Genomic DNA, 163,825 nt, shown 5'->3' on the forward strand with positions numbered 1-163,825 from the left:
AAATCATATATAGTTAATATGAATGGCAATTCCTATAGACTAAAAGAAACAAAGCTTTGGCTTCAAAATCAATAATTTTTTTTACTCCCCTAGGGGAAAGTTTAATTAGAAATTAGGGGAATTTTCAATTGACAAATACAATTTTTCTCTTTAAACATGAATTCAAATAAAAACTTAGGGGCTTTATTACATACCCCTAAGTTTTTATTTATAAATCCATTTTATTTAGTACATCCCTTAACTTCTTTAAATCTTCCTTGGTCAGTGTTATGCCCTTACCCATCTTTTCATGCTCTGGAGCCCAGTCCCTAAGATCATACTTAGGTGTTCTTTCATTCCAGCTAATAAGATTTAGCTCTTTTGCCCACCCCTTTGGGGACTCAGTTAAAACTCCTATATTTTCAACTATTTCATATTTTATATTAGCCATATATTAACCTCCATATTCATTTAGTTTTCTCTAAATTCTTGTCAGTGTAAAAGTTCTTTTTATTAATTTTTTAGGCTACCATAATTATATACTATAAACTATTTATAAATAGTCTTACTATATCAGTTCCACTAACCATAGTACCAAGAACACTTCCTAGGTTAGCTAATACTACGACCAATAGGGTTCTAGTTACTTTATTCTTCCAAAATCCCTTGATATTTAAAATATCATCGGACAAGCTTTCAAACTCCTTTACGCTTGGTTTTCTAACTAAAACTTCGACTAGTCCTGCAAACCAACCAGCGGCAATGAGAGGGTTTAATGAGCTTATGGGAGCTGCTACAAAGGCTGTAAGTATAGAAAGGGGATGAGCAACTGCAATAGTTGCACCTAAAGCTGATAGGCTTCCATTCCAAAGTACCCAGCTTAAGACTTGTTTTACACCCATATCTTTATTGACAAAAAATGTATACCCTATCAAAAAAATAATAACTGCCGGTATAATCCACGAGATATATTTACCAATATTTCTTTGTTTAGGTAGTTTGCTAAGTTCTTTTAAATCATTTTCTTTGTATATCTCTTTCTTAACTCCAGGTATATGAGCCGCCCCTAGAACAGCCACTATTTTATTTCCCGGTGCATTTTTTATTTTTTGAGCCAAATATTTATCCCGCTCATCTACTAAACTAGTTTTTAATCTAGGCATATTTTTTGTCATTTCATTCAAAGCCGAATTTAGCATATCTTCCGATTTAAGTTTATCTAAATCCTCCTCGCTAATCTCTTCATTATCAAATACACTGTAAATTAGTTGAAATACTAATTTTGATTTATCCCATAGATTAAGATTTGCTAGTATCCTCTTGAAAGTCACATCTATATTTCTATCTGCTAGTACGATTTCAGCATCAACTTCCTTAGCTGATTCAATTCCCTGCATCATTTCTTGACCTGCTTTAACGCCCAGTTGTTTAGCTATCTTCTTCTGATAAGAAGCCATTATTAAATTTATTAAGAACAATAATGCTTTTTTTTCTTTAATAATCTTAATAATATCCATATTAGCCCATCTATCTTTATCAAATAGGGAATCATATCTTGATTGACAAAGCTCAATACAAACAGTATCGGGCTGTTCTTGTTCAATAATGTTCTTTACTTCCTTGGCACTATTTTGTGATACATGGGCTGTGCCAACTAAGATAACTTCTTTATCATCAAGGGTTAATTGATGTATGTTATCACTCATCATTAAATCATCATCTCCAATACTCAATTAATATTTACAAATACATTTGTTAAATCCCTTATAGATATGTACTTGAGGGAATTGCATAACTCTTACTTGGCACAATTGCATAATATATATGGTATAGCTTTGAGGATTTTAAAACTACATGTAGTAGATGGTTTTTATAGAAAGTAATTATGCAATTTGCTCTATTTGTAAATATTGCATATAATATAATCATATTTTATCAAATAGCTAAGTAGAAGTCTATTTAAAGTCTCTTAATTTAATTTCCAACTATAGATAAACAATATTAACATTTTAAATTTATTAGCCCTTAAAGTTATTTATCTATAATTGTTAAAACCGCTATTGCCTATATAATAGCGGTTTTAACAATTAGTTAGATTTATCCATGCAACTTCTTAATCTATATGTAGAAATCTAAAGATTTTCTATTTTTATCTTTGCTATCCTTCCCATTCTCATTCTTATTTGTATCTTCTATTTTGTTTTCCTTCTCTGCTGTATTATTTTCTTCTTCACTGGACCTTTTAATTTCTTCCTGAATTTCATTCCCGTATTTTCCCATATTTTTTTCTATTTTTTCTATTCTTCCTTCTATTTCTACAAGTTCTTCTATCTTATCAGAAACATTTGCCCCTCTAGATGAATCCGCTCCTATCTCAGCATTTTTGACACGGGCTTCTCCCTTTAAATATGTTCTTAATTTTGAAAACCCTTTAATCTCTGAATAAATATTATCTATCTTTGTTAAATGTTCAACCCTTGAAGAATCAACTCCACCCTTATTTTTATTATCCTTTTTCTTTCTTTCATCTATTTTATTTTCTTGCTTTTCAGTAGTTTCCTTTAACTCATCCTTTTTAGTAATACTTTCTAATTTAGCTTGCCGTATTTGAGAATCTATTTCTTGAATTTGTTTTTTTATCTCAGTAATTCTTTCCTGTTTAAGTTTATAGTCACAGTCACTCTCTTTTATCTTCCCTATTTGCTCCACTAATTTAGATTTTTGATTTTCAAGAGCTTGAATCCTTCTATCCTTAGAAGCCAACGGTTTTTTAGCTTCCATGGATTTTTTTTCCTTTTCTCCTACATTTCTATTTGATCTAATATTACTAGCCGAAATATGATATTGGCTAGATGAAATTCCTTTGATATCCATAATATCCCCCCAATTTAAATATTGTCCATATATATTATCGGACAATATAATGAAATTTTTGATATTTTTTTCTAAATTATAGCATAATATCCATTCGAGCAAATTACATAATTACCTTCTACAAAAACTATCTACCATATGTATTATGCAATTCTGCCAAGTAAGAGTTATGCAATTTCCTCATTCAATAGTATTAAAATTTAAAAATTTATATACCACTTAATGGGAAGAATCCAAGAAGCATAGTCAGCTAATCTATGTATCCCATTCAACAATCCACTACCTAAAATAATTGAAATTAATAGATACACTTGACTAGCTAAGCTGTAGCTCTTCTTAGAACTAAAACCAAATCCTATCAGTACAACTATTAGCCAAGTACAAAGGCTGTAAAACACAGTAACCAATACAGTAATAACAAAACCATATATCCCCTGTTGTTCAAAATATCCCATAGTGAAATATGAAACAATAAATCCAGGTATTATATTTAAAAGCACTAATATAAGACTGGAAACATAATACTCTATCTTCCTTAAACCACACAGCTCCAGTCGCATTATTATTCTTTTTTCTCTATCATCAACTATCATTTTTCCGAAACTAATAATCAGAAAAATGATGGTACTTGCCCAAAGACCTTTGAAAGCAATTTCACCCTTGGTCTCATTATCGGTAAGCAGACCTTTCCCATTATTTATATCCTCTATCCTTAAGGATAGTATTCTATTATTGTCTATTGATTCTTCAAATCTTTTTCTGAATTCTTCCTCGTTAAAATCAGAATCTAAATCACGAATCCTGCTAAAGGCATCTACATATAGCCATTTTCGCACTACAATAAGGCTTATCTGATCATTTATCCATTTAACGGCTGTAGAGTTACTTTCCTTATGGGAAATTAATGTATCATCAAATTTTCTATTCATAATATTATTATGAAATCCTTCTTTAATTTCATAAACTGCATCATATTTTCCTCTGGAAAGTCTCCTCAAGCTCTTCTCTAAGTCCTTCTCAATAGAAAGCTCTATCTCATCATATCCCTTTATATCATCTATAAGGGAAGCTGAAAGATCGGTTTTATCATGATCTATAATAGCTATACTATATACCTTTGATGGGCTTCTCGTTTCCCCATCAATATATGTACATATGAAAGAAATCAAAAGTGGGATTATAAAAATCATTAACAAATTTCTTTTTGTTAGAAACTCATTCCTGATTTTCATTTTTAATAAAGCATTCATTCCACATCCCGCCTTTTCCTATGTGAATATTTAATTAATATAATTAGCAATATGAAATATAAGGATATTACTAAAACTCTTTCAAATGTCAAAGTATATCCTAATAGCTGATGGTGTCCTATAGTTAATATATTAAACCTGCTTAATAATTTGAATACCCTATCCATAGAACTAAGTGGTAAAATAATTCCACTAGTAAATATAAGTAGTGAAAATACTATAAAAAAGCTTACATCCCTTATTGTGTCATTACTTATAGCTATATAGAATATTATAACTAACATATTGATAATGGCATTGAGCATAGTGGAGGATATTATAAACCTCAGGAAGACTCCTAAGGAAAAAGTATCAAAGTAAATTAAATATAATGTTTGGAATAAAATCAAAAGTAGGGTTGAAAAAGCTACCCCGGCAATTATTTTTGCAAAGTATACATGCCAAGGGCTAAAACCACTACTTAATACTCTTCTTATTCTCCCTTTATTGAAATCATCATCTATATCTATATGAAACATTATTGCACTTATTATAGCCACAATTATTAAAGCTGCAGAAAAGTAATAGTTAATCAATGCTGTCCCATAAAATTTATCCAAGTCCGTAGAATCCTCAAATACTCCACCCCTTGTAAGAAATGCACTCATATAACTTAGTGCTACCCTATTAAGTTCCTTTATTCTTCCATCAAAATCAAGACCTTCAGACTTCATAATATCCCAATATATCATTGCTCCACTTTGACCCTCATTCAATACTTTTACCAGGTTTTTCAAATAATCTGTAAGAAATCCTACGACTATATCTGAAGAATCTTCAATATATAAATTAAATGATGTAGCTTTGCCACTATTTAATAGTTCTGTGGTTCCTTCATCCACATGTATTACTGCTATAACTTCCCTTTGTTTTAGCATCTTAAGTCCACTCTCAAGGGTAGTCTCTTCAAAGTTAATTATTCCCTTTAGCTTATTTTCTGTTATATTTTTCATAAGAGTATTTACTTCAAATGAATTATCTTCCACAGCAATGGCTACCTTTGAGTGGATTTTAACTTCATTGTTTCTTGAAATAAAAATAAACATGTTAACAAATAGGATAAGTAATAGAATCAGTAAAACTACATTGGAGAGTTGGTTTAAAATTCGTTTCACTTCCATTTTTGTCAACATGCTTAATTTATTGTATTCAGATTTTAAATTTGATTTTATCATTGAAATCACCAAAATATTCTTTTTTTCCATTCTTTAATATTAGTAGCTTGTTACATGTATTCTCAATAAATTCAATTAAATGACTTGTAATAACTATAATCTTCCCCTGTTTTCCCATGGTAGATATGATGCTTTCAATATCTCTCCTAGCCATATAATCTACACCCACAACGGGTTCATCCATAAATACAAATTTGGGATCTCTGAGTAATCCTATCCCAATATTCACTCTTCTTTTTGTTCCCCCAGATAATTTAGATACTTTAGTATTAAATTGTTTCATCAAGTCTAAGGATTTGGATATATCTTCAATCTTATTAAGTACAACTTTTTTGTCACTACTTATAGCTGCACCAAACAACAAAAGATTATCCTTTATGGTAAGATCCTCATAAAGAGCTATATCTTGAGGCACATAACCAATAATTTTTTTGATATCATCATTATATAATTTATCATTAAGGTAATATGAAACACTTCCACTTGTGGATTTCATAATGGTAGCTAAAATTGAAATCAATGTGGATTTGCCGGCCCCATTAGGGCCGACAATACCTAAGACATCTCCATCCTCAAGCTTAAAGCTCACATCATTTAGGATGATCTTATTTTGTATAGTTTTACATAGATTGCTTACTTCAATCATTTAAATTCCCAATCCATTTAACATAAATGGTAGAGTCATTTGAATTTGATTTATCATCCCATCTATATTATTGATAATTTGCTCACTTTCCTCAGCAGGTAGTACCTTTGCTTCTTCTTTTATATCTGATACTAAGGCTTCTACAGCCTCTCCCCCAAATAATTCAGAGCCTAGGTTTTTTATTACCTCTTGGGCTATTTCTTGTGTTAACGCTTCATCATCTTTAAGCTTCATTAGATTAACTTTATCAGATTCTTCCTTTGGCGTACTAACTTTAACATCTTTGCCAAATGCATTATAAGAAACAACTTCTTTTATCTTTATGAATTCTGATTGCATACCCAATTCAATCTGTCTCATGATATGTTCTTTATCAATAGCTATTATACAATTACTGTCATATTTTTTAAGAGCAGCAAATTCTGGTTGTGAAGGGATTGATTTAAATTCACTAATCACTTCATCTATACCTTTCTCCCAGTTATTAGCTATCTCATCTTCCATTTCCTTTATTCCTTCATTAAATTCTTCTTCAGTTAATCCAAACTTTTCATAATCCTTGTTTTTAATCACTAGATCCTTAAATTCCTTAACTCTTGCTTCTACTAAAGCTTTTACAGCTGCATCCTTCTTAGCAATTTCAAGAATATCTGCATATACATCATATATATCTACTATATTGATGTTTAATTTATATTTAGTTACCTTCATTTCTTTTTGCTCACCATAAACATTTAATGCTATAGTATTATCTCCATCAAGCTTTTCAACCTTGCCTTGTAGGTAATCATAAATAACCTGCTTGTATGGTTGATAATTTTTGACTACAGCTTTATAAAGATCGTCTTCTTTTCTAATTAAATCTAAATACGCCTTGAAATCAATATCATTTAAATTGTAATCGTAGCCTTCTTCTTTTAGTACTTCGTTAATATCAACATATAATGATTTTTTATAAAGCTTAGGTAATTCTATCCCAAGCTCCCATGGTTTTAGGTAAAATTTACCATCTATCAATGTTTTTCCATTATAGTTCATTCCAAGACCTGCGTCCATTTTAAATAGTTCGTTACCTTCTTCAGTTATCATGTTAATGTCATAAAGAATTTCAAACTTTTTAATTAATGAGTTTGCAAATTTAGCCATAGCTTCTGGATCTTGAGACATATAATCAAATGCTCCTTGTTCCAGTGCTAATTTTTCATCAAGTTCAGCTGTAATGGAAACAGTTGCATTTGCGTTTGTTTCCTTTCCTGTTTTAATAGAACTGTGCATAATATGATTAATTGGGTCTTTGGTAATCATATTGTTCTTTACTACTGGGTAAATCCCTAGAGCAGCTACACATACTACAACTACTGCTAAAATTACTGCCATTGTTTTTTTATTCATTTTAAAATCCCCCTCTTTATTTGTTAGCACTTCGAAATGTAAATAATGCTTACATTTCATCTGTACCCAAATTCAACGTACTTACATATAATACAATTTTTGAATTGCTTTGGCAATGCTTTTAATAAATTATTAAGATTTGTACTTTCCTACAAAAACAGTTATAGGGATTTTATAAATTAATATAAAGATAGACCCCTTTCTCACCGAAATATATTATATAACTTAAACCTAGGTACCTATAGAAAGTCTAGGTTGCAAATGAGGGTGATGCTAATATGAAGGTTTCATCATTAAAAAAAGATAGAATTCGTACTAGTTTTGTAGATCGTAATACCTCTGTAAATAAAACCGATGCCGTTAAATCTGTCTCATCCATACCACCAATAAAAAACTCTGCCTATTATTCATCAGAAAATCATCTGATATTTTATGACCAGTTTTATGAAAATCTTAAGGAATTAAGGAAGGAGTATAAGAAATTTTATCATGATGAACAGCTCCTTGAAGATGCCATAGAAAACTTTGATAAGGATAAATTGCTTGATAGCATGAAAGCCTTAATATCAAATTATAATAATGCGATAAGGTCCTTGACCTCCTTTGATGAAACATTTGGCACTAATCAAGTAAGGAAAATACAGGGAATTCTCGTTGATTATGAAAACAAATTAGAAAACCTAGGTATATATATTATTGAAGGAAAAGAGCTTAAGCTTAATGAAAAAAACTTTATTAGAAATATAGAAAATAATGAACATGTGCTAGAATTTTTATTTGAACCTACTAAAGGAATCATATTAAAATTATTTTCTGCATTTAAAAATATCAGAATACCAAAAAGAAAAGCTTTAGAGAAATTATATGAAAATAGTAACTATACAGGTATGCTCTTAGATAATAAAACTTAGGAATGTAACTGTTTGTACAAATTTTTGCTATTCTAAATTTTATCCCTTATCAAGGACAATTCATTAAACCCAGATTATTTATAGTAAATTCAAAACTACTTGTATTTTTCAAACTTTCTATAAATAATCTGGGTTTAATCATTACATTTTTATCTTTTTGAATAATTCATTTTTCTTTTCAATAAGACCATTAACTTCATTTACTAGTAGATTATCTTTTTTATGACCTTTTTCCACAAAGTACATGGATATAGCCCCAAGCCCAACATGGTTGCCCACAGCCACACCCATCTGCATTATATAGATATCCCCCCTAAAGTCTGTCTCCTTTAAAATTTTATGCTTTAAATTTTGAGCTATTTTAATATCTGAAGTATAGCCAATTATAATAAAATCAGTGATTCTGCAATCATTTCTATCTATAAATTCATTAACATAATGGGAAAGAACTTTTTTGAGTCCCCTTTCTTTAGCAACGATTGATCCCTTTCCCTTTTGCATGCTCATTATAGGCTTAAGCTTCAATATCTTACCTATAAAGGCACTGGCATTTGTGAGCCTACCACTTTTGATTAAATGGGATAGGTCATCTACACAAAGAAAGTGCTTTACATTTGTCTTATAGTCCTCATTAAATGCTACTATTTCTTCAAAGGTAGCACCTGCTTCTCTTAATTTTGCACTTTTTAGAATTAACCACCCGCTTCCGTGACTCATGGACTTTGAGTCAACCACATGAATCTTAATATTTGAATTGGGATTCTCTTCAAAATAATATTCCTTAGCAATCACAGCAGATTGATAGGCCCCGCTAGTTCCACTGGACATACAAATACATAATATATCTGTATACCCTTCTTTAATTGATCTATATATTATATCTAAATATTCAGTAGGACTTGGCATTGCAGTAGTTGGATTTTTATTTAAATCCTCAATGATCTCATAAAAATCATTGGGTTGTATATCAATTTTATCCCTATACACCTTTCCCTCTATATTGATTGTTAAGGGAGCTAAACTAATATCATACTTTTCTAAAACTTCCTTTGACAGATCACAGGTTGAATCAGCCATAATTTTTATCATAAATAACCTCCAGTGATTAATTATTTAACAAAAAAGTAAATATTTGTCGAACATTGTCATTCGTTGGTTAGATAAATATTACCATAATTTTATATTAAATGTAAGTGGAACTTTCTATGCTCTATAACTTTAGTTTATATAAGAATGGCAATAAATATTTTACATTTACTTGAGCCTATATATATATGATGCATAATAAACTGATTTATATTATAATTGAGGAAATCATATTGTAAATTTTTTGATTTTGGGGGAGATGGGCATGACAATGAAAAGCTTTAGTTTAAAATCCAGGGATAAAATAGCCATTCATGTAAACAGATGGGCTTTACAAAATAATATTAAGCCTAAAGGAGTTGTTCAAATTGCCCATGGAATGGCCGAGCATATTGAAAGATATAGTGACTTCGCAATGGAATTAACCAAGAATGGCTACATTGTATATGGTAACGACCATAGGGGCCATGGAAGAACAGCAAATTCTCTTGAAAGCTTAGGATATTTTGCTGATAACGATGGATGGAATTTAGTAGTTGAAGACATGCACGGGCTCACAAACATGATAAAAAATGAGAATAGCCAGTTACCCATTTTTCTTTTTGGACATAGCATGGGATCATTTCTTTCAAGGTCTTATATTCAGAGATACGGTAATGAAATCAATGGAGTTATACTTAGTGGAACCGGTGGTAATACTGGAATTTTAGGTGATATAGGTATATTTGTAGTGAAAAATGAGATTAAAAAAGCGGGTAAAAAATTCAGAAGTAAAAAAATGGATAGGCTTTCCTTTGGAAGCTTTAACAAAGCTTTTAAACCAAATAGAACGGATTTTGACTGGCTAAGTAGGGACAATAAAGAAGTTGACAAATATATCAATGATGAATTATGTGGTAAAATTTTTACAACTGGATTTTTCTATGATATGCTGACTGGTATTAAAAATTTAAACAAAAAAGAAAATATCAAAAGCATACCAAAGGCATTACCAATATATTTTATCTCTGGTGACAAAGATCCTGTGGGTAAAAACACTAAAGGAGTTCTACAGGCCTTTAATTCCTATAGGAAAGCTGGAATTAAGAATATAAAATACAAATTTTATAAAGATGCTAGACATGAAATACTAAATGAAATAAATAGAGAGGAAGTTTATAAGGATATAATTGAATGGTTAAATGAACATTGTTAAAAACAAAACCATATGATGATGCTTTTTCAATCTAAAAACTAGTATCAATACAAAACCGTAGCAATCCACACAAATCTGTATTTTTTGCTGCGGTTTTATATACATTTCCCAAAGTTAAAGTCTATACTAAAATCCCTATATGTACAAATTTAAATGAAATTTCTATATAATTAAAGTAGTCCTACTACTTAATAATCTCTACCATATCTCCATTTCTAAGTCCAGCGGCATTTCCCTCTTCTAAATCAACATGAATTTCTAACGCATAGTTTGACTTTACCCTAGCTAGAACATTTTCAAAAACTAGACCTCTTTTTCCTTCAACACGTACCTTAACTATATCCTTATCATTAATTCCAAATTTTTCTCCATCACTAGTATGCATATGAATGTGTCTTGCAGCAGCAATAATACCTTCTTCTATTTCAACCTCACCCTTAGGCCCTACTATTTTAGCTCCTGGACTTCCTTCTAAATCACCGGAATCTCTAACTGGAGGCTTAACTCCTAATACAAATCCATCAGCAAAAGATATCTCAGCTTGAGTTTTATCCCTTGCAGGACCTAATACTCTCATCCCTTTAATTGTCCCCTTAGGACCTACTAGGTCAACTTTTTCTTCACATGCGTATTGTCCTGGTTGTCCAAGATCCTTAAATCTTGTTAATTCATGGCCTTCCCCAAATAACACCTCAATATGCTCTTGGCTTAGGTGTATATGACGGTTAGATAGACCAACTGGAACTAAAATCTTGCTCATGTTTCTTCCTCCTTCAAACAGTTATTGTATACATAATACATTAAATATTATGATATAATTTTTACGCTATGTCAAATAATTATTACAGAACTATAATAAATTTTATAGTTCTCACTATATCATCCTTCTTTTTATAGCCCTAACTCACATAATCCTCTTCCCATATTATAGGCTTTTTCTAAAACATCACTTCTGTTGGCTACAGAAATATTATCAGTATTATCTATGAGTAAGGACTCAACGAACTTTGTCCCAGCGGCTTTAAAAAACAAATCAGCTACTTTTACAGCTCCTATAAAGCCATCTTCTTTTTGCCTAGATCCAGCAGTACATATTAATAGCCCTATCCTATTTTTTTGTGTGTTAATCATCGGCTTCTTTAAAATAAATTTACTAGCCCAAAGGGCATGACAACGATCAATCATTAGTTTACTAATACTACTTACTGAATTAAAGTATAATGGCGAAGCTAATATTATTATATCGGCTTCATCAAATTCTCTATATAAGCTATTCATATCATCATTATATATACAATATCCTTTTTCCCCACAACTATAACATCCTATACATGGATTGATCCTAAGTTTCACTAACTCATATTTTTTTATCTTATTATTATGCCCCTTGAGGCCTTCTATAACCTTTCCTAATAGTATATCCGTATTTCTATTTGTTCTTGGACTACCGAGCAATGCTAATACCCTCAAATTTCTAACCTCCAACAAAAAAATCTTACATAATTCCATGTCATTCATAGAAGATTTAAAGCTACTTGCACTTTTTCAAACATTCCATGAATAATCTGGGATAAATTTCTTCAACTTTAAATATACTATAACTAATGCATATTTCCAAGCCTTAACAAAATCATTCCCAAAATAAAATTTATTATGTTGAAATAATAAAATCAGTATTTAGTTGTTTGATATTTAATTTTTGGGATATATATAGAATATACAAATTGAATTTAAAATAATGGAGGTTATATAATGAAAACATTAGGTCAATTTTTACAAACTGGAGATTGGAAAGGTGAGAAGCATGTTCCTGTAATACATGCACCAGAAAAAGTTACTGCTGGTGAAGGTTTTGATTTAAAGATAACTATAGGTGATGAAATCAAACATCCAAATACTTTAGAGCATCATATCTCATGGTTTAAAGTATTTTTCCATCCAGAAGGAGCGAAATTTCCTGTTGAAATAGGCAATTATAAATTTACTGCCCATGGAGAAGGTCAAATATACGATGAGCCAGTTGCATTAACAAATGTTAAGCTTAATAAATCCGGTACAATATATGCTTTAAGCTATTGCAACATCCACGGTCTTTGGGAAAATTCTAAAGAAATAGTAGTTGAATAAAACAAAAAACCCCTTGTGTTAGGGGTTTTTATTATCTAATGACCTCAAGAATCTTGGAACTTTTTAGAACTACAAAAGGCGCTTTTAGCGCCTTTTATTATGCCATAGCCTTTTCTAATTTATTGAGATGCTGCAGTGGAAAATGTTTTAATAGATCCTTAAACTGCTCAACTGTCAATCCTGAAGTTGTAGTGTAAATCCTTATTTTTTCATCTACTCCTGCATTTATAAATTTCTGTTTTATAGCTTCAAACTCAGATGTTGTAGCCATATAATCACTCCTCAAGATTTTTTTAAGCATTATTATTATTAGTGCTTTGGAGGATTTTATACTATAGAAATTTATTAAGCTAAAGTGGTTCATATTTAATACATAATGTATTGTAATTGATTATACAGCATTTTAAATAAAAAGTGCAGCTTTAGCACTATTATTTACTGTAAACCTCTTGCTTTAATGAAGCTATATATGGTAGATTTCTATATTTTTCTGCATAATCAATTCCATAACCAACGATAAATTCATCTGGAATTTTGAATCCTATATAATCAACATCGATATTTACTTTCCTTCTCTCTGGTTTATCAAGTAAAGTACAGATTGATATGCTTTTTGGTTTTCTAGACTTTAAATTTTCTAATAAGTATTTTAATGTCAAGCCCGTATCAATAATATCTTCTACAATTAAAATCTCTCTATTCTCTATACTAAAATCTAAGTCCTTATTTATCTTAACTACACCGGAACTCTCAGTAGAATTTCCATAACTTGAAACATCGATAAAGTCAACAGTAACGGACATATCAATTTTTCTTACTAAATCACTAAGGAAAATATTGGCGCCCTTTAAAACGCCTATAACAATTATGTCTTTTCCTAAATAATCTTTGCTAATTCTTTTTCCGAGTTCTTCTACTTTTTCTTTGATTTTTTCCTCTGAGAATAAAACCTCTTTAACATCATTCTTCATTTGCGACACCATCCTTTTAATTACTACAAATATAATAATATCATAAAGACTACATAAATTTTATAAAATCTTTATAGAAACAAATTTCTTAGTTCAATATTTATTTAAATCATTCATCCCTATGGTCTTTAATATCATAATCCACATTGTCAATAATATTTTCTTTATCCACTCTTATACTTTCCCCATCTTGTTCTACTATATATTTGTCTAATTCACTTGAAATTAAAGATATTATATATACAGCTAATAATGCATCATCTATAAATCCAAATCCAAGCACAATCTCAGGTACTAAATCCAGAGGAGAGAATACATATATTAGCATTGATACAACCATTATTTTCTTAAATATGCTCACGTCTTTATCAAGTAAATACTTATATAAAACTGATATTCTTTTAAAAAATTTTATAATAGCCTTAAAATAATTTAAACTACTATATCTAGCATAATATTTCCTTTTAATAAAAAATCCTCCTTTCCAATATATCAATTTATACCAAACAATGGTGCAATCCTATTTTAGATCTATTATTATTATTCACTATATTTAGAAATTATCCTTCAATTTTTTTAATAAGAAGATCACATAATTGTGACCTAGATGAGCTAAATAGGGCATACAAAAATGAGAAATAGGATGACTAGTTTATTTTTTGAACATAACTAATACATAGGTCACGAAAATATTGAGAATAATAAAGTATGAAATTGCAGGCTTTTTAGTAATATCGTATATAATTTACAAAACCCGAAGATTAGGAGGATTATCTTATATGGCTGAAAGATTAGTTGGAGGAAAAGCTCCAGATTTTGAAATGAAAACTGCATTAGGGGATGGAGAGAATTTTGGTAAAGTAAGTTTAAGTGACTATAAGGGTAAATGGTTAATTTTGTTCTTCTATCCATTAGACTTTACTTTTATTTGACCTACAGAAATCACTGGGTTCAGTGATAAATTTAAGGAATTTGATAAATTAAATGCTGAGGTTTTAGGTATAAGTACTGACAGTATTTTTTCCCATAAGGCATGGATGAATACACCAAGGGATAAGTATGGTCTAGAAAAATTAAAATTTCCATTAGCTTCTGATATAACCCATCAGGTTGCTAAAGATTATGGTGTTTATGTTGAAGAAGAAGGTATTGCTATAAGGGGTTTGTTTATTATAGATCCCGATGGCAATATTAAATATCAAGTAGTTCACGATTTAAGTGTAGGTAGAAGTACATCTGAAGTCTTAAGAGTTCTTAGGGCTCTTCAGACTGGAGGATTATGTCCTCTAGAATGGGACGAAGGAGACGAATTGCTAGAAGTGTAGGTACCATTAACAATATAAATTGAGCCCACATCATTTGTGGGCTTGGCTTTATTCTTCGTTGAAAAATTTTTCTAGATATTGTAATACCAATTCCTTGGCATTTTCATTGATTATATCAACTTTTATTCCTTTAGCCTTAGCTCTATCCACTATGAATCCTGCTGTTGAGGTGTAAAAAGAAGTTCCTATGACAATCACCGCATCAGCTGAATCTACTATATCCATAGCTTCCATATAGCCTGGGATCATATCTCCGTATAGCACCACGTTGGGCTGTAATATTTGATTACAATCTGGGCAATAAATTGAATCATATACTTTGTCAAAATCATATTCTTTATTACACTTTGGACAAAATACGTATGTAAGATTCCCATGGATTTCTAAGACCCTCTCACTTCCGGCCCTATTATGTAGAGAATCAATATTCATAGTTATAATTGGCACATCGTATTTAGCCAATGCTTTATGGGCTTCATTTGGTTTAGCTTCTCTTATCTTTCTTCTAAATTCCTTTAGTATGTCATAAAAGTCCTTGGGATAACTATCAAAATAACTTCTACTAAGTTTTTCCCTTAAGTCTCCAAGCTCTACAAAGGTAGGTATCCCACTGTCCCTTGATACACCTGCGCCAGTAAATGCAACTAATTTTTTCATTGTAGCACCTCCTAAGCCTATTTTGTAATCTATATTAATATTAACCAAGCAATAATCCTATAATATGGCCACAGTCCTATATAATTTCCACAAATTATATCAATATCCTTTATAATCTTATATAAAATATGCTGTTAATACCCCGGCATTGTTGAAAACTGTAACATTTCCATTATTTCCACGGTAATAATAGAAATGTTTACTTGTATTATATATTAACCTCAACAAAAATAGATATGCATTTAGAACGTATCCTACGACTTTTATGCATATCTTATCAAATACTTTATTTACTATGAAGAAATTGTATGAATCTTACTTGGTTAAGCCTAATATACAAATATCATACTTGATTTAATTGCTTAAGATATAAGCATATTTGATAATACAGCTTTGAGGATTCTTAAATTATATATAGTAAATAGTTTCTATAGAATACAACTATACAATTTGCTAATTTGTTATTTACTCTCAGATTCTTCTTTTAACAAATATTTTAATATTTCTTCCTTAGCAAATTTCAAATGATTTGAATTTGCTTTCCAAGCCCTTTCAAAATCTTTTTCTTTTATACCTTCAAGAATTTCCTTATGTTCTAAAAAGGATTCTTTAAATCTTTTCTTACTATGAAGTGAAATGATTCTAAAGGGCTGCATCAAAGAAAAGATGTTTTTGATTGCATTATAAACCACCATGTTTTCACTCATAAAGATTATCTCATTATGCATATTTACATCCACCTGACAATATGCATGAAGATCATTGGCATTGTATGTATCTTCTAGTTCTTTTAGGAGTTCATTTATTCTATTAATTTTTTCTTCCGTAAGACTTGAAATGGTTTTATTTATGGAATACTTCTCGATCATGCTCCTAAATTCAAATATATCAATGATATCTTTATTACTTAATTTCTTAACAGTTATGCTTTTATTTGGAATACTCTCTAAAAGTCCCTCGCCAATAAGCTCCTTTATGGCCTCCCTTACAGGTGAACGACTAACATTTAAATCCTCCGCAATTTTCTTTTCTTGTAACTTTTCACCCGGTTTAAAATGTCCATTTAAAATATTGTCTTTAATCACATTGTAGACTTGTTCTTTTATTGTAGTAATTTGATTAATCCTATTACGTTTTAAAACCATTTTACTTCTCCCCTGTTTAATTTTTTCTCTATACACTATTGTATCTATTATTCACAAAAAAGTAGATATAGGAAATTGCATAATTATAACATGGCACAATTGCATATGCGAATATCATCCTTAATTTGAATATTTAAGATATAGCATATTTGGTGGTACGGCTTTGGAGATTTTAAAACTATATGCAGTAGATGATTTTCACAGAAGGTAATTATGCAATTTGCTCAATATATAAATATAGTTGTCAACATCTATAAATATTGACAACTATATTTTATCATAAACCTATGTATATATCATAACAACTATAACTAAATGTATATAAATTATTTTTGCCGATATAATATTATCATCTATATATAATTATACTGAATATATTTTCTAGAAAAATATTGAATTTGCTAAGATTAGTAATATTGAACCACATACGGGTATAATAGCCGTTCCAATACTCCATGTCTTTAGGCTTGTCTCAACTTCCATTCCAGAAAAACGAGTTACAACCCAGAAGTAACTATCATTTGGATAGGATATAAACATTGAAGTTGTACAAAGTGCCAAGGCTGCTATCAAAGGATTTAGACCAAGTGTAGGTAACATTGGAGCTAATATAGATCCTCCAGTAATCATGGCAACAGTACCTGACCCCTGTGGTATTCTTATTAAAGCCCCAATCAAAAGTGGTACAAGAATCACTGGTATACTTAGGCCAACTATATATTCAGCTATTGTACTACCAATATTAGTTACCCTTATTACATTTCCCAATGCTCCTCCAGCCCCTGTTACTAAAATAATTAAGCCTGAGCTAGCCATTGCACTCTCCATAATCTTCATTGAATCCTTCTTAGTAAGATTTGAAGCTAAACCATAAACACTTATTAGCAGTCCTGTAAATACCGCTACAATAGGATGTCCAATAAGCCCTATAACATTCATAGCAGGACCCTCTAAGCCTACTGCCTTTGATATGGTATTTATAAGAATCAAAATAACCGGTACAACTATTGGTGCAAATGAAATCGCAACCCCTGGGAGTTTAGTATCATCATGGGAATTGAAGAAATCACTATTCTCTAAAACCTCACCTTTTTGATGTTTATCTAAAACAGCACATGCCACCTGCTTCTTACTTTCCTCTAAATTACCGAAATCAGCATTTGCTTCGGGTATATGATCAGGATACTTTTGTCCCACATATCTAAAATAGAAGATTGAAATTATAAATAAAGGAATAGATAGGGCTAGCCCGCCTAAAATCATCATACCCAAATCAACTCCGAAAAATCCTGCGACTGCAAGAGGCCCTGGTGTTGGTGGTATTAGAAAGTGAGTAATATATAAACCCATTCCTAAGATTCCTCCTAACCCAACCATGGACTTTTTAGTTTCTCTAGAAAATGCCTTAGCAAGCTCTGATAAAATAACAAATCCGGAATCACAAAAAACAGGGATTGATACAAGTAAACCAGTTAATCCTAAAACTACGTCGGCACGCTTTACTCCAACAATTTTTAGAACACTTGATGCCATTCTTTTGGCCGCTCCACTTATTTCAAGGAATTTACCCATTATACATCCAAAGCCAATTATAATACCTATATGTCCTAGAGTATTTCCAAATCCTCCAGAAACAGCTTTAAGAGTATCTCCCGTTGATAATCCTGAAAAAAGTCCTACTAAGATAGATACTATAACTAGCGCCGGAAATGCATGTATTTTAGTTCTGATTATTAAAAATAACAATATTAATATACCAACTATCAATCCAATTATTGAACCCATCAAAACTCCCCCTTAGTGTTTAGTATCTTATAAACCCCTCAATTCATTGAATCATAACCTTTATATAACAGGTCCTAAAGTATATATATCCATGGATTTAGTATATCTAATTGCTTCTCCCTTTGCTACTTCCCCCGATGCGACTCTTAATAACTTAGCCAATGCCTCTTCCCCTACTTCTTCTATTGATTTTTCTCCAACTATAATTTTCCCTGCATTTATATCCATATCATTACACATTCTATCATAGGTTATTGGATTACCACATATCTTTATTACAGGAACAACAGGAAATCCCTGTGGGGCTCCACGTCCTGTGGAAAACAATATAACCTGTGATCCTCCAATAGCCATGGCAGTCAACACCTCTATTTCTCTTCCCGGTGTATCTTTAATCCATAACCCGTTTCTACAAGGCTTCTCTGTATATTCTAAAACCCCTTCTATTTCTTTAGTTCCTGATTTTACGATAGCACCTAAAGACTTTTCCTCTATAGTACTAAGTCCTCCTTCTATATTTCCCGGAGTAGGTTGTCCTTTCCTCATATCAACTCCAATAGCCTTTGCTCTATTTTCCATATTATCTACTATTCTTTTGATATCCTTAGCAACTTCAGGGGTTTTTGCTCTCCTTTGAAGTATATGCTCAGCACCGATGAATTCAGTAGTTTCACCAAATATCACTGTTCCACCAGCCTCTACAATTCTGTCAGCAATATATCCAATTACAGGGTTAGATGCGATCCCAGATGTGGTATCTGAAGCTCCGCACTTAATCCCTATTGTCAATTTTGATATATCTACCTCTTCTTTTTGTTGTCCAGCAATCTCTATAGCCAGCCTCTGAGCTAAATCAATACCCCTTTGAATGGCCTTACTGGTTCCACCTATTTCTTGAACATTTACTCTTTCAACAGGTTTGCCAGTTGCCCTTATCTCTTTTTCCAATCTATCGGTATCTACACCTTCACAGCCAAGACTTACGATAAGTACTGCTCCAACATTGGGATTTTCACCGATTTTAATTAGGGACTCGGTCACTCGTTCTAGATCAGGAGGGGTCTGACAACATCCTTGATGATGCAATATTCCTTCCGTCAAATTAGTAGCGTGAACAATATTTTCTACTACTTCATTTACACAAACAACAGCTGGGATTACAGCAACATAATTTCTTGTACCAACAGATCCGTCATTTCTTACATAGCCTTTAAATTTCATTATTTCCTCGCCCCTTCTTTCTCCCAGTCTCCACGGCCTCTAATACTTTCAATATTATGTACGTGAACATGTTTACCTACTTCTATATCTATTGTTGCAATTCCAAGTCCCTCTCCATATTTTGTTATCTGCTCACCTTTTTTTATTTCCTTTAAAGCAATCTTGTGTCCATAGGGTATATTTTCTAAGACTTTTACTACTGTCTTTTCTCCTTTTGAATCAATGACATCTATTTCGCTGTTCCCTTCCACTTGTCCAAAAATTGTTGCGACATTATCTATTTCATTATTTTTTATTCCCTTAGTTCTTTCCTTATTCATTTTTTTCCCTCCTTTATCATAGCTTTAGGTTATGCTCTTATCTTACAATAACTGATACTCCATCTGGTATTACAGTTGCAGAAGCGTTGCAGCCTTTCATTTGATATGCCATTTCTAATGCTTCATTTATGGACGCAGCTGGAATGATATTCATTTTCCTTATTAGGTCATGATCTAGGTAATCTGTTACCAATATTAATTTGTATTTCATTAATATGTTAGCAAATTTTTGAACACACCACTGTTCAGAAATCGTTTCCTCATCGGGTATGCTTTCAATATATTGCAATAGCTGCTGAGGACTTCCTTTTAACATTAAGGTTCCAAAGTTTTCTCCACCTAATCCATCAATACAGGAAGCAACCATTATGATAACTCCCCCTTCATTAGCACATTCAACTGCTGCAGATATTGCTTTCGGACATTGATATAAATTTTGATCTAAAGGATATCCACCATTTGTTGTAATAACTATGTCTGACTTTATCTTATCTACTCCTGATAATTGATCCATAAACTTACATCCTTCTAAATGGGCATCATTTACATCTCCCGCCACTGCATTAATAATTTTTTTATCTGAATCTAAAATAACATTCAATATAAAATCTACTCCTGCTTTTCTTGCAGCATAAATCATATCTTCGTGTATAGGATTACCCTTTAAAACCCCTGTTTTAGCAAGTGGATGGGCTATGGCCCTTGCTGAATGATTAGCATTTACTGTCTCTTCCGATGAAATTCCTGGCAAAATACTCTTGCGTCCCCCGGAAAATCCTGCAAAAAAATGGGGTTCAATAAAGCCTTCGCAAACTAATAGGTCCGCTTCAACAGCAAGATGATTAATACTACATGGTCTTCCTGACGGTAAATTCCCTAGTTCTACCATATCTTCACACTTAAAAGCATCATGTATTACCATTTTTTCATTATTTACTATTTCTTCTCCATATTTTTTAATCATTTCATCCTTTGTTGTGGCTCTATGTAATCCAGTTGCAATCAATATTGTGATATCTGCATTTTTATTACCCTTTCTAATTTCCTTTAAAAGAATAGGTAAAGTAATATGACTTGGAACGGGTCTTGTATGATCACTGGTGATGATTAGCACTTTCTCTTTCCCGATTGCAATATCCCTAAGTTTTTGAGAATTTATTGGATTTTCCAGTGCTTCATTAACTATAACTTGCTCACTCTTGTTTACCTTATATTCTTCTGCATTCGACACTAATATGGCTTTCAGATTCTTTTCATCGATATTTAAGTCTATATGATCTCTGTGATATGGTAATTTTATTGTCTTCAAAATATCACCCCCTTTTCAAAGTAAATATATGGGATCGAACCCCAATTATAATGTATACATTATAATTTATAATATATACATTATAAATTTAGTATAATCCCATCTAAAATTAAAGTCAACAATTGCAGAAGAACTTTTGGAAAATTTTTAATAATATTCTAAGAACTTTTAAATTTTTTCTTAGAAACTCCATAATACAAATTTGGGATATAAAAAATGACAAACAGGATAAATCATCTTCAGCAAGATTTAATTTTATCTTTGCTGAGGATTTATCAATTTGTCACTTTCAATAATGTTTTTATTAAGTTAAATTGATGACATTATTATGAATCTCTATAACATGTTGAGATATTTGTTGTAGCCCTATTGCTTGATCATTAGTTGTTTGAGAGTTCTTATGTACACCCTTTAAAGTTTCTAATATGGCAATTTTAATTTCTTCTATAACCTTATTGATATCCTTTAGGGAATTAGATGTATTTATGGAAAGCTTTCTTACTTCTTCAGCCACTACAGCAAATCCACGGCCATGTTCTCCACTTCGTGCGGCCTCTATAGCAGCATTCAATCCTATTAAGTTAGTACGGTCTGCAACGCCTTTTATAAGACTTAGTACATTATTAATATTATTTACATTTAGGTCTAATTTTCCTACAGTTGATTCTAAGTATTGACTAGTACTAGCAATCTCTTCCGCTCCAGCTGATATCTCTTCAATAGCAGCTGATATTTCTTCTATCTCATCTGCAACTTGATCAATAATTTTTTGCTTTTTATTGGTAAGCTCATCTTTTCTGATCTCTTCGACTACTATTATTGCCGCCATTTTTTGCAGTGTTTGAACTTGGTCAGGATCTCCGGAAATTCCAATACACCCTATTCTCCTTCCATCCATATCTATGGGCCCTGCATATCCTGGAAGGGCTCCTTCCATTTTGTCTGCCATTTCCTTTGTTACATAGGAACATTCAATTTCTCCCAACATTACTTTCCTTACGACGGGATGTATAGTACCTAATCTATGGGGCTGGGTTGTAGCTATTATTTCTCCATTTTCACCAATGAACTGAATATCACTATTTGACACCTCATGTAATATGTTAACAATTTTTTCAGCTAAAGCCTTAGGAACTTGATGCTTCCATGCCATAATTATCATCTCCTATATAATCAGGATTATTATTTAGCGAAACATAAATTGTTATATTATATATTTTTTTCTGAAACACTCCCTTCCTATATAATTGCATAATTTATAATGTATAATTTATTCATTCTTTTTTAAGTTTATTGCTTTTTTTTATTAAAGTCAACATTTTTTTCAATACTTGGTAATATTTTCTCAAAATTAATGTAAAATAGAAACACCTAACTTAAAAGCAGGTGCTTATATAAAAGCTATAAGGGCAAATCTATACTATTCTTCCCACTACCTTATACCCCTATTCTTTTAAATCTAAATCCCATAATATTTCCATCAACTCAGATTCATACATCCTTAGGCAAAATAGTATTATATAATCATATGCCACTCATCAAAAATCAGATTATTAATAGTCCCTAATATCTTCCTCTGCTATTAATGACTGTACTCGATATATAGTAACGGTTTTAGGTAACAAATTCTCATCATATTCAATATCATAAAGCATGGCAATTAAAACATTATCCTTTATACCAGAAAGGATATTATACTCTAATATCTTGTCACCAAACTTATTATACTCGTAATTAAAGCTCGCAATTTTCTTACCCTCTTTCTCACGTATACCCTTGATCAATAATTCATTTTCATAATAGAAAGTGGTTGTCCCCGTAACTTCTCCATCTACATTGGCAATACTATTTTTCAATATATTACCATCATCATCTAGATATGCAGTTGAGATAAAGGATATACTACTGTCTGAATTGTAATGTGTTTGCATTTCAGTCTTATCTTCATAAGAATACTCTATACTGGTTTCTAAACCACTTTCATGAACAGTTTTCTTTTTTATCAACAGATTATCTTCGTAATAATAGTAAGTAGTAAACCTTAATTTGCGATTTGAATATCCTCTATCTTCAATCACTTTATTATTTTCATATAGAAGCTCAATACGCGTTTCCGAATTATCATTTGCAGTGATTTTTTCAATAATATTCTCATTATCATCATATGTATTTGTAATCTTCGTAACTGACTGGATATCATAAGAAATTCCATCGATTTCTACTTTACCATCTTTAATTACTTCTTTATATGTTTTTATCTCATGGGTGGGTGAACTTTCAACATTGTCATGATTGCCTTGTTCACAACTTGTTAGTAATATTAATAAAACTAATCCTAATAATAATTTCTTCACGTTGTACTCTCCTAAAATGTATTATATGATATTTCAAAGTTCTCTTTTCTCCTAATAATTTGAGAATTGAATACCAATCTTCCCATAGAATATGATCAAATGCACTCAGCATCACATCCCCCTATAGATGCTGAGTGTAGTTTTTTTAACCGCATACCCAAAATTCTACCCATCAGCTTTGCAGCAAAATTATATATATATTAGGTTAGATATCATTACCAGTATCTAATCATATTAACTTCAAATTTAGAGAAAATATAGATATTTTTTATTATATTAATGTTCTCATGTTTTGTCCTCGAACAATTTTTTAGTGTTTTTGCCCTCTTTTCATCTTTCTTTATGAAATAAATTCATTATGAAATCAATAAAGTCATGCCTACTAAATTTCTTAAATTGGTTAATAATTAATAATAATAATTCTGCAGTTTGGACAACAATAGGCTGATATACTTTGATAACGAAAGAATAATGAATCAGATACTACAATTGCATTGTTATTAAATAATGATTTAAATACTGATTTATTATTATCCTCATTAGGAATCCACTTAAGTTTATCTGAGAATTTCAATGTACCCAATTCTAATTGTTTACCACATGACGTACAATTCAATATAACTCCCCCGATCTATTAATATCTAATCAATATTAACTAAACGCTTTAGCTCTATCCAAGCAGTTTAGGTTTTATAATTACTTATTATACCGATTTTTCTTCTTTAACATTTAAACAAGGTTTCTCTTATTTGATTAACTATTTCATCATTACAATATTTGATTCTCTAAGTCAAACCAATTATCTGTTAACCACATTAATTCTTCAGCAAATCTTTTTACTTTTGGTGATTCATCTTTAATAAAGACACTACTTCTTATCCACCAGGTGACCTCTACAGTCCATAAAAACCTTAAAGCTTTAATTGCATCTAAGATAGTTAACGGCAAAATTAAATTATAACCATTCACAAATTCATTTATTAGTGATTCATTTATACGCCTATTATTATATGTAAAGGACATAATTGCTCTTCCTATATCTTGATATTGATAAGAATAGCAGTTTGTATCAAAATCTAAAATTGTGATATCACCATTAACATCAAATAATATATTATCAACTGCAAAATCAGAATGAGTAAACCCTTTTAGAATATTTATAAAAAATCCATCCTCAATACTATCAATAATTATTTTTTGTTTCTTAACAACCTTAATGTATTGCGATAAATTCAATTTTTCTGCCTCATTTAACCGCGATTCATAATTGTCACATAATACTTTAGGATAATTTTTAAAATGAAAGACTTCATTTTCTATTGAAATACCACTAAAGTATTTATGCATTAAACCGCACATTTCACCAAGTCTACACATTTGTTTATTGCTAATTGTATCTGCACTTTCTAAATGTCCATTACAAAATTCCATTAGCATATACCATATATTAGGCTTAGGAGATTGTATTATTTTATTGCTGTATGAATAAATGAAAGGGCACTTAATGCCTTTATAATACAGAATCTTTTGTCTTTGTAAAGCCTTTTCAACAATGCTGATTTTTTCACTAGTATAACGTTGATTGCTAAACTGTTTTATTAGGAAATCTCCTCTATCAGTAATAATATGCCATTTTAAATTTAACCAACCACCACAGATTTTTCTATAGCTTATTATTTTAAATTTAAATATTTTTTCTGCATCTCTCGTTATAATATTGAATATATCCATATCATTCAAGCATATCACTCCAAATTATATTATTGAGATTCTAATATCTTAGATAATTTTCCTCTCATTTAAAATAGTTTATTTGAAGAAATGGGTTAAGAGTACATGGTAAATATATGCTATCCATTTAAAACACCTCACTTCAAAGTCAAGATAAACAGCCAAATGTTAGGTGATTATCAAAACTGAATCACATACTTATACTAATTCTACTAATTCACTTGGATATAGTACTTTCCTACCATCTTTAAATTCATTTATGTCTATCCACTTTATTTCACAAGGAATTACATCACCTGTCATTATCATACCATCCATATCATGAACATTTTTACTTACTTCTATTTCAAATATCTGAGTTATCTCATGACAATCCATCCCGTTTACTTTGAATATATTGTCTATTGTACATAACGATTTACAGCTGATTATATCTAACTTGAGTTCTTCTTTTATCTCTCTTACTAGAGCATCATAACTTGATTCTAAGAATTCAATTCCTCCACCTGGCAAATGATAGTATATAAAATTATTGGTATTCTCTTTAAGAACAAGTATTTCATTTCCATTTCTTATAAGACCTTTTACAGTATTTCTAATAGAACTTGTTAAATAATCAAGTGTAATAATTTCAATATCGAAGAATCTTTCTTGAAATTCGGTTAATGCCTTTATTTGCTCCTTATCATAACTATCAAGTTCTTTTGCAACCACCAATTTGTCTTCGATATCATTTAATCTTTTAATAACACCAATTACTTTACCACTATAAACTTCCAAAGGTTCAAATTCTCCTAGTATGTAAACATCTATCTCTTCACCATCTCCACCAACAGTACCTTCAATATAGCCATAATTAATTGGATAATAAAAATTATGTTCTGGATGTTTGCTTCCCAAAGGACGATCAATCTTAACTTCAATCTCCTTACCTAAATATTCAATCATATTACTAGCCTCCAATCACTTAAAACATATAATAGTTTGAATTTTATCCTCATCTTAGAGGATTCAATCAACAATCTATTCATGAAAATAATGGATAAATTTGATTAGTTTAACTTCGGGTATACTTCTAAGTATTATATGATATTCCTAGTTCTTTCTGCTCTCTGTCTAATATGCTATATAAATATGAATCCCTCCACCTATCTGAAATCCAAATATGTTCTCTTAAATGACCTTCTCTCTTCATTCCTATCTTTTCTAATACTTTTGCTGAACCAATATTTTTTATATCACAGGTGGCATGTATTCTATGTAACTTTAGTTCTTTAAAACCAAAATGTAATAACCCTTCTGCTAGTTCAGTAGCATACCCCATTCTCCAATAATTTGGATTAAAGCAGTAGCCTATCAATCCATCCTTATTTTTTCGATTATATACATTAATGGTTCCACCGCCAATAAGTTTACCTGTTTCTTTCAAAATAACTGCTAAATCATAATTATCTCTGGGACTTTGCTTCTGAGAATATATGGCCATTGATATAAAGTTTTTAGTATCTTCCTCGGTATTTGGTCCCCATTCCATGAATTTAACAACATCCTTATTGGAAGCATAAATATGTATCGATTCCCAATCCTCTTTAATAAAATCTCTTAGCCTTAATCTCGATGTTTCTATTAAACTATTCATTAGTTGCACCTCTTCCCAAGCATTATAGATATTATAATTACTCAATACAGCTGAACTAATTTTTTATGAGAAAGACCCTAGTCAAAATTACCTACAAGAGATAGTTTTATTGCCCTTTTTTATCTTTCTTATTAAAATATATAGTTCCATTTCCTTTTATCACTACTCTTCAATATCCTTAATGAAACAAATAATACGTCCAGCTTCATTAAAACCTACTTTTTTATGAAAATCATAGCTTACAGTATTATCATATTCTATATCTGAACCCATCTGTTTACATCCCTTTTCTTTTGCCCATTTTTCTGCTGCTTTTATCAAGTGATTTGCAATACCTTTTTTCCTATAGTTTTCTTCAACATATATTCCTTCAATATAGCCAACAGGGGTAGAATTTGAGCCTTCAACATAGTCACTTCTTATTGATACATTTACGAAACCAATATATTTATTAACATTTTCACATATAAAAGTATTCTCTTTCTCAGATAATAGTATGTCTAAAAAGATTTGTCTCATCTCGTTTTCTGTCTCTTCAGTCCATAATTTCAAGCCAAGTTTTAACCATTCTTCTAAATCATTTTCCATTACTTGTCTAATTATATATTCCATTATTATAATCCTCCTTGTATAATATAGTATTTATATCAATATAGTACTTAAGAGAACACCCTTAACCAACGGAGAATCTTTTTTTATATTCAAAATAGTGCCAACCATATATAGTAATAATGAATACCCCAACTTCAGATATACAACTAATTATTAAGCGAAGTCCTGTCTTATCTTAGATTAAAATCGTACAAAAAATACTCGAATTCTTTATTATATCCACATTTATCTGCTAATGCTCTTGAACCAAAGTTTTCTTCCATGCAATCCCAATGAGGTACATATTGATTATCTTTACAATACTTTACAAATTCACCTACTGCCCTTGTGGCAAGACCTTTTTTTCTATACTTTTCTAAAGTTTTAATATGACATTCCATTGAGATATCTATCATGAAGCTTGTTATACATGAACATACCGCAGTATCCTTATGTAAAATACAGAATCCTATTCCGTATTTAATAAAATCCTCTATAGAATCCCACCATTCATAAATAGCAGATTTCACAAATTGTAAATTATACTGATTACTTTTCAATAAATCTTCATCCACTTGTTTCAAAACATACTCACCTTCTAATTTAAGGTTGTCAAAAGAAATGTTTTCAATGTTATTATGTTTATAAACAAACTGCTTAGAAATTCTTATATTCCGATTTCTAAATATTAATTTGAAGTTTTCATCCCATTCTTGACTAGTCCCGCTAAATTCAAAAGTTTCTAATCCAAGCTTTTGGGCTCGAGGTAATATTTCTTTATTAATATACATATTTATATTATTATTAAAATCTAAATTATTTGCTTCTCCAACAAAATAAAAACCTTTTATCCCCTTAGACCAAATCATTGCCGTTTTTGGGTTTTCAATATTGTCAACAAAAATCCAACCAGGATTGTATCCTTCCACAACTGCTTTGATTGCTAAATTTATCAATTCGCCGTTTAATAGATGAGATATATTAGGAAACTGTGCCCGATTTAGTTCATATATCATTTTACTTCTCCCCTCTAATTCTTCTACATATACTGCATTTTACCTAACTATATACAACTCTCACAATGATTTCATTTAATAATATAAAGATCCACTATGATTTATATCCTAGCTTTTATGTTAATTTAAGTAGCTATCATAATATTTCAAGCCTATTCTATAATTCCTTTGTAAAAATAATTTCTAATGCTTCATCTTCTAGCATTAAACTACCAGAATCCTTATAGTCTAATTTCCGATAAAAATGTTGAGCTAACTCATTGGATAATGACGAAGTCATAATAATCTTATATCCGTTAGCCTTCATTTCTTTTTGCCAAAATCCTACTAAATTTTTTCCAGCACCTTTTCCTCTATGCTGTTCATCTATCATTAACATATTCATAAATGGAATGCTATCCCAAAAATAACCATATCGTAACCAGCCAATTATTTTATCTTCTATCTTTACAATTATTACTTCATTACTTTTTATTTTTCTATATAGCATTTCCTCTGATATATGGTTATCATGTTTTTTAAGATATTCCAAACAATAACTATCTGCATATTCAACAACATACATTTAAAATCATCCTAACATAAAAACTAATTTTTCAACCCCTATCAAACAAAATCAAACATTACCAAACCTATTTGACCCTGATTAAGCATATTATCTGATGGTAAATACTGTGTCAAAGTCACATAGAACCATCCATCACTCGCCGTCTTATATATAGAAATATGTAAATTAAATGTCCCCAGCTTCAGATGCACAACTAATTGTTATACGATTAAATTAACAGAAACTAACCATACTTTAAGCTAAACCGTTCAATCTGATCATATCTAATTCTCTAGCGTCAAATACTTCTTCTTGAAATAGTTTTAGATACTCTCCAGAAACATGACTATCAAAAATTAGAACATCATCTGAATTTATAGTGACCTTAATACCATTATCAAACAGCCTTCTAATTGGATGATTCTTTATTGAATCTACCCTACCTAAATATATAAATCTATTATTTGACAAGGCTTCTAAACCTTTTACTATATATTTAAAGTTATTTTCCTTATATATAGTCATTGGTATTATAAGGTTTTTCCTATATTTTTCTTTTAATTCTCTTGCCACATTTATAACAATAATTTTCCATATTTCAATATCTTGAAAATCATCAGTATCTTCTTCTCCACACCTTATTCCTTCAGTAACTTTCCGTACCATAAACCCAACTTCCTCTGGATCAAAAACTATACTATTTTCTATTCTTTTCACTAATATATTCGCTGTTGTAGTTTTACCTGAGCCAAATGCACCATTTACTAAGATTATCATTGTAATTCCCCCCCTGATTTAACACAAAAGAAATCCTATGAAACGTGGCCTATTGTATTAATATAAAGTGTGTATTTATTTTATACAATATTTCCCATTTGCGACGTCTCTGAATCGAACGGGAATGTTTTGTTATCTAGAGTTATTTTTTATCTCCATATTATATATCAAAGAGGTTTTTTAGCTTCCCAAATATATCTCCATTCTTGTACGACGATTTCTCCTTTAAAAGTATACTGCTTAACCAACTCTTTTAATTCTTCTTTATTATCTAAATATGTATAATCCTTGTTTCCTGGAATTCTAGATAAATATTTTGCAAACTCATATTCATCATCAAAAATCTCTTCTGCTTCAAATTCTTCTATATTAATATCTATGAATCCATTATTATATAAAAGCTTTTTGACTCTATCAAGTTCAGCACTATGTATTCCCAGAATTTTTCCTCCCGATTTTAAACAACTATGATTATATATTATAGAAGTTGGACCTCTCCTATCATAAATGAAATCAAATTCATTTTCTTTTAACTTATTCTCCTGTTTAATATCACCATGATAAAACTTTACATTAGAAATATTATATTCTGATAAATACTTATTAGCGCACTTTATCATTTCTTCAGAGAAATCCATACCTATAATATTCCTTACATATGGTGCCATATTTATTGTGAATTCTCCGTGTCCGCAACCAATATCAAGTACATTTTCATATTTAGGTAGATACTCAATTAGTTTTCTTTCAAAAACTTCTTCACCAGATAAACCTCTTTTACTTGAATTCCAATTCTTCTTATACCCTCCTAATTTCTTTGCAATTTTATCATACCATTCTATTCCACCCATATATCCTCCTAAGACTTACCCATAAAATTTTGATAAGTAAAAAATAATTTAGATATCATCCCCACAGTTCCTGATGTAAACCTCCTCCGCTTCGACAGTTATTTTACATATTTCACCATACATTCGTAGCAAAATTGATTAAAAAAGTTTATATTTGAAACTGCTGTGTTATGTGCTGTGAATCCCTTTTTTGTAGTTAGTTCTCTATTTCGATTCTCTTTCCCATTAATACAGATGAATAGTAGACCCCATTCGTGAATTGCTTCATACTCTCTTCGCCTTCGATCTCAAATCCTAATCTTTTATATAGTTCAATCGCTCTATCATTATCTTCACGAACTGATAAATTAATCTTCTTTGTTATTCCGTTTTGAGCAGCCCATTTAAATAATTCCTCAAATAAATTTGTAGCAATGCTTTTTCCCCAATGTGTTTTTAATACCGATACACCCACCACACCAGTATGCTTATTTCTTTCACGACTTCCGCCGTCATATGTCAACATACCAACTAACTTACCATTTGCAGTTGAAGATAGCATCAGCCTATTTGGTGATTCTATGTACTTTTTTATCGCTTTTTTCTCTTGATCTTCTGTATATGAAAACTCTTCTGGATTCATTGATAAATAATCTGTTTCTTCAAGAATAGTTTTCATATATTTAATGACTTCTACTGCTTCAGTTTCTTTAGTTTCTGATATTATAAACCTTTCATTTGAAACATTATTCATAATTACACCCATCTTTCTATTAGCTTATTATTCGTCTAAAATACATAATTTGAGACATTCAATATTCATAGGGAATTATTTCAATGTCACCGTAGAGGCATCAGCTGCTCGATGTACAATATGAATAAATTAAAATGGATTCAAATTCAGATATACTGATAATTTTATGGGGCGTTTAGATAATCTGCTACAGATATGAACTTCTTTTCCTTACTTAGGAATTACCGACTATACCTATGTCTCTAATGTATGTTACCCGACTATTTATGTGGGTAATCCTCTCCTATATATGCATTATTCTTTACATATTATATCATATTTTGGTAGTATTTTACTCAATAATGTCATATATGTCCCACGGCATATAATAATGATAAAATAGCACAATTATAATATTAATTTTTTTAAATGTGCTAAAAACCATTAATTAGATATGTTACTGTCTCATAATCCTTTTTATTAGCAGAAATAACATATTGTTTTTCATAGCTTATATTCATCACATAAAAAGCCATTTATAATAAAGGAACTATGGTCTTCACTTTGTGGTGAAATTAATGAAAAATAATAAATGTAAAAATGTTCAAAATATATTATAATATTCTATATTAGGAGTTATTGGCCAAACCTTGTTGATTGTTTAGAATATCTAACTAAAGTTCATCCAGAACAATTACATCGTATCCCTGCCAACCTATTAGATAGTTTAGCTAATATGGATTATGTCTGGGAAGATAGTTTTTTAGGTTCTTCAGTTTCTGCGGATAAAACAATATCAACCACTCAACAAGTGTATAGACCATTTCTTGAAACTTACACAACTAAGGTAAGACATACATTTTCATATCCACCTGATGCAGAAATAATCGACAAGGTTCACCATAGAGATTCAAAAGCAACTTACAAACTAGAAAAATATTAAATTTATTGGTGATATTTAGTAGAGATAGCGTTAATTAATATCAAAATAATGAATTTAGAAAAAGACTATTTCTTTAAGATATAGTCTTTTTCTAGGACAACTTCAAGAAGTAAGGAGATATTCTTATGACTAAAAAAAGTTTTTCAATGTTGATGATAGCTTTAATGATAATTTTAATTGTAGGTTTACCAATTTTAAATAATGATAAATTGGATGAAAGCAAAGATTATTTAAAATATGAGTATGATGGTAATAACTTTTTAAATGATAATGATAGTATCGAGATAATAAGCGAAGTTCTTAGTGTAGAAAGATATCCTTTATATGTGCAAGTTGATTTTTTTCATAACTATAAAAATTTTCTAATATCTAGGCCTTTTTCCATTCCTATTATGAAAGATGAATTCGATTATGACCTATTTAGCTCTATTGTAAAAGGTAAATTGAAATCTGAAGATGATACGATGCAATATATTTTTACACTTCCAAAACACGAAGCAAATATAGATAATGAAATATTCCGATTTATCAAACAAGAAGTAGAAGAAGTAATAAATAAAGAAGATGAGGATGCAATAAAAGATACTGTTGTTGTCTTTCATATTGTAAAAACCTACGAACAGTTAGCAGATTTTCTAATAAATACTCCCGATATCAATATTCATAGAGATAGCTATCCTTCATATACTTACGGATTTAGTAATGAGCAGATGGAAAAATTCAATTCATTGAAAGGGTCTAATATATCATATTATGAGTTTTATGAAATTTTTAATCTTCTTGAATATGTAGAAAATGAGTTTAAGAAATTTCTAAAAGAAGCTCAATTCCCAAATGAAATAATAGATAACTTTTGGAATGATAGAATAAATAAATTGAAATCTACTCCGTTTGAATGGTGATTTCAAAACAATTTACTTAAATTAGTAATTTTTCACTTGACCCAGAAAAAAGGGGGGAGAAAAGTTATTATCTTCTAGATAACGTGGAGTGTCGCCGAAGGAAAAAAACCTTTAAGTCCCTACTTAGTACCATATGAAAATTGCTTATGACTAATTTAAGCACAAAAAATAAAAACACCCGCCTCAAAAGCAAGTGTTTATGTAAAAGTTATACGAGCAAATCTATAAGCCGAGTTCTGTATTTGATAGTCATCTATCTAGGCCTACTGTTGCCAGTAGGCTCATGCGACCTACCACCGGGACAGCAGCGGGCAGCCACCTTTTTTAGTCCCTACTTGGTCTTGCTCCAGATGGGGTTTACAGAGCAGACTAGTCGCCTAGCCTCTGGTGAGCTCTTACCTCACCTTTCCACCCTTACCAGCCTAAACTGGCGGTATATTTCTGTTGCACTTTCCTTGGAGTCACCTCCACTGGGTATTACCCAGCACCCTGCCCTATGGAGCTCGGACTTTCCTCATCGCTATTCCTAGCGACGCGACCATCTGACTTACTCGTAATATTCATTTTTAACGACAAGATATATATTAACACATATACGGCATTATGTCAAAGTGTAAATTTTACCATATAAAAATGTCTAGGCGTATCCCTGATAACATTCAACATATTTATCTAAATAATCTTAAAAGGATTTATATTAATTTTAGATGTAATGACTTCAACCTCATACTTATTTTTTTGAAACTCATTTAATAATCTTTCTTTTATAGGTGTGCAGATTATATTTTCCGTTTCGTAGTGACCAGCATCTATTATACTGAGGCCCAGTTCCTTTGCTAATTGGGCCTCATGATATTTTATGTCTCCAGTAATATAGCAGTCACATTTATTTTTATAAGCATCCTTAATAAATTCACTACCGCTACCGGTACAAATAGCAATTTTTTTTACATTATGGAATTCCTCACCAATCATTTTTACATTGTCAGCATTCAAGATATCTTTAAGCTTTAGTGCTAGTTCTTTTAATTCCATAGATTTATCTAGATAGCCGATTCTGCCAAGCCCAAGGGATTCTATGTTATTATCTAATGGTATTATATCATAGGCAACTTCTTCATATGGATGTGCCTTTAACATGGCATTAACGACATCATTCAATCTTTTCATAGGAACTATAGTTTCTAACCTATACTCAACTACCTTTTCTAGTTCTTCTATATTACCTATGTATGGATTAGCTCCCTTTAAAGGCATAAAGGTCCCAAGTCCCTTAGTTTGATGGGTACAATGACTATAATTACCTATATTCCCTGCGCCAACTTTACCAATGGCATCTCTTATGTCTTCTACATTGTTTTCAGGAGTAAAAATCACAAGTTTACAGTACTTTTCCACATGGGTTACACTAAGAGGACTCAAGTCCTTTAAATTTAGTAGCTGTGCTAAATAATCACTTGTTCCACCAATTGCAATATCCAAATTTGTATGGGCACAATATAAATTGATATCATTCCTTATTAATTTATTTATTATATCCACAATGGGGTCTGATGCAACTAACTTTTTAAGGGGCTTAAAAATCAGTGGATGGTGGGTAATTACCATATCTATATTTTCTTTTATACACTCATCTATGATGCCGCTATTTAGTTCGAGACATACCATTATCTTTCTTACTTCTTTATTTTTATCACCAACTTGAAGCCCTACATTATCCCATTCTTCTGCTAAATAAGGGGGCGCAATATTTTCCATAATACTTATAATATCCCTACATCCTATAGACATTTTTTCACCTCCTTAAGTTTTTTAATTTTCACTTCACATTCTAAGGATTTTTCCTTTGCCTTTAAGGTGTTTTGTCCTTTTACATTATCAAGTATCTCATTATATTTCTTTAGCTTCGCATCTATTAACTCTAAAACATAGGTATCTTTATTAGCTATAAGCTTAGGTCCAATTTCATAATATATGGTATCTTCAATATTCATTTCACCCTTACTTACAACTAGAATCTCGTATAATTTCTCCCCTTCCTTTGCCATCTTTTCATTATCGATTTTAAAGTTGTTTTTATGCAACCATTTTCTCACTTCATCCTGGGCGACCATAGGTTGAAGAATTAATGTATCTATTGTTGCCACAACGTCTTCACTTTGCTTCAAAATATCGATTATTAGTAATCCACCCATACCCGCTATAATTGCTGTATCTATCTCTTTGGGTTTTATGGGCTGTAGCCCGCTTCCAAGTCTAGTTTCAATATGACCTTGCAGTCCATGGTCTTGTATAGTTTTGTCAGCATTATTGAGGGGGCCTACATTAATATCAGCCGCTATCACTTTATTTGCAATACCATTTTTTATTAGATATGCCGGTAGATATGCGTGGTCTGTTCCTATATCAGCAACTATACTTCCCATCTCAACCAAATCTGCTATAGTTTTAAGTCTTGGTGTAAGCTTCATTATCATTCCTCATTTCTATATAAAACTATTGATTAGGATTTGTACAATAATATTTTATCCATACTTTCTAAAAATCTATAATAAAAATTATAATGTGAATAATATTAGGTTTATAAAACAAAATAACCCTATGAGGTGATTATATGAAAAAGAATAAAAAAGATATAGAAAAAAATAAAGTTCCAAGTTCCAAAATGGTTCACTTCAGTTGGGGTGGATATACTCAAGAATGGGAAGAAGAAGCTGACCAAATCATGAATTATCTGCAAGATAAGCTAGATAAAAAAGAATCAAAGGAAGAAAAAGAACGTAAAATTGAATACGGTAATCAGCAACAATATTGGCTAGATAGATAATATATTTTCTTACTCAAATTATAGTGGGTGCCTTAGAATGACGAATTTCTTTGTTCCTTGAGATTTCACTGACTTGGCACGTAAAAAGTACTAACCAACTCTATTGAATATCAAGCCTAGAACTTCATTCATTCTAAAACACCCTAAGCAAAGCTCAAGGGATGTCCTTTAAGACAACCCTATACTAAATAAATTGAACAAAATGAAAGGGCTTAATGCCCCGTATGATTTACTCTAAATAGTCCTTTAGTTTTTTACTTCTACTAGGATGCTTTAATTTTCTTAATGCCTTTGCTTCTATTTGCCTAATTCTTTCTCTTGTCACATCAAACTTTTTACCAACTTCTTCTAAGGTCCTAGCTCTTCCATCCTCTAAACCAAATCTTAATTTGAGAACTTTTTGTTCCCTAGGAGTCAATGTATCTAAAACCTCAATCAACTGCTCTTTTAACATTGAGAATGCAGCTGCTTCTGCCGGTGCTGGTGCATCATCATCAGGTATAAAATCACCTAAATGACTATCTTCTTCTTCTCCAATAGGAGTTTCAAGAGATACTGGCTCCTGGGCAATCTTTAAAATGTCCCTAACTTTTTCAACTGTCATATCCATTTCCTTAGCTATTTCCTCCGGAGATGGCTCCCTACCTAATTCCTGTAGCAACTGTCTAGACACCCTAATAAGCTTATTTATGGTTTCAACCATATGAACAGGTATCCTTATTGTTCTAGCTTGGTCAGCAATAGCCCTAGTTATGGCTTGCCTTATCCACCATGTAGCATAGGTACTAAACTTATAGCCCTTTCTCCAATCAAATTTTTCTACAGCTTTTATCAATCCTAAATTACCTTCTTGAATAAGATCGAGAAAAAGCATACCTCTGCCAACATATCTTTTAGCTATACTTACAACTAACCTTAGATTGGCTTCACATAATCTTCTTTTAGCTAACTCATCGCCATTTTCCATTCTCTTGGCTAACGAAATTTCTTCTTCTGCAGTAAGTAAGGGAACTTTACCAATCTCCTTTAAATACATTCTAACAGGGTCATCTATATTAATTCCCTTTGGTAAAGTTAAATCAAAGTTAGTCTCTTCTTTAATTTGGGTATCATCGTCGTTTTCATCTATATCTACAATTTCATCTTTTTGACTTATTACTTCGATTCCCATAGAAGTCAATGAGTCATATACCTCTTCGATTTGTTCCTTATCTAAATCAATATCTTCTAATGTATCCATTATTTCAGTATAAGTAAGGTTACCTTTCTTCTTACCCTTTTCAATCAGTTTAGTTACGGATTCAATCTTCTTATTTTTCTTTTTGTTACTCATATGACTTCCCTCCCTTCTAATCTATTTGACTTATTCTTAAGCTTGTTAATTTCTTTCCTAATAAATTTAATTGACCACATAATTCCTTTATTTTCTTTACATCCCTTCTGTCTTTATTTTTTGTTTTTTCCAATTCCCTTATTTCCTCTTTAATCAATTGTATTTGATTTTTTACTTTAAAATGCTTTAAAGTTATTATCAAATCATCTATAGTTTTATCAATATTTTCAGAAGGTATAAAGCGCTGCTCTATTTCCTTTAACAGCCTTGCTTCCTCAATATCTAATCTATCTACAAGGGAGATAAACTCTATACTTTCATTGCTTAAATACATTTCACTTATTGTATAATATAAATTTTTTGTATCTTCACTTAAAAAATCTTTAGCATCAATTTGAGCAGATATCTTTTCATAATTAGTTTTGCTAGATATACACAAAGATATAATATTTTTCTCAATTTCTATAGAACCATTTTTTTCAAGTTTTTTGACAGGCTGAAAATTCTTTTCATAGGGTTTAGATTTAAAGCCCGATTTTCTGTTGTTCCTATTATATTTGTATTGACTTTTTTTATCCCTATTATTACCATAAATATCAGACTTTATAACATCTACGGCTATTCCAGCCTCCTTAGAAAGCTTTTCTGCATATATGTCCTTTTCAATATCATTTTTCAAAGACTTTATTATTCTAATAGACTCGTTTAGAAAACCTATTCTTCCTTCATTTGTATTTAGATTACTAACTCCTTTTATTTGATCAATCTTGTAATCAATTAAAGGAAGGGCACTGCTTATTTTATTCTTAAAAGAATCGGTTCCAAACCTTCTGATATAATCATCTGGATCCATTTTATCCCCAAGCTTTACAACTCTAACCTTACATCCAACCTCATTTAAGATATCCATTCCTCTAATAGTTGCGGCTTCGCCTGCGGAATCAGAATCATATGCAATAATAACCTCTTCACAATATCTTTTGAACAACTCTGCATGATTCTTTGTTAATGATGTGCCTAATGTTGCCACTGCATTTTTTATACCATATTGGTATAGTGATATTACATCTGTATATCCTTCAACTACAATAAGCCTTCTTTCTTTACCTAGCTCACTTCTAGCTAAATTCAAGCTGTACAATATACTTCCTTTGTTAAATACAGCACTCTCAGGAGAGTTAAGATATTTGGGCATCGAGTCATCCAAAACGCGCCCACCGAAACCTATTATTTTCTTGGTGGTACTAATTATTGGAAACATAACTCTATTTCTAAACCTATCATAATATCCCTTACTCTCTTTTCGCTTAATAACTAAACCAGTCTCATAAATCAGCTCTTGATCATATCCTTTACTTAATAAGTATCTATTTAGTCTTTCCCAATCATTAATAGCATAACCGAGTCCAAATTTTTTAATAATGTCTATATTTAAACCTCTATTTAATAAATACTTCATACCTTCATTATTAGTCTTAGTTAGATTTCTATAAAAGTACAATGCAGCTTCTCGATTTATTTCGTATAGTTTATTTTTTTTATTGATTTTTTCACTATTATAATTATTATTTTTATACTGTGATAAATCCATATTACATTTGTCAGCCAATAGTTCTAAGGCATCAATAAAGTCAAGATTTTCAATTTTCATTATGAATTTTATTACATCCCCCGCTTCACCACATCCAAAGCAATGAAATAATTGCTTATCTTCAGAAACCATAAATGAGGGCGTTTTTTCATTATGAAAGGGACATAACCCTTTGAAATTCTTGCCTGTCTTTTTTAAATCAACATATTCAGATATTATTTCAATAATATCATTTCTTTGGACAACTTCTTCAATCAATTGTTCAGAATATCTCATTGACATTTGAATCACACCTAACAATAACACTATACATAATGTTTCTCTATTGCTTAATGATTTCCTTTTTTAATTTATGATTTTTTCTAATCCACTATATCAGTTTAATATTTTTTCCCTAATTCCATTATTCGACATTATTTTATAATATCCTTCTTATTTCTTAAATATTTTCAGCACTATACCCAAAATTTTGGAACATATATTTCTAAGTATTTATTTATGGCATAAGTATCTGACATTCCAGCTATATAATCCTTAACTTTTTCCTCGGTATTATTTGTGATTTTAATTTCATCATATATTTCCTCCGGTAGCTTGTGAGGCTTTCTACAGAAATATCTATACAATTCAACAATTACATTTTGGGCCTTTTCTTCTTCTTTTTTTGCTTCCTTATTTAGATACACCTTCTCAAACATAAAGTCCCTTAATTTATTTGTATAATAGTAAACTTCTTCACTCATAGATATGCCATCTTTTTCTATACTCTCTTTTATTACATCCCTTATCATTTTATTAATTCTTTCTCTATGTGAGACCCCTAGGGCTTTGGTACAATCTATAGGAAGTGAATCCCTTTTTAGTACCCTGGCTCTAATTGCATCATCTATATCATGGTTTATGTAAGCTATTCTGTCGCTTAATTTAACTATTTGCCCTTCTAAAGTCAAAGGTTTATTCTCTCCCGTATGATTTAATATTCCATCCTTCACTTCATAGGTGAGATTCAATCCTCCTTTTTTAACTCCTCTTTTTTCTAATTTTTCCACTACTCGAAGGCTCTGCTCATTATGTTTAAATCCACCACTATGGATTCTATTGAGTACACTTTCACCACAATGTCCAAATGGGGTATGTCCAAGATCATGTCCAAGGGCGATTGCTTCTGTTAAATCCTCGTTTAATCTTAAAGCTCTAGCAATTGTTCTTGAGATTTGAGCAACCTCCAGGGTATGAGTAAGTCTAGTCCTATAGTGATCCCCCTCCGGTGATAAAAACACCTGTGTTTTATGCTTTAATCTTCTGAAAGCCTTTGAATGTATTATCCTATCTCTATCTCTTTGAAACTCTGTTCTAATATCACATTTCTTTTCTGGAAATTTTCTACCATTAATATTATTTGACTTGCTTGCACGATTAGATAAAGTATTTTCTTCAATAGATTCAGTTATTTCTCTGATATTCATAAAATACCCCTCTTTTATATTTTCTAATATGCAAAATCAAACACCTTCTAAAATATATATGTATATATACAACAATATTGACGTAAAATCCTTCATAAATATTTCTTAAATTTTCACTTGAGAATACAACCATTGAATTCACTTGGGTTCAGCTATACATTTTTTTACAAAACATTTGATTTATTGACAACATAAAAGGACACAATAACCCTTTAGGTATATCGTGTCCTTCATCTTCTAAATTCTTAGAAAACCCATCATCATATATAGATTTACAAAAGTTAAACTTAATTCATACATCGAAAAATATCCTATGTTTCTAGGGATTTTTGATGTGTATAAATTAACTATTTAACTGGAATATCTATACATTTAGTTTCTATTTATTCCTTATAGCAGCTTGAGCAGCGGCTAATCTTGCTATTGGTACTCTAAATGGAGAACATGAAACGTATTCTAAACCTATTCTATGACAGAAATCTATGGATTCTGGATCTCCACCATGTTCTCCGCATATTCCCAGTTTTATATCTTTTCTAGTGTTCTTACCAAGCTTAACAGCTATTTCTATTAATTTACCTACACCAAATTGATCTAGTCTAGCAAATGGGTCCTTTTCAAATATCTCCTTATTTCTATACTCATTAATAAATTTCCCTGAATCATCCCTAGAAAATCCAAAGGTCATTTGCGTTAAATCGTTAGTACCAAAGGAGAAAAATTCAGCATGCTTAGCTATAGAGTCTGCCGTTAAAGCGGCCCTAGGTATTTCTATCATTGTTCCTACCTTGTAATCCAATTGTTTGTCATTTTCCTTTAATACTTCTTCAGCGGTTTGGTTAACTAGATTTTTAATTATTTCCAGTTCTTTTTCATGCCCAACAAGAGGTATCATTATTTCTGGCTTTAGATGTATTCCCTTTTCTTTATTTACAATTATTGCTGCGGAAATAATTGCCCTTACCTGCATTTCATAGATTTCGGGGTAAGTGATAGCAAGTCTACATCCCCTATGACCCAGCATTGGATTAAATTCCTTTAAATCTTCAATTGTTTCCTTAAGTATCACCAAATCCATATTTAACTCCTCAGCAAGAGCATTTATATCCTCATCCTTATGGGGTACAAACTCATGGAGTGGCGGATCAAGAAGTCTTATTGTAACTGGTCTAGAACCCATTGCCTCAAATATCCCAATGAAATCTTCTTTTTGGAATGGCAAAAGTTTATCAAGTGCTTTCCTTCTATCTTCCCTTGTCTTAGCGATTATCATTTCTCTTACAGCCAATATTCTATTGTCCTTAAAGAACATATGCTCCGTTCTACACAATCCAATGCCTTCAGCCCCAAATTTAACTGCTACTTCGGAATCGTGAGGTGTATCTGCATTAGTCCTTACTTTAAGTCTTCTCACTTCATCGGCCCAATCCATTATCTTAGCAAAGCTACCTATCAATTCCGTCTCTTGAGTTTCAATAATTCCTTCATAAACCATTCCAGTATTACCGTCTAAGGAAATATAGTCACCTTCCTTTATAACTATGTCTCCAATTTTAAAGAGTTTATTATGCTCATCTACTTTTATTTCTCCACAGCCAGCTACACAGCACTTACCCATACCCCTTGCAACAACTGCCGCATGGGAGGTCATTCCACCCCTAGACGTAACTATACCCTCAGCATTTACCATTCCTTCAATATCCTCCGGTGATGTTTCAACCCTTACAAGTATGGCCTTCTCACCCTTTTTAGTTATCTCCACTACTTTTTCTGAAGTAAAATACACCTTTCCAGTTGCAGCCCCAGGTGAAGCAGGTAGCCCTTTAGCTATTTTTTTAGCTTTTTCTAATCCCTCTACCTTAAATGTAGGATGTAATAATTGATCTATTTGTTCCGGGTTTACTCTCATAATGGCAGTTTCTTTATCTATAAAGCCTTCATTCATCATATCAACGGCAATAGTTACAGCCGCCTTTGCAGTTCTTTTTCCTGTCCTTGTTTGTAGCAAGTAAAGATTTCCATTCTCTATTGTGAACTCAATATCCTGCATATCCTTATAGTGACGCTCAAGAATCTTAGTTACTTCCATAAACTGATCATAAACCTCTGGCATAAAGTTTTTTAATTGGTCAATAGGTTTTGGCGTTCTAATACCTGCAACAACATCTTCACCCTGGGCATTTATTAAGAACTCTCCAAAAACCTTTTTCTCACCGGTTGATGGATTTCTAGTAAAGGCAACTCCAGTACCTGAAGTTTCTCCTAGATTCCCAAATACCATAGCTTGTATATTAACTGCAGTACCTAAATGATGGGGTATATCATTAATATTTCTATATACAATTGCTCTAGCATTATTCCATGATTCAAAAACAGCATTAATAGCCATCATTAGTTGTTGTTTCGGATCCTGGGGAAATTCTTTTTTAGCTTCCCTTTTCACAAGCTCTTTGTATTTCGTTACTATGTCTTTAAGATGTGTAACCTTAAGATCTGTATCATTTTGTATACCATTTTCTTCCTTTACAGAGTCCAATATATTATCAAATTTATATTTGCTTATGCCTAATACAACATCTCCAAACATTTGTATAAATCTACGGTAACTATCATAGGCAAATCTAGGATTTTGTGTTATTTCAGCTAATCCATCGGTAGTCTTGTCATTTAATCCTAAATTTAGTACTGTATCCATCATACCTGGCATAGAGATCACTGCCCCAGACCTAACAGATACCAACAAAGGATTTGTGTAGTCACCTAACTTCCTATTAGTGTTTTTCTCTAATTTATCAAGGTTATCAAAAATCATATTTTCAATATCTTTATCTATTCTTTTATCATTATCATAATATTTATTACATGCCTGGGTTGTAACCGTAAACCCCGGTGGAACTGGTAGTCCAATCTTACTCATCTCAGCTAAATTAGCTCCCTTTCCCCCAAGTGTTGATTTCATTTCTTTACTTCCTTGATCAAACGAATAAACATACTCCTTCATGTCAGTATACCTCCTTGCAAATATTTTTTATATCAGATCATTTTCTCTCATTATTTCCATAATAATACTTGCACTTTCTTCCACAGCCTTAGTTGAAACATCAATAACTGGACAGCTAAGTCTTTTCATAATCTTTTCAGAATAATCTAGTTCTTCAAGAATCCTATCTAGGTTAGCATAAGAAGCATTATTACTAAGCCCTAGTGCTTTTAGCCTCTCTTGCCTTATTTCATTTAGCTTTATTGGATTCGCAGTAAGTCCCATAATACGTTTAGGTGATATTTCAAAAAGTTCCTTTGGCAGTGGTGCTTCCGGTACCAAAGGTACATTTGCGACTTTTATATTTTTACCAGCTAAATACATGCTCAAAGGTGTTTTAGATGTCCTAGAAACCCCTATTAGTACTATATCAGCCTTCTTTATTCCCCTTGAATCCTTTCCATCATCATATTTAACGGCAAATTCAATAGCAGCGACTCTATTAAAATATCTCTCATCCAATCTTCTCATGGTCCCGGGAACATGAACGGGTTCATTTCCTAAGACATTATGAAAGGAACTAAGTAGTGGAGACATAATGTCTACATATTGTATATTTTTCTTTTCACATTCTATTATCAAAGTTTCTTTTAATTCTTTAATAACCGTTGTGAAAACTATGATTGAATTTACACTGGCAGCTTCTTGTATAATATTGATTATTTGTTCCTTCTCTGAAATATAGGGAAATCTTTTTAGTCTGTAATCTAGATCTTTAAATTGGGCTGCTGCGGCCTTGGCAACTTGTTCACCCGTTTCCCCTATTGAATCAGATAAGATATATATGTACAACTTTTCACTCATACCCTATATCCTCCCATTGATTGTTAGGTTATTTTCTATAAATTAGTAAGTTCAATAAATAATTTTGTAATGTTTGTCTTTGATATCCTACCAATAACCTTGTAGTTTTCTTTTTTGTTAATTATTTCCTTTTCAACTATTGGTAGACTATCTACCTCATGTTCAATGATTCTATTTGATGCCTCTAATACAGTGTCGTCTTCATAGGCTAAAACAATGTTAGGCATTCGCGACATAATAATACCAACGGGTACCTTATTTATATCTGTACCACCAATACATGTTTTAATAAAATCCTTCCTTGATACAACCCCTGTGAGATATCCATCGCTTATAACAAATATTGTACCTACATCATTTAAAAACATTGAAACTATAGCATCATAAACGGAAGTCTTTTCATCTACCACAACGGGCATGGATTTTATTTCTCCTACTTTGATTTCATTGACCCTGTTAAAAATCTCTTGATTTTCAGATTTTCCAGTATAAAAGTATCCTACCTTTGGTCTTGCTTCAAGAACTCCTGACATCGTTAAAATTGCAAGATCTGGTCTTAAAGTAGCCCTTGTCAGTTTTAGAAACTCTGCTATATTTTCGCTGGTGATAGGCTCATTATTTTTAACTATCTCAATTATTTTCTTTTGTCGGCTAGTAAATACTATACTAATCACCTCGTTTTCCGCATATACGTTATACTATTTCTTATTTATTATATACTATTTCTAAATATTTGTCTTTAATTTTATATAATTTTTATGCTTTTTTATTATTTGAGTAAATTAATTATATAATTCCCCAATTTTAAAAATGTCCTACAATAAAAAATGAGGATAACATAAATGCCATCCTCATTTTTTATATATTATTATTAAAATTCAATTTTTTTATTAATATAATCTTCTAATTCATCTATTTTTATTCTTACTTGCTCCATTGTATCCCTATCTCTTACTGTTACAGTATTGTCTTCTAAAGTATCAAAATCAACAGTTATACATAAAGGTGTTCCTATTTCATCATGTCTTCTATATCTTTTTCCTATACTTCCGGCTTCATCATAATCAACCATAAACTTCTTAGAAAGCTGACTAAACACTTCTAAAGCTGGCTCCTTGAGCTTTTTAGTAAGAGGGAAAATAGCCGCCTTAAATGGAGATAGTGCTGGATGGAATTTAAGTACTATTCTTTCACTTCCGTCCTCTAGCTCTTCTTCTTCATATGCATCAAGTAGAAAGGCTAATGTGACTCTATCTGCACCAAGGGATGGTTCAATACAATAGGGAACGTATTTCTCATTAGTTACTGGATCTTGATATGTTAAATCTACTCCAGAGTGTTCCATATGCTTTTTCAGGTCATAGTCAGTTCTATCAGCTAATCCCCATAATTCTCCCCAGCCAAAGGGGAATTTGTATTCAAAATCAGTAGTTGCATTACTATAATGGGATAATTCTTCAGCATCATGGTCTCTGAGTCTAATGTTTTCTTCCTTAAGATTAAGGCTTAAAAGCCAGTTCTTACAGAAGTTCTTCCAGTAATCAAACCATTCCAAATCCTCACCGGGTTTACAGAAAAATTCTAATTCCATTTGTTCAAATTCCCTTGTTCTGAATGTAAAATTACCTGGTGTTATTTCGTTCCTAAAGGATTTACCGATCTGACCTATACCAAAGGGAACCTTTTTCCTCGATGATCTTTGAACATTTCTGAAGTTTACAAATATGCCTTGTGCAGTTTCAGGTCTTAGGAAGATTTCAGCTTGAGAATCCTCAACTACCCCTTGAAATGTTTTGAACATTAGATTAAATTGTCTTATGTTAGTAAAGTCTGCCTCACCACATTCTGGGCATTTTATATCCTTTTCCCTTACATAGCTTTCCATTTCTTCCTTTGACCATCCATCAACTATTACATCCGGTTGATCGTTTTCAGATAAATAATCTTCTATTAATTTATCAGCCCTATATCTTGCTTTACATTTTTTACAATCCATAAGGGGATCATTAAATCCACCTACATGTCCAGATGCAACCCAAGTTTGGGGATTCATAAGTATTGCAGCGTCCAATCCAACATTATATTGAGATTCTTGTATAAATTTCTTCCACCAAGCTCTTTTAACGTTATTTTTAAGTTCTACACCAACAGGACCATAATCCCAAGTATTTGCCAATCCTCCATATATTTCAGAACCTGAGAATATAAACCCTCTAGATTTTGATAATGAAACAACCTTATCCATAGTGCTTCTTTCTTTTTTTGCCATTTTTATACCTCCTAAAAATAATATAAAAAAACCCTTCATCCCTGAAAAGGGACGAAAGGTTTACTTCCGCGGTTCCACCCTGATTAGCGTATAAAACGCCCTCTTAATTATGTATTGCTCAGAAGCTCCATTCACTAAAACATTATATCGACTTTCCAGCACCGCCGACTCTCTGAAGGAATTATCAGCTAATAAACAGTTTATTATCCGATATGGCCTTAATAATATAATTAGTTACTCTTCTCCGTCATTGCATCCCTTATTTTTTTATTGATTTTACCACATAGTTACTAATTTGTAAACAGTAAAATACATAAATTTCATACTATTCTTCTTCATCAATTTCATCTTTTTTATTTTTTTTAGAGAATTTATCCTTGGCACAGTCTACCTTTTCTTTAACATTTTGTAGAGCATCTTCGGTAATATCATTGATATTTATTATCTCACCATCGTCTTTAAATATTTCTAAAGTGCATCCTGTTGCAAGGGCAACTAATATACCAGCTACGGTTGCAGGAGGAAAAATAATAGCTCCTATAGCTCCTGCGGTAACAGGAATATTCATTATATTCTCTTCATCTTTTCTTAAAAGAATTTTTGTTACATTGCCCTTTTTAATTATCTCCTTTAATTTCTCAATAACCTCATTACCCTTGTTGCTTATAGTATTTTTCATCTTTCTTTCATTCTTTGATTCGATATAGATTATAGCTTCTAAAACATCTCCTTCAGTTTCAGTTAACGCTTCCTTAGCTTCACTATATGAAACACCAGTTCTTTCCCTTACCTCATCTACATGCTCTAAAGTAAAATCCATAAAACATCACCTCTTAACTTAGATTTTTTTTATAGTGTTCAAAAACTCTAGACTTTTAAAAGATTTTCTTTCAAGATGCAAGTGTATGTATTTATCAATGATAACATTTAATTTATTTATGATTGAAGAATTAAGTTTAATCTTTGATATTGTTATTATATCGGTTTTAAATATGTAGTTCATAACCTTTACCATTGTTGAATTGATAATAAATGGCTTTCTATTATATTTGGTAAAGCAATTATCACATACTAGCCCTCCTTGTTGTATATCAAATCCTATTTTTTTAAAGCTAGTACCACCACAATCTGAACATTTACTAAGTTCTGGTCTAAATCCAGAGTAATCTAATACTTTTAATTGGAATGCCAACTTAATAAGCTCATAATCTTCATCACTTTGAGTTGTTAAGCTTAAAGTCTTTAGGAAGGTATCAAGCAGCCTATTATTTGTGACTCCTTCAACAATAACTGTATCACATAATTCAGCAAAGTATGAAGCATAGGCAAGCTTTGATAAATCCTCTCTGATATTATAAAAGGACTCATGTATATGGCAGGATGAAACCCTATCTAAATCCTTTCCCTTTGACAGTATAAATTCTCCAAAGACAAAAATATGTGAAGCGGGAGATAAGCCTCCCTTAGGCTTTCTTCCTCCCTTTGCCACAGCCCTCACTTTACCGAGCTTTCTAGTAAACAATGTAAGTATAACATCGGACTCTGATATCTTATGTTTTCTTAAGACCACAGCATCGGTCTTATATATCATTGCATCACCTCAGAACATCACCTCAAGGAATCATTATCTGTACCATGAAATTCGTTATTATTTTGTATATCAAATACTAAATTTTGATTTTTACTATTTCTGAGTTCTAAATAGTATTTTAAATCCCCTGTCAAAAAAAATAGATCCCAAAGACTATTATTATGCATCATACTCCCCCTTTCCACAAGAAAATAATCATATAACCCTTTTTCATATAATTATTTTCTGCCATGGAGTAGTGCATATATTCATGAAATTTTTGTTATTTTTATTGTATGGACTTAAATCCTCAAACAGCCTTATATATAACCCTATTTTAATATACTATTTTTGTTAAAAGAATAGTTGTCAAAGTAAAATATATGGACAATCCAGTTATATCTATTGTAGTAGTTATGAAAGGAGCAGAAGCTACAGCGGGGTCAACTCCTATTCTCTTAAATATCAGTGGAACCAAAGTCCCTATAGTCGCAGCAGTAATCATATTGGCCCACATTGCAACACCTACAATAAAACTCAAAATTATTTCTCCCTTTACGAAAAATAAGGATACCACTGCAACAATAATACTGCAACAAAGTCCAACTAAAAATCCCACACATATTTCTTGAAACATGGTTCTTAATATTTCTTTTCCATGTATCTCCCCCATTGCTATACCTCTAACCGTTAAGGTGGATGATTGGGTTCCAACATTTCCTCCCATACCCGCAAGTAGTGGCATAAACAGAGCCAACACAGTATTTTTATTAAGTACTTCTTGAAAACTGCCTATCACCTGAGCCGATAGCAATCCCCCAAAAACAGTTATAACAAGCCAAGGCAAACGTGATTTTACCGACGCAAATATCCTATGTGAAATTTTATCCTTGTCTATATCTTCAATTTCTGAAGCACCGGCAAATTTATATATATCTTCTGTAGCTTCTTCTTGAATAACATCAATAATATCATCTACTGTTATTATACCCATTATTTTATTATCATCATCAACAACAGGAATGGCTAACAAATCATATTTTGATACAAGTCGAGCTACATCCTCTTGGTCCGTTTTTAAATTGACACTTATAACACCCTCGTGCATAGTATCTTCTATAATACTATTTGGCTTATTTACAATTAACTCCCTTAAGGATAAAACCCCCACAAGACTATTAGTTTTATCAACTACATAAACATAGTAGATAGTTTCGGCATCACTAGCCTTGCTTCTTAGATCTTCAATAGCTTGATAAACGGTTATATCCTTTCTAACGGTTATAAACTCCTTGGTCATTATACCGCCGGCGGTATCTTCATCATAGACTAAGAGTTCTCTGACACTTTTCGCATCTTCTAAATCCAAAAGTGAGATTATCTCTTTTCGTTTTTCCTCACTGAGTTCTGCCAGAACGTCAACCATGTCATCTTGAGCCACTTGATCCAGAATCTCAATCTTATGCTCTCTTTTCAAAATCCCTAAGAGTTCAATAAATGTTTCAGAATCAACTTCCTCCAATACATTACCTGCTTGCTCCCATGAAAGGATACTGAAAAATTTTACTTGATTATCATCATTTAATTCTAATAGAATCTCAGCTATATCTGCAGGGTGTAATTCTTCAATATATTCTTTTATCTTTAAATCTTCATTGTATTGCAGCAAATCCTCTACTGTCTTTATTATTTCCTTTATTCTTTCATCTCCATGCTCTGTCATATTTACACCCCCCTTTAAAAATATGTAATTATTACTGAGGAATGAAAAATCAATTTTCACTAAAAAGACACATGTTTCTTACATTAGAAACCGCAAGAAAACATATGTGGCTTCTTTATATGATTTTCTGTACAATATAATTGCCGTCAAACCTCTATTATTCATATCCTAAATTTCTTAAAATACTTTCTTTATCTCTCCAATCCTTTTTAACCTTGACCCATATTTCCATGTAAACCTTTGAACCAAGTAGATTTTCTATTTCTTTTCTTGCACTTTTCCCAACGCCCTTTATTTTCTTTCCATTTTTACCGATTATTATTGCCTTATGTGAATTTCTTTCACAATATATTGTAACATCGATATCTACAATATCTTGATCTTCACGTTTTCTCATAAAGTTTACAATAACCGCAACCCCATGGGGAACTTCCTCGTGAAGATAATGTAGAAGCTTTTCCCTTACTATCTCAGAGACTATAAATCTTTCCGGCTGATCAGTTATCATATCAGTGGGGAAATATTTAGGACCTTCTGGAAGTCTATCAACAAGCTTTTCTATTAAAGTATCTACATTGGTACCATTTATGGCAGACAATCCCATTATCTCATCAAAAGTACCATATTCATTATATCTTTCATATATCTCTTTAAAGATATCCGGCTCAGTAATATCAATTTTATTTATACCTAAAATTACAGGAGTTTTAACCCCTTCTAAAAGGTCTAAAATATATTTATCTCCTGGTCCTATATTCTTAGATTCATCCACTAAAAATACTATCACATCAACTTCATTTAATGTATCCTTTGCTGCCTTAACCATATGTTCTCCAAGTCTATTTTTCGGCTTATGGATACCCGGTGTATCTAAGAAAATAATTTGAGATTCTTCATCATTATATATTGTCTGAATTTTATTTCTTGTAGTTTGGGGCTTATCTGACATTATCAATATTTTTTGCCCAACAATATTATTAATTAGTGTAGATTTTCCAACATTAGGTCTTCCAATAATTGTTACAAATCCTGATTTAAAAGACAAACTATTCACCACCTGATTTTTTATTTTACTTTGTAATGATTTCTAAATTACTTGGAACAATTTGATACCATGTGATTCCTGGATTAAACTTTATTTCATTACCACTTAAGTCATAAAATCTTGTTAAAGCTTTTCTAGAAGGCTTCTTCCATTTTACATCCATTGACTTACCATTAGTTATATATAATGCTTTTCCTTCCCCAACTAGATCCATTTCTAGTCTCCCAACACTATCAATAGTCCTCTTATCACAATACTGCACTATAATATTTTTAGCTGTAAGATGAATATTTGAAGCTTCGTCTAAGTGAGGCTTATTGTTAACATATCTATAGTATAAACCATCCTCTTTGTTATATTGAAATCCTGATACGTACTTCTTACCCCTATAGGGTATTTTAATATCCGTTAAATCCTTTCCATCTATGTCCTTATCTTCTTCGTTAAATTGCAATGTTTCAAAGCTTCCATCTTTATTATATTTCCTTCTTTTCCCTTGCTTCATAATAGCTTCAAAACTGGAGTACATATTATTAGGCTTTGATTTGTGTTTTTTTCTCCAAAATATATCTCCTGCAGATGATAATCCATCAATATCTGCCATTTTAAAACTTCTTATATCCTTCTTAGCCTGCTCACTACCTCCAACATGAACATATAGGGGATCATACTCTAAGGCTTTGTCGATGAAATAGGGTCTTGAGCTTCTTATTGGCCCAATGGTCTTTGGCTTATTTGTATATATTACGGCCATATACCTAGTTATATTACCTTCTGCCAATACTTCATAAACCATATCTGCATCGCTTAGTCCTGCCTGTGGCCTAGCTTTATAATAGTTGTCTAACATGACAACTATAGGTCTATCGTTAAGCTTTTCCTTATCTATATACAAACCAGTTAAAGGTGACTTGATTTTATTTTCTAAATCAACACTTTTCTCCTGCTCTCCGGACTTATCATCGGTAGGCTCACTTATAACTATTTCTTCTGCTTTCTTAGTGTCTTTGTTATTTTCCAATGTCTTTTCTTGATTATTTACTTCATTTTCAGAAGGATTATTTGTAACAACCTCTTTATTCCCACACCCAACTAAAAGTATCATCATCAATACTGCAATCAATATTTTTTTCATTTTTTGTCCCCCTTGTTAAAATTAACTCTTCTTGCTAATTTCAATTTTTCTTATTCTTCTATTATGTACTTCTAATACCTTAAATACTGTATCATTATATTCTATAATGTCACCTACCCTAGGGATTCTTCCTAAAAGATTAAATACAAATCCTCCCAAAGACTCAAACTCATCCATTGGAAGCTCTACATCTAAAAGATTGCTCGTTTCTTCAATGGAAATTTTTGAATTGACTATAAGTATATTATTATCAATATGATCTATTAAATTATTTTCATCATCGTACTCATCTAAAATGTCTCCAACTATTTCTTCTAATATATCTTCAATGGTTACAAGCCCCAGTGTCCCTCCGTATTCATCTAATACGATGGATATGTGTACCTTTTCAAGCTGCATTTCCGTCAATAAATCTATGGCCTTTTTACTTTGAGGTACATAATAAGCAGGTCTTATCATACTTTTTATGTTGACTTCTTCCTCCCTATTCATTAGATAGCAGGAAAGAAGATCCTTTGCATAAATTATTCCAATGATATTATCCACGGATTCACCTATAACAGGTATTCTTGAATATCCATATTTTATAACTTTTTTAATTGCTTTTTCTAAAGATACATTTTCTTCTAAATAAACTATGTCAATCCTCGGCACCATTACTTCTGTAACCTTTATATCTCCAATTTCAAAGATACTTTCTATCATATCTCTTTCTTGTTTCTCTATGATCCCAGCTTCCTCACCAACATCTACTAAGGTTTTTATTTCTTCCTCTGATACTGTAGTTCTATTGTTGTTTATATTCCCTCCAACACTTCTAATTATTATTCTTGTTACTTTATTTAAAACAAGTAGTAATGGACTAAATATTACCGATAAAATCTCCAAAGGCCGTCCTAGCTTCATAGCAACCTTTTCTGCATTGTAGGATGAATATGTCTTAGGTGTAATCTCACCAAAAACCAGAATCAGAACAGTCATAATCAGAGTAACTAGGAAAGTGGCCTGCTTTCCCTCAAAAATATTAAGTGTAAGCTCAGTAGCAATAGCCGTAGCAGCAATGTTCACAATATTATTACCAATGAGTATAGTAGCTAAAATCCTAGATGATTTGTTCAAAAGCCTCTCTAAAATCTCAGCCTCCTTAATGCCTTTTTTCTTAAGCTGTTTAATCCTTATTAAATTTATTGATGATAATGAAGTCTCTGCACCAGAAAACAAGCCCGATAACGAAAGCAAAACAATCAACACAGCTAGTCTTAAAATAATTGAGTAATTCACTATGCTTCCTCCTATTTAAGTAAGGCTAAGCTCAATCTTGTCCATCATAAATATAGATTTCCAAAAGTTAAACTTAATTTATACATCTCAAAATATCCGATGTTTCCAGGGATTTTGACCGTGTATAAGTTAAAGTTTATACTAAAATCCCTATGGTAGATGGTTTTTGTAAGAAGTAATTATGCAATTTGCTCAATTAATTGAAATAACAATAAAGTTATAAAGCTACCTAATAATGCTCCCACTAATATTTGTTTTAATGTATGTATACCAGCCTCCAAACGGCTTTGAACCACTAAAACGGCTAAAATGAAAGTCAAGGTTATTATTAAGGTGTTTTGTGATAAAAATGCTACCGCCATAAAGATAGAAAAAGCAATAGCCCCATGGCCACTTGGCATTCCACCCTTCAAGGGTGTTCCTTCATTAAAATGGGCTTTTATGCCTATAACTATGAAAATAACAATTATGAGACTTATGAATGTTATGTGTATAGGCATAGTTTTAACCTTATGTATAAAAATAATAGACATTTTATCTAATTTATCAAAAAATATTATATACCCAACAATTATGGAATTGACAGCAGAAACTAGAACAGCTCCTGCCGCCACATTTTTAGCTATCTTGGCCAATTCGTGATATTTATCGGTTATCAGATCAATAGCAGCTTCTATAGCTGTATTTATCATTTCAGCAACTATAACCAATGCTATTGTTATAAAAAGTACTAAGGTCTCCATCTTAGATAGATTACAGAATATGCTGAAAAACAATACAAATATAGCAATTATAAAATGTATTCTCATATTTCTTTCATTTCTTAAAGTATAAATTATACCTTCAAAGGCATAATTAAAGCTATCTAATATTTTTTTTGCTTTCATAAAATTTCACCATTATTATCTTAATATACCCAATAAGTCTAATACCTTTTCTTCTTTCTGTCTCATCTCCTTAGTATTTTCATCAGTATCATGGTCATAACCAAATAAATGAAACATACTATGGGCAGTAAGAAAAGCCGTTTCCCTTATAAAGGAATGTCCATATTGTATAGATTGCTCTTTAGCCTTTTCTAAGGATATAACAATATCACCCAATACTACTACACCATCTTCACCTTTTAATAATTGAATATTATCATATTGGGGGAAAGAAAGAACATCTGTTTCTTTATCAATCCCTCGGAACTCATTATTTAAATACTTTATTTCCTCATTATCCACAAAAGAGATACTAACTTCTACATCTTTATCAATATTCTCTACTTCCAAAGATTTTTCAATAACTTTTTTTAACAACCCATTGAGTTCATCTTCATACTGAATTATATCTTGATTATCTATTATATCTATGTTTATCAATTAGAAACCTCCAATTCTTTATTTTCTTCATTGTCCAATTCAGGATATTCTATTCTTTCATGGAATATTCCCATTAATATGCTCACAAAAGTCCTTTTAATAGTTTCTAAATCCTTAAAGGTCAAATGACAATCCTGAAGCTGCTCTTCATTAAACTTTCCTTCTATTATCTTTTTAACTAATTCTTCAATATTCTTTTTAGTTGGTTCAGACAAGCTTCTAACAGCTGCCTCAACGGAATCAGCCATCATCACAATTGCAGCTTCCTTTGATTTAGGCTTAGGCCCCTTATATTTAAAATCATCGGAATTAATACTTGCCGATTCATTTTCATCATTCAATGCTTTATGATAAAAATACTTTACTAAGGTTTCACCATGATGCTGCTCAATTATATCAATAATATCCTTAGGGATTTTATGCTCATGTGCAAGCTGTACCCCATCATGAACATGATTTCTAATAATATTGGAACTTAAAAATGGAGAAATCTTATCATGGGGATTGTCGGAAGTAAGCTGATTCTCTTTAAAGAAATATGGTCTTTTAAGCTTTCCAATATCATGATAATAGGATCCAACCCTTGCAAGCAAGCTATTACAGCCTATGGCCTGAGCCGCCGATTCACTTAAGTTCCCAACTATAATACTATGGTGATAGGTTCCAGGTGCTTCAACAAGCAATCTCTTAAGAATTGGATGATTTGGATTCGATAGCTCCAATAGCTTAATTGGAGTCAATATATCAAACATGTACTCCCATAGGGGTAAAGAACCTATTGTTAATACTGAACAAAACACCCCATTAAGTATACCATAAAAGCCATATATTAGAATATCTTTTACAGCAAATCCATTAATCAAACCAAAACCTATTATAACAATAGAATTTGTCAAGCTTACCAGCAGCCCAGAAATAATTATTTTTGACCTTTGATGTGCATTGGATGCACTCATAGCCGCAACAGTTCCACTGATAAGCAACGTAATAAATACTATAAGACTATTGTTTGTTGATAATGTAATTACTACAGTTAGAAATATGTTTAATACAATAGCCACAGTGGGATTGATTAGTATCCCTATGAGCATGGAAGCAGAAGATATTGGTATGAGATAGCTTGATATGCTATTTAATGGCTTAGCCATAAGAAATACTGATAAAAATACTATCACAATCAAATATAAATTAGAAATTTTACTAACCAATTTCTCATTAAAGGTATAAATATAAGAAAAGATTATCAGCTCAAGGATTAAAATGATAAGTACTACTCCTATAAAAGGTTTTATATCCTTCTTCTTTTCTTGATTTATTAAACCCGCTTCCATCAATAGCTTATAATGCTTTTCAGTTATTTCTTCTTCTTCGTTAACAATTATTTGACCTCTTTTTATATAGACTTTATCCACTTTTTTTATGGCTTCATTTATTTTTTCTTGTGTCAATTTCTGATCCAAATAGGTATTTTCTTTAATGGAACTATTAACAATTTTTATCCCGATACCCTTTAGTTTTTCTGATATACCTTCTAAAGACATATAATATTCTTCAATCTTTTTTTTCTTATTATCTAATTCTTCTTTTTTTATACCAGTAGTCATTACTTGCATAATAAACTCATAGGTGTATTTTTCAAAATTTTTAATGGTCTCTTCTTTTGTATTTAGTAATACACTCAAATCATGTTTGCTAAGATCGAAATTATTATATTGCTGCAGCTCATTGATAACTTCATTAGAACTTTCTTTAGATAATTCACCTAAGCTTTTTACCTCATATAGATGCTTAAAAAAAACTTCAATATTGTTTTTAATATTTATTTGTATAGTTGGATCAACTTCTTGCCTAGGTTCTACTAAATTGATGGCCTTCTCTATTTCCTTAGCAGTCGCTTCCTTATCTTCTATATCTATTGGAGATCTTATGTCTGAGGGAGCCACTTGACCAACTTTAATATCATACTTTTTTGGTGATACTGTGGAGTAATAGGTGAAAAATATTATTATAAAAAATAGTAAAGATAGAATAATCCCATTAAAAATTTTGTTTTTAGCAATTTTACTTGTAAGACCTTTGCGTAAAAGCCTGTCCAATCTTTTAAGAAAAGCCACGAAGTTCACCCCTTTTTTTATGTGAAACATGGTCAAAATACCACTTTATTATTTAAGGCTTGTCAAGTCATTTCTATAAACTACTAGTCTACTTTTTCTTTTTAATGGCTTTATTTTCATATGAATCATATGCCTTTATTATCTTTTGAACTAACCCATGCCTTACTACATCCTTTGCAGTTAGGTATATGAACCTTATTCCTTTTACGTCCTTTAAAACCTCTACAGCTTGCTTAAGTCCTGATTGTTTTCCCTTTGGTAAATCCATTTGTGTAATGTCACCATTTATAACGGTTTTTGATCCAAATCCAATTCTTGTCAAAAACATTTTCATTTGAGCCCTAGTAGTATTCTGAGCTTCATCTAAAATTATAAAGGAATCATCTAAAGTTCTCCCCCTCATATATGCTAGGGGAGCTACTTCTATCATTCCCTTTTCCTTATATTTTAAATATGTCTCTCCTCCTAGGATATCATATAGGGCATCATAAAGTGGCCTAAGATAGGGATCAACCTTCATCTGAAGGTCCCCGGGAAGAAATCCAAGACTTTCACCGGCTTCAACTGCTGGACGTGTTAAAATAATCCTACTAACCTCTTTATTTTTAAAGGCTTTAACCGCCATAGCCACAGCTAAGTAACTTTTACCCGTTCCCGCGGGCCCTACCCCAAATACAATGTCATTATTTTTAATGGCATCAATATATTTTTGCTGACCTAATGTCTTAGGCTTAATATATTTCCCCCTTGAAGTCACACAAACAATATCGCCAATTAATTCATCGATTTTATCCCCTTCGCCCTCATTAAATAAGCTTATCAGATACATTATTTTTTGCTTATCTAGCTTTTCACCAGACTTTATCAAGTCTATCATTTTCTCTAAAACCTTAATGGCAAGGCTTATTCTTATTTCATCTCCAAGTATTACCAAATCACCTTCCCGTGATACTACATGCACCCCATATTTTTCTTCAATCATTTTAATATTTTCGTCTAAATTTCCGAACAATTCATCTAAAAAATTTATATTCCCAATTTTTATTCTTTTTTCGTTTTGTGTTCCCAATATTACTCCTCCTCATGTGCGTTAAATCTTTGTTCAATTCCAATGGACTCTAATACTTCAATTGTTAAATGACCACAAATTGTATTGGATTCTTTTCTGAAGTCAATAGTTTTCTTCAATATTTTTGCTTCCTCTGGTATTTCTTTTATAAGGTTAACAACTAGAAAATCCTTTAATGATTTTTTAAGTGCATCCTCAGATACCTTTTTCTTTTTCTCAATTATTTCATAATATTCCTCAATAACAATTTCTACAGGAATCTTAATTTTCCTCCATTTTGTTAGACTTTTATTTTTTGTTTCGATAATATATTTGTCATAGGGTGCATTACCCTTTGAGATCGTAAAAGATGTTTTTCCAATCTTAATAATTCTTTTAGTGAACTTTCTACCGGTTTTGACCTTTGATACTTTATAAATAGGTATTTTATGGGCTTTTTCATAGAATGTTCTAGCATGAATTTCGCCGATAGAATGAACTATCCTCATTATTCCCTCTTCTCTTTCTATTTTACCACTAATTAATATCTGATTTTTCTTTACTATATCTCCTTTTTCTACCATTGCATCCCCATTTCTTGCAATGATCTTTTCTATTATACCATCCTTACCGGCAACGATATGACATGGTAAGCTTTTATCTATTTTGGGAGGTTCTCTATCCTTCTCTACTAGTTCTATTCTGATTTTAGTTCCTTTTATCTCTACACCAACCCATGCCAATTTTTCATGTTTGATCAATAAATTATCTTTGATATCAGAAGAGTCAAGATCATATTTAAATGTTCCAACCTTAACACCCATACTTTCTAAAGAGGTTAATATATCCCTCTTAGATATATTACTATTCCCCTTAATCTCTATATCCCAAACAAATGAAGTGAAGCTAATAATTAATAATAAACATAGAATAGACCCTACCGCAATGATTTTTTTTCTTTTCAATCGTAAAATAAAAAATGGATAGCCTATCTTTAATTGTATTTTTGATCTGCATCCAGTTTTCCTTAATATTTTTAAGAGTTCCCTATAGCCTTTGACACCAACTTTTCCTTCAATTGTTGTATAATTTATCCTATGAATATCCCATAGGTATATACCCTTATTAACTGCTAAATTTAATATTCTCTCTAGATTAAGTCCCTCAAGCTTAAATACAACATATCCTCTAAAATAATTCCATATTCTAATAACTAGCACCTACAACACCCCTACCTATAGAAATCAATGGATGAAATATTTCCTGCTATAATAATTTCTTCACTAATTATAGTTTTTATAGCAAGATCGATTCCAGATACCTTAATTATCCCATCCTTCATCTTTACTCTTATATTTTCATTAGAATACTCTATAATCCCCTTATGATTCTCAATACTTACTTGTAAATTACCTACAAAGGTTATTCTAGGTAAGTCCAGCAGTATATCCTTTGGAATTTCCAGTATATCCGATATATTTGACTTTACTTTGGACATTCTTTCTTCCTTCATATTCCTATCCCCCTTAGGACAAAGACGTCTATTACGCTTTGTAGTTGCAAGTTCCATGTTCCTATAATTAATTGTATGCCCACATATAAACCTGTATTACTTGTAATATATAGTCCTTGAAGTCATGGATTTCAAAAAAATAAACCTCTATATTGAGGTTATCAATAATGTACTCTAATCAGCCAGTACTTTATACCCTTATCATTCCATCCTAGATCCCATGGAACTCTATACCTGTCAGTATTATGACTGTGAACATAGGCATATCCCTTTGAATCTGCCCCTGTAACAACTGAAATATGTGTTACCTTCCCTTTTTTTACATATGCGATAAAGTCACCGGGCATTAATTTATAGGAAGCTTTATATACCTGCTCATAGGTACCATAGGCTATTTTTGAGGCCCTATTACTGTACAGCATATAATTTTTAAAAGCTTGAGCATTCACCCATGCCTTGCTTCCCCCTTTATCATATTTCCATGAATATGACTTTCTGAACTTACCACCCTCATGTAGAATCTGGGATGCGAAATTTGCACAATCACCACCTAAAGGATTATAGTTTCTATATTTCTTATTATATGTAAGCCCATATTCTTCATCGGCTGCTGCTCCACAAAACCTGTCTGCATATTTTACCGATTCTATTCTCCTCTCATTTAAATTAGAGAGGGTACTTTTTTTCTGATTTAAAATGTATTTTGTGATTTCTTCACTTTTTATCTCATCTAGATGTAATGAGTCGGCAAAGGGATCTGTATACCACTCACGAACTATCTTCCACAAGCCATCTATTTTCTTAATATCTAAGGAATGATATGTTCCGATTCTAAACATGTTTTTATTTTCTGGATCATTTTTATAGTGATACTTATACTCTGTAGAAGCTGTAAAATTAACTCTATATCCATCTTCCCTATCTTTTACACTTCTAATTTTAATGAGACTTTTAACATCATAAAATTGGATTCCCTGCTTTTCAGACCATTTATGTAGGTACTTTGTTTTTTTCTTTTCATGTTCAAATGCCCATACCCCATATTTAACATCCCTATCATATAATGATGATATGGTATCTGTATCTCCTTCGATCATTGCTTTATTTCTTATTTCAGAAAAATTGTTTATCAAAGCATAGGCTTCCTCATTTTCATCATTAATAAAAGCAGATAAAATAGGGGAATGGTATATATTAAAGGCGATCAATATTGTTACTAATAATATTATTATTCCAATTAAAAAAAGAAGGAACTTCTTTTTTGATACAAATATTATCATATGATTCCTCCTAAAGCTTTTTCATAAAATTATATGTGAGTCCATAATAAAATAGACTTATTTATTAATTTTCTACATAAAAAAACTGCCTATATAAATATAGACAGTTTATCTATTATAGTAATTCTTTTACTACTTTGGATACTAATTTACCATCAGCTTTTCCTTTAAACTTAGGCATTAGCGCTCCCATAACTTTACCCATATCCTTAGGTCCATTAGCACCTAATTCTTCAATGGTTTCTTTAACAATTTTTCTTACTTCGTCTTCAGAAAGCTGCTTTGGAAGGTAGCCCAAAAGAATTTCCATTTCCTTTTCAGCTTCTTCAACTAAATCTAATCTATTACCCTTTTTAAAATCATCAAGGGAATCTCTTCTCTGTTTTAACTGCTTAGCAATTAACTCAACAATTCCTTCATCGCTAATTTCAGTTCTATTATCAACTTCATACTGTTTTATTGAAGCTCGAATTAAAGTAACAACAGATTTCTTGACCTTATTTTTTTCTTTCATTGCAGTTTTTAAATCCTGCATCAATTTATCTTTGAGGGACATTATCTCACCTCTTTAAAATCTTTTTTTCTTTCTTCTTGCAGCTTCTGCTTTCTTTTTACGTTTTACACTTGGCTTCTCGTAATGTCTTCTTTTCTTAACTTCAGACATAACTCCAGACTTAGAGCATTCTCTTTTAAATCTTCTAAGTGCATGATCTAATGATTCATTATCTTTTACTTTTACCTCTGACATCTATACTTCCCCCCCTCCTCTGATATAGTACAGTGTTGCTGTGTTTATAGCCTTATAGCTATAAATCACAGAGGAGTACTCGTGTACTTAGCTATTATACATTAATATGATAAATATTTCAACAACTTTTGAATAACTCTTAACCTGGAGGCCATTGCATCTGTCTACCAGCTAATAGATGAAAGTGAATATGGTTTACAGTTTGACCTCCAAGTTCTCCACAATTATTAACTATTCTATAGCCTTCATTTTCAATTTTTAACTCTCTGGCTACTTCTTTTATCTTAAGAAAAATATGTCCTATCAGGTCTTTATTCTTATCATCTAGATCATCTACTGAGTTTATATGTTCCTTAGAAATAAATAGAATATGAATAGGAGCAACTGGAGAAATATCTTTAAAAGCAATTATTTTATCGTCTTCATAAACAATTTCACCGGGTATCTCTTTCTGTGCTATTTTACAAAAAATGCAGTCCAAATCTAGCACCTCCTTTGCTAACATATATATTTCAACAGATAATACTAAATTCCTGCTATCAATGTATTATTTATTGAGGAAATTGCATAACTTTTATTTGGCTAGGCCTAATATACGAATATCATCCTTAATTTGATTACTTAAGATATAAGCATATTTGATGGTATAGCTTTTGAGGATTTTAAAACTACATGTAGTAGATGGTTTTTATAGAAAGTAATTATGCAATTTGCTCTATTGATATAAATCTAATTTTTCACTATTTCTCCAAACATAATATCATTTTCCATTTGGTTTATCTTAGTTGAAACTATTTCACCAATTAAATCATCTGCTCCCTTAGCAGCTACTCTTATATAGTTATCTGTTAATCCTTCTATCTTATTCTTATCTTTAGAATAAAAGTTTTCATATAAAACATTTAATTCTTTATCCACAAATTTATTCATATAGGAATTCATTAATTTATTACCTAGATCTATCATCTTTTCACTACGCATATTCTTTATAATGCCCTGGACTTGGTTTTCAAACTTAGCTGCGGGAGTACCTTTCCTCGGCGAATACTTGAAAACATGGATTTGGCTAAATTCCATTTCCTTCACAAATCTATAGGTAGCTTCAAATTCTTCTTCAGTTTCTCCGGGAAAACCCACGATTATATCTGTAGTTATGGCTATATTCGGGATCTCATGTCGTAGATTTTTAACAATTCCCCTAAACTGGTCTGTGGTATATTTTCTATTCATTCTTCTTAGGGTTTCATCACAACCACTTTGTAATGAGATATGGAAATGGGGACAAAACTTATGAAGATTTTTAATTTCTTTTATAAAATCATTAGTTAGCAAAGTAGGCTCAACAGAACTAAGTCGTATTCTTTCTATTCCTTCTACATCATGGACTTCCTTTAAAATATTTAATAAACTAGTATTCTTTAAATCCTTCCCATATGATGCTATATGAATTCCAGTAAGAACAATTTCTTTAAAGCCATTTTCTGAAAGTCTTTTCACCTCAGAAACTATATTCTCTGGTTTTCTACTTCTTATAGACCCTCTAGCATAGGGTATAATACAATATGTACAATATTGATTACAGCCCTCTTGTATTTTCAAAAAAGCTCTGGTTTTCCCTTTTATTTTGTCTATTGATAATTCTTCAAATTCTTTTACTTCCATTATATCTTCCACATAATTGATTTTTTCATATTTATCAATTGATTCTACCAGTTCAACTATTTTATTCCGTTCATTTGTTCCTAAGACAAGATTTACACCTTCTATAGCCATTACTTCTTCAGATGCTGTCTGGGCATAACACCCAACTACAACAATAATCGAATCTGGATTTTTTTTCTTCGATCTTCTTATGAATTGTCTAGATTTTCTATCTCCAAGATTAGTAACCGTACATGTATTTATGACATATACATCTGCTTGTTCATTATTTTCAACTATGTCATATTTGTTTTTTTCAAAAAGCTCCATCATAGCCTCAGTATCATATTGATTTACTTTGCATCCTAAAGTATAAAAAGCTACCTTCTTCACTTATTTACCTCCTAGGTCTCCTAATTCATAGACAAGTATACTAGTGGCCACTAATCCAGCAGTTTCCGTTCTAAGTATCCTTGGTCCAAGGCTCACTGACAAGCCTCCTAGCTTCTCAACCTCTAGCACTTCTTCCTTGGTAAACCCACCTTCTGGACCAATAATAATACCTATTTTTCGAATATCGTCTTTACCCATAATGGCTTTCCTTATACCTCTATTTTTTTCTTCCTCATAGGGAATTATAATCATATCAAAATCTTCTAAAATGCTATTTATATCCTTTATATATAGCATATTACCAATCTCAGGTATTATTCCTCTCTTGCATTGTTTAGCCGCTTCTCCAGCTATCTTCTGCCATCTTTCGATTTTTTTCTTTTCAGAAGACTTATCTCTAATCTTTACAACACATCTTTCAGAAATAATCGGTACAATTTTAGCTACTCCTATTTCAATATTTTTTTGTATAATCAAATCCATTTTACTTGATTTAGGTATCCCTTGAAATAATACCACTTCTAGGGGGGATTCAGTCATGGATAAATATTTATCACATATCTTACACTCTATAAATTTCTTATCAACATTACATATTGAAGCAATATAATCCATGCTTTCCATATTGCAAACTTCTATCTTATCCCCTATGTTCAGTCTTAATACTTTAGTAATATGCTTTATATCCTCTGAATTATTAATAACTATCCTATCTTGCTGCTCAAAAATATTGTCCTTATTAACAAAAAATCTATTCATCCCTATCTACAGCTCCTAATTCAGATACTATAGCTGCCCACTCTCCAAGTCTTTCAATAGATACCACATTTAAACCATTAGACTCAAGAGCCTCAGTAACTTCATCTATCTTTTCTAAAATAATACCCGATGCTATAAATTTTGAATTAGGCTTCATAAATGTAGTTATGTCCTTAGCTAATATTTTTATAATATCCGCAATTATATTTGCTACAACAATATCTGCTTTCCCTTTTATAACCTCCATCAAATTACCATGTCTTATATCAACGATATTTTGAACTGAATTTATTTCTGCATTTGACATTGAAACCTTATATGCTACTTCATCAATGTCTACCCCAATTGCCTTTTTTGCTCCGAGCTTAGCAGCTATTATGGAGAGAATTCCGCTACCGCAGCCAATGTCATAAACAATGCTATTGTCTTGTACATATTTTTCTAATAGACGTGTACACATTGTTGTAGTTTCATGGGTTCCAGTTCCAAAAGCCATTCCTGGATCTAGTTCAACTACAACTTCATCCCCACTAGGTACATACTCTTCCCAAGTAGGTTTTACAACAACTTTTTCACCAATCTTTTTAGGCTTATAATACTTTTTCCATGAATTTGCCCAATCCTCTTCATAGACCTCGGCAGTAGTAACTTGTTCTAATTCATTGTCCCTAGAAAAATTATATACGTGCTGCTTAATAAGTTCAATTTTATCTAGTAAATCTTCACTTTCTGGAAGATATCCCTTTACAACTGCACCTTCATAATCCATATCTAATGAATTTATATCAAAGTAGTCCCAGCTTGTTTGTTCTTTCATATTGATAATTAAATCCTTTGGGTCCTCAATAACTACTCCGCCAACACCCACATCATAAAGAACATCACATACTGCATCTACCGATTCACTTATAGTCTTGATTTTAATTTCATACCATTTCATTTCTAACCCTCCATAACAAGCTTTTTCAAAATTTATTATACCCTAAGGTAAAGAGTATTACAAAGAAAATAAAAATAAATCCTATAAAAAGAAAATCACCTAGTAAACTAGGTAATCTAGGTGACTTACATGCTAAAAGCATCTTTGACCTTATCAAAAAAGGACTTTTTTTGTTCGTGAACATCTTCTCCACTAATCTCAGCAAATTTTCGTAGTACATCCTTCTGTTCTTCGTTTAATTTCTTAGGTATGTCTACTATTACTTTTACATATTGATCTCCCCGTCCATTACTATTTAATACATGTACCCCTTTGCCCTTTAATCTAAATACTGTACTACTTTGTGTTCCTTCAGGTATGTTGTATTTTACTTTTCCATCTAATGTAGGAACAACTATTTCATCTCCTAGTGTTGCTTGAACAAAGGTAATTGGGATTTCACAAATAATATCATAACCATCTCTTTTAAAAATCTTATGGGGAAGCATCCTTATTACAAGATATAGGTCTCCATGGGGGCCCCCTTTAGTTCCAGGTTCTCCTTCACCTCTAAGGGTTATAACTGAGTTACTATCTACTCCAGCAGGAATTTTAACATTAATTTTCTTTTTCTTTCTGACCTTGCCATGTCCATTACACTCTTCACATGGGTTATCTATTATTGTTCCTTCTCCATTACAGCTGTCACAGGTTCTAACATTAACAAATGACCCTAAAGGTGTTCTTTGTGTATATCTTACTTCTCCAGTTCCACCACATTTTTGGCATGTTTTTTTGCTAGCACCTGGTTTCGCACCAGTCCCATGACATTTACTGCATTCCTCATGTCTAGATACTTCTATATCTCTGTCGACACCAAAAGCCGCTTCTTCAAAGGATAAGTCCACTTGAATCTTTATATCTGAACCTTTTTGTGGTCTATTTCTTCTTCTACCCGATGAAAATCCTCCACCAAACATATCGAAAATATCACCAAATATATCTTCAAAACCGCCAAATCCACCTTGACCTGCTCCAAATCCACCTTGTCCATTGCCATTTACTCCTGCATGGCCAAACTGGTCGTACATATTTCTTTTTTGTTTATCACTAAGCACCTCATAGGCTTCACTTAACTCTTTAAATTTTTGTTCAGCCTCTTTATTATCCGGATTCCTATCGGGATGATACTTCATGGCCAATTTTCTATATGCTTTTTTTAGAGCTGCATCATCAACATTTTTATCGACACCTAAAATTTCATAATAATCTCTTTTACTCACTTATTTACCGCCTTTCTTTTATGGTTGGTGAGTATTTATAGAATCACAAGTCACAGATTTTAAAGAGAATGAAACCCGCTGTCTTAACTCTTCACACTGTAATTTGATTATCTATAACATTAAATCTATTATACATTAAAGATTGATATTAGTACAACATATCAATCTTAAGGCACCCTCTTGGGTGCCTCAGGTTGATGAAAAAAGCTCAATTTCTACGTTGCTACTAAAATCTCCGGTACTCACTTGCTGTGAAGCAAGCTCCGTTCCTCAATTTTAGCGCGCCTTGAACTTGAACTTTTATCACAGCCTGTCATCTTGTTGACTTTGTCAACAATCTGAGGCACCCTCTTGGGTGCCTTAAGCATTATTTATCTTTATCAGTTTACTTAACCTTTACTTATCTTCATCATCCACAACTTCATAGTCTGCATCTACAACATTATCATCCTTGTCTTGATCTCCAGGGTTTCCAGGTTGTTCTCCTGCTTGTGCCCCATCCTGTGGTTGAGCTGCTTGATACATCTGTTGTGCTAAGCCATGGAAAGCATTTGTAAGCTCTTCAGCAGCTTTATCAATTTCTTCTGTATTATCTCCCTCTAGGGCTTTCTTTAGAGCTTGCTGCTTTTCTTCTATCTTAGCTTTCTCATCAGCAGAAATCTTGTCACCATGCTCCTTTACAGCCTTTTCTGTTTCATATACTAATGAATCAGCTTTATTTCTAGACTCAATTCCTTCTTTTTTCTTCTTATCTTCTTCTGCAAACTTTTCAGCTTCTTTAACCTTCTTATCAATTTCTTCATCGGATAGGTTAGTTGATGCTGTAATAGTAATGTTTTGTTCCTTACCAGTTCCTAAATCCTTTGCCGATACATGTACTATACCATTTGCATCTATATCAAAACCAACTTCTACTTGAGGAATTCCCCTTGGTGCTGGTGGAATTCCTGTAAGCTGAAATCTACCAAGAGTTGAATTATCATTAGCCATTTGCCTTTCACCCTGAAGTACATGTATATCAACGGCTGTTTGATTATCAGCTGCTGTTGAAAATACTTGGCTCTTTTTAGTAGGTATTGTTGTATTTCTCTCAATAAGCTTTGTAAATACTCCCCCCAAGGTTTCAATACCTAATGAAAGAGGTGTAACATCTAGCAATAGTAGGTCTTTTACTTCACCAGTTAAAACTCCAGCTTGGATTGCAGCACCTACAGCAACACATTCATCGGGATTTACACCTTTAAACGGATCTTTATTTAGTATAGTCTTGATTGCTTTTTGTACAGCAGGTATTCTTGTAGAACCTCCAACTAATATAATTCTATCAATTTCTCCAGGAGATAAATCTGCATCCTTTAATGCCTTTCTAGTTGGTTCCAATGTAGATTCAACTAAATGTGCAGATAATTGCTCAAACTTAGCCCTTGTTAAATCAATATTTAAATGAAGTGGTCCTGCTGCTGAAGCAGTAATAAACGGTAAGTTTACATTAGTAGTTTGAACAGTTGATAATTCTTTCTTAGCTTTTTCAGCAGCATCCTTTAATCTTTGTAATGACATATTATCACTACGAAGATCTATCCCATGCTCCTTTTTAAATTCTTCAGCTAAATAGTCTATTACAACCTTATCAAAATCATCTCCACCTAGATGATTGTTTCCATTAGTAGCTAAAACCTCAAATACTCCATCTCCAAGTTCTAGGATAGATACATCAAAGGTACCTCCACCTAAGTCAAATACTAATATCTTTTGATTTTCATCTTCTTTATCGGTACCATAGGATAAGGAAGCAGCTGTAGGCTCATTTATAATTCTTCTAACATTTAAACCCGATATTTTCCCAGCATCCTTAGTGGCCTGTCTTTGGCTATCAGTAAAATATGCAGGTACTGTTATAACTGCATCTGTAACAGTTTCTCCAAGATAGCTTTCTGCATCAGCCTTTAGCTTCATAAGTATCATTGCTGATATTTCCTGAGGGCTATATTCTTTATCATCTATTTTTGTCTTATGGTCTGTTCCCATATGTCTTTTAATTGATATAATCGTTCTCTCAGGATTTGTTATAGCCTGTCTCTTAGCAGTCTCACCTACCAATCTTTCACCATTTTTTGCAAATGCAACGATAGATGGTGTAGTCCTATTTCCTTCTGCATTAGGTATAACTACAGCTTCTCCTCCTTCTAAAACTGAAACACATGAGTTTGTAGTACCTAAGTCAATTCCAATAACCTTTCCCATGTTTTTTCCTCCTTAACAAAAGTATATTTATATTATTTAGATTTTAATTGCTATATATAGATAAACAACACTAAATCTGAATTGAAAGCCCTTAAGCTTTGTCTTTATAATTTATTTAAACCTAAAGTTGTTCATCTTTAAAGCAAGTAATAAACACATTGATTTATTGATAAATCCTTTTCAAAATACTATTTGGATACTTTTACCATACTTGGTCTTATAACCTTTGAATTTAATATGTATCCCTTTTGCAATACATCAATAACAATATCAGATTCCTTACCATCACATTCTTCCTGCATTACTGCATGATGAAGATTAGGGTCAAACTCCTTGTCAAGAGCATCTATTTCTTCTATACCATGTTTTTCTAACACATCTAGAATTTGTTTCAATATCATTTCAATCCCACTAAGAAGCCCATCTGATTCCTCACCATTATTTTGGGCTGATCCTATCGCCCTTTCAAAGTTATCGATGATAGGTAGAATATCTACTACTATTTTCTCACTTCCAAATTTATATATATCACCTTTTTCCTTTTCTATTCTTCTTTTATAGTTCTGAAAATCTGCAGATAGCCTCATAAATTTATTATTACATTCTGCTAATTGATTTTTCACAGCTTCAATCCCACCAGCTTCATTTGCTTGATCTGTAATTTCTTCTTTTACTGCATCTAGGTTACTATCCACATCTTGATTTATTGCCTCTTCATCACCACTATCCTTTGAATGGAGTTCCTTTTCATCTACTGTATTTTTCATAAAATCACCCACCTTACTCAATCTTAGTTTAGCTTAGTTTTTTTCCTTTTAATATTAGATTTATTCTAAGTATAGCTTCAGCTACCTCTCCAGCTTTTTCCAATACACTTGTCTTTACATAGGCTGGATCAAGTATTTCCTCATTTAACACTTCATCAATATCCCCATTGTCAAAATCTATGGATACAAATTTCTTTTTTTCTAATTTTATAGCAGCTATAACTTTCTCAAAGATCTCTAAAGAATTAAATCCACTATTATCAACCATTTGAAGAAAAGGCTTCCTTAATGCATGTATAACACAATCAAATCCATATTTCTCCATGCCAGTTAAGTCTTCTCTGTATTTTTTTAATATATTAGAAATATAAATCTCTAGAGCCCCACCTCCTGGAACAACCCCATGTTTGATTGCAAATTGAAGGGACGCAGCAGCATCCTTAGCTATTCTTTCCCTTTCTCTAGTTATCTCCCCAGTAGCAGCAGATATTATTATAGTAGAGTATGCCTTGCCATGTCCATCTTGGATTAATACTTGTTCTTTTTGTGCATCATAAACTACTTTATCTGCCATACCACAATAACTGTTTAAGTCATCAATACTCTTATAGAGTGCTGATTTCTTAATTATTTTACAACCGCAATGTTTGGCTGCCTTTTGCAATTGACTATATAAAACCCTATCAGCAACAAAAACATTCCCATCCGAAAGTATTTGCATTGCCATAGGATTAATTCCTCTATTACATATAAGTAGATTTACCTTCATCTGAGCGATTTTCTCTGCCCAGGCTTTCATAAACTCTACATTTTGCAGATAATTATTTAGTCCAGCTTCAGTTGATAAAAGCTCCTTTTTATCTTCATCTATATCTAAACAATCATCCAATACCATAATCTTAGCACCATTTATGGTCAAATCATCAAAATAATTTAGTAGCTTTTTGTCTAAAACAACACCACTAAGCACTTCACTTTCTGTACCTTCCATAGCTTCAATACAATCAGAAAGCTTAAAGCTACTATTTTTCAACTCCTCGTATCCAATACCCTCAGCAGATTTATAAATTAAGTTTGAAATTTCTTCATCTTCTCTAGCTGATATATAGGCTACTTTCTTTAATAGATTAGAATTTTCCTTAGTTATGGTTATTTTCTCCATTTCAATTATGTCGATGGCTTTTTTAATACCCTTTTTTATCCCTTCAACTATCTTATGTATCGGGACACCCATTTCAGCTTTTTCTAAGGCCGAACTAAGAAGTGCCCCAGCTAAAACAGTCAATGTTGTAGTCCCATCTCCAACTTCTTTTTCCTGACACATAACAGTATTGATCAACAATCTAGCTGCGGGATGAGACGTACTTATCTCACTTAGTATGGTTACTCCATCATTAGTAATTATAGCATTCCCATAGTCATCTACAACCATGCAATCCATTCCCCTTGGTCCAAGAGTTCCTGAAACCGTAGATACTACAGAATTTATGGCATTTATATTATTATTTAGAGCCGATAATCTGAGTTCAGTCTTTTCAAATTCATTTTCATTGTTTTTCATTATTTTATCCTTTCACAAAAGGCTAAACTATGGCCTTTGCAAGTATAGAAGGTTTAAGGTAAAATATCATCAATATTTTTAGATAGTATATTTGTTAAGTATTTCAAAACTGCAACAACTCTTGAATAATCCATCCTTGTAGGGCCAATTACTCCAACCTTGCCAATAGTTTTTCCATTTAACCTATAGGTCGCAGTTATGATACTACAATCCTTCATCTCATCTATTTCGTTTTCATTACCTATCCTAATACCTATATCATCACATGTATCATTTCTTAATAGCTCATACATTAAATCCTTTTTCTCGATAGCGGATAAAAACTTCTTAGCCTTATTTATATCAGTATACTCCGGCAAATTAAATATGTTAGTTATTCCATCCAGATAAATCTCACTTTCATCCATATCCATAAGACAGTCATGTAATTTAGGTATTATTTCATCAATAGCGGCACTATAATCTATTAATTCGCTTTTGATTTTTTCTGTTATTTCGTCATCTACGTCGGATATTGTCTTTCCACTTAATTTATCCTGTAGTATGTTTGATACTGTATTTAAAATATTTTGAGAAATCCCATTAATTCTTAATATAGAATTCTTTATTATTCCTGTACTAGAAACCAGTATTAATAAAACTTTATCACTATCTACCTGAACCAATTTTATATTTTTAAGCTTACTACTTTTAAACTGAGGAGATAAACTCATGGAGGTCAAATTGGTAATCTGCGATAATATTTTTGATGTATTTTTTATTACATCATCAATTTCTACTATTTGATTCAATAATAATTCTTTAATAATTTTCTTTTGTCTATTTTCCAGTTCATATTTTCTCATCAAGCTGTCCACATAAAGTCTATAGGCCAAATCCGATGGGATTCTACCAGCAGAAGTATGGGGTGAAAGTAAATATCCCAAATCTTCTAGGTCAGACATTTCATTTCTTATTGTGGCCGAACTAATACCTAGGTCGTATTTTTTAGCTATGGTCCTAGATCCAACTGGCTGAGCTGTGGAAATAAAATCATTAATTATTGCCTGTAATATTTTTAGTTTTCTTTCAACTAATGTCATATTACCACTCTCCATTGTTAGCACTCTCATGAAGCGAGTGCTAAACTTTCTTGATTTTAAATTAACACTTAATTTGGTTTTTGTCAATAAGCTTTTATAATTTTTTTTAAAGAAACTCAACAAAAACTTGATTTGAAATATCCATACCATAGCTTGTTAACTTTATATGATTGTTTTCAATAATTAAAAGTCCTTGACTTACAAGTTTATCAATTTTTTCTCCATACAGCTCAAATATCGACATTCCAAATCTAGTAAAAAAACTACTCATATCTAGTCCTTTATTTAAACGAAGTCCCAAAAAAATAGTCTCAGCAATCTCGTCTTTTTTGTTTTTAAGCTCCTCATTTACTATAGGTAGTTTGTGCTTACTAATATAGTCAATATATTCTTTTATATCGTTGGTATTAGAACACCTATTTCTATTTTTATATGAATGGGCGGATACTCCCATGCCCAAGTATTCCTCATTGTTCCAATAAATTAAATTATGTCTGCATTCATATCCGACCCTTGAAAAATTTGAAATCTCATATTGCTCAATACCTTTTTTACTTAAAAGGTTAATGGCTAAATGATACATCTCCCTATCCTCTTCGTCACTAGGTAAACTGAGCTTTCCTTCCTCATATAATTTGTTGAATGCCGTTCCTTCTTCTATTTTTAAGGAATATGCAGATATATGCTCAGGTTTTAGTTGCATTACACCCTTAAGAGTAGCCTCCCAATCCTTTAAGCTCTGACCTGGCAATCCATATATCAAATCTATATTCATATTTTTAAACCCAGCATTTCTTGCGGAATAATAGTTTTCCATAAATTCTTCTTTAGTATGAATCCTTCCAATAAACTTTAAAATATCATTATTGAGGCTTTGAAGCCCCATGCTCAACCTATTTATCCCTACACTATTATAGAACTCTAATTTTTCTTTAGTTAATGTTCCTGGATTAGATTCTGTTGTAAACTCTATATCCCTGGATATATTGAAATTCCTATGAAGACCTTTTATAATCTCATCAAATTTTCTTATATCAAGTATAGAGGGCGTGCCCCCTCCTATAAAAATTGATTTCACTTTGTATTCTTCTAACCTATTTCCGTACATATCCATTTCTTTAATTAAAGCATCAATATAGGCATCTATCATGACACGATTTTTATTATAGGAAACAAAATCACAATACCTGCACTTTTTAATACAAAATGGTATATGCAAATATAATCCTATCTCTTTCATACGTATCTCCTCCGTAATAGCTACAAGTTACAAGTTCCAAGTTCAAGTCTTTAGGTCATACTTTTAGGTAAAACAAGGTCTTTAATTGTTAAAATTAATTTTAGATGGAATAAATTTAGTCACCTAATATTAGGTGACTATAGTTTATTTATTTTCATCGTATTTTAATACAGATAAAAAGGCTTCCTGTGGAACTTCTACACTACCCAGCTGTCTCATTTTCTTTTTACCTTCTTTTTGCTTTTCTAATAGCTTTCTCTTACGTGATATATCTCCACCATAACATTTAGCCAATACATCTTTTCTCAATGCCTTTATTGTTTCACGAGCAATCACCTTATTACCTATGGATGCTTGAATCGGTATAGCAAACATATGCCTTGGAATTACTTCCCTCAATCTCTCACAGATAATCCTACCCCTTGAATATGCTTTACTTTCATGAACTATAAGGGAAAATGCATCTATAGTTTCTTTATTCAATAATATATCCATTTTCACTAGGTCAGATTTAACATACTTCTTAAATTCATAATCCAAGGAACCGTATCCCCTAGTTTTAGATTTAAGAGCATCGAAGAAATCATATATTACTTCATTAAGGGGAAGTTCATAGCTTAAAATAAGCCTTCTATCATCAATGTATTCCATATGAAGCATAGTACCTCTTCTATCCTGACAAAGCTCCATAACATTTCCTACAAATTCGTTAGGGGCCATTATTTTTGCATCCACAATAGGTTCTTCCATATGAATGATCTCACTTTGATCAGGTAAATTAGTTGGATTTTGAATCATCAAAACCTCACCATCAGTCTTTGTTACTTTATATATAACCCCTGGGGATGTAGTAATGATATCCAGATCAAATTCTCTATCTAATCTTTGCTGTATTATTTCCATATGAAGCAATCCTAAGAATCCACATCTAAAGCCAAATCCTAAAGCCACGGAAGTTTCTGGTTCAAATTCAAGGGCCGCATCATTCAATTGTAATTTTTCTAAAGCATCCCTAATATTGTCATATTTTTCTCCTTCAGCTGGATAAATACCACAGTAAACCATAGGTGTAGCCTTTTTATAACCAGCTAAGGGCTCCTTACAGGGATTACTTGCATCGGTTATAGTGTCTCCAACTCTGCAGTTTTTTACATCCTTAATACTTGCAGTAATATATCCAACATCACCGGCTTTTAAAATATCTACAGACCTTGGTCCTGGAGAAAATACCCCCACTTCATTGACCTCAAATTTTTTTCTGGAAGACATCATCATTATTTTATCTCCACGCTTAACAGACCCTTGTTTGATTCTTACATAAGCAACTGCACCTTTATAGCTATCATAATAGGAATCAAAAATAAGAGCCTGCAAAGAAGCCTGTTCATCTCCTTCTGGATGGGGAACGTACTTTACTATAGCATCTAAAACTTCCCCGATATTTAGGCCTTCCTTTGCTGATATCAGTGGAGCATAGTCAGCTTCTATTCCAATAACATCTTCAATTTCTTTTTTTACTTCATCAGGTCTTGAGCTAGGTAAATCAATTTTATTTATGACAGGAACAATTTCTAGGTCTTGATTAACAGCTAAATATACATTAGCTAAGGTTTGTGCCTCCACCCCTTGAGTAGCATCTACAACTAAGACCGCTCCTTCACAAGCAGCCAGACTACGGGATACTTCATAGGTGAAATCAACGTGACCTGGAGTATCAATTAGATTTAATATATATTCTTCTCCATCCTTATTGTATACTAGTCTTGTAGCCTGAAGCTTAATGGTTATTCCTCTTTCTCTTTCTAAATCCATTGTATCTAAAATCTGATCCTTCATCTCTCTCTCTGTAAGAAGACCAGTCTTTTCAATTAATCTATCGGCCAAGGTTGACTTACCATGATCTATATGAGCGATAATACAAAAATTTCGTATCTTGCTTTGGCGATTCTCCGACATGAATACTATTTCCTCCCTTTATAAACAGTAATAATCTTTATAAATTATAACATAATAAAATATTGTAGTACAGAACAAAGTATTTAAGCCGAGTATTACCTCGGCTTCAGATTGTAGACAAAGTCTACAAGATGGTAGGCTTTGACAAAAGTTCAATTTCAAGGCACGCTAAAATCGAGTAGCGGAGCTTGCTTTGGCTGCAAGTGAGCAACGGAGATTTTGGTTTAGGCGAAGAAATTGGGCTTTTGTCAAAGCCTAAAGCCGAGTATTACCTCGGCTTAGAGTTAAAAACACCCTCTACTAATTCCACGACCAACTTCCCCTTTTCATCAGCAAATCTCTTGATACTCGTTATTCCATACTGGGTTTTTTCTTTTATATTTGCAGCTAACTTGTCCACTTTCTCTACATTAACTAGGTATCTATCCCCACAGAAAACAACTTCTAGGTTTTTTTCATCAAGTCTACTATAGCTTAGGAATGATGAATCACCCATAGACATCATGGAACGATTAGTCTCATCTACGATTTCCAATCCTATGTATAACAAGGCAATCAAAAAGAAAAAAGATAACAGGCCTATGAAAACCCTACCTACTCTTTTTTTTCTGTTTTCTTTTATAATTTTTTTCTGTTGTACTCTATTCATATTCCTCACCATTAGTATTTTTGACATATGAATTTTTTTTATTCCATAAAAGTAAAAATCCGTTGAAAATAAAAAAAGCCGGTAACCCTAAACTGGCAACCGGCAAGTAGAATTTTTCTCTACTTTATATCAGTTAGTTTTTATAACAAACTTTCTTAGTGCTTGATTAACTACTTGACTCAAATACTTAGCTGAACGCTGTGCTTCCTCTATAGTATTTGCATTACTACCTATCTCAAACAAAGCATAGTAATCTGATTTGTATTGATTTAATTTATATTTAAAAGCCTTTGATTCTTTTATAATTATTTTTGTTGCAAACCCAGGATACATTTCATCACTAATAGCTTTTATATAATAAGCGAACTGCTTTAACTCCTCTACATTATCATTTCCGCCCCCAATAACAATAGAAAATCTTGCAGCCTTTTCTCCATTTATTTCAACACAGCTTTCTTTTCTAATAGCCTCATAATCCCTTTTATCTAATCCATCTATATTGTTTATTCCATCCCTATGTATATCGAAGATAACCTTTAAGCTTGGATTCGCCTTAAGATTTTTATTTAAGGTCTGTAAGGATCTACTATAGGATCCCTCATAGGAAGGATGATCATGTACAGTATCATCTTGAATGACCTTAAATCCACTATTTTCAAGATAACCCTTCATTAGCTCTCCTATGGCTCTAACAGTATATTTCCTATTCAAAGAATGGTAATTCCCCACTGTTTCAGGCTTATATGACTCTGTAGCATGGGTGTGATATATAAATATCAATGGTTTATCCATTTGATGCTCTATTTTTTTTGGTGCAGGTACAGGGGTACTGACTATCTCAATATTGCCATTTAAGTCTTCTTGTTTTTTATTATTATTTTCTTCATCATTATTTTTTTCATCAAGACTTATTACTTGAATATCTCCTTCATAAAGATTATTATCTTGACTTAATTGTTTTTCATTATTATTTATGGTTGTATTTGGATTATTAAGAATTTCCTCAGCATCATATATATCATGGGTATCGTAGTCTTCATTCTCATCGACACTAACATGGACATCTATATCCCCTTCAACATTTTTGATCATAGGAATCTGTGCTTTTATTAAGGATTCAGGTTTTTTGTAGTCAAAATCTATAGCCTTAGCTAAAAAATCTTTAATGAGTATATTCGTATCCTTTCCGCCATTTTCTTTATAGTTAATCTCAAGCATGGACATAGATTTATTAATAATATGAATAAACAAATTGTCATTACCTTGTTTTACTTTAGTACTAGCTTTATTGAATCTGGCTTCGGCTGTAGCAAGGATTACAGTATTATTAATAAAAAATATATTTATGGATAAGGATATCATCATAAAAGTAATTAGCACTAACAAAAAACTAACCATATTGTAATCCCTATTATTTTTTTTCATTTGATTCCCCCTCACTTACTTTTTCTTTACGTTAGGCATATTCAAAAAATAAACTAGTCATCTTACTTGAACTTTTGATTCTTTTCCCCATACTCGGTTACTTAGATACAGTGGGTATGGACGTGACTGGGTGACTAGAAAATAATCAGAAGCACTTCGCAACCAGACTTGTTTATTTTTTATATGCCCTATCTATCATCCAAAATAATAATTTGGACTAGTTATTCACAATTAATTATATGTTTATGTAAAGGCTTATATGATTGAATTTAAAGTTATTTTTGGATGAGGAAATTGCATAGCTCTTACTTTGCTAAGCCTAATACGGGAATATCATCCTTGATTTAAGTGCTTAATATCATAGAGTCCTTGGCTTTTAGCGGGATTTTTACTCAAATATCTACTGAAGATATCTATTTACATCCTTCAGATCAACTCCAGGATGTAGGGCTATATTTATGCCATTGGCAATAATCTGAGATATATCCGTAATAATTTTATCTATCTCCTTAGTTGTTACTATAACATTGGCACCATAGGGTTCTAATACTTCTTTGATCAATGCATACTTTTCATCTTCTTTCATATCGTCTAGCAGTTTAAAGAATTCCGATCCTTTCTGGGAATGGCTTTTCAAAGCCTTTACAACCATACCGATTGTGTCATTGGTCATAGTTGCTGCATCAACTACCGTTGGAACTCCAATAGCTATAACTGGCACTCCTAGGGTTTCTTGATTTAATTGTTTTCTTTGATTTCCTACCCCTGAGCCAGGACTTATTCCAGTAGTAGAAATCTGTATAGTTGTACTTACTCTTTCCATTTTTCTTGATGCTAGGGCATCTATAGCTATAACGAGGTCAGGATTTGATTTTTCTACAATTCCCTTAATAATGTCACTAGTTTCAATGCCAGTTGTTCCCATAACACCTGGGGTAATAGCACTAACCGATGCCATAGATGGATCTTCTGTTTTTTTGTACATTTTGAATAGATGCCTTGTTACAAGTATCTTTGATACAACCTGAGGGCCTAGGGCATCAGGAGTAACATCCCAATTACCTAACCCAACAACAAAGGTGCTGAAATTTTTCTTCTTAGGTAATAAATGAACTAATTCCTTCGCCATAACTTTACTTACGCTATCCTTGATATCTGCATCTGCACTTTTAAGCCCTCTAGCTTCAACTGTTATATAACTACCTACAGGTCTCCCCATCAACTGACTTCCTTGATCATCTGTGATCTTTACCCTTGTTATTTCAATACCATCCTCCACTTCATCCTTTTCCACTTCAACCCCCGAAATTTCTTGCTGTTTTTCTTCCTTATACAACTCTCTAGCTTCGACCGCTAAATCCGTCCTTACTTGAAACATACTACACCTCCAATATTCTATATGCAGTTTTTTAGTCAATATTATTTTCTCTTTAAAGCCTTAAGTCTATTCATAAAAGAATATTTTATAGGTGTTTTGGAAATAAAATATATTATGACCCAGATTATTCATAGAAAATTTAAAACTCTACTTCGTCCTTTTGTTTCTAAGTCATTCATCAAATTCTTGATGTACCGTCTAGGTATGCTTTCAAATCTGATAAATGCCTTAGAAATCAAAACTACTCGTATATTTTCAAACTCTGTATGAATAATCTAGGTATAATATGAGCTATAGAAATCCCAATAAATCCTTTGCATTTGGATTCCTATAATACAATGGAATCATTGGCTACTAAAGGACGTAAAGTGTAGACTTATAATATATGATTATTTTTCTTGCAATTTAATTGCAATCATGATAAAATTACACGTGTTAAACAGCAAACGAGGGGGTGAAAATATTGGCTAATATCAAGTCTGCTAAGAAAAGAATCAAAGTTATCGCTAAAAAGACGGAGCAAAACAAAATTAGAAGATCTATGATGAAAACTGCTATCAGAAGATTTAACGAAGCAGTTGAAGCTGGTGATGTTCAATTAGCTACTGAGAAGTTCCGTTACGCTGAAAAGAAAATCAATAAAGCAGCTACAAAAAATACTATTCATAAGAATAATGCTGCTAGAAAGATATCTAGATTAGCAAAGCAATTAAAGCAACTTCAACAAGTTGCTAATTAATTCGCTAATTTTTCACCAACACCCGTCGTTAAACCCCGCTGCAAAACAATAAAAGCGTACTAAGTACGCTTTTTGACTTTTTTGAAAAAATTTTATTGTAATTCATCTGCTAAACCATAGATATCCCAGTCAAAACTTTGATTAAAAGCTCCCTAGAAACATAGGAAAGCATTACTCCTTCATATCATTTACAAAACATTGTTATCAAAACCTCTATGGATAATTTCGGAGCCATCTTGCCAGTTTTTATTTTCCTATCGGCATCCAATGACCAATTTAATATATTTAACAATTCCTTAGCAGTAAAAAAATTGGCTTGTTTAACATACTTTTTGGCAATATATTGGGGCAATGATATTTTGGGTGCTATTGCTGTAGCTGTATATCCTCTATCTACCATAAGCTTAACTTTATTAAGTATCTTGAATTGTCTAACGATCATATGTAATATTCTACCTTCTGGCTCTCCAATGGCAAGCATCTGGTTGAATAGGTTCAACGCCAAATTCCCATTTTTATCCCCAACTGCATCTACCAATAGGAATATATTGCTTTCCAATGGTTTACTCATAATCTTTTCAATATCAGCGGCTTCAATAGTGGATTTATCAGCGGTATAATTACATAGTTTTATGAGTTCATTCTCTACATCATACAGTGTTTGACTAGAATTCTTATCTATATAGCCTAAGAAATCTATAAGTAGGTCTAAAGAAGTACTATCTATTTTTTTATGGTTATTATTCAATATTTTTTGAATCCATTTTGAAAGGGTATATTTATCTAGCTTTGAAAACTCTAGAATTTTACCATTAGACTTTATTTCTTTTATAATTTTTTTTCTTTTATCAATCTTCTCTCCGGCCTCAAAAATTAAACATGTGGACTCTGGAAGCTTGGATAAGTATTTTATTAGACTTTCTTCATTATCTTTACTTAAAATGCTTTTACTTCCACTAAAAGCATCCTTAGTTCTAACAATCACAATCCTCTTTTCACCCATAAAAGGCAAGGTTTCACAAGAATTTAATATGACATCAATATCATCTTGAAATCCATCAAAGAAACTAAAGTTAAAACTTTCATCATTAGCATTATTTATATATTTATGTTTTATGGCTTCAATAGCCCTATTGACCAAGTATTTTTCTCTACCAAAAAACAAATAGACCTTTGAAATATTATCTTCTTTTATATCCTTTAACAAGCTTTTATATGCCATCATTTCCTCCTAAATATTATTGAATCATTGTATGAACTTCTATGCTGTCTCCATCAGATTCTATTATAACAGCTCCATTATTATCATTTCTATATATTTTTATTTTTCTTTTATTTAAAGTATTGAGGGTATTTTCATGTGGATGTCCAAAAACATTTTTTCCTACTTGGATTACTGCTATTTCGGGGCTAAAATAATCAATAAAATTTCCACAGCTTGATGTATTACTTCCGTGATGACAAACCTTTAGTATATCAATATCTCTTTCAAAGGTTTCCTTAATTATTTCCTGTTCAGCTTCTTTTTCAATATCACCCGTTAATAATACCTCAAAATCTTTATATTTTAAGATAATTACTAGGGAATTATTATTTATATCATCCTCTGTATTCCCCATTGGAGTCGGTGAAGGATGTATGGCTGTTAATGTCAGGTTTTTTTCTAGGGTAATTGTCTTACCCCTGGTAAATTCCTTGATAGGAATATTTTTCACTGCACATTGTTTGACCAATTCTTCATATTCTTCACAAGAATAAATTTTGGTGCCTATGACCACTGACTCAAATTTCACATTGTTAATAACATCGATTATTCCACCAATATGATCATTATGTATATGACTAATACATATTAAATCAATATTTGATATATGGTTTTTAAGTAAAAACTTAGACAAAAAATCCTTTTTATATTTACCTCCATCTATCAATACATTCTTTCCCTTCGGAGTTTCTATAAGTATACAATCACCTTGTCCCACATCCACAAAGGTTACTTTTATCTTCTTAGGCGATACAAGGCTAAAACCGTAAACGCCTAAAACCACAATCAAAAAAAATAGTAATATCTCCCTTAACTTATATTTATTTATATAGGGAATCCTGTCTTTATAGAATATTAACATTATACCAAAATAGAAGGCTGCTAAGAACAGAAAACTAGGTGAAATAACATTAAAACTACTAAAGGGTATGTAAGAGGAAATTGAGTTTGTCCATATTAATATTTTTATTAGCAGCTTATCAAAATAGGCTATAAACCTTGCAATACTCATATGTACAAATAATGTAATAAAAAGTACTAGGCTCAAAGGCAAAATAAATGTGATTAATATAACAATTGGGATATTTATTATGGGTGCAATAAGGGAAAAATTATTAAAATGATATGCAATGATGGGAGAAGTACCAATTTGTGCCGACAAAGTTGTAGAGACCATTTTCCTTAAAAAATTAGGAAGCACCCTTAACCTTTCATAAATGGGTTTATAAAATAATCCTATGGATATAACCGCAAAAAATGAAAGCTGAAAACCTACATTAAATATTATAAAGGGATTTATTATGACATTAACTAAACAAATCAATGCTAGAGAAGAAAATAAGTCGTATTTTCTATTAAAGGTATTTGATAAAGAACATAATGTTATCATTGATGATGCCCTTATGACGGAAGGCGAAAATCCAACAACAAATGCAAAAACCCATATCAATAATACAAGTATCGAGGATTTATATTTCTCTTGGATCTTAAGACTTTTCAATATAAAATCTATAAAAACAAAAAGAATACCGAAATGTAAACCTGACACTGCTAATGCATGGGCCGTACCACTTGCCTTAAATTCTTCATACAAGTTTTTATTTATTATTTTTTTATCACCAAATGCCATACTTAAAGCTATCTTTCCTTCATCATCGGGAAGAATTTTCAACGTTTTATTATAGATATAACTTTTAATTTCATGTCTTAGTTTTAGTAAGAAGGGTAAATTACCATCCCCTATAATTTTCATATTATTACTACTTATATTCAGTATAGTTTGTATACCTTGTGTCTTTAAATAAAGATTATAATCAAACATCCTAGGATTTCTAGCCCCATCGGGGATTTTTAACTTACCCTTTACAATAACTTTTTTATCATTAAGACTTATTCCTTTATAATCAAATATCTTCAATAATGCTTTGTCCTTAATCTCATAGCTTTTACCTTTATATTTGACCCTATTGACATTAAATATATAGACACTTTTATCAGTAACATATTTCTGAGCGCAATCGCCAATAAGTTCTACCTTTTTATTAACAAAACAATTTAAAGGGTCCTTGATACAATAATTATACTCTAAATGTAGAGCCCCTAAAAAAAATATCCCACACAATATTATAATTATTCTTTCTTTACGTTTTAAACTAACTAACAATATAATCATCAATACATTAAACGATATTATTGTCAATATAATTTTCATAGATAATCTTAAATAAAATTGAACTATAATCCCTAGAACTAAGGCTATGGCTATACCAACAATAGGTCTCCTATACATAGGCACACTTCCACTCTCGACTTTTATTTACTTTTATTTACAATTCTCTATTTGTTTCTAATTTCCTTCTTTTTATATACAATCAAAATAGCCTATGGGAATTCTTGACTTCCCATAGGCATAATTTTTTTCAAAAAACTTTTCCAGTATATATATTATAGAAATTCAAATATAAATTTTAATCCTTTTTAATGAGTATTGCCGATAATGCCGCAGTGAGGGGTATGGCTAAAACCAAACCTATACTCCCTGCAAGGGAACGAATTATCTCCGTTGCAACAATATCTAAATTAATAATCCTCAGCAAAGATGTTTCATAGGACATAAACAACAGCATTAAGGGTACTGTACTACCTGTATATGCAAGAATCAATGTATTTGACATGGTTCCCATTATATCCTTACCAACATTCATTCCGGAAATAAATAGCTCTTTTGTAGTTAAATTGGCATTAGCACGATTAATTTCTTCAGTTGATGAAGCAATGGACATACTAACATCCATTACTGCTCCTAATGCACCTAGCAATATTCCACAAAAAAGCAAATCTCTAAAATTGAATTTAATACTTTGGGGAATATATAAAAGCATAACTGCTTCCTCACTAGATAATCCTGTTAATTTAACCTTTGTACCAATGATAAAGGCTAGAAATCCGGCTATTAGTACTCCAGAAAGTGTTCCCACTATTGCGGTAAAGCTCTTCTTTGTGAAACCAGAGATTATAAGAATTGTCACAATAGTTATAGTTGCCGATATTACTATTGTTAAGATAACAGGATTGAATCCCCGTAGCATCAAGGGTAAAAGAACCTTAAAAATCATGAGCATAGTAAATATTAATGTAGCTATGGTTTTTAGACCTTTATATTTTCCAATCAACAATAGGATAATGATATATGTAATAGTAAGTATATATATGTAATTATTCCTTACATAATCCGTAATATTTATTTCCAATGTACCATCTTCCAGTTCTTCAATAAATACCAATACTTTATCCCCGACTTTTACAGGAATATCATATACGGGATGCCCCGATTGAACATTCTCTATATTAAAAATCTGGTTTTTATATTTGCCAGTTAGAACTTTTAATTCAACAAATTGAACGGCCTCAACATGCTCATCAGCAATATCATCTTCAATGAAAACTTCTAATACCTTAGCCTTTTCGTAGGTAGATAAATCCTTTTCAGCATAAACATAAAAACTCAATGAAACAAATATTAGTACAACTAATGCCAGTATTCTTTTTGCCAACTGTATCACCTCATCATATTCTAGTCAAGATAATTATAACATGATATAGTTGCAAATTCTATGTTACAGGGTAAAAATTTATAAATTTGTAATATTTTTTCAAACTCGACCATGATAGAGATCCTTTATTCCCTTTAACTTTTTCATACTTAGTGAACCTTTTTTAGAACCTAAAAAAACCTTCATATTTAGATTGAAGGTCATTTTTGTAGTTATTAAGAACTATAGAATTTAATTAGTGATTTAAGTAATTTGGTAAGTCTTTAGGTGAGGTGTGATCATTGCCAATATAATTTAAATCCGCTTCAATATTTATACTGTGATTGTTTTTATCGTGCTTTATTTTGGTATTTTCTATTCTACCATCGTCTTGATGGTATTTTAGAAATTGAGTTAGTATATCTCTGGCATTTTCTACACTAATATCATCGTTATAGGCAACTAAATATTCCCTTTCAGGAACTTCTAGATAAAGTTTATATTTATCCTTTAATTTCACTCTTCTCTCTGATATGCTATTTATCAATATTCTCACCTTCCCTTCAGCTTTATTATGTGTAGAAATAGTTATCATAATACATAAAATGAAAAACTGAATAAAATGGGATTCTTGAATTTTGGATCAAAATTTTTAAAAGACCTCAATAAAAAAGTTTTGACTGGAATCTCTATAATCCTATGTCAGGCTAAACCTAGATTATCCATAGGAGTTTCAGACTATCCTAAGTATTTTTAAATCTCCTATGAATAACCTTGATTAAGCTCCTAATTTAATTTATATATCATAGGTTTTATACTCCGTCGCTATTTCTACATCACCTAAAAAGCTTCTCTTAACTTCATTAACAACCTCTTCTAAGTCATACTCAGGCCATATATGGGTTAGCAAAAGCTTTTTAACTCCCGTTGAGGTAGCTAACTCACCAACTTGTCTAGCAGATAAATGATATACATCCTTTGTCAAATCCTTATCCAGTAAATTGCATTCACATAAAAGCAAATCCGCTTCCCTTGATATTGATCGAAGCCCATTACAGTATCTAGTATCACTAGTATATACAAATTTTTTGCCATTTTTTTCAACAATTACAGCATATGTTCTTACTGGATGAGACATAAGCTCAAATGTAATCTTCATATCACCAAAGGTCAATATACTCCCTTTATTTAGCTCATTTAAGATGAAAGCATTCTTAAACTGCATCTTCTGATATACATCCAATGGGTCATTTGGGGCATATAGGGGTATACTCTTGTTTATCTTCCCCTTCCCTTGATTAATACCGATAGCGTACCTCATAACCATTATATCTGACATATGATCGCTATGTAGGTGACTCAATATTATTGCATCTATCTCATTTAAGCTTCCAATCTTCTCTAATAATCTACTCAATACACCATTTCCACAATCTATTAAAATTTTGAATCCTTCATCCTCCAAAAGATACCCTGAGCAAGCTCCACCAGCTCTAGGATATGGTCCGCAATTACCTAAAATCGTTATTTTCATTAGTTGTCCTCCTATTTGTTTGTTGATATAGAGTCTATAGTTTATGAACTCTGATTTAGTATTACTAAAATTTTACCATAAAGTATGCTTATTTTGCCAAAAAAAAGAAAATGAATATCTTAATATTAAGATATCCACTTTTTTTGCTATTATTTTATGATTTTAGCTTTCTTTATACCTAAACCCATTGGGAAAAATATAAGAGCCCCTGTAAGTCCTTGTATAACATTTGGCCCAAGTTCTACCAAGGGGGTCTTAAAGCTACCAAGCATTATGACCTGGGAAATATAATATCCCGTTGCCATCCATATGGAACCTATTATTACAGCGGCTATATTTCTATAATTTAATAAATTTTCCTTATTACCATCGGCTACTTTACCTACTATAAGTCCCATTAAGCCTTTAACTATAAGTGTTGGTATAAAATATGCTGGTGCAAGTAAAAGATCCGATAAGGCAGCTCCTAATCCACCTGCAACTAAACCATATCTCCATCCAAATATAATAGCGGCAAAGAAAATAAAACTATCACCTAGATTTAGATATCCACCCGTCGCGGGTATTGGTATTGTAATGGCCATCGATGAAACAGTTACCAAAGCCGTTAAAAGTGCCATAATAGTTAAATCCTTAGTACTAAGATTACCCATTGTACTCCCCACTCCCCCAAGAATTGTATCGTCATGTATTATTACAAGTATATTATACAATAAATTGTACCTATTGTAAATAGTGAGATAAGGGTGAAATATAGAACAACGGGATTATTGTACCGATACAATAATCCCGTTGTTCTATAACCACGATTCTAGTTTATCTATATCCTTTATAATTATTTTCTTCCCCTCAATTTTTATTGAACCCTCTTTTTTAAATCTACTAAGCACCCTACTTACAGTTTCTCTTGCCGTTCCAATCATATTAGCTAATTCCTGTCTAGATAACTCTAACTCAAATTCAACGTGGCCATTTGCTATAACCCCATGATTTTTTGATAATGCTATAAGAGTATTGGCTGTCCTTGAGTATGTGTCATTTAAAGCTAATTGCTTTAATTTCATTTGGGCATCAAATAGTCTTTTACTCAAAATTTTTATTAAATTAAAACCTAGCTCGGCATTCATCTTAATCAGTTTTTCTAAGTCACTATTCTTAATAACTCCTACTATAGCATCTTCTAATACTTCAGCGGTAGCTGGATAGCTTATATCATTGAATATAGTAACTTCAGCAAACACTTGATTTTTGCCATAAATATTTAATATCAGCTCTTTCCCATCCTTTGATGATTTAAAGATTTTTATTTTCCCAGATTTTATAAAGTATGAGGCTATGCCCTTATCACCTTCCATAAAAATTATACTTCCCTTTTTATACTTTTTATCAAAGGTTATAGATGATATTTTTTCTAGATCCCCATCCTTTAATTGGGAAAAACTTGGAACACTTCTTAAGGCTTCAATACCATTCATTTAGTTCTCCTTCTTCTTCATTTATATATTGACTATTGCTAATTCATAATTTTCTTCATACTTACTTATAATAAATAATCTACTTTTATCCGGTGATTCATATATACCAATAACATTCCCATAGGTTTTATACTTAAGATAATTGGATTTTAGATCAGTTATATATATACCATCATTATGAACATATAGGAATTCATTTGGCTTCAAATTCTTGTAAAGAATTTTTTCATTATTTACTTCTCCGTTAGTAGTAAACCCATGGACATTGTTATACTCCTTTTCATATCGGCTTTCTAAGTCCATTATCTTAATACTTTTTCCGCCATCTTTACTTTTTGAATATATATATAAATAGCTGTCACTTAATTCTATTTTAAAGTTGTCACCTATATTATCTATATTCTTAAAGTAACCAGCTAAATCGGCAAGGGTATTATTTTCAATATTATAAATATAAACTCTATTAAAATTGTATTTATTTTGCTCCTTATTATACTTACCCACGGTGATAAGCATTCTATTATTGTCTTTCCAAATCGATGGTTTCATTACTTTAAACCCTTCACCAAAATTTTGAGCATATTTAATTTTACGGGTTTTTAAATTAAAAAATCCAGCCCTATCTCCAACTAGATTGTAGGAGCTTTTTTCTTTTGTATTTACTACAGAGTTGTTTTCCATATATGTAAAGGCAATCTTGAGATTGTCCTTTCCCCATACAGGATTTATTCCCATAAGCTTTTCAGCGTATCTTTTACCTGAATCAGCTCCATATACCGAGAAATTACTTTCTTTAAAATTTTCTCTATTTATATTAGCAATTGCTAAATATCCACCTTCATAGGAAAAACTTATATTTTTTTTAAAATCACTTAATACTCCATTGTTTATCTCTTCATCTATCTTTGCTATTTGATTATTGGCAAAATTATAAATTTTTATGTTCTTATCATCAATGTCATAATAAGCTACTTTTTTCTTATCATCAGATATTTTAAATAATAATTTATCATTATATTTAATATTTTTAGCCAAAACCACGGGTTTATGACCCTTCTTTACATTAAATAATCCCCTTTTATCCTTCCCCTGGGCATATATCAAATAATTATCTTCGGCAATTTTCTGTAAAGATTTAATATCCTCTTTAAAATCCTTACTATAAAATTCATCTTTTTTAGAATCGTTACTTAAAGAAAGCTTTTTGTCATTATAATTAAATTGAAATATTTGAAGATTATCACTGCCCTTAGTTTTGCCTTTGAACTCAACAGTATTATCATTTATCCACTTTACGGCTTCTATAGAATTTATTTTTGAAGCATATTTAATAAAATTTTCCCCATCAACTATCTCTAGCTCACTATTTTGATATTGGTCATTTCCTAAACTAATTACTTTTATATCATCTTTAAAAGACTTTGCCATAATAAATGCCACAAGTATAAGCCCACAGAATATTAATACAATTTTATTACCCTTCATTATTCCTTCTCAGCTCCTTATTAATTCATCGTTTCTTATTATTTCTATCAAAATATAGCTTAGTTATTGTTTCAATTTCATCCTCTGTAAAGTCAAATATTTTATATAGGATATTGTCTATTTTATTTTGATGTTCTTCTATTGCTTTATAGTCACAATTATCTCTGCCTTTAGATATCATTTCATTGGTCATTTGGATAATATCCTCTTTTATATCAATGTCAAAACTTAATTTTATAGGTATTTGAGCCAATGGATTAGAATACAGCTCCAAATAATCTCCCTTCCTTTTTCCCATATTATATAGCCAAAAATATATTATTTTAGAGTTTAAAATACTTAATAATAATTTAAGATCAACATTCTCATTTTTCGGAGTAATAAAGTATACATCCGCACTAGCATACCACATACCATCATCATATCCAAATCTATTTTGTAATGCTCTTTGAGGAGCAACTATCTTAGGGCCTTCAAAAATCCTTTGTTCTCTACCCCATTGAAGTGCAAACCATTTTCTAGTACCTTTCCTCGTTTCTCTCCTCAAGTTAAGTACATCTCGAAATTTTTTTAAGTGATTTTGAATAACATCACAATATTCGCTATTGGATATATTTTCATCGGTAAAGTATAGTATATATTTATCTGTAGAATTTGCAGTAAAATACCTATCAATATTACTGTTTTTATAAAAGGGTTTAAGCAGCTTACAATTATCCATATTGCCCTCTATTATTTCTTCTCTATTTAAAACAAAAATTCCTTTATGCAGGGTGATATTGTTTCTCTTAATATCCTCTTTATTGAGTTTTTGCTCCATCATTCTTTTGGTAACCTTATCACCTCCGCTAACTATGCCTTGATTAATATTGCAAATTTGTCCTAATCTTAACTCGGAGTATTTTCTGATCTTTTTTACTATATGGGAATATTTTTCTTCAGGAAAAATCATTATATTTCCATTTTCACTATATAAGTCCCTTTGTTTTTCAAGTGAATAGGTTGATATATCCCTATTTTCTATATCTTCTTTATTTAATAATTCAATAATTTCATCTGTCTTCAGACTACTTTTTTTTATGTACCTAATATCTATATGCTTATTTTCATAAGCCCCCTTTGTAATAGTGAAAATCATATTATGCTGACCCTTTGCACTTTTAAAAATTTCATACTCATTAAAATTAATTATATTTTTAAAGCTTGTTTTTTCCCTTAAAAATTTTCTTAGCTTTTTTGCCCCATCTGCCGTAATAAAATAATTTGTTGTTATATATGATAGAACTCCATTGTCTTTTAAGATATCAATTCCTCTATAAATAAAATAATAAAAATAGTCCATCTTAGCTTCATAGTATTTTTTTCCAAAATCATATTTCTTTATGTTTTCAAATAATTCTTTATTGCCCTTTTCACCTATATAGGGTGGATTACCAATTACTATATCAAATCCACCTTCGTCTATAATTTCCCTTACCTTTCCATCTTCAAAAATATCATTACCTAGCAAAGTATTCCTTCTATATAAGTTTAAATGTAGGGACTCAAGATTAAAACCCTTGTGAAAAGCCAGTATATCTATGTATTTTAAAGCTACAATTTCAAGGGGTGTTTGTTGTATATCCATACCGAAAATATTATTTTCTAACAAACTCTTTTTTTCATAATACTCATCGTAATCATATCTTAATGCTTTATATATTAGTATTTTTATACTAAATATTTTCTCAAAGATATAATTTAGAAATAAACCTGAACCACAGGAAATATCAACAATTTTTAGTTCAGTGAATATATCCAATAAATTCCGCAATTGAAAATCGCTTATGTTAACAATCACTTCATCTTTAACCAGCTTATTGATGCATATGGCATCTAATTTGGTATTCTCTTCTAGATAGTTTTTTATAGAATTTGAAACCATTAGCTCTACAATATAAGTAGGAGTATAATAGCTACCGGTCATCTCCCTTTTTTTATCATTCAAATATTCATCAAAGATATTACTAAGGATTAGTAAATCTACATTTAAAGAAAGCTTCCCTACTTTTTCTTCTAAATCATCATTTTCCATAATCCTTTCATCCATATGACCAAAGCATTTAAATAAAAATTTCATATAGGAGTCATAACTAATTTCATGCTTTTTTAATACAGCTTTTCTCAGAAAATAGATAAACATTTCTTCTTTTATATGATCTTTTATTTCAAGACTATCTAAAACACTATTAAAATCCTTTATCATACTATTTTTCATTATATTATACCTCACATTGTTAGTTCCCTTAAAATATTATATTTTAATCCTTTGATTAACACAAGGAAAAAACTATCTACATGCATTTAAAACTCTTTTTTTCAGAAGCATGAAAAAAACCCCAACACATTCAGTGCTGGGATTTTATAAACTTATCCTTTTAAAGCCTTTACATACTTACCTTCTCCAACTTTCTTTACTCCATCTATTTCTTGAATAATTTCATCAACTATTAAATCAATATCTGTAATATTTACATCTATCCCTTTTTTCTTCAAATACTTCATAATTGTTAATAGCCTAATATGATAATTACAAGGATTCTTGAAATAAGGGTGCTTTTCAATATATTTTTTTATTCTATTTCTATCAATAAAACACTCAATCTCAATACTCTTATTTTCCATATCCTTCTCAACTTTTCTCAGATAGTCATTTACATATTTTTTTGGATTATTGTACTTATTAAGCAACACCCTAATATCTTTAATTACATTTTCCATTTGAATATTATCTGATGGTGTTTCCATAATATTTTTGTCATTTTCCCCCTCGTACGGCTCTGACAAGTCCGCAGTCGCAGTTTCCATAGAAATAACTGTACCCCTTTCAATTATTAATGTTACAATTTATTTTACTACCATTATAAATAACTGTCAAATTCTTTGACATCATTACCAAAGGAACAAATTGCATAATTACCTTCCGTAAAAAACATCTACTATATATAGTTTTAGAATCTGCGAAGACATACCACCAAATATACTATATCTTAAATATTCAAATTAAGGATGATATCCCCATATGTAATTTTGCCAAGTTACAATTATGCAATTTCCTCAAACCTGTAAAGTATGTAAATAGTAAGCATCAATCTAGTCACAATAAGGATTATCCCTATGAAAGAAGATCATCCAATGTAAGTATCTCATCATTCATATACTTTATAAACTCACTAGCAATATCCTCTAGCACTCCTTTGGCATCATCGCTATCTATACTAGAAATACACTCCATCTCTAATTTATCCCTTAACAATACTATCTCACTCAGCACCTTTTTTCCATCTTCCTTGTACATAATATAAAAAAGCGTATTATTTTCTTTATAATCAAATTCAATGTTTTGACTTTTTGAAAAAGCATCACATAACTTTTCTCTATCTAAAACCGCATAGTTACTTTGATATACGGTATATTGATCATTACTTTCCATCTGTTGTTTTGTTATATCATCAATAATGTGTGTAAAGCTACTTATAAGTATTACATTATTCTTAGTAAACTCTTCAACTGAAACCAAACTATTCCTTTCTTTAGAAGCCTGAAACTGTTCATAGAAGACCTTTTCTATTCCATTTTGGAAGCGCTTGTCTAATGTTGAGTGATCATCTAAAACATAATTCATTCCGTCTACATTTACAACTCTTCCAATCAAAAGCTGGTTTGAATTTATTCTTTCCAATCCTTCATCTATAATAAACTCCTTTTTCAGAAAAATATCCACTATTTTTTTCTTATCCTTTATGTCTATAATTTCATATATCGATAAATATGTATCCGATAGTTCCTTTAGGATTTTATATTGATTATCTGTTAGTTTGCTACTCATTACCTTCATATATTCCTCAAAAAAATTATTTTTATTATCAATTTTATAATCCCACATTAACCATGAAGTAAAATTCTTTTCGCTATATGAATAATTATCTTTATTGATGGCTCTTATGAATTCTTTCTTAGCTTTATCCACTTCTTCAGTATAATTACTACCTAAAGCAAAATACAGTACTTTATTAACAATTTCATTTTCTAACAATTTAAATTCATCAATTGGTATACCCATTTCTTCACTCCTCAAAACTTGTGATTTTTTGTTATTATAATCCAAAGAAAATAATCAGCTTTATAACAAAAGTTCAATTTCAATAAAGCTTGAACTTGAACTTTTGTTATAGGGTTTTCATAGTATAACTTAATTTATACATGGACAAATATGCGATGCTTCTGGGCATTTTGAACGTGTATAAATTAAAGTTTATACTAAAATCCCTATAGATGGTTTCTGCATAAGGTAATTATGCAATTTGTTCTATAGACTTTGTCTATAATCTAAAGTAACATAAAATTATTTTAACTTTAATATATAATCTAAGGCAGGAGCTTTTTTATAAAAATCACTAAATCTATATTCTTCTCTTTCATCTAGGGGATATAACTCCCTAAATATTAGTTTCAAATCTTCATCTGAGACATCTATTAAATCTATATTCCCTAATTCATTGACAATTATATTTGCTAGCTCTTGATCAATTTCATATATATCATAATCACTTTCAGCAAAAATATTCTTAAAAAAGCTTATATCATCATCATTTGTTATATCTATTATTGCAATATCATAAAGCTTATCATATCTATGTTTAATATTTTTTACCAACTTATTCCATATATCTATTCCCTTACTATTTAATTTACTTGTTACCTTTCCTTTATCTTCAAATACTCTTAAGAGCAAAATTTTACAACAATAATTAAAACAAGACTTCTTTAAAAAAAGCCTACACCACTTTTTTTCATCATATTCAAGATTTTTTCTGCTATCTATTCTAAATTTTTTAATCAAGCCGATATTTTCGTATTCATACTTTATTATAAATATCTTTATAAATTTTTCAAGTATTTCTATTATATTTTGTATTTCATGCAAGTTTTTTCCCCCTCTCTTTGATATAATACATCAGTCCTTACTACATAATATTTCATTACCCCTATATTTGTCAGTTTATTTTTGATATTAAAGAATATATATATAGGGAGGAGGGATTTTATTGAAAAAAATTATAATTGTAATCTTAATTATTATACCAATTATTTCTATGGTATTGTTGACAAATCAAGATTTTGCCACTTTATATACTTCTGCTATCGAAGCCATTAGCATAAACGATATATTCATCCCTTATAATCTTCTAGAACAATACGAAGGCGATAATCCTACTAAAAAAAAGGAGGCTGAAAGTGAAATCAAAAACATATGTCTAAACATTCTAGAATATCCAAATTGGCAAAACTATTTAGACTATATAGATTTGAAGGTATACAAGGGTAATGTCTCACCTCAACAGGGTGATGAACTTATTGTTGCATTAAATTTTTCTAAGGATTTAGCATCGATTTGTGTATTTAGCGATAATGGTCAAAATTACAGCTTTATAGGAAAAATAGAAAACTTATTACCCATAAATGAGATCAATTTTGTTAAAATTCCCGATAAAGAATATGATTTTCTAATTGCATACCAAACAGCCGACGAAAGACTTGGGGCATTCTACTATGAGAATTTTCTTGAGATTTTTATGTACAATAATGAAGATTTTGATAAAATGTTAAAAGAAACTATAGTTTACGAAGAAATATTCAAAAGCATATGGATTGATGAATCTTCGCCGGATAATGAATGGATTAAGAATATGAAGAAAAACAATATAATTTTTGTAGAAAATGAAAATCTTTATATAAATGTTACGGGAACAAAGAATAAATATACAGCCTCCACTTCCAATTCCATACCTAAAAATACTGATTTTAAATTAGTAGAAAGTAGCTCCTATCAATATAAATATTTTTGGAATAAAGAATTAGAAAGGTTTAACAGAAGTGAAGATATAGTCACATTTCATAATACCCAGGGATTTATAGTTGATGATAGTGAAACAGATAATAAAAATTTATGTGGTTTTTCTAAAAATAAATATAAGTTATTGACTACTTCTGGTAAAATAATCTATATAGATAAAGATTTTATAGACGATAACAAAAACCACTAAAGAATAAGGAGTGAATATACTTGACCATAAAACTATTCTATAAGAATACATATATAAAAGAATTCAATGCCAATATTTTGCAGATCCTTGAGGAAGATAATAAGTATCACCTTGAGCTTAGCCAGACTGCTTTTTATCCAGAAGGTGGTGGCCAACCATCAGATATTGGCTATATAGAGGATAATCCCGTCTCCCATGTATATGAAAAACAAGATAAGATATATCACGTTGTAGATAAACTACCTTCAAAATTAGAAACCGTTAATTGTAGGATAGATTGGGAAAAAAGATTTGATCATATGCAGCAGCATTTAGGGCAGCACATTCTCTCAGCAGCATTTGAAAAACTTCATGATGCAAAAACAATTGGTTTTCATCTAAGTGAAAATAGTTTGACTATTGATATAGACAAGGTTTTATCTAATAAGGATATACGTAAGGTTGAATATTTTACTAATCAAATAGTTTTTAATGATTTGTCAGTTCAAACAATATACCCAAAGGAAGACGAGCTTGCAAATATGCCCCTTAGAAAAGTTCCGACGGTTACGGAAAATATACGTATAGTTAAATTAGATGACTTTGACTACTCCCCATGCTGTGGAACACATCCAAATAGAACGGGGGAAGTTGGTCTTATAAAAATTAGAAAATATGAAAAATATAAATCCGGTTTAAGAGTTGATTTTGTATGTGGCAATAGGGCTTTAAAGGATTATCTATCGAAAAATGACATCGTAAATTCAATTTCATCAAATCTATCGGTTAAGCAGGAGGAAGTATTAAACAGTGTAGAAAGAATAACCACAGAATTTCAAGATATGAAGAAAGAAAATAAATATCTAAAAAGCGAAATAATTAACCTTGAAGCCATTGATCTACTAAGCAATGCAGAAATAATACACAATATAAAAATCATCAAAAAAACTTATTGTGATAGGGAGCTAGGAGAGATAAAGCAGCTATCATCTTCTTTAGTAAATGATGATAGCCGTATTGTTATCCTGGGAATAGTCACCAATAATCAAGCTAGACTTTTATTTAGTCGTTCAAAAAACTTAAATCAAATAAATATGAAGGAAATATTGAATGATTGTATCCCGTTGATCGATGGAAAGGGTGGAGGAAGTCCATTTTCAGCTCAAGGGGGCGGCCAAAATATTGATAATCTACAGATTGCAGTTGACACTGCTTATAAGGCTATAAAAGAACAACTATAGAGTTTTTTGCAGTTTATTTAAAGTCCCTTATACAAAGGGGACTTTTTTATTTTGAAAATTTCAACTTTTTTATAACAATTTTTATATTCCTTCATATACTGATATTAAAGCTAGAAAACATAAATAATTATAATAAATATGAAGGAGGATTTCCCTATGTGGACTAATCAATTTGGGTATTACCCACCAATGATGAGGGCTTACGGAAGAAACTATGATGAAGATTTATGTCTTTACTATGAAAAAGAAAAGGTATATTACGACAATAGATATCCTGATTGCTTTAAAGATGCATTAAAGGATTTAGAGTGTCAAAAAGTTGATGTTTCCCTAGTTAATGGCGAAACATACTGTGACGTTACTTTAGATGAAGTTAATAGAGACTATATCTCAATAAGAAAAAATGAATGTGAATCAGTTTGCTTGATTCCGATAAATAAAATATGTAGTGTGTGCGTATCAGATGATCTTGCTAAGGATTTATGGGGACAAAAAGTAAAAAAAGACAACAATAACAAATGTTATTGTAAATAGTTCTCAAAGGGAGCCCGATATAGGCTCCTTTTCAAGATACCTGACATTTTATTGACTTTGTCAACAATTTGAAAAGGAGCCCACATATCAAATGGGCTCCTTCTCTTTTACATTGGACTATTTATTTTAGTAGTTACCTTGAGCTATCATTGCTTCAGCAACTTTTTTGAATCCGGCTATATTAGCCCCTGCTACCAAATTATATCCTAAACCATATTCCTTAGAAGCTTCGCTAGCATTTTTATGGATATTTACCATGATATCCTTTAGTTTAGCATCCACTTCTTCAAATGTCCAAGAATATCTCATACTGTTTTGAGACATTTCAAGGGCCGAAGTAGCAACCCCACCGGCATTTGCCGCCTTAGCTGGAGCTAAAAGAATACCCTTTTCTAAGAAGAAGTTTATTGCATCATTGGATGTAGGCATATTAGCACCTTCACCTACTGCAATTGCACCATTTTCTACAATATTCTTAGCCTTTTCCATATCAATATCATTTTGAGTTGAGCAAGGAAGAGCGATATCATACTTAAATTTACCTTCCCAAACATTTCCTTCATGATACTCAGCTTCTGTATGCTCATTAACATAATCTTTAATTCTTTTTCTTTCAACTTCTTTTAATCTTTGCACTGTACCTAGGTTGATTCCATTAGAATCATAGATGTAGCCATTTGAATCAGACATTGCAACTACTTTAGCACCTAATTCATTAGCTTTTTGGCAAGCATAAATAGCGACATTTCCTGAACCAGAAATAGCAACAACCTTGCCCTGCATTGTTTCATTATTAGCTTTAAGCATTTCATCAACAAAGTAAAGTAATCCGTATCCCGTTGCTTCAGTTCTAACTAAACTACCACCGTATTTTAAACCTTTACCGGTTAAAACGCCATTCTCAAAGGCACCTCTAATTCTTCTGTATTGCCCGTACATAAATCCTATCTCTCTTCCACCAACTCCGATATCTCCAGCAGGCACATCCACATCCGGTCCTATATGCCTATAAAGCTCAGTCATAAAGCTTTGGCAAAATCTCATAATCTCTCCATCTGATTTCCCTTTAGGGTTGAAATCAGAACCGCCCTTTCCGCCCCCAATAGGAAGACCAGTTAATGAATTCTTAAAAATCTGCTCAAATCCTAAGAATTTGACAATCCCAAGGTAAACAGATGGATGGAATCTTAAGCCCCCCTTATAAGGTCCAATAGCTCCATTGAATTGAACTCTAAATCCACGATTAACTTGAACTTTACCATCATCATCGACCCACGGGACTCTAAAAATAATTTGTCTTTCTGGCTCTACTATTCTTTCTAAAACTCCTGCTTCCTTATACTCAGGATGTCTCTCGATAACAGGCTTAAGTGAATGAAATACCTCCTCAACAGCTTGAAGAAATTCTGGTTCACTACCATTTCTAGCTTTAACTTTTTCTAAAACCTCTTGGATATAAGACATGTACACATCTCCCTTCATAAGAATTTATGATAAAGAAAAGTACCTTACTCTACTTTTCTTTATTCTCAATCTAAATTATAACCATCATCATATAAGTTTATGTAAAATTCATACTATCTTTATCATCATAGTCAAATATTATACATAGTAAAACGTTTTCCTTTTAATTCCTTTTCAAAAAATTCTTCTTTCTCATAATAATTTTAACTTATAAAAGACAACTTTTAAAGTAAAATATTTTTTTAACAAGCTATTTATGATGATTTTCTTTTAGTTCATGACCTTTTTCTACTATTACTTGCATTTTACTCTTATTTTCTTCATTTTATAGTTAATACTTTAGCTTTTCTTTAAACACGATTATATTCTAATCTCAATTATTTTTAATTATTATTACTATAATATACAAATCCATAATAATTCAGATTGATTGTTTTAGGATACATATTTATTGCTAGAAATGCTATGAAAAAAGCTATTAACCCTCCCCCTGGTTAATAGCTTTCTCTACATCCATTTTATTTATAAAGCTTTGATTTTGTATAGGAATTCCAGTCCAGCCCTAAATATATATAAGGGTTCCCTATATAATACCTATACATCTATTTATTCATAATAATATTTCCTTCCTTATCATATTCAAGTCCTAATACTTCATTAATTTTTTTACTTTTTTCCGTATAATCTCTGTATGAGGAACTTATTATTTTTAAGTTTTCTATAAATTTTTCATAATAGCCACTTTTCTCTAGGGACTCCCTTAATTGATCTCTTATTTGTTTCATTTTTTGATATTGCTCTCTATATTCATCACTATATTGTTTCTGAATGTAACATTCTACTTCACTTCTTAACTTTTCGATTTCCTTTTTATTTTCAGTATTAATATTTGAAACTTCTTTAAGTTTAGAGTTTATATTACTAAATGCCTCTATTAACTCTGTTTCATCAATTTCATTCAAATATTTTAAATACTCATCTGGAAAGTCAATATCTCCCACACCATCTAAAAATTCTACTATCTCATAGAATGCTTTTTGTTTTTCTTCATTATCTAGAGGCTCATTCATAAAGCGGCCAAAATGAATAATTACATATTTGCCATACGCATTAGGAAATAATGAAGCCAATCTTCTTAAAACAAAATTTTTATTCATAATCTGCTTATTAATTAGATGGGAATTGAGTTTATAAAAATCAGCTGAATCTTCTTTTAAAATACAGTTTGTCAACTCCCTTATCGTTTCTAGATCATTAATCCTATTCTCAATCTGCTTAACATGCTTTTTTAATATTTTTTCCCTTTCTTTAGGAAAACTAAGATATGCCCTAATTTCTACTACAGGCATGTCAATATTTCTTAAAAAGGCAATTGTTTTCAAATTATCAACATCTTTTTGAGAATAGTCCTTATAGCCATTGTCACTATTTACATTTGGAAATAACAACTCTTTTTTTTCATAGTATCTTATAGCCTTTTTTGTAAGTCCGGTCATTCTTTTCACTTCGTTAATTTTCATTATAATCACCTCTACATAGATGATACACTGTGCCCTAAGGTAACAGTCAAGCAAATAAGGTTAAAATGTTTTTATAAAAGACATAAGAATTAATAATACATATATAATAACAAATCTCTTAATGAACCTTATGGAATTTTAAAATCCAACCCTATTAAATCTGTGACAAAAAAATTACAAGAGCGTATAGATATTACCTCTGAAATAATGATGCAAATTAAGAGAAGCATGCCAACTATCCATCCCATCATTTAATATCAGTCCACTAAGTTTAACAATTTTTCATAAATTTTATAATTCTCCATATCAAAGCAAACAAATATTATTTGCTTAAAATTCGGATGACTATCTAAAAAATTCTTTGTGGCCTCTATAGCTATTTCAGCAGCCAATTCCTTTGGAAATTTATAGACGCCTGTGCTAATATTCGGTATGGCTAATTCATTAATGTTATTTTCTAAAGCTAATTTAAATACACTCTTATAGCAGTTTTTTAATAGTTCCCTTTCATTCCCTTTATTATTCCATATGGGTCCAACTGTATGAATGACCCTATGGGCTGGAAGATTCCCTGCTGTGGTTATCACCGCATATCCGACTTTACAGCCTCCTTGACTTGCTCGAATTTTTTTACACTCTTCTAATATCTTACTGCCTCCAGCTCTATGAATAGCACCATCCACTCCACCGCCACCCATAAGACTAGTATTAGCAGCATTAACGATGGCCTGGCATTCAATTTTTGTTATGTCACCATTATATATTTTCATTCTATTCCTATTCAACATAATTCACCCCATATTCCTTTGACTTAAATATTGATAACTGAGTCCTTTAGCCCAGATTATTCATAGAGAGTTTGAAAATATGCGAGTAGTTTTGGCATATATACCTCTCCTCTTTTCTAAAAAAAGACCAAACAATATTTCTGTAAGTTGTATTTTATAAGCGTTCCTATGAAAAAATCCGAACTTCTTACCAAGTATTTACTTGATAATTCTCTGTTCTCATATAGTCCTTTATTTTTAGTAAGTAGATCCATTTATGCTAATGCGTCTAAAAAGTATTTAGTGTCATTTGGATGTGATTTAAGCTTTTCTGCAATTTCAATATATGTTTTTGCTTCCTCTAGATGTGAAAATACGTCAAGTGTAGGCACTATTCTCTTTTTTAGACTTGCAATATTTCCACGTCCTTGCTCGTTAATTCTTAAGTAAAGTATTAAAGGGCGATTCCCCTCCCTCAACATATCCATTTGCATTCTCAAATCCCCACTTTTCAAAGAAGTTCATTATTGCACCCTTAAATTCTTCTATTGAAATATTTTCATTAGCATTATTCCCATCCTCATTTGCTAATTTGCTTAACAGCACTTCCAAATCCCCATGTAATTCAATTAAAAACTCCAATTCCTTATCTGACACAATGCCATCTTCTAAAAAATGATGTCCATAATAATATGTTCCATTTAAATTGGCAGAACCTAATAAAACCTCAGCTATAAAATCAAATCCCCAAAATTCATTCATATCCAAGCCAGAATCTATAAAATATCTTCCATCATTTAAAAGCCTTTCTAATTCAAAAAAATATTTACTCGTCATAATAAATGTATGGTCTAAATGATCATACTCATCTTTTTGTACAGAATTAATTATTCCACCAATATTGTTGGATGTACTATCTAATAGATGAAATGAATGATTTAAAAATATCCCATAATCATTCTCTCGCTCATTATTATGTTTGATATTAATAAATATAGATAATATTAATCCTATTAATATCAACAATATTATTGTATTATACTTCCCCTTCAAAATAACTCACCTACACTCATTTAAATTTTTTAGAATATTAATAGACTACCTGTATCCCTCTTTTGCTATTTTGTTATATTATAACATACTAAGGTCTTATTACCCTATTTACTACATATATACAACGAATAAATTAGATTTTACTTTTTGTATGCATCAAAGTCCTTTTCAGTATAATGAAAATATATTTTAAAATGAAATGACTTTCTTTACTGTCAATATGCATACCAAATCTGTTATAATTTTACTAAACCCATTTTATTCATATTAGTTGAAAACAACTTGCAATTTTCCAAACCTACCATGAATAATATGGGCTTCGAAATAGGATGGGGGACTATTTATGAAGTCGATGCTAATAAATTTAATATATCGAGTTGGATTCGTTATTATGCTGGCACTCATACTGTCGAAGGCTAAAGTCTTTAAAAATATATTTGCAAAGGAAACTCAGAATACAAGCGAAAAAATATTTATGGGTATTTTCTTTGGAATTTTAAGTATTGTTGGTACCTATACAGGCATATCCGTTAACGGTGCAATTTCTAATACCAGGGTAATAGGAGTTGCTGTTGGAGGCCTATTGGGAGGCCCGATGGTTGGGATATTGGCAGGTGCAATCGGAGGTAGCCATCGATTTCTTATCGATGTGGGTGGTTTTACAGCCATAAGTTGCGGAATATCTACTTTCTCTGAGGGTATTATTGCTGGTCTACTAAGCTCCAGATTTAAAAAAAGTACAAATAAAATAGTTTTTTCTATAGCCATAGGAGTAATTATTGAAACTCTTCAAATGACCTTCATACTAGTATCCGCTAAGCCATTTAATGCTGCATTAGAGCTTGTTAAAATTGTTGGAATACCCATGATCATTAATAATTCCATCGGCATAGGCGTATTTATAATGATCATTCAAAATATTAAGAATATAACTTCTAAAGAAGTAACCCTTAGTGCTAAACAATCCCTTTTAATTGCTGATAAGACATTACAATATTTAAAAAATGGGCTTACGATGGAAACTGCAAGTAAAGCTGCCGAAGTTATATATAAATCTACGGATTTTGATGCAATAGCAATAACCGATCAATCAAAGATTCTAGCCCATATTGGTGTTGGAGATGATCATCATTTAGCAGGTGAATTTTGCAAAACCGCCGTTACCTTCCAAGCATTACAAACAGGTCAAATGACCATTGCCAATACAAAGGAAGCCATAGGATGCTCCCATAGAAATTGTAAATTGGTTTCATCTATAGTTGTGCCCCTAAAGGATGGGCTTGAGACCAGAGGAGCTTTAAAGCTTTATAAAACAACAGAAGAGATATTGGAGCAAGATATAGAACTTTCTAAAGGCCTTGGTAATATTTTTTCATCACAGCTGGAGCTTAGCCGATTGGAGATAATATCAAAGACAGCAATACAAGCAGAGATAAAAGCATTACAAGCCCAAATCAATCCCCATTTCCTATTTAATGCAATTAATACTATAGTATCTCTTATTAGAACCAATCCAGAATCAGCCAGAAGCTTGTTAACTCGTTTAAGTGATTATTTTAGGATGAATATGCAAGCTAACAAGGACTTTATCACTTTAAATGAAGAAATTAACCATGTAAAAGCATATTTAATTATAGAAAAGGCCCGATTTAATGATAAACTTAATATTAATTATGATCTGAAATGCAATATGAAATACACCATTCCTCCCCTTTCTATTCAACCCCTTGTTGAAAATGCAGTTCAACATGGTGTAAATAAAAAAGTAGATGGAGGAGATATTACCATTAGAATTAGTGAATCTCAAAAATATTATACTGTAGAAGTTATTGATGATGGAATTGGTATGACCAAAGAAAAATTAGAAGAAGTTAAGCGTTATGATGAAAGTACCGGTATTGGTATATCCAATGTATATAAACGCATAAAAAGCTGTTATGGTGATCGCTGTCAATTCATTATAAAAAGTACGGTTTACTCTGGGACGTCAATAAAAATGACCATTCCAAAATGAAAGGAGATGAATTTATTTGATTACATGTATTGTTGTTGATGATGAAAAACCAGCTAGGGATGAAATAAAATACCTCTTAGACAAACACCATAATTTTGAGGTTATTGGAGAAGCAGAAAATGGCGTTGCCGCCATGAACCTTATTTTGACCAATGATCCCGATGTCATATTTTGTGACATAAGTATGCCTTTATTAGATGGTATAAATTTAGCGAAAAAGATTTTAAATAAAGGCATTAATACTTATCTAGTTTATATAACAGCTTATGATGAATATGCTATTAAGGCTTTTGAATTAAATGCAGTTGATTATCTTTTAAAACCTTTAAAGGACGATAGATTCTTAACGACCCTTTCTAAAATAGAAAGCCTAAAGGAAAGTAAACAGCTAAATATGAACAGGATGGATAAATTTCTCAATGAATTCACCATACCACAGGAACGTAAGAGTCATTTGTGTTTATATAAGGAAGGTCTCCTTTATCCCGTAAAATCAGATCAAATATTGTGTATTTATATAGAAGATAAGATAGTAAAAATAGATACTGTAAAGGGTACGTTTGAATGCTATAAATCACTATCAGAGATCGAAAACATCTTACCTGAAAACGATTTTTTTAAATGTCATCGTTCTTATATTATTAATCTTAATTATATTGAGTCAATTATTCCTTGGTTTAATAGAACTTATAGGGTGAAATTAAAGGGTCTAGATAAGGAAATCCCAATAAGCAGAAATCAGACAAATGAATTTAAAAACAAAATGCAAATTCTCTAGGGTATGTCAAAAAATAAATAAGTCAGATTAATATGTGTTTTTGAAATTTTCTTAACCATTAAAAGGAAAATTTGTACCTCTAAGAATCAAATATGTACCATTGAAAATTAAAAACCAGTACTATTTACCCGTGTATTCTATAATTATATAGTAGGAGGCGGGTATTTATGTTTTTTGAACAAACCTTAAGAAAAAAATTAGAAGCCTATTACAATTTAGAAAATGACATTTCTATTGGAGGAAAACATTTCAATTTTTTGGCCTGTTATAATCAAAGAAACTCAAAATATGTAGTTAAAAAGGAAATGGAGTTATATGCTTTTGAATACAATGAATACATATTTTATAAAAAACTGGAAAACATTTTCACCCACGAAAACTTAGATGCAATCAAAAACTTGATGTCCAAACATTACGATGAAGTAATTAATGTGGGTGAAGAGCATATGTCTAGTGTGATTACATTTGTATTTGAAACAGAAATACCCAATGATCAGAAATTAATAAAAGCTATTGAAAGGTTTAAATTTTACAAAAGTTTTAAGTTTGGTTTGAATGGTTGGATCAATGTAGGTATTGTGCTGATAAGTCCCAAGGATAATAAGGGATTATCAAATAAATATGCTAAGAAGGAACTAAAAAAGTTCTTGGCTTAGTAAAGGAGGAGTATCTATATGAACTCATTGTTTCTAATCCTTATAGCAGCTGCTGTTTTCTTTGTAGCATACGTGACCTATGGTGCCTATCTATGTAAAAAATGGGGTATCGACCCAAACAGGAAAACACCTGCTCACACAATCAATGACGGCGTAGATTATATGCCGGCAAAAGCCCCAGTATTACTTGGCCATCACTTTTCATCAATAGCAGGTGCCGGCCCAATTGTGGGCCCAATTGGTGCAGCTATATTTGGATGGGTTCCAGTATTTTTATGGATTATAATCGGATCAGTATTTTTCGGTGGAGTCCATGATATGGGTGCATTATTCGCTTCGGTTAGACATGATGGAAAATCTTTAGGTGAAGTGATTGGTGTTACAATCGGTAAAAATGGTAAAAAACTATTTGCTATCTTTGCATGGTTAACACTATTACTTGTAATTGCTGCATTTACTAACATCGTGGCAAATACCTTTGTTGCGGTACCTGAAGCAGCAACTGCATCGGTATTATTCATTGCCGTAGCAATTATATTTGGAGTTTTCGTATATAGACGGGGCGTAAGCCTTGCAGTCGGTAGTATTATCGGTGTAGCATTACTAATTCTAAGTATTTATATAGGAACGATTCATCCATTGGTACTTGGAAAAACCTCTTGGATGTTTATTCTACTTGCTTATATCTTTGTGGCAAGTGTGACGCCTGTATGGATTCTATTGCAGCCAAGGGATTACTTAAACTCATTCTTACTATATGCCATGTTAATTGGTGGATTTGTTGGTGTAATCTTTATGAGACCAACAATAGAGTTAGCCCCAGTTACAAGCTTTACTATTGGTAAAGCAACCCTATTCCCTATGCTGTTTGTAACCGTTGCCTGCGGAGCTATTTCTGGATTCCATTCCCTTGTTGGCTCTGGAACAACTGCAAAGCAAATCGATAATGAAAAGGATATTAAGCTTATTGGTTATGGTTCAATGCTTATTGAAGGTATATTAGCAACACTTGCCATTGTAACTGCAGGTTATATTGCCGGTGATAAGTTAACAGAATTACTAGCTAATGGTGGCCCTGTAAATGTATTCTCAAATGGTATTGGGGATTTTATGACTTCCTTTGGATTACCTTTCGCTACGGGTAAAAGCTTTGTTGCTCTTGCAATATCAGCATTTGCATTAACAAGCTTAGATACAGCAACAAGACTTGCTAGATTCATATTCCAAGAGTTCTTTGATGTATCAAAGGAATCAACTCCATCACCACTTACCAATAGATATGTATCTACATGTATTACGGTTGTTGTAGGTGGAGGATTAGCATTTAAAGGTTGGAAGGCCATATGGCCATTGTTTGGATCAGCTAACCAATTACTTGCAGCCCTTGCTTTATTAGCAATTGGCGTTTGGTTAAAGCAATCTGGCAAAAACCATAAGATGGCAACTATTCCAATGGTATTTATGTTTGCCGTTACCCTTGTTGCACTTGTTCAATTGATGATTGCTAATATCGGTAATCGCCTATTACTATTCTTCTCCGTAGCTTTATTTGTATTGGCTATAGTTCTAATTATACAAGCTAAATCTGCATTCAGCAAAGCTACAGCTGTTTCAAAAAAATAAATAGGCTATAAAGGAACTTTGTTTTAGTAAAATTGGCTGTCACAAAGTCACGAAGCAACTGATTTCTTAGTGACTTTATGACAGCCCTTATTTATTAAGGATGGTGATGGCAAATGGGATAAAGTCAATATTAGAAAATATAAAGCTATTTTTTATAGGGGCTTTAGACATGCAAGGAAAAGCCCATGGTCATATAGAAAATGAAGCCTCTGAAGCCATGGATCAGTTTATGCTTTTATGCTTTGGAGATATACTAGGTGTTGATTTACCCACAACATATTATGCATTAGAGCTATTACCCTATTTGGCTGAAGAACTTGAGAAATGGCAGATGAGAATGACTGATAAAAAATCGATTTGGGAAGAGAAAGCGGGCAAATTGGACATAGACCCATAGAAGGAGGATGATCATGGGAAAGATAATTTTTTTCGGTGGTAAAGGTGGCGTTGGTAAAACTAGTTGTTCTACGGCTTTTGCTCTTTCAAAAGCTAGATCTGGTCTAAAAACATTACTTGTGTCAACTGATCCTGCCCATTCAATCTCAGATTTGTTCCATTGTCAGATAGGTAATAAATTGACCCAACTAGAAGCAAATCTTTTTGGTGTGGAAATAAATCCAGAAAAGGAGAGTAATGCTTATATAGCAAAGATCAGAAAAAATTTACATTCAATAATGAGTCCAATAATTATGGAAGAAATAAATAAACAGTTAGATGCGGCCAGTGTATCTCCCGGAACCCATGAATCGGCCCTATTTGATAAGATGATTGAACTTATTATTTATACATCAAAGGACTTTGATTATATTATTTTTGACACTGCACCTACTGGTCATACCTTGAGATTATTATCTTTGCCCGAGATGCTTGGTGCATGGATGGACAGCCTTATTAGTAAACGAAAAAAGACTTTAAGCTTAAGAAACATGATAGGCAAAAATAATGGGACTAATGATCCAATTATCGAGATTTTATCTAACCGCAAAAAAAATCTTGCATTGGCAAGGGAGATAATGATAGATGGAGAAAATCTACAATTTATTTTTGTATTGAATGCAGAAAAAATGCCTATAGAGGAAACAAAAAAAGCAGTCAAAATGTTACAATCCTATGATATAAACGTGGCTGCTTTAATAGTTAATAAAATTTTACCTGAAGATAGCTTAGATGAATTTTGGAGGAATAAAAAAATTAAAGAAGTGGAGTACCTTAAAATCATCGAACAAGAAATCCCCGTTGATAAGCTATACAAGATCCCACTTTTCAATTTTGATATGGATGCCTATACTATTAATGAAATGGTTAATTATTTAAATTCACCTAAACACTAAAGCTCTTTGTTGATAGGAAAATTATCAGCAACATCTAATAATTCTTGTGTATCTATATCACCTGAAATGTTGCTGGTTTTCTCACTTTCTGATCCACTATTATAGCTTTTTATTTCATTCCAAATGGAAGTATAATAACCTGCTCTGATAACCACATATTCAAAAAACGTCTCAGCAGGGCTATCATTATGCTTTGAATAATCGTACTCCTTACTGTTTACTAGCTCTGAATGTTTAGCAATCAAATTAATACATTTTTCTGTCATTCCTAGGTCAGCATATGCATTTAACAATTTAACAAAACATTCAGGTGTAGGACTTGTTTCAAATAAGGCTTCACTTTCCTCTTTAATATTTTCATAATATTGTTTCGTTAAATCAAAGGAAAAATTATATTTTTCACCTTGTAACTCATTGACTAAATCTAAACCTGTCCAAGTTGAAACATATCCCCCTCCACCTGGATGATCACTTATTAGTTCCATGACTCCATCTTTATTGACGTCTTTATATTTTAGCTCCTCAAACTCATGCCCATAAAAGGACGCAACATATTTATCATTAATGTCTTCAACAACAAGAATTGTTTTATAACCTAATATATCCTCCAACGCAAAAAATATTTCCTCCATCCCATCCCTATCTTTGTCCTCAATATTTAATATATCCCTAGCTGTATTAGCTACACTAATAATTTCATTTGTATTTTCATCATTTATATTTTGAGAATCGAAAATCATCTTCATATTTTCACCGTCAATTTTATAAATCTTAAACTGATTAAAGGTTTGATCCATTCTTTCCCTTAGATTCTCCTGCAAAAAAAATTCCACCCTATATAAATAGCCTTCATCTCCAGAAGTTATAGTAGTTTCAAATACTTTACTTGATTCATTACTCTTTTCTAATACCTTCTCTACTTCAACAATTCCGTCAATATTTTCGATATCAATTTTAGTTAGCATATTACTAACATCCTTCAATCTCGGTTGATACCACTTAATTTTGGAGAAATACTCTTTATATTTTGACGATGTAAATATATATCCATATTTTGCATAGACGGCATTTCTCAGTATACTTAATTCTTTTTTATCTAAATTCTCTAATTTTGTAATGTCAATTATGCTATCAAGGTTAAAAATTTCTTCTTTTATATTTATTTCATGTTTTATATCACTAGTTATATTTTCCGTGGATACTTCTTCCTTAATAGAATTAGGGGCCTTTACAACGGTATCCTGTGATTTTTCTCTATCACCACATGAACAACTGAAAATCATCATAAACATTACCATTAAACAAACCATATATTTTTTCATTTCCCCACCAGCTTTCCAATAATAATCAATCCATAATACTCCTCTTTCATTTTACATAACACCCTCACTTTAAAGTAAAATCTATGAATGTCGCTATATACCCAATTATTCTATCATATTTTTTTCATCCAGTAAAAGAGAAAAACACTAATAATAGGCATTAGTGTCGGTATTTGTTCATTTTATTGGCAATAGGGCTTTTTTCTTATAGTACCCAATATATGCTTTTCCATCTTAAGAAACCTAATATATGCAATTCGGAGGTGTTTTACCACCCAAAGCCGCTATGATATTATCAGCAGCCATAATAGCCATATTGATTCTTGTTTCATCAGTTGCACTACCTATGTGGGGACATAATACAACATTATCTAGTTTCTTAAGCTCCTCCTCGATCTTAGGTTCATTTTCATATACATCTAGTCCGGCTCCCCATATCTTATTTTCCTTTAGGGCTCTTACAAGGGCTTTTTCATCAACTACTGCTCCCCTAGATGTATTAATTAAAATTGCATCCCCTTTCATCATATCAAACTCTCTATCACCGATCATATGTATTGTATCCTTTGTTAATGGAGTATGTAGTGATACATAGTCAGATTTTTTTAAAAGATCTTCTAAGGATACAAATTTAGCTTCAGTTTCTTCTTCAAATCCCTTCTTTCTAGATCTATTATAATATAGGATATCCATATCAAATGCCTTTGCTTTTTTTGCAAAAGATTTTCCTATACGTCCAGCTCCAATTATTCCAAGCGTCTTACCAGTAATGTCCTTCCCTAATAATAACTTAGGAGCCCATGCCTCAAATTTACCCTGTCTAACATATTTGTCTCCCTCCACAACCCTCCTTGCCACTGCGAAGAGCAATGCCCATGCCAAATCGGCAGTTGCGTCAGTCAATACATCAGGAGTATTAGTAAGATATATATTCATACTTTCCCCTGCATCTATGTCCATATTATTATAGCCGACGGCATAATTAGCAAATACTTTCACCTTAGTCCCTGATTCCATAAGTTCCCTATCTATTTTATCCGATAGCTGGCATAAAACTCCATCCTTATCTTTAACTTTTTCTTTCAATTCATCATAGGTTAATGTTCTATCTAATTTGTTTACTTCAACGTCAAAGTATTCCCTAAGTTTATTTATTCCTTCCTCTGGTATACTTCTTGTTACTAAAACCTTTTTTCTTATCATAATTTTACCTCCTTATTTTTATCATAATCTTACTCGGCCTTTTAATTCTATTTTAGCATTATGATGCTTAAAAATATTATTATTTTTAAATTTAAATTTAAAAGTATCGATTAAATAGACAATGGAAATAATATCTTTGAGGTGATTTTCTATGAAAAAGCTCAAAATAAAATTTATATATTCATTGATTATTCTTATTTTTATAATGCTGATATCATCTTGTGCCAAACAGACTCCACAAAAGCCAACGCCAAAATCCGATGAACCAAAACAGATGCCTCCAGTAGTTGAAGAAATGGAATCTGAGATTATTAGCATAATGTCTGCTGTAGATATGATACCCTATTATAAGAAACAAATTGAAGAAAAAAAGAAAAAGGATCAAGAAAAGAAAGAGTTCTCTAAGGAATTAGCCATGGGTGGTCAAGAGGGTGGCAATAAAGGTGCAGATGAAGGCTCCCAGGGAGGTGCCCCCCAAAACCAAATGAGCCAGCTTGAAAGTATGATTAAGTTTGAACCAAAACCTATCACTATCAATGATATTTTACTATCGGATATTTTAAAAGCCGAAGCTACAGATAAAAAAGATAGTAGCGGTCAAAAAATACCAAATGATATAGCCTTTATGTGGCATGAAATAAATACAAAAATAGGTGGACTACATAAAAAGTGGAATTCTTTAGAATCTGAAGTTATAAAATCTGGGACCTCTCAAGAATCAATAAGCGGATTTGAAAACACTTTAAATAATCTAACAATTTCATCCTCACAGTATAATTTTATTGACACACTATTTTATAGTAACAAATTGACATTATATATTCCTGATCTAATCAAGAACTTTAAGAAAAAGGTTCCTAGTCCAATATATTATATGAAATATCATCTTAGACAAATAGTATTAGATTGTAGGATTAAAGATTATACTAAAGCATCTAATAACTATAATAAACTAAGCATCTATAAGGATGCTATAGTATCCCAACTAATAGATAAAAAATTAAGTCCATTGGCAAATAAGCTGAATACATCTATAAAGGATCTCGAAAATGCTTTGATGTTAAAGGATCTAAACATTATTAAAATAAAAGCTAGTGTAGTTATGAGTAATATTGAATCCGTAAAGGAAGAGTTATCAAAATAAAAGCAAAGGTTTGGGAACTTCCTTTGCTTTTATTTATTTAAGCAAATTGCATAATAGCAATTATGCAGCATCTTGTTGACAAAGTCAACAAGATGGCAGGCTGTTGAGAAATTCGGAGTTCAAGGCGTGCTGCAACCGAGAGGCCGTAGCGTATACAGACATACGTAAGGGTTCTTGGTTGCAGCAACAACGAAGAAATTCGGGTTTCTCAATAGCCTGGCATAATAGCAATTATGCAGAATATATTGTAATAATAATTAATTTATGTTGCTTATATTGCATCCCTTATTTATAATAATTATAGAGATTGGGGAAATTACATAACTCTTACTTGGCTAAGACTAATATGGCAATATCATCCTTAATTTAATTACTTAAGATATAAGCATATTTGATGGTATAGCTTTGAGGATTTTAAAACTACATGTATAGGGTTTTCATAGTATAAGTTAAAGTCTATACTAAAATCCCTATAGATGATTTTTATAGAAAGTAATTATGCAATTTGCTCAGATTGTACAAAACCTTAATTTATACATATATAATATTTTGAAAGGAGCATTATCATGGGTCATATCTTATTTCCAGCTATCTTTAGCTACTTGATTGGAAGCATCCCGTTTTCTTTTCTAACGGCAAAATATCTTGGAGGAATTGATATTAGGAATTATGGAAGCGGTAATACTGGTGCTACAAACGTATTTAGAACACTAGGCAAAAAATCAGGTGCAATAGCTTTTGGTGGAGATTTTCTAAAGGGTTTTATAGTTGCTCTACTAGTAAAGATATTTATCAATATTGACGTAGCTGTTATCTGTTCAGTATTTGTCGTTATAGGTCATTGCTACCCTATATTCCTAGGATTTAAAGGAGGAAAAGGAGTGGCTACAACTGGAGGTACAATTTTTGCCCTCTATCCATTAATCGGATTCATTCTACTAATTTCTGTAATACTTATTATAATAGCATCACGCATTGTCTCACTTGCATCAATATCTGGAGCCATATTATTTCCTATTATTTCCTTACTATTTAAAACCCATAATTATTTTCTTATATATTCCATTGCACTTAGTTTATTTGTCATATATAGACATAAAGCTAATATTTCCAGACTTCTAGCCGGCAAGGAATCAAAAATAAGCTTTAAATCCAATAATGATTAACCATAAAAGCGACTTAAAGCCTGCCCTTTGAGTACTATTATAATCTATTCTTGCAAAGAACAAATAATGATTTAGAAAGATACTTGGGCAGGTTAAAGGGTCAATATAGAAGGATTCCCTTAATCATTTTTTACCCTTATGTCAATCTGTCATACAAGAACAGTTATCCCTACAACACGATTGACAACTTATAGCTAGACTATGAAGTTCTCCTGCACATATCTGTGTCACATTACAGAGGTAGCTAATTTTTGATGGAATCCTACTATCTGCCATGCTTCCATCTCCAAGTTGACCATCTGAGTTATCCCCCCAAGCGAAAACAGTATTTTTTACCAAGGCTAAACTATGTCTTCCGCCCGCCGCTATAGCTACAACATCTTTACAGAGTAAGACAGGTATTGGGATATTACTGTCAATAAAAGTTCCATTTCCTAGTTGACCATTCTCATTATTCCCCCATGCGAAGATATTACCATCACAGTTAAGTGCTAGACTATGTAATCCCCCACCTGAGATTTCCTTTACATTGACTAGTCCACGTACTTGTACTGGAACATTGATATTATTATCAAAGCTTCCTATTCCTAGTTGACCAAATCGATTGTCACCCCACGCATAAACTATACCATGTCTTCCTATTGCTAGACTATGGTTATCACCGCAAGATATGGCAACAATACATTCTAGACCCTCCACCAGTTCTGGCACAGGCTGATCGATAGTTGTACCATTACCTATTTGTCCAAACTCATTGTCCCCCCAAGCCCATACTCTATTATTCTCATCAAGTGCTAGACTAAAGCCACCGCCTGCGGATATTGCAATAATTCTAGTTAGCCCAATGACTTCCTTTGGTATGGTTCTATTAATAAGTGTTCCATCCCCTAGCTGACCGAACATATTATTTCCCCATGCGAAGACTTTTCCATCTTCTCTAAGTGCCATACTATGACTTTCTCCTGCTGCTATTGCCTCTATGCAATCAAGATTATTAACTAACCCCGGATCAGGTCGTCCGTCTCCAAAAGTTCCATCACCTAATTCGCCAAATCTGTTGGAGCCCCACGCTCTAATTTTTTTATCGGATTTTAATGCTAAGTTATGAAATTCCCCACAGGCTATATCTATAACACCTTCTATACCTTTTACTTTCACCGGTATAGTGCTGTACAACCCGAATCTACCGATTCCGAGTTCGCCCATGGCATTATTTCCCCAAGCCCACAATGTCCCATCATTTTTTATGGCTAAACTATGAAGTCTACCTGCACTAATGTATTTTACATTTTCTAGTCCAACTACGTCCGTCGGCATATCACTATTAATATCCATTCCATCTCCTAACTGTCCCGAGGTATTAAGCCCCCATGCCATTACTTTACCATTATTAAGTAACGCCATACTATGACCATCTCCAGCTGCTATGGAACCAAGTTGTGCCATATTAATATTACTTATGTTAACGACCTTAACAGGTGTATTTTCCTGATCACCTCTCTCGCCATTACCTAGTTGACCATTTTCATTATTTCCCCAAGACCATAGGGTTCCATCTGATTGTAATGCTAGGCCATGGGCTAATCCAGCAGATATTGCTACAATATCACTAATTGTTGCCACCTGGATAGGTACTGGATTGTTAAAGCCTGTAGATCCCGTTCCCAAACGACCATCGAAGCCTATCCCCCATGCGAATACTGTTCCATCGGATTTCAAAGCCAAACTATATCTTTCCCCCGCTGATATTGCAATCACATCTGTAATAACACTTTGTTGCGGCGTAGTGACATCGCCACTGTTAAAACCTAATCCTAATTGTCCAGAAAAATTACTTCCCCATCCAAATACTTCTCCATTAGAATTCAATGCAAGACTATGCTCCAGTCCACCTGCCACTGCAACAATATCTTTTAATCCTGTGACATCCACAGGGATCTCACTTCCTATGTCAGTACCATTTCCTAACTGTCCATTAAAGTTTGCTCCCCATGCCAATACACTACCATCGGATTTGACGGCTAGACTGTGCAACCCTCCTGCACTTATATAGCTTATATTATTAGCTCTTACAACTTCGACTGGAACATTTTGATTAATTCTAGAATTGATCCCCAACTGACCAAAGGTATTTTCTCCCCATGTAAAAACTTTTCCATCTGATCGTAAGGCTATGCTATAATCCCCTCCGCCATCTACTTGTATCACATCATCTATACTACATACATTTACAAAGGTATTTTGAATGCTACTATATCCTAACTGACCATAGTTATTGTATCCCCATGCGAAGGGATTACATTTTTTATTCTTCTTATACATCGATTATTCACCTCAATATTTATATTCCAACTAATAGTGACATACTGATTTTGTTCCTATTCCTGATTTGGGTAGTATAATATATTAGCGGAGGCTTTAATTGGTTACATTTCAATATTTTCATGTATAGCTATTGTTTTTTTAAATATTTCCAGATACATTCAATATTACATAAAGTATCATATGTGTCAGGAAATTCATCCAATATTATACCAATGCAATTTTCACAGAATTCTTTTCTTAGACGATTGGATTCACATAGAGTTTTCTTATATCCCCATATATGTGTATACTTTTGGTATTGGCTAATATCTATGTTATTGGATATATAAGAAGTGATTTCTATACCCATTTTCTTCGCACACATTGATAGAAGCCTCTGCTCTGCAAATACCATCAAAGTCACTTGGTTTCTTTGGTCTTTTGGCAGAATGAACTCAGTGTTCATGAAAGTCATAGCCTCATCTACATAATAATCTTTTAACTTCTGATTATTAAAATGTGCTAATGCTGTGTTACAAGGATTTATCATCCAATCCCACTTATCATCATAATCATAATCATATAAGTTGGAAAATTTTTTGTATTTTGGATAGATCATTTCATTCAATATTTCTCTATGAGTAACACATAAATCATGACCCCTTGTTTCCTCAGCTATAGAGTCCCATACGATGAAATCCATATCTAACATGGTAATAGGTGTTTGTTCCATTGCTAGAGCATATATCTTTCCTGCTGCCCAAAATAAATGTGGTTTCAATGTCTTCGGCACTGATTTTTCTAATGAGTCGTCTATTCCTAAGTCATAGATATCCCCTAATCCCAATTTCTCATAGTACTTATAACCAATCTTATCCACATACATCTTAATAGAACCATTCTTCTGTCTCCATTTTAAGGCAGATAATATGGCAACAAGCAATTCAAAATCCTCGATAAAATAATCTTCATTAGGATGTTTTATAAAAAATGGTTTAGTCCAATTAGCATGAAAAGCATTCATTTTGACACTCCCTCAATTATTATTTACTCTTTTATTTATATATGATTTATTAGAGATAATATACACTTTTTGCCACTAGTAAAATATATATAATAGTGAAATATGATAAAGGTGGGCTTTACCCATGAATACATTAAATAATAATATATCCATATTGATTAATTACAAAGAGGGTTATCACAATGATATGAACTGGTGGATAGTCAAAAATAGATATGAATCTATACTTCCAGATGCACAGATTTGTGTTGGTCACTATAAGAAAGGTGAGTATAATAAATCATCAGTAATAAATGATGCGGCCAAGAATGCAACTGGAGATATTTTTATCATTGTTGATTCCAATATAATATTTAATCTAAGAAGTATAACAAAAGGACTTACTATCCTAGATCAATATTCTTTCATTATTCCATATAATAATCTTATATATCTAGATTATTATTCCACTCAATATTTCCACAGCCTTTCTACTGATATAACTATAAACAATGCTTATTTTAATGGCTATAAGAAATCGATTGGACATACAGGTGATATCTTTATAGTTACTAGAAAAAATTTTGAAGCCATTGGAGGTTTTGATGAAAGTATCACCGAATGGAACGAGGAAGATATAGATTTTGCCAATAGGCTATTTAATGAATTCGGAGATTATCACAGGCTCATTAATGAGTCCATTTGGAGTCTTTTCTATGAAAAAATAAATTATCCATCTTATGCTAAAGGTATTAATGTTAAAAAATTATTACCTGCTAATTACTCTACAGAAGATATCTCTTGGGATATAAGAATCTAATCTCAAAAAATTCATTCTGCTCTTAGACACGATATGTCCCATTTTCACATAATATATACTGCAGTATCCTATATAAATAACTTATATAATGGAATCTGTGATTATAGACAATATATAGTTTCAGAGATCATAATAACTCACAAGATGATTTATTTAGTATATCCCCCATCATTAAAAGGAGGTGAAAAAATGTCATCGGCTTATATAAAATGTAATCAAACTGATTGTGCCACAACATGTCAAAAAAAATTAAAAAAAGATATTAGATTAGCTTGCGGCAGTAGTGGAAGAGAATATGATGTTATTAATAGACAAGGTGAAACTCTTGATCTTGCTTCAGTTAGTATTGACTTAAATGGATTAATAAGTCCACTAGTTAAAGTTGATTTCTCAACAACTGTTGAATTTGAAGTGGAAACTCAAAGCCCAGGTAGTAGCACAACATTAGATCTAGAACTTGAATTTATACTATCGAGAGTCTGCGAGGACGGAATAGAGCAAGAGCTTGAAACTTATACTTTTGTCAGAGATTTTAATATAACAGAAGGCGGTTCAACACTATTGGTAAGAACGACTGATCCAATCTCCTTTACTTTCTGCGATTGTGTAAACGCTTGTAAGACTGGTTGCTGTTCATATTTAATTAAAGTCTTCGTATCTAGTGTTGATACTACACCTGTACAAACAGCTAAGATTGATGAAAGTTTTATCAATGCCATTGCTCAAGGTGTTGTCAAGTGCTGTTAAGTATATTGTTTTTGAGAGTGCTATGCACTCTCAAAAACAATATAGAATGGAAGGAGGAATATATGAAATCAGATAAACTCTATTCTAAGATTCTCATTAAAAATATTACTGGACAACATTGGGAGTTTTATGTATTAGACAATAAGCTTTTTTATATTGTTAGTAATGAAAATACCTATATGGAAAAGCAAGTAAAGTTAATAGATAATATAAATACCTACGATATAGCTATTGATACACATAATAATATTCATTTGGTGTATTCCTGCTATGGAGGAGAATTCTGCTATATGAGGTATTCAGATGAAGTTTGGAGTAAAAATACTTTCTATAAGGCTGATGAAAAAGTAGAGATAGATTTCATTAATATTCTGACCACTAATAATTCAGTCCATATATTCTATACGTATAGGAATAATAGAAAATATTACAAGATATTTCACATCTATGAATCAACTGACCAATGGATATATACTCAGGTGGCTAAAGTTCCTCTGTGGAAAGTGTCCATACCTTATAGGGTTGATTCTAATGTGAATAATGATATCATCATGCTATTCATGGCTAGATTTCAAGGTTACAATAAAGTTTATTTTAAGATATTTAATTCCCAAAACTCTATATGGTCTATCTCAAAAGGATTGAAATTGGATAAAGGCAATGCCGTTATCAAAGATTTTTTAATTGACTCTAGAGATAATCATCACCTTATATATCATGATAACACTCATGTTTGCTACGTGAATTATCATCTTGGAAATGCTAACCCTACTTTTAATTCACCACTGAATGATCTGAAACATCCAGAAAATGGACTGTTCGCTGACTATCAAATATCTGAATGTGATGACAAGATTTTTGCCTCTTGTAATGATGGCCATAGCTTGTATTGTTTTACTTCCGATGACTTTGGAAAAACGTGGGGTGAAAAAATAGAATATGATTTGAATGATATGTATCCCACTAAGCTTATTTACATCAGAAGCGATTTTCAGATAACGAAACCAATTATTACTATGGGTAGCATGACCAATGAAATAAAAGATTTATTGGGCATGACTGATTATCCCCCCCAAAAGCAGTCTGATAAAATCATTACTCGTGAGATTGATGAAAGTCCTCCTCAAGATACAAATATAATAGACGATGAAGAAATCTCAATGAATGATAATGAAGAAGAAATCACCAATCCTCCTGATAATTTATTATATGAATCCGATGATAAAATTCCTATTGAACCTGATGATTACAATGAAGAATCCATCATCAAAAAACTTAAAAAATTTTTTTCCGATCTCTAAAGATTTCTTTGTAATTACCGCACCAACTGGTATGGTTCTATTTTTCTCATACCAATATCCAAAATTTATTATTCCTGTATAATTGATTAGCTTGCCCTGTGTCTTAGATGATTAATAGCAATCTTAATTCTTTATAGTACTTAGGTTGAAAAATATCTCAATGGGTTCTTGCACAAGTTATACCAGAACTTTATATATTGTATAGAGGACATATCCCAATGTATTGTTGAATACACCCCAGTCTAAGATAATCATAATATTATTATAAAATAAGAATTCAAAATTATATTACAAAAAGTTAGGAAATTGATATTCAAAGAGCATAATAATCGATTACAGTAAATTCGTTATGGTATGCGGGTTAATGATAGTTTAGTAAAGTATCTAATAGTTTAATAATTTTAATGAAAAGGAGAGATATGAAATGGATCATAATATATGTGATTGCTGTACTGGTAAAGTGAAGTGTAAGGAACCACTTCATTGCGAAGATATAAAAACAGAGTGTATTTTTGTAGAAAAAGTATCTGATTCAAGGGTTCTGAAGACACAACAGATAATTGATTGTTGTCCATGCCCTATAAAAATCGACAAAGAGATAACAGAAATAGTCCCAAATTCTTTAAAAATTAAGTGTAGGGTACTTAAATTTTCACCTATTACTGAAACATTGAAAATAAATGGAAAAGTAGTGGATATCTGTGATTATGATAATATAGTAACAGGCCCTGGTGGTATGGAACAGATTAATCTAAGAGGGCTTGATCTAGATTTCAAGAGATGTATTGAAATAAATAAGGGCATAAAAGTAGATGTTAAACAGAAGGTATCAATTGATTGTAAAGTCAAGATAAAGGTCACCGGCAAAGGAATAGTGTATGATGATAGGGGATGTCCTTGTAAGGTTAGCTTTGCAGGAGAGGATACAATTGAATGCTGTTTCGAGAATATTAGATTAAATTTCGAAAATATGTGTATGCCAAATAACAATGCTGTCTTCCCTGTTCTAATCGGAGATGTTTGTGCCGCTAACTGCAAATTTGATCTTGATGAAGCAGAATTAATAAGCGATTGTAATTGCACTTCTAATCAAATCAAGCTCGATGGTGATTTAATCTTCTGTATTAAATGTGAGAAAAAAATAAAATTCCCTGTAGAACTTTGTGTTCTATCAACAGGTTATTGCAAATCACCAGAGACTAGTATAGGATGCGAAGAAGAAGATTATCCTGCTCTATTTCCAATAGGATTTAGAGAAGAAGGTTGTCCAAGTTTGAATGAAGCGAAAAAGACTGTAGTAGAAGAAAAAGAGAAAAATAGGGATCGTGGATGTAATAATATGTACTAGTTAATATAGGGGTGCTGTCCATATAGACGACCCCATTTTTTTCCTAAAAAGAACATTGAAAGTAAAATTTCTTCATTGGCAATAGAGATAAAAAGGGTACATCAGCAGTCCCATGAAACATATGGAGCAAGAAGGATTAAGTCAAGGATAGAGAAAACGAAGCATAGTTTAACCTTGATATTATCTTAAATATCCGTAGAATAAGTATAGCGAGTAAGTATAAATTTGATATTACGAGAATTCATTAGAAATTCTAAGAGAATTATCTTAAAATTACAGATATGCTATAGCTGCTAGACAATATTTTAAAAAAACTCTATAAAGCATAGGTTTGCCAATTGAAAAATAAAGCATACGCTTGCCAAACCAGCAGACTTATGCTTTAAGTTACATTCTTGTGACTTAAAACATAACTTTGCCATAAATTAAAGCATAAATTTTCCGTTTTAATAGATTAAATTCAAATAAAATTATAGTAAAAACAATAAAAGTAAAGCATAAGTTTGCCATAAGTTTTTTATAAAGCAAATACTTACCAAAAGTTTTTGTCAATATAATCTATTAACTTTATTTAATAAACATAAATTAATTCCATAATCGTCAAATTATGAAAACTACAAATGGTACATGTCTAATTATTGTTTAGATATGAGCTATACCCGATTTGCTGGACACATAGAAAAGTATGTATAATATAAACAAGAAAGGAAGTGTTCAGCAATGGGGAAAAGCAAAGGATATAGTCCTGAATATAAAAAAGAAATAATAAGATTAGTTACAGAACAAGGCAAAAAGGTAAAAGATGTAGCATTAGATATAGGGGTTACTGAAACATCTGTTAGAAGATGGATAAAAGAATATGGTGATCACGGTAAAGATGCATTTCCAGGTAAAGGACGCTTAAGACTAGAAGATGAAGAAATCCGTAGGTTAAAAAAGGAATTAGCCGATATTAAGGAGGAAAATGCAATACTAAAAAAGGCTATGTGCATCTTCACAAGACCCGAGAAATAAAGTATAGATTTATCAAAGAACATAGCTCCGAATTTCGCGTGGAGAAGATGTGCAAAGTGTTTAATATTTCAAGGAGCGCATATTACAGATGGCTTAAGAATCCTATTACTCAAAAGAAACAAGAAGATGATCAGCTTCTTAGGGAAATAAAACGTGTACATAAGGAATCACGTGAAACCTATGGAGTTCGCCGTGTAACTGCACAGTTAAATAAAGAAGGAATACCCTGTGGCAGAAAAAAAGTAGGGAGACTTATGGTAGAAAATAATATATTCTGCCGTAGCAAGAAAAAATTCAAGGCTACAACTAACTCAAACCACAGTCTACCTATAGCTCCAAATTTATTAAATCAAAACTTTATAGCAGAGAAACCAAATCAGATCTGGTGCGGAGATATTACCTACATCAGTACAGAAGAAGGTTGGCTTTATTTAGCTGCAATAGTGGACCTATATACAAGAAAAATAGTGGGATGGTCTATGAGTACATCTCTATCTAGACATTTAGCTATTGCTGCTTTAGACCAAGCAGTAAAAAGAGAACGCCCAGAAGAAGGAGTGATATTCCATTCTGATAGGGGTGTTCAGTATGCAGCCTATGATTATCAAAATAGGCTCAAAAAGTATAATATGACACAAAGTATGAGCCGTAAAGGTAACTGTTATGATAACGCTCTTATGGAATCGTTTTTCTCTAGTCTAGAGAAAGATACAATATTTGATAAGAAATTCAACACGCGTTCCGATGCAAGACTAGAGATAGTAGATTATATTGAAACATTCTATAATCCAAAAAGGCTTCATTCTTCCCTCGGGAATAAATCTCCAAGAGAGTTTGAAATTGACTATTATAAGGAAGTTGCAGCATAGGCTTTCACTATTTAGATATGAATTTTTATTGGATTATTTATCTTGCACATCCTGCGTAATTGTCTAGTATATCTTGTTTGTAATATAGTCAATGGCGAGCATAGCGAGGGCAAAGCCTTTATCATTTACTATATTGCAAACAAGATATATCATATAAGCAGCAGTGATGGATATTGAACAATATGAAACCTCATATAATAAAAACCGAAGAAATTTGAAGTAATTCTAAGAACAAGGTAGAAAAAGTACGCTTCTTTGTGTCTATCTAGGTGGGAACAGTTCAAACATAATGTATTCAATATAGTTTTTCATTCAGCAATAATTTCTATAAACATAAGAAAATATAGAAAAAGAAAGAGATAATAATTCTTGTGTATATTAACACACTAAAACTTTAGTTAGTGATCTTTTGGACAAATAGAAAATTGAAAAATATTCCATATTCATATATAATTTATATAATTAAATACTTCTTCTGGAGAGAAAATGAAATGATATAATATGAAAATAAACGGAGTTGAAAGAATATGAATATAGGTTTTAAAAAATATGTTTTTATTGTATTGATTGTATTTAGTGTTATCGGACTAATAAAAATAGGTACTACCACTAAGGTTGAGAGATTTGAAGGAGCATATCTGGAAAACATTGATGGATCTAGTCGCATCCCAAGTAAGATTGTTCAAAATTTTTGTTCGATGATAATAAGCAAAGACTATGAAAAAGCTTTCCTGTATTTTCCTGATAATATTAGGAAGAAATTAGACTATAATGAGTATATACAAAATTCGGACAGCTTCCGCAAATACATTGATAATAGTAATGTAGAATATAATTTAGTTGCCATTGAACGAATTCGAAAGGGTTTTGGTATGACAATAAAATACGAGCATCTCATTTATGATGAACAAAATAATCCAATTGCAAAAGCATACTCTACATTTAAAAACAAAAAATTAGTCAATATACATTTTTCATATGATCAATCTAGATATATTGAAAAGTTTGGCAAAATGCGTTAACTTAATTTTTTTGAATTTACTATTTTGCAACTAAAACAGACTTTAACGTAACTCTAAATGAATAGATTGTATTTGAAGAGAATTATTTTAAAATTACAAAAATCCTATAGTTGCAAGACAATATTTTTAAAAAACTCTATAAAGCATAGGTTTGCCAATTGAAAAATAAAGCATACGCTTGCCAAACCAGCAGACTTATGCTTTAAGTTACATTCTACCCTAATTCAATACTTGGAGACTGGCGGGAGTACGTGGGAATCGAACCCACCTAAGAGGCTCCTAACCCCTCATACTGGTTTTGAAGACCAGAGGCAACACCAGCCACCATCTACTCCCATGTAGTGCCCTCTTGCTTGACACTACTATAGTATAGCATATTTGCGATTTCTGTCAAGGGATAATTTTTACAATTTTCGACGTGGAAAATTACAATCTAAAATGCCTTAAATATTCTATTCGGATACATTGCTAAATCAAGAATATTATCTCAAAACTTCGAAGTTTTACCACTAGAGCAAATTGCATAATTACCTTCTACAAAAACTATCTACCATATGTAGTCTAAAATTCTGCCAAGTAAGAGTTATGCAATTTCCTCACTAACCATATCTTTTTAGTACCCTTTAGCTTTGCTATAATCTATTAATAATACTAGCATTGTATGCAGCACCAAAGCCATTATCTATATTAACTACACTTACACCGCTGGCACAGCTGTTTAGCATAGACAATAACGACGAAAGTCCTCCGAAATTTGCTCCGTAGCCTACACTTGTAGGGACGGCAATTACGGGTTTGTCCACAAGACCCCCTACAACACTTGCAAGAGCCCCTTCCATTCCTGCTACAACAATAATAACCTTTGCCTTCCTTATGATGTCAAGCTTAGCTAACAACCTGTGGATACCTGCGACCCCTACATCAATAATCTTCTCAACCCTATTGCCAAGTATTGTGGCAGTTTCCACCGCTTCTTCAACCACGGGCAAATCCGATGTTCCTGCTGAAATAATTGCAATATAACTTTCCGTTAGGGTCTCCTCTTTTTTTCTAATTGTTATTGTTCTACCTAGCTTATTGTATTTTGCATCCTTACATATTGCCTTTACTGCACCATACATATCTTCACTGGCCCTAGTGGCTAGTATATTATTATCCTTTGTTAGCATAAATTTGATGATATCTCTTACTTGCTCAACTGTTTTTCCCTCACAATATATGACCTCAGGATATCCCACCCTTAATTCCCTATGGTTATCTATTTTAGCAAATTCCAAGTCCTTAAAGGGTAAATCTTCAATCTTAAGCATAGCTTGTTCTATTTCTATTTTATTATCTCTTACGTCTTCAAGCAATCTCCTTATATTCTGTGAATCCATAAATTACCTCCCATAGTAAATTTCAGATCAAGCTTCTTTGCCATTTATGGTCTCGTTTAAGCTTCCTACCCTATAGCCCTCTAAATCCATTGTTATATACTTGAATCCAATATCCTTTAACTTCATGGAAATTGAATCCATAATTTCTTCATCAAATAATACTTTTCTATAATCTCTATTTACTTCTATTCTAGCCAAATCTCCGTGGCATCTAACCCTAACTGCCCTAAAACCTATACTCATCATGTATTTTTCAGCAGCCTCAATCTTTTCAAAGTCTTCCACCTTTAACTCATTTCCATAGGGTATCCTCGTTAAAAGACAAGCATATGGGGGTTTATCCCAAGTATTGAGTCCTAAAGACTTAGAAAAGCTTCTAATTTCTTCTTTAGTTAATTTACATTCAAGCAAAGGACTTTTTATATCCAGCTCTCTAAGGGCCTTTAGTCCAGGCCTATAATCTCCTATATCATCGAAATTCGTTCCATCGATGACATAATTATAGCCTTCTTTCTTGGCAACATCCTTTATCATAGCGAATACAGCTTTTTTGCAGAGATAACATCTATTTTCAGGATTATACTTTATTTCATCTATAATGGGAGCTTCTAAAATCTCATATTTAACCTTTAATTCCTTGACCATATTCTTTGCCTCTTCTACTTCCCATTTTGGTATATAAGGGGACAATATTGTTACTGCTTTTATATTATCTCCAAGGGCTTCCTTAGCAGCTTTAAGTAAAAAGGTACTGTCTACACCTCCCGAAAATGCTAAAACAACCTTATCTAGCTTTCTTAGATAGTTTATTAGATTTCTATATTTTTCGTTAGCCATCATTTTCTATATCTCCTCTATTACCCTACCGACTTCCCTATAAATTTCTGAAATCGGTTTATCATTTTTCTTGGCAAGCCCTTTACAATCCTCATACTCAGGCTTAAACTTCAATAAGCTTCCTTGATAATAAGAATTTTTAATCTTTACCTTTCCATATTTAGTCTGTATATGAGCAAAATCTCTTTTGAGCATGATTTTTTCAACTTTATATTTCCTAATACCAATAGAGGTAGTTTCTTTAAAAATTATACCTATAACATCTTTTTCTCTTTCCTCATCCACCAATACAGTTAGTTTTATTGCAGGTCTTCCCTTTTTCATAATTATTGGTGTCTTAAATACATCTAAAGCTCCCTCTTCCAAAAGCCTTTCTTCAACATAGCTATATAGTTCTGGGTTCATGTCATCTATATTGGTCTCAAGCATATATTGATCTTCTATTGTTTCCTTATTTTCCCCTCTTCCTAAGTAAACCCTTAGTACATTTGGTATTTCCAATTCCCTGTTACCTATACCATATCCAATCTTCTCTATAGAAAACCCTAGCTTATCTGTAAACTCCTTGACGTTTGACGCTAGTATAGCTGCCCCCGTAGGTGTAGTTGTCTCAAAATCTACTATTCCTGTTTTAATAGGTATATCCTTTAGTATCTCTAGGGTTGCAGGTGCTGGTACAGGTATGATACCGTGGGCACACTTTACAAATCCTCCACCAACTTGAACCTTGGATGCCATAACCTTATCTACATCTAGATAGTCTAGACATATTGCTGAACCTACTATATCTATAATAGAGTCAATTGCTCCAACCTCATGGAAATGTACTTCATATAAGGACTTTCCATGGACTTTTGCCTCGGCCTCAGCTATCTTCATAAACATATCTTTGCTTAGCTTTTTCACCCTATCACTTAAATTGCTTGATCCTAATATATCCTCTATATCCTTCAAATTTCTATGATGATCATGTCGGTGATGACCATGATGAATCCCATCATTATGGGAATTATGACTGTCATGATCGTGGTCATGATGATGTTGGACTCCATGGTTATGACAATGCTCCTCGCTATGATTGCTTCTGTGGTCATGTTTATGACCCGTGTCTTGATTTTTCAGTATAACATCGACCTTGGTTCCACTTATACCCTTTTTGATAGCTTTTTTAACATCTATTTCGTATTCAGACTCCAGATTAAGCTTTGAAATTTCTTTTAATAAATAATCCTTATCTACGCCTAAATCAATCATTGCTCCTAGATTCATATCTCCACTTATTCCGCAAAAACAATCGTAATATAATACCTTCATATCTACCTCTCCTTTAATATTTCAATTCAATTTTATGTTTTTTAAAAATTTCTCATCTTTTACAGCTTCATAATATATATCTTCTCCTAGGATTTTGTGCCCCTCTGAAAATACTATAGCACGTTTGAAAAGGTCTTGTACATACTCATTTAGATTTTTGCCAAAATCATATTTCCATAGACTACTTGTAACAAAAATAATAAAAAGAAAGCTACCCCACTTTTGAGGCAGCCCTTTCTGTCTATCAAATCCTATGTTTTAGATTTATGCAAATATCTTTAATAACTCCTTCAATTCCCATAGATAGAATTTGGGAAGTAATAAATTCGTCCCCTTACCTTTTATCAAATAAATTTATAACCTTATTTAAATTTTTCTTACTATATGAATGGATAATATTATCTCCTAGACTTAAATCCTGATCTCCAGAATTCAAGTTTTTGAATCCCAAGCATTTCATACCCGCGGATTTAGCTGCCCTAACTCCATTATAGGAATCCTCTATAACTATGCATTCATTGGGTTCAATCCCTAATTCACTAGCAGCTTTTAAGAAAATGTCTGGATTGGGTTTACCCTTTTTCACCGAATCTCCATCAACATAGATTTCAATATATTCTCTTAATTTAAATTTATCAATAACAAAGCTAACTATTTCCTTTGAAGAAGATGAAGCTATTGCCATTTTTATACCATTATCTTTAAAATACTGCATCCAATCTATGACTCCACTAATAGTACTCAACTTTTCAGAATTATTAAGATGCTCTAAAAACATTTTTCTTTGGTATTTAACCAATTCATTTATTGAGAACTTGCCTTGCAAGCCATATTTTTCATATACTTCTGTCCACATATCATAACTATTTTTACCAACATAGGATTCTATTTCTTCTTTACTCATATCGATACTTAATTTTTCAAATATTTTTTTGTCTGCTTCTGTATAAATTGGTTCTGAATCAATAATAACACCATCCATATCAAAAATAACAGCCTTCATCATGTATCTTCCCCTTAAGATATGTCATAAACTTCTATACCCTCAATCAAATCATTTACCATTTTAATATTAATTTTTCCTGTTTCCTTTTCCATGGCATTTGACATTCCACAAGCATTTGCTAACTTTAATGTATCCTGGATACCTAAATTTTTTAATATTCCTACTGCAAATCCTGCAACTGTACTATCACCGGAGCCTACTGGATTCAAGGCTTTTATCCTAGGTATATTGATTTTAAATCTTCCCTCTTTGCCAACAAATATCATGCCATCCCCACCTAATGATACGGCTATATTCTCTGCTCCCATATCCATTAAGTTTTCACATGCATCTATGATATCGGTATCAGAATTTATTTTTATTTTTGTTATTGCCTCTAATTCTTCCCTATTAGGTTTAATTAAATAGGGAAAAGCTTTGATTCCCTCTATTAAGGAAAGATTACTTGAATCAAGTATAAATTTAGTTCCATTCCCGTTAGCCAAATCAATTAGATATCTATATATATCGGTATTAACCCCCTTTGGAATGCTTCCAGACGCTGTCATGACCTTGGTTCTATCTAAGATTAATTTAAATTTTTTAATAAAATCTTTAATTTCCTCTTTATTAATTTTAGGTCCTTTTTCTAATATTTCCGATTGACTACCATCTTCATAAATGATTCCTAAGCATGTTCTGGTCTCATCGTTTATTTCAGTAAAATTAGTTTTAATTTTCAAGCTCTTTAATTGTGCTTTAATAAATCCACCAGAAAACCCTCCAACAAATCCCAAACAAATTGGGCTCACATCTAATTGATTTATAACCCTAGATACATTTATACCCTTCCCGCCGGGTGTAGCTGAATAGTCTTCACATCTATAAATCCCATTTTTATGAAAATCCTTTATATTATATCTTCTATCTATGGAAGGATTTAGAGTAATAGTAGCGATCATATTAATTCTCCTATGCCCTATTATTACTTTGACACATTAAAATCTTATTAATCACTACCTTTTTCATTGCCTCTTTAGCCGGCACCAAATATTTTCTGGGGTCATTTGCATGTGGATTTTCGCTAAAATACTCTTTTATTGCATCTGAGAAAGGAATCTTTAATTCAGTAGCTATATTAACTTTACAAATTCCTAATTCAATACTTTTTCTTACGCTTTCCTCTGGTACCCCTGATGCTCCATGCAATACCAATGGAATATCTACTAAACCTCTTATTTCTTTAAGCCTGTTATAGTCTAATTTAGGTTCTGACTTATATAATCCATGGGCGGTTCCAATGGCCACTGCTAGGGAATCTATACTTGTCCTTTCCACAAATTCTTTAGCCATCCTAGGATCAGTAAACTGAGAATCCTTTTCGTCGACCACTAAATCATCCTCTTGCCCTACCAATTTCCCAAGTTCTGCTTCAACTGTCACATCAAATCTATGGGCATAATTCACTACCCTTTTAACACGTCTAATATTTTCCTCAAAGGTATGGGCAGATGCATCAATCATAACGGATTTGCAACCTAAATCTATAGAGTCCTTTATTTTATCGAATTCCTCATGGTGATCCAAATGAAAGGCAATTGGTACTATAGAATTTTTTGCACCTATATCAACTATACTTTGCAGATAATCTTTTCCGGCAAATTTTATGGTTCCAGGTGTAGCAGCTAAAATGACAGGTGATTTCATTTCATTTGCCGCTTCTATAACAACTTGAACTGTCTCTAGATTATGAATATTAAATGCTGGAACAGCATACTTATTTTTTTGACCATCTAATAATAATTGTCTTGTAGACACAATAAACATCAATATCTCTCCTTATATATAAAACTTATAAACTATAAATTTGTTTTCAAAATTAAAAATTTTTATGTGCAATTTTCCCATTTATAATTGTCATGACAACATTAAGCTCATCATCGATTATAGCTATATTAGCTTTTTTATTTTCTTTGATACTTCCAATGGAATTATCAAGATTTAATGCTCTAGCGGGAGTAATTGTAGCCATTTTAACCGCTTCATGTAAACTTATGCCTGTTGCATTAATTATATTCTTTAGTGCTTCAATAATTTTCAGACTACTTCCAGCCAAGGAGCCATTTTGAGTTCTTGCTATGGAATTTTTAACAATAACCTTTAGTTCACCAAGCATATATTCTCCATCCTTTAATCCGCCTGCCCTCATACAATCACTTATTAAATACATCTTGTCAGAATCCTTTAGCCTATAAAGTATACTCATAACCCCAGGATGAACATGGATGTTATCTGCAATCAATTCTGCATAGACCTCTCTTCTATTTAGAATTGCTCCCACAACTCCAGGTTCTCTATGGTGTAATCCTCTCATTCCATTAAAGGTATGCACACCAATTGAAGCCCCTATATCAAAGGCATCCATAACTTCATCATAAGTAGCATTAGTATGTCCTATAGAAACCTTAACCCCTGAATCCTTTAAATATTTTATTACTTCATTTGAACCTTTCTTTTCCGGTGCTATTGTAATTATTCTGATATTATTTGATGATAAATCAATAAGTCTTTGTATTTCTTCTAAATTTAAAGGTCTCATGAAACTAGGAGGATGTGCCCCCTTATGTTCTTCCGTAAGATAAGGTCCTTCTAAATATAGTCCTAATATTTCTGCACCATCTACACCCTTTTCCATAGTCTCTTTTAAATTAATTACAGCTTTCTCTATATTATCCATAGGAGCAGTAACGGTAGTTGGCAAAAATGATGTGACTCCATACCTTGCAACAAATTTTGAAATCCCATTGAGGGACTCGTATGTACCATCCATGGTATCGTATCCATTTCCTCCATGAATATGTAAATCTACTAGACCGGGTATAGCCTTGTATTTACTTAGATCAATAACATTACAATTATGGTTAATATCCTTATCAATTGTTCTTATAATACCATCGTCGATCAAAATACTATAATTATTTTTAACTTCATCCTCAAGAAAAACTTCTTTACATTTTAATATATATTTCATATATATTCTCCTCTATATACCATCGGACTGTTCAATTCTTTTACTTTTTTTATTCATACTAAATGAAATTATCTGATCCTTCCCTACTTCTATGGCTCTTTCCATCAATTCCTTAGGACTATTATCAAATCTATCAAATAGGATTTCCATTATCATAGAAATGTTAGATCCCGCTATGACCTCAATATTGCTATGTTCTAAGGATAATTCAACACTTTTTTTAAAGGGTGAACCTCCAGGTATATCTGTGAAAAACAAGTAACCATCTACATCCATATTGCCCATAGCTACCTTTAGGTTATTTTTCAAGTCCTCAGTAGAATGGGATTCTAAAAAATCAACGGCCTCTACATTTTCTTGATTTCCCATAACTAAATCAATCACCGATTTGAATCCAGTAGCAAAATTACCGTGTCCAGCTATTATTATTCCAACCATTTCTTATCCCCCTATATTAACAATATGGGAGATATATATCATCTCCCATATTGTACAAACTTAAAGAAGTCCTATATATTTTCCTAAAACACCAAATACAACTGTGATACCTATAAGTTTTACTGGAGACCAGCCCTTTTTTAATAACCCATACATTAAGAAAGTATATCCAAGTGGTAATAGGTTCGGCATAATTTTATCTAAAACACCTTCCTGAATCGCAACTGAAGCTTTACCAGCATTAATTACAAGTGGAGTGCTTAATCTGATGTATGAAGCAATTAATCCGCCTACTACTGAAAGTCCTAAAATACTGGCTCCATGGGACACCCGTTTAGTATTTTCCTTTAATGTCTTAATAGCACTAACTCCTGTTTTATAGCCATAATGCATTAATCCATATCTTAATCCGAAGTGAACTACATTAAATAATGCTAAAAATATGATTGGCCCTGCAAAACTTCCATCGATTGCTAAAGAAGCACCTATACCAGCACAAATTGGTAATAGGGTTAACCAAAACAATGCATCACCAATACCGCCAAGGGGTCCCATTGTAGCAACCTTAATACCCCTTATTGTCCCTATATCTTCCTTATTCTCTTCCATAGCAGTAATGATGCCCATTATGAAAGTTACCAAGAATGGATGGGTATTAAAGAACTCCATGTGCTGAGTCATAGATTTGGATAAGTCTTTCTTGTTTCTATGAATTTTTTTAAGCCCAGGTGCTAAGCTATAAAGCCATCCTGCCGCCTGCATTCTTTCATAATTAAAGGATGCTTGAAGAAATAATGACCTAAATGCCATTTTATTTAAATCCTTCTTTGTTATAACCTTTTCAGTAGATTTATCCTCATATACATTCATATTATATTCCATTACTCATTACCTCCTTTCGATTATCAGTGCCCTCTCCATTATTCTTATTTGAGTAAAAATCATATAGAGCTATGGCTGTACCAATAAGTGCAACCGCTAAGATAGGTAATTTTAAGTAAGTAACAAGTATAAAACCAACTATTAAGAATGTAACATATTCTTTTTTAAGCATAATTTTCAACAACATGGCAAAGCCAATTGCCGGCATCATTCCACCTGCTATAGAAAGACCTGCTATAAATGTTTCTGGTAATTTTTCAACCATTGCTTGAGCAGCATCTGCTCCGAAATAAATTGGCAAGAAGGCTACAATAAAATACGAAGTGAATAAAATTGCTAATCCTAAATAGTTAATCTTATCAATACCATCTAAATTTGCTTCTTTTGCATATTCATCGGCTTTATGCATAACCGGTGAAAATACTGTGAATAGTAATGTAATACCTGCTTGAGCAGCAACTGCGAAGGGAACTGCAATCCCCACAGCAACATTAGGATCCTGTTTAGTTAATATTGCAAATGAAGTACCTATAATACCACCAATTACTACATTAGGAGGTTGTGCCCCTGCTAAAGGAACCATTCCCATCCAAACTAGTTCTAGCATACCTCCTGCTATTAAACCCGTTTGTAAATCCCCAAGTATAAGACCAACAACCATACCCGTAACTACTGGACGATGAATATGAGTAAGTCCATCAAATAAGTCAATCCCCGCTATTCCTGCCCAAATAGCAACTAATAACGCTTGAACAAACATCTTTACTCCCCCTTTAAAATTTATTTTATATAACCATTCCCCATGTTATAGAGGGTCCCAAATAAATCTTGATTCATACATATGAAAATATACAATATTTCTAGGAGTTTTTGATATGTAGAAATCAAAGTTTTGACTGGAATCCACATAGGAATCTAAATAGAAACTTCACTTTACAGCCATAAAGAACAATGAGTATATAGCTATGTATAAATTAAGTTTTACTATGTAAAATCCTATGTTAATAGAGAAATAGCTATATTAAGGTCATAATGTCTACGCCCTTTTCATCGGGCACTCTCCTTAAATCAAGTTCCACTCCTAATCTATTTAACTCTTTAAAGGTTTCCTTATCAGATTCGTCAACCGATACTGTAGATGCAATTTGTTCTTTACCCTCTTGATAATGCATATTCCCTATATTGACTTTTTTAATAGGCACACCACCTTTTACAAGGGTAAGAACATCTTGTGGAGTTTTACATACTAAAAACATTTTTTGTGCTTCAGAGGCTTTATGAATAACATTGATCGTCTTTTCTAAAGTAAAATACCTAGTTGCCACAACATCAGGTACTACCATATCCATTAAATTTTGTTGTACCTCATCCTTAGCAACCTTGTCATTTGCAACTAATATTAGATTAGCCCCCAAATGATTCGACCACGTTACCCCTACCTGGCCATGAATCAATCGATTATCAATCCTTGTTAATAATATATTTGGCATAAGAACACTCCTTAAAATTTAATTAATCCATAAATATAGTTTGGATTTTATTTATTATAAGGGTAAATAGTAAACCCTTTTACAACCCTATTAACAATTCCATCCGGGCTTGGATTATCTGGACTGATGCCCAAATCAATTGATTTAAAAAGAGCAAACATTTGAGCAACTAATACGTAATTAAACAGCAAGTATACATCATCTTCTATGTCCTCTTTATTGTCTTTAATATTTATTAGAAAATCCACTATATTTTCAACCTCTTTGTCTTTATAATCAGATATAGCAACTACTTTCGCATCTCCATTTTCAAAGTACATTTCCTTTAGGAAGTCTAGCTCATACTTCCTTGTGTATATATCATTTGACAAATATGAAAACACTAGCGTTTTGTCATCAATTATAGATTTTGGGCCATGCCTAAAACCCAATGAGGAATCCCAATTTGTCATAATCCTTCCACTAGTTAATTCTAAGGTTTTCAAAGCAGATTCCCTTGATAAGCCCTTTAAAGTGGAAGTCCCTAAAAATATTGCCCTATCAAATTTTTGAGAAACGATTTCTTTTATATCATCAAACCTACTATCAAGTAATCTTTCACCATACTTTGCCATGCTATATATACTAGATTCTAATTCTTCCATATTTTCAATATCAAACATCAGTAATGATGCCAAAGTCATACAAGTAAAACTCCCTGTCATCGCGAAGCCTTGATCATTAGAATCCTCGGGCATTAAAACCAATAAATTTTTATCATTTTTAAATGATTTTTTTGCTAGGCTGCCTTCATGATTACAAGTTAAAAATATTTGATATAGATTATCCACCATATCTTCCGCTAAGTTTACTGTGGCAACACTTTCCGGACTATTCCCAGATCTTGCATATGATATTAGCAAAGTAGGAATATCTGAGTATAGATAGTTTTCTGGATTAGATACTATATCGGTTGTGGCAATAGCTTCAACTTTATTAATTATTTTTTTATTTAGATATGGAACTAAACTATCACCTACAAACGCCGATGTCCCAGCCCCCGTCAAAACAACTCGTAAATCCTTTTCCTTTAACACTTTATCCATAAATCCACTTATCCGTTCCCTGCTGTTTTTTATTACCTCAAAGGTTTCTCTCCATAGTCTTGGCTGCTGTTTAATTTCCTTCGCCGTGATATGTGCATTTATTTCTTTAAGTTTCATATCCGTAAAACCAAATATTGATTTCATTTTATTTCTCCCCTTTTTATAATATATATAATTACTAAGTTATACCAAACAATATCAATATTGTTATTATATCGTCATGTGGTCATTACCAGTATGCCTAAAAAATTTATTTCGTCAAAACTACATAATATTTAAATTTATCTCCCCTTGCAACACTTTTTGTATATTCTATTATAGAGTCATTCTCATAGGTGATTCTTTCTATCAACAAACTAGGAGCATCCTTTGGAATTTTTAGGAGTTCTGCTTCATTATCTCTTATTAATGCAACGTGGAATGTTTCTTCTGCCCTAGTAAAAACTGCATTAAATCTTTTAGTAAATATATCATACATAGGCTCATTTTCTAAATCAAACCTCTTTATCCCCGGAAATCTATCATAGGGAACATAGGTGGTTTCCAACATCATAGGGGTTTGATCTGCAAGCCTCAACCTTGTAAATTCGTATAACATATCACCTTCATTTAAGTTAATCTTCTTAGCAATTTTTTCATCCACACATACTATTTTAAAATCTATAACCACCGACGAAGGCTTTTTTCCCTTTTTTTTCATTTCTTCAGTAAAACTATAAAACTTTAAAAGATTCTGTTGAAATCTCTTGGGTGAAACAAAAGTACCTTTACCATGTAATTTGTATACATAGTCATCCTTCTCTAATTCTTGAATTGCCTGTCTAACGGTAGCACGACTAATATCGTACTGGTCACATAATTCCCTCTCGGATAATAATTTATCATTTTCCTTTAGTTTTCCTGTCTCAATATCTTCAATAATAATATCCATCAATTGATAATATAAAGCTATCCTACTACTTTTATCAATTTTTTTCATTTCTAATCACCTATTTCTTTAATAGCAGTATACATGTAATGTGGTAATTACCACTTTAGTTAAATAATAATATAGTTTCTAAACATTGTCAACACTAATTTTTCTTTTCCCCTGACAAAATTATATTTCTTATTTTATGGAATAATGACCCTGTCCCCCCTGCTCACCTTAGGATTTCAATATCTACTGTAGTATATGCTAACTTCAACATTCACTTATGATTTTAGATAAAAAAGCCATTTAAAACTTATGAAGTCTTAAATGGCACAGTATATAATACTTTTAGGCAACTAAACTTATTTAAAAACCGGTTTGATCAATAAAAGCGTCTTCGATTACGACAATGCGTATGTCTTCTGTTGTGACAACGACAATCAAATAAGCGGTCGCCACAGTCACAATCCTCTAGCAAAAGAAGAAATAGGGGTAAGAATAACCCTTCATCACTTTTGCAACTACAAAAACATCTATGAAATAATTTATTAAACATTCTATTATCCCCCCTTTTAATCTATGGTTTGTCTTCTTTCAATAGTATAATATTCAAATAAGTGCATATGTGACATAAAACAACATATTTCGTAGAAAATAATATAGAAATCTTAAGGGAGGCAAGAATTGTTGGTAAAGCTAAAATATTATTTCCGAGAGGCCCAAATAACGGAAAATTTGAATTTGTGGGAAGAATTAATTAGAATAGTCAATCCTATAGAAATGACAATAGATATTTCATTCCATGTATTGTATCAACCACTTCTTAGTTTCCATATTGGCAAAAGAAGCATGAACACTGTTATAATAAATCTTTTTATAATCTTCATCTGTAATACCAAATTGATCTAAAACAATATCATATTCATTAGTCAATGTCGTATCTGATACTGTTCTATTATCAGTATTAATTGTTATTTTAACCCCATCATTATGGAAGTCAAAGAGGGGATGATTATTTAATGAATCTACTGCTTTTGTTTGCACATTACTTGTTGGACATATCTCAAGGGTAACAGTTTTTTCCTTTACAATATGATAGGCTTCCTCACAATCCTTTATGGCTACCCCATGACCAATTCTTTCTGCTCCTAACATTTCAACTGCTTCAAGTACATTTTCACCTATTCCAGTTTCGCCAGCATGAATAGTTACCCTATATCCATATTCTCTTGCTAAGGAAATGGGTTCAATAAATCCTTTAGAAAATCCTTGCTCTTCACATGCACATAAATCTATTGCCACTACGCCCCTTCCAAGAAACTGCCTACCCGCCTCCACAACATCATATACAGTACTAACGGGCATATTTTTCAGACACGATAATATTAGATTACCCTTTATATCATAAAGCTTTTCTGCGTCCCTTATCCCAATTAGCACGCTTTCAATTATCTCTTCAAGAGTTAATCCTTTCTCAATATGCAATAAAGGAGCAAACCTTACTTCTATATATTTTATGTTTTCCATTGCGGAATCCTCAAGAAGCTCAAAACTAATTCTTCTGAGGCTTTCTTTAGATTGCATTATTTTTATAGGTAGCTTAAATCTTTCAAGGTATTCATTCAATGAGCTGCATTCTAAAGGTGCAATCATCATATTTTTTATTATTTTTATGTCACAACTGGGAATATCAATGTCCTCTTTTTGTGCTATATCAATGATTGTCTCTGGTCTAACACTTCCATCCAAATGACAATGCAACTCGACCTTAGGCATTTTTGCAAAATCCATATAATACACCTCTTTCATATTATTATCTACAATAAAAAATTCCTGATCACAAAGAAAATGCACATATGTACACCCTCTTCGTAATCAGGAATTATCGGTTCCTGGTAGAGACCCCCAAACCATATTATTGGGGTTATACGAACTAAGAAAAGACTTAATTAATATAACAGATATAATTTTCTTTTTTCCTATTTTACCATAAAAATAAAAGTAGTCAAGTCAATAAATATATCTTGGTAAAGTTGATCCAGCAGCAGGCATTATCAATATTCTTGAATTTCCCCCTAACTCAAGTAATGCAGCCTCTAATGCGTCCTGTACAGACTTAAATGGTCTGAAATTGATTTTTTTCACTAATTCCTCTTCTAAATCCGATACCATATATATTTTTGCTTTTTGAAGTATCATTGCTATTGCTGCAGCTTTATGTCCTCCTAGCTTAAAGTCTTTCTTTATTTCCTGTATCATCTCTTTTGGTGTTTTTTTAAGCATCCAATCTTCAAAGGTTTTTTCTCCGAATTTCTCATTTGCCGATGCAGCCAATATTATTATTCCACCATCTCTTACTGCATGCTTTGCGTTGTCCAATCCCTTTTGAGCCTGATATATGTTTATGTCCTTTGGATATCCTCCCGGTGATACTATGACTATATCGGCTTGCTTATTTATCGATATTCCATAGATTTTATCTAAGTATTCACAACCTTCTCTATGGGCTTTTATGTAATGTCCAGCAACTGCTTTTACTATCTCTTTTTTTCTGTCAAGTACTACATTTACGATAAAATCAATCTTTATAAATTCCCCTGTCTCATCTATATCCTGCCTTACGGGGTTGGTTTCTAAATTTCCTGCATAGGCTTCTTCATTCACCATATTAGCATGATTTGCCCTAATTGCTTCATGGCTTGATACTCCGGGCATTAATGCCTTTGCCCCTCCACTATAACCTGCAAAATAGTGATATTCTATATTTCCCATACATATAATCCTATCGCTTTTAGCCACGGGTGTGAAGATATCTACAGGTGTCCCATTACTACATATGCCCAGATTTATGCAATCATCCATTTTACTATCTATCACCTTTATTTTACTACCATATACTTCTTTACCTACTAAAGCCCTCTTTTCTTCCTCTGTATGTCCCCTATGGCTTCCTAATGCAAGTACTATGGTTATATCTTCTTCTTTTATATTTGCTTTCTTAAGTTCTCTAATAACTGGTGGGAGTACTGTTCTACTAGGCATTGGTCTAGTAATATCGCTTGTAACTATTGCTATCTTTTCGCCTTCCCTTACTATATCCCTTAATTTGGTTGATCCGATAGGGGTATTCAAGGCTCTCTCCACTTCTGCTTCTCCTTTTAAATCATATCCTATTTCCTTAGGCAATAGTTGACCCATATAATTTTTCTTATCTATTTCAAACTCTACTGCACTTTTACCATATTTCAATTCGTATTTCATAACCTTTCCCCCAAAAGCAAAAATCATTTTTTCTTTGCTTATCTTCTTCAACTAAAATATTAAATAATATTAATATCTATTTTAAACTAAAATCTCAAAATAATAAAGCTTAATATTAGGGGTGTATGGTTTTTATAGAAAGTGATTATGGAATTTGATCATATTTTTATAGGTCAGATACAATCTTTTACCATAACCATAAAAATTATTATGTCTATATTAGGGTACACAATATTTATTTCTTCATTGTAATACATAAAATTTTCTCTTTATCATCAAAGTTTTTAGTTATCGATTCTACTTTATCCATATTTGTTATTACAACTGGAGTTATAATATCCTTCCCAGACTTTTTCAAGTAATCAATATCTATCTCAATAATACCCTGCCCCTGTTTTACATTTCTGCCAATTTCCACGAGTCTTTTAAAGCCAGCTCCCTTTAAATCCACAGTATCTATTCCTATATGAACTAATACTTCCAATCCTTCCTTTGTTACTAATCCAAAGGCATGATTAGTAGGAAATATTTGAGATATTTTCCCGTCGCAGGGAGCAACAGCAATTCTACTCTTAGGTTTTATAGCTACCCCATCTCCAACCATTTTACTTGAAAAAACTTGATCACTTACTTCTGTTATATCAATGACTTCTCCTTCAAAGGGGGCTCTTATATTTATTGTCTTATTTCTTTTTAATAATCTTAACATTATGCTTCCTCCTAATAGATATTCTTCTTTTATCTTTTCCAAATCTAATCTTGATGCCACCTTCATATCCAAAATGAATATAACATGCCCATGTACTTCTCCCCTCATAAATAATTATAAACTTAAATATATCCATAAAATTTATAAATATATTCAAACCTACAAATTTAACTTTAGAGGAAATTACATAACTCTTACTTGGCTAAACCTAATATGCGAATATCATCCTATATTTAATTGCTTAAGATATAAGCATATTTGATGGTATAGCTATTGGGTTTTTAGAACTACATATGATAGATAGTTTTTGTAGAAGGTAATTATGCAATTTGCTCTTTAGATTAAAGGGTGTATCAAAATGATCGTATCCATTGATTTTGATACACCCCGGGTATTCATTCAATATGTTACCCTTTGACCTATACCATTATTATAATAGAATACTATGCGAATTCTTTAGATAAAAAGGTTTTCATTTTGTTGCATAATATTTCTACCTTTGTTCCTACAATTACCTGCATACTATTTTTACCCATTTTCACTACTCCAGAAGCTCCTAGATTTTTTAACCTTTGTTCATTGACCTTAGAACTATCCTTTAGGGTCAATCTAAGTCTAGTTATACAAGAATCTAATTCTTCTATATTGTCTTTACCTCCTAAAGCTTCTATATATTGTTTTGCCAAACCATTCATATCATCCTTTGCATCAGAAATCATATTATTATCACTTGGAATATTCCCCATATCATCGGATATAATATCTAGCTTAATATTAAATTTCTTTATTGCAAAAACAAATACTACATAGTATATGACAGCAAAGATTAATCCTAAAGGTATCAATAGCAATGGTTTAGTGGCCAAATTCCAATTGAGAAAATAATCTATTGCACCTGCTGAAAATCCAAAGCCATGGAGTATACCAAGTTTATAGGTCACAGCTAATGATATACCTGTAAGTATAGCATGAATAGCATATAAAACCGGTGCGATAAACATGAATAGGAATTCTATAGGCTCTGTTATTCCTGTTAAAAATGAAGTAAATGCCACGGAAATCAAAGCTCCTGCAACAGCTTTTTTATCCTCTTTTTTTGTTGTAGTGTATATAGCCAGTGCTATAGCTGGAAGCCCAAACATCATTACTGGGAAAAATCCTGCCATAAAAATACCAGCATTTGGGTCCCCCGCAAAGAATCTATTTAAGTCTCCTGAAGCTCCATTGTATTCACCAAATACAAACCATGTGATACTGTTCAATATGTGATGAAGTCCTGTAGGAATTAATAACCTATTCAATGTACCAAATACAAATAACCCACCTTCTCCGGCTTTGATTACCCAGTTACCAACAGCATCTATGGCATTTTGAATAAATGGCCATACATACCCAAATATCAAACCTAGGGCGATAGAATATATAGAAGTTATTATTGGTACAAATCGTTTCCCCCCAAAGAAGCCTAAGAAGTCTGGAAGTTTAATATTATGATATTTATTGTACATCCTTCCCGCTAGTACCCCCGCTATCATACCACCTAAAACAAACATATTTATTTTTTCATCTATAGCCTTTGCACATGCTGTCAATGTAAAATATCCAACTGCCCCTGCAAGCGCTGCTGCTCCGTGATTGTCCTTTGCGAAACCAATTGCAACACCTATGGCAAATAGGATTGGAAGATTGTCGAAAATCGCTGCTCCTGCTGCCGCAATAAATGGAGCTTTTAAAAGTACACCAAATCTTAGAAGCAATGCAACAACCGGCATTACTGCTATGGGAAGCATTAAGGATCTACCCAGTTTTTGAAGCTTTCCTAAAACATTACTACTCATAAAATAATTCCTCCTTAAAATTTTTTATAAGATAATTACATAATCAATTGATAAAAGCATTTAAAACCCATAATTTAAATAGATTAGTACGATTTATTTAAGTAATCCAATACCCAATTATGTAATTGTCCTATTTATTAAAAAAAGCATCAACCAATAGAAGGATATTTCAATCTATTAGGTTAATGCCTGATTTAACAGTAACACACCTTTTTTATTTAATTTTAAGTCTCTCAATATGAATGGTCATATATCCAAGTTCTTGTTCCGGAACCTCTACTTCATACTCTTGTTCAATTTTAACCTTTATCTTTTTTATAATTTCAAATGAGTCCGTAAATTCTTTTTTTATATTCTCCAGTAATGGATTATCTATATACTTTTTATTTCTGACCCTATCCAATGCTCCTTGAAGATGATTAATTAGTCTCTTATAACTATATGTGGATTTATCTAAGGTTATGTTTAATCCTTCTTCTATAATTCCAATTATTTCATTTAAAATCCTGGCATTTTTTACGGTTTCTCTGACATTGACGTTATTTCTACTGGAATGTAAATGCATTGCAATAAAACCTATTTCTCCAAAGCCCAGATCAATATTTAACTTTTCCTTTATCATTTCTATACCTTTATATGCGATATCATATTCCTCTGGATATATTATTTCTATTTCATCTATAAATGGGTTTTCTATTTTCAATCCCGTTTCTACCCTTTCAATGGCAAAGGCTATATGATCCGACAACAAAATATGTATATGGTTATCCAGTTCCCCTAATTTTCCTTCCGCCAAATCGATGATTTTCTCACTTATTTCAATAACGCTAGAATCTATCTGCTTAATAAGCCTAAAATAATCCGTTTTCATTTTTTCACTATATGCCATAAATGACCTTTGAATGTCTTCATCTGAAATATGTACCTTTTTATTTTCTTTCTTACCAAACCCGATACCCTTTCCCATGAGGATGGTGTCCATTTTGTTATTAAAATCATAGGCTAAAATTATATTATTATTTAAAACCTTCAATATACGATAATTTGTATCAATCAAAATTACACCTCCTGTATAAGTAAAAAGACGCAAACCTACATCCTAATACAATATCGACTTTGCATTAGTACATAGGTTTACGCCCATGGAAAAGTAACGTACCTAAATTATCATTTGTTATTATAGGTAAATAATATCATACTTGGAAAACGTTTGTCAATATTTTTTTATTTGCTGAAACTTTAATTATGCAATTTGCTCACTTAATAGATAATTTCATAGGGTCTCATCATTTCATGGTCTTCATGCTCTAATATATGGCAGTGCCAAGGATACAATCCTGTATAGGGTATAAACTTCATAATGATTCTTGTTATTTCACTGGGATTGGCTCTGACTGTGTCCTTCCATCCTCTTTCATTAAGCTGAGGTAATATACGGGGGCCAGTAAATAGAATTTCTTTGGTATTATTGTAATATTCCACATCAAAGGGCTGTCTATCTAGGATTTGAAAATTAACTAAATGTATATGTATAGGATGAGTAGAGTTCGCAAGATTAATTAGATTCCAAACCTCAACACTCCCAAATTTAGGTTTAATTGTAATAGGATCATCCCATATTTTACCATCAAGGAGAAGAAAGGCCCTACCATATTTATCGGTTTGTCTTTCTAGAGTTAAGTTCCTTATCACCCGTGCTTCCTTTTGTTGTAGTGGGATTACTGTACTTAATCTACATGGAATTAGGCTATAGTCATAGCTTGAAGGAGGAAGTATAACTCTAAACTGCATGATTTTGCCCTCGGTTTTAGAATCTACAGGATTTCCTCTAGGAAAGGGAGAAGGTGCATCATTAGTGATCACAATATTTTGACCCCAAAATTTTGAAAAATCTATTATTACGTCTGCCCTTTCCGCTGGTGCCAATAGAATTTCTTTTGTGATGATAGGAGCTTCCAGAAGTCCCCCATCGGTTCCAATTTGATAAAATGGTTGATCAGAAGAAAGTCTCATTCTATAGAATCTGGAGTTTGATCCATTGATAATCCTAAATCTATATTTTCTTGGTTCAACCTCCAAGTATGGCCAAACCTTACCATTTACCATTATGGTATCTCCAAAAAAATCAGGAACTACTGAAGGACATACATTAGGTATTGGCTGCTCAGGTCCACAGGGATAATAAAGGGAACCATCATCATTAAATGATCTATCTTGTATAAGCAATGTTATCTCATAACGTCCCCCTGGAAGCCCTAGGCATTTTTCATGATTATCACGAATAATATAGGCCCCGGCCAATCCCGCATATACATTAAGGCGTGTAATGCCAATAGCATGGGCATGATACCATAGAGTGGCCCCTCGCTGTATGTTGGGATAGTCATATATCTTCCTAGTAAAATATGGCCCCACCTCCTTATATCCTTTTGTAAACCAAGCTTCTGGATATCCATCACTCTCTGGTTCTACAACAGCTCCATGAAGATGTATAACGGTTCTAACTCTTGGTGTATCGGAGCCTGCTCCATGTACTGTAGTATCAATAGGCAGCAAATGCTTATTAGGCAGATCATTTATCCATTTAACTTTTATGGGTTTATTTCTCTTGGCTTCTATAGTTGGTCCAGGGTAGCTTCCTTCGAATCCCCATACTAAAGTTGCAGGGAGATCCCTATGGAGTTTTTGTTTGAACTGATTCATGGTCAATTCATAATAAGTGATACCATTTATTTTACCCTTTGCCCTAAGAGTCTTGATAATTGGTAATTCGTCAACAAATTTGGCAAGTTTCATTAGATATTTCTCCTTTCAACAAACTCATATAATATTTATATTCCTTTTTCCTACACATTAGAGCTATAAATATATAAAAAGCCACTTGAAACTTTTAGAGCTTCAAGTGGCAAAGAATAGTTACTTTAATTATTTTGTTGCCTAATATAATCTTCCCTATTACCCAATACTATTTTAAACTCCCCATCTACTTCTATTAATATCCATTCCTGATAAAGCGCAATACTTTCATCCTCATCGCTTCTCGAATACTTTAATGAAATAATAGTCTTATCACTAAATTTTTGTGTATTATATAGTACTATTTCATAACCCCTTAGCTCTTTGATATAATCCGACATCAATGCCCTAAATTCTTGAAATCCAACCCTCATTGAACTCCCCTTATCCAGCATAGAATAGGCCTTATCATATCTCTCCATTACTAAGCTATCCAAGAAATCCTTTACAACAGTAAAGTGGGTAACATCACTGGTTTGAACTATGTCCTCCCTTGTGGTAAATGGCTGGTTTAATGCATTTTCACTATGTAAGTAATCAATCTTCCCACCTTCAACTAAAATCTGAACTTTTTGTATGTAATCTAGTTGAGTTAATGAGTTCACAACTGACCAAATAATTAGATCTTCTTCAAGCTCTTCCCATTTCTCATTTTCAATATAGCTCCTAGAAAAATTTACATAACATATATTGTCAATAGTCTCTATGGAAAGAATCACTGTATAATTAGGAATAGTAGCTATCAGAGTCTTATTCCTCGGCCCATTAATTAGTTCTTCAACAATAACCTCTTCAAAATTCATATCCTTAGTAGTAATGGTTCTATTCTCTACAGCCAATCTATTCTTATCTGCAAAAAACAACTTAACGGTAGAAGTAATTTCTTCAGGAACAGGTGGTATCGGCTTTACATTATCCGATATGCTAATATCCTCTCGAAAAGCTACTCCCAATAATATTAAGACACATATGATTAGTAAAAAAACATATAATCTATAGAAAGATTTCAAAACCATAACCTCCTATAAATAAACAACATTATCCCCATACTATTCATAGGAAATTTAAAACTCTGCTATGTCCTTGAATAATCTGGGTTGAAACTTAAAATAAATTTCAAACTCCTGTACTATAGATATTCCTAATTAAAGTTTTCACTGGAATCTCTATATTGTTCATTCTTTATTTTAATTTATAAAGCCCTAAAGTTGCTTATCATTAATTTTAAACAGTTGCCTTCAGCGGTAATACTATATAGATTGTGGTACCTTTATTAACTTCACTTTCAACACTAATTTCACCCTGATGTAATGCAATAAGCTGTTGGGTAATTGATAACCCCAATCCTGTTCCACCAGATTTTCTTGCCCTCGCCTTATCTACTCGATAGAATCTATCAAATATAAATGGTAATTCATCTTCTGGGATACCTATACCATTATCCTTTATCTTAATAATAAATTTATTTTGTTCTGAATATAGGTCTATATTAACTTTTCCATTTTCTGGGGTATATTTGATTGCATTTCCAATTATATTAATCAGACTTTGCTGAATTTTAAACTTATCAAGCATAACCTGTATTTTTGTTTTCTCAGTGAAGTTTAATTCAATATTTTTTTTATCAGCTAGAGGCTTTAAGCTACTAATAACTTTTTGAATTAAATAATTAACATAGGTCAATTGATAATCTAAATCAATTGTCTCCTTTTCTAGATCAACTAAATATAACAAACTATCAATTATCTTATTTAATCTATCTACTTCCGAATCAATATCCGTAAGAAATTCTTTGTATATTTCTTCCGGAGCATGATCTTGATGAATTAAGGATTCCGATAATATCTTTATGGAACTGAGGGGAGTTCTGAGTTCATGGGATACATTTGCCACGAATTCCCTTCTCTGCTTATCCACTTGATCAAGCTTTGTTGTCATTAAATTAAAGGCCCTTCCTAAATTACTTATTTCATCATTACCATAGACTTCTACCTTTTGATTAAATTTACCTTGAGCCATTCTTTTTACGGCCTCCGTTAACCTCTCAATTGGTTTTGAAATTATATCCGCAAATACAAAACTAATAAAAGCAGTTATAGCCAAACTAAAAAAGGATAAAAGCATAAACTTTTGCATTGTTCTTTTTATATTTAAAAATATATCCTCCAAGGAAGAAGATATGAATACTGCCCCTAGAATTCTTCCCTTGCTTACTATTGGCACCGCCACATACATAACTCTGCCATAATCTTGAAGATAATGCTGTTTAGCAACGTTTTTCCCAAGTAAGGCTAAGGAAAGCTCTTCTTCACTCAACCGATCACCCTCTAGGGTATTATATGAATCGATTAGTATTTTGCCATTCAAATCTGAAATCATTACCCTTGAATTTATTTCAAGACTTAACCTGGTGGCTATATCAGCAACCATTTCATTTACATACTTACTATTGATTTCAGATATATAGGGAGATAATCTATCGGCGATAATATTACTTTGTGTGAGCAAACTAATTTTTTTCTCGTTTATATAATTAATTCTAAGTGATTCACTAATAAAGGAGTTTATAAGTAGGATTGTCAAAAAAACCAATAATAAATAGGTGGAAACTAATTTCCACCTTAATCCTTTGAACTTGTTATTTATTTCTAAAATAATAACCAACTCCCCATTTGGTTAAAATATATTCAGGTTGGCTGGAGTTTTTCTCTATCTTTTCCCTTAGTCTTCTAACATGAACATCCACAGTTCTTACATCACCAAAGTATTCGTACCCCCATATGGTCTCTAAAAGCTCTTCCCTAGAATGAATCTTCCCTGGATTAGTTGCTAATAGTAAAAGTAGATCAAATTCCTTTGCAGTTAGATTGATATCTTTTCCACCAAGGCTAACCTTTCTTCCAAGGGTGTTTATAGTAAAATCATCAATATTGGATATATTAGTATGTACAACATTCTCCTTAACATGCACTCTTCTAAAAATGGCTTTAATTCTTGCCTTTAATTCTAGTATGTTAAATGGCTTTGTTAAATAATCATCCGCTCCATATTCTAAGCCTAGTACCTTACTAGTATCTTCTCCCTTAGCTGTCAAAATGATTATGGGAACCATGGATTCTTCCCTAATCTTTTTACATACTTCTAAACCGTCCATTTTAGGTAACATCAAATCTAAAACAATCAATTCATAGCTGTTGTTAATTGCTTTTTCATAGGCTTCCATTCCATCAACAGCAGTATCTATCTCATATTCATCTTGTTCTAGGCTGTATTTTAAACCCTTTAACAAGATTTCCTCATCATCTACAACCAAAATCCTCTTTGACATTAAAAATCACCTCATTAGTTTTTTCTCTCGCCCTATCACAAAGTCTATATTATAATTTATTATTAATCATTACCTTAATAATAATTCTTTTCTGTCTATTTTTCAAGGAAATTACATTTTATGACATAAAATAATATCATCTAACAATATAAAACTCTTTTATCCCCAACACGTTTAGTCAGCTTTATGGAGTCGAAATGTTCTAAAAGAGGTACTACATATTTTCTTGATGTATCTAAAATATTACGATAGTCTCCTAAGGCTATATCTTTATTTTCTGCAAAGTAATCTATTAAAAGCTTTTTTGCTTTATTATAGGCTTCTGTTTCAAATAAAATATCTTCGTTAACTTTGATTAACAGACCCATACTTAGCATAACTTCAATAATAGCTTTGTCCTTTTCCCCAATATTAACCATTTTAAAAACATCCTTCACCACAGGAGGTTTAAATTCATCATCTTTATATATCTTAAGTATTTTATCCTTTAAAGCAGTTTGCTCCTTTGACAACTGAACTTCAAATCCCTTTAAAGCTACTGTGTCCCCAAAGACCTTTAATATATCATTTTTTTCATAAATATCCATTATTTCATCGAAAAGCTTACCCTTAGTGTTTTTAAAGAATCTACTCCTTATTTCCTCTTTAGGAACACCTGGTTTTAAAGAATGTTTTTTATGGAACTTAGAAAGAAAGCTAGTAAGCTGTTCTTCAGCTTGTTCAATAAAATCTCTATGAACATACCTTCCGTTTGAAAATTCTATGGCTATTTTTTGTTTAGTAAAGACTTCATAAGCCTTTTCAACTATTCTCTCTGACAATCCAGTTTGTACAGAAACAAATTTTATATTTGGAAACTCGCTACTAAATTTTTTCAAAGCCGTCTCAATTATGGTATCCTTGTTTCCTTCACTTTTAGCCTCTAATTCACTAATCACATCTTCATTAGCCCTTTTGTGTTTTACTGCATTAGGATCTAAAACAACTCCTCCCCCAATAGTTTCAAGGGGAGAATAGAATCTTACAACAAATCTATCGTTATATTTACAGGCTGTTTCCTCTTCTAATCTTAATTGGGCATAGCAGCTTTCACCAGGATTTAACTCCTCCCTGTCAAGAAGTGCCACCCTACATAATATTTCTTTAGTTCCATGATAAAATCTCAATCTGCTCCAATGCTCTATTTTTCTATTAGAGCTTTTTAGTAGGTTTAACTTAACATCGATTATCATTGTACTCTTCATGGTATGCTCATCTGCTAATATATCTCCCCTAGATATATCTTCTTTCTTAATACCAGTTAAGTTTATTGCCACCCTTTGTCCAGCATAAGCTTTAGAAACAGAATTTCCATGTACTTGAATATTCCTTACCCTCGCTTCCAGTCCCTTAGGATATATGGTAAGAGCCTGCTTTTCATCTACTGTTCCTTCAATCAATGTGCCCGTTACTATTGTTCCGAACCCAGACATTGTAAATACCCTATCTATAGGAAGCCTTAGGGGCTCAGAGACATTTTTTTCAGGTACTTCTTCAGTGTAACGTGTAATATACTCCTTTAGCTTGTCAAGACCTATTCCTTCAATGGACGAAACGGGAACTACTGGAGCATTCTCTAAAAATGTTCCTTTCACCCTTTCATTCAAATCTTCCTTTACAAGCTTTACCCATTCATCATCTACTAGATCACACTTTGTTAGCACAATAATTCCTTTTTCTACATCTAGGATAGATAATATATCTAGATGCTCTTGAGTTTGGGGCATAACGCCTTCATCTGCAGCGATTACAAGTAATACTAAATCTATTCCACTAACCCCTGCAAGCATATTTTTGATGAATCGTTCATGACCTGGAACATCCACAATTCCTGCTTTTTTTCCATTTGGTAGATCAAAGAAAGCAAATCCAAGTTCGATGGTGATTCCTCTTTTCTTTTCTTCCTTTAGTCTATCCGTCTCTATCCCAGTAAGTGCTTTAATTAAAGTTGTCTTACCATGGTCAATATGTCCTGCAGTACCAATTATAATATTCTTCATTTTTGCCTCCTATTTTCAAAATTCTTAAGAGCTTTAGCAATAACTTCAAATTCCTCTTCTTTTATGGTTCTAACATCTAATAGTACTCTATCATCGTTTATTCTACAGATTATGGGCAAATCATTTCCCCTAAGGAACTCCTCAAGTCTCTTTGAACTTAATATCTTTGTCTCAAGTGAAATTAAGTAAGTCGGTAAATCTTCTAAAGGCATTGCTCCTCCACCCACTTGTGAATATCCCTCCTTAATTTCAGCCGAAATTTCATCTGTATATTCTACAATTTTTCTATATAGGGCCTCAGCCTTTTCTTTTATTTCATTTATATCCATTGTCAACATTCTTAAAGTAGGAATGTGTTTTAAGGCCATATCCTCATCTAAATACAATCTGAATGTCGCTTCTAGGGCTGTTAATGTCATTTTATCAACTCTCAAAGCTCTTGTAAGTTGATTTTTTTTCATCTTTTCTATATACTTTTTCTTTCCAACAATTATACCAGCCTGAGGTCCTCCTAAAAGCTTGTCCCCACTAAATGTAACTATATCTGCACCCTTTGATAAGCTTTCTAGGACTGTAGGTTCATATGCTAAACCATATTTTGATAGATCCACTAGTGTCCCACTGCCTATATCTTCAATAACAGGTATATTGTATTTTTTCCCTACCGACGCCATTTCTTCAACATCTACTTCTTTAGTAAATCCTAATATTTTATAATTGCTTGTATGCACCTTTAATAAAGCAGCAGTTTCTTCGTCTATATTATTCTGGTAATCAGATATATGGGTTTTATTGGTGGTTCCAACTTCTTTTAATATAGCTCCACCCTGTTCCATTACCTCCGGTACTCTAAACGAGCCTCCTATTTCAACCAGTTGTCCTCTAGAAACAATTACTTCCTTACCCTTTGCAATTGAATTCAGAACAAGTAATACCGCCGCAGCATTATTATTGACCACCAACGCACCTTCAGCTCCAGTTAGCTTACATATAATCTCTTCTATGTGGGAATATCTAGAACCTCTTTTCCCAGTAGAAATATCGAATTCCAATGTTGAGTAATTACTCGCAACCTCACTTAAATCCTTAAGTATTTTATCACTAATCAATGCTCTACCTAAATTGGTATGCAAAACAACTCCCGTGGCATTTATAACTCTTCTTAGACTCATTTTGTTTGCATTTACAACATCAAATACAATATCTTTAACTATATTAGCTATGCTTATTTCAAATCCTTCTAAGCTATCTTTTTCTAAATTCAATATGGATTTTCTAAGTCCATCAATTCTATTTCTAATTGCATCAACTATTGTTATTCTAGGAAAGCTCATTCCTATTTCTTTTATCTTTTCATTATTTAGTACTTCATCTACCTTTGGTAGATTTACAAGCAAATCTTTTTTATTCATTTTTTTCACTCCTAAAATATTTTAAATGTCCTAATGCTATTCTATTTTCCTTTATAATATACCCAAAATTGATTAAGCAAATTGCATAATTACTTTCAACAAAAAACATCTATCCCATATCTTTGGGAATTTTTTATGCATAAATAAAAGTTTTTATTGAAATCTCTATATAAGTTCATTCTATATAGATTATAAATTTTTTTCTATAAAATTATAACATAATTTTTACTTCTTTTAATAAAAATAAGTTGTACCTAAGAAATTTCCATTATTATGTATCCCATAAATAGAGTACATAGTTTCTAAGATTTTGCAAAATATATTAATATCTAAGGATTAAACAATTTCTTACACTATAGAACTTTTTAGTGGCTTTACAAAGCAGAAATTAATTTAAAGAAAGGATTCTAGCTTTATTTCAAAAACTAAAGTACACATTATCTATATTGGGAGGTTATTTATGGATACTTTGAATGCAATTATAAGTAGTATAAACGGTTTTGCTTGGGGCGGCTTTATGATTCTATTCCTAGTTGGAACAGGTGTTATTCTTACACTAGGCACAAGAGTTGTTCAATTTAGAAGATTAGGATATGCTTTTAAGCTACTTTTTTCAAAGCAACATGCCGGTGACGGAGATATTACTCCATTTCAAGCATTGATGACATCTCTAGCTGCTACCATAGGTACAGGGAATATCGCTGGTGTGGCAACAGCAATAGCTGCTGGAGGTCCCGGTGCAGTGTTTTGGATGTGGGTTACTGCAGCCTTTGGTGGAGCAACAAAATATAGTGAAGCATTACTAGCAATAAAATACAGGACAACTAATGAGAGGGGAGAAAAATCCGGTGGTCCAATGTATTACATCAAACTTGGAATGAGAGATAGGTTTGGTGGTAATTTTGCTTGGCTTGGTTGGCTATTCGCATTTTTTGGTTTTTTTGCATCCTTTGGTATTGGTAATATGGTTCAGGCTAACTCAGTTGCAGAATCATTACAAACTACATTTGGAATCGACCCAAAAATTTCAGGAATTTTTATTGCCATTGCAGTAGCCTTAGTAATTCTCGGCGGCATAAAAAGTATAGCTAATGTTACGGATAAAATAGTTCCAGCTATGGCTGTAATTTATATTATAGGTGCTTTGATAGTATTATTTAATAAATCAGCCATGATACCGGCCGCTTTTTCTATGATTTTTTCAAATGCTTTTACTGCTAAGGCAGTTGGTGGAGGATTGATTGGAACAGTCATACGCTTTGGTGTTGCTCGTGGTGTATTTTCAAACGAAGCGGGCCTTGGTAGTGCCCCCATAGCACATGCTGCTTCAAAAAATAATGATCCTGTTAAACAAGGTATAATAGGTTCTTTGGGATCTTTCTTAGATACCTTGGTTGTCTGTACTATGACGGCTTTAGTTATTCTAGTGTCCGGTCTAATTGAAATCGGCACAGATAAAGTGATGATGATTACAACCACTACCGGTAATTTAGTTAAAGTCACAGAAATCCCATCTGCTGGTACAGAAGCTTATGCTACATTTGTCAGTCAGTTTGGTAAGCCCCTTACAGGAGCTGCATTAACAACTACGGCTTTCAGCAAATCCCTAGTGGGATTTGGATCATTTATAGTATCCTTTGGCTTAGTGTTCTTTGCATTTTCTACAATACTTGGTTGGTACTACTACGGCTCTAAGTGTCTTGAGTATATCGCTGGTGTAAAAATCATTGTACTATACAAAATAGCATGGATATCACTATGTTGGATTGGTGCCTTTATACCTTTGAGATTTGTTTGGAATATTTCTGACACATTTAACGGTTTAATGGCTATACCAAACCTAATTGCATTGCTGACCCTGAGTCCCTTAATCTTTAAAATGACTTCTGATTATGAAAGAAGAGAAAAACGAAGATAAGCACCCATCTGGGGTGCTTATCTCAGGCTACCTAAAAACCCGAATTTCTTCGTTGTTGCTTCAAGCAAGAACTCTTACGTATGTCCATATACGCTGCGGCCTCTCGCTTTCAGCACGCCTCGAACTTCAGATTTTTAGGCAGCCTGTCATCTTGTCGACTTTGTCAACAATCTAAGATAAGCCCCCATCTGGGGTGCTTATCTTACTATTAAGTAATTTTCCTGTTTCTCTGTTACTTCGCCAACAATACTAAATTCTGTTTTTAGATTTTTGTCGTAATACTCTAATAAAATATCTGCCTTTTCTTTTTCAATAGAAATGAGCAATCCCCCTGACGTCTGGGGATCGAATAGAATATCCTTCATGTAAACAGGTATATCATTTTCATACTTTACATTATCCCCTATAAAAGCTTCGTTCCTATATGCACCTGCAGGAACTAAACCCATTTGAGCATTTTCTATAGCCCCTTCAATAACAGGTACGGCTTCTGAGTCTATTATTATTGATACATCACTTCCCTTTGCCATCTCAAAGGCGTGACCTAAAAATCCAAAACCTGTGATATCTGTGCATGAATTCACCTTAGTCATGGCCATTCCCTCAGCTGCAATATCATTTAAGCTTATCATTGCATCTATTGCCTTTTTTTGTATGGGTTCATCAAGCATATCAGCCTTTATAGCTGTATTCAATATTCCAACCCCTATAGGCTTAGTCAATATTAATATATCTCCAGGCTTTGCATTTGAATTACTTAAAACCTTATCGGGGTTGACAGTACCAGTCACAGACAAGCCATACTTAGGCTCATTATCATCCACAGTGTGACCCCCTACTAATAGGGCTCCTGCTTCCTTTACCTTATCGCTTCCTCCCTTTAATATCTCTGCCAATATATCCATAGATAGGCATGTAGGAAAGCATACTATATTTAAAGCCAAAATTGGTTTGCCTCCCATTGCATAAACATCACTTAATGAGTTAGCGGCAGCTATTTGTCCAAAAACATAGGGATCATCTACTACCGGTGTAAAGAAATCCAGAGTTTGTATTAAAGCCGTATCATCGTTTAGCTTATATACGGCAGCATCGTCGGATGTATCTAGTCCAACTAATAGCCTATCACTTTCAACTGGTGGTAGCTGACACAGAACCTGTGCCAAGGTCTCAGGACCAATTTTAGCCGCTCAGCCAGAACTACTACTTAATTCCGTTAATCTTTTATTCTTTAAGTCTTTCACATATACCACCTCCAAAAATCAACATATGTGGCTTATATACCACTAAATTTATACTTGAGGAAATTACATAACTCTTACTTGGCAAAACTGCATATGGGAATATCATCCTTAATTTAATTACTTAAGATATAAGCATATTTGATGGCATAGCTTTGGGGATTTTAAAACTACATATAGTAGATGGTTTTATAGAAAGTAATTATGCAATTTGCTCACTTAAACTAATGCTTAAAACCCAATATCTATCTTCTATATTAACATATTCTACTTAACTTTTATACTATCTTTAATCTGCTCAAATTTGTTTGAACCTATCCCACTCACATTCTTGATATCTTCAATGCTTTTGAATCCATTATTTTTTTGTCTATATTTTATTATCCTCTCGCTTATAGATTCACCTATACCATCTAGCTTAGTTAGTTGCTCCTTTGTTGCGGTGTTGATATTTATTTTTTTATCAATCCCTATTATATCAGAGTCACTACTGACCCCAATATCAATTTTTTCACCAATTTCAGGAATGATAATCTTTTCACCGTCATTTACATACTTAGATCTATTAATCCTTAATACATCGGCTTTATCCGTTAGTCCACCAGCCCTATTTATTGCATCAATTACCCTGTCACCTTCTGCTAGAATTATAACCCCAGGTTTTTTTACGGCGCCACATATATCAATTTTAATTTTTTTCGGCTCTTTTTTCTCCAGATGGGTCTCTTGAGCGGTATCCTGCTGACTGTTCTTTTCATCTTTGTCCTCAATAACTCCTATTTCCTCTTCAATTACTATCTTCTGATTTTCTTTATAGGTAAAATTTTTAATATTAAAAAAAACTACTAAAACTATAAATATTATGATCAAAATAATTTCTTTTTTGGTCACTTTTTTCACAAATTATCCTCCTTTTCTCAAAGCCTAACCCCTTCAATATAGCTCATTACATTTATTCTTTATTATGGAAATTATAGTTATTATTTCTACCTTTTATTTCTATAACCTTCTTTTTAGCCATAAATACTTAAAATTTTTTTTTATTTTTGTTATACTGTATATAGTGCTTTAAAAAATCTTTATTATGCTTTCTTAAATATCGAGCTTTATAGAAACATAATTTAACTAGAGGTGAAAACATGAAACGAATATTTGTAGTAATGCTCATAGTAAGTATTATAATAACATCCACATTTAGTAGTTTTGCCATAGCTTCTCCGCCCCATATTGATATTTCTTCTGAAAGTTGTGTTTTGATCGATTTTGACACTGGCGAAGTTCTCTTTGAAAAAAATTCTCATAAACAGATGTATCCGGCTAGTACAACTAAAATAATGACAGCAATATTGACTTTAGAAAATACAAATCTTACTGACAAAATTATTATAGATAAACAAACTCCTTTTACTGATGGCAGCCGTATGTATGTTAAAGAAGGCGAAGAATTTACCGTTGATCAATTATTGCATGCCCTATTGATAGAGTCGGCTAATGATTCCGCTGTTGCATTAGCAAAGCATATTGCTGGAAGTACTGAAGAATTTGCAAAACTGATGAATAAAAGAGCCAAAGAGTTAGGTGCCCTAAATACTAATTTTACAAATCCCCACGGACTCCCCGATGAAAAACATGTAACTACGGCTTATGATTTATCCATGATTGCTAAATACGGTATGACATTACCTAAGTTTAAGGAAATTGTTAAAACCATAAAATATCAAATACCAGCAACAGAAAAAACTCCTGAAATTAGATATTTTAGAAATAGAAATAGACTTCTTCATGGAATTGGCCCTAGCAATCAAATAAAATATAAGGGTAAATGGATTGATATAAAATATGATATAGTTGATGGTATCAAAACTGGATATACTACTAAAGCAGAACAATGCCTTGTTTCAACTGCATTTAAGGACAATAGAAGAGTTATTTCTGTTGTTTTAAAGACTAATAGACCTAATCAGTATTTGGACTCAAGAAAGCTGATTGACTATGGTTTTGATAATTTTAAGAAAATAAATGTTATTAATTCTGGTACTAACCTAAAAACAATTGAAATTGAAAATGGGATTGAGAAAACCTTAGATTTACTAACCCAGGATAGTATTTCAAAAATTGTTCCTAATGATACCATAGAATCTAATATAAAGCAAAAAATTGAACTGAGTTCAGATATAAAAGCCCCTATAACTAAGGGAGAAGTATTAGGTACCGTTTCCTTTAGTCTTAATGGTGAGGTTATAGGTAGTACAAATTTGATTGCTAAGAGTTCTGTAGATGAGAAGCAGTTATATAAGATAATTAAAAGAATACAAGACCCCCAAAATATGTCACTATATAAGATAATACTTGGAGTAATTGTTGTTTTTCTAGTCTGGAGAACAGTAGTAACTATAAGAAGAGTTAGAAGAAAACGTAGAAGATGGAAATGGTAAAAAAAAAAGCGACCTAAGAGTCGCTTTTTTTATTTAACAACTGCTATCATTTCTATTTCTACATTTACATCCTTAGGCAATCTTGCCACCTCAACACATGCTCTAGCAGGCTTATGAGTATTAAAATATTGTCCATATACTTCATTTATTCTACCAAATTGATTCATATCCTTAATGAAAACAGTTGCCTTTATTACATTTTCAAGTGTTGTACCAGCCTCTTCTAGTATAGCTTTTCCATTTTCTAAGCATTGTCTTGTCTCATCTTCAATGCTTCCCTGTACCATTTCACCAGTAGCAGAATTAAATGGTATCTGTCCAGAAACAAAAAGTAGATTTCCTGCTAAAATAGCCTGTGAATAGGGGCCAACAGCTGCAGGTGCCTTATCAGTATGTATTACTTTTAAATCCATAATTAAACCCTCCTAATATTATATAAATTGTAATAACAAACAAAGTGTTAACCTATAAAAACCAAATAAATGTATATATATATGACCTAATAGAACTTAAATCTCTATACAACTCCATTTATTTTGTATCTACTCTAATCTCATCTAAATAATTATATATAGTATATCTTGAAACACAAAGTACCTTAGCCACATAATCTATAGCTCCCTTTATTAAAAAGGCTCCTTGATTATCCAGTTTCTTAACAATATTTACTTTTTCTTCTTTCCCCATATAAGCTACTGGTTTACCCACTTCATCCAATGTATTTTTCACAATATCAATCAATACATCGTTTACTCTATTTCCACTATCCTGGGAACTCTTTTCGGTTTCTGAAACTTCAGTCTTTGTTAACTCATCTATTACCTTTTTTGCAACCACTAACTCAGATAGATCAAAGTTTATACAAAGGCACCCTAATACCACATCATTCTCATCCTTTATAAACATTGTTGAGGATTTTAAGGCTCTTCCTTCAAGACTCTTTCCAGTATAATTTATTATATTGTCCTTTATACTACCTTTACGTACTGCCTTTAATCCCACTTCTGTCATAGGACTTCCTACACTTCTACCAGTCACATGACCGTTCTTGATAGCAACTATAGAACTTTCCATCCTACTAAAATCATGAAGAATGACTTCACAGTTTTTCCCGAATGTTTTCGATAAACCTTCTACAATGGGTATATAGCTTTTCAAAATCGGGTTCAACGTCCTATCCATCAAATTCTCCCCCTAAATATGAATATTATTTTGCAACAATATTAACTAATTTTCCAGGAATACAAATAACTTTTATAATATTCTTCCCATCTATAAACGATTTTATCTTTTCGTTATCTAAGGCTAATTTTCCTATTCCATCCTTTGTCATATCTTTACTTACATTGATTTTATCCCTTACTTTTCCATTCACCTGTAAAACTATTTCTACCTCTTCTTTTACTAGGGCCTTTTCGTCGTACTTTGGCCAAGCTTCATTGTGTACGCTTCCTTTTTTGTCAAGTATACTCCATAACTCTTCTGTCATGTGGGGAGCAAATGGACAAAGAAGCACTAAAATAGTTTCTACAGACTTTGTGATTAAATCAGAATTTATTTTTTCTTTATCTATTTCCTTATATTTATATGTCTCATTTACAAGACCCATAATAGCACTAATTGCAGTATTAAAATTGAATCTTTGACTTATATCCTCAGTAACTTTTTTAACTGTATTGTTAATCACATAGTTCAATTCTTTATCTTCTTTTCCTTTTATCACTATAGCTGCATTTTCTGAGGATAAAACATATTCCTTGAGCTCATCTACTAATCTCCAAACCCTATTTAAAAATCTAAAGGATCCCTCTACTCCTGTATCGCTCCACTCTAAATCTCTTTCAGGTGGTGCAGCAAATAGAATAAATAGTCTTGCTGTATCAGCACCATACTCAGAAATTATTTCCTTAGGACTTACTACATTACCTTTAGACTTTGACATCTTAGCTCCGTCTTTAAGCACCATGCCTTGAGTCAATAGATTCTTAAATGGCTCGTCAACAGGAGATAATCCTATATCATGAAGAACCTTTGTAAAAAATCTTGCATATAGAAGATGTAAAATAGCATGCTCTACTCCACCAATATATTGGTCTACATCCATCCAGTAAGCTGCTTTTTTCTTATCGAAAAGCTTATCTGCATTCTTGGGATCAGTATATCTTAAGAAATACCAAGATGAGTCAACAAATGTATCCATGGTATCAGTTTCTCTTTTAGCCATAGCTCCACATTTAGGACAAGGAGTATTTTTAAAGGATTCACTTGTTGTCAATGGTGATTCTCCTTTTCCGCTAAATACAACATCTGTTGGAAGTAATACAGGCAAATCTTTTTCCGGTACAGGTACAATACCACATTTTTCACAATATACCATAGGTATTGGTGTTCCCCAGTATCTCTGGCGAGATATCAACCAGTCTCTAAGTCTATAATTAATAGTTCTTTTACCATAATTATTAGATTCCATAAACTGTATGATTTTCTCTAAACCATCCACGTTTTGTAGTCCATCAAATTCATCTGAATTTACCATTACACCTCTTTCAATATATGGTAATTCTAGATCTTCTACTTTATCTAGGTCCTCAGGTTTTATGACTGGTACTATATCAATATCATATTTTTTTGCAAACTCAAAATCTCTTTCGTCATGGGCTGGTACAGCCATAATGGCGCCTGTTCCATAATCCATAAGTACATAATTAGCAATATAAATCGGAATTTTTTTATTATTTAGTGGATTTACTGCATATTTACCAGTAAATATACCCTCTTTTTCTACATTACTTGCAGTTCTTTCAATGGTTGTGGCATGTTGTAATTTATTAACAAATGCTAATACATCGCTCTCATATTCACTACCACTTACTAATTCCTTCACTAAAGGATGCTCTGGTGCTAAAACCATAAATGTTACACCATAGATTGTATCTGGTCTAGTAGTAAATATATCTAGGGCCTTATCAGTCCCTTCAACTTCAAATGACATTTGGGCTCCATAACTTCTGCCAATCCAATTTGACTGCATGGTTTTAACTTTTTCAGGCCAACCCGTTAGTTTATCAATATCCTTAAGTAATTTATCGGCATAGTCTGTTATCTTAAAATACCATTGTTCAAGATTCTTTTTAATAACTACAGTCTCACATCTTTCGCATCTGTCATTAACAACCTGCTCATTAGCTAGAACAGTCTCACATGATGGACACCAGTTAACAGGTGACTTCTTCTTATATGCTAATCCATGCTCATAAAACTTCAAGAACATCCATTGAGTCCATTTATAATAATCGGGTAGGCACGTAGTAACTTCTCTATCCCAATCATAACTAATTCCTAATTCTTGTAACTGTTTTTGCATTTCAGCAACATTTTCTTTAGTCCATTTATCTGGATGAATATCATGCTTTATAGCTGCATTTTCTGCTGGAAGTCCAAATGCGTCCCATCCGATTGGATGAAGAACATTGTAGCCATTCATAGTCTTAAACCTCGCAACAACATCCCCAATTGAATAGTTTCTTACATGCCCCATATGCAATTTACCTGAAGGATATGGAAACATCTCAAGGCAATAATACTTCTCTTTATCAAAATTTTCATCAACCTTGAATGCTTTTTCTTCTTGCCATTTTTTTTGCCATTTTTCTTCAATTTCATTAAAATTATATTTTGTCATGGATTTGCCTCCTTCAACTTATTTTTCCCATGTGTGGAAAGTATTCTAATATAATGGGTATTTAGGTATAAAAAAAACGGTACCCAAAATTAACTGCCCCTAACTATATAGGGACGAGATTCTTCCCGCGGTACCACCCTATTTGACACTATGTCCACTTATATGGTTTTTTAAAGGTAACCAACCTAATATCTACCTAGATTATTCATAGAAAACTTAAAACTAAAATAATATTTTCAAACTTTCTATAACTAATCTGGGCTAAGGCAAGTTCAAAAGCTATCTATATCGATTCCCACCAACCATCGACTCTCTGAAGGCTATACACTTAAAAAGCCCTATAGTATTGGGCCCTTTTATATTGTCTAAATTCACTTAGTGAAATGACCTAAATTAACCTTTAATTAAAATAACTATCTACTACTCCTATATTTAAACTCTATTAAGTTGTGTTATCAATAATTGTAATAATTTTATCTTTCAATGTCAATATCTAATTCAATATATTTTGAACCTTTCCAAATTCTTTCTATATCATAAAAGCTTCTTTCATCTTCTGTAAATATATGAACAACTATATCCATGTAATCTAATAAAATCCAGTTTCCCTCATTATGACCTTCTTTATGATTTATAATTTCACCGATTTTACTTAATTGCTTTTCAACTTCATCAGCTAGAGCAGTTGTATGCCTTATTGAAGTTCCTGTTGCAATTACAAAATAATCTGCGAAGCCCGATATATCAGAAACATCAAGCAATACTATATCTTTTCCCTTTTTACCATCTAAAATTTTACAGATATTCAAAGCCAGCTCTTTTTCTTTTTTTGTCATCTAATATCCTCCCTTATATGTAGAACCAGGCCTAATTTATCTACCCTAAGAATACATTATACCCTAAGAAGGTCAAGTATAACAGATAAATTAAAAGCAATATACTCCCAGTGGTTCTTTTTAGCTTTCTATTGTATATCCCAGAACCAACTAATATCAGCATAAGTAATAATGACACTGGCAAATCAACATAAAGAGTATGGGGAATATCTTTGAATATTCTTCCAAATACAACTATATCTCTTTTACTGATAACGAGGCCATATTTTGTTGTAAAAGATGCTGTTCCCAGTATCATCGTACTATTTAATATATTTGCCCCTATTATATTGCCTACAGAAATTCCCTCGTGGCCCTTTACTATAGCAGTAATACTGGTTGTTAGTTCCGGCAAAGATGTTCCTAGGGCTATTAGGGTCAAACTTATGATTTGCTCAGGAACATTAAAGAACAGTGCTATTGTTCTTCCATTTTTTACTAAAAGTTGGGCTCCGATAATGATAAAAATAGCCCCCAGTCCAAATTTAGAAATATTAGTTAAAATAGCTTTAGACTTAACCCTTCCCTCGACTTTTTTATTTTCGACTAGTATATTGCTCCCCTTAAACTGCTTAAGATTTAATTGGATAAATATGAGTAAAACTACAAGTAAAATAGCTCCTTCGCTTTTTGACAATATTGTATCACTACTAAAAATTAATAATAGTATAGTTGAAATTATCATAAGTATACCTTTTTCACTAAAGAGCTTCCTATTTATATCTCCAGGTGCAAAAAGTACTGATGTAGAAAGTATTAATCCTATATTGCAGATTGTTGATCCCACAGCATTACCTATGGCCATATCCGGTGAGCCTTGAGCTGAAGCAAAAACAGAAACAAATAGCTCAGGTAAAGTTGTAGCTAAACTAACTATTGTTGCCCCTATTATAATAGTGGGTATCCCCGTGATGGTGGCAAACCAAACTGAAGCATCCACAAATAAATCTCCACCCTTAATTATTATAACAAGCCCAACCAAAAATAGTATAAAGGGAATATAAATCACAGCTGAATTCCTCCATTATCTCTTATTACTTCAATCTATTTGAATTGAAAAAATTTAAGAAATCATACTATATTATATTCATTTAACCTTTAAATTATTTAAAATCAAACTATTCCTAGCAAAAATACTATTGATATGTAAAAGTAGACCCCTGGAAATCACATGATTAATCGAATTATTTAAAGCCATTAGTGTGGCTTTATCCAAATCCTCTAAAGCTATTCCCCTTATATCTTCAACCCCAGGAAACTTTCTGTTTGGCTCTATATAGTCAGCTACGTAAATAACTTTTTCTATATCTGTCATGTTTCTTCTACCAACGGTATGATATCTTATTGCATTTAATATATCCATATCTTCTATATCTAGCTCTCTTTTAACAAGTTCAGCTCCAATTAGCCCATGGGCCAAATCAATTTGCTTATCCATGACATCATCTATTTCTATCTGAAATTTTGCTACATAATGTCTAGCCTCATTTTCAGATAGATACTTTGCATAATCATGCAGTATTCCAGCCACTGCGGCTTTATACTTACATACATTAAATATTTCAGCCAGCTTAACTGCTGTGTCGCAAACTCCTACAGAATGAATATATCTTTTCTCTGGTAATTTATCTCTTAATATACCCTTTAATAATTCTATATCCTTCAACTTTTACACCTCTAAACATAAATAATAATTTGTATATAGAAATCCCAATAAATCTTTTGCATTTTGTTTCTTAGAATAGACCATAAATATCCCATATTTTAAAAAACAAAATATAAATTTATTAGTGGGTTCTATATAGATTATTCTTATATATATAATATTCAACAGATTCAGGTAAGATATATTTTATACTCTTACCTTCTTTAATTCTTTGCCTTATATCTGTAGATGAAATTGCAAGTGCAGGTACAGAAGTTAATATTATATTCCCATTATATTTTTTATTTAGGTATTCAATTTTCTTTTTAACTTGATATTCATCAATTCCTGGTCTGCCCGCAGCAATAAAATTACATATGCTCAAAAGCTCTTTAACATTTTTCCATGTTTCAAGCTCATATATTGCGTCGGCACCAGTAATAAAATACAACTGAGCATCACAATCAACAGCTTCTTTGAATTTTTTTATAGTATCCACAGTATATGATGTCCCATGGTTCTCGATCTCAATTTTTGACATCTCAAAGTAGGGATTAGTTATGGTAGCTAATAATGTCATGAAATACCTATGTCCGCTATTAGTTATATTTTCTTCCTCTTTATGGGGTGGAGTCCCCACGGGAATAAAATATACCATATCTAAATCAAATCGTGTTCTTACTTGTTCTGCTAATACGAGGTGTCCATAATGAATTGGGTCAAATGTTCCACCCATCAATCCAATCTTTTTCATTTCTTCCTCCGGGCTTTTAGGCTATTTTTCACCTTATTTATAGATAAATAACATTAAGACTTAAAATATATTTCAGAGAAAATAATGAGTGCTTATACATTTTTTCTTTAAAATATATTAAACCTTAAAGTTGTTTAATATACTATAGATATTCCAGTTAAACAGTTAATTTATACACATCAAAAATCCTTAGAATCATCGGATATTTTGAGATGTATAAATTAAGTTTAACTTTGGGAAATCTATATAGATATTCCAGTTAAACAGTTAATTTATAC

General features: G+C 31.9%; 150 protein-coding genes, 1 tRNA gene, 1 other RNA gene, 1 pseudogene and 1 riboswitch. Of the genes and pseudogenes, 26 read left to right on the forward strand and 127 right to left on the reverse strand.

All coding sequences use genetic code 11. The features are described from left to right. Window positions 1–208: 208 nt before the first annotated feature. The 7 genes from N4A68_15555 to N4A68_15585 all read right to left on the reverse strand — a co-directional run bounded on the left by N4A68_15555 (window position 209) and on the right by N4A68_15585 (window position 7,355). Window positions 209–430 (reverse strand): YdbC family protein, encoded by a 222-nt coding sequence (locus tag N4A68_15555; protein ID MCT4565713.1) that lies wholly within the window; start codon window positions 428–430, stop codon window positions 209–211. 91 nt (window positions 431–521) lie between these two features. After that, complete coding sequence (locus N4A68_15560) at window positions 522–1,685, reverse strand: TraB/GumN family protein (GenBank protein ID MCT4565714.1); 1,164 nt, start codon at window positions 1,683–1,685, stop codon at window positions 522–524. 412 nt (window positions 1,686–2,097) lie between these two features. Beyond that, window positions 2,098–2,853, reverse strand: coding sequence for a hypothetical protein (locus N4A68_15565; GenBank protein MCT4565715.1), 756 nt, complete (start codon window positions 2,851–2,853; stop codon window positions 2,098–2,100). Between the two features lie 200 nt (window positions 2,854–3,053). Further along, window positions 3,054–4,103: an ABC transporter permease gene (locus N4A68_15570; protein ID MCT4565716.1), complete on the reverse strand. Its 1,050-nt coding sequence runs from the start codon at window positions 4,101–4,103 to the stop codon at window positions 3,054–3,056. After that, on the reverse strand, window positions 4,100–5,317 hold the full coding sequence (locus tag N4A68_15575) for an ABC transporter permease (protein ID MCT4565717.1): 1,218 nt from the start codon (window positions 5,315–5,317) through the stop codon (window positions 4,100–4,102). Before N4A68_15575 ends, N4A68_15570 begins: the two co-directional genes overlap by 4 nt. Beyond that, on the reverse strand, window positions 5,292–5,963 hold the full coding sequence (locus N4A68_15580) for an ABC transporter ATP-binding protein (GenBank protein ID MCT4565718.1): 672 nt from the start codon (window positions 5,961–5,963) through the stop codon (window positions 5,292–5,294). The genes N4A68_15575 and N4A68_15580 overlap by 26 nt, the downstream gene beginning before the upstream one ends. Beyond that, the gene (locus N4A68_15585; GenBank protein ID MCT4565719.1) at window positions 5,964–7,355 is read right to left on the reverse strand and encodes a hypothetical protein; all 1,392 of its coding nucleotides are present in this window, start codon (window positions 7,353–7,355) and stop codon (window positions 5,964–5,966) included. Between the two features lie 278 nt (window positions 7,356–7,633). On the opposite strand from N4A68_15585, the gene N4A68_15590 reads away from it, so the two are divergent. Then, window positions 7,634–8,266: a hypothetical protein gene (locus N4A68_15590; protein MCT4565720.1), complete on the forward strand. Its 633-nt coding sequence runs from the start codon at window positions 7,634–7,636 to the stop codon at window positions 8,264–8,266. A 141-nt stretch (window positions 8,267–8,407) separates the two neighbouring features. Here the strand turns inward: N4A68_15590 and N4A68_15595 are convergent, their stop codons facing one another. Beyond that, on the reverse strand, window positions 8,408–9,355 hold the full coding sequence (locus N4A68_15595; protein ID MCT4565721.1) for a DegV family protein: 948 nt from the start codon (window positions 9,353–9,355) through the stop codon (window positions 8,408–8,410). A gap of 262 nt (window positions 9,356–9,617) precedes the next feature. Between N4A68_15595 and N4A68_15600 the strand changes: the two genes are divergently transcribed. Then, complete coding sequence (locus N4A68_15600; protein MCT4565722.1) at window positions 9,618–10,547, forward strand: lysophospholipase; 930 nt, start codon at window positions 9,618–9,620, stop codon at window positions 10,545–10,547. Window positions 10,548–10,731: 184 nt separating this feature from the next. Here the strand turns inward: N4A68_15600 and N4A68_15605 are convergent, their stop codons facing one another. Then, entirely contained in the window at window positions 10,732–11,307 is a 576-nt protein-coding gene (locus tag N4A68_15605; GenBank protein ID MCT4565723.1) for a phosphate propanoyltransferase, read from the reverse strand. Window positions 11,308–11,438: 131 nt separating this feature from the next. Continuing rightward, the gene (locus tag N4A68_15610) at window positions 11,439–12,017 is read right to left on the reverse strand and encodes a flavodoxin family protein (GenBank protein ID MCT4565724.1); all 579 of its coding nucleotides are present in this window, start codon (window positions 12,015–12,017) and stop codon (window positions 11,439–11,441) included. Between the two features lie 282 nt (window positions 12,018–12,299). On the opposite strand from N4A68_15610, the gene N4A68_15615 reads away from it, so the two are divergent. Then, window positions 12,300–12,674 (forward strand): class II SORL domain-containing protein, encoded by a 375-nt coding sequence (locus N4A68_15615; protein ID MCT4565725.1) that lies wholly within the window; start codon window positions 12,300–12,302, stop codon window positions 12,672–12,674. A 97-nt stretch (window positions 12,675–12,771) separates the two neighbouring features. Here the strand turns inward: N4A68_15615 and N4A68_15620 are convergent, their stop codons facing one another. From N4A68_15620 to N4A68_15630, 3 genes are all read right to left on the reverse strand, one after another. Beyond that, on the reverse strand, window positions 12,772–12,945 hold the full coding sequence (locus tag N4A68_15620) for a hypothetical protein (protein ID MCT4565726.1): 174 nt from the start codon (window positions 12,943–12,945) through the stop codon (window positions 12,772–12,774). Between the two features lie 160 nt (window positions 12,946–13,105). Beyond that, window positions 13,106–13,645, reverse strand: a complete 540-nt coding sequence (gene hpt / locus N4A68_15625; protein MCT4565727.1) for a hypoxanthine phosphoribosyltransferase — start codon at window positions 13,643–13,645, stop codon at window positions 13,106–13,108. Between the two features lie 109 nt (window positions 13,646–13,754). After that, complete coding sequence (locus tag N4A68_15630) at window positions 13,755–13,985, reverse strand: DUF1232 domain-containing protein (protein ID MCT4565728.1); 231 nt, start codon at window positions 13,983–13,985, stop codon at window positions 13,755–13,757. Window positions 13,986–14,424: 439 nt separating this feature from the next. On the opposite strand from N4A68_15630, the gene N4A68_15635 reads away from it, so the two are divergent. After that, window positions 14,425–14,970: a peroxiredoxin gene (locus N4A68_15635; GenBank protein ID MCT4565729.1), complete on the forward strand. Its 546-nt coding sequence runs from the start codon at window positions 14,425–14,427 to the stop codon at window positions 14,968–14,970. A 48-nt stretch (window positions 14,971–15,018) separates the two neighbouring features. Here the strand turns inward: N4A68_15635 and N4A68_15640 are convergent, their stop codons facing one another. The 19 genes and pseudogenes from N4A68_15640 to N4A68_15730 form a co-directional block, all read right to left on the reverse strand. Further along, window positions 15,019–15,627: a transcriptional regulator gene (locus N4A68_15640; GenBank protein ID MCT4565730.1), complete on the reverse strand. Its 609-nt coding sequence runs from the start codon at window positions 15,625–15,627 to the stop codon at window positions 15,019–15,021. Window positions 15,628–16,088: 461 nt separating this feature from the next. Further along, window positions 16,089–16,772 (reverse strand): GntR family transcriptional regulator, encoded by a 684-nt coding sequence (locus N4A68_15645; GenBank protein ID MCT4565731.1) that lies wholly within the window; start codon window positions 16,770–16,772, stop codon window positions 16,089–16,091. A gap of 381 nt (window positions 16,773–17,153) precedes the next feature. Further along, a complete protein-coding gene (locus N4A68_15650) occupies window positions 17,154–18,557 on the reverse strand; it encodes a GntP family permease (GenBank protein MCT4565732.1) in 1,404 nt (467 codons plus the stop codon). A gap of 60 nt (window positions 18,558–18,617) precedes the next feature. Next, complete coding sequence (locus tag N4A68_15655; GenBank protein ID MCT4565733.1) at window positions 18,618–19,778, reverse strand: UxaA family hydrolase; 1,161 nt, start codon at window positions 19,776–19,778, stop codon at window positions 18,618–18,620. Next, window positions 19,778–20,098, reverse strand: coding sequence for a UxaA family hydrolase (locus N4A68_15660; GenBank protein MCT4565734.1), 321 nt, complete (start codon window positions 20,096–20,098; stop codon window positions 19,778–19,780). Before N4A68_15660 ends, N4A68_15655 begins: the two co-directional genes overlap by 1 nt. A gap of 37 nt (window positions 20,099–20,135) precedes the next feature. Continuing rightward, window positions 20,136–21,407, reverse strand: coding sequence for a nickel-dependent lactate racemase (gene larA / locus N4A68_15665; protein MCT4565735.1), 1,272 nt, complete (start codon window positions 21,405–21,407; stop codon window positions 20,136–20,138). A 304-nt stretch (window positions 21,408–21,711) separates the two neighbouring features. Further along, complete coding sequence (locus N4A68_15670) at window positions 21,712–22,209, reverse strand: methyl-accepting chemotaxis protein (protein ID MCT4565736.1); 498 nt, start codon at window positions 22,207–22,209, stop codon at window positions 21,712–21,714. Next, window positions 22,186–22,560, reverse strand: a pseudogene (locus N4A68_15675) (hypothetical protein). Before N4A68_15675 ends, N4A68_15670 begins: the two are co-directional and overlap by 24 nt. Before the next feature lie 400 nt (window positions 22,561–22,960). Then, window positions 22,961–23,761: a hypothetical protein gene (locus N4A68_15680; protein ID MCT4565737.1), complete on the reverse strand. Its 801-nt coding sequence runs from the start codon at window positions 23,759–23,761 to the stop codon at window positions 22,961–22,963. Window positions 23,762–24,161: 400 nt separating this feature from the next. Beyond that, entirely contained in the window at window positions 24,162–24,377 is a 216-nt protein-coding gene (locus N4A68_15685; protein ID MCT4565738.1) for a PF20097 family protein, read from the reverse strand. A gap of 152 nt (window positions 24,378–24,529) precedes the next feature. Beyond that, window positions 24,530–25,492, reverse strand: a complete 963-nt coding sequence (locus N4A68_15690) for a phosphotransferase (GenBank protein MCT4565739.1) — start codon at window positions 25,490–25,492, stop codon at window positions 24,530–24,532. A 198-nt stretch (window positions 25,493–25,690) separates the two neighbouring features. Beyond that, window positions 25,691–26,440 (reverse strand): inorganic diphosphatase, encoded by a 750-nt coding sequence (locus N4A68_15695; protein ID MCT4565740.1) that lies wholly within the window; start codon window positions 26,438–26,440, stop codon window positions 25,691–25,693. Between the two features lie 127 nt (window positions 26,441–26,567). After that, on the reverse strand, window positions 26,568–27,131 hold the full coding sequence (locus N4A68_15700; GenBank protein MCT4565741.1) for a GNAT family N-acetyltransferase: 564 nt from the start codon (window positions 27,129–27,131) through the stop codon (window positions 26,568–26,570). Between the two features lie 162 nt (window positions 27,132–27,293). Continuing rightward, window positions 27,294–27,743 carry a GNAT family N-acetyltransferase gene (locus N4A68_15705; protein MCT4565742.1) on the reverse strand — a complete coding sequence of 150 codons (450 nt, stop codon included), beginning with the start codon at window positions 27,741–27,743 and terminating at the stop codon, window positions 27,294–27,296. Window positions 27,744–27,913: 170 nt separating this feature from the next. Beyond that, entirely contained in the window at window positions 27,914–28,738 is an 825-nt protein-coding gene (locus N4A68_15710) for a GNAT family N-acetyltransferase (GenBank protein MCT4565743.1), read from the reverse strand. Window positions 28,739–28,895: 157 nt separating this feature from the next. Next, window positions 28,896–29,303 (reverse strand): GNAT family N-acetyltransferase, encoded by a 408-nt coding sequence (locus tag N4A68_15715; GenBank protein MCT4565744.1) that lies wholly within the window; start codon window positions 29,301–29,303, stop codon window positions 28,896–28,898. Between the two features lie 237 nt (window positions 29,304–29,540). Next, a complete protein-coding gene (locus N4A68_15720) occupies window positions 29,541–30,062 on the reverse strand; it encodes a hypothetical protein (GenBank protein ID MCT4565745.1) in 522 nt (173 codons plus the stop codon). A gap of 167 nt (window positions 30,063–30,229) precedes the next feature. After that, window positions 30,230–30,913: a class I SAM-dependent methyltransferase gene (locus N4A68_15725; protein ID MCT4565746.1), complete on the reverse strand. Its 684-nt coding sequence runs from the start codon at window positions 30,911–30,913 to the stop codon at window positions 30,230–30,232. 196 nt (window positions 30,914–31,109) lie between these two features. Next, window positions 31,110–31,646 carry a GNAT family N-acetyltransferase gene (locus tag N4A68_15730; protein ID MCT4565747.1) on the reverse strand — a complete coding sequence of 179 codons (537 nt, stop codon included), beginning with the start codon at window positions 31,644–31,646 and terminating at the stop codon, window positions 31,110–31,112. Between the two features lie 1,047 nt (window positions 31,647–32,693). On the opposite strand from N4A68_15730, the gene N4A68_15735 reads away from it, so the two are divergent. Next, window positions 32,694–33,470: a hypothetical protein gene (locus N4A68_15735; protein ID MCT4565748.1), complete on the forward strand. Its 777-nt coding sequence runs from the start codon at window positions 32,694–32,696 to the stop codon at window positions 33,468–33,470. Between the two features lie 209 nt (window positions 33,471–33,679). Here the strand turns inward: N4A68_15735 and rnpB are convergent. The 3 genes from rnpB to N4A68_15750 all read right to left on the reverse strand — a co-directional run bounded on the left by rnpB (window position 33,680) and on the right by N4A68_15750 (window position 35,941). Next, window positions 33,680–34,024, reverse strand: an RNA gene (gene rnpB, locus N4A68_15740) — RNase P RNA component class A. A 118-nt stretch (window positions 34,025–34,142) separates the two neighbouring features. Beyond that, on the reverse strand, window positions 34,143–35,261 hold the full coding sequence (locus N4A68_15745; protein ID MCT4565749.1) for a Nif3-like dinuclear metal center hexameric protein: 1,119 nt from the start codon (window positions 35,259–35,261) through the stop codon (window positions 34,143–34,145). Further along, window positions 35,252–35,941 carry a class I SAM-dependent methyltransferase gene (locus tag N4A68_15750; GenBank protein MCT4565750.1) on the reverse strand — a complete coding sequence of 230 codons (690 nt, stop codon included), beginning with the start codon at window positions 35,939–35,941 and terminating at the stop codon, window positions 35,252–35,254. The genes N4A68_15745 and N4A68_15750 overlap by 10 nt, the downstream gene beginning before the upstream one ends. A gap of 143 nt (window positions 35,942–36,084) precedes the next feature. On the opposite strand from N4A68_15750, the gene N4A68_15755 reads away from it, so the two are divergent. After that, entirely contained in the window at window positions 36,085–36,297 is a 213-nt protein-coding gene (locus N4A68_15755) for a hypothetical protein (protein MCT4565751.1), read from the forward strand. A gap of 229 nt (window positions 36,298–36,526) precedes the next feature. Here the strand turns inward: N4A68_15755 and rpoD are convergent, their stop codons facing one another. From rpoD to gpr, 37 genes are all read right to left on the reverse strand, one after another. Next, complete coding sequence (rpoD, locus tag N4A68_15760; protein ID MCT4565752.1) at window positions 36,527–37,630, reverse strand: RNA polymerase sigma factor RpoD; 1,104 nt, start codon at window positions 37,628–37,630, stop codon at window positions 36,527–36,529. A 16-nt stretch (window positions 37,631–37,646) separates the two neighbouring features. Further along, window positions 37,647–39,503, reverse strand: coding sequence for a DNA primase (gene dnaG, locus N4A68_15765; GenBank protein MCT4565753.1), 1,857 nt, complete (start codon window positions 39,501–39,503; stop codon window positions 37,647–37,649). Between the two features lie 173 nt (window positions 39,504–39,676). After that, the gene (locus tag N4A68_15770; GenBank protein MCT4565754.1) at window positions 39,677–40,687 is read right to left on the reverse strand and encodes a deoxyguanosinetriphosphate triphosphohydrolase; all 1,011 of its coding nucleotides are present in this window, start codon (window positions 40,685–40,687) and stop codon (window positions 39,677–39,679) included. Window positions 40,688–41,066: 379 nt separating this feature from the next. Continuing rightward, window positions 41,067–43,688: a pyruvate, phosphate dikinase gene (gene ppdK, locus N4A68_15775; GenBank protein ID MCT4565755.1), complete on the reverse strand. Its 2,622-nt coding sequence runs from the start codon at window positions 43,686–43,688 to the stop codon at window positions 41,067–41,069. 27 nt (window positions 43,689–43,715) lie between these two features. After that, window positions 43,716–44,531 carry a kinase/pyrophosphorylase gene (locus N4A68_15780; protein MCT4565756.1) on the reverse strand — a complete coding sequence of 272 codons (816 nt, stop codon included), beginning with the start codon at window positions 44,529–44,531 and terminating at the stop codon, window positions 43,716–43,718. A 35-nt stretch (window positions 44,532–44,566) separates the two neighbouring features. Then, complete coding sequence (locus N4A68_15785) at window positions 44,567–45,205, reverse strand: helix-turn-helix transcriptional regulator (protein MCT4565757.1); 639 nt, start codon at window positions 45,203–45,205, stop codon at window positions 44,567–44,569. Window positions 45,206–45,402: 197 nt separating this feature from the next. Beyond that, window positions 45,403–46,800: a glycine--tRNA ligase gene (locus tag N4A68_15790; GenBank protein ID MCT4565758.1), complete on the reverse strand. Its 1,398-nt coding sequence runs from the start codon at window positions 46,798–46,800 to the stop codon at window positions 45,403–45,405. A gap of 325 nt (window positions 46,801–47,125) precedes the next feature. Continuing rightward, on the reverse strand, window positions 47,126–47,620 hold the full coding sequence (locus N4A68_15795; GenBank protein ID MCT4565759.1) for a DUF4342 domain-containing protein: 495 nt from the start codon (window positions 47,618–47,620) through the stop codon (window positions 47,126–47,128). An 18-nt stretch (window positions 47,621–47,638) separates the two neighbouring features. Beyond that, a complete protein-coding gene (recO, locus tag N4A68_15800) occupies window positions 47,639–48,391 on the reverse strand; it encodes a DNA repair protein RecO (protein MCT4565760.1) in 753 nt (250 codons plus the stop codon). 17 nt (window positions 48,392–48,408) lie between these two features. Further along, window positions 48,409–48,558 carry a hypothetical protein gene (locus tag N4A68_15805; GenBank protein MCT4565761.1) on the reverse strand — a complete coding sequence of 50 codons (150 nt, stop codon included), beginning with the start codon at window positions 48,556–48,558 and terminating at the stop codon, window positions 48,409–48,411. A gap of 149 nt (window positions 48,559–48,707) precedes the next feature. Then, window positions 48,708–50,093, reverse strand: coding sequence for a magnesium transporter (mgtE, locus tag N4A68_15810; GenBank protein MCT4565762.1), 1,386 nt, complete (start codon window positions 50,091–50,093; stop codon window positions 48,708–48,710). Window positions 50,094–50,250: 157 nt separating this feature from the next. Next, window positions 50,251–51,138: a GTPase Era gene (era, locus tag N4A68_15815; GenBank protein MCT4565763.1), complete on the reverse strand. Its 888-nt coding sequence runs from the start codon at window positions 51,136–51,138 to the stop codon at window positions 50,251–50,253. Between the two features lie 25 nt (window positions 51,139–51,163). Then, window positions 51,164–52,273 (reverse strand): DUF3048 domain-containing protein, encoded by a 1,110-nt coding sequence (locus N4A68_15820; GenBank protein ID MCT4565764.1) that lies wholly within the window; start codon window positions 52,271–52,273, stop codon window positions 51,164–51,166. Between the two features lie 21 nt (window positions 52,274–52,294). Next, entirely contained in the window at window positions 52,295–53,554 is a 1,260-nt protein-coding gene (locus N4A68_15825; GenBank protein ID MCT4565765.1) for a hemolysin family protein, read from the reverse strand. Window positions 53,555–53,733: 179 nt separating this feature from the next. Continuing rightward, window positions 53,734–54,441 (reverse strand): diacylglycerol kinase, encoded by a 708-nt coding sequence (locus tag N4A68_15830; protein MCT4565766.1) that lies wholly within the window; start codon window positions 54,439–54,441, stop codon window positions 53,734–53,736. A 15-nt stretch (window positions 54,442–54,456) separates the two neighbouring features. Continuing rightward, the gene (gene ybeY, locus N4A68_15835) at window positions 54,457–54,912 is read right to left on the reverse strand and encodes an rRNA maturation RNase YbeY (GenBank protein ID MCT4565767.1); all 456 of its coding nucleotides are present in this window, start codon (window positions 54,910–54,912) and stop codon (window positions 54,457–54,459) included. Between the two features lie 5 nt (window positions 54,913–54,917). Further along, window positions 54,918–57,035, reverse strand: a complete 2,118-nt coding sequence (locus N4A68_15840) for an HDIG domain-containing protein (protein MCT4565768.1) — start codon at window positions 57,033–57,035, stop codon at window positions 54,918–54,920. 88 nt (window positions 57,036–57,123) lie between these two features. Beyond that, window positions 57,124–58,104: a PhoH family protein gene (locus tag N4A68_15845; protein MCT4565769.1), complete on the reverse strand. Its 981-nt coding sequence runs from the start codon at window positions 58,102–58,104 to the stop codon at window positions 57,124–57,126. Window positions 58,105–58,106: 2 nt separating this feature from the next. Then, a complete protein-coding gene (yqfD, locus tag N4A68_15850; GenBank protein MCT4565770.1) occupies window positions 58,107–59,303 on the reverse strand; it encodes a sporulation protein YqfD in 1,197 nt (398 codons plus the stop codon). A gap of 11 nt (window positions 59,304–59,314) precedes the next feature. Continuing rightward, window positions 59,315–59,596 (reverse strand): sporulation protein YqfC, encoded by a 282-nt coding sequence (gene yqfC, locus N4A68_15855; GenBank protein ID MCT4565771.1) that lies wholly within the window; start codon window positions 59,594–59,596, stop codon window positions 59,315–59,317. Between the two features lie 161 nt (window positions 59,597–59,757). After that, window positions 59,758–60,876 (reverse strand): amidase domain-containing protein, encoded by a 1,119-nt coding sequence (locus tag N4A68_15860; protein ID MCT4565772.1) that lies wholly within the window; start codon window positions 60,874–60,876, stop codon window positions 59,758–59,760. Window positions 60,877–60,991: 115 nt separating this feature from the next. Then, complete coding sequence (locus tag N4A68_15865) at window positions 60,992–61,432, reverse strand: GatB/YqeY domain-containing protein (GenBank protein ID MCT4565773.1); 441 nt, start codon at window positions 61,430–61,432, stop codon at window positions 60,992–60,994. A gap of 12 nt (window positions 61,433–61,444) precedes the next feature. After that, a complete protein-coding gene (gene rpsU, locus N4A68_15870) occupies window positions 61,445–61,624 on the reverse strand; it encodes a 30S ribosomal protein S21 (protein MCT4565774.1) in 180 nt (59 codons plus the stop codon). Between the two features lie 139 nt (window positions 61,625–61,763). Continuing rightward, window positions 61,764–62,129: a histidine triad nucleotide-binding protein gene (locus N4A68_15875; protein MCT4565775.1), complete on the reverse strand. Its 366-nt coding sequence runs from the start codon at window positions 62,127–62,129 to the stop codon at window positions 61,764–61,766. A gap of 224 nt (window positions 62,130–62,353) precedes the next feature. Next, window positions 62,354–63,658, reverse strand: a complete 1,305-nt coding sequence (mtaB, locus tag N4A68_15880; GenBank protein ID MCT4565776.1) for a tRNA (N(6)-L-threonylcarbamoyladenosine(37)-C(2))-methylthiotransferase MtaB — start codon at window positions 63,656–63,658, stop codon at window positions 62,354–62,356. After that, window positions 63,659–64,417, reverse strand: coding sequence for a 16S rRNA (uracil(1498)-N(3))-methyltransferase (locus tag N4A68_15885; protein MCT4565777.1), 759 nt, complete (start codon window positions 64,415–64,417; stop codon window positions 63,659–63,661). Further along, window positions 64,410–65,357: a 50S ribosomal protein L11 methyltransferase gene (gene prmA, locus N4A68_15890; protein ID MCT4565778.1), complete on the reverse strand. Its 948-nt coding sequence runs from the start codon at window positions 65,355–65,357 to the stop codon at window positions 64,410–64,412. The genes N4A68_15885 and prmA overlap by 8 nt, the downstream gene beginning before the upstream one ends. A 125-nt stretch (window positions 65,358–65,482) precedes the next feature. Beyond that, entirely contained in the window at window positions 65,483–66,619 is a 1,137-nt protein-coding gene (gene dnaJ / locus N4A68_15895; GenBank protein MCT4565779.1) for a molecular chaperone DnaJ, read from the reverse strand. Between the two features lie 396 nt (window positions 66,620–67,015). Continuing rightward, complete coding sequence (gene dnaK / locus N4A68_15900; GenBank protein ID MCT4565780.1) at window positions 67,016–68,863, reverse strand: molecular chaperone DnaK; 1,848 nt, start codon at window positions 68,861–68,863, stop codon at window positions 67,016–67,018. A gap of 188 nt (window positions 68,864–69,051) precedes the next feature. Next, entirely contained in the window at window positions 69,052–69,630 is a 579-nt protein-coding gene (gene grpE / locus N4A68_15905; protein MCT4565781.1) for a nucleotide exchange factor GrpE, read from the reverse strand. A gap of 28 nt (window positions 69,631–69,658) precedes the next feature. Then, on the reverse strand, window positions 69,659–71,191 hold the full coding sequence (locus N4A68_15910) for a TCP-1/cpn60 chaperonin family protein (protein ID MCT4565782.1): 1,533 nt from the start codon (window positions 71,189–71,191) through the stop codon (window positions 69,659–69,661). A 53-nt stretch (window positions 71,192–71,244) separates the two neighbouring features. Then, the gene (hrcA, locus tag N4A68_15915; GenBank protein ID MCT4565783.1) at window positions 71,245–72,273 is read right to left on the reverse strand and encodes a heat-inducible transcriptional repressor HrcA; all 1,029 of its coding nucleotides are present in this window, start codon (window positions 72,271–72,273) and stop codon (window positions 71,245–71,247) included. Window positions 72,274–72,379: 106 nt separating this feature from the next. After that, window positions 72,380–73,513, reverse strand: a complete 1,134-nt coding sequence (gene hemW, locus N4A68_15920; GenBank protein ID MCT4565784.1) for a radical SAM family heme chaperone HemW — start codon at window positions 73,511–73,513, stop codon at window positions 72,380–72,382. A gap of 144 nt (window positions 73,514–73,657) precedes the next feature. Then, window positions 73,658–75,469 (reverse strand): translation elongation factor 4, encoded by a 1,812-nt coding sequence (gene lepA / locus N4A68_15925; protein ID MCT4565785.1) that lies wholly within the window; start codon window positions 75,467–75,469, stop codon window positions 73,658–73,660. Between the two features lie 268 nt (window positions 75,470–75,737). Further along, a complete protein-coding gene (locus N4A68_15930; GenBank protein ID MCT4565786.1) occupies window positions 75,738–76,118 on the reverse strand; it encodes a hypothetical protein in 381 nt (126 codons plus the stop codon). A gap of 129 nt (window positions 76,119–76,247) precedes the next feature. Next, window positions 76,248–77,543, reverse strand: coding sequence for a stage II sporulation protein P (locus tag N4A68_15935; protein ID MCT4565787.1), 1,296 nt, complete (start codon window positions 77,541–77,543; stop codon window positions 76,248–76,250). A 400-nt stretch (window positions 77,544–77,943) separates the two neighbouring features. After that, complete coding sequence (gene gpr, locus N4A68_15940) at window positions 77,944–78,921, reverse strand: GPR endopeptidase (protein MCT4565788.1); 978 nt, start codon at window positions 78,919–78,921, stop codon at window positions 77,944–77,946. A gap of 463 nt (window positions 78,922–79,384) precedes the next feature. Here gpr and rpsT point away from each other — a divergent pair, with 463 nt between their 5' ends. Then, window positions 79,385–79,660 carry a 30S ribosomal protein S20 gene (rpsT, locus tag N4A68_15945; GenBank protein MCT4565789.1) on the forward strand — a complete coding sequence of 92 codons (276 nt, stop codon included), beginning with the start codon at window positions 79,385–79,387 and terminating at the stop codon, window positions 79,658–79,660. A gap of 184 nt (window positions 79,661–79,844) precedes the next feature. On the opposite strand, the gene holA is transcribed toward rpsT, so the two are convergent. The 12 genes from holA to N4A68_16005 form a co-directional block, all read right to left on the reverse strand. Next, on the reverse strand, window positions 79,845–80,882 hold the full coding sequence (holA, locus tag N4A68_15950) for a DNA polymerase III subunit delta (protein ID MCT4565790.1): 1,038 nt from the start codon (window positions 80,880–80,882) through the stop codon (window positions 79,845–79,847). A gap of 16 nt (window positions 80,883–80,898) precedes the next feature. After that, window positions 80,899–83,214 carry a DNA internalization-related competence protein ComEC/Rec2 gene (locus N4A68_15955; protein MCT4565791.1) on the reverse strand — a complete coding sequence of 772 codons (2,316 nt, stop codon included), beginning with the start codon at window positions 83,212–83,214 and terminating at the stop codon, window positions 80,899–80,901. Window positions 83,215–83,392: 178 nt separating this feature from the next. Further along, entirely contained in the window at window positions 83,393–84,487 is a 1,095-nt protein-coding gene (locus N4A68_15960) for a YibE/F family protein (protein ID MCT4565792.1), read from the reverse strand. Between the two features lie 226 nt (window positions 84,488–84,713). Beyond that, a complete protein-coding gene (locus N4A68_15965) occupies window positions 84,714–85,004 on the reverse strand; it encodes a hypothetical protein (protein MCT4565793.1) in 291 nt (96 codons plus the stop codon). A 249-nt stretch (window positions 85,005–85,253) separates the two neighbouring features. After that, the gene (locus tag N4A68_15970) at window positions 85,254–85,991 is read right to left on the reverse strand and encodes an MBL fold metallo-hydrolase (protein MCT4565794.1); all 738 of its coding nucleotides are present in this window, start codon (window positions 85,989–85,991) and stop codon (window positions 85,254–85,256) included. 149 nt (window positions 85,992–86,140) lie between these two features. Then, window positions 86,141–86,644 carry an ECF transporter S component gene (locus N4A68_15975; protein MCT4565795.1) on the reverse strand — a complete coding sequence of 168 codons (504 nt, stop codon included), beginning with the start codon at window positions 86,642–86,644 and terminating at the stop codon, window positions 86,141–86,143. 144 nt (window positions 86,645–86,788) lie between these two features. After that, window positions 86,789–87,466, reverse strand: coding sequence for a Crp/Fnr family transcriptional regulator (locus N4A68_15980; GenBank protein ID MCT4565796.1), 678 nt, complete (start codon window positions 87,464–87,466; stop codon window positions 86,789–86,791). 21 nt (window positions 87,467–87,487) lie between these two features. Further along, entirely contained in the window at window positions 87,488–88,951 is a 1,464-nt protein-coding gene (locus N4A68_15985; GenBank protein MCT4565797.1) for a hypothetical protein, read from the reverse strand. Window positions 88,952–88,976: 25 nt separating this feature from the next. Further along, on the reverse strand, window positions 88,977–91,208 hold the full coding sequence (locus N4A68_15990; protein ID MCT4565798.1) for an Eco57I restriction-modification methylase domain-containing protein: 2,232 nt from the start codon (window positions 91,206–91,208) through the stop codon (window positions 88,977–88,979). A gap of 152 nt (window positions 91,209–91,360) precedes the next feature. Next, a complete protein-coding gene (locus tag N4A68_15995; GenBank protein MCT4565799.1) occupies window positions 91,361–91,798 on the reverse strand; it encodes a hypothetical protein in 438 nt (145 codons plus the stop codon). A gap of 307 nt (window positions 91,799–92,105) precedes the next feature. Continuing rightward, window positions 92,106–93,053: a hypothetical protein gene (locus N4A68_16000; protein ID MCT4565800.1), complete on the reverse strand. Its 948-nt coding sequence runs from the start codon at window positions 93,051–93,053 to the stop codon at window positions 92,106–92,108. A 282-nt stretch (window positions 93,054–93,335) separates the two neighbouring features. Continuing rightward, complete coding sequence (locus tag N4A68_16005; protein MCT4565801.1) at window positions 93,336–93,917, reverse strand: hypothetical protein; 582 nt, start codon at window positions 93,915–93,917, stop codon at window positions 93,336–93,338. A gap of 121 nt (window positions 93,918–94,038) precedes the next feature. Here N4A68_16005 and N4A68_16010 point away from each other — a divergent pair, with 121 nt between their 5' ends. From N4A68_16010 to N4A68_16020, 3 genes are all read left to right on the forward strand, one after another. Beyond that, window positions 94,039–95,037, forward strand: coding sequence for a hypothetical protein (locus tag N4A68_16010; GenBank protein MCT4565802.1), 999 nt, complete (start codon window positions 94,039–94,041; stop codon window positions 95,035–95,037). Window positions 95,038–95,057: 20 nt separating this feature from the next. Further along, a complete protein-coding gene (locus tag N4A68_16015; protein ID MCT4565803.1) occupies window positions 95,058–96,257 on the forward strand; it encodes a DHHA1 domain-containing protein in 1,200 nt (399 codons plus the stop codon). A 156-nt stretch (window positions 96,258–96,413) separates the two neighbouring features. Beyond that, on the forward strand, window positions 96,414–96,791 hold the full coding sequence (locus tag N4A68_16020; GenBank protein MCT4565804.1) for a hypothetical protein: 378 nt from the start codon (window positions 96,414–96,416) through the stop codon (window positions 96,789–96,791). A gap of 126 nt (window positions 96,792–96,917) precedes the next feature. Here the strand turns inward: N4A68_16020 and gdhA are convergent, their stop codons facing one another. The 5 genes from gdhA to N4A68_16045 all read right to left on the reverse strand — a co-directional run bounded on the left by gdhA (window position 96,918) and on the right by N4A68_16045 (window position 101,595). Further along, complete coding sequence (gene gdhA, locus N4A68_16025; GenBank protein MCT4565805.1) at window positions 96,918–98,255, reverse strand: NADP-specific glutamate dehydrogenase; 1,338 nt, start codon at window positions 98,253–98,255, stop codon at window positions 96,918–96,920. A gap of 602 nt (window positions 98,256–98,857) precedes the next feature. Next, window positions 98,858–99,775 carry a MerR family transcriptional regulator gene (locus tag N4A68_16030; GenBank protein ID MCT4565806.1) on the reverse strand — a complete coding sequence of 306 codons (918 nt, stop codon included), beginning with the start codon at window positions 99,773–99,775 and terminating at the stop codon, window positions 98,858–98,860. 257 nt (window positions 99,776–100,032) lie between these two features. Further along, the gene (locus N4A68_16035) at window positions 100,033–100,563 is read right to left on the reverse strand and encodes an O-acetyl-ADP-ribose deacetylase (protein MCT4565807.1); all 531 of its coding nucleotides are present in this window, start codon (window positions 100,561–100,563) and stop codon (window positions 100,033–100,035) included. A gap of 254 nt (window positions 100,564–100,817) precedes the next feature. Further along, window positions 100,818–101,036 (reverse strand): hypothetical protein, encoded by a 219-nt coding sequence (locus N4A68_16040; GenBank protein MCT4565808.1) that lies wholly within the window; start codon window positions 101,034–101,036, stop codon window positions 100,818–100,820. Next, the gene (locus N4A68_16045) at window positions 100,978–101,595 is read right to left on the reverse strand and encodes a hypothetical protein (protein ID MCT4565809.1); all 618 of its coding nucleotides are present in this window, start codon (window positions 101,593–101,595) and stop codon (window positions 100,978–100,980) included. Before N4A68_16045 ends, N4A68_16040 begins: the two co-directional genes overlap by 59 nt. Window positions 101,596–101,938: 343 nt before the next feature. On the opposite strand from N4A68_16045, the gene N4A68_16050 reads away from it, so the two are divergent. From N4A68_16050 to N4A68_16075, 6 genes are all read left to right on the forward strand, one after another. Further along, window positions 101,939–103,609: a histidine kinase gene (locus N4A68_16050; GenBank protein MCT4565810.1), complete on the forward strand. Its 1,671-nt coding sequence runs from the start codon at window positions 101,939–101,941 to the stop codon at window positions 103,607–103,609. A gap of 16 nt (window positions 103,610–103,625) precedes the next feature. Then, on the forward strand, window positions 103,626–104,387 hold the full coding sequence (locus tag N4A68_16055) for a LytTR family DNA-binding domain-containing protein (protein MCT4565811.1): 762 nt from the start codon (window positions 103,626–103,628) through the stop codon (window positions 104,385–104,387). 167 nt (window positions 104,388–104,554) lie between these two features. Continuing rightward, a complete protein-coding gene (locus N4A68_16060; GenBank protein ID MCT4565812.1) occupies window positions 104,555–105,043 on the forward strand; it encodes a hypothetical protein in 489 nt (162 codons plus the stop codon). Between the two features lie 18 nt (window positions 105,044–105,061). Next, window positions 105,062–106,666 (forward strand): carbon starvation protein A, encoded by a 1,605-nt coding sequence (locus tag N4A68_16065; GenBank protein MCT4565813.1) that lies wholly within the window; start codon window positions 105,062–105,064, stop codon window positions 106,664–106,666. 106 nt (window positions 106,667–106,772) lie between these two features. After that, window positions 106,773–107,063, forward strand: coding sequence for a hypothetical protein (locus N4A68_16070; GenBank protein MCT4565814.1), 291 nt, complete (start codon window positions 106,773–106,775; stop codon window positions 107,061–107,063). A gap of 13 nt (window positions 107,064–107,076) precedes the next feature. Next, entirely contained in the window at window positions 107,077–107,997 is a 921-nt protein-coding gene (locus N4A68_16075; protein MCT4565815.1) for an ArsA family ATPase, read from the forward strand. Here N4A68_16075 and N4A68_16080 read toward each other — a convergent pair. Further along, window positions 107,994–109,319, reverse strand: coding sequence for a YARHG domain-containing protein (locus tag N4A68_16080; GenBank protein ID MCT4565816.1), 1,326 nt, complete (start codon window positions 109,317–109,319; stop codon window positions 107,994–107,996). The two genes, N4A68_16075 and N4A68_16080, sit on opposite strands and share 4 nt — an antisense overlap. A 243-nt stretch (window positions 109,320–109,562) precedes the next feature. Further along, window positions 109,563–110,522: a D-glycerate dehydrogenase gene (locus N4A68_16085; GenBank protein MCT4565817.1), complete on the reverse strand. Its 960-nt coding sequence runs from the start codon at window positions 110,520–110,522 to the stop codon at window positions 109,563–109,565. 151 nt (window positions 110,523–110,673) lie between these two features. Between N4A68_16085 and N4A68_16090 the strand changes: the two genes are divergently transcribed. Further along, window positions 110,674–111,666, forward strand: coding sequence for a hypothetical protein (locus N4A68_16090; GenBank protein MCT4565818.1), 993 nt, complete (start codon window positions 110,674–110,676; stop codon window positions 111,664–111,666). A 566-nt stretch (window positions 111,667–112,232) separates the two neighbouring features. After that, window positions 112,233–112,832 (forward strand): glycerol-3-phosphate 1-O-acyltransferase PlsY, encoded by a 600-nt coding sequence (gene plsY, locus N4A68_16095; GenBank protein MCT4565819.1) that lies wholly within the window; start codon window positions 112,233–112,235, stop codon window positions 112,830–112,832. Between the two features lie 141 nt (window positions 112,833–112,973). Here plsY and N4A68_16100 read toward each other — a convergent pair whose 3' ends face one another. Beyond that, the gene (locus N4A68_16100) at window positions 112,974–115,154 is read right to left on the reverse strand and encodes a hypothetical protein (GenBank protein MCT4565820.1); all 2,181 of its coding nucleotides are present in this window, start codon (window positions 115,152–115,154) and stop codon (window positions 112,974–112,976) included. 130 nt (window positions 115,155–115,284) lie between these two features. Further along, the gene (locus N4A68_16105) at window positions 115,285–116,160 is read right to left on the reverse strand and encodes a hypothetical protein (protein MCT4565821.1); all 876 of its coding nucleotides are present in this window, start codon (window positions 116,158–116,160) and stop codon (window positions 115,285–115,287) included. A 124-nt stretch (window positions 116,161–116,284) separates the two neighbouring features. Between N4A68_16105 and N4A68_16110 the strand changes: the two genes are divergently transcribed. The 6 genes from N4A68_16110 (at window position 116,285) to N4A68_16135 (ending at window position 123,260) form a co-directional block, all read left to right on the forward strand. Further along, window positions 116,285–116,959 carry a galactosyltransferase-related protein gene (locus N4A68_16110; GenBank protein ID MCT4565822.1) on the forward strand — a complete coding sequence of 225 codons (675 nt, stop codon included), beginning with the start codon at window positions 116,285–116,287 and terminating at the stop codon, window positions 116,957–116,959. 189 nt (window positions 116,960–117,148) lie between these two features. After that, complete coding sequence (locus N4A68_16115; protein MCT4565823.1) at window positions 117,149–117,706, forward strand: DUF4489 domain-containing protein; 558 nt, start codon at window positions 117,149–117,151, stop codon at window positions 117,704–117,706. A gap of 62 nt (window positions 117,707–117,768) precedes the next feature. After that, on the forward strand, window positions 117,769–119,007 hold the full coding sequence (locus N4A68_16120; protein ID MCT4565824.1) for a hypothetical protein: 1,239 nt from the start codon (window positions 117,769–117,771) through the stop codon (window positions 119,005–119,007). A 424-nt stretch (window positions 119,008–119,431) separates the two neighbouring features. Then, complete coding sequence (locus tag N4A68_16125) at window positions 119,432–120,355, forward strand: hypothetical protein (protein MCT4565825.1); 924 nt, start codon at window positions 119,432–119,434, stop codon at window positions 120,353–120,355. 720 nt (window positions 120,356–121,075) lie between these two features. Then, window positions 121,076–122,238, forward strand: a protein-coding gene (locus tag N4A68_16130; protein ID MCT4565826.1) for an IS3 family transposase whose coding sequence is annotated in 2 segments (ribosomal slippage) — window positions 121,076–121,343 and window positions 121,343–122,238 — 1,164 coding nt in all. Because the reading frame shifts where the segments join, the coding sequence is not laid out codon by codon here. 527 nt (window positions 122,239–122,765) lie between these two features. Then, complete coding sequence (locus N4A68_16135) at window positions 122,766–123,260, forward strand: hypothetical protein (protein ID MCT4565827.1); 495 nt, start codon at window positions 122,766–122,768, stop codon at window positions 123,258–123,260. A gap of 239 nt (window positions 123,261–123,499) precedes the next feature. Here N4A68_16135 and N4A68_16140 read toward each other — a convergent pair. The 25 genes from N4A68_16140 to selA form a co-directional block, all read right to left on the reverse strand. After that, window positions 123,500–123,596 (reverse strand) — tRNA-Sec (locus N4A68_16140). A 296-nt stretch (window positions 123,597–123,892) separates the two neighbouring features. Next, window positions 123,893–124,639 (reverse strand): nickel pincer cofactor biosynthesis protein LarB, encoded by a 747-nt coding sequence (larB, locus tag N4A68_16145; protein MCT4565828.1) that lies wholly within the window; start codon window positions 124,637–124,639, stop codon window positions 123,893–123,895. Window positions 124,640–124,666: 27 nt separating this feature from the next. Next, window positions 124,667–125,479, reverse strand: coding sequence for an ATP-dependent sacrificial sulfur transferase LarE (gene larE, locus N4A68_16150; protein ID MCT4565829.1), 813 nt, complete (start codon window positions 125,477–125,479; stop codon window positions 124,667–124,669). A gap of 3 nt (window positions 125,480–125,482) precedes the next feature. Further along, window positions 125,483–126,790: a nickel pincer cofactor biosynthesis protein LarC gene (gene larC, locus N4A68_16155; GenBank protein ID MCT4565830.1), complete on the reverse strand. Its 1,308-nt coding sequence runs from the start codon at window positions 126,788–126,790 to the stop codon at window positions 125,483–125,485. Window positions 126,791–127,124: 334 nt separating this feature from the next. After that, entirely contained in the window at window positions 127,125–127,796 is a 672-nt protein-coding gene (locus tag N4A68_16160; protein ID MCT4565831.1) for an HAD family phosphatase, read from the reverse strand. An 11-nt stretch (window positions 127,797–127,807) separates the two neighbouring features. Next, complete coding sequence (gene pfkB / locus N4A68_16165) at window positions 127,808–128,737, reverse strand: 1-phosphofructokinase (GenBank protein MCT4565832.1); 930 nt, start codon at window positions 128,735–128,737, stop codon at window positions 127,808–127,810. Between the two features lie 10 nt (window positions 128,738–128,747). Further along, a complete protein-coding gene (locus tag N4A68_16170; GenBank protein MCT4565833.1) occupies window positions 128,748–129,602 on the reverse strand; it encodes a tagatose bisphosphate family class II aldolase in 855 nt (284 codons plus the stop codon). 52 nt (window positions 129,603–129,654) lie between these two features. After that, complete coding sequence (gene nagA, locus N4A68_16175) at window positions 129,655–130,806, reverse strand: N-acetylglucosamine-6-phosphate deacetylase (protein ID MCT4565834.1); 1,152 nt, start codon at window positions 130,804–130,806, stop codon at window positions 129,655–129,657. A 12-nt stretch (window positions 130,807–130,818) separates the two neighbouring features. Further along, window positions 130,819–131,244, reverse strand: coding sequence for a PTS galactosamine/N-acetylgalactosamine transporter subunit IIA (agaF, locus tag N4A68_16180; protein ID MCT4565835.1), 426 nt, complete (start codon window positions 131,242–131,244; stop codon window positions 130,819–130,821). A 60-nt stretch (window positions 131,245–131,304) separates the two neighbouring features. Further along, window positions 131,305–132,126: a PTS system mannose/fructose/sorbose family transporter subunit IID gene (locus tag N4A68_16185; protein MCT4565836.1), complete on the reverse strand. Its 822-nt coding sequence runs from the start codon at window positions 132,124–132,126 to the stop codon at window positions 131,305–131,307. Next, the gene (gene agaW / locus N4A68_16190) at window positions 132,116–132,886 is read right to left on the reverse strand and encodes a PTS N-acetylgalactosamine transporter subunit IIC (GenBank protein MCT4565837.1); all 771 of its coding nucleotides are present in this window, start codon (window positions 132,884–132,886) and stop codon (window positions 132,116–132,118) included. The genes N4A68_16185 and agaW overlap by 11 nt, the downstream gene beginning before the upstream one ends. 256 nt (window positions 132,887–133,142) lie before the next feature. Beyond that, window positions 133,143–133,616, reverse strand: coding sequence for a PTS N-acetylgalactosamine transporter subunit IIB (gene agaV, locus N4A68_16195; GenBank protein MCT4565838.1), 474 nt, complete (start codon window positions 133,614–133,616; stop codon window positions 133,143–133,145). Between the two features lie 47 nt (window positions 133,617–133,663). Continuing rightward, the gene (locus N4A68_16200) at window positions 133,664–134,845 is read right to left on the reverse strand and encodes an SIS domain-containing protein (GenBank protein MCT4565839.1); all 1,182 of its coding nucleotides are present in this window, start codon (window positions 134,843–134,845) and stop codon (window positions 133,664–133,666) included. A gap of 106 nt (window positions 134,846–134,951) precedes the next feature. Then, window positions 134,952–135,680, reverse strand: coding sequence for a GntR family transcriptional regulator (locus N4A68_16205; protein ID MCT4565840.1), 729 nt, complete (start codon window positions 135,678–135,680; stop codon window positions 134,952–134,954). A 729-nt stretch (window positions 135,681–136,409) separates the two neighbouring features. Continuing rightward, window positions 136,410–137,405, reverse strand: a complete 996-nt coding sequence (gene add, locus N4A68_16210) for an adenosine deaminase (GenBank protein MCT4565841.1) — start codon at window positions 137,403–137,405, stop codon at window positions 136,410–136,412. Window positions 137,406–137,466: 61 nt separating this feature from the next. Further along, window positions 137,467–137,566, reverse strand: a riboswitch (purine riboswitch). Window positions 137,567–137,624: 58 nt separating this feature from the next. After that, on the reverse strand, window positions 137,625–138,875 hold the full coding sequence (gene larA / locus N4A68_16215) for a nickel-dependent lactate racemase (protein MCT4565842.1): 1,251 nt from the start codon (window positions 138,873–138,875) through the stop codon (window positions 137,625–137,627). Window positions 138,876–139,110: 235 nt separating this feature from the next. Continuing rightward, window positions 139,111–139,584 carry a PTS glucose transporter subunit IIA gene (locus tag N4A68_16220; protein ID MCT4565843.1) on the reverse strand — a complete coding sequence of 158 codons (474 nt, stop codon included), beginning with the start codon at window positions 139,582–139,584 and terminating at the stop codon, window positions 139,111–139,113. A gap of 443 nt (window positions 139,585–140,027) precedes the next feature. Further along, window positions 140,028–141,422, reverse strand: coding sequence for an N-acetylglucosamine-specific PTS transporter subunit IIBC (nagE, locus tag N4A68_16225; protein MCT4565844.1), 1,395 nt, complete (start codon window positions 141,420–141,422; stop codon window positions 140,028–140,030). Between the two features lie 214 nt (window positions 141,423–141,636). Then, window positions 141,637–142,479, reverse strand: a complete 843-nt coding sequence (locus tag N4A68_16230) for a PRD domain-containing protein (protein ID MCT4565845.1) — start codon at window positions 142,477–142,479, stop codon at window positions 141,637–141,639. A 203-nt stretch (window positions 142,480–142,682) separates the two neighbouring features. Then, window positions 142,683–144,218, reverse strand: coding sequence for a multicopper oxidase (locus tag N4A68_16235; protein MCT4565846.1), 1,536 nt, complete (start codon window positions 144,216–144,218; stop codon window positions 142,683–142,685). A 125-nt stretch (window positions 144,219–144,343) separates the two neighbouring features. Beyond that, window positions 144,344–145,228, reverse strand: a complete 885-nt coding sequence (locus N4A68_16240; protein MCT4565847.1) for a GerMN domain-containing protein — start codon at window positions 145,226–145,228, stop codon at window positions 144,344–144,346. Window positions 145,229–145,442: 214 nt separating this feature from the next. Then, on the reverse strand, window positions 145,443–146,726 hold the full coding sequence (locus N4A68_16245) for a cell wall metabolism sensor histidine kinase WalK (GenBank protein ID MCT4565848.1): 1,284 nt from the start codon (window positions 146,724–146,726) through the stop codon (window positions 145,443–145,445). A 130-nt stretch (window positions 146,727–146,856) separates the two neighbouring features. Next, a complete protein-coding gene (locus N4A68_16250; protein MCT4565849.1) occupies window positions 146,857–147,546 on the reverse strand; it encodes a response regulator transcription factor in 690 nt (229 codons plus the stop codon). A gap of 140 nt (window positions 147,547–147,686) precedes the next feature. Further along, window positions 147,687–149,585: a selenocysteine-specific translation elongation factor gene (gene selB, locus N4A68_16255; GenBank protein MCT4565850.1), complete on the reverse strand. Its 1,899-nt coding sequence runs from the start codon at window positions 149,583–149,585 to the stop codon at window positions 147,687–147,689. After that, complete coding sequence (gene selA, locus N4A68_16260) at window positions 149,582–150,997, reverse strand: L-seryl-tRNA(Sec) selenium transferase (protein MCT4565851.1); 1,416 nt, start codon at window positions 150,995–150,997, stop codon at window positions 149,582–149,584. The genes selB and selA overlap by 4 nt, the downstream gene beginning before the upstream one ends. A gap of 460 nt (window positions 150,998–151,457) precedes the next feature. Here selA and N4A68_16265 point away from each other — a divergent pair, with 460 nt between their 5' ends. Continuing rightward, complete coding sequence (locus tag N4A68_16265) at window positions 151,458–152,915, forward strand: sodium:alanine symporter family protein (GenBank protein MCT4565852.1); 1,458 nt, start codon at window positions 151,458–151,460, stop codon at window positions 152,913–152,915. Window positions 152,916–153,112: 197 nt separating this feature from the next. Here the strand turns inward: N4A68_16265 and selD are convergent, their stop codons facing one another. Continuing rightward, entirely contained in the window at window positions 153,113–154,159 is a 1,047-nt protein-coding gene (selD, locus tag N4A68_16270; protein MCT4565853.1) for a selenide, water dikinase SelD, read from the reverse strand. 264 nt (window positions 154,160–154,423) lie between these two features. Continuing rightward, a complete protein-coding gene (locus N4A68_16275) occupies window positions 154,424–155,056 on the reverse strand; it encodes a helix-hairpin-helix domain-containing protein (GenBank protein MCT4565854.1) in 633 nt (210 codons plus the stop codon). A gap of 239 nt (window positions 155,057–155,295) precedes the next feature. Between N4A68_16275 and N4A68_16280 the strand changes: the two genes are divergently transcribed. Then, complete coding sequence (locus N4A68_16280; protein MCT4565855.1) at window positions 155,296–156,591, forward strand: D-alanyl-D-alanine carboxypeptidase; 1,296 nt, start codon at window positions 155,296–155,298, stop codon at window positions 156,589–156,591. 29 nt (window positions 156,592–156,620) lie between these two features. Here N4A68_16280 and N4A68_16285 read toward each other — a convergent pair whose 3' ends face one another. The 7 genes from N4A68_16285 to nadD all read right to left on the reverse strand — a co-directional run bounded on the left by N4A68_16285 (window position 156,621) and on the right by nadD (window position 163,547). After that, complete coding sequence (locus N4A68_16285) at window positions 156,621–157,004, reverse strand: RidA family protein (GenBank protein MCT4565856.1); 384 nt, start codon at window positions 157,002–157,004, stop codon at window positions 156,621–156,623. Between the two features lie 118 nt (window positions 157,005–157,122). Beyond that, on the reverse strand, window positions 157,123–157,773 hold the full coding sequence (locus N4A68_16290; GenBank protein ID MCT4565857.1) for a PAS domain-containing protein: 651 nt from the start codon (window positions 157,771–157,773) through the stop codon (window positions 157,123–157,125). Between the two features lie 25 nt (window positions 157,774–157,798). Continuing rightward, window positions 157,799–160,273 carry a leucine--tRNA ligase gene (gene leuS, locus N4A68_16295; protein MCT4565858.1) on the reverse strand — a complete coding sequence of 825 codons (2,475 nt, stop codon included), beginning with the start codon at window positions 160,271–160,273 and terminating at the stop codon, window positions 157,799–157,801. Between the two features lie 473 nt (window positions 160,274–160,746). Continuing rightward, window positions 160,747–161,109 (reverse strand): ribosome silencing factor, encoded by a 363-nt coding sequence (rsfS, locus tag N4A68_16300; protein MCT4565859.1) that lies wholly within the window; start codon window positions 161,107–161,109, stop codon window positions 160,747–160,749. Window positions 161,110–161,149: 40 nt separating this feature from the next. After that, window positions 161,150–162,157, reverse strand: a complete 1,008-nt coding sequence (locus tag N4A68_16305) for a calcium/sodium antiporter (protein ID MCT4565860.1) — start codon at window positions 162,155–162,157, stop codon at window positions 161,150–161,152. A gap of 78 nt (window positions 162,158–162,235) precedes the next feature. After that, entirely contained in the window at window positions 162,236–162,814 is a 579-nt protein-coding gene (gene yqeK / locus N4A68_16310) for a bis(5'-nucleosyl)-tetraphosphatase (symmetrical) YqeK (GenBank protein MCT4565861.1), read from the reverse strand. Window positions 162,815–162,935: 121 nt separating this feature from the next. After that, entirely contained in the window at window positions 162,936–163,547 is a 612-nt protein-coding gene (nadD, locus tag N4A68_16315; protein ID MCT4565862.1) for a nicotinate-nucleotide adenylyltransferase, read from the reverse strand. Window positions 163,548–163,825: the final 278 nt, after the last annotated feature.

The organism is Maledivibacter sp. (genome assembly GCA_025210375.1).
Classification (GTDB): Bacteria; Bacillota; Clostridia; order Peptostreptococcales; family Caminicellaceae; genus JAOASB01.

What these genes read in the sequence shown, in the direction of transcription:
- N4A68_15930 (MCT4565786.1), bottom strand. Translation starts at nt 76,118, where the DNA reads ATGAATAGAGTACAACAGAAAAAAATTATAAAAGAAAACAGAAAAAAA.
- N4A68_16050 (MCT4565810.1), top strand. Translation starts at nt 101,939, where the DNA reads ATGAAGTCGATGCTAATAAATTTAATATATCGAGTTGGATTCGTTATT.
- N4A68_15795 (MCT4565759.1), bottom strand. Translation starts at nt 47,620, where the DNA reads ATGGATTTTACTTTAGAGCATGTAGATGAGGTAAGGGAAAGAACTGGT.
- N4A68_16290 (MCT4565857.1), bottom strand. Translation starts at nt 157,773, where the DNA reads ATGGATAGGACGTTGAACCCGATTTTGAAAAGCTATATACCCATTGTA.
- N4A68_15715 (MCT4565744.1), bottom strand. Translation starts at nt 29,303, where the DNA reads ATGTATGTTGTTGAATATGCAGATAGTTATTGTTTGGAATATCTTAAA.
- N4A68_15860 (MCT4565772.1), bottom strand. Translation starts at nt 60,876, where the DNA reads ATGATAATATTTGTATCAAAAAAGAAGTTCCTTCTTTTTTTAATTGGA.
- N4A68_16070 (MCT4565814.1), top strand. Translation starts at nt 106,773, where the DNA reads ATGGCAAATGGGATAAAGTCAATATTAGAAAATATAAAGCTATTTTTT.
- agaW (MCT4565837.1), bottom strand. Translation starts at nt 132,886, where the DNA reads ATGTTTGTTCAAGCGTTATTAGTTGCTATTTGGGCAGGAATAGCGGGG.
- N4A68_15830 (MCT4565766.1), bottom strand. Translation starts at nt 54,441, where the DNA reads ATGAAAGCAAAAAAAATATTAGATAGCTTTAATTATGCCTTTGAAGGT.
- N4A68_16115 (MCT4565823.1), top strand. Translation starts at nt 117,149, where the DNA reads ATGTCATCGGCTTATATAAAATGTAATCAAACTGATTGTGCCACAACA.
- dnaK (MCT4565780.1), bottom strand. Translation starts at nt 68,863, where the DNA reads ATGGGAAAGGTTATTGGAATTGACTTAGGTACTACAAACTCATGTGTT.
- nagE (MCT4565844.1), bottom strand. Translation starts at nt 141,422, where the DNA reads ATGAGTAGTAATGTTTTAGGAAAGCTTCAAAAACTGGGTAGATCCTTA.
- N4A68_15750 (MCT4565750.1), bottom strand. Translation starts at nt 35,941, where the DNA reads ATGAAGCTTACACCAAGACTTAAAACTATAGCAGATTTGGTTGAGATG.
- N4A68_15595 (MCT4565721.1), bottom strand. Translation starts at nt 9,355, where the DNA reads ATGATAAAAATTATGGCTGATTCAACCTGTGATCTGTCAAAGGAAGTT.
- N4A68_15935 (MCT4565787.1), bottom strand. Translation starts at nt 77,543, where the DNA reads ATGAAAAAAAATAATAGGGATTACAATATGGTTAGTTTTTTGTTAGTG.
- prmA (MCT4565778.1), bottom strand. Translation starts at nt 65,357, where the DNA reads ATGAAATGGTATGAAATTAAAATCAAGACTATAAGTGAATCGGTAGAT.
- nadD (MCT4565862.1), bottom strand. Translation starts at nt 163,547, where the DNA reads ATGAAAAAGATTGGATTGATGGGTGGAACATTTGACCCAATTCATTAT.
- N4A68_16110 (MCT4565822.1), top strand. Translation starts at nt 116,285, where the DNA reads ATGAATACATTAAATAATAATATATCCATATTGATTAATTACAAAGAG.
- N4A68_16120 (MCT4565824.1), top strand. Translation starts at nt 117,769, where the DNA reads ATGAAATCAGATAAACTCTATTCTAAGATTCTCATTAAAAATATTACT.
- N4A68_16235 (MCT4565846.1), bottom strand. Translation starts at nt 144,218, where the DNA reads ATGAAACTTGCCAAATTTGTTGACGAATTACCAATTATCAAGACTCTT.
- N4A68_15910 (MCT4565782.1), bottom strand. Translation starts at nt 71,191, where the DNA reads ATGAAAAACAATGAAAATGAATTTGAAAAGACTGAACTCAGATTATCG.
- N4A68_15630 (MCT4565728.1), bottom strand. Translation starts at nt 13,985, where the DNA reads ATGGTTGTATCAATGCTAATATATGTATTCTCTCCTCTGGATTTAGTA.
- N4A68_15980 (MCT4565796.1), bottom strand. Translation starts at nt 87,466, where the DNA reads ATGAATGGTATTGAAGCCTTAAGAAGTGTTCCAAGTTTTTCCCAATTA.
- gdhA (MCT4565805.1), bottom strand. Translation starts at nt 98,255, where the DNA reads ATGTCTTATATCCAAGAGGTTTTAGAAAAAGTTAAAGCTAGAAATGGT.
- N4A68_16105 (MCT4565821.1), bottom strand. Translation starts at nt 116,160, where the DNA reads ATGAATGCTTTTCATGCTAATTGGACTAAACCATTTTTTATAAAACAT.
- larA (MCT4565842.1), bottom strand. Translation starts at nt 138,875, where the DNA reads ATGAAATACGAATTGAAATATGGTAAAAGTGCAGTAGAGTTTGAAATA.
- N4A68_15570 (MCT4565716.1), bottom strand. Translation starts at nt 4,103, where the DNA reads ATGAATGCTTTATTAAAAATGAAAATCAGGAATGAGTTTCTAACAAAA.
- gpr (MCT4565788.1), bottom strand. Translation starts at nt 78,921, where the DNA reads ATGTTTCAAGTAAGGACGGATTTAGCGGTCGAAGCTAGAGAGTTGTAT.
- N4A68_16080 (MCT4565816.1), bottom strand. Translation starts at nt 109,319, where the DNA reads ATGAAAAAATATATGGTTTGTTTAATGGTAATGTTTATGATGATTTTC.
- N4A68_15695 (MCT4565740.1), bottom strand. Translation starts at nt 26,440, where the DNA reads ATGATTGAATATTTAGGTAAGGAGATTGAAGTTAAGATTGATCGTCCT.
- N4A68_16060 (MCT4565812.1), top strand. Translation starts at nt 104,555, where the DNA reads ATGTTTTTTGAACAAACCTTAAGAAAAAAATTAGAAGCCTATTACAAT.
- N4A68_15590 (MCT4565720.1), top strand. Translation starts at nt 7,634, where the DNA reads ATGAAGGTTTCATCATTAAAAAAAGATAGAATTCGTACTAGTTTTGTA.
- N4A68_15985 (MCT4565797.1), bottom strand. Translation starts at nt 88,951, where the DNA reads ATGAAGGGTAATAAAATTGTATTAATATTCTGTGGGCTTATACTTGTG.
- N4A68_16125 (MCT4565825.1), top strand. Translation starts at nt 119,432, where the DNA reads ATGGATCATAATATATGTGATTGCTGTACTGGTAAAGTGAAGTGTAAG.
- N4A68_16030 (MCT4565806.1), bottom strand. Translation starts at nt 99,775, where the DNA reads ATGAAAATTAACGAAGTGAAAAGAATGACCGGACTTACAAAAAAGGCT.
- nagA (MCT4565834.1), bottom strand. Translation starts at nt 130,806, where the DNA reads ATGAAATATATATTAAAATGTAAAGAAGTTTTTCTTGAGGATGAAGTT.
- larC (MCT4565830.1), bottom strand. Translation starts at nt 126,790, where the DNA reads ATGAAGGTATTATATTACGATTGTTTTTGCGGAATAAGTGGAGATATG.
- N4A68_16200 (MCT4565839.1), bottom strand. Translation starts at nt 134,845, where the DNA reads ATGAAATCAATATTTGGTTTTACGGATATGAAACTTAAAGAAATAAAT.
- selA (MCT4565851.1), bottom strand. Translation starts at nt 150,997, where the DNA reads ATGAATAAAAAAGATTTGCTTGTAAATCTACCAAAGGTAGATGAAGTA.
- N4A68_15820 (MCT4565764.1), bottom strand. Translation starts at nt 52,273, where the DNA reads ATGAAAAAAATATTGATTGCAGTATTGATGATGATACTTTTAGTTGGG.
- N4A68_15640 (MCT4565730.1), bottom strand. Translation starts at nt 15,627, where the DNA reads ATGAAAAAATTAGTTGCATTTACTGGCGCAGGTGTATCAAGGGACAGT.
- N4A68_15805 (MCT4565761.1), bottom strand. Translation starts at nt 48,558, where the DNA reads ATGCATAATAATAGTCTTTGGGATCTATTTTTTTTGACAGGGGATTTA.
- ppdK (MCT4565755.1), bottom strand. Translation starts at nt 43,688, where the DNA reads ATGAAGGAGTATGTTTATTCGTTTGATCAAGGAAGTAAAGAAATGAAA.
- N4A68_16040 (MCT4565808.1), bottom strand. Translation starts at nt 101,036, where the DNA reads ATGCAAATGGATATGTTGAGGGAGGGGAATCGCCCTTTAATACTTTAC.
- pfkB (MCT4565832.1), bottom strand. Translation starts at nt 128,737, where the DNA reads ATGATCGCTACTATTACTCTAAATCCTTCCATAGATAGAAGATATAAT.
- N4A68_15865 (MCT4565773.1), bottom strand. Translation starts at nt 61,432, where the DNA reads ATGTCCCTCAAAGATAAATTGATGCAGGATTTAAAAACTGCAATGAAA.
- N4A68_15725 (MCT4565746.1), bottom strand. Translation starts at nt 30,913, where the DNA reads ATGGGTGGAATAGAATGGTATGATAAAATTGCAAAGAAATTAGGAGGG.
- N4A68_16185 (MCT4565836.1), bottom strand. Translation starts at nt 132,126, where the DNA reads ATGGAATATAATATGAATGTATATGAGGATAAATCTACTGAAAAGGTT.
- N4A68_16170 (MCT4565833.1), bottom strand. Translation starts at nt 129,602, where the DNA reads ATGTTTATTGTGTCTACAAGACAATTATTATTAGATGGTCAAAAAAAT.
- selB (MCT4565850.1), bottom strand. Translation starts at nt 149,585, where the DNA reads ATGAAGAATATTATAATTGGTACTGCAGGACATATTGACCATGGTAAG.
- N4A68_15555 (MCT4565713.1), bottom strand. Translation starts at nt 430, where the DNA reads ATGGCTAATATAAAATATGAAATAGTTGAAAATATAGGAGTTTTAACT.
- rpsU (MCT4565774.1), bottom strand. Translation starts at nt 61,624, where the DNA reads ATGTCAGAGGTAAAAGTAAAAGATAATGAATCATTAGATCATGCACTT.
- N4A68_15790 (MCT4565758.1), bottom strand. Translation starts at nt 46,800, where the DNA reads ATGGCAAAAAAAGAAAGAAGCACTATGGATAAGGTTGTTTCATTATCA.
- N4A68_15970 (MCT4565794.1), bottom strand. Translation starts at nt 85,991, where the DNA reads ATGAAAATAACGATTTTAGGTAATTGCGGACCATATCCTAGAGCTGGT.
- N4A68_16020 (MCT4565804.1), top strand. Translation starts at nt 96,414, where the DNA reads ATGTGGACTAATCAATTTGGGTATTACCCACCAATGATGAGGGCTTAC.
- plsY (MCT4565819.1), top strand. Translation starts at nt 112,233, where the DNA reads ATGGGTCATATCTTATTTCCAGCTATCTTTAGCTACTTGATTGGAAGC.
- N4A68_15660 (MCT4565734.1), bottom strand. Translation starts at nt 20,098, where the DNA reads ATGAATAAGGAAAGAACTAAGGGAATAAAAAATAATGAAATAGATAAT.
- N4A68_15780 (MCT4565756.1), bottom strand. Translation starts at nt 44,531, where the DNA reads ATGAGTGAAAAGTTGTACATATATATCTTATCTGATTCAATAGGGGAA.
- N4A68_16090 (MCT4565818.1), top strand. Translation starts at nt 110,674, where the DNA reads ATGAAAAAGCTCAAAATAAAATTTATATATTCATTGATTATTCTTATT.
- agaF (MCT4565835.1), bottom strand. Translation starts at nt 131,244, where the DNA reads ATGGTTGGAATAATAATAGCTGGACACGGTAATTTTGCTACTGGATTC.
- N4A68_15875 (MCT4565775.1), bottom strand. Translation starts at nt 62,129, where the DNA reads ATGTTAGCAAAGGAGGTGCTAGATTTGGACTGCATTTTTTGTAAAATA.
- N4A68_15645 (MCT4565731.1), bottom strand. Translation starts at nt 16,772, where the DNA reads ATGGTTTTAAAACGTAATAGGATTAATCAAATTACTACAATAAAAGAA.
- holA (MCT4565790.1), bottom strand. Translation starts at nt 80,882, where the DNA reads ATGGCATATAAAAGCTTGTTAAAGGATATAAAAGAAGATAATATTTCA.
- N4A68_15735 (MCT4565748.1), top strand. Translation starts at nt 32,694, where the DNA reads ATGACTAAAAAAAGTTTTTCAATGTTGATGATAGCTTTAATGATAATT.
- N4A68_15730 (MCT4565747.1), bottom strand. Translation starts at nt 31,646, where the DNA reads ATGAATAATGTTTCAAATGAAAGGTTTATAATATCAGAAACTAAAGAA.
- recO (MCT4565760.1), bottom strand. Translation starts at nt 48,391, where the DNA reads ATGATATATAAGACCGATGCTGTGGTCTTAAGAAAACATAAGATATCA.
- N4A68_16285 (MCT4565856.1), bottom strand. Translation starts at nt 157,004, where the DNA reads ATGGATTTAAAAGTAATACATACTGATAAGGCACCTGCAGCTGTTGGC.
- N4A68_16265 (MCT4565852.1), top strand. Translation starts at nt 151,458, where the DNA reads ATGGATACTTTGAATGCAATTATAAGTAGTATAAACGGTTTTGCTTGG.
- dnaG (MCT4565753.1), bottom strand. Translation starts at nt 39,503, where the DNA reads ATGTCAATGAGATATTCTGAACAATTGATTGAAGAAGTTGTCCAAAGA.
- N4A68_15655 (MCT4565733.1), bottom strand. Translation starts at nt 19,778, where the DNA reads ATGAAATTTAAAGGCTATGTAAGAAATGACGGATCTGTTGGTACAAGA.
- N4A68_15580 (MCT4565718.1), bottom strand. Translation starts at nt 5,963, where the DNA reads ATGATTGAAGTAAGCAATCTATGTAAAACTATACAAAATAAGATCATC.
- N4A68_16075 (MCT4565815.1), top strand. Translation starts at nt 107,077, where the DNA reads ATGGGAAAGATAATTTTTTTCGGTGGTAAAGGTGGCGTTGGTAAAACT.
- N4A68_16135 (MCT4565827.1), top strand. Translation starts at nt 122,766, where the DNA reads ATGAATATAGGTTTTAAAAAATATGTTTTTATTGTATTGATTGTATTT.
- N4A68_16085 (MCT4565817.1), bottom strand. Translation starts at nt 110,522, where the DNA reads ATGATAAGAAAAAAGGTTTTAGTAACAAGAAGTATACCAGAGGAAGGA.
- N4A68_16035 (MCT4565807.1), bottom strand. Translation starts at nt 100,563, where the DNA reads ATGTTGAATAGGAATAGAATGAAAATATATAATGGTGACATAACAAAA.
- N4A68_15755 (MCT4565751.1), top strand. Translation starts at nt 36,085, where the DNA reads ATGAAAAAGAATAAAAAAGATATAGAAAAAAATAAAGTTCCAAGTTCC.
- N4A68_15620 (MCT4565726.1), bottom strand. Translation starts at nt 12,945, where the DNA reads ATGGCTACAACATCTGAGTTTGAAGCTATAAAACAGAAATTTATAAAT.
- grpE (MCT4565781.1), bottom strand. Translation starts at nt 69,630, where the DNA reads ATGAAAAATACAGTAGATGAAAAGGAACTCCATTCAAAGGATAGTGGT.
- hpt (MCT4565727.1), bottom strand. Translation starts at nt 13,645, where the DNA reads ATGAAGAATGATGTTAAAGAGGTTTTATTCTCAGAGGAAAAAATCAAA.
- N4A68_15650 (MCT4565732.1), bottom strand. Translation starts at nt 18,557, where the DNA reads ATGGGTTCAATAATTGGATTGATAGTTGGTATATTAATATTGTTATTT.
- lepA (MCT4565785.1), bottom strand. Translation starts at nt 75,469, where the DNA reads ATGTCGGAGAATCGCCAAAGCAAGATACGAAATTTTTGTATTATCGCT.
- N4A68_15955 (MCT4565791.1), bottom strand. Translation starts at nt 83,214, where the DNA reads ATGTATAGGAGACCTATTGTTGGTATAGCCATAGCCTTAGTTCTAGGG.
- leuS (MCT4565858.1), bottom strand. Translation starts at nt 160,273, where the DNA reads ATGACAAAATATAATTTTAATGAAATTGAAGAAAAATGGCAAAAAAAA.
- agaV (MCT4565838.1), bottom strand. Translation starts at nt 133,616, where the DNA reads ATGCCAAATATATTATTAACAAGGATTGATAATCGATTGATTCATGGC.
- larB (MCT4565828.1), bottom strand. Translation starts at nt 124,639, where the DNA reads ATGGATTCACAGAATATAAGGAGATTGCTTGAAGACGTAAGAGATAAT.
- yqfC (MCT4565771.1), bottom strand. Translation starts at nt 59,596, where the DNA reads ATGAAGGAAGAAAGAATGTCCAAAGTAAAGTCAAATATATCGGATATA.
- N4A68_15710 (MCT4565743.1), bottom strand. Translation starts at nt 28,738, where the DNA reads ATGATATATGAACTAAATCGGGCACAGTTTCCTAATATATCTCATCTA.
- rsfS (MCT4565859.1), bottom strand. Translation starts at nt 161,109, where the DNA reads ATGACAAAAAAAGAAAAAGAGCTGGCTTTGAATATCTGTAAAATTTTA.
- N4A68_15585 (MCT4565719.1), bottom strand. Translation starts at nt 7,355, where the DNA reads ATGAATAAAAAAACAATGGCAGTAATTTTAGCAGTAGTTGTAGTATGT.
- N4A68_15995 (MCT4565799.1), bottom strand. Translation starts at nt 91,798, where the DNA reads ATGGAAACTGCGACTGCGGACTTGTCAGAGCCGTACGAGGGGGAAAAT.
- N4A68_15575 (MCT4565717.1), bottom strand. Translation starts at nt 5,317, where the DNA reads ATGATAAAATCAAATTTAAAATCTGAATACAATAAATTAAGCATGTTG.
- N4A68_16205 (MCT4565840.1), bottom strand. Translation starts at nt 135,680, where the DNA reads ATGAAAAAAATTGATAAAAGTAGTAGGATAGCTTTATATTATCAATTG.
- N4A68_15605 (MCT4565723.1), bottom strand. Translation starts at nt 11,307, where the DNA reads ATGAGCAAGATTTTAGTTCCAGTTGGTCTATCTAACCGTCATATACAC.
- N4A68_15975 (MCT4565795.1), bottom strand. Translation starts at nt 86,644, where the DNA reads ATGGGTAATCTTAGTACTAAGGATTTAACTATTATGGCACTTTTAACG.
- larE (MCT4565829.1), bottom strand. Translation starts at nt 125,479, where the DNA reads ATGATGGCTAACGAAAAATATAGAAATCTAATAAACTATCTAAGAAAG.
- N4A68_16280 (MCT4565855.1), top strand. Translation starts at nt 155,296, where the DNA reads ATGAAACGAATATTTGTAGTAATGCTCATAGTAAGTATTATAATAACA.
- mgtE (MCT4565762.1), bottom strand. Translation starts at nt 50,093, where the DNA reads ATGACAGAGCATGGAGATGAAAGAATAAAGGAAATAATAAAGACAGTA.
- N4A68_15700 (MCT4565741.1), bottom strand. Translation starts at nt 27,131, where the DNA reads ATGAATAGTTTAATAGAAACATCGAGATTAAGGCTAAGAGATTTTATT.
- N4A68_15615 (MCT4565725.1), top strand. Translation starts at nt 12,300, where the DNA reads ATGAAAACATTAGGTCAATTTTTACAAACTGGAGATTGGAAAGGTGAG.
- N4A68_16160 (MCT4565831.1), bottom strand. Translation starts at nt 127,796, where the DNA reads ATGATGAAGGCTGTTATTTTTGATATGGATGGTGTTATTATTGATTCA.
- N4A68_15745 (MCT4565749.1), bottom strand. Translation starts at nt 35,261, where the DNA reads ATGTCTATAGGATGTAGGGATATTATAAGTATTATGGAAAATATTGCG.
- N4A68_15600 (MCT4565722.1), top strand. Translation starts at nt 9,618, where the DNA reads ATGACAATGAAAAGCTTTAGTTTAAAATCCAGGGATAAAATAGCCATT.
- add (MCT4565841.1), bottom strand. Translation starts at nt 137,405, where the DNA reads ATGGATTTTGCAAAAATGCCTAAGGTCGAGTTGCATTGTCATTTGGAT.
- N4A68_15990 (MCT4565798.1), bottom strand. Translation starts at nt 91,208, where the DNA reads ATGAAAAATAGTATGATAAAGGATTTTAATAGTGTTTTAGATAGTCTT.
- rpoD (MCT4565752.1), bottom strand. Translation starts at nt 37,630, where the DNA reads ATGAGTAACAAAAAGAAAAATAAGAAGATTGAATCCGTAACTAAACTG.
- N4A68_15565 (MCT4565715.1), bottom strand. Translation starts at nt 2,853, where the DNA reads ATGGATATCAAAGGAATTTCATCTAGCCAATATCATATTTCGGCTAGT.
- N4A68_16065 (MCT4565813.1), top strand. Translation starts at nt 105,062, where the DNA reads ATGAACTCATTGTTTCTAATCCTTATAGCAGCTGCTGTTTTCTTTGTA.
- N4A68_15690 (MCT4565739.1), bottom strand. Translation starts at nt 25,492, where the DNA reads ATGGATATATTCAATATTATAACGAGAGATGCAGAAAAAATATTTAAA.
- N4A68_16100 (MCT4565820.1), bottom strand. Translation starts at nt 115,154, where the DNA reads ATGTATAAGAAGAATAAAAAATGTAATCCCTTCGCATGGGGATACAAT.
- N4A68_15720 (MCT4565745.1), bottom strand. Translation starts at nt 30,062, where the DNA reads ATGATAATCTTAGTAAATGGTGCATTTGGCTCAGGTAAAACTACAACA.
- N4A68_16220 (MCT4565843.1), bottom strand. Translation starts at nt 139,584, where the DNA reads ATGTTAAGATTATTAAAAAGAAATAAGACAATAAATATAAGAGCCCCC.
- hemW (MCT4565784.1), bottom strand. Translation starts at nt 73,513, where the DNA reads ATGAAAGAGATAGGATTATATTTGCATATACCATTTTGTATTAAAAAG.
- N4A68_15885 (MCT4565777.1), bottom strand. Translation starts at nt 64,417, where the DNA reads ATGAATAGATTTTTTGTTAATAAGGACAATATTTTTGAGCAGCAAGAT.
- N4A68_15770 (MCT4565754.1), bottom strand. Translation starts at nt 40,687, where the DNA reads ATGAATATCAGAGAAATAACTGAATCTATTGAAGAAAATACTTTATCT.
- N4A68_16250 (MCT4565849.1), bottom strand. Translation starts at nt 147,546, where the DNA reads ATGTCAAAGAGGATTTTGGTTGTAGATGATGAGGAAATCTTGTTAAAG.
- N4A68_15560 (MCT4565714.1), bottom strand. Translation starts at nt 1,685, where the DNA reads ATGAGTGATAACATACATCAATTAACCCTTGATGATAAAGAAGTTATC.
- N4A68_16000 (MCT4565800.1), bottom strand. Translation starts at nt 93,053, where the DNA reads ATGGGTATACCAATTGATGAATTTAAATTGTTAGAAAATGAAATTGTT.
- hrcA (MCT4565783.1), bottom strand. Translation starts at nt 72,273, where the DNA reads ATGACATTAGTTGAAAGAAAACTAAAAATATTACAGGCAATAATTAAT.
- N4A68_15705 (MCT4565742.1), bottom strand. Translation starts at nt 27,743, where the DNA reads ATGGAATATATAATTAGACAAGTAATGGAAAATGATTTAGAAGAATGG.